The following is a 230,686-nucleotide window of genomic DNA, read 5'->3' as shown; positions in this document are numbered from 1 at the left end:
TAAGTAAGGATAGCCCCCCCCAATCGAAAAACTAACATCGTTAGCAAAAGTAGAACAAGAAGCAATAGATAAAGTGAGTAGTAATATTTTTATTTTCATAAAGTTCCCTTTGAGTAAGTATAAAATGTACTTACTTTAGGAACGCCATGCAATACGACTAAAAGCTCGTTAAATTTAGCTTTAGTAATAAAATAGGGATTAAATTTTAGCGAGTATTTTATCGCTAGCCGCTTCTATTAAATCGAGCACATTTTCAAAGCCATCATCGCCGCCGTAATAGGGATCGGGAATAGCGCTTTGGGCTTGCTCGCCATATTCTAAAAACAGCGCTAATTTGTACTGTAGATGCTCAGGGCACTGGGCTTTTAAATCAGCTAAGTTTTGCGTATCGGCCGCTAAAATTAAATCAAACTCAGTAAAGTCACTTGTACGCACTTTACGTGAATAAATACCTTTAAAGCTGTAACCGCGTTTTTCGCCTGCAGCCATTGAACGGCTATCAGGCGTTTTACCTTCGTGGTAACCAATAGTCCCTGCCGAATCAACGTTAACGTTAACGCCTAGCTTTTTAGCGCGGGCTTTTAATACCGCCTCTGCGGTTGGCGAGCGGCAAATATTACCTAAACACACTATGAGTACTTTTTTCATTAAGGCTCCTCCAACTAATTTAAAAACCTAGGTTTTAAAACTGTTTTAAAATACTTGCGTCGTAATCTTCAACGTTAAGCGTTACGTTATATTGCGCTGCAACAGATTCAAGCTCAGCTTGTTTAATGGCTAAATCGTCCATGGTGATTAGGTTATCGTCTAGCAGCCACAATAACCGAGAGCCCGCGTAGCTATAATGAATCGCCAATAACGCATCGGCATTACCTTCACGGCCAGCGGCTTTTAACTTAGCCATTTTACGGGTTATTTTATTAAGTGCTTTTTTAAGCTCCCACACATAAACAACTTCTGTCATAAAGCTATGTGTACGGTATTTATTAAGTAACCACGCAAGCCCAACGCTTGTAATAGCAACGCCTATTAAGTTCCAATGAAAGTGGCTACCACTTTCATCAGGAAATAAAGCAATCAGCGTTTGCGATATAGCCAAGCTGCCTACAGCCAAACCAATACCGCATCCTGCAATAACACGGTTTAAATGTTTACGGTAACGCGCTTTATTTATTTCAATGAGTTGCATAACAGCCTAAAAAGTTAATAAGTAAAAGAATGCGAATGGCTATTGTAACTAAACCCCACATTTTTTATAAAATTATTTCACCCCTTTTTGATTTGCCACCCGTTATAGCTTTGAAAACACCCTAATTGTAGTGGTCAATAAAATTTGGAGCGGCTTATGCACACACTTGAAGTACCTAACAACCCAGTATTTATTAAAACATCGACTGCCGTTATCGGCGGCGCCGCAATGACCTTTGCAGCTTTTGCGTTTATGCAATATTTAATAAGTGGCGAGCAACGCGCACCGGTTAAACCAGGGGGCGATATTATAGTAGAGATTTTTCAGGCACCTGAGGATTCAAAAGTCAGGCATATACAAAAAATACAGCCGCCACCGCCAATGCCTAAAGTGCCGCAAAAAGCTCCACCGCTTGATACATCAGCCGATCCTGTGTTGGCAATTAGCGACCTTATGCCAGTTACAATTGACGATTTTGGTGGCGACATTAACAATACCATTAATCGCCCAACAGGGGATGCAACACCCATAGTGCGCATAAACCCTAAATACCCAACTACAGCCGCGCGCGATGGTATTGAAGGTTGGGTACAACTAAGCTTTAGTATTTCGCCCACCGGTGAAGTAATCGACCCGGTAGTTATTAACGCCGAGCCAAAGCGTACCTTTGATCGCGAAGCAATAAGAGCCATTAAACGCTGGAAATATCGCCCCAAAGTAATTGAAGGTGTGGCACAATTACAAACAGGTCAAACTGTACAGCTCGATTTTAAATTAGATAACTCTATTTAACGGACTAAACGCCTATGCTACTAAGTATTAAGTCATGGTTATTTGAAACGCCAAGCAAGGACTGCATGGCAAGTTACGCAAAAAGTGGCGATAATCGTTACTTAGAGCAGCTTATTGCCCTCTACAGTAACGACTTATACCACTACCTTGTTACGCAATCTAATACGCATTTAGCATACGACGTAAGCCAACAAACATGGCTAAAAGTAATCGAAAAACGCCACCTTTACCAAGCCCAAACCACACCCAAAGCGTGGTTATTTAAACTTGCCCGCAACACACTTATTGACGAATACCGCAGGCAACAACACTTTGTAGAGCTTGACGAAAACACGCATTTAGCAGCACAAAATGATAAAAGCGAAAGCGACTTAAATAGCAGTGACTTAGCTAGTCGAGACTCGCATATAGGCAGCTCAAACATAAGCTATAACGCGTTCGACGCCGCCCTAAAACAACTCAGCTTTGTACAACGCGAAGCCATTACATTACAACAAGAAGGCTTTTCGCTCGCCGACATAGAACTTATAACACAAAGCAGCCTTGAGACCATTAAAACAAGGCTGCGCTATGCCAAGCAAAACCTTAAACGTTTATTAGGAGCAAACAATGAACAAGCCTGATGAGCCGTTTGATCAAAAGCTCACACAACATTACAAAGAGCGAAAAGCGCGCACTACACTTACAAGCGATCAGCAAAAAGCGCTACTTAAAAAGGCCACGCACACAAAGCCTAAAAAGTTCGGCTTTACGCTGCAGCTAACCAGCCTTGCCTGCGCACTGGGTGTATTTGCTTTTATTGTGTTTGATAATAAAGATGGCATTAACCACGCGCCTAAAACCGTGCTTAACAGCGGATTTAACACTATAGACATTCACGACTATTCAATTATTAAAACACACGAAATAAACCAAGCTGGTAGCTACGCAAGCTCCATAAACGAGCAAAAACACGCGCTTGATAGTCAATTAGCTAACGATTTACGCCGCCACCAACAACGTCACATAGAATACGGCACTCTAGTGAAGGTAGATAACGACTGGTACATAGCCAGCTGTAATGATGAAGTACTCGTGCAAATTAAGCATTCGCTGTTGAGTGATTTAAAAGGTAAACACGCGGTTGAAAGTAATATAAATACGGGTGATATGCTCGCCATGGCGCATAACGGCAAAGGGCAAATTATTGCGCTTAAACATGCGGGTGCTGGGGTTAGGCAGTGTGGGGCTTAGGCTGGTTTGGCTCAGTTAAGGTTGGTGGTAATTTAGATAAATATTACCACCGAGAACACAGAGGCGCTACGCGCTGCACAGAGATAGTTAACTATCGCCCATGTAATCTAATGGTGAGGAAAGCTCTATAAAATCACGATATTGCTCTTTAGTAATTTTGTTGTATTCATCTTTGATATAGATATAGTCAAGCCATAATAAAGTAACTTCTGGAGAAGTTTGTATTGAATGCTGAGCTAGGTTATTTTCTGCGTTTTGCAACTCAGTTAAACCGTTATCGCTATCAGAAATCCAACCATCATAAGCATTTGATTCTAAGACAAAAATACTGCAAAAAATATTCTCAATAAATTTAGATAGTGGAATAGGATAATCACCTTCATAGTAATTATTTACTTTTGTACCCAAATTGTCATGGTGAAATTGATTCGTATATGAGTCAGGGTCAATAAAATAGGTTAACTCGGCCGAAAAATGTTTTTCCAAAATATTTTTTTGTAAAAAGCTGCTTAAACTTATATTTTGCATATTTCCCTTACTATTTGGTTCTTTCCGCTGAAATAGTCCACTAATTATTTCTTCATAAAGTGGGTGGTCTTTTTCATGGATACAAAACAAAATAGCGAGCACAAGTACATCAACTTTTTTACCACTTGGTAAATTTACAATAATTGCTGTAATGCGCTCAGTAATTTGAATGGCTGTTCTTGGAGATACCTGGAATGCATCTAATACAACTGAGATATTAGCTAAAGCGGTTTCGGGTGTCTTTGTCCGAGGGAGTATCTCAATTTTTTTACTTTTTAAATGCGCAGATTCAAATTTAGTTGTATCACTATGTACTGATAAAAAATCCTTTAAAACAGGTCGTTTTAAGCTATAGCGGCTATTAAAAAAACGGCCTAGGTAAATCTTAGCATCAAAGCCTTCACCATAAATTGATTTGATTGTATGTTGGAGTTGTTCTGTATCCGTTGCTACAACAAACACGATACCTTTAACATCAAAAATATGTTTAATCGTCTCTAACATTTCTACTGCATAACTTGGGCGGCAGCGATCTAATTCATCAATAAAAATAAATATGGGTAACGACTTATCTTCCTGCTTCTCAAACTTACTGACCCAATCAGCTAACTTAGACTTTATTACTTCAATACTCTTATTTTTAGCTTCATGATCTTTAATTAAGTTTTGTGCTAAAGCTTTTATAGCAGGTGAAAATTCGGAGCTATTTTGCTTTACAGAATCTTTGTCCTCACTCTCTTCATCTTCTTCAGAAAATAACAATGTATTAAGCTCTGCTAGATCAATGCCTGATATTTTTTTAGTTAACCCTTGCGCTATTGCAGGTGCTACAGCCTTAAATATTGATGCAGCTTTATTAGGTATTTTAATAGTAAATGAAGCTTGTTTACCTAGTTGTTCAATTATTGCGGCAATTACAGTTAAAAACGGGTCGTCCGAGTAATCCTGCTGCCATGCATCAATATAAACAATGGGATAATCTACAGCTAAATCCTGTGACCAACGTTTTAGAAAATATGTTTTCCCCGCGCCCCACTCTGCATTTAAATTTAATACGTAGTTTCGCTTCTGTTCTGCTTCAGTACGACTCTTATCAAAACCCTCTTGAACCAAAAGTTTTGATAGAAACATAGCATAGCGCGCTCTGTCTAATTTATCTGCTGGGAAATATTCATTCACGTTTCGGTTAGTTGGCTTATCCCAATTAAAGCCTCTGAATTCTTTCATTTAATGTCCTTTTAAATCGTGATTTTTCACATAGTGTAATATCGAATTATCAACCGCTGCATTTATTTCGGGCTACCGCCCGACGCGCCAGCAAGCTAAGCGCCTACAATAAACACCACATACAACTAGCTTTGGGGGTGCTCATTGCATTGGTGAACCGTTGGGTTTCGTGTCACTCAACCCAACCTACTTAGCTATAAACGCGGTGTCACCACTTAATAAATCATTGTTAATGATTACTTCTTCAAAAGTCGCTTTTCTGGATTGTTTAAATACTTTAAGCCAATGGTGACTATACGTGTATGTACCATTGTTATAACGCGTATTTGCACATTACCAATAACAACAATAGCCCCTTTACTGACTTCTCCTGAAAGCTTTTGGTTAATTACTTCTTCCAAACTTATGCCCTCTGGGGCGTCTATGTGCATATGGTAAGAGTAAAATATATCGCCTACCAACGTTACCCCTTTCACTTTAAGTTCGTTGTGGGCTAAGTGGCTATCTTGATGGTTTGTTTTATCGGTTGCTGTAAAAACTAAATCAACAAAAGGTCTGTTATCTGGTTTTAAAACAACAAATAAATGATCGTTTGGTTTTAACTTAGTTGAACCCCGTGGCGGTATGATCGACGGACCCCGTGTGATCATAGCAACAACTACACTTTCAGGAAGTGCCGCATGTGACAAACTGCGCCCAGAAACCCGAGAAACATCACTTAAGGTGTATTCTACAATTTCTATATCAATATCGTTTAGCGCTGTAATTTCAAGCGTTGCAGCGGCTAGGTCGGGTGGCGGCTCTACTAAATTAAGTTTTTTAGCCATCCACGGCATTGTTGAGCCCTGTAACGTGGCTGAAATTAACACCACGAAAAAAACAACATTAAAAATAAGTTCAGCCCCTGAAAGGCCAAATAATAATGGAAATATAGCTAAAATAATGGGTACTGAGCCCCTAAGACCAACCCAAGATACAAACAGGGTTTCGCGATTATTAAAGCCAAACAGTTTTAAAATAGGCGCTACCGCTAATGGGCGAGCAACAAAAATGAGTGCCAATGCAATAAGCAACCCTTCTAGCCATACATCAACCAACGACGATGGGTTAATAAGGAGCCCTAATACAACAAACATGGTTATTTGCCCAAGCCATGCTAAGCCGTCATGAAACAGAAAAATACCGCGTTTATATACAAACTTGCTGTTACCTAAAATGACGCCTGTTATAAATACAGCTAAAAATCCACTGCCGCCGAGCGTTGCAGAAAGGCCAAATGAAAGCAGTCCAAATGCGGTTACCATCACTAAATACAAACCCGATGCATTTAGTTTAATTCGATTAATAAACCAAACCGATATTTTACCAATTAAAAGACCACAAATAGCGCCAACACCCATTTGTTGAGCAAATAACTGTAGTAAACCCAGCCCTACTGGCATGTCATTAACAAGCATTTCGAGCAAACCAACCGTTAGAAAAATAGCCATTGGATCGTTCGAGGCACTTTCTATTTCCAGGGTCGATTTAAGCTTTTTGTTTAAGTGAATACCCGCACTTCGTAAAAGTGCAAACACTGCTGCGGCATCTGTAGAGCCAACAATGGCGCCCAGTAATACACCTTGTAATATGGGCAGGTCTAAAATATAAGTGGCCACAAGGCCTGTAATTACAGCGGTAAATAACACCCCGATGGTTGCTAAAGCAGATGCGGGTTTCCACACTTGTTTAATAGAACTGGTGGGGGTTTGTAAGCCACCATCAAATAGAATAATAGCAAGCGCAAGAGTACCCAAAGCATGTGCGGCCTCTGCGTTGTCGAATGAAATACCTGCAATACCGTCTTCACCTGCGAGCATACCTACAAGTAAAAATAGCACCAGCACCGGTAAGCCAACGCGTGCAGATAACTTGCTCGAGATCACTCCAAGTAAAATTAAAATGGCACTAACGAGAATGATATTATCAATTACAAACATAGTGTGGGTTTACAGCCTTATATGAGTTAAAAAGTAAGAATTTATAGCTACCAAAAAGCTTAAAGCTCATGCTATACAATAACCTAAAAAATATAAATACGGGTACTTAAGTCTATATTTAAATAGTTTATTTAATAGCTAGAGCGTCGTTAAGCTTGGTATTACTAGCCTCGGTCTTAATTTAAAAACAAAAAAGCCTGCAATAAGCAGGCTTTTGACTATTTAAGCAATTGTATTTTATAAAACAATAATGCTTGTTACTAAGTACGCTAAAAACGTAAGGCCGCCACCAAATAAGGCATACGGTAGCTGCGTTTTAACGTGGGTGAGTAAGTCGCACCCCGATGCAATAGCCGATACAGCGCTGGTGTCGGATATAGGCGAGCAGTGATCGCCAAATATACCACCACCTAAAATAGCACCAACAACAAGCGATGGCGGTAAACCTAGCGCTTGAATAAGTGGCACACCAATTGGGATTAATATAGCAAACGTGCCCCACGATGTACCCGTAGTAAACGACATAACTGCGCCGGTTAAAAACAGCACCGGTACTATTAAGTAAATAGGTAGGTAGTCGCCAACAAGCGACGCTACAAATACACCAGTACCCAACTCTTTTAAGCTTGCGCCAAGTGTAAGCGAAAGCAGTACAATGGCGACCAGTGGCATTAATTCGCCCATACCTTTAAAACCGGTATCAACTAATTGATGATGCGTAAATTTACGTGAGCCAATCATTAAAAAGTAAGCGACAACAATGGCTAAAACCGTTGCATATAATACTGATTTAGAGCCGCTGCCCTCGGCTAATACACCATTTCCGGTGTAATACATAAAGCCAACCATGCTGGTAATAAGCGTAATAAGCGGGATTAACATGTAACGCGCTTTAGAGCCTTTTACTTCTTCTTTTAAGTCAGTTGTTTGAAGCTCTAGTTTTTCTTCGGCTTCTTTCATTGGGCCATGCACTTTATCAAACGCGATGGTATAAAAAACAATGGCAAGGGTAATTATGGCGTAAAAGTTATACCCAACGCTGCCCCACAACACCGATACAGCCGACTCACCTAGCTCGTAGTTACCTAATAAACCAAGTACAAACGCACCCCAGCCATTAAGCAGAATTAAAATACACACTGGCGCACTGGTGCTATCAATAATGTACGCTAGACGCGCTCGGCTCATTTTAAATTTGTCGAATAAGCCACGCGATAAAATCCCTGAGGTAAGTACGCTCAAGTTAGATTCTATAAACACTGCAATGCCGGTAAACATGGTTAAAAAGCCCACTTGGCGCTTACTTTTTGCAATACCTTTGTTCATTAACATATTAACCGTTGCTGCAACGCCGCCAGATTCGCGAATGTAGGCAAGCAGTGCACCAATTAAAATACTAAATATTAATATGCGTGTATTACCTGGCGAGCTGGCAACCGAAATAATACGTTCAATGGTATTTAAAAAAGTGTCAAACAAGCTATTACCTTCGCCCTGAAGGGCAAGTAAAAACTCAGAAGAAGCAACAGCAACAAGTAGCGCCATAATCACTTCTTTTCGCCAAAACACGATAGCAATCGCAATTAGCGGCGGTAAAATAGAATACCAATGCATAAAAAGTTAACCTTAATTATTAGCGAGCCACTCTCGCTTTGTACGCGTTTTATCGCTTATTTGTTAAGCCTAGCAGCATAAACTGGCTTAGATTTGTAAACCGCTTAGCTTAATGGATTGCCTTACTCAAGTCACCTGTAAATAAATCACTTAGAGTAATGCTGTTAGTACGTTTTAACCTATACGATAGCTTATTGATTTAGTAGCGCTTCATAAATAAGCGACACCACCGATCCATACTGCGCGGTTTCAAATTGTTTACCTGTAAATTCGTAACGTTTTTGCGAGCCTTTAATTGCGCTATGGCGAGCATTGGTAAGTAAAACAATAGCCAAGTCGTAAGCGGGGTCAATTACGGTCACTGTACCCGTCCAACCTGTGTGCCCATAAGCCTGCGCACTTGCATAAGGGCCAAAGTGCCAGCGCCTTGCTTGATTATTACCAGCAAGCCTAAAGCCAAGCCCGTAGGTCTCATCGCTTGATTGCGGCGTTAAAAATTGTGCTAAGGCGCTTGCACTAAATAATTGTTGGTCGCCGTAGCCGCCGCTATTTAGTAATAGCTGGCAAAGCACCGCTAAGTCGTGAGCATTACTAAATAGCCCAGCATGCCCTGCTACGCCATCAAGTGAATAGTAAGCGCGCTCGTCGTGCACTTGGCCTTGTAAAACGGTGGTACGAACATTATCAAACTTAATGCGCCCGTCTCGTGTGTTGCCGCTAAGCTCAGTGGCTGCAAATTGCTGCGGCTTAAAGCCTTTTTTAAGTGGATTAAATAACGTGTTAGTTAATTTTAGTGGCGCGTACACTTGCTGCTCTAGGTATTCGTCAAGGGGCTGCCCAGTTATGCGCTCAATGAGTACGCCTAAAATCATGTAATCAATATCTGAGTAAACATGCTGCCCAGATGATTTACTACTAAAAGGCACGCTGGTAAGTAATAGCTGTTTGGTAGTTTTACTGTTTTGCGAATAAAACGCGTCGCCGTAGCTGCCATCTTTACGATGAAAGTCAAATACTGGCGGGTATCCGGCGCTGTGTGTGAGTAAGTCTTTTACTGTGCGCTTTGCTCGCCCTTCACCTTTATATTCGCTTAGGTAGCTTTGTACGGGTTTATTAATATTTAATAACCCTTCGCTTACTAATTTCATAAGTGCAAAGTTTGTGGCAAATATTTTGGTGTTTGAGGCAAGATCAAACAAGGTATTAGTTTGCATGGGCTCTGGCCGAAGTAGCATTAAATCACTTTGCTGGTATTGCTTTGCATCGCCATAGGCGGTTAATTTTATTAGCTCGCCATTTTTAACAACTGCCAATACAGCCCCAGGAAAACCCGCTTTTACATCGCGTTTAATTAATGTGTCTACTTCAGTAAAATCTATATGCTTTTTTGGTTCATCGCTTAAAGTAGGAAATGCAAAACGCAGCGTTAAACTTGCGCCAGCAGGGAGAATATTTTCAACTTTAAAGGTATTAACACCGTTGTGAGTATTTTTTGCCAAACTGTAATTGTATAAGGTGTTGGCGCTTAGTTGGTTAACGTCGAGCTTTTTATTATTAATGTAAATATCGGCGCTTTGTGCGTTATGGTTTTGTATTAATAATTGCCCGCGCCCTTTGTAAGCTTTAAACGTTCCTCGGTTATTTACATAAAACCGGCTACTTGGATTTACCTCAGGAAACGTTACAACCACTTGTGCATTAGGCAGCTCTACAAGTTGGCTCTTTGTAAGTGGTAGCATCGAGCTAATAGGCTCAGGTGGTGTACTACAACCCACAATAATAAAGCTCAATGCCACTATAAAAGCTTGTTTGATATAACCACACCTTTGATTTTTTACAGCAATAAACATGCTTAGCCCTTATTTATATAACAAGTAAGGCGCTCTTTGCGCTTTAAATTGCGCAAGCCCCGCCTGCCAGCTTTGTTTTATTTGCGCTTCTGATTGTCCTGCTTCTATAGCTAAGCGCAATTTATTAGTACCCGCTAGCTTATCCATAAAGTCAGCGCGCTCAAAAAACGAGATGTTGTTTTTACTAAGCTCCGTGTACGCATTTATTAAGTAAGTTAAATTTAGGCCTGTGGTGTTTGCTTGTCTTAAATCGAGCCCTTGCACGGTTTGGTTTTTAAATTTAGGGTTTAAAGCAGCGCCTTTAATTGCGCGCGGTGTAAAATTAAAATCACCTAATGCTACTGGCGAATAGCCAATTACTTGAAATGCAAAGTCGGTGCCTCTACCAATACTGATAGGCGTTGCCTCAAAAAAGCAAAGTGATGGGTAAAGCGCAATCGCCTGATCGTTAGGCAAATTAGGGCTGGGTTTTACAGGCAAGCTGTAAGTACTTTTGCGAGTGTAATGATCAACAGGGATCACCGTTAATTTTAAATCGGGCGCTTTATTGATCCAACCCTCGCCCTTGATCATTTTGGCAAGCTCGCCAACGGTCATGCCGTGTAACACAGGAATTGGATGCATTCCTACAAACGATTTAAATTCTGGCTCTAATATTGGCCCATCAACGTAGGCAATATTTGGATTGGGTCTGTCGAGTACCAAAAATTCTACCCCCTGCTCTGCAGCGGCTTCCATCATGTAGTGCATTGAACTTATGTAGGTATAAAAACGCACTCCCACATCTTGAATGTCAAAAATAATCACATCAACATCGGCTAAAGCAGCTTGGCTTGGTTTTTTATTTTTACCGTAAATAGAAATAAGTGGAATACCGGTTTTGCTATCAACGGCATTTTTTACATGTGCGCCCGCATCGTGATCGCCACGAAAGCCATGCTCAGGTGCAAAAATTTTAGTTATATTAATATTTTTAGTCAGCAGCGCATCTACTAAGTGAGTTTGCTCCACCATTGATGTTTGATTAACGACTAGCCCTACACGTTTATTTTTTAACTGCGGTAAATATTTAGCATATTGCTGCGCACCTACTACAAGTGAGTTGTTAACTTCGTTGGCTTGCACGCTTGCAATAAAAATGGCGCTAAAAATAAAAAACAACGTAATAAATAGGGTTTTAAACATACTGCAATATCCTTTTAAACAAGGCGTTTAAAATAACATAGGTAATAATAAAGAGCAGCTTTAGAAAAGGGTTAAGTGGGCTTGAGTAGATATAGTGATTAGAAGCTGGCGCTTCTCACGTGAGCAAGCTCAGCGTCTACAACGGATGAATAAACTCGGAGTTTGGATTTAAAGATTAGGGATGGTTTTGCTTGTAGGCGTGCAGCTTGCTGACGCGACGAACGAAGCTCGTAAATGTTTTGCTGTGAGTTTATTCAATTAGAAGCTGGCGCTTCTCACGCGAGCAAGCTCAGCGTCTACAACGAATGAATAAGCTCGGAGTTTAGATTTAAAGATTAGGGTTGGTTTTACTTGTAGGCGTGCAGCTTGCTGACGCGACGAGCGAAGCTCGTAAATGTATTGTGCTGTGAGTTTATTCAATTAGAAGCTGTCGCTTCTCACGCGAGCAAGCTCTGCGTCTACAGAGGATGAATAAACTCGGAGTTTGGATTTAAATATTGGGTTGGTTTTACTTGTAGGCGTGCAGCTTGCTGACGCGACGAGCGAAGCTCGTAAACGTACTGTGAATTTTATAGATTAGAAGCTGGCTCTTCTCACGCGAGCAAGCTCTGCGGCTACAGGAGTGGTAGTTTACATTTCACTTTATTTTAGGCGCAAAAAAACCGACTTAATGTCGGCTTGTTTATGAAAGTGGTGGGCGCAGGACGTATCTTGTAAGAGTGAACCTCCGACTGCTTGGTTCTCAATTCGCCTAAACCTACACTTCACTTTATTTCACTTTATTTTAGGCACAAAAAAACCGACTTAATGTCGGCTTGTTTATGAAAGTGGTGGGCGCAGGACGTATCTTGTAAGAGTGAACCTCCGACTGCTTGGTTCTTAATCCTTCTAAACCTACACTTTACTTTATTTCGGGCACAAAAAAACCGACTTAATGTCGGCTTGTTTATGAAAGTGGTGGGCGCAGGAGGATTCGAACCTCCGACCGCTCGGTTCGTAGCCGAGTACTCTATCCAGCTGAGCTATGCACCCACTTTCATAGATTGCTTATTTAAACTCTAAGCAGAGCGTATTAATTCAGGCATAAAAAAACCGATTTCCATCGGTTTATTTTTCTTACACTTAAAAGTGTATGAAAACATGAAAGTGGTGGGCGCAGGAGGATTCGAACCTCCGACCGCTCGGTTCGTAGCCGAGTACTCTATCCAGCTGAGCTATGCACCCGCTTTCATTTTTACTATTACTTGTTTTTACTCTAAGTATGAGTCTATAAAGTGGTGGGCGCAGGAGGATTCGAACCTCCGACCGCTCGGTTCGTAGCCGAGTACTCTATCCAGCTGAGCTATGCACCCACTTTATAGTTTACTTATTTTAACTCTAAGTAGAGCTTTTGCTTATTTAGACTCTAAGCGAGTTATTAAAGTATGGTGGGCGCAGGAGGATTCGAACCTCCGACCGCTCGGTTCGTAGCCGAGTACTCTATCCAGCTGAGCTATGCACCCATACTTTAAAATTTACAAAACACGCCATTAAAAGAAATGGTGGAGAGGGAGGGATTCGAACCCTCGATAGAGCTACAAACTCTATACTCCCTTAGCAGGGGAGCTCCTTCGGCCACTCGGACACCTCTCCGTCTTGTGGGGCGTATAATAAAGATTTCAGAAAATATGTCAAACACTTTTCTACCAAAAACGACTATATGGTTATAGATTGCACATATGCTTGGTTTAAAAGTGTAATTAGTTTGAAATTTAAGCGGGTTACGTATTTTTATTTGAAGGATTAACACCTAGCACGGGAACTAAATCATCAGTTAACTGAGCCAAATACTGTTCTTGGTAACCTAATTGTTGAAATTCAGCGATACAAGCATGGTAGTAAGCGTTTCGTTCTTGCTCTGATGTGCATTCTTCTGATAAATCATCTAATCGCTTGTCTTTCATACTCTTTTTCTAGGTCCTTTAAGAATCTATATTTAACTGCTAAATACCAAGCAGTGTAAATTTCGTGCGTATTCTAGCCTAAATATTTACATAAATACAACATGTGTTTAAAAAACAATCATACTAAAAAGCTATAGCACTGTTAGTTTTAATATTAAAAACTTCCAATAACAATAAGTTATTGAAGCTGATTGCACATTAATCAGCACTAATAATTACCTTTAATTTTTAGTGTAGTACTTATTAATTAAAACACTAATTATAAGTAAAAAAAACGCCGCTATTAAGCGGCGTTTATTAACTTACTTTGTTCTACTAAAGATTAGTCAGCTTGTGGACGCATATGCGGGAACAAAATAACGTCTTTAATTGTTGATGAATCAGTAAACAACATAACTAAACGGTCAATACCAATACCTTCACCAGCCGTTGGCGGTAAGCCGTACTCTAGTGCGCGTATGTAGTCTTCGTCGTAGTGCATTGCTTCATCATCGCCTGCGTCTTTCTCTTCAACTTGACGAGTAAAGCGCTCAGCTTGGTCCTGTGCATCGTTAAGCTCAGAGAAACCATTTGCAAGTTCACGGCCGCCAACAAAAAACTCAAAACGGTCGGTAACAAATGGGTTTTCGTCGTTACGGCGTGCAAGTGGTGATACTTCCCACGGGTAACCAGTAATAAACGTAGGTTGAATAAGCATGTGCTCTGCTGTTTCTTCAAATATTTCACAAAGAAACTTACCTGGACCCCAAACACAGTTTTCAGGAATTTTAACGTGCACTTGTTTAGCGTACGCTTTTAACTCTTCAAAGTGGTTTTCTGGGTCGTTAAATACCGCAGCATCAAACTCAGGGTTATATTTTAAGATAGCATCCGCCATACTTAAACGTGTAAACGGTTGACCAAAGTCGTATTCAACTGAATCGATAACTTCGCCGTTTTCGTCCTTAGTTGTATTAACTACAATTGCACTACCTAGTACGTTTTCTGCAACAGTACGTAGCATATCTTCGGTGATGTTCATCAGGTCGATGTAATCAGCGTATGCTTGGTAAAATTCAATCATTGTAAATTCTGGGTTGTGACGTGTAGATAACCCTTCGTTACGGAAGTTACGGTTAATTTCAAATACACGATCAAAACCACCTACCACTAAGCGCTTTAAGTAAAGCTCTGGCGCTATACGTAGGTACATGTCGATATCAAGCGCGTTATGGTGAGTTACAAACGGACGCGCAGATGCACCACCAGGTATAACCTGTAGCATAGGTGTTTCTACTTCCATAAAGTCACGGTCTGCTAAAAAGCGACGAATGCCTTCAACTACTTGTGAGCGAATGCGGAATGTTTCGCGCGTTGCTTCGTTAGTAATTAAGTCAACATAACGTTGGCGGTACTTTGTTTCTTGATCTGATAAGCCATGGAATTTTTCAGGTAACGGACGAAGTGACTTAGTTAGTAATTGATACTCAGTCATTTCTACGTATAAATCGCCTTTACCCGATTTATTTAACGCACCTTTAACACCTATAATATCGCCAGTGTCTAGCTGACCATATTTTTCTTTAAGGTCTTTTTGAACATCTTTAGATGCATACGCTTGTACGCGACCTTTCATGTCTTGAATTACAAAAAACGGTCCACGCTTTGCTAAAATACGTCCAGCAATAGACACAACTTCTTGTAGTTCAACTAATTCTTCTTTGCTCTTATCACCAAACTGGGCTTGCAAATCAGCCGTGTAATGCTCACGACGGAATTGGTTTGGATGACCGTTGGCTGGGCAATTTTCGCGTATCGCGTCTAACTTGCCACGACGCTCAGCGATTAACTTGTTTTCGTCTTGGATTTTATCAGTCATTTTTTAGCTCTTTATTAGCTTGGTGGTTATAGGCCAGATTTAAGGCTGGCTTCAATAAATTTATCTAAGTTACCGTCAAGTACCGATTGGGTATTGCGGTTTTCAACGCCTGTGCGTAAATCTTTAATACGTGCGTCATCAAGTACGTATGAACGTATTTGGCTACCCCAACCTATATCAGATTTAGCGTCTTCTTGCGTTTGTTTCTCAGCATTTTGCTGCTGTATCTCAAGCTCAAATAATTTAGCTTTTAACTGCTTCATCGCTTGGGCTTTATTTTTATGCTGTGAACGCTCGTTTTGACACTGCACTACGGTATTTGTTGGTACGTGAGTAATACGAACCGCCGATTCGGTGGTATTAACGTGCTGACCACCCGCGCCTGATGCACGGTAAACGTCTATACGTAGGTCTGACGGATTAATATCAATTTCAATATTATCGTCAATCTCTGGGTATACAAACGCAGAAGCAAATGAGGTATGACGACGACCACTTGAGTCAAACGGGCTTTTACGCACTAAACGGTGAACGCCTGTTTCTGTACGTAACCAACCGTAAGCGTATTCGCCAACAAAGCGAACTGTTGCGCCTTTAATACCGGCAACATCACCGTCGGTTGCTTCAACTAGCTCAACTTTAAAGCCTTTAGCCTCGCCCCAACGTAAATACATACGAAGTAGAATGTTACACCAGTCTTGTGCTTCAGTGCCGCCAGAACCCGATTGTAAATCAAGGTACGCATCGTTTGAGTCATGAGGACCTGAAAACATACGACGAAACTCTAAACCTTCTAACTGCTCGTTTAGATCGCTAAGCTCGCTTTGCGCTTCATCAAAGGTATCTTGATCTTCGGCTTCTACAGCAAGTTCAAGTAGACCTTCAACGTCGTCAGTACCGGCTACAAGGTTGTCGATTGTTTCAACAACAGCCTCTAATGCTGATTTTTCACGGCCAAGCGCTTGTGCGCGTTCAGGCTCATTCCATACGGCTGAATCTTCAAGTTCGGCGTTAACTTCTTCTAGGCGTTCTTGTTTAAGAGCGTAGTCAAAGGTACCCCCGAAGCAATTCAGTACGTTCGCGAATTTCCTTGATTTGGTTAATCACAGGATTCACTTCAAACATGTACATCACTCCAAAATGGCTAGGTAATTGCGCCCCTTTACATGGGATTTTCGCAACAAATTATCGTCAAATGATAAAAACGCCCGATTTTAACAAAAAACCGCGCGCTTTATTAGCCTTTTATGCATGATTTGTGCATATTTTTTAGTGCACTTTTTCAAGCTCTCTAACTATTAATTGCAGCGTAAATTTACCTCTAAACTCATTTATATCGAGTTGGTACGCTACTTTTACAAACTTCGCTTCTGTGTCGGGCCATTCTTTTACATCAATACCAAAGGCAATGGCGTCTACTAATCGCCCTGATTGATGCTTTAAAACGAGCTTTAAATGCTTTTCGCCGACTATGCGCTGCTGTATTACTTCAAAGGTGTGCTCAAACACTGGCTCAGGAAATTGCTGCCCCCAAGGGCCCGATTGCTTTAATAGTTGAGCAAACTCCATCGTAAAGCAGTCGTTTGGCAGCTCACCGTCGGTAAATACAATGCAGCGTTTACTTTCTTCACTCAGTTGCGCACTCACGGCAGCATCAAATGCTTTTTTAAAGTCATTAAAGTGTTGCTCATTAATACTTAAACCAGCAGCCATTGCATGGCCACCAAACTTATTAATTAAGTGTGGGTCGGCTGTATTTAGCCCTTCGAGTAAGTCGCGCATGTGCAACCCTTCTATAGAGCGGCACGAACCTTTTATTTCACCGTTTTCGCCACCAGCAAATATAACGGTTGGTCGGTGGTATTTTTCTTTTAAGCGACCAGCCAAAATACCAATAACACCTTGGTGCCAATCGTCTTGAAACAAGCAAATTGCATCAGGGACGTTATCGTCGCTAAATGCGAGTCTATCAAGCACGGCTTGCGCCTCGGCTTGCATGCCTTGTTCTATTTCGCGTCTTGCAAAGTTTAAGCTATCGAGCTCGCTGGCAATACTACGTGCTTGGTTTATATCGGTGCTAAGTAGGCATGCTATACCCAAACTCATGTCGTCTAATCGCCCTGCTGCATTTAAACGCGGCGCAAGTGAAAAGCCAAAGTCGCTTGCGCTTAAGCGCGCAGCATTGCGGTTAGCCACTTCAATAAGTGCGGTAATGCCAGGGCGTGTTTTACCACTGCGAATACGTGCTAAACCTTGATGTACTAAGGTGCGGTTATTTGCATCAAGTGCGACCACGTCAGCAACCGTACCAAGCGCTACAATGTCGAGCAAGTTAGCTAAATTAGGTGGCGGTTGCTGCTCAAAATAACCAAGGTCTCGCATTACGCTTCTCAGTGCTATCAGTAAGTAAAAAGCAACGCCAACACCTGCTATAGATTTAGACGGGAAGTTACATTCGTGCCTATTTGGATTTACTATTGCATCGGCATTTGGCAGCTGCTCACCTTGTAAGTGATGATCTGTTACCAGCACTTTAATACCAACCGCTTTTAAAATATCAATACCAGCAATACACGATATGCCGTTATCTACGGTGATCACTAAATCAGGCTTTATTTGTACTATTTGCTCTGCAAGTGCGGGGCTTAAACCATAACCTAAGCTAAACCGGTCAGGAATTAAGTAATCTAAATGCTTAAAGCCAAACATCTCAAGGCCTTGCATTAATGTTGCAGTACTTGTTGCGCCATCAGCATCAAAATCGCCGACTATTAATATTTGGCTTTGCGCTTTTAATGCTTCAATTAATAAATCGCTGGCTTTGTCGATATCTTTAAACAATTTAAAGTCGTGAAGCGTAGCTACGCTGTTATTTAGCTCGTCGGCATTAAATACATTGCGGTTAGCATAAATTTGTTTAATTACAGGGTGTAAATTACTCGGTAGATGCGAGTCGTCAACGTTTTCACGCGCAATGATCAATTTTTTCATGCAGAGTTTTAACTTATTGGGTCGTATTAAAAAGACAAAAAAAGGCCATTAAGGCCTTTTTATTAGCTATAAAACGTATTACGACGCTTTGTTAGCATCTAATGCTGCTTTTAGTGCTGCTGCTGGCTGGTAACCTGGGATCATCGTACCATCTTCTAAAATAATGGCAGGTGTGCCGCTAATACCAAAGCTTTGACCAAGCTGGTAATGCTCTGCAACCGGTGCGCTACAGCCTGCAACTACTTTAGTGCTTGTACCCGACTTAGCTTCTGTTAGTGCTTCTTGCTGATCGCGTGCACACCATACGTTCATTAAATCGGCGTAACCTGAACCTTGTAAGCCACCACGTGGAAACGCAAGGTACTTAACGGTAATACCCGCATCAAGTAAATCGTCTAACTCGCGATGTAATTTACGACAGTAACCACAGCTAATGTCGGTAAATACGGTAATACTGTGTTTTTCGTTTGGTGCTTTGTACACAATCATCGAATCTTCGTATTCTTTAATTCCCTCAACACGCACGCCGTTTAATGCTTGCTCTGTTAAGTTGTTACGATTATTTAAATCGATTAACGTACCTTGCATTAAAAATTGACCATCTGGACTTGCGTAAAGCACGCCTTTATTAGTAATCAATTCTTTTAAACCCGCTACTGGGCTTGGGTTAATTTGCTTTACAGTTACACCAAGCTCGGCAAATTTAGTAATAATAGGATCATTAGCATCTGGTGTTACAGCAACGCCATTTGCAAATGCACTAATACTTGTGCACAACATGGCACCTGCTAACATTAATTTTTTCATAACTTCTCTCTATCCTAAAAATACTTAATATATTGACCGGCTTAATAATATTTACTTTCAAACTTACGCTCGCGGATGATGCTCTGCGTGTACCGACTTTAACCGTTCATTGGCAACATGGGTATAAATTTGCGTCGTTGATAAATCGCTATGGCCCAACATCATTTGTACCACACGTAAATCTGCCCCATGATTTAATAAGTGCGTAGCAAAAGCATGGCGCATGGTATGGGGCGATAATGGAGACTCAACTGATGCCAAAATAGCATAGTGTTTAATTCTATGCCAAAAGGTTTGTCGCGTCATGCCTACTCCGCGCTTAGATGGGAACACAAAATCGGTGGCGTGTTTTATCATTTGTGCACGCCCACCCTTTAAAAATTGCTCCAGCCAATACATGGCTTCTTCACCCAGTGGCACTAAGCGCTCTTTGTTACCTTTACCTTTTACAAACACCACCGCTTGGCGCAAATTAATTTGCTCCATACGAAGCCCAACAAGCTCACTTACACGCAACCCCGTTGCATAAAGTAGCTCTAGCATGGCTTTGTCGCGCAGTCCCATCGCTTCTTCTGTGTTGGGGGCATTTAACAATGCCTCAACTTCAGCTTCTGAGAGTGTTTTAGGTAACGACTGTCCGGCTTTTGGTTGAGCTATGTTTAGCATGGGCGAATCACTAATTATTTTTTCGCGCACAAAGTACTGATAAAAACGCTTTAGCGCACTAATGCTACGTGCTGTACTGCGTGGTTTTAAACCTAAATCAACTCGATGGGCTAAGTAGCTTTCTATGTCGAGCCCCGTTACCGTCATTAAATTTTCGCCCTTTAAAAATAGGCAAAACTTATCTAAGTCACTGCGATAAGCGCTTAATGTATTTTCGCTTACGCCTTGTTCTAAGTACAGGCTATCTAAAAAGGTTTCTAGGTAGTCGCTATTACTGCTCATACTGCTGTTATTTTCAAAAGAATCGTCAGATAGCGTTGTCACATTATGCTCTCATGCTTTGCTAAGGTATCAATTAAAAATACCTTACGGTAAACTTGAGCCTATCATATCAGGCAATTACACAGTGATAAATACGATGCAAATTGGTTTATTTTTTGGTTCTACTACGTGCTACACCGAAATGGCAGCAGAAAAGATTCGCGACATTATTGGTGCCGATATAGTTACCCTGCACAATATTAAAGACGAGCCACTAAAAAATGCAGAGCAGTACGACTTTATCATCTTTGGTATTTCAACATGGGATTTTGGTGAAATACAAGAAGACTGGGAGTCAAAGTGGGACGACATAGCCGACGTAAACCTAAACGGTAAAACCATTGCTTTATTTGGCATGGGCGATCAGCAAGGTTACGGGCAATGGTTTCAAGATGCCCTAGGCATGCTACACGATGAAATAAATACGCAAACATTTACTCAACTTGGTTTTTGGCCAAACGACAGTAGTTACGAGTTTGAAGCTTCAAAAGCATTAACGCCTGATGGTAAACAGTTTGTAGGACTCGCGCTCGACGAAGACAGTCAATACGAGCTAAGCGATGATCGTATTGCAACATGGGTTGAACAGGTAATGACTGAATACGGCGAAACGCTTTAATTAATAAGCTAATAAATAAAAAGAAAAAAGCCCGCAACTAGTTTAGTTGCGGGCTTTTTAACTAGGGTCTGTTGATCTTTTAAGGTTAAATTTGCAGCAGTCTGTTTGGTATTTAGGCAAGGCAGAGCCTATGCAGTGTGGTTATTCCCCATAAATGGGCGATAACGTAGCATTAATGCCAAACAGGCGCTGCCCAAAGGGTTCTTCCTAGGGGCTACTTACTCTTTGTTGCTCGGTTTTTACTTATTCTTACATGGATGTAAGCCAGTAGGGTAACGCAGGAGCAGTTACCGAGCCCACTAGGTTACAAATCTCGCGCCGCGATTAAATAGCCCCTAGTTTGAACAAATTTTAATCCGCAAAGTTCAAAAGACCCTAATAATATGAGTAATTTATTGAAACGTCATAACATTGGTTGTTTGTGGGTAATATCCATCAGCCATCACAATGTACGGCAATAAATTACTTAACCATTTTTGTTGTACGCTTTGGCTGTAATTTAAGTAAAGCTTACCTTCGTGAATATAAAATGCTTCTGGGTCTATCCCTACGGCATTCCCCTCATCAGCCATTGCATAAGCGCACCAGCCACCATATTGCGGAGCATAACGCTTTGGGTTTTCTGCAAATGCCGTTTTGTTTTCTTCACTCGAAAAATGCCAGTCGGCACCTAAATAACTAAACGTATATTTGTCATTGCCTTTAACGGCTTTATTTTGCGTAAAATAAGCAACACTATCGTACCCTTTAATAGCCGTGTTATTAAACCAACCCGTATTTACAGCATCATCCTTTGCGTTTGCCCCACCGCTTATTAACAGTGTGCTAAGCATTATTAAAGCAACTATGTACTTAATCATATTTTACCCTTTTATTTACTCAAAATTTTATGCCAATTAAATATGGCAGGCTTAGTGAGTAAGAAAGGCAAAGCGCAAAAATGATTTCAGTTAATGCTTAATTATTTAACGTTTAGTAATTAAGTAAGTAGTAAAACTTACTCAACTCTCAGCCAATATTGGTTTCGGTAAAAAAAGCCAATGTAGCCGCGTACTTCGAGCTTTTTACCTTCATCTTGCGGGGTTAATTGTAAGGTGTAGGTTTTACCATTTGTTGGGTCGAGTATTTCACCGTCTCCCCATACGCCATCATCTTGTGCTTTTACATCAGTGATTATGGTCATTCCTAAAATAGGCTGATCTTTTAGCTCATCATCACACTTACTGCATATATCATTTTGTTTTGCCGGGTTAAGAATGGTTTCAACTTTGCCGCTTAATACACCGTTGGTTTGGGTAATACGCACATACGATTTAGCTTGGTTTGTATCCTCATCAATTGTTTTCCAAAGCCCAACTGGGGTCATGGCTGCCAGTGCACTTTGGCTTGCCAAAACAACCGCAGAGAATGTACTTAGTAGTATTATTTTATTTAATTTTTTCATTGTGTTGTCTTAATTCAATGTAACTAATGAGTGAATCATAACAGGTGATTTATAAACACACTATGAAAGAACAGTACCTAAAAAACCTAAACTAATAATCATTAGCTTAGGTTCAAATATAGGCTTTTTATTTATTTTTTAAAAACTACGAATGGCTACACTTGAGTTATTAAACTCAAATTTATTAACTTTACCGCATTGCGCCATATGATTAGTGCTTGTATAAGGTGTATTGTTTTGAGCAATAGCAGTCTCCCATCCTTGGCCATTTTTAATGAATGCTTTTAGTTCAAACCATCCATTAACCGCTTTACTGCAATCCATATCCACATCAAGCATCCAATAGTGTTCGCCCCATATATTTAATGGTGTTACACCAAAACCATCTGTGTTTACCGTTTTTTCAGCGCCCCAACCTGCAGGCCAAACATTCGTTGTCCAGTCGGTAGCAGAACCTTCAGCTTCGCTACTTTGCCCATTTTCTATACCATACCAATCAAGGTAGTTATCATTTGCTTTCCAAGGGCTTGTTGTTACGTTTTTTAAATTATTATGACGAATAGGCATTGCACACTCAAAATTACTTGTTTGGCAATTTCGACCCAGATTTGCGTTTGCATAAGCGTGGTCAATTCCACCGCGCAAAAACATATCTTGTCCACTTTGTGTTTGTGCATTAATAAAAATAACCGTTCGCTGCCAGTCACTTTCAGTGCTTGGGGCAGAACTTGAACTTGTATTTAACTTGGCATTTTTATGAATTGCCATCGCATCCCAAGCGCCAATATTAAGATTAATAGTACCGTCGGAATTAACCGTTATAACCTCACCACTACAACTTTTAGCATCAGCCGACAACTCGCCTTTTAACACATTACAGTATTGCCCTGGCGCCATATCGGTTTGCACAGTTGCACTTAGTGTTGAGTCTTCTTTGTTAATAGCCATATGACCCGAGCTACCTCGGCCAAATGATATTTGATTATTTGTGTTATCCCACCAGTTTGTTACTGCCCAATTGTCGGCGGTGTTATTTCTAAAATCGACCCCGCCTGCAATATATGACCAGCGATGTTCACACTTCCAATTACTCGCAAAACACTCTAAGTTACCATTATTATGTACAGGTACATTTGGCCCACCTGCATCTGTATCACCATAAAAATCATAACTCGACATTACTTTTGGATAACCGTACGGATAAGCCAACATAAATACATTGGCTAAGTCATATAAGCGGCCATCCTCAAAGGTAATTACATTACCAGCGCCGCCGTGCCCGCGCTGATTGTCGTGATTATCTACAAATACTACCGCAGAAGAGCTTGGCATAAAGCCCCACCCTTCGCCAAAATTACTCAGCCATGCAAGCGAGCCGTTTCTAAAGGTGTTACCAAGCTCAGTGCTATATTTAAATTCAGTTACTAAACCTGTGCTTAAATATTCAGAGGCACCAACAGCCTCCCCACCTTGATCAATCACTTCTTGAAAAACCACTGGCGAGCCATTTACTTTGGCCATTAAACTTTGGATATCGCTTGCTGCAACATGTTTAGAAGCATCAAACCGAAAGCCTTTTACGCCAATAGCTTGCAAGTCGTTAATATATGCTGCAATGGTATTTTGCACATAGTTTGAAGCGGTATCTAAATCGGCAAGTCCAACGAGTTCACAATTTTGTACTCGGTAGCGATCGTTGCCATAGTCAGAGCTATTAATGGTACAACTTTCATGAAAATCTTGTGGGCTATAAATAGGAAAGCTTTTATTACCAAAGCTATTTCCCGCTGTGCCAGTGCCACTTCCTGCTGCCATATGATTAATAAGCGTATCAACGTAAATATCAACCCCAGCTGCACTACAGCGATTTACCATATCGATAAACTGCGCACGGTTTCCGCCACGACTTTGCAGTTCATAACTTACTGGCTGATAACGTGTCCACCATTGGCTTCCTGTAATGTGCTCATTAGGCGGCGAGACCTGTACTGCAGCGTAGCCTTTTGGTCCTAGGTATTGCTCACACTCTTGCGCTACATCTTGCCAATTCCATTCAAACAAATGCACAAATGTGGTGGGCGTAGCTGTGGCAATACTCGGTAAGAGCAACCCTAGGCTTAAACCTGCGGTGGTGATTATTTTATTGAGTTTCATAGTGTGTGATCCAACTGTTGAGCGAGCAAAACAACTACTCGACATTATTTACAAGTGGTTAACACTAGATTGAGAATTGATTAAATAAAAACTGAATACGTATGCATAATAGGTAAATTATCCTTTATTACTAGATAACCTACATAACTTGGCAATTTACATTTTCAAATAAAATGCTTTGCACAGGGCTATATAATCAGCGGTGTAGGTATTATCTAAGTTTCTAATACACAGGGTTGATGATTCTAAATCGCTTTTTACATAGCTAAATGCCATTAAACTGCGGCTAATATCTTTATTAGGCGTGGCTTTTACTTGGCAATGAGCATTTAAATAAAGCCCATTTTGAGTAGCAAGCTCTATAAATAATGCGCCTTCAACGCTTGGGAGTATTAAGCTAAAGCGAGAACCACTATGGCTTAAGCGTTTAAAGGCATTTATTAACTCTTCAAAACTTAAGCCGTCGGTATGGCGCGCGGTATTACGCGCAGCATTATCGCCTTTTAAACTGTGATTAAAATACGGTGGATTGGAGATAACAACATCAAACTTAACTTCACTACTAAAGCTTTGAATAGTTTGGTGCTTAATACTTATTGTTGGCCACGGACTATTAGCTACATTTTGTAATGCTTGGGTATAGGCGCTTTCGTCAATTTCTACCGCAGTTATATCAAGCTCATTACTGCGCTGCTTACACAGTAATGCTAGTAAGCCGGTGCCTGTGCCTATATCAAGTAATGACTTTGCACCGCTTAAATTAGCCCATGCGCCAAGCAAAATGCCATCGGTAGAAACTTTCATTGCACAGTGGTCGTGTTCAACTTTAAATTGTTTAAATACAAAACCAGACATTTTTTCACCTTTTCATTCACCAAGCGCAGCATAGCGCGTATAATCAGGGTAATTGTCCCTTATTTTAGACACTCTATGCAATTTTCTGAATTTGATCTTGATAACAAGCTACTCGATGCCATTAATAAAATGGGCTACGAGACGCCAACCAGCATTCAACAACAAGCTATTCCTGAAGCACTACAGGGGCGCGATATTTTAGCATCTGCGCCTACTGGTACAGGTAAAACAGCGGCATTTTTAATTCCGGCTATTCAGTACTTACTGGATTTCCCACGTCGTGATCCTGGTTTTGCGCGCGTCCTCGTTATGACCCCGACTCGTGAGTTGGCTTATCAAATTCATGAACAATGTGAACTGCTAGCTAAACGCACACACCTAAAAATTGGTGTAGTAACAGGCGGTATTAACTACGGCACGCATAAAGAAATTTTCGAAAAAAATAACGATATTTTAATCGCCACACCAGGTCGATTAATGGAATACCTAGAAACCGAAAACTTTCATGCTGAACACGTAGAAATGCTTATTATTGATGAAGCAGATCGCATGTTAGACATGGGTTTTAAAAAAGAAATGAGCCGTATTTGTGACGAAGCTAAAAATCGTCGCCAATGTTTTTTATTCTCAGCAACACTCGAAGGTGACAGCGTAGAAAGGTTTGCTGAAAAAACATTAAACGACCCTGCACTGCTTGAAGCTGAATCGTCACGTAAAGAAAAAGCTAAAATTCACCAGTGGGTACATTTAGCCGATGACTATCATCATAAACTAGAGCTTTTAGTAAATACCTTAAATGGTCCAGACGTGACTAAAGCAATTGTGTTTGTTAAAACCCGTGAGCGTTTAGAAACACTGATTGGCGAGCTAACCAATAATGGCGTTAAAGCAGCTTGGTTACGCGGCGAAATGCCACAAGACAAACGTATGAAAGCCATGGAAAACTTTCACAGTGGCAAAACACGTATCTTAATTGCTACCGACGTAGCCGCACGTGGTATTGACGTATCTGACATTAGCCACGTTATTAACTTTGATATGCCGCGCACTGCCGACGTATACGTACACCGTATTGGTCGTACTGGCCGTGCTGGTAAAAAAGGGATTGCAATATCGTTAGTTGAAGCACACGACATTGGTATTTTGTATAAAGTAGAGCGCTACGTTGAACAAAAACTAAAACGCCGTGTAATTAAAGGTGTTGAGCCACAGCATAAAGAAGCTAAGCCGCCGGCTAAAAAGCGTAAAGATCCAGTAAAAATGAAAGCCAAGAAAAAGGCTAAGGTTAAAAAGAAAAAGTAACCTAACATATTTTTATTCTAAGCCGACTTTTGTCGGCTTTTTTAATGCAAGCCTTACAGGCTCTGGTGTTTGTACCTTTTACATATGTAACCCAAGCATGTAACTCATACTCATTTAAATGTAATTTTTGCCCACCTTAATTCCCACTTAATAAAATTACCTTATATTTCATAGCGTTAATATTGGCACCGAAATTGTAACTACAAAGATAACCTAGCCGATGGAATTTCCATTTTGTGGCTGCACTATTCACCGTAATGTAAGGATTAAGTTATGAACCGCTTCAAGTTAACTATCGCTTTAGTATCATTTTGTTGTTTATTTTTATTAGCTTGCGCTACAAAGGTAAGTGCAGCAACCAACATGGCCGTAGTAAGCAGTGTAGCCACTCAACCTAACCTACAGCAAACTATCACCAACACCCTACGAACTAACCCTAACCTGGCGTTAAGTGATATTCGTGTGCAGGTAAAAAGTGGTGAAGTAGATTTATACGGTGAAGCACAAACTGGTTTTCAGCGCGCACTAGCTCAAAAATTTCTAGAAAATATAGATGGGGTTAAAATCATTCGTAACAAAATTAGCGTTATTTAATACGCACCACAAAAACCTATTTGTATAACCAATTCATAAGCGCGGCTTGTTACTCCAACACAAGCTGCGCTTTTTTATATTCTGTTTTAAGGCAAATTTTGCAGCTGTGAAAAAGATAAAATAAAGCCTAAGCAATACGATTATTCCTCCCCCTAAAACGATAGCTCACACTAATACTTAAGGAGATAGATTTAGAATTGACGCTAGCGTGTTTGTCTTTGCTCTTTTAACCCTTAAGTTAACCCAATTGATACTGAAAAAGCTTACACAGATTCTTTAGCCGACCTAACTGGCTTAAAAAAGATGATTTATTTAGTTATTGAAATAGATGAGAGCGTTATTTCAGAGTGTGCGGCAAGGCAGTAAAAAAATCGTTGGGTAAACACTAATCTTACTTGTTAATACTCCCATGGCCAAACGCAACTAATTAGAATTGATATTCAATAAACACAAACTAGATATTTAAACTTTTAGCTAATAATCCGTTTATAAAAAAAAGCGCATTTTTACTCTGTAAAAATGCGCTGTTGGTAAGTAACTATTTCCCAATGCTTTTGCCTAATGAGTTTTAACTAAATTACTCACTTTGGCTAGAGTCAGCACCGTCGCTACTGTCTTTATTTGATGACTGCTGGCTTATTTTATCGCTTATCATGGCATCGAGTTTTTCACCCCCTTTAATGCCAAAATCGAGCGTACGAATTGGGAAAGGAATACTAATATCAGCTTCGTCTAGTGCTTGCTTAACGGCAACAACACCTTTGTGGCGTACCGTCATAAAGTCAGGCTCGCCTGGGTATTTAATCCAAAACCACACCAGTAAGTTAATGCTGCTGTCGCCAAAACCTTCAGCGTATACAGCGGTTTCGTCTTTACGTATTACAAAGTCAAATTCGTTAATTTTATCGACTATGACGTCTTTTGCTTTTTCTATGTCGTCGCCATACGAAATACCTACGGGTACTTCTATGCGCCTTATACCTAGCGTGGTGTAATTTTTTAGTACATTTCTAAATAAGACTTTGTTTGGTACTAGTATTAGTTGCCCGTAAAAACTCTCTATTAGCGTGTTACGTAGGTTTATAGAATGCACCGAACCAAACACATCATCGGTTTCTATTACATCACCTGTTTTAAATGGCTTACGTACACCCATTGCTATACCTGCAATTAGGTTTTCGGTCATGTCTTGAAACGCAAAACCAATGGCTAAACCCACAATACCCGCACCAGCAAGTAGCGAAGTAACGGTGCCTTTTAAGCCAACAAAATCGAGCGCAATAAATAAACCTATGCACAACACAATAACTTTAAATATTGACGCCATTAAATCGGCAATTTGCGTTGAGTCGAGTGAGCGGCGTAATAGGTTTTTCATCAGCTTGCCAGCAAGGCGTGCCAATATTGAAAATACTATGGCAATTACAATTGCCACTATAAAATTAGGGATATGGCTTATTACAACATCAAACCATCCTCCGAGCTTTTCCTCTATTAGTTTTTCGGCTTCGCCAACTGACGGAATACTGATCATTTTGTTTGCACCTATTTAATTAATAATCTCATTAATATTAGATATAGTTGCAAATATAACGCCAGTATCAAAAAAGCCATGCAATGCATGGCTTTTCAATTGTTTATTTAAGCTTATGAGCTAATTTTGTTCGTCGCGCATAAATACCGGCTCAAGCTCTTTAACTGTTGCCTCAGGGCTAAAGTAATAACCCGCCACAGTAAACTCTTTAAGTTGGCTTAATTGCGTTACTTTATTTTCGATAATGTAGCGCGCCATCATGCCGCGTGCTTTTTTAGCGTAAAAGCTAATTACCTTGTATTGACCGTTTTTACAGTCTTTAAAGTGTGGGGTAATAATTTGTGCATTTAATGCTTTTTTATCTACCGCTTTAAAGTATTCGTTTGAAGCAAGGTTAACGAGGTATTGCGCGTCTTGTGCTTTTAATACTTCGTTTAGTTTGTTCGCTATTACGCTGCCCCAAAACTCGTATAAGTTTTTGCCACGCGAGTTTTCAAGCTTGGTGCCCATTTCAAGGCGATAGGCTTGCATTAAATCAAGTGGTTTTAATAAGCCGTATAAACCTGAGAGAATACGCAAATGGTTTTGTGCGTAATCAAGCTCGCTAGCTTTAAGCGTGCTTGCATCTAAACCGCCGTATACATCGCCATTAAAGGCAAGCACTGCTTGTTTAGCATTACTTTGTGTAAACGGCTGTGCCCACTCACTAAAGCGTGCTGCGTTAAGCCCAGATAGCTTATCGCTAATTTTCATTAAACTGCCAATTTGCGCTGGTGTTAGTTCACGGCATACTTTCATGAGCTCTTCGCTGTGCTCTAGTAATTCAGGCTGAGTGAACTTGTCTGTTGCGGGTGGCGTTTCGTAATCAAGATTTTTTGCAGGTGAAATAACAGTGATCATAGTTAGCTATTGACTTGTAATTTATTTAGTGTCAATTTCAACATTAAATGAAACGAAAAGCACGTTTTGTTTAAATAAATCCTCTCTTAATAACCCATGCATTGCCGTTTTTCTATTGATAAGGACATAAGACCTATCAAGCATTGTCACACTGTTGCAGTATGGATTGTATATATTAAGAGTGATTAGATTTTTCTTTTAACTTGCTTGGAATGAGGAAAGCAAATGACTTCAGCTCTACAAAGGCTAAAACAACATTCATCTATCGTAGCCGACACTGGTGATATTGAAGCTATTAAAAAGCATCAACCAGAAGATGCAACTACAAACCCGTCGCTTTTATTAAAAGCGAGCGAGATTGAAGCATATAAGCCTTACCTAGATAAAGCTTGGAGCTATGCAAAAGAAACCGAGCAAGAGCCAGCTAAACAACTTGAACTAGCATGTGATTACTTTGCTGTGTTACTTGGTAAAGAAATTAGTGAGATTGTACCTGGTTATATTTCTACTGAAGTAGATGCACGCCTTTCGTTTAATACGCAAGCGACTATTGATAAAGCACATACTCTACTTAGCCTTTACGAAAAAGAAGGTGTAAGCAAAGACAAAATTTTAATCAAAGTAGCGTCTACGTGGGAAGGTATTAAAGCCGCTGAGCAACTAGAAAAAGAAGGTACTAAATGTAACCTTACTTTATTATTTAGCGATGCCCAAGCTCGCGCATGTGCCGATGCAAACGTATTTCTAATTTCGCCATTTGTAGGGCGTATTTTAGATTGGCACGTTGCTAACGGTATGGAAAAACCAACCGATCCGCTACAAGATCCAGGTGTTCAGTCTGTACGCAGCATTTTTGAATTTTACAAACGTCATGACTACAAAACAGTTGTGATGGGTGCAAGTTTCCGTAATACAGGCGAAATTATTGCACTTACTGGTTGTGACAAGCTAACCATTAGCCCTAATCTTTTAGAAGATTTAGGTAACCTTGAAGGCGCACAGGAATACTTGCTAGAAACAGATATTCCTAAAGAGCCAAAACCAGAGCCACTTACAGAAGCGCAGTTCCGTTGGTTACATAACCAAGATGCCATGGCTACTGAAAAACTGGCTGAAGGTATCCGCTCTTTTGCTGATGCACAAGAACAATTAGAGGCGCGTTTTAAAGCAATGTAATTTGCTATAATCGTGTTTTAGAAAACGTCGCAATAGCGGCGTTTTTTTATGCCTAAAATAGGCTACTTCTCTATTTAACCTTCATATAATCTTCGTATAAACCTTCATCAATTAATCACACTTATGTAACATAACTGTCACTTTTTTATTCTATTTTAACTAGGCCTGTGGTATAGGTATTCTTGAGGTCAATAAAATCAATAGGAGAAGTTCATGGATAGCCTAAACGATATATTAGAGATATTAGAAGGACCAGATACAACAAGAAAAACCTCTCAGAAAAATAAAAAAAGAAAATGGCGTGAAATAGAAGCAATAAAAGACAAACAGCGCCTTCGTAAAGAACTACAAGAACTAGACTACTTTACAGACAGTATTGCAATTGATGAGCTCGATTTTTAATTCAATACGCCCCAACTAAACAAAAAGGCTTCCAGAATCTGGAAGCCTTTTTTAATGGTTTAAACAATTTGAGTTCTTTAGAATAAATTAGATTTGCCAGTTAATTGGCTTATCTTTTTGGGCTTGCAATAACTTATTCGTTTGTGAGAAATGCTTACAACCAAAAAAGCCTCTATGCGCCGAAAGCGGCGATGGGTGCGGCCCTTTTAAAACATGATGGCGAGCGCTATCTATGCCTTTACCTTTTTTTTGTGCATGTGCACCCCATAAAATAAATACCACACCTTCGCAGTGCTTATTAATATGCGCAATTACATTATCGGTAAATTGCTCCCATCCTAAATGCTTATGTGAATGCGCTTGCCCTTGCTCAACGGTCAATACTGTATTGAGTAAAAACACGCCCTGATCTGCCCAGCTTTGCAGGTAACCATGCTCAGGAATAATAAATCCGCTGATATCGACAGCTAACTCTTTGTACATATTTTTAAGCGACGGTGGCAACTTTTTTACATCAGGCAATACCGAAAAACACAAGCCATGCGCTTGCCCTTCTCCGTGGTATGGGTCTTGTCCTAAAATTACAACGCGGATGTCATTTAGTGCGGTGGCATCAAAAGCACTAAATACTTGAGCTTCAGGCGGGTAAACAGCAACACCTTCATTGCGGCGATTAGCCACATACTCTAACGTTTGCTGCATGTAAGGTTGCTGTAATTCACTTTCTAAAAATGTAGCCCAATCGCTCATTGTGTACTCTTAATCTGTTTACGTGATGCGTCTATTTTATCACACATATCCGCGAGTCCATCTAGCATGCGCGGGGTAAAACGATGTAATAAATCGGCATTTACGCTAATAAATTGATCATTTTTAACTGCTGGTACTTCTGGCCACTTTTGCCAATTAACAACCGGCTGTGGTGTTTTTGATTTTTCATCAGGGATAATAATAACTTGTGGCTTAGTAACAATGACATTTTCGATACTAATTTGCGGGTAATCTGTAACGCTCTGTGCAAATACATTGCTTACATGGCATGTTTCAATCAGTTGGCTTATCCACGTATTTTTACTTACTGTCATCATGGGCTCAGCCCATAACTGATAAAATCCGGTAATATTTTTTTTATCTTGCTGGCTTTTAACAATACCATTTAGCTTATGTTTAAATGCGCTTGCCGCTTGCTGGCTTTGCTTAATGTTCCCTGTAAATTCACCAAAAGTAAGTAACTCGTCGGCTACACCAGCGATTGTAGTGGGGTTACTTAAATATACTTTTATGCCAAGGCGCTCTATTTGGGCTAGATCTTCGCTTTGATTTCCGCTTTTCCATGCAATAACTAAGTCGGGTTTAAGCGCCAATACTTTTTCAAGCGAGATACCGTAATAACCGCCTATGCGCTCAATACTTTGGGCTTCACTTGGGTAGTCGGCGTAATCAACCGTGCCCACAATATTATCGCCCGCCCCTATGGCAAATAGGTTTTCGACAATGTGCGGTGCAAGCGCGATTATTCGCAGCTTTTTAGAATCATTAGCCTGCTCTGCAAGTGCACTGCCCGATACACTAAAAAGCAGCAGCCCAATAAAAAACGCTTTAAACATTAGTAATCAAACCCTTCAAGCGCTTTTATGCCTGAGTCGAATGCGTGTTTTACATTACGCACTTCGCTTACTGTGTCGGCAAGGTCTGTTAAAGTACGATGCGCTGCACGCCCTGTAATAATAACTGACTGCATTGGTGGGCGGTTATTAAGCGCTGTTACCACTTCATCTAAATCAACGTAGCCGTAGGTCACCATATACGTAAGCTCATCGAGTAATACTAAATCAATACTGCTATCAGCAAGCATACGTTTTGACTCTTGCCATGTTGCCTGCGCGGCTGCAGTATCGGCTTCTTTATTTTGCGTATCCCAAGTAAAACCGGTGTTCATTACAACAAACTCAACGCCTGCACCTTGTAATAAATTACGCTCGCCACATTCCCACGTACCTTTAATATATTGGCAAACGGCTGCTTTTTTACCATGCCCTACGCAGCGTGCTACAACGCCAAAGCCTGAGGTTGATTTACCTTTACCGTTACCGGTAATTACCTGAAAAATACCTTTTACATCTTGTGCGGCGGCAACACGTGCATCCACTTGTTCTTTTACTTTTTGTTGACGCTGCTTATGCTTATCGTTGTTTTGTTCAGTCATTATTGTGCCCTTCATAAATCGAGATAATTTGCTGTATGTTTAAATGCGTTTCGCACATGGTTGCTAATCGTTCTAACTGCTGCTCGCGATGAGTGGCAATACTAATTGGGTTAATTGAGGCGCTTGGTTTTACCCATTTTAAAATTTGCGATGTAGCATCGGCTTCATCAAACAAGCCATGTAAATAAGTGCCCGCAATGGCGTTATCATCGCTAATAAAGCCATCGAACATAAAACCATGTGGGTGGCTTTCATCAAAGGTTAAAAATGGCTTATTAAGCGCTGCACCTTGGCTAATCCCTGCATGTATTTCGTAACCACTACAGGGTGTTTGTTGGTTATTTAAAAGCAGTGTAGCGGTTATTTTAGTTAATACTTTTTGCGTTGTTAGCGTGGTTTCAAAATCGCACAGGGCAAGTCCATTTACTTGTTTTAATGATGACTCAATACCATCTGGATCATTGATTGTATTGCCTAGCATTTGCATGCCGCCACAAATACCAAGTACTTTGCCACCATAGCGTAAGTGGCGCTTAATTTGAGTGTCCCAGCCTTCATTTTTCAAAAAACTTAAATCACCCAGCACATTTTTACTGCCTGGGAGAATTATCAGATCAACGTCTGGGATCGTTTGCGTATGGCGCACATAATTTATATTAATGTTTGGGTGCAAACGCAGTGCATCAAAATCGGTGTGGTTACTAATGTGGGGTACAAGCAGCACTGCAATATTAATTGTGGCGTTAGTTACGTTATTATCAATTGCGACGGCGTCTTCAGCATCAAGCGCAAGGTCGTGTAAATAAGGTAATACGCCAAGTACGGGTTTGTTTGTGTATTCTTCAAGCCAATCAAGCCCGCCTTGCAGCAAACCTATATCGCCTCTAAAGCGGTTTATAACAAAACCCTTTACGCGCGCTTGTTCTGACTCGCTTAACAACGCAAGCGTACCTACCAAGTGTGCAAATACGCCGCCTTTATCAATATCAGCAATTATAATTACTGGGCAATCGACCTCTTCGGCGTAGCCCATGTTAGCAATATCGTTTTCACGCAGATTTATTTCAGCGGGGCTGCCTGCCCCTTCAACAAGGAGTAATTCAAAGCGTTTAGCTAAGCGGTTATGTGAGGTTATTACTGCATCCATCGCCACTTTTTTATAGTCGTGATATTTACCCGCTTCCATATTACTAATGGCTCTTCCGTGAATAATTACTTGTGCGCCCGTGTCGCTATTAGGCTTAAGTAATATAGGGTTAAAGTCTATTTCTGGCTCTACTTTAGCTGCTATTGCTTGCAAAGCTTGCGCACGACCAATTTCGCCGCCATCTTTTGTTACTGCGCTATTAAGTGCCATATTTTGTGGTTTAAAAGGCGCAACCTTTACCCCTCGCTTAGCAAACACCCTGCAAAGGGCAGCAACTAAAGTGCTTTTACCAGCATCTGATGTAGTGCCTTGCACCATTAAGGTTTTCATGGAATTACACCCTTCGCTTTCTAAAAAACAATAAACTTAGAAAGAACACGCTACCAATAGCTGCAGTAATAACACCTACGGGCAGTTCTTGGTTTTTCAGCAATGAGCGCGAAAGTACATCAACCCACACCATAAATGTACCGCCCACCAAGCTGGTTACCAGTAAGCCAGCGATGGTGCCTTGGGATATAAAAAAGCGCACAATATGCGGCACCATTAATCCTACAAACCCAATACCACCACACATAGCCACCAGCACAGCGGTAATTAATGAGCTTAAAACCAGCATAAGTATTCTAACGCGCTGAACCCTCACACCTAATGTAATTGCGCTTTCATCGCCCAGCAACATAGCATTGAGCTGCCTTCTAAAGCTCAGCATTACAAACGTACACAATGTAATTACCAATAAAGGCAACCAAAGCGTAGCCCACTGCGCACGCGAAAAGCTGCCCAGTGTCCAAAATAAAATAGCGGCTACCGCCTGAGGGTCGCTCCAATAAAGCAGCAAGCTGGTAAATGCACTAAATAAAAACGACAGAGCAACACCAGCTAATAACATTGATTCTACCTGTGCACTTTGCTGCCTACCTGCAATAAGTATTAATAAACTCATGGCGAGTAAGCTACCCAGCAATGCTGCTGCCGATAACATAAAACCTGCGCTAATACCTGCTAATGCCATAAGTAACACCACCCCAAATGAAGCACCCGACGATATACCAAATAAGTAAGGATCGGCTAAAGGGTTGCGCGTTACCGTTTGTAAAATAAGCCCCGCAATTGCTAAGCCAGAGCCTGCTAAAAAGGCGAGTAATGTGCGTGGCATTCTTAGTTCAAAAATAATACGCGTATTAAAAGACGCATCATTTGAGAGCAAAAAGCTATTAAATACATCTTGAAGTGAGGTCTCTGCTGCGCCAAAACTAAGTGCTGCAAATAAGCTAAATAAAGCAGCTGCAGCACTGATGAATAGCGCAAGTGAGTGGCGATTATTAACTGCGCTCATATTATTCGTAACCATAAAAGTAAGTGATATGAGGGATGCTATTTCCCGACTTCGATATTTGCGGGTGATTATTTACTTGGGCGCAGACACCAAAAACGTCGCCTAGCATGTTTTCGGTTAATACCTCACTTGGCGTGCCTGTATGTGTAATTTCACCATTTTTAATAACCACTAGTTCATCGCACATTGCAGAAGCTAAGTTTAAATCGTGAAACGATGCAAACACCGTTACACCCAACGATTTAGCAAGCTCCATTACCTGTATTTGGTATTTAACATCTAAATGGCTAGTTGGTTCGTCCATTATTAACAACTGAGGTTGCTGGACTATGGCGCGGGCTATCAAGGCACGTTGCTTTTCACCACCCGAAAGTGACTCAAAGCTTTGACCGCTATGATCTGCCAACCCTACAGTGTTGATAGCTTGGGTGATTTTTTGTTTATCAATGTTAGTTACCGAGCTAAATAGCGATTTATGAGGCGTTAGCCCAAGCGCAATAACATCAAATACGCTTAAGTTAAATTGCGACGGGGTTTCTTGCAAAACAACCGCTACTTTTTTTGCGTACTCATCGCTTTTTAGCTGCCAAATATCGGTGTTGTTAAACTCTACAACGCCATCACTGGGTTTATTAAAACGATATAAACAACGCAATAAACTCGATTTACCTGCGCCATTAGGTCCAATTAAACCAACAAATTTACCTGTGGTTATTTTAAGGTTTATTTTTTTGAGGATCGTTTTATTGCCAATACCCCACGATACGTTTTTAACGTTTAGTAATGGTATATTTAATGGCGTTTGAGTGTGCAATAGTCAGTCCTAGATAGGGTCTGTTGATCTTTCAAGGTTAAATTTGCAACAGTCTGTTTGGTATTTAGGCAAGGCAGAGCCTATGTAGTGTGGTTATTCCCCATAAATGGGCGATAACGTAGCATTAATGCCAAACAGGCGCTGCCCAAAGGGTTCTTCCTAGGGGCTATTTACTCTTTGTTGCTCGGTTTTTACTTAGCCCACTAGGTTACAAACCTCGCGCCGCGATTAAATAGCCCCTAGTTTGAACAAATTTTAATCCGCAAAGTTCAACAGACCCTAGGTTAAACTCACTAAAAATGCGATAAAAATACTAATGCACTACAAGAAAAAATGAGTAAACCCGCTCGTTAAAAGAATTCATACCAATTGCATTAAATTAGTGATTTATTATAGCGACAAATAAATAGCTTAATAACAAGGCGGAAATTATGACATATACTTGTTCTATATGAATAATTTTTAACGAAGTTAGTAAGTTATTTTATTCGCTAGAAAGATCATGTTTTTAATAAAATTGGTATTATACCATTTGTATCTGACTTAAAGCTTTGCGCTAATTACAGTTGCGGGAACAGTCGAGGACTCGCACCTCATTCCAAATGAAGCTCTATTATGGGCGGCTAAGTAAATAATTTAAAGCAAAAAAAACCGCACTCAAAAGAGCGCGGTTAAAAAGGGAGTGTTTTAACTAATTTAGCGAATAGTTAAAACTTGTATTCCATACCTAAGCCTACGTAGTCTTGGTCAACGTTGTTGTCCATATCGAAGCTTGAGTAAAAGCCAAATACTTTAATGTTCTTATTTAATTTGTGATCAAGACCAACTGATATTGCTGACTTATCGTCGCTGTCGTCAAAATCCATGTCTTGGTATTGCACTTTAAATGTGTTGTTACCCATGCTGTAAGCTGCATTTAATAGATAACCATCCGCTTCTGCGCTGCCGTCAACTTTTTCTTGTGTTTGGTACATAGCACCTAACTTAAAGTTTTCAACTTTACCTTGGATTGACGCGCGTACTACATCGTAGCCATTTACTTCACTATCGGCTGCGATAGAGGCATATACTGCGCTCTTTTTAAGTGCCACGTCACCGTAAGTAACCGCCATTGAGTAACCGTTATCAGCGTCTACATCATCTTCAGCTACAAAAGTAGCAAGTACTTTAAAACCTTCGTATGAGTTTGATGAATAACTAACTGTATTCCCTAAACGGTTTTCACCTTTAAATACATTTTTAATATCGCCTTCAAGGTCGTTAAATAAATCTAACTTACCTTGAGATTGCTTAAGCGCAGTATCGTTACGACCAATTACAACCTGACCAAACGCACCTTTTAAACCAACGTATTGGTTACGCGCAGAAATATTGTCGTCGTTATCGCCTTTTGAATCAGCATCAGACACATCCACTTGAAACTCAAACTTATATACCGCTTCTAAACTATCATTTATTTTTTCAGAACCTTTAACACCAAGACGAGATGCATTACTTTTTATCTCAGTAAAAGACCCTTCGCCATCATCAGATGATTGCACTGTTACATTCGCTTTACCGTAAATGTCTACATCAGCAAGTGCATTAAAAGATAAACCACTTAATAGTGCTAAGCATAAGCTCGATTTTACAAATTTCATGTTATTTCCTTGGATAATCACAAAAGACTAATTTTTAAAACTGCTGCATTTTGTCACCGCTAAATGACAGTAATATTACAATGGAAATATTAATGTCTTTTTTTATTAATAAAAATGCATTAAATTTGAAATCAAAATAACATGAAAGCCTAATAAACGGCCGAACTTACTTACTTTTCTTTAATGACAAGCTTGGCGTCATTTGCGATAGTAAATTAACTAAGGTTTCTATTAACTCTTTTTGCTCGTTGTCTCTGTGATACGCTATAAACACGTCTCGCGAGGTATTTTCTACATCTTTAACATGAAACAGTTCACCTTTTTCTAAATGCCCTTCTACCAATACTTGAGGTATAAATGCACTGCCGCCACATTGCAGTATTAAATCAAGTGCAATACGTCCTGTGCTGGTTCTAAAATAAGGCGGTGTTTTACCGGTAAACTGACGCGCATGCCAAAGTGAGAAAGTAGTTCCCCAATCAACATATACATACTGATTATCAAAAAAGTTTTCGTTCGTTGCAGTGTCGTATCCGCTTACGGGAATGATTGGCAACTCACAAATTCTCTCTACCACTAACTCGTCTACTTTTGGTGGATCAAACAATATTGCCAAATCAAGCGTGCGTTCTAATAACAGCCGAGTGCTTTCTTGTTGTGCTTTAACTTCTGCGACTAATGACACGCCCGGCATCGCTGATACAATATTTGTTATACCAAACTGTAAAAAAGCATCCCAAATATTAGGCGTTCCTGCTAAGCTAATTTGCTTATGCATATTATCGGCAAGCGCAACATCCACTTTGGCGCGTTGCATGCCCGTAATAATCATTTGTGCATGGGGTAATAAGCGCTCGCCAGGTGCTGTAAGTTGAATGTTATTACGCTGGCGAATAAACAAATTAACACCAAGCCCTTGCTCTAATTGGCGAATTCTAAAGCTCACTGCAGACTGCGTAATATAAAGGTTTTCGGCCGCTTTACCAAAGTGACGCGTACGCACTACCTCAACGAATGTTTTTAATAAATCGATATCCAATTTTTTATCCTCACGATAAAAATAATTTGTTTAATAAATTGCCAAACTTGCATCATACTCCAGCTAATTACTAAGGTATGAGGATAAAGCTATGAGCAATAACATTTCATTACTACGCCAAGCATTTGTTAGCCAACGTCAATTTTATGATGATCAAAACTTTCCACGAGGCTTTAGCCGCAGCGGAAACTTCACCTTATTAGAAGCCAGCATACTTGAACAACACGGAGTTGTTTTAAAAGGCTTATACAGTAAAACAATTGAGCCGCAAAACGAACACCAAGAACAGTTTGTAGCAGTCGTAACTGGCTCACAAGAACCTACCAACCCAATCGAACGAGCTTGGGTAAAATACTTAAAACTAACGACCTGCAAAACTAAGTTTCATACTTTATTTGGCCGTTCAAAAATGTCGAGCCCGGCACCGATTAGCCAAGAGTATTATTCAGAAGCGGATAATCTGTAAGTACTTAAGTTATTTGCTTTTTTGCGTTTTAACAGTTACAACTTGTATAAGCAAATATTTTTGCAAAATATATATAGGGTTGTTCCGTGACGCGAAAAATACTAATAGTTGAAGATACACCTGCCATGGCGCGAGTGCAAAAGCACATCGCGCTTAAGGCTGGTTATGAAGTTGATATAGCTGAGTCATTAGCGCAAACAAAAGAGCTTATAAGTAAAAATAGCTATTTTTGCGCTGTAGTTGACTTCATATTACCTGATGCCCCATCTGGTGAAGCTGTACCTTGTACTATTAATGCAGACATTCCAACTATTGTAATGACGGGCAATATTGATAAAAAAACTCGCGACACTGTAGAAAAATACCCAATCATCGATTACATCATTAAAGAAAATAAACAAGCTTATCAGTACCTCGAAAAACAGTTACAGCGCCTGCCTCGTAACGAAAATGTAAAAGTACTCGTTGTTGACGACTCTAAATCGACCCGACGATACATTTGTAGTTTATTAGTGCGCCATAAGTATCAAATTATTGAAGCGCAAGACGGACAAGAAGCGTTAAACCTCCTTGAAGCTTCACCTGATATCTCAGTTATTATTACTGATAATGAAATGCCCAACATGAATGGCGATGAACTATGTAGCGAGATTCGCCGCTTATATAGCAATGATGAAAAGGCTATTATTGGTATTTCGGGTTCTGACTCTGTAGGGCTTTCTAGCTTATTTTTAAAAAATGGCGCAAACGATTATTTGCACAAACCTTTTAATAGCGAAGAGTTTTACTGCAGGCTTAGTCAAAACGTCGATATGTTAGAACTTATAGCCACCATAAGGCGACAAGCCAACACGGATTATTTAACTAATTTACCAAATCGTCGTTACTTTTTTGAAGAAGCTGAAAAATCATTAAAGCAAATAAAACATACTAAAGGTGACGGTGCTTTAGCTATGCTTGATATTGATCACTTTAAATCAATTAACGATACATACGGGCACGATGTTGGCGACGAAGTATTAAAAGGGCTCTCTATTTGCTTCAGTAAATACTTTAAAAAGCACTTAGTAGCGCGCTTAGGTGGTGAAGAGTTTGCAGTTTATTTTATAGATGTAGATAAACAAGAAGCCCTTAAACGCCTTGAAGGCTTTAGGTATTTTATAGAAATGAATAGCCAAGAGTTTAGTAAAGCTAAAATAAAATTCACCATTTCTATTGGCTTTGCAAACGGGCCTGTTTATCAAATTGATGAACTTTTAAAACAGGCCGACTTAAAGCTTTACGACGCTAAAGAATCTGGTCGTAATAAAGTAGTTAGTTAACCATTTTATTAGTTAATTATACTTCTGCGGCTGTAATAGCCGCTTTTTTACGTTTGCGTGATTGATGGTAAGAGTCCCAACTAAAAATAGCCAGTGCACTCCAAATGCATGCAAATGTTACTACACGCTCTGCATCAAACACTTCACCATAAAACACCACAGCTAGTATAAACATTAAGCTTGGCCCAATGTATTGAAAAAAGCCAAGTGTAGTATATTGCAAACGCTTAGCTGCACCGGTAAAACACAGCAGTGGTAATGTAGTTACAATACCTGCACTAATCAGTAGTACATTAGTATGCCAATCGTTAGCTGGCAGGCTTGATGTTGCTGTAGGCACCATTAACCACCAATAAATAAGTGCAACAGGCAGTAATATAAGTGCTTCGAGTAAAATGCCAGGCAAGGCTTCAACCGGTAACTTTTTACGTAATAAACCATAAAGTGCAAATGATATAGCCAGTGAAAAGGCAACTACCGGAAACGAGCCAAAACTAATTAGCTGCAGCACTACACCGCTAAAGGCAAGGGCTACTGCTACGCCTTGGAATTTACGCAGGCGTTCGCCTAAAAAAAGCATACCCAGTAATACATTTAAAAGAGGATTTATGTAATAGCCCAAGCTTGCATCAAGCATGTGATTATTATTTATAGCCCATATAAATAAACCCCAATTAAACCCAAGCAGTGCAGAGGTTATAACAAGCATAAGCAAAAGCTTAGGTTGAACGATAATGCGTTTAATTTTACCCCAATACCGTAAAACACTTACTACCAATACTAAAAACACAACCGACCAAATAACCCGATGCATTAAAATTTCAAAAGCAGAAACATGCTGAATCAACTTAAAGTATATTGGCGCAAGGCCCCACATTAGAAAAGCAAGACAAGCAAAAATAGCACCTTTACGCTGCTCAGTATCAATCGACATAATAAACACTTAGTGATTTAAAAGGCCGCTAGTTTACTTGCCATACGCGTTTTATCCAACTAAATACGTGCCGGTTCCAAAAGCAATTTGAACAGACTGTTCGTTATGTAATTCCATTCTGCATACACATACTTTATTACCTGAACGAATAAGTGTTGCGCTGGCAGTAAAGCTCTCTCCTTTACCAGGGCGCAAATAATCAGTACGTAAGTCGATAGTCCCAAGCGTGGCTAATTTTGTTTGCACACTTGTGATATCTAAATCGGTGAGTTTATCAATTACACTTGCTGCAGCGAGCATACCGCCTACATTATCAAGTACGGCTGAAATAACACCACCATGGAGTATTTTTTGCGCAGGATTACCAATGAGTACATCCTGCCACGGGAACGTAATTTTGGCCTGTTCAGGGCTTAACGACTCAACCGATATTTTTAAAAACTGGTTAAACGGCATGCCATTTACAAATAACGCGCCCACTTGTTCAATTAACATTTCTTTATTCATTATTATTCTCTATGTCAAAACAGGTAAGATGAGTAAAACATACATAGTGTAAAACTACGAGACTCCACTTAAATAATTTATCAAGTAACTCAGCTAAAGACATCTCACTAAAAAACCACTAAAATACCCGCCAATGAATACATCAACTCCACCTTCTAGCACCCTTGTGCGTAAACCCGAAACTGTCCTCAAACAAGTGTTTGGCTACAGTGAATTTCGCGACGGTCAAAAAGCAGTTATTGATGCCGCTATTAACGGTCAAGACTCGCTTGTATTGCTTCCTACTGGCGGCGGAAAATCGGTGTGCTACCAAATCCCTGCTTTAGTACTCGAAGGCGTAACTATTGTTATATCTCCGCTTATATCGCTAATGCAAGATCAGGTAACGCAACTGCAAGCTCTTGGGGTAAAAGCCGCTTACGTTAATAACAGCTTAGCACGAGAAGAACAGCAATTGGTGTATCAACAGCTTCATCAGGGGCAAATTAAGCTCTTATATGTGGCGCCTGAAAAAGTATTACAACGCGAATTTTTAGAGCGTTTATCGCATTTAAATGTGGGTTTATTTGCCATTGACGAAGCGCACTGTGTGTCGCATTGGGGTCATGACTTTAGACCTCACTACTTTCGCTTAAACGAATTAAAGCAACGTTTTGCACATGTCCCAATGATGGCATTAACCGCCACCGCCGATAAAGCCACACGGTTTGATATAGTTGAGCAATTAAAACTACAACAGCCTTATATTCATACTGGCAGCTTTGATCGCCCCAATATTCGTTACACCATAGAAGAAAAATTTAAACCTATGGTGCAATTGCTTCGCTACCTAAAGGAGCAAAAAAGCCAAAGCGGTATTATTTATTGCACCAGCCGTAAACGCGTAGACGACATTGCTGAAAAGCTTGCAGATGCTGGACTAAACGCTGCCGCTTATCATGCTGGTATGAGTAACGAGCAACGGCAATTTGTACAAACCGGGTTTGCCCGTGACGATATACAAATAGTGGTCGCAACCGTTGCTTTTGGCATGGGCATAAACAAGCCTAATGTGCGTTTTGTACTGCATTACGATATTCCAAAAAGTATAGAGTCGTACTATCAAGAAACAGGTCGAGCTGGGCGAGATGGACTTGCCACAGAAGCTATAATGTATTTTGACCCAGCTGATATAGGTCGCGTAAGGCGCTTTTTTGAAGACATAGACGACGAGCAACGCCGCCGCGTAGAAGAACAACGCTTTAACGCAATGGCAAGCTTTGCCGAAGCGCAAACATGTCGTCGTCAAATATTACTTAACTACTTTAGTGAATATCAACGCGAACCTTGTGGCAACTGCGATATTTGCTTAAATCCGCCAAAAAGCTTTGATGGTACGTTAGTCGCCCAGCAAGCACTTTCGTGTGTGTACAGAGCGGGACAACGTTTTGGACTTGGTTATATTGTTGAATTACTTCGCGGTGCAAACACGAGCCGCATCCGCGATAATAATCATCATGAGTTAAGTACCTACGGCATAGGTAAAGATAAAAGCAGTGAGTTTTGGCTCAGTATTTTACGCCAGCTTATTCATCAAGGCTTACTTAGCCAAGATATAACACAAGGTGCATCACTTAGATTAACAGAAGCCGCGCGTGTAATTTTAAAAGGTGAATACGCACTGCAATTAGCCGAGCCACGCCTGCAAGCCAAACACGTTTATCAAGATAAGTTAGCGCAATTTAATTACGACAAAAAACTGTTTGCTCGCCTGCGCGCACTTCGTAAAGAACTTGCTGATGCCGACGATGTGCCACCTTATGTAGTATTTAATGATAAAACGTTAGCCGAAATGGCGCAGCTTATGCCAACAAACGACAGTGAATTTTTAAAGGTCTCAGGTGTTGGTTTTACTAAGTTAAATAAGTACGGCGGCGAATTTTTAACGGCAATTCGACATTACCTAGCTACTAATTAAGAGCATTATGACCCAAATAGAATATGACCATACACACAAATGTATTTTGATTAATCCCATTGAGCTACCAAACGATGAAGACTTTGAGCTGTGGAGTACATTATTTTTACACTCAGACGAAGTAACACTCAATGAGTACTCTGCAGGCGCCGATCGCCACCAAGTTCGCTTTACCTATAATCATCAAACCTTTAATTTAAACTATGAGCATTACAGCCAAAGCATCTGGATTAATGCCGAAGGTCATGAAGCTGAACACTTACTCGCCGCTTTAGCATTTTATTTAAGCTAGCTTTTAATGCCTAGCGCATAGGTCGCTGCAAACCAGCTGGCTATTAACAAAAGTGAATATGAGTAACAATTAATTAATTTCAAAATCCATACCTTTTACTTACATTATAATAACAATGATGTAAGCTGATATTACGATAGTCATTTGCTACGTAGCAGTAAGAGGTTTAATGGTGAGCAAGAAATGGATAGCACAATGTTGTATTAGTTTAACGGTTTTAAGCTTTTATGTGCCTAATACGTTCGCACAACAATCTTCAATGAAAACTGATAACTGCCTTGTAGAACAGACAGATTTAAGCACAAATAAAAACCTACGCCGAGAAGTTCAAGACAAAACAACCCTCACGCACAGTAATAGTAACGCTAAAATAGCCTCAATAAAGCTCAAGCAACTTAATGTATTTAATACTGAGCTTGAAGAGGAAAATAATGCCCTATTCCGTTTTGCTAATCGCGCTCACATTCAAACAGAGCCCGATGTCATTAATAACCTTTTATTATTCTCCCCAGGTGACAAGTACGACGCTAAAAAGCTCGCAGAATCTGAGCGTTTACTTCGCAAAGAAAGCTACTTATATGATGCACAAATTAGTGCTACCGAAAACTGCGACGGCGACGTTAATGTAGAAGTGGTTACCCGTGATTTATGGACACTTTTACCTGAAGTGAACTTTAGTCGTAGCGGTGGAGAAAACAAATCGAGTATAGGTTTTAGAGAATCTAACCTGCTTGGGTGGGGTAAGCGCCTTTCTTTTTCGCGTACCACTGACAGCGATCGCAGCGGTTACTTATTTGTTTACGACGATCCTAATATTTTATCTACTCGCTACCGAGGCCGTTTAGAGTACGCCGATAACAGCGACGGCAAGCGCCATTTGCTTGAGCTAACCTATCCATTTTACGCAATTGACACCCCCTTTAGTTACGGTATTTTAAGCTATTCTGAGCAGCGCGAAGAGTCATTATATAAACGCGGCGAAGAGTTTAGCGAATTTGATCAAACTACCGATTTAAACCGTGTATTTATAGGACACTCTAAAGCGCTTAATAATAATTGGACCCAGCGACTAACGTTAGGCTATACCGATGAGCAACATACCTTTGAAGCTATAGACACTACATTTGCACCACTTGCCGATGACAGAAGCTTAAGTTACCCCTTTATAAGCGGCCATTGGTTTGAAGATAACTACATAAAAGTACGCAACTTCGACAGTATATCTCGCACTGAGGATTTAAATTTAGGTTGGAATATTAAAAGCTTAATTGGCTATTCAGATGAGTCATTAAGTAATGACGACAGCCGCGCGGTGTATTCTTTTAACTTTAAAAAAGCCCACTTTACTAACGATAATACCTTATGGCGTTTTAGTGCTGATATTGATGGCTATTGGAATAAAGAACAGAAAAAACTCGAAAACTTTATGGCCACCACCCAAGTACAATATTATTTAAATACCAGTGAAGACCAATCTTGGTATGTTAAAGCCCGCGTGCAATACGCCAAAAACCTGACTGCTGATCAACAGCTTACTTTAGGTGGCGAAACAGGCCTGCGTGGTTACCCAATGGATTATCAACATGGCGACCGCAGCTTTTTAGTTAATTTAGAAAAGCGCTATTACTGGGAGTACGATTTACTACAACTATTTAAAGTGGGTGGCGCAGCATTTGTAGATGTAGGCAGAGCATGGTTTAACGATGAAGATAACGGTGAAAATGCACATGTATTGAAAAATGTAGGCGTTGGTCTGCGTTTGGCACCGAGTCGCGCAAATTCAGGAACCATGATCCACATTGATATTGCCGCCCCTGTTGATAGCTACGACGATGTAGACTCAGTCCAGTGGCTAGTAAGCGTTAAAAACACTTTTTAAATAATACAAACACGTTAAACTAATACCAATTGCATTAAATTGTTATGAAAGTTCAGGACCTAATGTGGAAATAATAGAAGTTTTAGAATTGTTTGCATCACAATATAAGTTGGTTGTAACTATAATCGCTATTTTGGTTTTCCCTCTTCTATTAAAAATAACCAAAAAACTACTCGAAAAAGCGATTAAAGGCAAAGTAGATTTACACCGAAAATACCGTGCAGAGCTTTTACTAAAAATTATACTCGCCTTTGTAGTACTGTGTTTGGTTTTAGTATTTTGGGGTATAGAGCTGCGTGGTTTATTGGTTTTAGGCTCTTCTTTATTTGCCATGTTAGGGGTAGCACTTTTTGCCGCTTGGTCATTATTGAGTAACCTCACCGCATTTTTACTGATGTTTATTCAAAACGATTGCCGCGTTGGTTATTGGGTACGAATTATTGATGGTGCGAATCATGTTGAAGGGCGCATTGCTGAAATGGGCTTAATGAATGTAGTACTTGAACATATTGATGGGCACCGTGTAATTTACCCTAACAATTTATTTGTGACCCGTCCTGTCATGGTTTTGAATAAAGAACCAAAGCCAACTAAAACCCCTGTTATAAAGCGTATTATTGGTCCTAAAAAAACATAGTTAAAAAATCATATTCACAAAAAAGCCGCAGTAGTCAAAATACCTACTGCGGCTTTTTAATGCTTAACTAGCCAAAATTAAGACTAGGGCGTGTTGATCTTTGATGGTTGAATTTGCAGCAGTATGTTTGGTTTTTAGGCAAGGCAGAGCCTATGAAGTGTGGTTACTCCCCATAAATAGGCGATAACGCAGCATAAATGCCAAACATGCGCTGCCCTTCGGGTTCTGCCTAGGGGCGATAAACTCTTTGTTACTCGGTTTTTACTTAGCCCACTAGGTTACAAACCTCGCGCCGCGATTTAATCTTCCTTGGATTGAACAAATTTCAATCCGCAAAGTTAAACACGCCCTAGCTATTAGTTATTTAGCTCAGCTGTTTTAAGCTCGTCATCTAAATCATTTATCTCATCAATAAAGTTCTCTAGTTGCTGCTCTACTAAACTATTGTCATTTGCAAAGTAAGCAAGGTGGAATACCGCATCACCTTCATTTACCAATGGCATCGTCTGCTGACCAATAACAATACCGCCTTTAGGCGCTAAAAGCTCAAGCTCAGAATCCCCTAGAGGGCTACTTATATATGCAAGCACTTGCCCTTTAGTTACATGCTCCCCTAGTGATACTTGTGCACGCACAATGCCATCAACCTCTGCACGTATCCAACTAGTCGAACCTGCAATAATAGGATCTGGTAATTTTTTAGGGCGCTTGCCACGGATCATTTTTAAATGACGCATAACATAATCAACGCCCTGCACACCTGCCGCAATAGCGATAGGGTCAAAGCGTAGCGCTTCGCCTGCTTCATAAGTAATAACAGGTATACCTAAGTTTGCGGCTTCACTGCGTAATGAACCATTACGAAGGGATGCATTTATAACCGCCGGCGTACCAAATGCTTTAGCCATTTCAGCGGTTGCTTCATCTTCTAAATTAGCGCGAATTTGCGGTAAATTAGTACGATGAATAGCGCCAGTATGCAAATCAATAATGTGAGTACAATGTACTGCCACTTGATTAAAAAACATATAAGCCATACGCCCAGCTAATGAACCACGTTCAGAACCTGGGAAACTGCGATTCATATCGCGTCTATCTGGTAAATAACGCGATTTGTGAATAAAGCCAAACACATTCACAATAGGCACAGCGATTATTGTTCCGCGCAGTTGGCTTGGATCTATTTTAGCAAGTAACTGACGCACAACTTCTACACCATTTAGCTCATCACCATGAATAGCCGCACACACCATAAGCACTGGGCCTTCCATTACACCATTAACCACTTCAATAGGAATGTTAAGTGGTGAATGGGTGTAAAGCTTAGCAGCTTCTAAGGCAAGCGTTTTACGCTCGCCTACGCCTACATTTTCTCCTAATAAGGAAAAAGGACGGTTAATTTTAACCTTTGCCACGTGTTGCTGTTCCTTTACTTGAGGCATTTTTTTCGATGAAATCAATCACCATACCTGCAATATCTTTACCTGTTGCTATTTCAATGCCCTCTAAACCCGGTGATGAGTTAACTTCCATCACAAGTGGCCCTCGATATGAGCGAAGTAAATCAACTCCCGCTACATTTAAGCCCATTGATTTAGCCGCTGCTACTGCCGTTTTACGTTCCTCTGGAGTAATGCGAACTAATGTAGCGCTACCACCACGGTGAAGGTTGGAGCGGAACTCACCTTCTTGTGCTTGGCGCTTCATTGCTGCGATTACTTTGTCGCCTAGTACAAAACAACGTATGTCTGCCCCACCCGCTTCTTTAATATATTCTTGAACCATAATATTGGCTTTTAAGCCCATAAACGCTTCAATAACACTTTCAGCTGCTTTGCGTGTTTCAGCAAGTACAACACCAATGCCTTGTGTGCCTTCAAGTAATTTAATTACAACAGGTGCACCGCCTACCATTTCTAGTAAGTCTTTTACGTCATCGGGTTTGCTGGCAAAACCTGTTACTGGCATACCAACGCCTTTGCGCGAAAGTAACTGAAGTGAACGTAATTTATCGCGCGAACGAGAAATAGCGACTGATTCGTTTACAGGATAAACACCCATCATTTCAAACTGACGAAGTACCGAACAGCCATAAAATGTAACCGATGCACCAATACGCGGGACAATTGCGTCAAATTCTTTTAAGTTTTCACCGCGATAGTGAATTTCTGGTTGCTCAGAGTTGATATTCATATAACAACGCAATGCATCAATCACTTTAACTTCGTGGCCGCGTGCTTCTGCTGCCTCAATTAAGCGACGTGTTGAATATAGCTTTCTGTTACGAGATAAAATACCGATTTTCATAGTTAAACCTTACGACCTAATAGTTGAGATAAAGCCGGGTCAACGACTATACGATTTTCCATGGCTGTACGCCCTAATAACATTCTAAACTTCATTGTTGCACGGCTTGTTAAAGTAAGCTCGATAGGCCAGCTATGCTCGCCTGCATGTAATGTAGTTTCTATAAAGTAGCGTAGCTCTTTTTGCCCACTTGAGCTGGTTACGTACTTCATTTTTTTAACTTTTGCATTGCAAGTGACTTGCGTTTGCTCATCATCTTGCAGTGGTTGGGCCGTAAATTTAACCCATTTTTCTGAGTCAACTTCGTATTCTTCAATGTTAATTGCATGAATACATGAAGTGCGAGCGCCAGTATCAATTTTTGCTTTTATCTCGTTAATACCAAGCTCAGGTAAACTTAACCACTCACGCCAACCAACTGTGATCTTTGCTGTCATAAATGTGCCCTTAATAAAAAAGTGACTTATACGCTACAGGTCAAAAAACACCAACGAAATAAATTTATCTAGTCGATTAGTAAATTAAATTGATCTTTTTAAGCAACTGGTCACACAATGCACGCCTTGCTAAGCCGTACTTTAATGCCACTTTGCTCAACACAGAGGCTCTGCATATATTTTGCTATTTAAGCTTAACTTATTAAAAGTAAAGGTAAGCCTGTAAGCAACTAAGTAGATACACTATAGTTAACAGTATTAAAAATACACTATTATGAGAACTAATTATGATTAATGGTTTACTACATGCACTTGTACTTGATGGACAAGGCGGCGCTCGTCCTATTGGAAGCACTAATGAGCTAAATAGCTGGCAACCAAGCCAAGGTAAACTTTGGGTGCACATGGATTATAGCCAAAGTGAGGCAGTTGAGTGGCTCAAGGCACAGCCTCACTTAAACGATTACGAACTAGAGTCTTTAATTGCTGACGAAACACGCCCACGTATTACGGCTACAACTAACGGGCACATGTTATTTTTACGTGGTGTAAATTTAAATCCAGCACAAAGCCCTGAAGACATGGTTTCAATTCGTTTATTTATTAGCGAAGACATTCTTATTACTACCCGTAAGCGCCGTTTATTATCGGTGCAAGATACGCTCGCCTGTTTAAATGAAAATAAAGGCCCATGCAATATTTCTGAATTAGTGTGCTCTATAACACAAAAATTAACCTCACGTATGCAAAGCGTTATTGACTCACTAGATGAAACACTCGACGAGTTTGAAGAAGAAATAGATGAACCAAGTAAAAAGTTTGACAACCAAGGTTTATCACAGTTGCGACGCCAAACTATTGCCTTAAAACGTTATTTAAAACCGCAAAAAGAAGCCCTTAGTTCAATGGTAAATAACCACTACCTATGGTTATTAGATGACGATAAAGCAAAACTTAATGAAACCACCAACTTATTAATTCGTTATCTTGAAGAGCTAGATAGTTCGATTGAGCGTGCGCAAATTATTCAGCAAACAATCACTAACCAAGTTTCTGAGCAGTTAAACCAGCGAATGTATGTTATGTCTGTAGTGGCAGCACTTTTTTTACCGCTGGGCTTTTTAACGGGGCTTTTAGGTGTAAACGTAGGAGGCATTCCTGGTACAGAGAGCCCTTATGCGTTTAGTGCTTTTGTCATATTTTTAATTGTGCTCACTGGCGGTATTGGTGTGTATTTTAAAAATAAAAAATGGTTATAGTGCCAATCCGCAATAATGCTTAATCAATTTGAGGGATTAAATCTGACGCTAACTGCGTTAAAAATTTCTGATATACGACTGCATGGATGCAGGAGGTAGAGCAATGCAGGAGCAATTAGTGATAACAACTAAATAACGAATTTTCACCTTGTTGTCGATACGGTTTTCTTACCTCAAAATAGATCACTTAATTAAGCCAATGGTATAAATTAAGTTTATCCCGTTAAAAAATAAAAAAAAGCCACTCAATTTAAACTGGGTGGCCTTCTAAACTACTAAATAAATAATTAATTAGTTCTACGCGTGTAACTAACGTCAGTCATTGTTACTTTAGCCTTAGTAATACCTAAATCTTTAAAGCACTCTTTAAATGAATCTGAGTTACCTGACTCGCCACACTCATCTAGTGTATATGGGTCTTGTGATTGGAGATAATTACCAAACTTGAAGTAAGACTCTGAATCATCTTCTACCGGAATACCAAAAGTTGTACCTAGTGCAGTTACATCTACATCACCGTAATTATTTACTACTTTTAGATTAAATGAACCACCACTTCTGATAGTACCTAGTGCATGTTTTTCTTCTTTACCACTGGTGTTACGTAAGCGAACATATACATCAAAAATTCCATTACCCGCTACGCTATCATCAAAACCTGATTCATCAGTATCTGAAACATATACTTTTGAAATCGTACCTGTATCGCTAGCATGGTGTTGAGAAATAATCGTTTTACCACCATCAGACATTTCCACTTTTACAGTTGCCTCAAAAACCTCATAGGTTTCGGTCATTGCAGCACGAGCACTTTCTTTTACTTTATATTCATGACGCCAGCCATTACCGTTTGGAGTGATATGACGCGCTTCTAGAGGAACAAACTCTAAAGTATTGCTATTTACTAATGGATGAGGATTGTTACCTTCAAGGTCAAAAATACTACCGTTGGTGATGTTGCTTGCTATACCAGAGCCACTACCAGTGTCGCCACCGCCAGTATCACCGCCGCCTGAAGTGCCCTTAGTTAATGAAAAGTTATCAAAACGAACATCGTTTGAGCTCTTATCGTGCTTGGCAAATACTTGTAGCGTACCTGTATTTGCTGTGGTGAAAGTTCTAGATACTTTTGTCCATGAAGAAACGTTAAATTTCTCATTTTTAAACAAACCATTAAGATCGTTAATGCCGATTTGACCCTTACCAAGTACATACGCACTTAACGTGTACTGAGTATTTCGATCTACATCTACATTCTGGTAAACACGCCCTGGGCTACCTTGAATTTTTAATGATTTAGAGCCCTTATAAGCACTACCTGAGATAGCTGCAGGTTCTGTTTCATTCCAGTTACTCCAACCATCTTCAAACCCAGCATTATTGATCGTCGCCGCTTGTACAAAACTTGAGCTTGCAGTCATGGCTGCAAGCATAAATAGGGATTTTTGGTTAATCATTATCTTTATTTCTCCAAACCTGTACATGAAAAATCTTACTACATGGCTTTAAATGAGTATTTCACTCAAGCCTAGATCACCGCCTGTAAGCAGGTTTTAATTTATGTTTTTATGTAAAATTGGTAACAATAAAACGATTAAAAAACCAAATTTGGTCTACAAATAATTATTACCAATAATGACAGCCAGCTGGGCTGAGACATAAGTTATATTGCTTGTAATAAATTTGCAACAATTTATTTAATAAGTAATAAGTATTAATTCCATTTAGATTAACCGAATTAAAAATAAATTAAAGCAATTAAAATCAACAAGTAAAATAAAAAAACATCAAATAAAAAAGAAAACCCAGATGAGGAACAAAATATAAAATAATAAAAAATCATTAATTATAACAATTTAATTGGTAATTTATTAAACAACCAAGAAATCATACTTTTGTAGTAATAAAATTTATTAGTTTTTATTTTACGTAGTAAAGCTTACGTTCAGTTTAATGCACTAAAATACCATTGGTTAACCAATTACCTCGTACTATTTGTATAAATAAAATTTAAGCATGGCAGTACAAGATGCATTTGAAATAAGAATTTAAAAATTAAATATTAGTGAAAGCTAGCTTAAAAAACTTAAGAGGTATTTGAGCTCAGTGGGAGGAATTCTTTTTTGTAGATAATTTTATTAATGATATTTATACAAAAAATACCAATAAGCTTTAAATAAAGTATTAAAAATACCTAGATGGTTAATTTAATTTAGCTCATATTAGATTTTTTAGCAGAATTCGGCGTGTTTTTTTGTGGATTGAAATTAGTTTAATCTAGGGGCTGTTAAATCGCGGCGCGAGGTTTATAACCTAGCCAGCCAGGTAGCAATTCCTACGTTATGCGACTGGCTTACCTTTATGTGAAAGCAAGTAAAAACAGAGCAAAGCTTCCGCGTCCTGTTCACGCCCCTTACCACATCGATTTAGGCAACAAAGAGTTAATCGCCTTTAGAGATTATCTAAAGGGCAGCGCATGTTTGCTAGCACGCTTTTACAGGCATTAAAAAAGACGAGCACTTTGCAATGATCGCCCTTTTATATAACAGTCAGCTAATTACTCTTGAAAGTAAGTGCCCCAACCGTCGTATTCAACATCGCACTCAACGGCTAGTTGCGCTAGCTTATCAACGTCTTCCATAATAACGTCTACGTCTAGCTCAGCTTCAACTACAATGTCAAAGCTCCAAATTTTACTGCCATCTTCAAGTTCAAGCTCTGCTGGCTCTTCAACATCGTAGCCTAATTTAAAAGCAGCCAATGCAGCTTGCTCTAGTTTAGGGAAGTCTTCACACACAAAATGGTGTTCTACTTCATAAAGTATTTCAGGATCTGATCCATCTTCAAGTAGTGAACTTACGATGTCTTCACTTATTTCACGCCAGTTTTCCATTATTTTTCTCTCACTTGAGCATCTAATTCAGTTATTTTAGCAGCCATAATGCTATGCACGCTTTTAGCATGCTCACGCGCGCTAATTTCTTTATCAAGCGGTATAGGCGCTAACATTTCGATGTAAATTGTACCATTATCCCAACGATTTAGCTTAATGCTTTTATGTGTTGTATTCATACATACCGGAATTATGGGTACATCTGCGCTCATTGCGGTGTGAAAAGCACCTGTTTTGAACGGTAGCAACCCTCTTCCATAGCTTCGTGTGCCTTCTGGAAACATCCATACAGATAAGCCATTATTTTTAATTTTTTCGGCTGCTTTGGAGATAGTTCCCGCTGCTTTAGAGCGATTCGATCTGTCTATTAATATATTACCCGACAACCAATAAAGCTGACCGAAAAATGGGATCCACTTTAAGCTCTTTTTCCCCAAACTTACGCAGTTTTTAGGCACCATTGCAGGCACTGTAAATAAGTCGTAGCTATTTTGATGATTAGCAACATAAACTGCAGGGCCTGCATCAATTGCATCTTTATGACGTGTTAAAACTAATTTAACGCCAATCATTTTAGCCATTGAGCCAAACCAGCCCGCTATAATATGTACATTATTGGGATGAAATGGTCTTACAATCGAAAGTAATAAACCAAAAATACAACTGAATAATATAAACATCAGCATAATAAAAACGCGTATAACAGCTAGCAAATGAGTTTCTCCAAAGATCAATTATGATTATTATAGCGTTATTTTGTGACACAGACGAGTCAATAGCGCACAAGTGTACGCTGAAATATGCAAGCTCTTTATTTTAAAACAAAAACGGCCTGCAAATGCAGACCGTTTTTATTTATACAAAAAAGTAATTGGTTACTCTTCGTTAATGGCTTCTATTGGTTCATCATCTTGTGGGGTTAGCTCAACAACGGCTTCGTCAACACGCTGTAAGCCGCGCGGTAGTTTATTACCCCTACGCCCTCGCTCACCATGATAATGCTCTAAATCAGATGGTTTAAGCGTTAGTTTACGCTTACCAGCATGAAGCGTAACACTGCTTCCTTGTGGCACAACAGCAAGCACTTTCACAAACTCTTCACGGGCTTGTACTTTAGCTCCAGGAATAGAAATAATCTTATTCCCTTTACCTTTGCTAAGTTTTGGTAAGTCACGCAGCGGGAATAAAAGCATGCGACCTTCGTTAGAAATAGCCATACAGTAATCACTAGCAACATCGTTCACCCTAATAGGAGAAAGTAATATTCCACCCTTAGGGACACTTACCAGCGCTTTACCATTTTTATTTTTACTCACTAAGTCTTTAAAGTCGGTAATAAAGCCGTAACCTGCATCTGACGCCATAAGCAATACTTGCTCGTCTTCACTCATTACCACGTGCTCAAAATTAGCACCTGGTGTTAAGTTAAAACGACCTGTCATTGGTTCACCTTGGCTACGCGCCGAAGGCAGACTGTGCGCATCGGTTGCAAATGCCCGCCCTGCTGAATCTAAAAATACAGCAGGTTGATTGCTCTTACCCCGAGCCGAGGCTCTAAAGCCATCACCTGAACGGTAATTTAAGCCTTGTACATCTAAATCATGGCCTTTACCAACGCGTGCCCAGCCTTTATCAGATAGCACAACAGTGACTGACTCTGATGGGATTAAATCTTTTTCGTTAAGTGCTTTCGCTTCTGAGCGCTCAATCACTGGCGAGCGACGATCGTCACCGTACATTTCAGCGGCTTCTTGAATTTCTTTTTTAAGCAGTGTCGACATACGACGTTCTGAGCCCAAAATTTGCGCTAATTTATCACGCTCTTTGGCTAGTTCATCTTGCTCACCGCGAATTTTAAACTCTTCAAGTTTTGCTAAATGACGAAGTTTTAATTCTAAAATAGCTTCTGCTTGCGTATCAGTTAAATCAAAGCGCTCCATTAATACAGGCTTTGGTTTGTCTTCGCTGCGAATGATTTCAATCACTTCATCGATATTTAAAAAGGCGGCTAATAAACCTTCTAAAATATGCAAACGTGCTAATACTTTATCTAAACGATACTGTAAACGACGACGCACTGTTTCGCGTCTAAATGTTAGCCACTCACTTAAAATACAGCGCAAGTCTTTAACTTGCGGGCGACCATCTAGGCCTAGCATGTTTAAGTTTACGCGGTAATTTTTTTCAAGATCGGTGGTTGCAAATAAGTGCGCCATTAATGGCTCAGCTTTAATGCGGTTTGAGCGCGGAATAATTACAATGCGCGTTGGATTTTCGTGATCTGACTCGTCACGTAAATCAGCAATCATAGGTAATTTTTTAGCGTTCATTTGCGCTGCAATTTGCTCAAGTACTTTACCACCTGAACATTGATGCGGCAGCGCTGTAATAACAATATCGCCATGCTCTTCGGTGTAAACCGCACGCATTTTGATTGACCCACGACCGGTTTTATATATTTTATGAATATCGGCTTTTGGGGTAATTATTTCAGCATCTGTTGGGTAATCTGGTGCATGTACAAGCTCAAGTAATTCTTCAAGCTCTGTTTTTGGTTTATCAAGTAATAAACAACATGCGCTAGCCACTTCACGTACGTTATGTGGCGGAATATCTGTTGCCATACCTACGGCGATACCCGTTATACCATTGAGTAAAATATGCGGTAAACGAGAAGGCAATACTACAGGTTCATCCATGGTGCCATCAAAGTTTGGCGTCCAATCAACAGTGCCTTGGCCAAGCTCTTTAAGCAGTACTTCTGAAAACTTAGATAAACGCGCTTCGGTATAACGCATTGCTGCAAACGATTTAGGGTCATCTGCCGCCCCCCAGTTTCCTTGTCCATCTACCAAAGGATAGCGATAAGAAAACGGCTGCGCCATTAATACCATAGCTTCGTAACAGGCACTGTCGCCGTGTGGATGGTACTTACCAAGTACGTCACCCACTGTACGGGCTGATTTTTTGTACTTAGCGTTAGCCGACAAGCCCAGTTCGCTCATCGCATAAATAATACGACGCTGCACTGGTTTTAAGCCATCACCTACATGCGGTAGGGCACGGTCCATGATCACGTACATGGAATAATTTAAATAGGCGTCTTCGGTAAAACGCCCCATTGTTTGTTGCTCAATTCCTTGCATTAGCAAGGTATCTGTATCACTCATTAAAGCTTACCTAGTTTTTCTTATAGCTTACACGGTAGATTACATTGGCGTAATCATCGCTTACTAACAGACTGCCGTCACCTAATTCTGCAAATGCAACAGGGCGTCCAAATGTTGTTTCGTCTTTCATAAAGCCAGTAATAAATGGCGTATATTTAGTTACGCGACCTACTTCGATTGTTGCAAGGCCTACTTTATAGCCTGACTTTTTAGAACGGTTCCATGAGCCATGTTCAGCAACAAATAATTGTTGCTTATAACTTGCTGGAAATTGCTTACCGTTATAAAAATGAATACCTAGTGGTGCTACATGCGCTGGAAGTGCAAGTGCTGGCGACGTGTAATCGGCAATGTTTTTACCTTCACCAAACTCTGGGTCGATAATTGCACCGGCATGAACATATGGAAAGCCAAAATGCTCACCTTCTTGCGTTGCACGGTTTAACTCATCAGGTGGAATATCATCGCCCATCATGTCGCGACCGTTATCACTAAACCATAAAGCTTGAGTAGCAGGATGAAAATCAAAACCCACTGTGTTTCTAACGCCTTTAGCTATTGTTTTTATTTGTTTTGTTTCTACATTAAGCGCAAAAATACGACCAAAACGCTCATCCTCAGCACAAATATTACACGGTACACCCACCGGAATGATTAATTCTCCCGTTGGTGCAAAACGTAAAAATTTCCAACCATGATGACGCTCACTTGGTAGTTTGTTGTAGACCACATCAAATTTTGGATCTTTTAATTGGGTATCAATATTTTTAAAGCGAATAATACGATGCACTTCGCCTACATATAAATCGCCATCTTTAATTGCTATGCCAGAGGGCATGTTTAAGCCTTTAGCCACAACAATTTTTTTATCTGCTACGCCGTCGCTATTGTGATCAATAAGCGCATATACGTTGCCCGCTTTACGAGAGCCAACATACACAATACCTTTTTTTGAAACGGCTATTTGACGTGCATTTTCTACATCATTTGCAAATAAACTAATTTCAAACCCAGGTGCTACGGTGAGCTTATCAAGTATATTTTTAGCCATTGCAGGAGCGCTAGTCAGCCCAAGTAACAGCAAACTTCCTAGTAATTTTTTCATTCGTCTCTCCTAGTGTTAGGCACAAGCAATTAAACGAGCGCCTTGTTACCATGATCTTCTAACCATTGACGACGATCAGGCGATCGTTTTTTAGCAAGTAGCATATCCATCATTTCCATGGTTTCTACTTCTTCATCAAGCGTAAGCTGCACTAAGCGTCGTGTATTAGGATCCATAGTGGTTTCACGAAGCTGTAACGGATTCATTTCACCCAGACCTTTGAATCGTTGTACGTTTACTTTTCCGCGTTTTTTCTCGGCTTCTATGCGCGCCAAAATAGCGGTTTTTTCTTCTTCATCTAGGGCGTAATAAACTTCTTTGCCAATATCTATTCTAAATAATGGTGGCATTGCAACATACACATGCCCTGTTTTTACTAACTCTGGAAAATGACGAACAAACAGTGCACATAACAGTGTTGCAATGTGTAATCCATCCGAGTCAGCATCGGCCAGTATACAAATCTTATTGTAACGCAGTCCCGACATATCTGTTGATTCTGGGTCAATACCCAGTGCCACTGAAATATCATGTACTTCTTGTGATGCTAGTATTTGCCCCGACTCTACTTCCCACGTATTTAAAATTTTACCACGTAGCGGCATAATTGCCTGAAATTCACGGTCTCGCGCTTGTTTAGCAGAACCACCAGCAGAATCACCTTCCACTAAAAACAGCTCGGTTCGGTCATTATCGGCAGCACTACAATCGGTCAATTTACCTGGTAATGCAGGGCCTGCAGTAACTCGTTTACGTACAACTTTTTTAGCTGCACGCAAACGGCTTTGCGCGTTTGAAATACATAACTCAGCTAATAATTCTGCAGTATCGGTATGTTCATTTAGCCATAAACTAAACGAATCTTTTACAACACCCGATACAAATGCAGCACATGAACGTGATGAAAGTTTTTCTTTGGTTTGCCCTGCAAATTGTGGATCTTGCATTTTAACCGACAATACGTAACTACAACGCTCCCAAATATCATCCGGTGTTAGCTTTACGCCACGAGGTAGTAAATTTCTAAACTCACAAAACTCTCGCATTGCTTCAAGCAAGCCTTGGCGCAGACCATTTACATGTGTACCACCTTGCGCAGTAGGAATTAAGTTTACGTAGCTTTCCGCTATTGATTCGCCACCTTCAGGTAGCCATACAACAGCCCAATCAGCGCCTTCAATTGAGCTTTTAAATTCACCAACAAATGGGTCTTGCGGTAATGTTTCAAACCCTTTAACGGCTTCAATTAGGTAATCTTTTAAGCCAGTTTCGTAAAACCATTCTTTGGTTTCTTTTGTTTGCTTATTAACAAACTTAATACGCAGTCCTGGGCATAAAACCGCTTTGGCTTTTAATAAATGATTAAGCTTGGTAATTGAGTAGTTTGGTGAATCAAAGTAGCTAACATCAGCCCAAAAACGAACGGTGGTACCTGTATTGCGCTTACCTACAGTACCAATTACGCTCAAATCTTCTACTTTATCGCCATTTTCAAATGCCATTCTGTATTGTTGAGCGTCGCGCCTTACGGTTACTTCTACACGTGTAGATAACGCATTTACTACAGAGATACCTACACCGTGTAAACCACCTGAAAATTGGTAGTTTTTATTAGAAAACTTACCACCGGCGTGTAACTTAGTGAAGATTAGTTCAACCCCAGGGATACCTTCCTCAGGGTGAATATCAATAGGCATACCACGTCCGTCATCGCTCACTTCGAGCGAGTTATCTTCGTGGAGAATTACGTCGATACGAGTAGCGTGGCCCGCCATAGCTTCATCGACACTGTTATCGATAACCTCTTGGCCTAAATGGTTTGGGCGTACGGTATCGGTGTACATCCCTGGGCGTCGTTTTACCGGATCTAATCCATTAAGTACTTCAATGGCTTCGGCGTTATAATTTTGATCACTCATAGTTTTTGTCTTTATATCCGCTAAGGCTCTAATACGTTTACTAGTTTTATTGTTATATGCGCTAAAGCGTTAATATAGTAACTAACCTCAGTTCAGGCTAACTAGTTTTACGTGATTTTAAGAAAATCTACAATACTTGCAAAGGTGCGTTCAAATTCAACGTAGCTATGATCGCCACCAAACTCTATCAATTGCTTGCATTGCGAATAATATTTTACTGCGTGTTGAAAGTTCAACACTTCATCGCCTGTTTGCTGTAATAAATACAGTAACTCAGGATGTGCTAATTTATCTACAGCGAGTAATTTCAGCGCCTCAATATGACTGTTATTTAAATCGTAATGATAATCTTGATACGGATTATAATTAGGCCCAAGTAACGACTGTAATAAATTATAAGGTGCGACCGCGGGATTAATGACCACTGCAGGAATTTGATAACGCTGCGATAAATACGTGGCAAAAAAACCACCTAACGAGCTACCTAATAAAACGGTATCTGGCGTTAGTAATTGTTCAAGCTCAATTATAGCTTGTAGGGGCTCGTGGTTTAAGTTCGGTACACAATAATCAACGTCATAGTTTGCCATAAGCTCACCAAAGCGCACAGCTTTATATGATTTTTGTGAACTATTAAAGCCATGAATATAAATTACGCGTTTAGCCATACCACTTCCGTTTTTACTTCAACTTTATCTTTTTTACTCTTTATATTTAGCATTCTGTAAGCAGGCCCTGCATTTTTTTGCTCCCACTTTGGAGTGTATTTTACAAACTGTACTGAACTGGCAGGACTTGCATAAATAGGCAAGCCTCTAAAATTTTGTTCATAATCGTTGTGTACATGACCATGAAAAAGCGCAGATACATTATTACTATTAACTAAAATATTTAAAAGCTGTGGACCATTTTCTAATAAGTGCTTATCAAGATAGCCATTTATTGGCAGCGGATTATGATGGCAAAAGATAACTTTACTATTATTCGAGTTGACTAAAGTATCAGTTATTTCATCTAAATGCGCGCCAGTAACCCATCCTGCGGGCGTGGGCCCTTTAGAATTAATAAGAAGCAGCTCAACCCCGTTAGCAATAATATGTTTAGCCGAATTTATTTTTCCGCCACTTATGCGATTAAGCATTACTAGTTCATCATGATTACCTGGTACCCAAAATACAGGGCAAGTGATGTCACTGTCATTTATAAGTTCACTAAATAATAAGTACGATTCGAAACTATGGTCTTGTGTTAAATCACCACCAAAAATTACGCAATCTACTGGCAGCTCAGCGATGTGCGCCAAAGCTTTTTCAAAATGAGCTGCAGTATTTACATTAAAATATTCACCCTTTTTATCTGCAAATAAATGGCTGTCGGTAATATGCGCAATGCACAAAGATGATTTATCAAATGTATATGTATCATCAAACCAAGCCATTATTTACATCCCAATTTAATGTTGCTTGCCCGTGCTCTACACAGGCCACTAACCAGTCGTATAAAAAAGCATTAAGTTGATACTTTTCATCTTTTTGATGCATTTTAGGGTTGGGGTATCCGTACGATGGTTTTATGCGTTGATGGTAATCATGATGAATAATTTCAGCTACTTTCGCATCGTGATACAAACGCACCGTTAAATACAGCGGCGCTATCCCTTTAACCATTCCTGTTAGCTGCTTAATTGAAATATCCATAGTGTATTTTGCGCTGCCATCAATTTTTGTAGCAAATTCACTGTTGCCAAGTTTTACTTCACGAATGCTTCCTATATTGCGCTCGCTCGGTAACAACTTTAATAGTCGCACATAGTTATGCTCACAAAGTGTTAAATACTTTGGGAGGCTTTGAATATATCGATTTGTTGCTAATTGTGCTGTCAAAGTTCCGCCATAATATTAGTAAGAGTTTATGCCCATTTACTTGCCATTTTTTCGCGATTTAGCGCAAGCCACTGCATACAAATAACCGTTGCCGCATTATCCATTTCACCGTTATTGAGGCGCATTAGCGCATCATCAACCGATAAAATATGAGTTTTTATATCCTCGCCTTCAGTTTCAAGACCATATACACCTGATTTCACTTGGCTTAAATCAGCACGCGCTAAATATAAATGTAAGCGCTCAGTTGTACCACCAGGGCTTGATAGATATGAAAGCATAAATTCAAGCTCGGTTAATTCAAGCCCAGCTTCTTCATACGCTTCTTTTTTTACAACTGATTCGTAATCCTTACTGCCGTCAGTCATTCCGGCTATACATTCTAGTAGCCACGGCGAGTGCTTACTTTTAATAGCGCCAATACGTATTTGCTCAATTAAAAGAACAGTATCTGATATTGGGTCATAAGGGAGTACTGCAATTGCATCGCCACGTTCTAATATTTCTCGGCTAATTAGCTCTGATTTTCCACCCGCAAAAAGAGCATGTTCAAACTGGTATAAATCAACCTGAAAAAAACCTTTATAAAGGTTTTTTATTGGCTTTAAATTTACATCTTTATGTGTAAATTGAACGAGCTTTTTATCAACCACGTGCCTACCTCCTACTTATCTAAAGCTTTAAAATGCGTTAATATATTCTGTTACACTTGAACATACTGTTTTACTAATTATTTTTTTTGTTATGCAGTAAAACAGGTTAACATGCTTTTAGTACAAAAATTGTCTAAGGACCGAACCCCACATGAAAAAGAACATTCTTGCGGCGCTAGTTAGTTTATCATGCGCACTAGGTGCAACAGCAGTGAAAGCTGAAGATTTACTACAAGTTTTTGAAATAGCAACAGCTAACGATCCTACTGTTTTAAAAGCAAAAGCCCAAGCCGATGCGCAGTCTTACCAAAGCGATTTGGCGATGAGTGCACTATTACCTCAAATTGGTTTAACTATGGGTTATACGAAAAGCGATGCAACGTCGTACCAAAGCGTTGGCGACTTATCTAACCAAGTTAAAGTTGAAAGTGACACAGACCAATTCTCTCGTGGTGTAAGTTTAAGCCAAACATTATTTGATCTAGGTGCTTGGAACACTTTAGATATTGCCGATAAGCAAGCTTTACAAGCAAGCGGCCTATATGATGCAGCTAAACAAAATTTAATTGTACGCGTTGCTGAAGGTTATTTTAACGTATTAAGTGCCAGTGATAACCTTGAATTTGTCGAAGCTGAAAAACGTGCCATTGCACGTCAACTTGAGCAAACAAAACAACGTTATGCAGTAGGTTTAACAGCTATAACAGACGTACACGAAGCACAAGCTCAGTTTGATAACTCAGTAGCCCAAGAAATTATTGCCAGTAATGCTGTAGAAACTGCACGCGAGCAACTTCGTGAGATAACTGGTAAATATCACGAAAAATTAGACTTTTTAAATACAGATACTTTCTCAACAACTAAGCCAACTAAGCGCTCAAGTGACTTTGTTAAAGTAGCTGAAGATAAAAATATCAACTTACAAGTCTCTAAAGTAACGGTTGATATTGCAAAAGATCAAATTGAATTAGCAAAAGCAGGTCATTATCCAAAACTAACTCTAAGTGCAAGTTATGGTGACTCTCTTACAGACACTCAAATAAATGGCGCTAATTTTGATGACCAACCGCGTTCAGACTCAAGTTCTGTTGGGCTTAACTTTAGCGTACCTTTATACTCAGGTGGCGCAACGGTTGCTGCAACAAACCAAGCGCGTGCGTTTTACGTATCAGCGAGCCAAGATTATGAAACAAATTACCGCGCAGTCACTCGCACAGTAATTACATCTTATAATCAAGTTGTTTCAGATATTGCGACTTACAAAGCGCTAGAGCAAGCGGTTGTTTCAGCTCAAAGTGCCCTTAAAGCAACTGAAGCCGGTTTTGAAGTAGGTACTCGTACCATTGTTGACGTACTAGTGAGTACGCAAAATTTATACGATGCAAAACGTAACCTTGCTGATGTGCGCTACCGTTATGTGTTATCTACCCTTCGCTTAAAACAAGCTGCGGGTACACTAACAAGTGAAGATTTAGTTGCTATAAACCAAGGTTTAAAATCAGCTTAACTTTTACAGCTAAACATAATATAGATTTATTCAAAGCCAGCATGTAGCTGGCTTTTTGTATTTTATAGCGCTTAGCGTTAAACTATCGTTTTTATTCTCAGAGAGATTTTTGTGGTCACCTCATCTCCTTTTAAAGCATCTTTTTTAGGCCCTCGATACTGGCTAACGTGGGTTGGCGTTTTATTTTTATACTTAATTTCTTGGCTACCACAAAAGCTACAGCTGGCAATGGGTAAGCAACTTGGCCGCTTAGTCCATAAATTTATGAAGCGCCGTCGCCATATTGCAGAAGTAAATATTAAGCTGTGTTTTCCTGATATGAGCGAAGCAGATCAAAAAGACCTTGTACTCAAAAATATGGAAAACACCGGCATTGCAATGGTTGAGACTGGTATGGCTTGGTGGTGGCCGCAGTGGCGAGTAAAAAGTGTATATGGCTCAATCAAAGGTTTGGAGCACTTTGAGCGCGTTCAAGCATCTGGTAAAGGTGTTTTATTACTTGTACCTCATATTCTGCATCTTGAAATGGCGAGTCGTGTAATGGGATTAAAATGCCAAGGTTTAGGCTTTTACCGCCCTCACAACAACGCTCTAATGGAATACTTTACAACTAATGGCCGCCTTCGTTCTAACGAATACCTAATTGGCCGAAAAGATGTAAAAGGCTTACTAAAATCATTAAAAAACAAAAAAGTATGCTATTACTTACCTGACCAAGATTACGGACGTAACCGCTGTGAGTTTGTGCCATTTTACGCCGTCCCTGACACTGCAACGACAACAGGTACTCTTATGTTTGCTGGCAGTAAAAACTGCGAAACTATGAGCTTAATCTCGCGTCGTGACGAAAATGGAAAGTATCATTTAGAGGTAGTACCTGAGCTTGAAAACTTCCCAAGTGGTGATGATAAGGCTGATGTAACACGGGTAAATCAACGCATGGAACAATCTGTTAATGCCGCTCCAGAGCAATACATGTGGCTACACCGTCGCTTTAAAACTCGACCGGATAAAAATACCCCTTCTTTTTACAAAAAGTAATGGTATAACAATAATAGGAACAAATAAGGTGGGTAATAATCATGTGGTTTTGGATTAGACATTTATCATTTGCAGCCGTGCTAATAGCACTCGCCGTATACTTTTTAGTGGGTGATAGTTCTGTATTTGATATTAAAAAATCTAAAAATGCAGCCGCCGAAGGATTATCACGCTTTTACTCCTCCATTCGTAACCAAGTAAAAAGTAATAAAGAACGAGAGCAATTTGTTTTAAAACTTAAAACACCAGAACAAACCTTAGATAGAGTATTGGCTGAACGTGCGCGAACAGTAGATCCAATGCCTACAAATTGGACTGGAGAAGTTGAACCTAGGCGCTTTGAAAATGGCACAACTCTTAAAGATGTACTTAATCAATATGCTAAAAACGAGGGGATTGAGCTCTACTGGTACTTAAGTAAAGATTACGTAGTTAAAGATCATTTTAGAGTAGACAGTAACTTTACTTCAGCACTGTACCAAATTGGACGCGCTATAAATGATGACTTTGAGCATGAGGTTTATACTTACTTTTGCCATAAACAAAGAGCAGCGGTTATTACCGAGTTACCATCAGAATTTGTACGTACAAACTGTTTAAAACTAAAGGTTTAAGGGTTTACACATACAAAAACCCAAGCAAGCGCTTGGGTTTTTCAATTCAATTCAATTCAATTCAATTCAAAAATACTATTCCAAATATTAGTTACGTTAGTAATATCTTGTAAAAACGTTTCTCGCGGGATCAATTTACCTTTTTGCTCCAAGCTCAACACGTGATAACACGAGCGGTAATCAATATACGCTTTTATCAACTGCTGCTTTTGCTCTTTAGTAATACAACCTATATTTGCCGCATCCGTTAATATTCTTACGTTATCTGAGTAAACTGTAAGCTGTTCAAACTCGTTTGCGTGTTTAAGTACTAAATATTGCGTAATAAACTCAATATCAGCCATACCACCAACATCTTGTTTTAAATCAAATTGATCAATATTTCCCTTCGCTAGATGGTCGCGCATTTTTTCGCGCATTTTTATTACATCAGCTTTTAGCACGGTATCATCGCGTGGCTGGCAAAGTATATTTTTACGAATTTGTGAAAAACGATCTATCAGATCGTTTTGACCTAAAATTAATCGAGCCCGAACAAGTGCTTGATGCTCCCACGTCCATGCTTGAGTTTGCTGATAGTGATTAAAGCTCTCTAAATTGATAGCCAATAAACCAGAGGCTCCTTCAGGACGTAATCGCGTATCAAGCTCGTATAAAATGCCCGATGCAGTACGGGTATTAAATAAATGCATTAAGCGCTGAGCGAGCTTTAAATAAAACTGACGAGAATCTATCGGTTTTTCACCATTAGTAAGGCTTGAGCCATCATGATTATGCACAAACACCAAATCTAGATCTGAGTCGTACCCGACTTCTAAACCACCTGTTTTACCATATGCAATAACAGCAAAACCTTTATTTTCATCATCTGTGCCAGGGGGCATACCAAAGCGCTTAACAGTGTTATGCCATGCAATATTAACAGCTTGGTCAACAATCGCCTCAGCCAGTACGGTTAAATGATCGCTTACTTTCATTACGTCAAGAACACCGGTTGCATCGGCGGCAGCAATTCGTAATTGATGCGTTTGCTTAAATTGCCTAAGCGACTCCATTTGCAGTTCTAAATCGTCATGCTCTATTCGTAAAAAATACTGTCTTATTTCATCTTTATACGCAGTGAGCGGGGTTGGCTTATAAAGAACTGCGGGGTCTATTAGTTCATCAAGTAATATGGGGTAGCGAGAAATATGCTCGCCTATCCATTTGCTATGACAACACAGTAAAACAAGTTGCTTTAATGCACCTTGGTTTTCGTAAAGCAATTCTAAATAGGCAGTACGCGAAATTATCTTATTAAAAATTTGGCAAACCATTGTGAAGGCTGCTGCACTGGCATTAAAGTCATTTAATTGATTTAGTAAAACGGGCATTAACTTATCAAGAGTGTCACGCCCTCGGTTACCTATATTTACCTTAGACAGCCTTAATTTAAAATCGTTAAGGGGTGCTTGCCATTCATCTCTGGCTTCTTTTAAAAAGCTCACATCACCATGATCCCAAGCACTAATAAATGCGCCTTCACAGGTATCAAGTGGCACGGTTTCCTCGCCAATCACAAGTGCAAACTCACCGTTAACTTGTTTCATCACCTTTTCTATAGTGTTTAAAGTGGCAGAAAAATCAGCTTGTTCTAATAATAAATTTAAGCGTTGCTGATTCAATTCATCATCGGGGAGTGTTTGCGTTTGCTGATCGTCAAATATTTGAAGGTACTGCTCAACTTTACGTAAATAAAGGTAATTGCGCCTCAGCTCGCTTGCTTCTTGCTCATCTATAACTTGGTTAAGTGCCAACTCATTTAATGCTTTGAGTAAAGATTGGGTTTGTAAATTAGCCTCTCGCCCACCTCTTACCATTTGCAGGGCTTGCACTATAAATTCAACTTCACGAATACCACCAGCGCCTAGTTTTATATTATTAGTTAAGCGTTTACGGCGAACCTCTTGTGCAATCATTAACTTCATTTTACGCAAGGATTCAATCACCGAAAAATCAATATACCGGCGGTAAACAAACGGCTTTAAAAGCTTAATAAATTCATCCCAATATTTATTAGGGGTGCCAATTAAGCGCCCTTTTAACATGGCGTAGCGTTCCCAGTCGCGCCCTTGTTCTTGGTAGTAATCTTCAATGGCATTAAAGCTCATAACCAAAGGGCCGCTTTCGCCAAACGGACGTAAGCGCATATCAACTCTAAATACCTGCCCATCACCGGTGGCTTGGTTAAGTGCTGCAATCAGTTTTTGTGCAACTTTGGTATAAAATACTTGGGCCTCAAGGCTTCTGCGGCCACCTTGGGTTTTTGTGCTGCGCGGATACGCAAAAATAAGATCAATATCAGAGGAATAATTTAGCTCCTGTCCGCCAAGCTTCCCCATCCCCAATACCATTAGCGGCATTGCTTGGTTTTGCTCATCAAGCGGTTCACCATTTACTTTTGCCACCTGTGCATGCGCCCATTGGTTGGCGCTATTAATTAACATGTCAGCCAGTTGGCTTATGTAATTAATACTATCGGCAATGGGGTTGTTACAGCATAAATCTAAAAAGGCGACTTTAAGCCAGTACTTTTCACGATATTGACGAAGTACTTTATGACACTGTGCTTCATCAAGGTCAGCTAAATTCAGGTTTTTAAAAGGAGAATCTATTACTCTATTTTGTATTTCGTCTTTGCATAATAGCCAGGTATTTAAATCAGGTTGTGACTCTAAACTGCGCCAAGCAAAGTCGCTTAATGCTAATAACCTTACAACTTCACTTTGTTTACTTTGCTGCGGGTATAACTGTTCAAAGCGCATCAAGCCAAGTTTTTGTAATTGAATAGGAAGTTGCTTTACGTTACTCATCAATCCTCTCTTTTATATCATCAATAACCGTACTAGAATGATTAAAACCTAGAAAGGTTAACTTAATTAGGATCACCATGTCATATTTGTCTTTATCTAACACTAGTTTTATTGCGATTGCCATTAGTTTTGCGGTTATTTGCATAACTATTTTTTGTTTACGAGTTGTCACTCAAATCAAAGCAAAACAAGCGCTTAAAGATGAGTTAGCGCAACACGACAACTTTGCCATGGGTATTAGTTTTGCATCTGAAATATCAGTCGTTATAGCCACTATAGCCTTTTTATTTGACGAAATAAGCGTAAGCACGGCACAGTCAAACCCGTTAAAAGTGTTAATTATTATTGTTCTCTTATTCACTTTTATAAAAGTGGGCCATTTAATTCACAGAAAATGGATACTCCACAGGTTTAATGAAGAAGCTGCCATACTAAAACAAAATGTATGTGCTGCATTGGTAGACTCAGGAATGTTAATCGCTAACTGTATTATTGCACTGGGCTTGTACACGTGGACCCACACGCAAGGGTTTAGCAACTTACTTATTGCTTGCGTTAGCTTTTTTACACTCCAGGGGATGTTTGCACTTGATAGCAAAATACGAGAACACCGTTTTGCAAAAGCAAACCAAGGTGCGTCACTACAAAGTAACTTTAACCTAGAAAATACATCTATTGGTATAAGATATGCTGGAAAATCAATTGGCTTAGCGTTGGCTGTATATGCTGGTTTATCTAGCGCAGCATTTCAAAACGGTAAAATGGTTGAAAACATATTTACACTTGTAATGCATTGCGGTGTAATGTGGATACTACTTTACAGCTTAACGTATGTGATAAAAATTATCTCTTTACCAAATATTGATACGGCTCTTGAAATAGACCATCAAGATAATATTGGGGTAGCATGCATAGAATTTGCTGTTTTTTGTGCTATAGGTTATTTACTTATTAGTATGTTTTCTCTTTAGACCTTTTTACTGAAAATACAGCAATTAAAACGTCTGCATTTAAGTAATAATGGTAATTACTTAGATGCAACAAGGTCCTAGCTCTATGCCACCTGAAATAACGAACTATTTGTTAATTGACATAGACAACGAATTTAGCCGCGCATTTGCCGAATACTATGTAAATAGTAATGGCATAACAAAAGCGAGTACACTTATTGCTGCAGGGAGTAATACCCGCCAATTAGTAAAAATGATGTTTGACGAGCTTATTAAAGACTATAGTTATTGCGATCTTGAAAACGAAATAAGCGTTTCTGAGTTAATTAATTATTTAAAAGATCATCACGATTTACACGGAGTCCTTTTCAATAGCACCGATTATTTACTCGCAAGTGATAAGCAGCGCTTTATTTATAACTCCTTACATGAAGAACGCTTTTTAATAAATCTTGATGATACAGGCTATACACTAAGCCGGGTTACCGATGAGACGTTAACGGAACCTTCGCAAAATCATCACGATATAGCGCACACCCCACAAGATTTAATAGATCTCGCCGAACAACTTAATAAAAATAAATAATTGCGCACAGCCCCCAGCTTACTTACCATAGCAATATATATTTTTACGCTATGTAGTAAGTGACGCCCTATGCGAGTTCCTCATATTTATCAAACATCGAGTATTGCCCTAAACACCCCTGTAACTTTAGATGACGATGCTGCAGGGCATATTGGCAGAGTGCTGCGCATGAAAGTAGGCGAGCATGTATCTATTTTTAATGGCGAAGGTGGCGAATACCTTAGTGAAATAATTGAGGTAACAAAAAAAACCGTCGTCGTGATGCCATTAGAACTTAATCCTCATGATGTAGAGTCTCCGCTTAAAATTCATTTAGGCCAGTGTGTATCCCGTGGTGATAAAATGGATTTTACAATTCAAAAGTCAGTTGAACTGGGCATTACCGAAATTACCCCTATTTTTAGTCAGCGCTGTGGTGTAAAACTAATGGGCGATCGTCTTGAGAAAAAACACCAACAATGGCAAAAAATTGCAATTGCCGCGGCTGAGCAGTCAGGGCGTAATTTTGTGCCAATTATTCACCCACCTATAGATTTAAAACAATGGCTTGCACAACAAACCGATGCAATTAAGCTCACTCTTCACCCTCGTGCTGAGCACAGCATTAAAACCATTACGGTACCTAAAGATGGCGTACGCTTTTTAGTAGGCCCAGAAGGTGGCTTTACCGACGATGAAATGGCACTAACCAAACAACTAGAATTTGTAGATATTCGCTTAGGCCCGCGCGTTTTACGAACGGAAACAGCCGCTTTAACGGTCTTAAGTGCATTACAACTTCAATTTGGCGATTTAGCTAATTGAAATAACTAAAAGCACCCTCATATAAACAGTAACATTTATAGTAAGGCACAGCGCATGGCAATTAAGTTAGGTATTATTTCTGATCCTATTAGTGGATTTAACATCAAAAAAGACACCGGTTTTGCAATGATGATGCAAGCGCAAGAACGTGGCTACGAAATTTATTATATGGAGATGGACGATTTATCTCTTCGTAAAGGTAAGTCGTACGCTACAGCGTCTAAAGCGCAAGTGTTTAATAATGCAGAAAAATGGTATGAGCTTGAAGAAGAAACCACTATAGCCCTTGCCGATCTTGACGTAATTTTAATGCGTAAAGACCCTCCTTTTGATACTGAATACATTTACGCGACGTATATTTTAGAGCGGGCTGAACAAGAAGGTACGTTAATAATTAACAAGCCACAAAGCCTTCGCGATGCTAACGAAAAGCTATTTACAGCATGGTTTAGCGAACATACGCCAGACACACTTGTTACACGTAGCCAAAAACAAATTCGTGAATTTTTAGCACAGCATAAAGACATTATTTTAAAACCGCTTGATGGCATGGGTGGCGCATCTATTTTTCGCATTAGAGAAGACGATGCCAACATTGGTGTAATTTGTGAAACGTTAACCGAGCACGGTAGCCGCTTCGCAATGGTGCAAAATTACATTCCAGAGATCAAACAAGGCGATAAGCGCGTACTAGTAGTTGATGGCGAAGTTATTCCATATTGTTTAGCGCGTATACCGCAAAATGGTGAAACACGCGGTAATTTGGCTGCAGGCGGTCGAGGCGAAGCTCGTCCACTTAGCGAATCAGATTTAAAAATAGCGCAAGCTGTTGCACCAACGCTCAAAGAAAAAGGCTTAATATTTGTAGGTTTAGATATTATTGGCGATAAATTAACTGAAATTAACGTAACTGCACCAACGTGCGTACGCGAAATTGAAGCTGCTTATGATATTTCTATCACAGGTATTTTATTTGATGCGATTGAGCGTAAATTAGGTAAGTAATTACCACAATAAAAAGCCCATTAGTTTAAGCCTTTCATGCAATTAATGGGCTTTTTATGTCAATTTAAATAACTATGCCATACTCAAAGTTCATTAACTAAAAAGGGTGAAATCTATGCAGTCATTAGAAAATCATTTTTTAATCGCGATGCCGTCAATGCAAGACCCTTTTTTTAAACGTGCTGTTACCTATATTTGTGAGCACAATGAAGATGGGGCTATGGGTTTGGTAATAAACCAACCTATTGATGTTACTGTTGGCGAACTTTTAGATAAAATAGAAATTGATAACGACAAAACGCAAAACGCAGCAAAAGTAAGTGTGTTTGCAGGTGGGCCCGTTAAAACTGACCGTGGTTTTGTACTGCACTCTCCCCAATCGGGTTATTCAGCAAGTCAGAAACTCAGTAGCGATATTATGATCACTACCTCAAAAGACGTTTTAGCAAACTTAACCACTGCACAAGCACCAGAGCAGTTTATTATTACACTTGGTTATTCAGGGTGGGAGCAAGGACAACTCGAACAAGAGTTACTTGATAACAGCTGGTTGATCATAGAAGCCGATCCGAAGATCATTTTTGATACCCCCGTTGAAAAACGATGGGAAAAAGCAGTTTCAATGTTGGGCTTTGATATTAGCCAACTTAGCCCTGAAGCTGGTCACGCATAATAGTAACTAACCCTTAGCAAACTTAAACAAGATACACATGACAAAAAAATCGCTTAAGCCGCAAGGCGAACGCACTGTAATGGGCTTTGACTTTGGCACCAAAAGTATTGGTATTGCTATTGGGCAAGAGTTAACCGGCAGTGCGTCTAGCCTTAAGGCTGTAAAAGCACAAGATGGCATTCCTAATTGGGACCATATCGCCGTACAAGTAGCCGAGTGGCAGCCTGACTTAATGGTTGTTGGTTTACCACTGAATATGGATGGAACATCACAAGAGGTTACTTTTAAAGCAAAAAAGTTTGCCAACAGATTGCATAATCATTATGGCATTCCTGTGCAAACACAGGATGAGCGTTTAACAACAGCGGATGCTAAAGCGCGACTTTTTGAAAGTGGCGGCTATAAAAACTTAGGTAAAGGTAACGTAGATAATATGTCTGCGGTTATTATTTTAGAAAGCTTTTTTGAGTCTAGTTACGGCGAATAAGCTGGCTATATAATACCAATCTGCTTATATATGGGGTCTATTTAACGTTAAGAAAATTACGCTAGAACTAGGCAAAAGTTTTTATATCTAGTTGTTCTAAATAAAAAACTTTTAACGAGGTTATAGTGCAATTTAATTCGTTAAATTGATCAAAGATTTATGCAGGTTGGTATAAATAACCCTTTATACAAATAAAAAAAGCGCCAATTGGCGCTTTTTCATTAATTACTTTTTAAATTATTGATCGCTATTTTTATCATCAAGGCCATCAATAGTAACGCCCTGTAAAAAGCCCGCACCTTGTTGTTCGTTATTGCGCAGTTTTATCATTAAGCGTAAATCATTTGGCGAGTCAGCATGGTGCAGTGCATCAGCGTAGTTAATTCGCTGCTGTCTGTACAACTCAAATAACGCTTGGTCAAAGGTTTGCATGCCCATTTCTTTCGACTTAGCCATTGCCTCTTTAATTCCGCCAATATCACCATTTTTAATCAGTTCAGCGACCATTGGTGAGTTAAGCAATATTTCAATAGCTGCAACACGGCTTTCACCATCAGCAGTCGGTACTAATTGCTGAGCAACAATGGCGCGTAAGTTAAGTGCTAAGTCGTACTTAAGCTTATCGTGTTTTTCTTTTGGTACTAAATGCATAATACGGTCAATCGCTTGGTTCGCATTATTAGCATGTAGTGTTGCAACACACAGGTGTCCGGTTTCAGCAAAGCTTAGGGCGTATTCCATGGTTTCTTGCGATCGAATTTCACCAATCAAAATAACATCTGGAGCTTGGCGTAATGAGCTTTTAAGTGCCGACTCAAAGCTTTCTGTATCAAGCCCTACTTCGCGCTGAGTAATAATACTTTTACGATGCTCATGAACAAATTCAATCGGATCTTCAATGGTCAGTATATGACCTCGTTGATTACGGTTTCGATAACCAATAAGTGCAGCTAGTGAGGTCGATTTACCCGTACCTGTACCACCTACAAACAAGACAAGACCGCGTTTAGACATAATTACATCTGTCAGCGTAGACGGCAGACCTAAATCACTCACATCAGGAATTTGCGTCACAATACGGCGAATAACCATACCTGCTCTATCGCGCTGCCAAAAAGCAGAAATACGAAAACGCCCTTCGTCGGTAGCAATCGCAAAGTTACATTCTTTCGTTGTATGAAACTCTGCTTTTTGCTTTTCGCTCATTGCAGATTCTACTAACTCAAGCGATTGCTCATCAGTCAGTCTATCGTCACTGAGAGCTATTAGCTCGCCGTTTATTTTTGCACTTACAGGTAACTGACTCGATACAAATAGGTCAGAACCCTTTTTCTCAATCATTATGAGTAAAAAGTCGTTTAAAGATAAAGCCATAATAATTTCTTACCCACCAAATTGTGTTTTGTCTTGCGCTTTTTCTTTCGCTGCCGCATTTGTAACAATACCGTGATTAACTAAATTAGTTAAACACTGATCCATTGTTTGCATGCCCACAGACGCACCGGTTTGAATAGACGAATACATTTGTGCAATTTTATCTTCACGAATTAAGTTACGAATAGCAGGAACTGCAATCATAATTTCGTGTGCTGCAACTCGCCCACCACCAATTTTTTTAAGCAGTGTTTGTGAAATTACCGCACGTAAAGATTCAGATAACATTGAGCGCACCATAGCTTTTTCTTCACCTGGGAATACATCAATAATACGGTCAATAGTTTTTGGTGCAGATGTTGTATGTAGCGTGCCAAACACTAAGTGACCCGTTTCGGCAGCAGTCATTGCAAGACGAATTGTTTCTAAATCACGTAACTCACCCACAAGTATTACATCAGGGTCTTCACGCAATGCACTACGTAGCGCGTTTGAAAAGCTATGTGTATCGCGGTGAACTTCACGTTGGTTAATTAAACTTAATTTATTATCGTGAACAAACTCGATTGGATCTTCTATTGTTAGAATATGGTGATGTTTATTTTGATTTATATAATCGACCATAGCGGCAAGTGTTGTTGATTTACCAGAACCCGTTGGGCCTGTTACTAACACGAGTCCACGTGGGGTATCAGAGATTGTTTTAAAAATATCTGGCGCGCCTAAATCATCAAGCGTTAACACTTCACTTGGTATAGTACGAAATACCGCAGCAGGCCCGCGATTAGAGTTAAACGCATTCACACGAAAACGTGCTAAATTAGGCACCTCAAACGAAAAATCCACTTCGAGATTTTGTTCGTAGTCCTTGCGTTGATTATCGTTCATAATATCGTAAACCAGACTGTTTACGTCTTTGTCTGCAAGGGCTGGTATATTAATGCGGCGAACATCACCGTCTACGCGTATCATAGGTGAAACACCCGACGATAAATGTAAATCGGATGCTTTGTGTTGCACACTAAACGCTAATAATTCGGTAATATCCATTTATGACTCCACAACTAACTGATAAATATATGGTTACAATAGCAGAACGACTCACATCCGCCTACGCTAGAATTGCAGACGCGGCAAAAAACACACAGCGAAACACTAACGAAGTTACTCTACTAGCAGTGTCTAAAACTAAACCAAGCGAAGATATTATTGCAGCTTATGAGCATGGTCAGCGCGAATTTGGTGAATCTTATGTTCAAGAGGCTATAGATAAAATAGCTCAACTACAGTCATATAGCGACATCATTTGGCATTTCATTGGCCCTATTCAATCAAATAAAAGTGCATTAGTAGCTGCTAACTTTGATTGGGTGCAAAGTGTTGATCGCATTAAAATAGCAAGGCGATTAGATTCACAGCGCCCAGACGATAAACCGCCTCTTAATATACTTATTCAAGTAAATATAAGTAATGAGGAAGCAAAGTCAGGTTGCCGCCGCGATGAAATAGATGAACTTGCCGATTATATTAACCAATGTGAGCACTTAACACTTCGAGGTTTAATGGCAATTCCCGCTAAAAGCAACAAACTGGATACGCAAATTCAATCTTTTGAGCAATTACAAACTTGCTTTGATAAACTAAAGACCCAATATCCTCAAGTAGATACTTTGTCGATGGGTATGAGTAACGATGTTGAAGCTGCCATTAGCGCAGGCTCAACCATGGTAAGGATCGGCACAGACATTTTTGGAACACGAACTTAAAAGGTGATAACAGATTTATGTCAGATAAAAAAATCGCATTTATAGGCACAGGTAATATGAGCTACGCCATTATTGGTGGCATGGTAAAAAACGGCTTTAACGCAAGTAACATAATTGCGACTAACCGCAACCAAGAAAAGCTTGAAAAGGTAGCATTTGATTTCAAGGTGCAAACCACCAGTGACAATAACGAAGCCCTGCGCGATGCTGATGTAATTGTTTTGTCTGTTAAACCACAAATGATGGGCGATTTATGTAAATCGTTTCAAGAGTCGGGCGTAGATTTTAGCGATAAACTGTTTATTTCTGTTGCTGCGGGCTTAACTGTAAAACGTTTGCGTGAAATGCTAGGCCAAGACGTTAAAATGGTACGTTGCATGCCAAACACGCCATCTTTATTAGGTCGCGGAGTATCAGGTTTATATGGTGCGGGCGAAACACCAAGCGAACACGAATTTGTACAACAAGTTTTTGAATGCACGGGCATTGTTGTATGGGTGGAAAAAGAGTCACAAATTAACGATATTATTGCTGTAACCGGCTCATCACCTGCTTACTTTTTCTTATTTATGGAAGCCATAGAAGAAAAAGCTAAAGCGCTGGGCTTTAACGATGAAGACGCTCGTCGCCTGGTACAACAAACAGCCCTTGGCGCCGCCGAAATGGCACTTAGCCAGCCTGATATTAGTATTTCGCAACTACGTTCAAACGTAACATCTAAAGGCGGTACTACTCACGCAGCTGTTGAGCACTTAAAAGACGAAGGCTTAACTAAAACCGTTGGCGATGCAATGGATGCGTGTATTGCGCGTGCAGAGCAAATGGAAAAAGAACTTTAAAACCACTTTTTTATTGAAGGTTACACTATGAATGCCATGCAATTTTTAATCAGTACCCTGTTTGATTTGTTTTTAATGGTGGTATTACTGCGCTTTTGGCTGCAGTGGGCAAAAGCCGACTTTTATAATCCAATGAGCCAGTTTGTGGTTAAAGCCACTTCGTTTGCGGTAAAACCACTGCGTAAAATCATTCCGGGGTTTGGCGGACTTGATCTAGCATCTCTGTTGCTGGCATTTATAGTGGCTGTAGCCAAAATTAGTACTTTAATGCTTGTTATATATAATGCGTGGGCAATACAGCCTGTGCTTATTCAAGCACTTATAACGGTACTAAAAGAAGGCCTTAATTTAGTATTTTGGGTACTTATTATTCGCGCTATTTTAAGTTGGGTTAGCCAAGGCTATAACCCTATAGAAGCGGTTTTCCACCAGCTTACTGAACCAATGCTAAAACCAATTCGTAAAATATTGCCATCAATGGGTGGCTTAGATTTATCAGTTTTAGTGCTTATTATTGGCATTCAGTTTTTGCAAATGCTGCTTATGGATTTTTTAGTCTAATATAGATTTTTTAATTAGAGGCCCAAAGGCCTCTTTTTTATATGTTTTGAGGAATACATAATGAACCGTTTAATTAAGTTTTGTTTTATTGCTTGTTTAGCATTTGCATTTAACGCGCAAAGCGAAGAAATGCAAGGCGCACAATACAAAGAGCTTGGCCCTTGGCAAGTCCATTACATCGCCTTTCCTTCTACTTTTATTCAGCCAAAAATAGCAAAAGCGTACAACCTTGAGCGCAGTGGCTACAAAGGGGTTGTAAACATTTCTATATTAAAAAATGATGCTAATAAAACAGCACAAACGGCAAAGCTTACAGGCACAGCTAAAAACCTACTTGGCAACAAACAAACGCTTACTTTTAAAGAAATAAAAGAAGGTGAGTCAATTTATTACCTTGCCCAAGTTGATTACACCAACGAAGAGATTTTACGCTTTGAGATTGAAATACAACAAAGTAATCAATTTCAAAAATTACAGTTTCAGCAAAAATTTTACGTAGATTAATAACATGACCAAAACTTTAGTACTTGCTACAGGTAACCCTGGCAAAGTAAAAGAGCTAGCTAACATGCTAAGCCCTTTGAATATTAATGTAGTTCCACAGAGCGATTTTAACGTAGGTGAAGTTGCCGAAACCGGCACTACCTTTGTTGAAAATGCCATTATTAAAGCGCGCCATGCCGCTAAAATTACTGGCATGCCAGCTATTGCCGATGACTCAGGTTTGGAAGTTGATGGCCTAAATGGCGCACCCGGTGTTTACTCAGCCCGTTTTGCAGGCCCAGGTGCCAGCGATCAAGATAACATTGATAAGTTACTTGTAGATTTAGGTGATAACCCTATTCGCAGTGCACGCTTTTGGTGTGTACTGGTGTTAATGCGCCACGCAGACGACCCTACTCCGCTTATTTGTAGTGCTAGTTGGGAGGGCGAAATTACGCTCACTCAAAATGGCAACGGTGGATTTGGTTACGATCCTGTGTTTTTTGTAGCAGAGAAAAATTGTACGAGTGCTGAGCTTACAAAAGAGCAAAAAAATGCAGTGAGTCATCGCGGACAAGCGCTGCAAAAATTATTACTAGAACTACAGCAAAAAGGCGGCCTGTGAACCTTCCACCACTGAGCTTATATGTGCACGTGCCTTGGTGCGTGCAAAAATGCCCGTACTGCGATTTTAATAGCCACGGACAAAAAGGTGATATACCTGAAGCTGAATATGTTCAACACTTAATTGATGACTTAAAAGCAGATTTGCACTTAGTGCAAGGACGTAAAATTCACAGCATTTTTATTGGTGGCGGCACTCCGAGCCTATTAACTGGTGCAGCTTATACCCGTTTATTAAATGAAGTCGACAACCTAATTGGGCTTGAAGAACACTGCGAAATAACCCTTGAAGCCAACCCTGGTACAGTAGAAACAGGTCGCTTTAAAGATTACGTAAAAGCAGGCATTAACCGTATTTCTATCGGTGTGCAAAGCATGCAAAACGACAAGTTAAAAGCACTTGGTCGGATTCATGGCAGCGACGAGGCAAACTATGCCGCGCAACAGGCTAAGGAAGCCCGTTTAAATAGCTTTAACCTTGATTTAATGCATGGCTTACCTGGGCAAACACTTGATGATGCTCTGAGTGATTTAAAACAAATAATAGCGCTCGATCCACCGCATATATCTTGGTATCAATTAACTATTGAACCCAATACTCAGTTTGCTTCAAAGCCCCCTACCTTGCCACAAGATGAAACACTGTGGGACATTCAAGAGCAAGGGGTCGAGTTACTCGCGCAAGCAGGTTACGTGCAATACGAAATATCGGGCTATGCAAAACCGGGCTATCAATGCCAACATAACTTAAATTATTGGCGCTTTGGCGATTATCTCGGTATTGGCTGCGGCGCACATGGTAAGGTTACTGATGCAAATACAGGGCTTATAACGCGTACCGAAAAGGTTAAACATCCACGCGGCTATATGGATTTAATTAAACCGTATATGTATAAAAGCTGGCATGTAGAGCAAGACGATTTAGCGTTTGAATTTTTTATGAATCGCTTTCGCCTTGTTGAGCCTTGCCCAATTAATGATTTTAATAAACTAACAACACTGCCGCTGCAAAGTCAGCAAAGTGCATTAAACCAAGCAATAAATAAAGGTTTATTGACTCAAACAGACAGCCATTGGCAGGTAACCTTAAAAGGTCATCGCTTTTTAAATGACCTGCTAGAATTGTTTGTGTAGCGCTAAGGCACTGCACAACAATATAAAACTAATAAATATAAATCACCCTAATGGGTTTCTAACAACAAAAGGGAAAACAATGCGTAAACTCACTTTTATTGCGGCCGCAGTAAGCGTTGCACTACTTGCTGGTTGCCAGCAAACAACACAACAATCTACTTCAGCCCCTATTGCACAAGCAGTTCAATCACAACAAAGTGAAATAGACAAAGCCAATGCATTTTTTGAAGATACATTTAACCGCGATGTAATGAGCAGCCCTGTATATCAAACATACATGGGGATTAAGCAAGATTACGATAAATGGGACGATGGCAGCGAAGAAAGAAAGCTCAAAGATTTAGCACAAACAAAAGCTGACCTAGTTGCATTAAAAGCAATTAATCGTGATTTATTAGATGATGCAACAAAAGTTAGCTACGACTTAAAAAAACAGGATCTTGAAAGCTCAATTGCTGACTTTAAATGGCGCTACCATAATTACCCTGTGAACCAAATGTTTGGTACGCATTCGATGATCCCTGCGTTTTTAATTAATCAGCACTCAATTAGTAATGTAAAAGAAGCTAAAGACTACATTTCACGCCTAAATGGTGTAACTGGTGTTATTGATCAGCTAATTACTGACTTAGAAACTCGTGCTGATAAGGGGATTATTGCTCCTAAATTTGTGTTCCCGCATGTTATTGATTCAAGCAAAAACATTATTCACGGTGCACCATTCGAAAAAGGCGATGATTCTACATTGCTTGCTGACTTTAAACGCAAAGTAACAGCGCTTGAAATTAGCCAAGACGAAAAAGACTCGTTAATCAGCGATGCATCAGATGCATTAAAATCGGCTGTTAAACCATCTTACTCTAAGCTAATTAATTACCTAGCGCAGCTTGAGAAACGTGCTGATGATCGCGATGGCGCATGGAAATTACCAGATGGCGAAGCGTTTTATAACAACGCACTTAAGCGCACTACAACAACAGATTTAACGGCTAAAGAAATTCATGCAATTGGTTTATCTGAAGTGACACGTATTCATGATGAAATGCGTGAAATTAAAGATAAAGTAGGCTTTAAAGGCGACTTAAAAGCGTTTATGCAGTTTATGAAAACTGACAAACAATTTTACTACCCTAATGATGCACAAGGTAAGCAACGCTACCTTGATGAAGCCACTGGACTTATTGATACAATGAAAACACGCTTAGATGAGTTATTCATTGTTAAACCAAAAGCTGATTTAAAAGTAAAAGCAGTTGAAGCATTCCGTGAAAAAGCAGCGGGCAAAGCATTTTACCAACAGCCAGCTCCAGATGGTTCACGCCCAGGTATTTACTACGCTAACCTTTATGACATGGAAGCTATGCCAACATATCAAATGGAAGCACTTGCTTACCACGAAGGTATTCCGGGTCACCACATGCAAATCGCTATTTCGCAAGAGCTAGAAGGCGTTCCTAAGTTCCGTAAATTTGGTGGCTACACAGCGTATATTGAAGGTTGGGGTTTATACTCAGAGTTCATTCCTAAAGAAATGGGCATGTACTCAGACCCTTACTCAGATTTTGGTCGTCTTTCAATGGAGCTATGGCGCGCATGTCGTCTAGTGGTTGATACGGGTATTCACGCGATGAAGTGGACTCGCCAAGAAGGTATTGATTACTACGTAAATAACACGCCTAATGCAACATCTGACGGTGTTAAAATGGTTGAGCGTCACATTGTAATGCCTTCACAAGCAACGGCTTATAAAGTGGGTATGCTTAAGATTTTAGAGCTTCGTGAAGACGCTAAAAAGCAACTGGGTGATAAGTTTGATATTCGTCAGTTCCACGACGTAGTGCTTAAAAATGGTCCTGTACCACTAAATGTACTAGAGAACTTTGTTAATGAATGGGTAGCAAGCAAAAAAGCTTAAAACCAATTTAAACAATTGCTTTAAATATGAAAGGTCGCATTTGCGGCCTTTTTTGTTTTATAGTAGTAAAAAAGATTTTTGGAAATAATAATGGATTTAAGCATACAACTACTTAATGCGCGTATTTCAAAGCAACAGTTAAATGAGCTCGATAACGACTTTAAGCAGTTAAGCCCTGCTCAGCAAACTTTGCAGCTTAACCATTTATATGACAGCGCCCAACGGTTGAGTGTTAAGTATGACTTTATGCAAAACATAGCAACGCGGATATTAAGCTCTAACACAGCGCCTTCTCCATTTATTAATCAACTCACTAATATTGACGCATTGAGCTTTTTTACCCCTGCGCTGAAAGTAAATAAAGGCTTTTTAGTACAAGATACACAAGGAAATAACGTACTGCACAATGTGTTTAAGCATGCCGATGCTACAAAGCTGCCATTTAACTATGTGCGCTCTTTGATGTTGTTTGAATCAAATGATGAGTTAGCTAAAGCGCTGGCGCAGCCCAACTCTCATGGATTAACACCGGTTGCCTGCTACATAGCCTATGCAAATAAACCTAGCACACCGGTAAAGCATGAATTTTCAGCTTTGTTAGCATTAATGGAAATAGAGCAAAAACAAAATCCTAACGCTAAACAACAGCTTGCCAACGTAATAAAAGGGCAAAAAGTTAACGAGACCACAATTTTACTGAGCGCCGCTTACTTGCAACGCTCAACGGCGCAAGTTGCTCACTTAATCAAGGCGCTTTAATTCACTCACAACTTCTGTACGCACACTGTCTATGGCATGTGTAATAGATTGTGCAGCACTTTGGTGATCAACCATATTTGGCCAATTTGTTTGCCAGACCTTTTGTAAGTCTTTTGTTTTTAAATGTACTTTATCAACGGCTAAGTAGCTTAAGTCATGAATTAAGTTAACTTTAACCCAGCCTTTTCTGGGGCTGCCATCTATTTTGTTATTATCGTAATGTGCCGCAAATACAATAAGCTCAAGCTCGGCTAGTTCTTGTAAGATTTGAAAGCTAGCAATGCGTGTATTGTTGTTATCTTCACTTGCCTCCATCCGCCATGCATTATAACTAAAGCCTATAAACGCAAATACTACGCTCGCTATAGCAGTGAAAAAATACGAACGGGGCGCCAGAACAAACTGGCCATATTTAGACTCTGACATATTATTTCCTAGTCATTTAAATAATATTCAACACTGGTTACCACTCTTATATTTTTTATTTGCGGTGTGTTTGAATCTCGATTACTGATACTAAATTGCCCTTGGCGAGCTGTTTTTATTTTGCCTAATTTTGAATTAGAGTCTTTAGCAAATTTATTAGCGACTTCACGCGCTTTTTCAGTTGCTTCTTGCACCATCGCAGGCTTTACGTCATTGAGGCCAGTAAAGATGTATTCAACTTTTGTTTCGTAGCTATCTTGCACTATTGCGATATCTTGTTTAGCAAGCTGGCTTACTTTACTCAGCGCGTTTTGCACTTTATCTGGCGCAGCAGAATAAACAATAATATTTGAGCGCACTATGTATCTAAATTGCTGATTTTCATTGCTGTATTCACGTGCTTGCTTATCAATAACTGACTGGCTACCTATTGTTATTTCATCGTCGTCAAAACCATGGAGTTTTAAAAAAGCAGTTACCGCATCATTTTTTTTCTCAACCCGGCTTACTAATTTTTCAAGGTTATTGTCGGCATCACTAAATTGCAGAGGCCAAATTACCGTATCGGCTATTACTTCTCGCTCGGCCAATCCCTTAACCTGCACAGTACGTTCCATCCCTTTCACACTCAAAGCGGTACTTTTTAAAATAAACCCTAAGCTAATTAAGCCTATACTTAAGCAAATAGCCGCTATAACAATGTAAAAACCGGGGGTTTTATTCACAATAATCTCCTTGATTGATATCAATAATAAGCATCGAGACGCTCGAAATAACACAGTAAACAGGGTACATTGAGACTATAAATAACGCAAAATTTAATCAGCCTAGGAAAAACCATGAGCCTTAAGCGTATAACCCAATTTTTTAACCCAAGCTCAGTGGCCGTTATTGGCGCCTCTAACATATCAACTCGAGCTGGTTTTGTGGTTATGCGCAACTTACTTCAGGGCGGTTTTAAAGGGCCGATAATGCCTGTTACTCCAAGCCATAGCGCAGTACATGGCGTACTTGCTTACCCTTCTATTGCTGACTTACCAAAAGTACCCGACCTTGCTGTTATTTGTACTAACAAAAACACCTTAATTGATATTATTGAGCAGCTTGGAGAGCTTGGCTGTAAAACGGCTATTGTTATTGCCGATGGGCTGTCTGGGGAGCAAAAAAGCGCGCTTAAAGCATGCGCTCAAGCCAAGCAAGTTACTTTGCTTGGACCCAACTGTTTAGGCTTGCTGATCCCTCATATTGGGTTAAATGCGAGCTTTTCACATACCGTGGCAAGCCCAGGTAAAATAGCATTTGTATCGCAATCAGCAGCAGTATGCTCAACCATTTTAGATTGGGCTAAAAACAAAGAAATTGGCTTTTCATATTTTGTATCAGTAGGCGATTGCCTTGATATAAACTTCAATGAGCTACTCGACTTTTTAGGTCGTGATGCTAAAACAAAAGCTATTTTACTCTACATAGATAACATTGAAGATATTCGTGGCTTTATATCAGCAGCAAGAGCCGCGGCCTTTAGTAAACCTGTAATTGCGATTAAAACAGGTAAAACAACTGCGGGCGCACTTGCAGCCGAAATTCACACCGGTGGAAAGCAAAGCTCTGACGCTGTTTACGATGCGTTATTTCAACGAGCGGGTATGCTGCGTGTAAATGATTTACGAGAGCTATTTGCAGCGACACAAACACTCGCCATGCATCCAAAATTATTAAAAGTAGAACAACTGACAATTTTAACTAATGGTGGCGGCCCGGGTGTTATGGCTGTTGATGAGCTAATTCAAAGCTCCGGTAAATTAGCAGAACTAAGCATTGAAACCCGAAATGCGCTAAATAAAGTCATTCCGCAATCAGAAACCACCTCAAACCCTGTGGATATTTTTGGCGACTCAGCACCTGCGCGTTATAAGCAAGCATTAGAAATTTTACTGCACGCAAAAGAAGTTAAAAACTTACTGATTATCCATACTCCCTCAGCGCTTGCGCCCAGCGAAGACTACGCCAACATTATTGTAGAAACCTTACAAACATTACCTAAAATGGCGCGCCCTTACGTTATAACTAACTTTATGGGTGAGGACGCATCTTACGCTGCCAGAAAAGTGTGCTCAAACAACGCAATACCCACTTATAGAACACCAGAGGGTGCTGTAGGCGCGTTTATGCACTTGGTAACGTATCGTCGTAACCAAAAGCATTTAACGCAAACACCCGAGTCGAACACTGATGACGCTAAAATAAATAAGGTGGCAGCTAGAACCCTTATTAATGAGTTTTTAGATGATGGACAAAGCTACTTACCTACTCATCAAGCAAGCCAAGTATTGAACCACTATGGTATTAAATGCATTCAAACTGAGGTGGCTTACACCCCAACAGAAGCCAAAGAGCAAGCCATAGAGCTTGGTTTTCCAGTCGCATTAAAACTGATTAGTCCAAGTATTGCTTCAAAGTCTGAGGTAGGTGGGGTGGTGCTTAATTTAAACGACGCCAACGAGGTTGAACAAACTGCTTTTGCGATGCTTATCCGTATTAAAAACACTTATCCGGATGCTGTTATTGAAGGGTTTTCATTACAAAAAATGGCGCCGCGAGCAGGCGCAAATGAGCTGCGAATTGCAATTAAAACCGAGCCTAATTTTGGCCCAGTTATATTATTAGGTGAAGCAGGCACCGGCCTTGAATATGCACAAGCCGCCGTTGCTCTGCCTCCACTGAATATGAACTTGGCAAAGTATTTAATTGCCGCAGCGCACGACAAAGGCGTATTAAAGGAGCGCATACTCCCCGAGAAAGTTGATAAGTATCGTTTATGTGCACTGCTAACGCGTATTTCTCAGTTAGTTATTGATCAACCCGATATAAGCTCAATGGAACTAAATCCTATACTTGCCAGCAATGGGCAGTTTTTAGTGCTCGATGCCACTATGACACTTAACCGCTATCAAGCTCAGAGCAATCGTAAGCGCTTATCTATTCGTCCCTACCCTATTGAACTTGTTGAAGTGGTAACACTTAAAAACAACACTCAAGCTACGCTCAGACCGATAAAACCAGAAGATGAACAAGCTCATAAAGTATTTGACGAGTCACTTAACAAAGAAGACAGATATAAACGCTTTTTTGGCGAGCTTCCACAGTTTAACCACGACCAACTCGCTAAAATGACCCAAATTGATTACGACCGTGAAATGGCGTTTATTGTGTGCCAACGCTTTGAAGGTAAAACCCGTACACTGGGTGTGTCTCGCGTCATTATGGACCCCGATAACCTACATGCTGAGTTTGCTATTGTAGTACGCTCAGACTGCCAAGGCTTAGGGCTTGGTCGTATACTAATGAGCGCTGCAATTAATCACTGTAAACGTCAAGGTGTGGAGTCGATTGAAGGCATAACCTTACCAGAGAATACAGGGATGATTGAACTTGCCCGTAAGCTAGGTTTTAAAATTAGTCGCGACTTTGAAGAAGGCAGTATTAACATGGTACTTAAACTTAAATAATGAATGAACCGCAAACGTTACGCCAAAAAATAGCTTGCCTGTTTGAAGGTACAGGTCAATATCAACGTTCAGGGCATATTCTTGATATTGCGCTCATTAGCATAATAATGATTAACGTTGTAGCCATTGTTATTGAGTCAATCCCAAGTGTGGCAGAGCAGTATTACTACGAATTCTTAGTTTTAGAAATTGTATCGGTCGCTATTTTTGCTATTGAATACTTAGCCAGGCTTTGGGCCTGTGTAGATAAAACACACTATGTAGCAATGGAAGGCTCAAACAGTAAACGCAGATTAAAGTATTTTTTATCACCACTTGCTTTAATCGACTTAATAGCGATTTTGCCAAGCTTAATGATGTTTTTATTTCCTCTCGATTTACGTTTTTTACGCATACTCAGATTATTAAGAGTATTTAAACTCACTCGCTACTCACGCGCCATGCAGCTACTTTTAAAAGCCTTTAACGATGAAGGTAGTTCATTAATGGCTGCTTTTTTTATAATGGCCGTTGTGCTTATTTTAGCTTCATGCGGAATTTACTTAATTGAGCACGACATACAACCCGATAAATTTGGCTCTATTCCTGCGGCTATGTGGTGGGCAATGGCAACACTAACAACCGTTGGTTATGGCGATGTAGTACCTATAACGCCATTGGGTAAGTTTTTCGGCGGTGTTATCACACTACTGAGCATGGGAATGGTTGCAATACCTACCGGTTTACTGGCGTCTAGTTTTTCAGAACAGATACGTAAACGCCGTCAGTTTTTTGAAGACGCTGTGCACGAGTCAATTCAAGATGGCACACTTAATGATACTCAAAAAGAGCACCTAGAAGAGCTACGCCATAAGTTAGGCTTGAGTAAACTAGAAGCTAATAAGGCCATTAAAACGCAGCTAAATGAGCATAACAGCCATTTGTTTTGCAGACACTGCGGTAAAAGGCCTTAAATAAGTACTGCTATTATTAATTAAATATATCACTCCAATCGCGATTAATAAGCGCGAGTACTTCGGTATTAGGTACCGGTTTACTAAATAAATACCCTTGGAAATGCTTGCACCCTCTCGCCTTTAAAAAAGCAAGTTGATGCGAGCTTTCTACGCCTTCAGCGACACACTCTTTGCCTAAACTATCTGCAAGCGCTAGTGTTGATTGGATAATGGCCTCATCATCAGAGTCTATGCCTATGTCTTGTACAAAGCTTCTATCTATTTTGAGTACATCAATAGGAAAACGTTTTAAATAAGTAAGCGATGCGTAACCCGTGCCAAAATCATCCATGTACAATCTACAACCCAACTTTTTAAGCTGTTCCATGCTGTGCAGCGCTTCTTTTGAATCACGCATTAATATTGATTCGGTTATTTCAAAAACAATTGCCTCAGATGATACACCTGAATTATTTAACGCTTTTTTAATTTCAGGTACGAGTTCTTTAAACTCAAAATCTAGTGCCGATAAGTTAATAGATAAATACAGGTTAGGTGAGGCTTTTCGCCACTCTTTTAACTCCAATAAAGCGCGCGCAAAGGTCTGCAGCATAATTTTTGTAATTAAGCCTATCCCCTCTGCAGCCAGCGAAAACTCTTGAGTTTGTACTAGTTTATTTTCGGGCCAACGCAGCAGTACTTCAAAACCTTCTGTTTTTTGGCTCTTAGCATTAATAATAGGCTGATAATAATTACAAAACTCTTCTTCTTGATACGCTCTAGTAAGCTGAGATTCAAGATGCAGCGCTCTTTGAACATGCTGATTCATCTCTTGCTTATAAAACTGGTAGCGCCCTTCTAAAGAGTCTTTTGCATGATATAACGCTATGCTTGCAGCTTTTAAAAGTGCGGGGCCTTGCTCTGCGTCATCTGGCGATATCGACACACCAATACTTAAATTAACGTTTACAACTTGACCATTAATCGCAATATTTTGATTCACGCAATCCATCAACTTAGTGCATATTATAAGTACTTGCTCTATCTGATGAATATCTTCTACTAGTACAACAAACTCATCGCCACCAAATCGCGCAACACTATCCGATGGTCGCAAAGAGCACTTTAAGCGCTCAGCAACTTCTTTAATTAACTCATCAGCCGCTTCGTGCCCTAATGAGTCATTAAAGTATTTAAAACGTTTAATATTGATATGTAACAAAGCCACTTTGCATCCATGCAGTTTTGCTTGTTCAAGGGCGTGTTCAACGCGGTCATTAAATAATGTACGATTTGGCAGCCCAGTTAAGGCATCGTAGTTGGCCAATAAGTGCAGTTCGTTTTCAGCTGATTTTTGTGCGTTTATATCGGTTAAAATAATGACATAACTATTAAGGCGCTGCTCGTTATCGGCCACTGCACTTATTTTCACAAGTACATGACGCGATTCACCATTAGCTAAAACCACACTGTCTTCACACGAAAAATGCTCCCCAACAGATAGCTTTTGCATAATACGTAAATAATCAAAACGATTGCTGCGCGATATACCTAAATTTAAAGTCCGGCTAGATAACGACTCTGCGGAGAAGTTAAAGGCGGTTTGCAGTGATTTATTAGAAGCCCGAATATTTAAGTTTTTATCGAGTATAAACACCCAATCACGCGTTTGCTCAAACGCTGCCGTAAATAGTAAAGCATGCTCTTCAAACACCATCTCACGGGTCATATTTGTATAAGTTCCCGCTACTTTTTGTGGTGTTTTATCATCCCACTCCACTACTTTTCCAAAGTCCTTATACCAGCGCCAATAGCCTTTTGCATGACGCAGGCGATAAGTACAATTAAAGTAACCTTTATCAGTAGATAAAAACTCAAGCCACTCTAAGCGAAATAATTGTTTATCTTGCGGATGAATTTTAGATAAATATTCATCAAGGCTTACGGTTTCATTTTCGTAGCCTAACTCACTCGCTAAGCGAGGTTGGTAAATGCTTGGATTGCTCGACTCCCAATCCCATACACCCGATTCGCTGCCTTCAAGCGCTAATTTTAAACGCGCTTCGCTTTCTTTACTTTCTTTATTTGCTGCCAATAAAATACGCTGAATTTTATTACGGCGCATAACCCACATAGCAACAAAACCAATAAACAGCATGGCGTAAAGCACCATAAAATAAGGTGCACGCCAAAGCGGATACTTTACTTTTATTTTTAAAATAGCAGGCGAGGTATATTCGCCAGTCAGGGGATCTTTAGCCCAAACTTTTAATTGGTAATTACCTGGATTCAATTTTGGAAACAATACGCGGTTGTTATTTCGAGTATAACTTTTTTGTCCGTTATCGAGTTGATACTCATAAATGATGCGTTCTTGATTACTAAATGCCATGGCCGAAAATGCTACTTCAAGCCCAATATCATCATGGTTTAACACAACTTCGTTGAGCGGCTGTTTTAAATCAAGCGATAGATCTCGTGACATTAAATCAACTCGCGTAATATTTACGTGATCAATAAGTGATTGGTAATTTTGGTTTTCCATTGGGTGAAAATAAGTAAAACCTTTTAAGCTACCATACGCAATATGGCCATCTTTGAGCTGTGCCATGGCATTACTATTAAACTCAGCAGAGAGTAGCCCTTCTGACGTAGAAAATTGTTGAAAATGAAGTGTTTCTGGGTTTAATCGCCAAATGCCTTTATGGCTACTCATCCAGATCATGCCATCATCATCTAGCACCATATCGTAAAGCAATGTGCCTAATTTATTCTTCTCTAAATCGATTGTATGTACTAATTGATAAGTAGATGCGTCAAGGCCTATCAAGCCAAAATTAGAAAGTGATATCCACAATATATTGTTGTTATCAATTAAATAAGAAAGCACGCTAATGGCTACGTTTTCGTGCTGTTTTGGCACTTTGTAAATCATTTTAAGTGCTAAATCACTTGGGTTTACTTGATATAAAATACCGGCATTAAAAAATAATGGTGAATCTGGTTTATTGCTCAGCGCAGGTAAAAAGCCATGAGCTAAAAAGGGTTCAAACTGATCAAACTGGCCACCCAAACGCGTTATTACTTGAGAATCTATATTGTATATAAATACCCCATGATCTGAGTGTACAAAGTATAGATCGCCATTTGGCATTAGTGTAACGCCATGCACTCTACCAGTAATTAGCTCTTGATCAGCAGGATTATGCACTTTAGGTTCGCTAACTTGATGCGTTACAGGGTCAAAAATAAATAAACCACGGTTTGTATAAAGCCATAAATTATCTTTATAGGGCGTTATTTCATATACGGTAAACTCAGTGGTGAGTAAGTCGACTTTGTAGTCTTTTAAATAAGCTTTACCAATATTTGTTTTTAAATCAACCTCGGTAATACCGTTATGCGTTGCAAGCCAAAGCTTATCTTTATATTCGGTAATCCCCCAGATAGAGTGATGCGATAAACCATCCCCCCCGAGCAAAGTGCCATCGACATTATTAAAATGATAGCTGTCGTGAGATAAGTAAAACGCACCGTCGGTTTTAGTCGCAACCCACGTACCACCCGATTTATCTTTTGCCATATCAATAATACTGGTATCGGCAAGTGTGTACTTACTTTGGGCTATTCGAGTGTTTTTAATCATCTCCCCGGTGTTTAAATCAAATTTAAACAAGCCTTTGTCGGTAGCTAAATCTATTGTTCCGTGTTCGTTTACTATGGTCCAAACATTTAAGTCACTTAGTAATACTTTACTTTTAAAAGGTAAATCTGGGCGTTCAAACATTTTTGATAAGTTACTAATATCAACTTCGTATAAGCCTTGTACCGCCCCGACTAACAGTTGTTTATTTTCACCTAATGCGAACGACTTAACATTATTTTGGTAAATATGTTCAGCTTCACCTTTTAAATGCTGTAGAGGTCTAACTTGCTCTGTGGCAATATCAAATACGTATGCGCCATGGCTTGTACCTATAAATATATAACCATTGTAGGCAAACAGCTTTCTCACAAGGGTATTTTTATATTTAGCAGGCAGCTCAAAAATAGTTGTTATTTTTCCGGTTGCTATATCAAGCTTTGCAAAATCGCGGCCTCGCCCAATCCAAAGTGTTTTTTTATCAACGGCCACCATACTAAAAACAGACTGATTGATAATTTCTTCTTCACTGGTAGGTTTTTCTAGGAATTGCTGATATGAATCTGTTACGGGGTCGTACCTAAATAGGCCTGCAAGTAACGAGGCAATCCAAATGTGTCCTTGAGGGTCTTGGTAAATACGATCGATGATCGCCTCTTCTAACTCACCATTAGGGCCATTTATTGGAATAACTTGATAGCCATCATAACGATTAAGCCCGGCCTCTGTCGAAAGCCAAAGGTAACCGTTAGTGTCTATAAGCATTGTATTAACGTAGCTTTGCGATAAGCCTTCGCTTGGAGATAAACGTTTTACTTGTGCCCCTACTTGGCAACTTAGAATAGTTATTAAAACTACAAAGCAACTAATGATCCCATTAACGCATTTACTCATGCTTATTCCATATTATTATTTATTATTATGGGTACTCTAGAGCGACTATATTTCGATGTTTGTAAGTATCAAAAAGTACTTGTAAAGCAAGAGTATATGTTAACACCTGGTTAAAACCAATAGCACAATATAAATCAGCTACGTTTCCATATGCGAAGGTCTTTATCTCTCTATTTTGCGACTTTAAGAGTGTTGAAAGCAATTGTTTTGCAATCCCTTTACCGCGATGTTCCAGCGCAACAAACATGGTAGATAAAAATAAAAACTCTATTTTATCTTGTAACCTACATGCTGCCACTATTTCATTATTATAGTAAGTAACCCATACCTTATCTTGCTTATTAGCACGCCCTCTTACGCTGTGCTTTTTGTAAAATTTATTCACAAGTGGGGTTTTTAGTTCATTTAACACTTCAACTTTATACATTTTTATATCGATATTTAGCTAAGCATTAGCGCTAAATACTGTTCAAACTTTTGTTTCAAAACCATTTGCTCTGCCATTGGGCGGCTGTGGATTGTGTTGTAAACTTGCTCTCTCGTTTTTTTATTACGCTTAATTTGATACGCCCAAAAAGACGCTTCATAATCTAACTGAATTTGATATTTTTCTTCACGTGGTAATAGGCATAAATTAAAACTCACAATACTTCCTCATTCGCTTTTAAGATTATTTGATTTCCCCTCTAAACTGGGCAAGAGGTAATCTCCTTGTTATTATACGCGTCTTATTTTATTTATTTCTGTAGTAATTGGAACTGATAATGAATAGACATTTTAGTATCTTGTTATTATTGGTAAATTTATTTTTTAGTGCCTCTTGTTTTAGTCATCAATACAACCTCACTTTTAATCGTCCGCAAAGTACACCTCAAGCTGATTATGCCTTAGAGCTATTAAAGTTAGCATACGCAGATATCGGTTTTAAAATACATATAATCGATTTTAGTCACCAAAATGCTTTGCTCGCTGCAAATAATGGCGTACTTGATGGCCAGTTAGGAAGAGATGCAAGCATTGAAGAAAATTACGAAAACTTAATTAGAGTCGATTATGAGCTATTTAAGTTTGACTTAGTATTATATAAAAACTGTTTACCTAACAGTTTAGAACAGCTCGATAGCGTCGCAATTGTTGATGGCTACCCTGTGCAAGAACATTATTTAGCAAGCACACAGTTTGCAGGGAATATTATTAAAGTTAAAAGCATGAATACCCAACTTAATTTGCTTGCTCAGAAAAAAGTACAGGGAGCTTTAATGATTAACTTTATAATGCAAAACAATGAGCTCCCGTCACCTCAAGGCTGTTTTGTAAAAGAAGTGTTGAATACTTATCCGCTTTATCATTATTTAAATAAACGTAATGAAAACTTAGTAGAAAAGCTTAAAACGTCATTAATTAATTTAGCTAACAATGGCACTGTGTACGCACTAAGAGCCAAATATGGATTGAGCTTTTAAAAGTCGAACCCTTGCTGCTGCGCCTGCGTGCTTGGCACTGCATTTTGCTGCTTTTTTTGAAGGTAGCGCTTGTAGCGCTGCTGGCACAAACTAAGCACCTTCTTTTTTTGGTCGTTCGATAAGGTATTCCACGAAAAGCGCTCATCCCGACTACGATAACACCCTTTGCAATATCCTCTGTTGTTAACTAAGCAAATACTTTTGCAAGGACTTGGAATATCAAATATTTCAATTTGTTGCATGCATAAGTACCGCCCAGTTGAAGAGGAGGTATTAGTATAGCGTTATTTTTGAGCAAAAAAAAAGCAGCAATTTAATTGCTGCTTAGTTTTGTTGAGCTGGGATTATTAATACTCACAGCTATTGGTATTTATCTCTGTTTTACGGTGAAATGGCTTAGCGTACATGGCCAGCACTAACGGTTTTAACTCTTCTGGTACACAGGCTAAACGCTGTTCAAACGTCGCTGTATCTGGAGAGTCTATTACCGCCTCTTTACAGCCACCAGCAATGTAATTACCTGGGTGCAAATAAAACGAATCTACAATTTGCCTATCAATTGTTTTAGCAAGCTCTTCAGCACTATCACATTTAGATTCGATTGGCTGTCCAAATGCTAAATGCACATGCCCTTTAGCTGAACTAAAACCTTCAACAATACTGGCAATATCTTCACCCGCTGACTTAATATATTCACCATGATGCTGTTTATGATAAAGCTCTTTAGCCTTAGCAATTGCACACGGTTCATATTGATAAGAAATAGAAACAGGCACTATTTTTAACTCTTTAATATAATCGCCAAATTCTTTCTTTTGTTTACGTCCATTTAATTGCAACATTTTTAAAAGGGCAGGATCTGTTTGATCAAAACCGTCTTTTGCACGCCCTTCTTTTTGTGCAATCCAAATAGAATTTCCACCGATTAAAGAGTCATAGATATATGACGATAACTGGGTTAATGCTTTTAACATTTCTTTTGGTGCTTTAGCAGAGCGCTTAACAATGAAACTTTTATTTAAACGCATAAGCTCAGTAATGTAAGGTATTTGCAATAAATTATCGCCAATAGCAATACGCACTGTTTTCATTTTATGCTGATATAAACCCCAATTAACTAATGCAGGATCAAGCACTATGTCTCTGTGGTTTGAAATAAATAAATAGGCCTGATTAGCGTCTAACTGCTCTAGCCCAGAAAAGGTAACTTTTGATGTGGTGCGCTTCACTAGTTTATCTAAGTATTGCGCCACTTCATTTTGCACATCTTCAACGGTGCTTACTTTGCCCCATTTTTTGCGTAACTGACTTCTTACCATTGGACGTGCAATAAAAGGCACTGCCGATAAAAAGCGCGGTAAATTATACTTTGCTATTACATCAATAAACGCATCATCGTTAATCAAACGTGTAAGCGACGCCGCAACTTCGTCGTCGTTGTATGGGCGTATATCTGCGTATTTATCTTCTAATTCACTCATTACTACATCTACAATGTTAAAAAACGGCACGCTAAAGCGCACCGTTTATGTCTATATCCGATTATAACTCAGCCAATCTAAAATGCGAAATAACCAAAAAAACGATTTTTTATTTTAGCAACCTGCTTTAAAGCCGAGTTTAATTACCTTCTATGACCATAGGCTTGCTTATAAGTGCAATAAAACTGATCAGTCTAGCAAAATACCATGTTCTCAATCTGTTAGTGGGCAGACCACTACTACATAGCCCTCTAATCATTTGGTAGTAATACCATTAACAAAGCCTTTCTTTCGTAGTACCTTAAGCCTATATTTTAGATTTTTGATGGATCGTAAGCCTCTTTTTTACGATTTTAACTCTTTCAGATCCACTTATTTTAGGGCTCATAATGAACATTACTATTCTTGATAACGCAACGTTAGCTAAAACATCTCTTTCGTGTATAGAACAACTTGGTAAATTAACGACTTATGAACTTACCAGCCCAGAGCAAGTTATTGAGCATTGCCAAGGCGCTGATGTATTAATCACTAATAAAGCAGTTTTGAATCGCGATACGATTAGTCAGCTAACACAGCTGAAATTAATTTGCGTAAGTGCAACCGGTACTAATAATGTTGATTTAGAAGCCGCTAAAGAATTTGGTATTGCCGTAACTAATGTAGCTGGCTACTCAACCCCTTCAGTTGTTCAACATACGTTTTCTTTAATTACTAACTTACTGGGTAACACCCACCGCTATCAGGCAGATTGCCAGCAAGGCGCATGGCAAAAAAGTGAAATGTTTTGCATACTCGATTACAGCTTTAACGACTTACAAGGTAAAACATTTGCCATTATAGGCGGCGGTACACTAGGCAAAGGCGTTGCTAAAGTGGCTGAGGCATTTGGCGCTAATGTTATTGTTGCAGAGCGCAAAGGGGTTAAATGTCGTGATGGTCGTACGCCTTTTGAAGACGTCATTAAAACAGCCGATATAATCAGCGTACACTGCCCGCTTACAGATGAAACACGTGATTTAATTGCACTTAATGAGCTTAAAATGATGAAGCCAAGCGCTATAATTATTAATACAGCACGTGGTGGTATTATTAACGAAGCCGACTTAGCAACAGCGCTTGAGCAAAACCTAATTGCTGGAGCGGGTGTTGATGTACTAACTAAAGAACCTGCTGAAGCTTCAAATCCACTTGCTAATTACACAGGCAATAACTTATTACTTACTCCACATATTGCATGGGCAAGTACTGAATCTATTGTGCGTTTAATTAATGAAGTAAGTTTAAATATTGCGGCATTTACTAAAGGTGAATCACGCAACCGCTTGGTTTAATCATTTTATTGTAGTAATCAAATAAGCTAAAAAATGGCTGTTTTTACTAATATATTTAATATTTTATTAGATAAAAACAGCTTAACTCACTTAACAAACTGATTAATAACAGTTTATAAATATGGTCTACTCTTTGCTTTAATACAGTTAATAACCAATTAAAAATCTTATTAAGGTAAATAAAAATGAAAAAATCACTTTTAGCAGCCGCTTTAATCGCTCCATTTTTAACAGGCTGTGTTATTGCCGTGTCAGATGGCGAAGCTGAGACTCATTGGGCAGGGAAAAACTCATCAAGCTGGCAAGCACAGCATAAAAATAATCGTGAAGTTATATCAGAGCTAAAAATGGATAGCAGCTATCAGTCTGTTTTAACGCAATTAAAAACGCCTAATTTCACTGAGCTATTAAAAAAAGATGATGATGTATACCAAGTACTTTTTTATGTAACGCATAGCAAGCATTCAGATTCAAAAACAACAAAAGATGAATGTACGCCACTTGTATTTAAAAATGATAAGTTAGTGGGCATTGGTGACACCGCTTTAGGTATGATCACGCAGTAACCAATAAAAAATGTTTGATACAAAAACGCCAATATATAAATATTGGCGTTTTTGTATATTAAGTTTTTAGCGTGCGACTATTCTATCTCGCCCTGCATCTTTAGCGGCATATAAGCCTAAATCGGCCTCTTCTAATAATGCTTGCTCAGCATACACTTTACCACTTTGTGTAGTGGCAATACCTATACTTATAGTGATGTGGTCTGCATTTAATGAAGCTTTGTGTTCTATATTCAAAGCATTTACAGCATTGCGTAATTTATTAGCAAACTCCATTGCTTCATGCCTATCAATTCCTGGTAGCACAGCAGCAAATTCTTCTCCGCCATAACGAGCAATAAAGTCACTGCCACGTTCACATTGAGCCGCAAGTGCTTGCGCAACATTCTTTAAACACTCATCGCCAGCACGGTGTCCGTAGCAATCGTTGTAACGTTTAAAGTGGTCTATATCCATTAGTAACACCGATAGCGGTGTTCCACTTCGCTTGCTGCGGCGCCATTCTCGAGATAAGTTTTCATCAAGGTAGCGTCTATTTGGTATTTCAGTTAAGCCATCTATCGAAGCTAGCATTTCTAGCAAATCATTTTTTTGCTTTATGAGGAGTTGGTTGCGCACTCTAACGCGAACAATAGAAGGACTAAATGGCTTGGTTATGTAGTCCATTGCACCGAGCTCTAAGCCCTTTGCTTCATCATCATGGCTACGATTGGCTGATATAAATATAATAGGAATAGACTGAGTTATTGGGTTTTCTTTAAGCTCCACAAGTACTTGATAGCCGTCAATTCCAGGCATAATTACATCAAGGATTATTAAATCAACTTGCGCTGTTTTTACAAAGGTCAGTGCTTTTTCACCACTTTCAACTAAGAACACGTCGTGTTCTGCTTTAAGTGTTTTTTCAAGTACTAATCTGTTGATTGGATCATCATCCACAATAAGTACTTTAGCTCTTTTCGACATCCCTAACCCCTAGCCCTTTTATAAAAACAATTACCTGTTCTAGCTGTATGATAAGCTCTTGTAGTGTTATTTCAATAGGCTTATTAGTTGTTTTAAGCGTTCTTTCACACAATAAAGCACAATGTGATAATCGTCTAAAACCTAAATTACCAGCTACACCCTTGATACTATGCACTAAACGTACCAAATCATCCTTATTGGTTGTTTCTTCTAGTTGCGATAGCTGGGTTTCACACAAGCTAGCAAATTTATCAATCATCGTATTAAGTAGTTTTTCATCCATACTAAACTGCGTTAAAGCAAATGATTTTTCAAAAAAGCTTGGTTTAACTAAGTTTAAATCAGCAATTGCATCAATAAGTACTTTAGCAACAACCGGTTTAGTTAAATGTTTATTCATGCCGCACTTTAAAGAACGTTCTACATCAGCAGGTTCACAATGAGCCGTTAAAGCAAAAATAGGCAGTTGCTTTGCGTCAAACTGTTGACGAATCAAAGCGGTTGCTTGACAGCCATCGATTTTCGGCATTTGCACATCCATCAATATTAAGTCAGGCTTTAAAACTTGCAATAATTCCATACCAATTGATGCGCTTAAAGCCGTGACAACATTTACGTTTGCTTGGCGAAGAACACTGCTAATTATTTCTAGGTTAAGCTGATTATCATCAATTGCTAATACAAGTAGACCCGATATATCAGCTTTACTTTCAGTTGCACTGTGTACTGCGGCACTTGTATTAACTATAGGCTTTTGCTGAGAGTTCAAACTAAATAGCCTTTGCCCTAATGCCGATGCTTTAACGTGATGCGCAGCTAAGTGCTCGCTTGTCGGTAAATTAAGTGTGTGCTGATGATTAATAATAATTACCGATGTTTCTTTAGCTGATAACGAATCATTAATCGCTTCAACATTTAAAAGTGCAGGTAAGTCAGCTGCATCAATTATTATTTTTTGAGTATTAGAGAGCTTAATTGGGTATTTTAGTACTTCATCTAAATTAATATTAGCAAGTTCGTTATATGCATTTGTCACCTGCTTAAGCTCTTTACTTTGATCAGATAAAATAGCCAATGTATTAGTCGGTAACACTGTGTTTTTAGTGGTATCAACTAAAAAGCTAATACTGAAATAAAATTCGCTGCCGTGGCCTTTTTTACTCTTTAAAGCAATCTCCCCACCCATTAACGATACTGCATGTTTAACAATAGCTAAACCTAGCCCAACCCCTTGGTGTATGCGGGTTGAAGATTCATCACCTTGAGTAAAAGCATCGAATAAGCGACTTTGATCGGCTTCATCTATACCCATGCCAGTATCAATTACTTTAAAGCAAATATGCTGTTGCTCTAGGCTATCGCTTTCAATAAGTTCCATTTTTAAAGTAATGGAACCTGTTTTTGTAAACTTAACGGCATTAGTTAATAAGTTACCTAATATTTGCTGCAAACGTATACTGTCGCATATCAAATCAGGTGCTATTAGCGGGTCAATATCAATAAAAAATTCAATACCTTTTCCTTCGCACAATGGAGCCGTTAAGCTTTCACAAATATCTACCAGCTCAACCATGCTAAAAGACGCTTGTTTTAAATCGGTTTGCGAACCTTCAATACGTGCAAAATCAAGCATTCTATTAAGCATTAATAACAAGCTTTGTGCTGCATGCTTAGCTTGATCTGTTTGTTGTAATTGCTTTTGCGTTAAGCCCTGCTCAATTAACATATCAAGCAACCCTAAAACAGCGTTCAAAGGGGTACGTATTTCATGACTTAAATTGGCTATAAAGCGGCTTTTAGCTAGGGTTGCTCGTTCGGCATCTAGTTTTGATTTAGTTAAGGCACTCACATCCTGAATGTGTATAACATAATAAGCGGGGTCGCGGTTTTCATCCCAGACAAGCGATACACTTAGTTGCAACCAGCTTGTTAAGCCCCCTTGAGCAAGCGTTAAATGGTAAACGCGTTTTTTGTCATCGAGTAATTGCGCTAAAGTGCTTTTTATTTGCTGCCATTGGGAGTCATCAAATAATGCTTTCAACTGCTCCCCAACTAGTACTGGCTGATCAGAAAACTGCTTTCTTGCTGCTTTATTAACTTGTAATATTGTGTGCTCAAGCGAGAGTAAAACCACGCAGTTAGCCGCAAATTCAATGGCACTTCTAAATTTAGATTCAGATGATTTTAAGGCCAATAATGTTTGTTGCTGCTCGGTAATATCGCGGCCAATACCCATGGTTCCTAACAGGTGTTGGTGCTCGTTATAAAAAGGAGCAATAGTAAGTTGATACGATTTTGTATCAGTTTCTATTCGCTGTTCAACACTATTTCTGTTTTGTAATACTTGTTTTTCAAGCGCATTTATTTGCTGATCATTGTCACCTAAATCATCTACATATTTACCAACTAATGCAGTTTGATCTTTACCGATATACGCCTCAAATGCTTTATTGCATCCTAAGAATGAACCATCAATATTTTTAAAGTAAATAAGGTCTGGCACACTGTTTAGCATAGTGTTGAGTAAAGCTAAGTGGCGCTCTTTTGCTTCGTAACTGCGGCTTAGTTTTTCTGATTGCAGCTGAACTTGGTCGTCCAGAGCTTTATTTGCACTTTGTAATGAATCAACTAACTGTTTATTTTTAGTAAATACCCGCTTCACTTTAGAAAACCAAGGTTGCCAGCTCAGTGGAACTTTGTAATTTAGCTGCTCTTCTTGTTGTGTACCGTTACTCTCAAGGTATGACATTAAATGAGTCATCGGCTTTATAAAAATGCGCTGACTTAACCAAAAAAACACGCCAAACATAATACTTAAAAATAGCGTTAAAAAAGTAAACTCTAGTAATATCTCATACTTAATTGAGCTTATTAATTGGGGTTTGTGCTCGTAAAATGCTGCGTGAATAGGTAACTCATCCATAGGCTGCATAAAATAATTACTATCACTAGTTAATACTGTTTTTTGACTCTGATGATTGGCCAAGCCTGGCCAATAATTTTTTAACGCAGTCGCTTGCTCTATTATCTGTTTAGAGCTGGCGATAATTTGATGCGATTGGTTCATAAAAACGTATTCACCACTGTTCGGTGACACCTTTTTTAACCATCCAGAAATTGCTTGAACATCATAAATTAAAATAATGTAATCGGCAGAGCCTGTGCTTCGTTGTCGACCAATAGCAAAATACGAATTGTCATTCACTTTAACAATAGGACTTGAAGTAAGTTTGTTTTGCGCAAATTTTGGCTTAAATTTTCCATTTAGAATTTCAGTAAGCATTAAACTTTGGCTTTTGTTGTGCCTGCTTACATAAGCAAAACCATTATCATCAACATACGCTACAGCAGATAACGACTGCATTAACGCAAGCGTTGTATTAAACGAAGGCCCTAATGTAATAGCCTGCTGCCACTGCATTAATGCCTTAGCAGATAACGCAAACTCACCTTTACCCACTATTTCAGTACTTTGATCAATAAAATGACGATAATAGTAACCATCATATTGATTTATGCCTTCGAGCAAATCTTGGTTTATTTTGGGATAAGTCGCTTGCTCGTATAAGTTAAACATGGTGGTAAGTAGATTACTCACCGAGTCCATCCCGTGAGTAACCTGTGCTGAAACATTTGTAAAGTCAGCTTGGCGTTTTTCAACCGTCCGCTCAAGCTTTATATTATATAAGTGCAAGCACAGTAAAAAAGCGACAATCAATGGCACTAACAGCGCAATAAATAATGAACGATAATAATGCTTCAGAGGTAAAAAATTCAATGTACTGCCTGCCATTTGGCTCGAAAATCAATCGATAGACTATCGAGCCAATTTGTTAAGCGCAAGTTATAAATTTTCTTCTGCAAATGACGCTAAGCGACTACGCACAACACCGTTGAGGTTTATTGTTGCGCTGCCTTCAAAGTTTTTAAAGCGCTCTACTATGTACGTCAAGCCCGATGTTACTGGCGTTAAATAGTTACTATCAATTTGCGCCAAGTTACCTGTACAAATTAATTTAGTACCTTCGCCGCAGCGAGTAATAATCGTCTTAAGCTGAGATGCCGTTAAATTTTGGCTCTCATCTAAAATTACCACCGCATTTTGAATGCTACGCCCGCGCATAAAGTTAACCGATTTAAACTGTACATTAGCCTTCTCCATAATGTAGTTTCGGCTTGATATCGGATTTTCGTCGCCTTTGTGCAATACCTCCAGCGTATCAGTGATAGCTGCAAGCCATGGCGCCATTTTTTCCTCCTCCGTGCCTGGTAAAAACCCAATAGACTCTGCTATTTCTGGCGTATTACGGGTAACTATTACTTTATCGTAAATACCTTTTTCGATGACCATTTCAAGAGCGCTGGCAAGTGCTAACAAGGTTTTACCGCACCCTGCTGGTCCTGTTAAAATAACAAGCTCAATACTTGTATCTAGCAGCGCATCGAGCGCCATTCCCTGATAAATATTTTTGGGCTTAACGCCCCATGCTTGTTGATGCATTAAACGCTCAATACCAATATCTTTAAGCGTTATGTGCTCGTCATCGTACGATTTAACGCGCGCCGCAAACTGCTCCCCTCCATCAAGTAAATATTCATTACAAAATACATCAGGTACTAAGTTTTTAGGCACATGATGAAACGTATCGCGCCCGTGCTGCTGCGTATTACACTCCCCTACATGATCCCAAAAATCCCCTTCAATTTTTTTATAACCACTAGTGAGTAGGCTTATATCGTCAATAAGTTGATCGGTGCGGTAATCCTCAACATATTTAAGCCCGGCGCCTTTGGCTTTTAAACGCATGTTTATGTCTTTTGTAACAAGTATTACTTTTGAATCACTGTGCTGCTTTTGTAAGTACACGGCGCAATTAATAATACGATGGTCGTTTTCGTTACCAGGCAAACCAGAAATGGAGTCGGCAAATAAATGGTCGTTTACAATAATGAGGGTACCGGCAGAGCTCGCTTTTGCCTTTTTGTTACTCGGCAGCGCCACGCCTTGTAGCATTTGTTCAGGCGTTGCATTTTTAAGAACTTCATCTAATCCACGAATAGCGACGCGCGCATCACGGCTTACGTCGTGTTTTCTGTCTTTTATATGGTCAAGTTCTTCAAGCACCGTCATCGGAATTACAACGTCATGCTCTTGAAAAGACAAATAAGCGAGTGGTTCGTGAAGTAGTACGTTGGTATCTAGCACATACATTTTACTTTCAAGGTTCGAAGCTTTTTCCATAGCACTTTCCTTACGTTTTATGATTTTTATGCTATACCAAAATAACTAAGTAAAACGGGCAAAACTTAAACCTGCAATACTTAATTGCTAAGGCATAATGTAAGTTTAGTCTATTTGTCATAAAAGTCCGTTTTATTACAAACTGTAATTAGTTTTGATTTACCTAAAAAAGAGTCATAAACAAGCTGTTTTAATAGTAATAATTAACACTTACAAAATTAATTAAAAGTGAGCCAAATAGCGCCTTGCAGTGGTGTTAGCTTACAGGTAACATAGCCGCCTTTTTCATCATAGACGAGACATACATGAATTTTTCCTTAGGTCAGCGTTGGATCAGTGATACAGAGTCAGATTTAGGATTAGGCACCGTTGTTGCCATTGAAGGCCGTCAGGTCAGCATATTATTTCCTGCCAGTGGTGAAAACCGTGTTTATTCTAGTGCAGAGGCACCTGTTACCCGTGTGGCATTTAATCCTGGCGATGTGATCAAAAGCGTTGAAGAATGGGAATTAGAAGTAGAGTCTATTGAAGTACAAGGCGAGTTACTCTGTTATCACGGCACCCGTGTTGATAATGGCGAAACGGCTAAACTTAAAGAAACCTTTTTAGATCATTTTATTAAGTTTAATAAACCACAAGATCGTTTATTTGCAGGCCAAGTCGATCGTTTTGATCGCTACACACTTCGCTACCAAACGTGGTTACATAAATTTGAACGTGAGCAATCGCCTATTAAAGGCTTAATTGGTCAGCGTGCTAATCTTATTCCACACCAGCTTTATATTGCCCAAGAAGTGGGTAAACGTTTTGCACCACGCGTACTTTTATCAGATGAAGTAGGCCTTGGTAAAACAATTGAAGCGGGCATGATACTACATCAACAAATTATTAGTGGCCGTGCGAGTCGCGTACTTATTGTGGTGCCTGAAAACTTACAGCACCAATGGTTAGTAGAAATGCTACGCCGCTTTAACTTACGCTTTTCTATTTTTGATGAAGAGCGCTGCGACGAAGCGTTTGCAGATTCTCCAAACGTATTTGATACAGAGCAACTAGTACTTACCAGCCTTGAGTTTTTAACCAAGAAAAAACGTTGGTTTGAACAAGCAACGCTTGCTGATTGGGATCTTTTAGTAATAGATGAAGCCCATCATCTAAGTATCAATAACGGCAAGCCAAGCTCAGAGTACCAACGTATGGCAGAGCTTAGCCAAGATATTCCGGGCCTTATTTTGCTTACAGCAACGCCTGATCAACTTGGTCACAGCAGTCACTTTGCGCGTTTACAATTACTCGATCCGGATCGTTTTTACGACTACGACGTATTTAAAGAAGAAGAAGCAAATTATAAAGACGTAGCGCAAGCTGCGAATCAATTACTGCAAGAGCAAGCTCTGGACGACGCAGCCAAAGCCACGCTAATTGAGCTATTAAAAGAAACCGATATTACTGATATTCTTGAAAAAGCACAGCAAGGTGATTTACCAGCGCGTAAAGAAATACTTAACATGCTACTCGATCGCCACGGCACAGGTCGTATATTATTCAGAAATAGTCGCAGCGGCATTGATGGTTACCCAAGTCGTAAATTACACGCCTACCCAATGGCATTACCAAAACAGTATAAAACGGCTATGTCGGTTCTTGGTAACATGGGCGGTATTCAAAACCCTGAACTAAGTGCACACCGTGCTCTGTTTCCTGAAAAAATATTCCAAGAATTTGAAGGCGAAAGCGCAAGCTGGGGTCTATTCGATCCACGTGTAGATTGGTTAATCGACACCCTTAAAACACTTAAGCGCGAAAAAGTACTGCTTATATGTGCTAAAGCTGAAACAGCTATCAGCCTTGAGCAAATACTGCGTGAACGTGAAGCAATTAAAGCGTCGGTATTCCACGAAGGTATGTCTATTATTGAGCGTGACCGCGCTGCTGCATTTTTTGCAGACGAGTACGATAATGCACAAATATTACTGTGTTCAGAAATTGGCTCAGAAGGTCGTAACTTCCAGTTCTCGCATCATTTAGTGTTGTTTGATTTACCACTGAACCCAGATTTACTAGAGCAACGTATTGGTCGACTAGACCGTATAGGTCAAACGCAAGATGTGAATATTCATGTGCCATATTTTGAAAACACCGCTCAAGAAGTATTACTACGCTGGTATAACGAAGGTCTAGATGCATTCGAATCTACATCAACAACGGGGCAAATGCTTTATAAAGAGTTCCGTGATGACCTACTTGAATATATTTCTGCGCATAACTGCGATGAAGACGAACTCGATCCATTACTTGAGCAAGTAGCACAACAAAATGCGGTACTGCGTAAAAAAATGGAAAGCGGACGAGATCGTTTACTAGAACTACATTCATCGGGTCAAGGTGCTGCCGACTCGCTTGTGACTGATATCGAAAAACTCGATAACCAGTTTGAATTGCCAAGCTACATGATCAACGTGTTTGACACATTTGGCGTAAGCCAAGAAGATAAAGGCGAAAACACCATTATCTTAAAGCCAACGGAGCATATGTTAAATGCATCGTTCCCATCGCTTAAAGAAGACGGTATGACGGTTACCTTTGATCGCGACACGGCACTTTCGCAAGAAGATGTACACTTTATCAGCTGGGATCACCCTATGGTGCAAGGCACCATGGATATGATTTGTGACGACGACTTTGGTAGCGCATCGGTGGCTTTACTTAAAAATAAAAAGTTACCGCCTGGTACCTTTTTTGTTGAGCTTATTTTTGTTGCAGAAGCAATGGCACCAAAAGTATTACAAGTTGGTCGCTTTTTACCGCCTACACCAATTCGTATATTGCTCGATAAAGCAGGTAATAACCTAGGTGAAAACGTGGCATTTGAAGGCTTTAATCAACAGTTATCAGCCGTTGGCCGCCAAACAGCAAGTAAGCTTGCCGGTGCATTGCAAAGCGCTGTTCACCCGATGATCACTACCGCTAAAGATATGGCACAAGAAAAACTTGAAGTTATTCGCGCAGCGTCACTTGCTAAAATGCAAACGTCACTCAGTGAAGAGCAAGAGCGACTTGTTGCCCTTAAGCAAATTAATCCGAATATTCGCCAAGAAGAAATTACCTTCTACGATAAGCAACGTAACGACCTAACTACGTATATTGAAAAAACGCAGTTACAACTTGATGCAATTCGCTTAATAGTGGTTTCACACTAAATATTTAGTTTTTGAGCCGACTCCAGAGTAAATTTAGAGTCGGCAATTAAGCTTAATTGATATAAATAGCTACATCTTTTTAAACTTCATTTAAAAACCACGTGCTCTTATTTTACTATGAGCCAATTCTACCCTCTCTAGCTATATATTAAGCCCTTTGTTGGACTGTTGATTTTGCCCAACATAACCGTATCTAAAAACTCAAGCTGCACTCTATACAACTATTCTGTGAGATAGTTGATAGGTTTATTTTCCCTTGCATAAAGTTGTTTTTTTGTTAACCTACTCGCCTTCCATTTTAGTCTTTTTGAGGTGTTTATGGCGTTTCTATCTCGTTCGATATTGGCGTTATCCATGGCGCTCTCAAGCACTAGTGTCTTTGCTCAAGCCCAATGCGATGTTGAATTACGTCATGGTTTAATTATTACTGACGATGCAATTCGCATATTAGATAAAGGCCAAACTCGTGTCCAAATTAATAACAATAACCAACTGTTTATTCGCGGTTATTGGGTTGATTTAAGCGATGACGAAAGCAAAGTACTCGAACAGTTTAGTAATGGTATTCGCCACACAGTCCCCGAATTAGTAAACCTTGCTACCGATGGTGTTAACTTAGGTTTAAGCGCTATTGAACACGTAGTTGAAGGTATGTCAGACAAAGAACCTGAAGTACTTAAAACACAATTGCAGTATGTAGAGCGCGCGCTAATGGATAAGTTTAAGCGCGGAGATGACTTCTTTTTTATAGCCCCTCAATCACTTTCGCAAATAGATGATTTTTTTACTAAAGAGATCAGCCAGCAAATTCACTCTGCTGTGCATGGATCGTTAGGTGCTATTTTGGTATCACTTGGAGATGCGTTTAAATCGCGTGAAGGTAATATAGAAGATCGCATTAACGACATGGGGCAACGCATGGATATTATCTCAAGAGAAATTGATAAATCGCTACAAAAAAAGGCACATCAATTAGAGCTTAAGGCTTCTGAGTATTGCGAATGTTTAAATGCACTCGATGTAACCGAATCTCGCTTACAGGCAATAGTACCTGGTATGGCCGATTACGATTTAGTGCAAATAAAGTCTTAGAGTACGTATTCGTTTTTAGAATAAAATAACACCGAGTATAAATATACTCGGTGTTTTGCTTTATGATTGATTTAAAATAAGCGCTTCTACTTTTTATTCTAAATTGGTGAGCCCGGTGGGATTGGCAGCACTTTAAAGTTGTTTGGCCATTGCCCTTTAATTAAAAACTGATTTACTTGCTCAGCTAAATATTGCTTAAACGCACTCTCGCCAGTACTTGTATGGCTCAGCATTGAGTTTTGGTTAAAGTCTTCACTCAATTTAACTAAGTAGTAACGTAACTGCGCTTGCACTTCAGGGCTTGCACTATCGCTTGCTACTAAATCAGCCATGGCTTTTGCAGTTAAAAATTGCACGCGCTGAGTTATTTTACCTGTTATTGTATTAGGTGATGACGCGTTAAACACTTGGCCATATAGCTCCTCAAGTAACTCATCTAAACTATAAAAGTCATTACTACGTGCTTGCTGCTGCGCTAGGCGGTTTAAACGTTGTGCGTTTAATAAAAGCGACAAGCTGTGCTGCACTGCAACCTCGGGTAATGCCATTGCATCGAGCGTTAACCCTGTGCGCCCAACTATGCTCTCGCGCGACTTAGACTCGCCGTATGCTTTTGGTGGAATAAGTGATAGTACCGATTCAGGAAGTAATAAGTTACTTGGCTTAAGCGTTGCAAAAATAGCGTTTACCGCTTCTTGTTGCATTTTTTTATCAACCACTTGCGCACCTTTTACGGGTGAGTCACTGCGTGTTTCGTATTCGTAATCAACACCGGCTATAAGCTTCACCGCAGCCTCAACCTGAAAACGGTGAAACAGATAAAGCGGAACTAGTTTTTCCTCTAATTGCGATAATGAATCGCCCGTTTTAATATTATTAATACCAAACTGCGAAAGCGCTTTTTTACGTACGTCGAGTACTCGTAAAAGCTCCTGCGAAGGATTAGTGCCGTTATCCCATAAATGAGCGGTTGGATGTGCGCCACCTTTAGCACGAGCGTCGCTATCTGATATAAACTCAAGGCCTTTAGTTTTGTTCTCTTTTAAAATAGCAGCGAGTTCTGCGCTTTCATCTTGGTTAGTAAAATCGCTATAGCCATATTTAATTACTTGGGTATCCCATACGCCCATGCCTGTTGCATACCCGCGCGTTACATCAAGCTTACCTTGTTCATTAAAACTAAGTAGCGGATGTGGGTAATCCATTACAGAAGCTCTATCACCTACCGATGCCGCAAAGTTATGAGCAATACCTAACGTGTGACCAATTTCATGCGCACTTAATTGGCGAATACGATCAAGCGCCATTGCTTGCAAGTTTTTAGCAACTTCATTGCCTTTTAAATAAGGAGCAGCGAGTGCTTCAGCTATTAAAATATCTTGGCGAACACGCAATGAGCCAAGTGTTACATGCCCTTTAAGTATTTCACCTGTACGTGGGTCGATTACAGAACTTCCGTATGACCAACCACGCGTTGCACGGTGTACCCATTGAATGACGTTGTAACGAATATCCATAGGGTCGGCACTACTTGGCAACACTTTTACTATAAATGCATTTTTATATCCTGCAGCAGTGAATGCGTCGTTCCACCATTTTCCACCTTCAAGCAAAGCGCTTTTAACGGGCTCTGGAACGCCAGGATCAAGGTAATAAACAATTGGTTTAACAGGTTCACTAATAGGTAAACTTGAGTCCTTTTTAGTTAGACGATGACGCGGTATATAACGCACATACATAGACTCACCAAGCGGCGCTGCGTAATCTTTATGTTCTATACTCCAAAAACCTGATTGCGGATTAAACTTACGAGGTGTGTAGTTATCATCTGGTAATTGAATAAGTGAATGATGCATATGAACAGTAAGCGCATATGGGTCGGCACTTACTTGGCGAACAAATTCACCTGGTTTTGTGCCCTTAAATGTAAGTACGGCTTCAAGCTCGGTGTTTTTTACAAATGCTTTTGAGCGATTCATATAAACGGCGCTACGTGATTCATCAAGGCTAAAGTTGCCTTGCTTACGTGCAGCAAGCGTGCGACTTACACCGTGTACATCACTTAATAAATAAGGCGTGTAATCAATAAGTGCTGTGGCTTTATCTTCTGCGACTACTTTAAAACCAGCAAGTATACTTGATGCAAACGCTTCTTTAATACTTTGCTGTTCAGCCTTGTTACTTGTATTAGCACGATAGTAAGTATTTACAGCGCGTAGCATTACTTTGTCGCCAAAACGCTCAAACTGCACAAGGTGAGTATTACCAAGCTGACCTCTATCAAGGCCTATGTCGTTAGAGCCAATACCGTAAGGCAAGCTTTGCTGCAGTAAAAATTGTTGTTCAAACTTATCAACTTTTAAATATACTTTTCCGTTTTGGGTATCGTAAAAAAACGAATAATAGCCCGGAAAATGATTCATTTGCGTAGTAAATTCATCAATTGACTTAATTGCTGCGTGCGCTTGAGTTATGATAGAGCACAGCACAGTAAAGAATATGTAACTTAGTAGTGGTATTTTTTTCATAATCTTATCTTTGTTATTTGTGTTTTAAGTACGATTAGGTGGTCCCATTATAGGGTGCTATTTAAACAATACAGTTATTTAAGACGAATTTCAGCGCTCTAAGCTAATCTCTCTCACATTATGATTGGTTTTAACACGTTATCAGGAAAATAGAATGCGTAGACTCCCTCCAGTATTACTTGAAGATGGTTGTTCAAGAGAACTTTTATCATTAATTCGAACAATTTTAGCGGCATGTAAAGAAATTTCGTTTCGCGTTGGTCAAGGCGCGCTTTCTGGCGTATTAGGCTCAACCCTTGATGAAAACATTCAAGGTGAAACTCAAAAAAAGCTCGATGTATTATCTAATCAGCTGTTAAAAGATATTTTACTGGAATCAGGTACGGTTAAAGCAATCGCGTCTGAAGAAGAAGACTACACAGTAGCAGGTAACCCAGACGCTAAATTTATAGTGGCATTTGACCCACTCGATGGCTCGTCAAATACCGATATTAACTCACTTGTGGGTACTATATTTTCTATTATGGAAGCGCCTGCAGGTTCTGACGCTGCTGATCAAAGCATATTTATGCAGCCCGGCCATAAGCAAGTTGCTGCAGGTTACGTGCTTTACGGTCCGTCAACAATGCTTGCGCTGACTACAGGTAAAGGCACGCGCATGTTTACCCTTGATAAAACACAAGGCAGCTTTTTACTTACACAAGATTTTGCCGAAATCCCTGCTGATACAAACGAATTTGCCATTAATACGTCTAACCAACGCCATTGGCAGCCAGCTATGCAAAACTATATCAATGATTTGCTAGCAGGCGATACAGGCCCGCGCGCTAAAAACTTTAATATGCGCTGGATTGCAGCAATGGTGGGCGATGTGCATCGCGTGCTTAGCCGTGGTGGTTTGTTTACTTACCCTACCGACACCAAAGATCCTAAAAAGCCAAATAAATTACGCCTACTTTACGAAGCAAATCCAATGGCTATGTTAGTAGAGCAAGCTGGCGGTATCGCATCAACCGGTACCGAGCGTATTATGGATATTCAGCCTGATGCTATCCACCAGCGAGTAGCTGTTATTTTAGGTTCTAAAAACGAAGTAGAAACGTGCTTGGGATATCATAAATAATCGCTTAAAACGATTATCTTCAATTTAAAAAACCGCATTCAATTGAAGTGCGGTTTTTTTGTAGGTGAGGTTTTACACCTCGCTTTTTAAACAAATCAAACTTTTACTAACGCAACTATTTGAGCAAGCTTTTGATGATTAAGCTCTCCCATTTGCTCGCTATTACTGAGAGCATAAATAAAACCTTCGTGCTCAGCACAATCAATGTCATCTCGCGATTCAATTACGTTTGCCCAAAGCTCTAAATCATCTAAGTCTATTTCGTTACTTAAACAGCGTTTCAGCACATCAATTAAAACCTCGGTTGAGAGAGTATAATGAGTTTTATTGCTATCAGCAGGGCTTGAAACGATAACCGATATAGCTTCGTCCCTTTGCTCACCAAATGTAATAAATTCAGCTAATGCTTTTTGTGTATTCATAATATTTGTTATTCTTGGCTCACTGTTACTAAAAAGAATTATAATGACTGAACTTAACTGCACTCAATGCCACAGTACTTTAACGTGTAATGTAGACGATATATCAGCGTGTTGGTGCAATGAGCTGCCGGCTATTTTACCGCTTGATATCACAGCAACAAGTTGTTTATGCCGCAAGTGCACGCTGAATAAAATAAATACTTTTTTAGAGGGTGTTTATACACAACCTATTAAAACCCAAATAGACTTTGCAAAGCAATATAGAGGTAACGACAATTTAATTGAAGGGCTCGACTACACCATGCAAAGTGGTTACATGATATTTAGTAAGTGGTTTTTTTTAAAGCGTGGTTCGTGCTGCAAAAATGGTTGTAAAAACTGCCCTTATGGTTTTAGAAAGTAAAAGCTATTTAATACAACTACGACCAAACATTGGTTTTTACCTTCTCATTTTCATCTCTTTCACTTCTCCTTGTGAGTAGTATTTTTAAATACTGTTATTCACAAAGAGGTTTAGAGTCGCTGCGGCTTTAACGTGAGCAAGCTCTAAACCCACAACACATCTACTTTTCTCCTGTGGCGATGGGTAATGAATCACTTGCACCCCACTCACTCCACGAGCCATCATAAACGCTTAAATTACTGTAACCACATTCAGTAGCAAATAACGCTAAAACACAGGCTGTAATACCTGATCCACAGCTAAACTGTAACTGCCGCGCATCACCGATTACGTCACTAAATATCGCTTTAATTTCGGCAAGTGGTTTAGCTTCACCTTTATTAAGTAAATCCATAAAAGGCAACGAGCAACTATTTGGGATATGCCCGCTACGCATGCCTTTTCGGGGTTCACTTTCTTCGCCTGTAAAACGCTTATAAGCACGTGCATCTAGCAATACAGTGCTGGGCTCATCAATTGCGTCAACCACTTGTTGGCTATTGATAAAATACTCAGAATTATAGCTTGCCGTAAAATCACCTTTACCTAACGATTTGCTATAACCTTGCTGTGTGGCGTAACCGCTCTCTAACCACTTTTTAAGGCCACCACTGAGTACTTTTACGTTGTGGTGCCCCATAGCTTTAAACATCCACCACGCCCTTGCCGCGCTAAATAAACCGCCATCTTCGTATACAACTATAAACGAATCGTTATTTACACCTGCATTTTGCATCACGTGGGTAAACTGCTGCTCGCTGCATACCGTACTTGGTAAGGGGTTAGATCTATCGGCCAATTCGTTTTTTATATCAAAACGTTTAGCGTTAGGCAGCATTGCTTGCGGCGAATAAGTACCCAAAACACCTGGGCGCAGCATACCTGCATCAAATATCACTAATGCAGGGTTGTGGAGTTGCTCGTGTAATTGCTGACAGCTAATTAGGTTTTTCATTAACTATTTAGCACTACATATTTTGTCTAAGACGTTTCTTAATTTTGTACTAGATGTATGAGAGGTATAAGAGAAATAACATATCTCAACATTAAACTTTTTAAAGTCAGCTTCTATTTGGTTCCACTTATCGGTGCCCTTCCAATCATCACCCACGAACATTTTATCAAATTTTAAGTTGTTCCAGGCTTCTCCTTTGTCATAATTAACCTGAGGAACAACTTCATCAACAAATTTTATTGCTTCAACTATTTCCATACGCTCCTGAAAAGGAATCACTGGCTCTTTATTTTTAGCTGACTTGCTTAACTCATCGGTAGTAATACCCACAATTAAGTAATCACACTCTAATTTGGCTCTTTTCAGAATATTTAAATGACCTATGTGGAATAAGTCAAAAACACCCGTTGTATATCCAATTTTTTTCATTTCTAAAGCCTAATTATAATTTAGAGTTTATAAATCCTTTTAGTAGTTCGATTACATCCAAATACTTTTGTAATAGTTACTTATTTTTCATTAAATATTGAACAATTCTATTACTTGCCTTACCGTCCATTTTACCCGCTAACTTTTCTGACAAAGACAATCTAATATTAGCTAAGCTTTCTGGTTCAGCCAGTTGTTGTTCAACTAACTTTTTAAGGTTTTTATATTTTTTGGCGTGTATAGCAACATTCGCATACTCACCATAATCTTGATCCATTCGCTTTTTAAAACGATATGAAAATATTCCTTTGTATCCCCATCGCAACTTCAAAAAATCGCACCAAATGACCGGCTTGTTTAACAGAGCAAATTCAAATAAAGCTGAAGATGCATCACTAATCAATAAATCTGCTTTATCTAAAAAAGGCACTAGCGAATAATCTTCTACTTTTGCTAAATATACATTGGGATACGTTGACCAATGATCTAGCAATTTCAAGTGTTTTTTATAACGCTCTTTACTAATAGAAAAGTAATGAGGTTTTATTAAGATGTTATAATCGCCAAAATGTTCCGGCCAATTTTCAGGAAATAACTCTAAGCTGCTTGGATAAAATGTAGGAGCGTATAAAATAGTTTGTTTTTTATTATCAAAGTTAGTTAATTCTAACGTGCCGTCAATTTTTTCCTTATTGAAAATAGGGTCTAATTTGCAAAAGCCTACATCAACAAATTCATCATTTGGATACATTGATTTTAAACGGTTTAGCCTGTACTGACCTTCAACAAACCTAACCGTCATTGCTTGACTAGACTTAGTATAGTAACTTGATTTAGGGCCTATTCCGTGTCCAAGCTGAGCGCTTTTAGATACTTTATGTAAGCGGTCTAGGTAACAAAAAGAGTTAGCAAAAAAAACCCAATCAGCTTTTTCATTTTCGTAATAAGCAATTGATTGTTGTTGTTCGTTAACCCAGATGTGCTCTAAGTCATAGTCATCTATAACACGCTGAATTAAATGTTCATGGCTATTTTTATAAAATACAAATTTACTTTTGATGCCATTTCTACATAATTCTTTATATACAGGGATATACTGAGGGAGATAGTAAAGGCTTTGTGTATCAAAAATTATATTCATATAGGATCACTATTATTTTTTCTTTATATTCTACCTTGAAAGGAGCATAACAAAAACAAAGTGATTACATTTTTATGATTTCATCACGAAGTGGCGCCATTCTAGAAAGAATATCGTTTTGTAAGCTATGGCTAACATCTTGCTCATTCATTGCATTTATAAGCAAATCAACAACATGATTAAAATCTTTCTCTGTAATATGCATACCAGTATGAATTGCCACCATAGAGTCGCCATCGTATGTACACGGGCCCTCTACTAACATGCACATATGATTAATAAATCCTTGGCGGAAATGCGCTATATTACTGTGTTCAAAGTAATGAATTATCTGCTCGTCATTGCCTATTTGATAGATAAAGCTATCAACAATCCTGCCTATCCCCGCTTTACCATCCAGCTTTTGATAAAGTGAGAGCTTAGTAGAATTTGCACACCCACTAAGCAACCCTAAACAAATCAAAAAAATACCAACGCTTTTCATTACCAATACCCTGTTACCGATAAATACCAACCTGTTTGATCGTCAGCCCCTGCAATGCTTCCTAAATCAAGGTAAGCCGCTGTCACACTCACATGCTTGTTAGGCATCCACGCTACAAATAAGTCTTTCCAATCTTGTTCACCTAAGTTTAAGTTATTTGATTTTTGACGATACTCAACACCTACGGCTATTTCGCGACTAAAAAATAGTGCTGTGCTGCCTTCAAATAATATTTTTCCGCTAGTACTTTCTCCACCGTAACCAAGTAAACCAAGTTGATTAGCTTCACTGTATCGTGTAGTTACGTTCCAAAACCAGTTATAGCCAGCAATAGCCCCTAAATGTAATTTACTAGCAGCGAGGTAGTAGTCAGTGCCGCTGGTATCTTCTGCACCTACAAGTATTGCAATACTGCCATCATCCAGTGATTTATACTGAATTCCTAAGCTAAGCTGTGGCCAATCACTGTAAACAATATCGCCGTACAAACGTATTTTAGCACCTGTAATTGATTGCTCTATTTCAGCATCAAGTGCTGGTACATCAAAGCGCTGTTGGGCATAACTAAGTTCAACACGATTAAATAAATTAAGTTGTGCACCACATACGTCAAGTGTGTAGTCGGTTACATCTGCGCGGCTACAAAAGCCATTTACCGAAAACTCATCATCACTTGCGTACCCAGCAAGTTGTGCCCACGGTACAATCCCCCCGCCGCCACTGCCTTCAAGTTGAGAAACTCCCGGCGTAGCTAGCAGTTTTCCATTGCTTGCAATGCTCGGCACACTAACTATTAAAAACAAACTTGCTAATAAGTATTTAATTTTTTGCATAGTATTCCTCCAGCCATTCTTCTAATAGTTCTGCTTTTAAAGGCCTACTTAAGTAATAGCCTTGTGCATGGTCGCACTGCATGCCTCTAAGTAAATTTAATGAGCCAAGCGTTTCAACCCCTTCAGCTACAACCGAGAACCCTAGCTGATGCCCCAACGTAATTGATGATTGCACTATAAATTGATCTTTTTGCGATTCATCAAGTTTTAGGATAAAACACTTATCTAGCTTAAGCTCATCAATAGGCAGCATTTTTAATCTACCAAGTGATGTTTGCCCTACACCATAATCATCTAATGATATTTTAACGCCAATTGCCTTTAGGTTTTCGAGCGCTTTAATACCTTTTTCTTCGTTTTCGATCATATCGCGCTCAGTAAGCTCAATAGTGATCAGCTTAGAATCTACTTTGTACTTTTTAAGCGTACGAACTAATGCTGCATGAAAGCCTGGAAATGCTATATCTTGCGCAGATACATTTATTGCAGCTTGTAAGTTTATATTTTTAGACTGCCAATCAGCTACTTGTGCTACAACCGTATTAACAACCCACCCAGTAAGTTCAACAATAAGCCCCGACTGCTCAGCTAAGTCAATAAACAGTTCAGGATTGACCCAGCTACCATCTTTTCGCTGCCAGCGAATAAGCGACTCAACTTTATCTATTTTTTGTGATTTCAAATGTAATTTTGGCTGATAAGTCATAAACAATTGACCATCGTCATCACTAATAGCCTGCTTTAATTCATCAAGCATTATTAAGCGTTCTAAGTGCGCTTCGTCTTCGCCATTTTGATAATAATGTATGCTCTCTTGTGTGTTTGCAGCACTTTCAACTGCAATTAGCACACGGCGCATTAAGTCATCACTTGCAATACCTTGTGTAGGATACTGCACAATGCCTGCACTAAAGCGTAAATTAATTTTTAGTTTTTGAATGGTGTAGCACGCTTGTAATTGTGCCATTAAGCCGACAATACCACTTTTGTGTTCGCGCGCTGCAGCAGTCGGAAACACAGTTAAAAACTCATCGCCGCCAATACGGGCATGAAAGCCCCCTAACTCATCCGAAAACTCACTTATTCTGCAAGCAACGGCCTTTAGGCAGTCATCACCAATACGCGGACCGAGCTTATCGTTTATATGGCGAAGCCCTTTTATGTCTATTGCAACGAGCGTGTACTCGGCTGATGAATCTAACTCATCATCAAGCACCTCAAGCATGGCTGAGCGGTTATAAAAGCCTGTTAAGGAGTCGTGTCTGGCTTGAAAGCTAATTTGTTGCTCGCGCTGATTAATATCATTACCCATGCTATCAAACGCTGCGACTAGCGTGTCTATTTCGGTACTTTGCCTTCGCCCTTTGAATTCAAATGCATAATTACCTTGTGCAAATTGCCTTGCTATTACAGCTAGTTGAGTAAGTGGCGTAGTTAAATTATTTGCAAATATGCTGCTCGTAATAACACCTACAAACATAGTTAAAATAGCTAAAATAATAAGTGTAAAAAGCAGTTTTTCGAAGTCACTATAACTTTGAGTTAAATCGGCACTCAGTAAAATAATTATGGGATGGGTCAACAACGATGGTAAATCTATTTCTCGGTTACGATACACTAAATACTCACCAAAAAACCGCGATGTGGTTACGATACTAAAATAGCTAACAGGTTCAAATTGCTCAGGACGATTAGCTAATGAGCTAATAACAATATCGTCAGCACTGCCTATAAAACTTACATCCATACCTGTTAAGCTTTTTAGTTCATGGGCTACATTGTCATCAATTTTAAAACCCACCAAACTATAGGCCACTGTACGTGGCGCTTTTACAGGTAATAAAATAACTTGATACAGCTCGTTATTAAGCACCACAAAGCTAGACTCTTCTGGCGCACTTAAAAGCTCTTCCATCAAGGGCTTTAAGTTGTGTGCAAAAACGTCTTCGTCAGTATTAGCGGAAATTAGCTTACCCGATAAATCAAGTAACAACATTAATTCGGCATCAATACGCTGACTGTGATTAAACAACACGCTGCTGATTGTACCTGCATCTCGCGTTGCTACAGCTTGCTTAAAACCAAAATCGGAGGTGAGTACTTTTGCAGCGGTTAACAGTAGGCTTTCTTTTGACTTTAAATATTGCTTATAAACGTTTTGCGCTACGGTAATATCTTGATTTACTTTTTCTTCTTGAAACTTACTCGTAGACCACCAAAAACTAAACAAGCTGACCATAGTGGTTAATAACACTAAGCCAACACATAAAATGGTTATGCGATTTCGTAAACTATTAGTCATTACCAGCCTTAAACTTACTACCAAAGGTATTTCTAGGTGCTGGAGTTGATGTGTTTACTGTTATCTGTAACTGTTTTTGAGAATTAATTGTTATCATTTTTTTATTCTCCAATGGTGCTGTTTGTAATGGATGCCATACACTCACTTGTGCAGGCAGTGTATTAATAGGCAAATTTACATAGCCTTTTTTATCTGTTTTATATACGAATTCGCTGTTAGCTACATAAATATAGCCAACCATAGAGTCATGTATATTACACCCCAAAACAACAACCCCTTGTTGCTCAAACGTAATGGGCTCTTTTGGTTGGCCTGAATATAATCTTAGTTGAAAAGGCTTAGCTTGTGAAAAAGAATAAACATGATGGCGAATATTATCGCTGTTAGGAAAGTTAACTTTTTGACCCTGTTGTACAACTAATAATTCGGGTAAAAACTGCTTATGGACTTGATCCATTATAGCAATGGGCAAATTTGATGGTGTGGCTTGTTTACCAGCAATATTTAGCTCAACCACAGCACCTGATAACTTTTGGCCGTGTTGATCTTCTATTACTAGTTCAATATTTGCACTTAAAGCAAACTGACTAAAAAACAAACCTATAGCTAAAAAGTAATGACTTTTAGCAAACTTTTGCAATGCCCGTTCAAACATAACAATACCTAAACATTAATGTTAGGTTAAGTTAATTAGAGACGAGCACTAATTGCAAGAATTATAGCCCAGTAACTAAAAATAAAGATTTAGTTACTGGCTTTATTAGCACTTAAGTGCTGTTATTTAACAATTAATCCGTAATCGTTATCTAAAATAGTAATAACTTCTTGACGAGGATCTTCAGGGATCACGATATCTCTGCCAACAATTTTACTCGCTATGCCAACATAGGTATTTGACACTTCAAGCATTACTGATTCTGGTAAAATATAATCTTTAGCTAACTGCTCACGCTCACTCATGCGATCTTTATTTAATAATACGTCGCTCTCTGGCACGTTATTAATCAGCAATTGACGAAAGCCTTCTTTAGAGTTTTCAACAATTTTACCACCTTTGTAAGCAGCTTCATCCCAAATACGTGACGAATCAGGCGTGCCTACTTCATCAATATATATAAGCTGTTGCGCACCATTTAAATCCTCTACATAACCAAACTCAAACTTAGTATCTACAAAAATTTGGTCAAGCTTCGCTAGTTCATCACTAATTAATTTAAAACCTTCAACTAACAGTTTCTCGTATTTGGTTACATCATCTGCCGATTTAAAGTTAAATACGTCTAAATTATTAGTAATATTAGCGCGAGTAATATTTACATCATCAACAGGTGGAATATCAGCAACGCCTTCAATAATACCTTTTGTTGACGGCGTAATTAAAACGTTATCAAGCTTTTGGTTCGCTTTTAAACCCTCTGTTAATTCAATACCACAAAAGTTACGTATGCCTTTAGCGTAATCGCGCCACATGCTACCCGTAATATATTGGCGAGCAATTGCCTCTACCTTTACTGTACTGGCTTTACGTACAATCCACACATACGGATGCGGAATATCTACAATATGATTGCCCGCAAGACCCGCTTTATCAAATAACTTAAACCAATGGGCTGCCACTGAGTTTAGCGCTATACCTTTACCTGGTACGCCATTTAAACCGTTTTCGCCTTGCCAAATGCAATCAAATGCAGAAATTCGGTCTGAAATAACCATAATCGCAAGCTCAGTACCAGTCGGTACTTGATAGCCTTTATCTTTAATTAATCGAGCGCTGTCTTCATCAGTTAACCAATAAACTGAACGAACTTTACCGCTGTGTACTTCACCTTTGGTACGAATGGGTAAATCATCGTTTACGTCTAAAACTTTATAGCTAGTCATGCTATCTCCGGGGTTAGGGATGCTCTTTGAGCAAAGTATGGTATGGGGTTATATGGGCTGTATAATAATCTAGCCAACCTCAAAGCTCAATCGGATGCTTAAAACAAATAAAGGCATATATTTATAAGCGACTCGCAATGGGGTAAACTTAATGTGCTAATCAGCCTGAGGAGATAGCTTGAACTACTTAACTGCCACTAAAAATAAAAAATACTTAATGTATATTTCTCAAAATTATTCATATGCTATTTTGAGGCCCATTCAGGCTGCAATATTAGCTAATGGTGGTGAAGTGCGCTGGTTTTTACAAGGTGTGGCAGTCAATCCTAATTTTTTAAAAAAAGAAGAAAAACGGCTTAATACAATAGAAGATATTCACGAATGGAAACCCGATGCAACGTTTGCACCGGCTAATTTAATACCCACTTTTTTCCCTGGTATCAAAGTAGGTGTGTTTCATGGCTTTGATGCAGGTAAGCTAGATAAAAAAGGGAATAACGATCATCTTAAAGCTAGAGGTTGTTTCGACCTGTATTGTACACAAGGCCCAAATACAACAATCCCATTTAAAGCCTTACAAAGAAAACTAGGCTATTTCAAGGTAACAGAAACTGGCTGGCCTGCTCTTGACCGACTATTTGATGGCATCACCGAAACGCCTTATACAAATAAATCAGACACCCGACCAACCTTATTAATTTGCTCTACATTTTCAAAGCGACTATCGCTTGCACCAAAGCTATATGAGCAAATAAAACATTTTAGTGAAACCGGAAAATGGCGAATTTTAATGCAATTTCATCCAAAAATGCCAACTGAATTGGTGAGCAAATATAAGGCATTAAGCAATCAAAATTTAACGTTTATTGAGACCGACGACGTAGTCCCTTTATTAAAATCAGCCGATGTTATGTTATGCGATACATCATCAGTACTTTTAATGTTTTTAGTTCAACGAAAACCTGTGGTCACCTTTTGTAATAATGCTCCTGCGGAACACTTACTTAATGTTACAGACCCCAATAAAGTTGAAGAAGCCTTAGAGCAGGCTTTCACGTACCCTAAAACACTTATGAAAAATATTGAAAGCTATTGCCAGGAACTTCATCCGTATACCGATGGTCAATCTAGCCAGCGCGTATTAAATGCAGCTAATGAATTTTTGCAAAGTAACGAAAAACTAAAGCCAAAACCACTTAATGTAATAAGAAACTTTAAAATGCGTAAAAAGCTTAATTATTGGAAATGGTAAAATAAAGTAATGATCAACCTCAAAAATGTAACTTTTAAGTGGCATAAAAGCGATAGCTCACCCACGCTCAACATAAAAGAGTTAGTTATAGAAAAAGGTGAGCATATTTTTTTACACGGTCCTAGTGGCTCAGGTAAATCGACCTTATTAGCGATTCTTGCTGGCATTAATACAGCCACTAGCGGTGAGGTATCAATTTTAAACCAAAACCTAACTACATTAAGCAATACCACCCGTGATGTTTTTAGAGCGGATCACATTGGCTACATTTTTCAAAACTTTAACCTGCTTCCTTATTTAACTCCTATTGAAAATATAACGCTTGGGTGTGAGTTTTCAAAAAGTCGAAAACAAAAAATATTAAAGCAATCATCAAATAAAAACTCTGCCTTACAAAAAGAAGCGATACGGTTATTAAATGCTTTAGGCCTTACAGCCCAGTATCACCATAAAGATGTAGCGACACTGAGCATTGGACAGCAACAGCGCGTTGCTGCCGCTCGCGCATTTATAGGCAGCCCTGAATTAATAATTGCTGATGAGCCCACATCTGCACTCGATACAAATAACCGTGAAAGCTTTATAAAGCTACTGTTTGAACAAGCAAAGTTATCTAATAGTACGCTGGTATTTGTGAGCCACGATGAAACACTAAAGCCTTTATTTAACCGCTCCATTGACCTTATAAATTTGCAGGAGCAGGTATGATCATCGCTAAACTTGCTTACAAAAGCTTATTAAATCGCCGCGCAAGTGTACTGCTTACATTATTTACTATCGCAATTAGTGTAATGCTACTTTTGAGTATTGAACGTGTACGAATTGATGCTAAAAGTAGTTTTAGTAATACTATTTCGGGCACTGATTTAATTGTTGGTGCGCGTACCGGCGATATACAGTTGCTGCTTTCGTCAGTATTTAGAATTGGTCATACTAATAACGGCGTAAGTTGGAAAAGTTATAAATACATAACAAGTCAGCGAGGCGTAAAATGGAGCATACCTATAAGCCTAGGCGACAGCCATAAAGGCCAAGCGGTACTAGGCACAACACTTGATTACTTTAGCCATTATCGCTTTGCAAAAAAACAAAACCTAACCTTTAACAAAGGCCGCCCTTTTGCCGCAATTAACGAAGTAGTGCTAGGTAGTGAAGTCGCTAATAAATTAGGTTATAAACTTAACGACTCTATTGTTATATCGCACGGCATGGGGAACACCAGTTTTCATCATCATGACGATAACCCATTTAAAGTCGTCGGCATTTTAAACCCAACAGGCACGCCAGTTGATAAAACGCTACATATTCCTTTGGCTGCAATCGATTTAATTCACGGCGGTAAGGCGAGCCTTGAGCATGAGCATGAGCATGAGCATGACGAAGATAACAACCTAGTTGGTCACCCTAAGCAAATTACAGCATTTTTAATGGGATTTAATTCGCCTTTGTACACATTACAAATTAGGCGCAATATAAATCAATATAAGCCAGAAGCCCTGCTTGGCATTATGCCAACCGTAACACTTAAAGAGCTATGGGAAATGCTCGCCATAGTAGAAAAAATACTATTACTATTCTCAGCTGTTGTCGTGTTAGTTAGCCTACTTGGCATGTTAACGACATTGCTTGCAAATTTAAGTCAGCGACGTCGCGAACTTGCTATATTGCGCTCAGTAGGCGCTCGCCCTTGGCATTTATTTACACTTATAAGTATTGAATCATTACTGACAACTTTACTTGGTTGCCTAGTGGGTAGTGCACTTTACTATTTAGTTATTTTTTCAGCCGGCGGTTACTTACAAAGCCATGCCGGTATAAGCGTAAATATCACAATGCTCTCTTACTATGAACTGGGCTTAATCGGGGTTATTATGGCCGCAGGTTTTGTTATTGGCTTAATACCCGCTACTCGCGCTTATTTTTATTCACTCAGCGATGGCATGAGTATAAAAGCATAATTTTTAGGTATTTTATGACATTTTTTAAAACAGCTTTTCAATACATTGCTGCTATTAGCTTATTATTTATAAGCGTAGCGAGCTGTGCCAATCCACCAAAAGAAATTTTTTGGGAAGACTTAATTCCCAAAGGTCATATGCAAATAGACACTCAAGCACAAGCTAATCACGAAGGCAGCGATCAAAACTGGGTGCAACCCGATTTAGATGCTCCTGTGGTAAAAGCGCTTGATGGTCAATCGGTAAGTTTGCCAGGTTTTGTTGTGCCACTTGAGGGCGATAGCGAAGTCATTACTGAGTTTTTACTCGTGCCTTATTTTGGCGCCTGTATACACGTACCACCACCACCGCCAAATCAAATAGTCCATGTAACGATTAAAGGTGGTGTGCCTATAGATAGTCTGTACGACGCAATCGTTGTAACCGGAATAATAAGCACAGAAACATGGTCGGGCGAAATAGCGCAGGTAGGATATAAAATGAAAGCAGTCGGTGTAGCACCGTTCGAGCTTTAAAATAAAGGGCCCGCTTTTAAAGCTGGCCCTTAAATCTCATTAAATTTAGAGTCGGTAAAATTCAAATAACTACTTTTGGCAATTTGAGCAAAAAATAGTACTGCGCTGCCCCAATCTAATTTCTTCCAATTCGTTTTCGCACGTCATACATGGCTTGCCTTTGCGCCCATATACTAATAACTCTTGAGCAAAATACCCAGGCTTACCATCACTTTGTGCAAAGTCTTTAAGCGTTGTACCACCTTGTGTAATAGCCGCTGCAAGTGTGTCTTTTATAATAGGGATAAGTGCTTGATAACGTTTGAGCGATACTTTTCCCGCTTCTCGCTTTGGATGTATACCCGCTTTAAATAACGATTCATTCGCGTAAATATTACCAACACCAACCACCACTGCGTTATCCATAATAAATTGCTTTACCGGTACTTTTTTATTGCGCGATTGTTCGTACACGCGTTTAGCAAAAAAATCATCGGTAAGCGGCTCAGGACCAAGCTTAGAGAGTAGCTTATGCACTTCACCGGGCTCTTGCCATAAGCAACAACCAAAACGACGAGGATCGTTTAAGCGCAGTGCTTTACCGTTGCCAAAAATAAACTCTACATGGTCATGCTTTTTAAGCGGCTCACTTTTATCTACTACACGCAAATTACCTGACATACCCAAATGTAAAATAGTGCTCCCAAGCTCACAATGTAAAAGTAAATATTTAGCTCGTCGTTCAATACTTGTAACAATTAGCCCTTCAAGTTGATACACGTCATCGGGCACTGGCCAGCGCATACTGGCATTGTAAATATTTACCTTTGTAACAACTTGGTTTTGTACGTGGGGAGTGATGCCCATTCGGCTCACTTCTACCTCTGGTAATTCAGGCATTAATTAGACTCACTTTGTGAAAAATCAAAACTAGGGAATAACTGCTGAGCAGTTTTTAAATCGAGTGCGAGTATTCGCTGGCTTCTCTTTTCGAGTAAATAATATTGACCATCGCCTTTGTAGAGCAAATAAACCCACGGCATACTTTCGCCAGCTAACTCAAATGTAGCAACGTATAAAGGCGCATTAGGATTAAAAACAACAGACTCATTAACCCCCATTAACGCCGCGCTTTGCCATTGGTTAACTAAATCACTAAGCTGCTGCTCAGACGCTTTCCACACGAGCGGTATATCTTTTTGTAGTGGTGTTGTACGCCAACTTGTTCCTATTCGCTCAATTTTTTGATCAACAAATTGCAGTGTCAGTACAAAACTTTGCTGGGGGAGTACAGCTTGTAACGCTTGTTTATCCTCACCTCCTAAAAATTGCTTATGCCAGCCATTTAAAAAGAAGATCATAATCAACATCGAAAATATTATAACGTTGTTCCAACCTTTACGGCCCAGTCGCATATAAATACACCTAGTAAATTCAAGATTTTAAAGTGTAACTAAAACTTAATTGCGCTGTCTATATGTTAAAGGCCGCAGACTTTGTTAGAATATCGACAAATTTAAAGGAGTTCCGTCAATGTCTATGTATGTAGTGGGCCATAAAATCCCAGATTCAGATTCTATTTGTGGTGCAATTGCACTGGCTTATTTAAAAAACCAAATTGATGAGCCAGCAATTCCAACTCGTCTTGGTGAAGTTTCACCTGAAACTCAATTTATTCTTGATAGATTTGGTTTTGAAGCACCAGAGCTTAAGTTAAGCTACGCTGGTGAAGATGTGTATATTGTAGATCACACAGAAAAAACACAAGCACCTGATGATATCGACCAAGCTCGCGTTGTTGGTGTGGTAGATCACCATAAATTAGGTGACTTAACATCATCGACTCCGCTTGAATGTTGGATTCGTCCTGTGGGTTGTTCAAACACCATTATTAAAATGATGTATGACTTCTACAACGTAGAAATCCCTAAAGACATCGCTGGTATCATGATGTGTGCAATTTTAAGCGATACAGTTATATTTAAATCGCCAACATGTACCACAGCCGATATTAAATGTGTTGAAGCGCTTGCTGAAATTGCAGGCATCGAAGACTTTAAAGAACTTGGTATGGATATGTTCCGCGTTAAATCTGCGGTAGAAGACACACCAGCACGTGATTTAGTAATGCGTGACTTTAAAGATTTCAACATGAACGGTAACCTAGTAGGCATTGGCCAGCTAGAAGTAATCGACCTTGCTGTTTTTGACGATATTAAAGCAGACCTTGCAGCCGATATTGCTAAGCTAAAAGTTGAGGGCAACCGCCACTCTGTATTTTTACTGCTTACCGATATAATGAAAGAAGGCTCAGAAATGCTAATTGTATCTGACGATGCAAACTTAGTTGAGCAGGCTTACGGTGTAAAACCAGAGAATGATAAAGTATGGTTAGATGGTGTACTGAGCCGTAAAAAGCAAGTAGTACCACCACTACAAGATGCATTCACAAAAATCTAATGATACCAATTTTATTAAAAACATGATTATTTTATCGCATTAAATAAATCACTAATTAAATGCTATTGGTATAACGTTTTTTGATTTAAAAGCCTTGTTGGTTATGCCAACGAGGTTTTTTTATGTCAATTTGCTAATCATATTTTTAAAAACAAAAAACCCAGCCTAAGCTGGGTTTTTAAATTCTAAAAGAAGAACTAAAATTACTTAATTTTAGCTTCTTTAAAAAGAACATGTTTACGAATCTTTGGATCAAACTTTTTGATTTCCATCTTCTCAGGCATGTTACGTTTGTTTTTGTCAGTAGTGTAGAAAAAACCAGTACCGGCAGTTGAAACTAAACGGATTTTATCGCGCATGATTCAGATCCTTAAACTTTAACGCCGCGAGCACGGATTTCTGTAAGAACCGTGTCGATGCCTTTTTTATCGATAATACGCATACCTTTAGTAGTAGTGCGTAATGTTACAAAACGTTTTTCACTTTCAACCCAAAAACGGTGTGTTTGTAGGTTAGGTAGGAAACGACGTCTAGTCGCGTTTCTCGCGTGTGAACGGTGATTACCAACCGCTGGACGCTTACCTGTAACTTGACATACTTTAGACATGTCTATATATCTCCAATAACTTCGCTCGAGCTTAATTTAATCTAAGGCCGTGTATTTCCGCCCTAGAGATAAATCGAAGGGCGCTCTTTATACAGCTTTTACAGGCAAAGATCAAACACTGATCTATCCAATCAGCTCATATATGTAAATTTGATAGCGGCTAATTATAAAGATCGAATGCCCTTAGGGAAAGTAAAAACTGCATTTAAATTAAACTAATTTGCCAAAACACGTTAAACAGCTCATTTTTAACACACTTATGTGTCTAACAAAGCTAAATCAGGCCTCGCTCGGCAAACGAAACACAGGTTTCTCCACCAACAATGATGTGATCGAGCACACTTATGTCGACCAATTGCAGTGCTTGCTGCAATTTATTCGTAATAAGTTTGTCTGCTTGGCTCGGTTCTGCAATACCACTTGGGTGATTATGCGCAAAAATAACAGCGGCTGCATTATTTTTAAGGGCGGCCTTTACCACTTCACGCGGATAAACACTGGCAGAATTAATTGTGCCATAAAAAAGTATTTCGTCTTTTACTAATCTATTTTGACTATCTAGGTATAACACCATAAATACTTCTTGTTGCAAGCCTCGCATTTGAATTGTTAGATAGTCATAAACTGAGTTTGGCGAATTAAACACTGCATCTCGTTGGCAACGTTCCTGCATATAACGTTGACTTAGCTCTAATACAGCTTGTAGCTGCACATACTTAGCGGTCCCTAACCCCTTTTGAGAGCAAAACTCCTCAATACTGGCATTAAACAAATTATGTAGGGTTTTATTTTCATTTAATAGATGCTGAGCCAACTCAATTACATTCATTCCTGGTAACCCCGTTCGTAAAAATATGGCAAGGAGCTCAGCATCAGTAAGCGCTTTAGCTCCTTTGGAGATGAGTTTTTCACGAGGTCGAAGTGAGTTTGGAAGTGAAGTAAGTTGCATTGTTCATCCTTGAGAGGCGAAAGTGTCTTATAAATGTAATGCAAATTTAAAATTTAGCCTGTTATTTCGAATTAAAAAACTTCGCTGTACGGGTAAAGATTTGTTATTTTAAGCCCAATATTTAATAAAAACTGATGAACATTCATGACTAACTTAACAAACAAAAAAATTGTACTAGGTATTACCGGCGGTATTGCAGCTTATAAATGCGCAGAACTCGTTAGGCGATTAAAAGACGCTGGTTGTGAAGTAAAAGTAGTTATGACTGAATCAGCTAAACACTTTATTACACCACTGACCATGCAAGCCGTTAGTGGGGAAACAGTCTCTGACTCATTACTAGACCCTTCTGCTGAAGCTTCAATGGGGCATATTGAATTTGCAAAATGGGCTGACTTAATTTTAGTTGCCCCAGCTACCTGTAATATTATTGCAAAAATGGCAGCCGGCATTGCTGACGACCTACTAACAACGTTACTGCTAGCAACGCCTGCAAAAGTAGCTGTAGCACCAGCCATGAACCAGCAAATGTATGCACACGCAGCTACACAAGCGAATTTAGCCACATTAAAAGCACGTAACGTACTTATTTGGGGCCCAGGTAAAGGTGAGCAAGCCTGTGGCGATATCGGCGCTGGGCGCATGTTAGAGCCACATGAGCTAGTTGCACTATGTACAGCAAAAGAGCAACCGCAATTACTTGCAGGAAAAACAATTACAATAACGGCAGGCCCAACGCGTGAGCCTCTCGATCCGGTACGTTTTATATCAAATCACAGTTCTGGAAAAATGGGTTATGCACTGGCAGAAGCCGCTTTGCAATTCGGTGCTAAAGTTAATTTAATTTCGGGCCCTGTCACTATAAAAGCCCCTACTGACGTAAACCTTATTAATATAGAAAGCGCTGAGGAGCTATTAACTGAGTCACTTACCTATGCACCACAATCTGATGCTTTTATAGGTTGCGCTGCTGTTGCGGATTATCGAGCTGCAAACATTGCGACTCAAAAAATGAAAAAGCAAGGCGACGAACTCACCCTTACTTTAACTAAAAACCCTGACGTAATTGCAGCTATTGCAAACCTTACACAAAACCGCCCTTATACGGTTGGATTTGCCGCCGAAACTCAAAATGTAGAAAGCTATGCTAAAGGTAAACTACAAAATAAAAATCTAGATATGATTTGCGCTAATGACGTATCAAAAAGCGGCTTAGGGTTTAATTCCGATCATAATGCTTTAACACTGTACTGGCACAATGAACAACTAGAATTACCAACAACAAGTAAAGTAGAAATAGCTCGCAAGGTGATCGAACAGCTGGCTAAACATCTATAAAAAGGCTGGAAACAAACTGAATAAAACATTAACATACGCCAATCATTTGAACAAAAAATGACTAGGGTTCTTAACTGCGCCACTAAGAATAACTAATAAAAAGGAATGTTCATGCCTGCGACAAAAAGAAGTAATCGCAAAGAGCAAATACTGCAAGCACTCGCACAAATGTTAGAAACTAATTTAGGACAACGCATCACCACAGCAAAACTAGCTGCTGAGGTGGGTGTGTCTGAAGCCGCGCTATACCGTCATTTTCCGAGCAAGGCGCGTATGTTTGAGGGCTTAATTGAGTTTATTGAAGATACCCTTTTATCTCGTATAAATATTATTATTGAAAACGAAAAAGAAAGCCAAACGCGCATTTATAACATTCTATTATTACTTCTAACCTTTGCTGAAAAAAACCCAGGTATTACTCGTATTTTAACGGGCGATGCTCTGCAAGGTGAGCAGGAACGTTTACGCGAACGTGTACAAACCTTGTTTGAAAAACTAGAAACTCAGTTTAAACAAGTGCTTCGTGAGCGCAAATTACGTGAAGGTAAAAACTTTCAAAGTGATGAGCTTACACTTGCAAACTTTTTACTTGCCTACGTTGAAGGCAAAATGAATCAGTTTGTACGTAGCGACTTTAAAGCAAAGCCAAGTGTTCAATTTGAAAAACAATGGCTTGAGCTACAAAAAATTTGGCTGTAATGTTTGCTAAATTAATAAATTGAATACTAAAAAACGACCTGCGGGTCGTTTTGTCGTATGTAGCTGCCATTTATCTGATCCGCTCGAATTATGAACCAAACTCGTTACAATGAAACAATGTCATAATACGAGAATCAATAATGAAAACAAAACTCACCTTATTAAGCACGGCACTCGTTGCCAGCTTAACTAGCACCGGCATACACGCCAAAGAATCGCTACAATTTAAAGACGTATTTAGTTTTAAATCAGCTAAAAGCACACAACTATCTGACAATGGTCAAGTACTCACTTTTAGTGCAACGCCGTATCGTGGAAATGCAACTGGTCAAGTTTACTCACTACAAAGCAATACACTCATCGCAGAAGTAGAACGCGGCACTAAGCCTCATATTAATAAAGCCGCTAACTGGGTCGCTTTTACACAAGTACCTACCTTACTTGAAAAAGAAACAACCAAAAAAAAAGACACACTTAAAAACAATCTGGTACTCGTAAACACACAATCAGGTGCCCAACAAAGCTTTGCTGATGTAAAAGATTACACGTTATCTGATGACGGTATGTGGCTTGCTTATCGTTTAAATAAAAAAGACGATGACGCAAAAGTAGAAGATAAAACCGATAGCACTAAAAACGAAGAAGACAACGCTATCACGCCCGATAAAAAAGATAAGAGCTATGCGCTTGTTATCGTAAATTTATCTGATAAACGCACTCATACAATAGAAAACGTATTTAGCTACGCTATTAACTCAGCTAACAGCCAGCTATTAGTGAGTCAAAGTTACAGCGATGGTAATAACAACCAAATAGCGTTAATTGAGCTCAGTGACTTTAATAGCAGCGTATTAATTGATGAACCGGGCGTAATCGCAAATAAAATAGCGTGGCACCCCACTGACAATATTGCAGCGTTTACATTGGGTAACTATGTAAATGATGACACCCGCCGTCGAAGCTACACTTTACAGCTATATAAAAACGAGAAGCTCTCAACTATAGATTCACCTAATAAAGCATGGACGTTAGGGAAAACAGCCACCCTTGAATGGTCAGAAAATGGCGAGCGTTTATATTTTGAAAACCATCCTAAATTGGCAGCCAAAGTAAAAACTAAAGAATATACCGACGAAGCCTCACTATACGATTTTGACACCATTGTTGAACACAAAGGCCTTAATGTATGGCACAACAACGATGCGCAAATAAAACCACGTGAAGAGCAGCAATGGAACGAAGTTAATAAAAATCGCCATTACAGTGCGGTGTATCACGTTAACTCGCAAAAAGTTGCGCAACTTAGTACACCAAACATGCCTGAGGTCGCACTAAACCCTCAGCGAGATGTGTCTTTACTTGGCTCATCTAACATCCCCTACCTAGAAAAAATAATGTACGGCGGTTTTTTTGCTGATTACTTTGCAGTAAATATAAATACCGGTAAACAAACTCCAATTATAAGTAACTACCCGTTTAGACCGAGCCTTGCCCCTAATGGTGAGTTTGCGGCTTATTTTAGCGATAGCCAAATACAGTTAAAAGATTTAAAAAATAATAAAGTAACATCGCTTACAAAAGCGATTCAGGCAACCTTTGCTGATGATAAACACGACTACCCATCTACTCAACCTGGTTATGGTTTTGCTGGTTGGATGACCGATAGCAGCCAAGTGCTTGCTTATAGCAAATACGATATTTGGGCATTTGACGTAAAAACTAAGCAAGCTAAACGCCTAACTAATGGTAAGCAAAGCAATACGCAGTACCGTGTTATTAAGCTTGATAAAACCCAAGTGGGCTTTAAAAAAGGCGATACATTACTTGTCTCTGCTATTAACTTACAAACTAAACAAAGCGAAGTTGCAAAGCTCGACTTAACCACTAACACACTAACTAAGGTGCTTAGCGGTAATAAACGCTTTGATATAGTTAAAAAAGCCAAAAAGGCTGACAAGTACTTATTTACCTCGCAAACTTATAGCCAATTTCCTGATTACTACCAAACAGATTTTAGCTTTAGTTCACCAAAACAAGTGACCACCCTAAACCCACAAATTAGTAATTTTGCATGGGGCGAAAAGCCAGAACTAATAAGCTATAAAGGCTTTGACGGTGAAGATTTACAAGGCGTATTAATAAAACCTGCGGGATATAAAAAAGGCGATAAAGTGCCTGTGGTAGTGTATTTTTACCGTTACATGAGTCAACGCATGTTTGATTTTCCTAAAATGGAATTAAACCATCGCCCTAATTTTCCTATGTTTACCTCAAATGGTTATGCGGTATTTTTACCTGATATTCGTTTTGAAATAGGTCACCCGGGTAAATCGTCAACGCAAACCATGATAAACGCCACCCAAAAATTAATAGATTTAGGCATAGCCGACCCAGATAAAATAGGCTTACAAGGTCACTCTTGGGCAGGCTATCAAAGTGCGTTTATGATAACCCAAACAGATATGTTTAAAGCGGTTGTATCTGGCGCGCCAGTATCAAACATGACAAGTGCTTACAGTGGCATACGTTTAAAATCAGGTCTTGCTCGTCAGTTTCAATACGAAACAGGGCAAAGCCGTATAGGTAAAAACTTATTTGAAGCACCAGATCTGTACATAGAAAACTCACCGGTGTTTTTTGCAGATAAAGTAAATACCCCTATTTTAATTATGTTTGGCGATAAAGACGATGCAGTGCCTTGGCACGAAGGCGTGCAGTACTACTTAGCGCTTCGCCGCGCAGGTAAAGATGCAACCTTTTTACAATACGAAGGTGAACCACACCACTTGAAAAAGTTTCCTAATCAGGTCGATTTTTCAGTACGTATGATGCAGTACTTTGATCATTACTTAAAAGGCAAGCCAGCTGCAAAATGGATGACACAGGGCGAGGCATTCGTTGAAGAGTAAATAACCCAAACAAAAAAGCCGATATTGCATAAAACAATATCGGCTTTTTTGTTTTTAAAATTTGTATTTCTTATACCAATTCGCTTAATTAAATAAGCTATTTTGAAGCTGGAAAAACGTGTTGATAGCTAGGCAAAAAATTCGCTATTTAGTTGTTCTCGGCAATTGCTCCTGCATTGCTCTACCTTCTGCATCCATGCAGTCGTAAATGAGAATTTTTTAACGCAGGTAGTGACACGTTTAGCCCCGCAAAATGATTAAGTATTATTGCGGATTGGTATTAAGCTACAAACACAACTCTCTAAATGGCAATGTGGCTGCGCCAATTGATACCGGAAAATTATCAATATTAGATACCACCAGCTTTGGCATAGGGCGTTTAGCGCCACGTCTAAATTGTGCATAAACCTCAGTTCGTGCAATAACTTTTTCAGCCAACTCTTTTGGAATATGGCCACCAATAATAATCGCCTCAGCATCTAATAAAGCAGAGCAACAGGTTGCCACTAAATCAAATGAGTCTTGAACCTTAAACAACCACTCTTCAACGCCTGGCCAATCGGGGTCAAAGTTGTCATGCAGGTCGTAAATAGAAGTAACCGCTACGCCATTTTTTTTCAAAATACGTTTTAGTAATTCAAGATTGGGGTGGGCATATAATTTAGGCGGTAGCATGTCGCCAAGCTCACCTGCATTTCCGTATGTACCGCGCAGTACGTCACCATTATTTACAATACCGCCACCAAATGCGGCCGACACAAACATATAAACGAAGTTTTTATACTCGCGCCCAATACCTGCAACACCTTCACCTGCGGCTGCGCCTGTAGCATCGTTAACAACCCAAGTTGGGAGTTGAAAATGCTGCGACACAATATCGATAATATCAACCTGCGACCACTCTTCTAGCATATGGTGGGTATTCATTTTCCCATCCATTGAGCTAAAAAAGCCAGAGATACCCACACCCATTCCCAGTACTTTTTCACTTGGAATGTCACGCTCAGCGCTTATATCTTCTACCAGCTTTTGTGCACATTTAAGCACATTATTAATGCTCATATCCGACATTAGCTGCATATGGGTGTAAACCACCTTTCCCGTAAAATCCATTACAGCAAGCGAAATAGCATCAAGCAAAATAGCTAAGCCAAAGGTAAATCCGTAATCGGGATTAAGGGCAATGCCAAACCCAGGCTTACCTTTTTTATTAGGAATTAGCGTATCAGTTTGTACAATTACACCGTGTTGGGTTAACGACTTAAGTAAACGCGACACAGTTTGCTGTGGAATACGAGTTGCGCTCACAATATGACTTTGGGTTACGCACTTTTCCCAAAACACCACTTTTATAATATCGCGCTCAATATCTTGAAATAGCTTTTCGCCTTTTCCAAGCTCAAAACCAGAGCGTAATAAGTTACTGTTGTTTAACGAAAACATAGGTATTAACCCTAACAAAATTGGAGCACAAGATTACGTGAAACCATTATAAAGAACAAGTGGGCAAACTGCGCCTACTCAATCACTATCACTCTAAAATCATTCACATTTGTGTTAGTTGGCCCAGTAATAATTAAATCATCAATGGCTTTAAAAAACTGATGGCTATTATGACCTTCTAACTGTGCGTGTAAGTTTTCGCCAGCGTCTTGTGCGCGAGCAATTGTACTGCTATTTATATACGCACCCGCTACATCTTTACTACCATCTACACCATCGGTATCACAAGCAAGTGCGTAAATACCCGCTTCGCCATTAAGTGCCTCAGCCAACGCCATTAAGTATTCTTGATTGGGCCCGCCATCGCCATAAATATCAGCAACGGTTACGGTAAGCTCGCCACCAGAGAACAACATAACGCGCTTGCCTTGGGCTTTTTGATCAAGAGCGATAGCCGCATGTTGCTTTGCAACCTCTTTAGCCTCGCCTTGAATATCATACCCTAGTACCTGAGTTTCCCAGCCTTGATGCTGTGCAACACCTATTGCGCTATCAATAGCATGCTGCGCATTTGCAACAATAAAGTACTCCCCCACGGTGTCAGCAACTCGTTCTTGCTCTGGTTTTAATAAATGCGCTTCAACTTCTGCTATTACCGGCCAATTGTACTTTTGTAAAATAGCCAGTGCATCGGCTTTGGTACTGCCATCGCTAATAGTAGGGCCTGATGCTATATCACTTGGTTTGTCCCCTACTACATCTGAAATAATGAGCGTAACGTAATCCGACTTAGCGGCCTGCGCTAACTTACCGCCTTTAACAAGTGACAACTGCTTACGCACTACATTTATTTCATCAACGCTTGCACCACTTCTAAGTAAAAACTGATTAAGCTTTTGCTTTTGTGAAAAAGGCACATCATCAACAGGTAGGCACATCAACGACGAACCGCCTCCCGAAATAATAAACAAAATAGGAATATCAGCCGGATTATTTTTTACAAGCTCCAATAACTCTTTGCCAGCTGCTAAGCTGTTATCGTCTGGTGTTGGGTGGTTTGCACTAAGCACTTTAATTCGCCCAGTATCACCGCTACTTTCGTAGCCATAACGCGTTACCACTGCGCCAAAACATTTATCACCATAAAAGCGATTAACTTCGGCGGCCATTTCAGCGGCGGCTTTACCCGCCCCTACTACACACAAACCTTTGCTTGCATCTATATTTTCTAAATACTTACTCATGCAAGCACTCGGTTTACAGGCATTTACCGCAGTGGTAAATAAATCAATTAAAAACGACTTTTTAGAATCCATTAGTCACAGCTCACGAAAAAATTGAAGGAATAGCTAAACAAATTAATATCATCACAATAAACATGCTAAGTAGCATAACGATATCTTTGCCAGTTAAAATTGAGTTTGATACGGTCTCGGCATTTTGTACTTTTGTGACTTCGTTTACCTCTCTTGGAATTAAACGACTCGTAACATAAATAATCACCGCAGCGCTTACAAAGCCAATAAAATTCCACCAAAACCAGAAAATATCAGGCGCAAATACCGACACCAACAAGTTAATTAATACACCACTAATTAAGCCAATATTGGCATGCAATGCAGCACTGCGTTTACTTAGTACAGCAACTAAAAATACTGCCAGTATTGGGCCATAAAATAACGAGCCGACTTTGTTAATAGCTTCAATAATGGTCGGCGCTATGTCACCGGCAAAAAGTGATAGTACTAAGGTAATTGCGCCCCATGCTAAACCTAAGTATTTAGCTAACTTTAAGTAAGATGGTTGGTCTAGCTCTTTATTAGATATACGGCTGTAATCTTCAATACTTACCGCCGAAAGTGAATTAATTGCAGAGCTAAGTGATGACATCGCTGCCGACAAAATAGCGACAACCAATAAACCAATTAAGCCATGCGGTAGGTAATCTAAAATAAATATAGGCATCATCCAATCAGGGTTATCTGCTGGAATTTTTGCTAAAAATTCAGGGTTACTCATTGCCAGAGTGCCTACAATTAAGCCCGACACACAATATAAAATAGTAATAGGAAAACGCACTACGCCGTTGGCTAAAATCATGTAGCGTAAGTTTTTAGGATCTTTTGCACTAAGTGCACGTTGCGCTTGTGTTTGGTCACACCCATAGTAAGAAGCGTAAAGCACCACACCACCAAAAATCATAGGTAAAAAGCCAAAACCATCGCCACTAAATCCAAACGAATCAAATTTTATGGCTTCTAATCGGCTCGAATCAACATTAGCAATAAAGGTATCAACCCCACCTAAGTGATATAGTCCAAAGCCAATACAAGCAATAGTACCCAGTACAATGATGATCATTTGAATTGCATCACCATACACTACGGCTTTCATCCCGCCTTGCAGTGAATACAAAACGGTTATAACACCCGTTAGTACAATAGCTTGCCATGCTTCTATTCCCATGGTGCCTTGTAATATAAGCGATACCGCGTAAATCATAATGCCCGTGGCAAACGCACGGCTAAATTGAAACACCACACTAATAAGCACACGGGTTGAGCGGCCAAAGCGCATTTCTAAATAATCGTAAATACTGACAATGCCGCTTTTATAAAGCTTGGGTAAAATAGTCGCTAAAATTAAAATCATCGCCAGCGGAACACCCAACTCATACGAGAGCCATTGCATACCACCGCCTTCACGCAAACCAACAAATGCAGGAGCCGAAATAAAGCTAATAGCCGAAAGCTGAGTGGCCATTACCGACAAAGCCAAAGGTTTCCAACCTAAGCTTTTACCCCCTAAAAAGTAATCACTTTTATTGGTTTGTTCGCGTAGCATAAATCCCATTACCAATAAGGCACCAAGATAAAGAGCAACTATTGAAAAATCTAATATATTCATAATTTATTCGCGTATTCACAATATGAAAACACTGCGCCTTTTCAAAATTAAAATACCAAACGGCTACCTGCCCTTACCTTTTTGAATAAATGAGCCTAGTCAAAAAGATAAACCTGTAGCTAACTTAGCTGAAAAATGCATCACAATGCAAAAAGCCTATTAACCCCAAAGTGAGTTAATAGGCATAAAGCATTTATTTAAAAGTCGTATTTAACTCTTAAAGTAACGCGTCGTGGGAGAATTGGGCGACCTACAAAGTATGGGTTATCTGCCGTTTGGCTGTTACCTAGACGAGGCGAACCTTCAGTAACACCGTCAGAATCAAACAGGTTAAATACCCCAACGCTTAAGCGTACTGTTTGCTCTGGTGCAACTTGCCAGTTATAGCCTGCATCAAATCTAAATAAGTGAAATGAATCAAGTTCTACCGAGTTTGAGTCATTTGCAAAGTTTTTACCGGTAAAGTTATGGTAAATCGATGCATCCCAGTTATCTGCGGTGTAGCTAATAGATGAGTTAAATAGTATTTTTGGTTTACGACGTAATTCGTTACCAATAATAGAAGGGTCTGAGTCAAATTCAGTAAATTCGTGATCGGTATAGGTCATGTTGGCATCAACAGCCCACTCATCGGTAATATCGTAACGACCGGTAAGCTCAACACCCGTTGCTTTAGTTGATTGCATAACTGGCAGCTCTAATACGCCCCCATTACCATCATTTACAAAGTCTACGCTGCGTCTGTCTTTTAAGTCAGTTCTAAATAACGCAATGCTGCCGCTAAAGTCGTTATCAAAAAACTTAACACCTAGCTCGCCTTGCTCAACAATTTCGGCTTCGTAGCTGGCAGGCTCGCCTAAATCATTAAACTGAATACCTCTAATTTCTGGGAAGAAAAACCCGCGAGATGCATTGGCATATACATTTAAATTATCAGTTAAGCGATATAACGCCGCCCCTGATACAGCAAATTCAGACGTGTCGACTTCGCCGTAAGTCATTACACCACTGCCTGTAGTGTTAACTTGTAAGTTAGGTGCAAGCGTTGGATCATCAGAAATCTGAACTACTTGGCTGCCTTCGCGACTAATTTTTCCTTCAATTTCTTCGTAGCGAACACCAAAGTCAAAAATCCAATCGTCGCTTTCCATTTGATCCGCTACGTACAATGCTCTGCGGGTAGCGCTAATGGTTTGGTTAGTATAAGAAATGCCTGGGCCACTAATACCATTTTGAGTGTACTGAACCTCATCGCCATTAACATCGGTATACGTTAAGTCGATTAAGCGAGGGTTATTATTAAACTCACCTAAGTAAGTTGTAATAACGTTATCGTCGTCGGCTTCACTGTGCGAGAAAAATGTACCGACTGTAATATCGTGGCTAAAATCACCTACAAAAATACTTTTGATGATATTAAATTCTGCAGAAAAATCTTCAGCTGGGCGGTCGCGGTCTAAAATACGGTTAGCAAATAGTAAGTCATCACTTGCAAGTGCGACACCTGAATTAACATAAGAAAACTCAGCACCGCTTGCATCATCTAGCCCTCTGTTAGCTAAAAAGTCGTCTTGGCTTTCAGGTACATTAATAATACCGTCGCCGTCTAAAAATAAATTAAATTCGTGTTGGTATTTAGCGTATTTACTGCGCATATTAATGGCAAAATCGTTAGCGAGTTCTTTTTCAAACACCACTGAAATAGAACCACCTTTAGTAACTACACCATCGCTGATTGGCGATTCATAACGACCATTTGCTGCATCGTACGTTAAGTTAGATACTTGCGCCGTTTGCAGTGATTCGACTTCACGACCATCGTTACCAATTAAGCGCTCGCGGCTGTCGCCATCAAGTGGAATAGGTAAGTAAAACTGAGCTTGGTCGTCAATGTACTGTCCGTAAACAGTAAATGAGCCAGAGCCATCATCAAATTCTTTACGAATATTACCACGCAACTGTGTACCTTTAGTCTCAAGGCCTGTATCTAAAGGGCCCTCGTCGTAACGGTAAAAGCCAGAAAGCGCATAATATAAGCCATCTTCGTTAAGCGGACCGCTCGTTGCAAAATCTAAGCGAGTACGCCCTTGGTCAGAAAGCTCCATTTGCACGGTACTTTGCGGATCATCACTGCCCGTTTTAGAAATATAGTTAATAATGCCGGCCACAGAACCTTGGCCAAATAAATTAGATACACCACCACGCACAAACTCTACGCGCTCAATACCCAAATCATTACGGTAATACACATCAAACGCCGATGAGTTTAAACCAAAAACACTCAAACTAGGTGAACCGTCGTACGACAGTGGCGTAAACTGAAACTGACCCGATGAAGGTAAGCCTCTTACTTGTAGGTTAGTAGCGACTTCACCGCCACCGCCTTCTACTTTAATACCCGGAATATAGCGAAGCACATCCGCTTGGCTACTTGAAGAGAGCTTTACCAGCTCGTCTTCACTAATAGATGTTACTGATTGTGGAGTGTCTGAAATAACACGCCCTTTACTGGTACCAGAGACGATAATACGCTCAACGTTGTTAGCTTTTTTTGCTGTATCTGGTGCAGCTTCTTCTGCTGCATAAGCGCCCTGTGCGAGGCATAAAGATACAATAGAGGCGATCGTTGTTTTATTCACGGGTATTCTCCAATTGTGCTAGTTGTCTGTGTGTATTTACTTAGAGTGTGGCTAAGCAAAGCCGAAATAATCAAGTAAACATGTTAGTTTTTTGTTACTTCGAACAGGATTTAAGCACAGAAAAAAAACATTTACAACCCATAATGAGTGCTTTAATATTATAAAAATCGGAAATAACACACAAAGAGCACCCAATATGACGACTATAAACAGCGGTAAAATTGACTCAGCAACGGCTTCATCGCTTGCAGACCTTGCTACTAAAACACTTATAGCAAACGACTTAGGTGGCTATACAGTACCAACACATGGCCTATACCCGTTTCAGTGGAACTGGGATTCAGCCATTACAGCGCTAGGCTGGATGAAATCAGACGAAAGCCGAGCATGGCAAGAAATTGATGTGTTATTTTCAGGCCAATGGGATGATGGCATGGTGCCGCACATCTTGTTTCATAAAGATTCTGATACTTATTTTCCTGGTCCTGACATATGGGGTTCGGATAAAAAAATTAAAAGTACGTCTATTTCACAGCCGCCAGTAGTCGCCACTGTAATGAAAGAAATGCTTGCCAGCGCTAAAGATAAAACATTTGCAGAACAAAAAGTTAAAGCGTTATTTTCACAAGTAGTTGATTATCATTTATGGTGGTACAACGACCGAGATCCTGAAAAAACAGGTTTAGTTGTAACCTACCACCCGTGGGAATCGGGCATGGATAACAGCCCATCGTGGGATGACGCTCTTCATGCTGTGCCATGTGTGGATTGGGAATATACGCGCCGCGATACAAGTCATGTAGATTCTTCTCAGCGCCCACATAAAAGTGAGTACGACCGCTTTTTATACCTTGTAGACTTTTTTAAACGTAACAACTTTGACAGTAAAGTAATTTACGAAACCTGCCCGTACAAAATGAATGACCTAGGTATTATTGCTATTTTACACCGTGCAACCAAAGATTTACTCAAAATGGGTGAACAACTTGGCTTAAACGATGCTCGCACTGATTACTTAGCACAGCGCTTACAAATAACAGAGCAAGCCATAAACACTTTATGGTGTGAACAAAGCCAGTACTTTTATTGCAGAGATGTATTAACTAACAGCTTGGCTAAAGTTAAAACATCAGCCGCGCTATTAACTGTATATGCAGGTTTAACAAGCGATGAGCAAACTAAAATAATTAATACAGCCACCGAAGATTTTATTGAGTCGAGCCAATTTAGTGTGGCATCTACTCACCCTAAAGAGGAAAAATACGAGCCACAACGCTACTGGCGTGGCCCGATTTGGTTACACATCAACTGGATGATAGCCATAGGCCTTAAAGAGGCAGGCTTTGCAACAACGGCTGACAAAATTCAAGATGACACTCGCAACTTAGTTGTTAAGTCAGGCTACTACGAATATTTTAACCCAGAAACAGGTGCAGGCTGTGGTGGTAAAGATTTCTCGTGGACGGCTGCAATAGCATTACATTGGCTACTTGACTAATAACTAAGGCAAGATCATGAAACACACAATATGCTTTGGTGAAGTACTGGTTGATTTACTTTCAAATAAATTGAGCCAAAACAGCAACGAACACGAAGCGTTTACAAAGTTTGCAGGCGGTGCGCCTGCAAACGTAAGCGTTGCCATTGCAAAGCTAGGCGGTAATGCCTACTTTGCAGGAATGCTAAGCACTGATAGCTTTGGCGACTTTTTACATAATGCATTAAAAGAGCAAGGTGTAAAAACCGACTTTATGCGTTTTACCAACCAAGCAAAAACAGCTCTCGCGTTTGTATCACTCGATAACGATGGCGATCGCACGTTTGAGTTTTACCGTGATAACACCGCCGATTTGCACTTTAGTAACGATGACTTTAGTCGCGAATGGTTTGAGCAATGCGATATTTTTCATATTTGTTCAAACACATTAACCGACAAAAACATCAGAAACACCACCGCTTACGGTGTTAAATTTGCAAAACAAAATAACTCAATTGTGAGCTTTGATATTAACTTGCGCCTCAATTTATGGCCAAGCGATGCCAACCCTCGCGAGCATATTTTACCGTTATTAAAAGACTGCTCAATTATTAAAGCCTCAAAAGAAGAGCTTGAATACTTAGCGGGTGAGCAATCGAGCGATGAGTTTATTGCCCAAACACTTAATAACGGTTGTGAGCTATTTGTAGTTACCGATGCAGGCAACCCTATGCATTGGTATACAAAAAATGCCAAGCAAACGCTTCACCCTAAAAAGGTTACTATGGTTGATGCCACCGCTGCAGGAGATGCGTTTGTAGGTGGACTGCTATATCAACTAGGCTTACAAAACCTGACACCCAGCTCTTTTAGCGAGCTTTGCAACACGCCTGAAATACTAACAACTATTTTTGAATTTGCTTCGTTATGTGGTGCCCATGCCGCATCTTACAAAGGGGCATTTAACTCCCTACCTAACCAAAAGTCTCTACACGATTTTAGGAGCGAACTATGAAAAGCACACCTGATAACTTTAAAAGCCGTGAATTTTTAACGCAGCACATTAGCGACACACTAGCGTTTTATGAGCCAAATATTGACGATGAACACGGTGGTTTTTACCAAAACTTTTCTGATAACGGTGAGGTGTTTGATAAACACACGCGCCACTTAGTAAGCTCTACTCGCTTTGTATTTAACTATGCGCGTGCGTACCAAACCTTTAATGACGAAAAGTACCTAAACCGTGTTAAATCGGGGATTGAGTTTATTCGTAAGCATCACCTTGTTGAGCAAACAGGTGGCTACAACTGGTTATTAAAAGTTGAAAACGGCCAAGCCACCGTGCTTGATAACACCAATCATTGCTATGGCTTTGCATTTGTTATTTTAGCGTACAGCTGGGCATATCGCGCAGGTGTTATAGAGGCGCGCGAATACCTAAACGATACATTTCAAACAATGGAAACACATTTTTGGGATGCAAAAGCCGGTTTATATAAAGATCAGCATAACAGCGACTTCACAAAATGTGATTCATACCGCGGCCAAAATGCCAACATGCATACTTGTGAAGCACTTATTGCCGCCTATGAAGCCACAAAAGACGAAATATTTTTAAACCGTGCGCTCACACTTGCCGACAACATGGTTAACCGCCAAGCTAATTTAATGGGCGGATTAATCTGGGAGCATTACGATATAAATTGGCAGGTCGATTTAGAGTACAACAAAGACGATCCTAAAAATTTATTTCGTCCGTGGGGCTTTCAACCTGGCCATCAAACAGAGTGGTCAAAACTGCTTATGTTTTTAAATAAGCATAAGCCACAAAAATGGCTTATTGAACGCGCTCAAGCCTTATTTGATAACTCAATAAATGTAGCATGGGATAAAAAACACGGCGGTATTTGCTACGGCTTTGCTCCTGATAAAACTATTTGCGATGACGATAAGTACTTTTGGGTGCAAGCCGAAACTCTGTGTTGTGCAGCGTATCTTTATCAAGCAACAGGGGATGAAAAATATCAGCAATGGTATGACAAAATTTGGCAGTATTCGTGGCAGCATTTAGTTGATCATAAATACGGAGCCTGGTTTAGAATTTTAACCGCTGACAATAAAAAAATAGACACGATGAAAAGCCCAATAGGTAAAACTGATTACCATACAATGGGCGCCTGTTTTGATGTGATCGAGCTATTAAAGTAACTATGTAGTCATAACTTTTACAGTGTTGTGTAGACCTTTTAACCGCCAGTTTGGCGGTTTTTTTTGCGCTGGATTTAATTCACCTCAAAAAGGGCTATCAACTTAACAAAATAATATTTTTTTACAGCCATTTTTTTAAACCTAATCTTTTGAATACCACACCAATAATAGAAAATTTTGCACGCCAGCAGCGTATAGTAATATTAAAGATATAAAAATAAGAGAACAGGTAATGCCCAACGAGAAAGATCCCCACGCCATATGTACAAGCGAACAAGTTGCTTGGCCACGTATTGCCGCAATTGCTGCAATGCTAAGCTTTTCATTACCCACATTTATAACCGGCTTAGAAATTCATCAAAGTTCAAGTGTGAGTAATACACTTTGGGCGTTAGTCATTGGATCTATCATTTTAACCGTAATTGGCGGTGCCATGGGCACAATAGGTGTAAAAAGCCGCTTAAGCTCTTATCTGTTAGTGAAAATAGCCTTTGGTAATGCAGGTGCTGGCATTGTAAATATAGCTTTTGCTTTGTCATTAATTGGCTGGTTTGGAGTAAATATTGACTTGTTTTCGAATGCAGTAGTACGTCTACTGAGCGCTGAATTTAATATTATTATGCCTGAGTGGCCAATTGATATAGCTGCTGGCTGCGCCATGCTCATAACCACATTATACGGATTTAAAGCTATTAATGTACTGGCCTCTATTATGATCCCCATTTTAGCTGTTGTGACCGCAATGATGCTATTTGGCGCATTAGATAACATGCCATTTATTGATTTTATTAATTTAGAAAAGTCGGCAGACTTATCACTTGAAGATGGTGTAGCCGCTATTGTTGGTGGCGTTATTATTGGCGCAATTATCTTGCCCGATATAACCCGTTTTTCTAAACAAAAACGTGGCGGCATATACACCTCTTTTATTGCTTATATGATTATTGAACTGCTCGTTATTTTTGTAGCTGTATTTGCAGCAGCCGCCATGCAAGAAACCGAAATACTCAGTTTAATGCTTGCGCTCAACCTAGGATTTTCGGCTTTTTTTATTGTGATTGCAGGAAGTTGGATTTTAAATTCACTAAACTTATACAGTACCGCACTCAGTGTAGAAGCAACTTTTCCGCATTGGCATAAAAAGTGGGTTATTGTTTTATTAGGGCTAGTAGGAATTGGCGCCGCATTTATAAATATTTTAGATATGTTTATTAGCTTTTTAGCATTTTTGTCAGATATTTTTGTGCCCGTTGCAGGCGTTATTATTGTTGATGCATTATTTATAAAGCCTGATGCGTACAACGCCAGTACGCTTACCAATAACGCGCGCTTTTCTATACCTGCATTTACAGCTTGGTTTGTAGGTGCGGCATTTGCTGTGTGTAATGGGGCAATATTTAACGTGTCATTGAGTGGCATTACCGTTATTGATGCTATTATTTTAACCGCAATTATTTATACTTTTTTTGTAAAGGTAATTAAACCAAAACCAGTTAATAAGCACTTATAACTAATCAAGGCGCTAATCAAGGCGCTAATCAGCGCCTTGTTCGTCTTCTTCTATTTTCATTTCGTCTCGCCATCTTAGCTTTTCAAGCGGGTAGCCTAAAAAGAACTTGGCTCGCTCAAGCACGATACGTGTGGTTAATTTTTTAATCGTATAATTACTACTGCCCGTTAACTTATCGCACATTGCGTTAAGCGCCTGAATATCTGCAAAACAACAAAACGAAATGTAATCAATATCACCACTTAACTGCATGCAATCCATTATTTCAGGGATATCGTGTATTTCAGCTAAAAATTTACGCCTAGCAGCTAAATTATTGTCCTCAAGAGTAAATTCCATATAAGCAAACACATGCTCACATATTTGTTCAAGATTAATATCGGCATGAAATGTACGAAAATACCCAGCTTCTTTTAATGCTTTAACGCGTTGAAAACAAGCGCTGGGAGAAAGGTTTACTCGCTCTGCTAACTCTACATTAGTGAGATCGGCAGTAAGATGCACTATTGCTAATATTTTTTGGTTATATCTGTCTATTTTTATCGTTTTTTTCATAACTGGTTTCACATTGAAAAATAATTAATTTTGTAAACCTATTGTCAAAATGTACATAAAACTTAGCGCCTGTTAGGTATTTTCACAATATGTTTGTGCTCATTTGAGGTTTTACAAAATATTATTTTGTCTGAAAAAGCGACAATGTTTGTACGTTAAAAACATTACCTTAGTCGTGACATTAGGACATATAACATGAGCAGATACAATAGAACAAAATTCCATAAAACGCTTTTAGCATCGGCGGTGAGTTTATCGTGCTTGTCACACGTTAATGCACAAGAACAAAATAATACAGCCAACACTATCGAAAAAATTTCTGTTATCTCTCGAGGACGTGTTGAGTCAATTCAAAACGTGCCTGACTCTGTTACCGCCTTTAGCGCCGATACGATTGAAAAATCTCGTATTACCAGCTTTCGTGATGTTGCTAATTTAACGCCTAATCTATCGCAACTTGATAACTTTAGACCCGGCCTTGCGCGCATAACTATTCGAGGGTTAATTACACCGCAAGTAGGCGATCCGCCACTGGCGTTTGTTGTTGATGGTGTAACCGCCCCCGATTTAGAGTTTATTAACCAAGACTTAGTAGATATTGAGCGCATTGAAGTTATGCGTGGCGCGCAAGGCGCACTGTACGGTAGAGGCGCTATTGGTGGCGCGGTTATTGTTACGACAAAAAAACCTATTGAAGACTTTGAAGGTAGAGTTAAAGGATCAATTGGTAACGGCAATACCTATAACCTAAATGCGGTTGTATCAGGGTCGTTAAATGATGAAAACACGGCTTATTTTAGAGCCGGTGGTTATATAAAAGATACCGATGGCCTTATTAAAAATACTTACACGGGTGATAAAGCCGATCCATTAAAAGAACAATCTGTATTTTCGCAATTAGAATTTGAATTGACTGAAGACACATCAATAAACCTTAAAGGTAAATACACGTCAAGCGAAGCAGGTTTTGCTTACTATCAAAGCGTAAACGATGACACCATTGAAGACTTCTCTATTAATACCTCACAAAATATTATTAACGAAGATGAGCGTGATGTATATGAGCTAAGCGCTAAGCTGACGCAACATTACGATTTAGGTAAATTTGAATTTGTTACCGCTTACAGCAATTCTGAAAATGAACATTTTTACGATGGCGACTACTCAGCTGATGCAACCTTTATTGACGAAGACGGTTTTTTTAGAGCACCGTTTGGTACTGAGGGATTATACGACATTGAATCGTTAACTGTTGAGTCTCGCTTTATATCTCAGTCAGATCAGGAGTTTAGATGGTCTGTGTCGGCATTTTATCAACAGCGCGACCGAGACACTGCGGTACTTTTTTATGATGACTTTACGGATGCACAAATACTCACCCGTAAAGACTTTGCAAACGATGAACCTTACTTATCTATTATCGATAATAACAGCAGTGATGCGTGGGCTTTTGCGGGGCAATTTAACTACGATATTACCTCGCAGTTAGAGCTAACCGGCGCACTACGTTACGATCACGATACTCGCGAGTCGTTTGACCCAACTAATAAAACAGATACTTACGCTAAAAAGTCGTTTAGCCAACTACAGCCAAAAGTAACTTTAGGATACCAAGTTACGGATGACTTTTTACTTTATACAGGTTATTCGCACGGATTTAGAAGTGGCGGCTTTAATGAGCCTGCAGAAGGAATTAGCCGTACCTTTAACCAAGAAGTGTCTGATAGCTACGAAATGGGTTTTAAAACGTCTTTGTTTGATAGCAAATTAACCCTTAATGGAGCTGCGTTTATTATTGACCAAGACGATGCTCAATTTACGCAATTTAATGTAGATACATACACCCTCGAAAATCTATCAATTGATGAAGTGCAAACCAAAGGCTTAGAGCTAGAAGCGGCCTATGCAGCCACCAGCAATTTAAGCATAAACCTAAGCGCCGGTATTATTGATTCAGAAATAAAAAGCTTTGCACTGCGCCCTGAGCTTACTGGCAGACCACAGTTTTGGGTCCCTGAATACAACTACAGCATATCGGCCAATCATAATACGCAATTAAACGGCCAGTGGTCACTGTTTTCCCGCGCGGAGGTATTAATAGAAGGGCCTAAAACCTTCAGCATTGATATTCCAGATGTAGAGTCATCACGCTACACCTACCTCAATGCCGGGGTTGGCATTAAATCTGAGCAATGGACAGTGCAAGTTTACGTAGACAACCTTACTGATGAGCGTGCCATTGAAGATATATTTTTATATGGCGATGGGATTACTGAACTTGCGCGCCAACCTAATAAACCACGTAGTTACGGCGTAGAGCTAAGCTACGACTTTTAATTTCAACTCTCAAATAGCTGCTTTAAACAATCTTAAGGCAGCTTCTTTTTTTAGATAACCAATAGCGATACACACATGCAAATTCTTAATCGTGAACAACTAATTGATATTTTATACGGCTGCGCCATTTTAGGTACCGGTGGTGGCGGTGAGCTAAGTGAAGGCATAAATTACATTGACGAAGCCCTTGCACTAGGTAAAACGTTTAAACTTATTAGCGCAGATGAAGTACCCGCAGGCGAACTTGTATGCACACCTTATATTTTAGGGGCAATCTCGCCACTAACAGATACGGAAGAGCGCGCTTACGCTAATCTCCCACGTACAGGTAAGCATTCTATTTTAGCGGCCTACGATCGCGCCCTTGAGTACATGGGTAAAGAATCTATTTACGGAACGATTTGTTGCGAACTAGGTGGCGCTAACACTGCGGTATCGTTTTATTTAGCGGCTATGTTTGACGGCTATATTATTGATGCCGACCCTGCTGGACGAGCTGTTCCTGAAATTACCCACTCAACCTATTATTTAAATAATTTACCCGCAGCACCAATTATTACCGCAAACGAATTTGGCGAATGCTTTATTTGTGAAAACGTTATGGATGACTTACGCGCTGAAACCGTAGTGCGTGCCCTTGCCAAAATAAGCCGTAACGACATCGCGGCCATTGATCATATTCTTCCTATTGAACAGATGAAAGATGCGGTTATTCACGGCACGATAAGTAAAGCATTAAAGCTTGGAAGAGCCATGCGTGAAGCCAACAACTCAAATGAAAACACTATTAATGTAATTGCCGAGCAAGGTAATGGATTTGTCGCGTTTGAAGGAATTGTTAGTGAGTTTGAATTTAAAACACTTGAAGGCTTTACCATAGGTGAAGTTATGCTTGCTGGTACTGGCGAGTTTTCTGGTAACAGTTATAAAATTACGGTTAAAAACGAAAATATGGCTGCGTTTTTAAATAAAGAAGTACACGTTACCATCCCTGATTTAATTTGTTGCCTAAACACACAAGCGGGTACGCCAATCACCAACCCAAATTATGAAATAGGTATGCCTGTATCCGTTATTATTTTGCCAGCACCTGTTGAGTTTACAACACCAAAAGGACTTTCTATATTTGGCCCTAATTACGCAGGTGTTAAGAGTGATTATCGCCCTGCTATAAATAGTTAACTATTCAGCTCTAACCTGAATTATTATAAAGCTTAGCGTGGTTAGCGTTTAACCCGTTAAGCTTTTATATAAATAACTCACTTCCAACCTGCAATACTCTTTTAATCAAAGTTAAAAAGCTATAATAAAAATCTTATATAGGTAATAATCTTTAAATTAATGGACTCAAGGATTATTTGGTATGCTAGGTTTTTGGTATAAGGAGTTTCCGCAATACCCTAAAGATCATAAAGACTTTTGGCGTACTCGTTTAATAGCCCACTCTTTACTAATAACTACGAGTTATTTTTTAGTTTTAACACTCCTCAACCTTTTCTACTTTGAAAGCTATGACATTGCTTTAATTGATGCCTTAGGGTTGACTATATCACTAGGTATCTATACTTGGTTTAATAAAACAGCCAACGTAAATGCAGCAGCATGGGCCGTTGCCCTTATGGTTGTTAGCTTAATAATGATGTTTGTGATTTCTGTAGGCGGACATGCGCATTCTTTATTTTGGGCAACGTTGATCCCGCCTTTTAGCTTTTTTTTAGTTGGAAGAAACTGGGGAAGCCTATTTAGTACAGTCGCTTTTGCTATTTGTGCGTATCTTGTGTATTTACAACAACAGCAAACTGTAACAATTGGCTTAGGCTCTTTATTTAATTTTATAGAAGTAAGCCTTGCTCATATTTTAATTTTTAGATTTTACGAAAAAACACGGTTTTCGGCATACACTAGATTATCTATCCGTAACTTAGAAATTCAACACTTAGCAGAAACCGATAAGTTAACGGGGCTTTATAACAGGCAAAAATTTGATTTTGAATTATCACAGTTAATTGCTAAAAATGACGTTTTTAAAACCCCACATTGCTTACTTATTTGCGATATAGACCACTTCAAAAATATAAACGATACCTACGGGCATTTGGTTGGTGATAACGTGCTAACTGAATTTGCAAAAATATTAAAAAGCCGTATGGGAAATGACGCACTTATTGCGCGATGGGGCGGAGAAGAATTCACTATTATTTTATCCAACACCTCTTTAAATGATAGCGCTAAAAAAGCCGATGACCTGAGAAAGTATATTGCCGAAAACACAGTTACAAATGTAGCATTTACTATAAGTATTGGATTAGCAACGATACAAAAAGACGATACAGTGCTAAAACTACTGGAGCGGGCTGATACAGCGCTATATAAGGCTAAAAATAATGGACGCAATAAAGTATGTGTTAGCGATAACGATTCAACCGTTATCACTCAATCAACTTACTTAAATGAGTTTATAGCCTAAACTTAAGCGTACTGCCCACAAGCAAATCCACAGCTCCACGCATATTGGAAGTTGTAGCCCCCAAGCCAGCCCGTTACATCGGTTACTTCACCTATAAAATATAAGCCTTTAGCTTTTTTAGCTTCAAAGGTTTTTGAGCTCAACTCGTCGGTATCTACACCGCCCAATGTTACTTCTGCTGTTCTATAACCTTCTGTGCCATTGGGTTTAATTTGCCACGCATGAATGTAATTTACTAACTCATCTATTTGAGCATGGGTAAGCTGATTAATATTACAATCTGGTATCGCTTTGCTTTCATGCAGTATTTCTATAAAGCGTTTAGGTAAAATAGTCGAAAGGCTGTTTTTTAAGGACTTTTGGGCTTGCGTTTCTCGCCAATCAGCAAGTTGCTGCCTTAAATCAATTTCAGGTAATAGGTTTATAGTTACAGCCTGCCCTGCTCGCCAAAATGAGCTTATTTGCAATATTGCAGGGCCCGATAACCCTCGGTGAGTAAAGAGGATGTTTTCTTTAAATACGGTGCCGTCTTCGCTTGAAACTTCACAAGGGATGCTAATTCCCGAGAGCCCTTCAAAACGCTCTTTATCATGTTGATGCAAAGTAAACGGCACAAGTGCAGCCATAGTTGGTAACACGCTTAAGCCAAACTGCTCTGCAATTTTATAACCTATTGGTGTAGCCCCTAGTTTTGGCATAGTTAAGCCACCTGATGCTATAACTAACGACTCACAGCTTAAGGTTTCTTGCTCTGTGGTAACGCTATAGCCGGTTTCGGTTTTTGATACGCTGATCACTTCACTGCGTAGTTTTATATTTACCCCGGCCCACTCACATTCGGTCAGTAAAATATCAACAATGTCTTGTGCATTGTTATCGCAAAAAAGCTGACCTAGTGTTTTATGGTGATACGCCAAGCCATGTCTGTCTACCAGCTCAATAAAGTCATGCTGTGTATAGCGACTTAAACATGATTTAACAAAATGAGCATTTGCGCATAAGTAGTTATCAGGGGTTGCGTTTTCATTTGTAAAATTACAACGCCCACCACCACTTATTAAAATTTTACGACCTGGTTTTTTGCCCATATCAAGTACTGTAACGCTTCGGCCACGGTATCCAGCTTGCGCTGCACACATTAATCCTGCTGCTCCCGCACCTATTACAATTACATCTACTTGACTCATTATTTTACCCTACTAAAAAATTTTTTCGATTATAGCAAAGTTTGATAGCTAACAACGTAGCATTTAAATTATTAGCAATAACACAACAAAAACGCATCAGTAATAAGTCGGAAATAATTACCCGCACAACAAACCAACCCTTTATACTTATTTTTAATTTATATGACAAATACTAAACAACGAGTAAACCGCTAAAAACCTGAGTTATAACTAAATGAAAGAGGTACATAATAAATTGATATTTTAACCTAGTTAACAGATCGTTTACTTTTGTTCCCGCATCGTGATCTTACATCACGAAATAATAAATAAAAATCTAGGGATAATTATGACAACAAGTAAAACTTTTAAAAGATGCGCAATTGCAATTACAGTTAGTACGCTTTTTGCTGCAACATCTGGCATGGCTCAATCAGTTTCAAGTTCAATGGCTGAAACATCGGCTAAACTACAAAGCCAAGGCGGTTTCGAAACTCAGTTCATTATTAAATATAAAAATAATAACGAAATGGCGAGCCTCTCAACTGCAGACGCAAGCCCAGCTAGCATGAAAAAGCGCGCACAAAGCTTTGTTAAAAACTTCGCTTCTAAAAAAGGCAAAGTAAAAGCAAAATACGTTCGTGCAATGGCACTTAATAATCATCACGTAATGCGTGCTGATAAAAAATTAAGTGCGGCTGAGGCCCAAGAGTTTATGCAAGAAATGGTTGATTCTGGCAATGTGGAATACATTGAAGTGGATCAAATGTTAAAGCCGTTTTCAACTCCTAACGATCCACGGTTTGATGACCAATGGCACTACTACGAGCAAGCCGGTGGTTTAAACTTGCCGACCGCATGGGATACCGCAACGGGTAGCGGTGTAGTTGTAGCTGTACTAGATACGGGCTACCGCCCTCATGCTGATTTAAACGCTAATATTTTACCGGGTTACGATATGATCTCTAACCTTTCGGTAGCTAATGACGGTGGTGGTCGCGATAGCGATGCACGCGATCCTGGTGATGCAGTTGCTGCGAATGAATGTGGCACTAACGGTGCACAAAACTCTAGCTGGCATGGCACGCACGTAGCCGGCACAGTTGCTGCGGTAACCAATAACGGTGAAGGTGTTGCAGGCGTAGCTTATAACGCAAAAGTAGTGCCTGTTCGTGTACTCGGTAAGTGTGGTGGTTTAACCTCAGATATTGCAGATGGTATTATTTGGGCATCTGGTGGAAGTGTTTCAGGTATTCCTGCTAACTCAAACCCTGCTGATGTAATTAATATGAGTTTAGGTGGCAGCGGTTCATGTAGCTCTACAACTCAAAATGCAATTAACACAGCACGTAGTAACGGCACTGTGGTAGTTATTGCTGCAGGTAACGATAACGATAACTCAGCAAACTACAACCCAGGTAACTGTAACGGTGTAGTAAATGTAGCCTCAGTGGGCCGTAATGGCGGCAGAGCTTATTACTCAAACTACGGTAGCAATATTGATGTTGCAGCACCAGGCGGCGCACAAAGCTTTGCAAACGACTCTGAAGGCGTTCTATCAACATACAATTCAGGTTCGTCTACACCTTCAAGCGACAGCTATGGCTTTTCACAAGGTACATCAATGGCTGCGCCCCACGTAGCAGGTGTTGCGGCACTTATTAAGCAAGCAAAGCCAGATGCAACGCCTGACGAAATAGAAAGTATTTTAAAATCAACTACCCGTTCGTTCCCTGCAACATGTACTAGCTGTGGTACGGGTATTGTTGATGCAGCCGCAGCTGTTGCAGCAGCAAGTGGCGGCACTACTCCACCTACAGGTGGCGATAGCGAGCTTATTAATGGTGAAGCTAAAACAGGTTTAAGTGGCGCTGCAAATGCACAAGCATTTTACACGATGACAGTACCAAGCGGTGCAACTAACGTAACATTCACTATGAGTGGTGGTACTGGCGATGCTGATTTATACGTACGTGCAGGCAGTAAACCTACAACTACTACCTATGATTGTCGTCCATATAAAGGCGGCAATAGCGAAGAGTGTTCTATTGATAACCCTACTGCGGGAACTTACCACGTAATGCTTAACGGCTACTCTGCGTATTCAGCTGTTAGCTTGGTAGGTAATATTACTGGTGGTTCATCATCGGGTGGCGGTTCAGGTACTCCACAAGCAGGCGGCGGCACTATAAGCGATGTGTCAGCCAATACTGGGCAGTGGAAACATTATACGTTAGATGTACCAGCTGGAATGAGTACGTTTACAGTAACAACATCGGGTGGCAGTGGCGATGCTGATTTATTTGTCAAATACGGTAGCCAACCAACAGCAAGCTCATACGATTGCCGCCCTTATAAAAATGGCAATGCAGAAACATGTACATTTACTAATCCACAAGCAGGTACTTGGCACTTAAGCGTTAACGCTTATAGCACTTTCTCTGGTTTAACGCTTAGCGGGCAATACCAACCGTAATTTAAAGTTTGAGCCTTAAATAAAAAACCGATGTTGTTGCCGACATCGGTTTTTCAATAATAACTAGCAGATTAGTTAAAGCTAAAATCTACACTTTATTACTGTTACAGCTTCTCTAGTACTGATTCTGCGCGGCTTACAACAAACTCTTTGTCTTGTTCTACAAATAAACCTGTTACTAGCGCATTTTCAATAATCATAGCGTAACGCGTTGAACGTATACCACCAAAACTAGCAGTATCTTTATCAAGCCCTAACGATTTAGTGAAACTTCCATCGCCATCCCCAAGCATTGTAATTTCTTGCGCGTTTTGTGAGTCACCCCATGCTTTCATAACAAATGCATCATTAACAGATACACAGTAAATAGCATCAACACCTTTTGCTTTAATTTTATCAGCAAGGGTAATAAACTCAGGTAAATGGGCATTTGAACACGTTGGAGTAAACGCACCAGGTACTGCAAATAACACGACTTTTTTACCTTCAAACAATTCTTTATTTGTAAGAGATTGCATACCGTCGTCAGTTAATTGCGTTAACGTCACTGCTGGTAATTCTTGGCCTTGCTCAATCATGGTAATTCCTTGAAAAGATTAATACAGAATAAGTAACAATCGTACTACGTAGCCTACTACTATGTATAAAAAGTACGGCTAACTTAGTAGCTCAAAACAGCCTACCATAGAACGAAGAATACGCGCTGTATTAAGGTAAATTCAAATCATTTATAAAACTTGAAAAATCATTACCTAGCTTTTCATCTCGCAGACTGTACTCAACAATTGCTTTTAAGTAGCCTAACTTATCTCCACAATCGTGAGAGCGACCACTCATATGAAATGCTTCAACGGTTTCTTGTGCCATTAATGCGTCAATAGAATCTGTAAGTTGTATTTCACCGCCAGCACCTACAGACGTTTTTGCAAGTAGAGGCCAAATATTCTTACTCAGTACATATCGCCCTACAACAGCTAGATTAGAAGGCGCTAAATCTGCATCAGGTTTTTCAACCATTGCTTTAATTGCAGCACTTTTACCTGGCATTAACTCAACACCGTTTATATCAGCAATACCATATTTACTAACGTCTTCTTTAGCTACCGGCTCAAGCATTATTTGGCTTGCTTGAGTTTCTTTAAAGCGTTTAATCATGGCCGCTAAGTTTTCAGTTTCTTGATCCGCAGTATAGGCATCAAGTATCACATCAGGCAGGAGCACAACAAAGTTGTTATCACCAACTATTGGTTTAGCGCATAAAATAGCATGTCCAAGCCCTTTAGCTTCACCTTGGCGTACACTCATAATAGTTACATCATTTGGACAAATAGAGCGAATTTCATCTAATAAAGCTCGTTTAACACGTTTTTCAAGAGTCGCTTCTAGTTCATAACTTGTATCAAAGTGGTTTTCGATTGCATTTTTAGAGCTATGCGTAACTAACACAATATCTTTAATACCAGCGGACACACATTCGCTGACAATATATTGAATTAGAGGCTTATCGACTATTGGGAGCATTTCTTTTGGGATAGCTTTTGTCATAGGGAGCATTCTCGTCCCTAAGCCAGCTACTGGAATTACAGCTTTCATATCTGTCCTTAGTGATTAAGTTTGTAAATAAACTAGCAGATACAAAATAGATACCAGCTGAATAAAGTTACCTCTTTTGAAGAAGTAAATTTGAAGCTGCTTTTAAAGTGAAGACTCTACACTTTAGGAATATAAAATAGATAGGTAAATAGTGAACTTATTAATGATTTTGTTGTGGGGTGAGATTACATTAGCTAAATGAAAAAAGCCTGGGTTTGCTATAAATAACAAACCCAGACCAATAAATTTCTAACTAAAGGTAGCGTTACAAAACCTTTTTATAATTAAAGACCTGCACGATCTTTAATTACTGCAATAAGCGGTGAGCTGGCAAAATTACCTTCAGCCCAAGCAATATCAGCACCATCTGTTAACGCACTTTTTGATAAGTTTTTAACTATATACTCACCAGTATCTACTGCATTACTAGCAACAGCATGACGTAATAAGTTATTACCATTACATTGTACTGCATCATAAATATTACGAATTTTTACACGAGAGCTTTTAAGCTTGCTGCGTAATCGGTTTTTATCGTCTGCCGCAATATATTCACAAATAGATACTGCTAATTGATCTTCAGCATTTACAGGTGCTGTATACGAAAACGAACTAACAGCTACAACGGCAGTAAGTGCAACTAGCTTTGGTAATTTAAACATGACAAACCCTTTATAATACTTTGTTCTTATATAGACTATCGAATATTATATCAATCTATCAAAATTTACGCAATAATGTTAACGTTCTTTATATAAAGTTACGAATTTATAACTAGATAAATTCTTGTCATCCGGATGGTTTTCTTGCTCTTCTTTCACGTACCAATTAGCAACTTTATTGTAATCTGGAAACTGTGTATCGCCTTTTACATCTAAATCAATAAAAGTTAGATACAGGCGTTCTGCTTTTGGTAAAAATTGCTCATAGATATTACCACCACCAATAATCATTACTTCTTCAGCAGTAGTAACGAGTTCTAATGCGGCATCTGGCGTAGTTACTACTTCAATACCCTGTGCAGTATATTCGCTGTTTCGAGTAATAATAATATTACGGCGCCCAGGTAATGGACGGCCTATAGACTCAAAAGTTTTACGACCCATGATCACAGGCTTACCCGTAGTGACCTTTTTAAAATGCTGAAGATCTGCAGGTAAATGCCATGGCATTTTATTATCTAGACCAATTACACGGTTATTTGCCATTGCTGCAATCATTGAAATTATCATAATAAACACCTAGTACTTTATTCTTAAACAAAGAAAAAGGAGCATAAGCTCCTTTTTAGTAAATTCTATTTAATTAACGCTCGTAGACAACTTCTACGTCGTAATCATCTTCATCCCAGTCATCCCAATCATCATCATTGCCCTTACCTTTAGTGGCTTTTTCATGATAGGTATCCCACTTAAACTCAACTTCTTCATCTTCCACTTGTACAAACTTCTCTTTAGGCATGCTATCAAGTAGTGTCATTATGTTGTGGATTAATGGTTGAGTGTTAAGTTTATTAATTGCTGAAATGTGATAGATATTTTCAGTTTCGCCCAGCTCTTCTGCAATCGATTCGCATAACGCTTTTGCTTCATCCTCTGGTAATAAATCTATTTTATTAAATACTAACCAGCGTGGCTTCTCAGCTAATTTAGGGCTGTATTGGTGCAGCTCGTTAATAATCGAAAACGCATTATCAACAGGGTTTGAACCATCTACCGGCATTACATCAATGATGTGTAATAACACACGACAACGCTCTAAATGTTTCAAAAAGCGAATGCCTAGGCCTGCGCCATCAGATGCACCTTCAATTAGACCCGGAATATCGGCTATAACAAATGATTTATTTGCTTCAGGACGTACCACACCTAAATTAGGAATAAGCGTCGTGAATGGGTAATCAGCTACTTTTGGTCTTGCTGCAGATACACTGCGGATAAACGTAGATTTACCGGCATTTGGCAATCCAAGTAAGCCAACATCAGCTAATAATAGTAACTCTAATTTTAAGTTACGGACTTCACCTGGTGTGCCTAATGTTTTTTGACGAGGTGCTCGGTTAGTACTTGATTTAAAACGCGCATTCCCCAAGCCGTGGAAACCACCTTTTGCAACCAAAATTCGTTGACCATGTTGCGTTAAATCGCCAAGTCCCTCTTGGGTATCAACATCCATGATGCGCGTGCCCACAGGCACCATAACAAATAAGTCATCAGCTTTTCGGCCTGTACAGTTACGGCTACGACCGTTAGTACCACGTTCAGCTCTATGGAAGCGCTCAAACTGATAATCAATTAAGGTATTTAAGTTTTCATCAGCTTGTAGATAAACACTACCACCGTCTCCACCGTCACCGCCGTCTGGTCCACCATCTGGAACATATTTTTCACGACGGAAAGACACGATGCCGCTGCCACCGTCTCCAGCTTCTGCGCGAATTTCTACTTCATCTACAAACTTCATGATTACTCACTTTAGGGATTGGCTTGTTTAATAACTCTATTATATACCCAAGCCAGCACAAATGCAGGCTTGGGTATATATTGGCTGACTACAAAACAAAAAACCCCGCAAAGGCGGGGTTTTTAACTACCTTACTGATTACTCAGTTACGATAGTTACGTATTTACGGTTTAAAGGACCTTTTTGTTCAAACTGAACTTTACCATCTGCTTTTGCGAAGATAGTGTGGTCTTTACCGATACCTACGTTAGTACCAGGGTGGAAACGAGTTCCACGCTGACGAACAATGATGCTACCCGCTAGAACTGATTCGCCACCAAAACGCTTAACACCTAGGCGTTTGCTTTCTGAATCGCGACCGTTACGAGTACTACCAGCTGCTTTTTTATGTGCCATTTCTAAGTACCTCTAATTAAGCGCTAATGCTAGTGATTTTAACTTCAGTGAACCATTGACGATGGCCCATTTGCTTACGAGAATGCTTACGGCGTCTAAATTTAACAACCTTAATCTTCTCACCGCGACCATGTGAAACAACCTCAGCTGTTATCTTGCCACCGTTTACGAACGGTACACCGATCTCGATTTTCTCACCATCAGCAACTAAAAGTACTGAATCAAATTCTACTGCCGCACCAGTTTCAACGTCTAATTTTTCAAGACGAATCGTTTGACCTTCAGTCACACGATGCTGTTTACCACCACTTTGGAAAACCGCGTACATAATTAACTCCGTCTGTGCACCCTCAAATCGGCGCAACTAAAATATTCTTCGATAGGGCGCGAAGTTTACGCTAACGCGAAATAACTAGCAAGCCTATTTTGTAATTAAAATGAATAAAAAGTAGCTGCTTTGAGAGCAATTCAATATTTACCCCATTTTATATTAATTGGCCCTTTTGCCAAGCGCTTTTTAACTCTTAGCCGAAATAAATTAATGTACTCAAATATGCCCCTCACAGCTCAATATCTAAGCACACCATAAACTGTATATTGATTATCAATTAATCAGTTATCTTGGCTAATTCAGTCTAAATTAAGTACTTTAATAGTGTTTTTTCAATCAATCGTCACAAAATATCGAGCTAGTGCATTTTTTGTTGTACAATCTGCGCCGTTCACACATAAAAATTGGCTCGGAGATCAATGGATATAAAAGCTATCCAGGCGTTAATCGAAAGCGATATGAATGACGTCAATCAACTTATACATGCGCAAATGCGCTCAGATGTGGCGTTAGTTAATCAGCTTGGTTTATATATAGTTAGCAGTGGCGGCAAACGCGTTCGTCCAATGCTGGCTATTTTAGCAGCCAAAGCGCTCGGTTATCAGGGTAAAGATCACATAACACTTGCAACAATTGTTGAGTTTATCCATACAGCAACGCTATTGCATGATGATGTTGTAGATGAATCAAACTTACGACGTGGCACGCCTACAGCAAATGCTGAATTTGGTAATGCTGCTAGCGTATTGGTTGGTGACTTTATTTACACTCGCTCATTTCAGCTTATGGTTGGCCTTGGGAAAATGCAGATTATGCAAGTACTTGCCGATGCAACAAACATTATTGCTGAAGGTGAAGTATTGCAGCTAATGAACTGCAATGACCCAGATACGACTGAAGCCAGCTATATGCAGGTTATTTACTCTAAAACAGCTAAATTATTTGAAGCAGCTACAGGCCTTGCTGCCATTATCACAGAGCAAGACCAAGCGACACTTGATGCACTGAACCTATACGGTATGCATTTAGGTACTGCGTTTCAACTAGTAGATGACGTACTCGATTACAATGCAGATGCTGAGCAGCTAGGTAAAAACATTGGCGATGATTTAGCTGAAGGCAAACCAACCCTTCCGCTTATTTATGCTATGCAACATGGTAGCGAGCAACAAACCCAGCTCATTCGTGATGCAATAGAGCACAGTAATGGTATGGAGCATTTAGAAGAAATTTTAACTGCACTAAAACAAACTAATGCGCTTGAGTTTACAATGCAAAAAGCAGAGCTTGAGGCCGAAAAAGCCATTGCCTGTTTAGACTTTTTAGCTGAGTCTGACTATAAGCAAGCACTTATAAGCCTTGCCCGTATTGCGGTTGACCGCGACCACTAGTTTTAACTAGTTACACAGTGTGACATTAATTCTGAGCAATAAAAAAGCCTGCAAATGCAGGCTTTTTTGTTGCTTAAACCGGCTATTACGCCATGAAATCAACACCTTCTTTGATGTCTTTTTTCAGAGTTTCAAGCATGTCATTTTTTGCTTTTGTTTCAAATGCGCTTAGTTCGCCGTAAGAAAGAATTTCTTCTACGCCGTTTTTACCTAAACGTACTGGGTGTGCAAAGTACTCTGCATCGCCATTTTCAACAGCAACGTAAGCGTAATCTACAACTTCTTCACCTTGTAGGCCTTTAACTAAAGACATACAAAAACGAGCTGCAGCAGCACCCATAGATAGCGTAGCTGAACCACCGCCTGCTTTAGCATTTACAACTTCAGTACCCGCATTTTGGATACGTGGAGTAAGTGCAGCAACTTCTTCATCAGTGAAAGAAACACCTTCAACTTGAGAAAGTAGAGGCAGAATAGTTGTGCCTGAGTGACCACCAATTACTGGTACTTTTACAGTTGCTACGTCTACGCCTTTAAGTTCAGCAACAAATGCTTCTGAACGAATAACGTCAAGCGTAGTAATACCGAATACGCGTTTAGCGTCGTAAGTACCTGCTTTTTTGAATACTTCAGCAACGATTGGAACTGTGCCGTTTACTGGGTTAGTAATAATACCTACTAACGCTTTAGGACAGCTGGCAACAATGCCTTCTGCTAAAGTTTTGATGATGCCAGCATTTACATTGAATAAATCAGCACGATCCATACCTGGTTTACGTGGCATACCCGCTGGGATAAGAACGATGTCAGAACCTTCAAGCGCTTTATTTAAATCGTCTGCGCCAAAGCCTGCAACTTTAACATCTGTTGGGATGTGAGAAAGGTCAACCGCAACACCTGGTACTACTGGTGCAACATCATAAAGTGATAATTCAGAGCCAGCTGGTAAGCCTGTTTTTAATAATAAAGACAACGCTTGGCCGATACCGCCTGCAGCACCTAATACAGCAACTTTCATTGGAATTCTCCGTAATTTGAGGTAGGAAACATTTGTGGCTCTTAAGATAATGAAATTAGCGACTAAAAACAAATTTATCCTGTCTATTTCAAGTATATTTTCGACCATAGTCGTAAACTTATGTGATTTAACGCATCAAACTGGCAAGTTAACTAAACAACTGCTGCATAATTATTCATTTTTGTGTAGAATTTGCGGCATAAATAACAAAAACGAATAAAGACTATGCAACCACAAGATAAACAAGAAGCACTGGTAAAAGCATTTAAATCACTATTAAAAGAAGAAAATTTTGGCTCTCAAGGCGAAATAGTTGATGCGTTAAAAGATCAAGGTTTTGACAATATAAGCCAAAGTAAAGTATCACGCATGTTAAGTAAATTTGGCGCTGTACGCACACGTAATGCCAAACAAGAAATGGTTTACTGCTTACCTGCTGAAATGGGTGTACCTACGGCTAAAAGCCCATTACGCCAATTAGTAATCGACATTATGCACAACGAAATGATGATCATCATTCGTACCAGCCCAGGTGCTGCTCAGCTTATTGCACGTTTATTAGATTCATTAGGTAAAGCAGATGGCGTACTAGGAACTATTGCCGGCGATGACACTATTTTTATCGCTCCTGCTAAAATATCTGAAATAGATGTAACACTTGAACGCGTTCGCATTTTATTTGATACGGTTTAATAGCAAATTAAATTTGTTTTAAAAACCCTATTGAAGGTGCAAAGAAAGCAGAGCCCATATCGGCTTGAGTAAAATCAAGCCAGTGGTCGTAGCAATCCCCTTCCCCTAAACGACTATTAAGTACTTTTTCAAATGCGGTGCCCGTACAAGCGCATGTAATTGATAACATTCCCTGCTCATACACGTCGCCATAAGGCATGCTTTGATTTAATAGTAGCGGTTGTCCGTGTTCGTCTTTTAGCTCACTTCGCGAAGCATGGCTGGTTTCGACCGCTGGGGTAATTAGCGTGTTATCAAGACGCGTACGTCCCATTATTTGCTCTTGCTCACTCAATGATAAATGCTGCCACATAGTTAAATCATGTTTATAACGCTGAACATGAATATAACTCCCCTGATCTTCAAAGCTACCAGGGTTGCTGATTAAAGCCGTAGCGCGCTTTTTTCTTCCATGTGCGGTGTCGCCACCATAAATAAAACCGTTAAAATCACGTCCATCTAAAAAGCGAAAATTCCGAATTTGCTCCACCAGCTCTACATCGGGGGCAAATAATTTTAAAATTTGCAGCGCAAATAAATGGTTAACATCTTCACGGTCAGAGCGAATTTGTACAAATAAATCGCACGGTTGTACGCTCATTTGGTGATCGCTATGGGTTATATTGGGAAAGCTCTGTAATTCGCTTGGAATATATTCAGGGAGGATATGCGGCCAGTATTGCGCACCAATAGCAACCATACAAGAGAGCATTGATTCTGAAAATTGATCGCTAAACTCTTCTTCTATAGCGCTTACTTGTTTTAACTTTGCGCGAAGTGATTCGTCTTGACCATCAAACACATTAAAAAATAAGTGCAAACCGTGTAAGTTTGCTTCAGCACAAATCCCTGATTGCGCTTGCGCCATTGTTATTCCTTAGTTTTACAGATAAAAACACAGCGAATAACAAATTAATTACGATTCGAAAAAATTCACCGTGTGAGGTTTTATTTTTATTATAACCTGATCATTATTTTCAAATGACTGGCCATATTGTGCAGCAACTTCAATTTCTTGTTCATCAATAACAAGCGAATAAACATACGCCGAACCAATAAAGCGACGACTTATGATTGTAGCTCGCTTGCTGAATTTGTCACTTTGGTTATCTGCCACTAATTCTATTTGATGAGGGCGCACATATATAAGCCCTGCACTTACATTATGCTTACTCTCAACATAAGATTCGACTAAACCAAATGGTGTTTTATATTCAGTTGCGGTTAACACTTCTGCGCTTAAGTATATGCCCTGACCCAGAAACTCTGCAACCTCCTTTGAACATGGAGCTGCAAAAAGCTGCTCAGGCGTGCCTTGTTGTGCAATTTTACCGCGATGCATAATGGCAAGTGTATCTGAAAACGCAAACGCCTCTTCTTTTGAGTGTGTAACAAACACAGCAGATACTTGAGTTGCCTTAATAATTCGACGTATATCGGCAATTAATTCAAATCGTACTTGTGTGTCGATGTTTGAAAAAGGCTCATCAAGGAGTAATAAACTAGGTTTATAAGCTAATGCACGAGCGATAGCGACGCGTTGCTGTTGGCCACCCGATAACTGATGTGGAAACCTGTCAGCACAGCCAATTAAATGCACAAGCTTAAGCATTTCATCAACGCGTTGCTGCTTTTGAGCTTTGCTCATATTACCAAGCCCAAATGCAATATTATTTGCCACCGTCAAATGCGGAAACAACGCATAGTCTTGAAACATCATGCCGATGTTACGATGCTCAGGTGAGACAAACGATTGCTCATCACTCACTAATTTACCGTCTATAAAAATAGACCCTTGCTTGGCTTCAATTAAACCTGCAATCGCTTTTAATGTGGTTGTTTTGCCGCATCCACTCGCCCCGAGTAGGCAAACAATTTCGTCTTTACCTACTGTTAAATCTAAATCGTGAATAACCTTTGTGCCGTTATAGTGATAGCTCACGCCTTGTAAAATTAAACTACTCATTTAACTACGCTGCTCCATAGAACGATTAATAAAATACAAAGGAATAAACCCAACAATAACAATAAATAATGCAGATATTGAAGCGAGCTCTAATTGCTCGTCACTCACATACTGAAATACATGAGTAGCTAAGCTTTCAAAATTAAACGGTCTGAGCAATAGCGCAGCTGGCAACTCTTTCATACATTCAATAAATACCAATAGGGCTGCAGTGAGTAACCCTCTTCGCAGTAAAGGTAGATGCACTAAACGCAGCGTTTGCCCTTGGCTTTTACCCATTGATTGGCTTGCCATATCAAGTGATGGACTAATACGTAAAAAACTCGACTCAATTGCTCCGTGTGCAATGGCGTAAAACCTAACAATATAAGCAATAATAATAGTAAGAATGCTACCTGTAAGCAGTAAGCCAATATCTAAATTATACGGCTCGAGCGCTGTGTTAATGGTGTTCTCTAACAATGTAAGAGGTAACAAAACCGCAATAGCGAGTACAGTTCCTGGCAGCGCATAGCCTGTGCTTGCTAAACGCCCAGGAATAAGCGGATACGCTTGCTTTGCAACACGCTGATAAAAAACCACAAAAACACTCAATGTAATGGTTATAACACTTACAACTCCTGCCACTTTTAAACTTTGCCAAGCGTAACTAAAAAACTCAACACTCCATGCTTTATCAAAGTAGGTAATGGCGTAATTTATAAGTACTGCAATAGGAATTACAAAAGCGATAAGTAAAATAAAGCTACAAAATGCCGTTGCGAGCCAAGCAGACTTTCCTTTTAATACATAGAGCGATTCGCTATTTACACTTGATTGTCGCTCAAATACCGCTTGGTTTCGGCGACTAAAACGCTCTGCCATTAATGCTAAAAATAACAGCAGTAACATCACACCCGATATTTTAGCGGCCGCTGTAAGTGAGTAATAACCAAACCACGTATCGTATACAGCGGTTGTTAATGTACTTACGGCAAAATAACTCACTGTTGCAAAGTCGGCCATGGTTTCCATACTAATAAGTGCAAGAGCCGCCACAATTGCCCCACGAGAGAGCACTAAGCTGACTTTAAAAAAGCTTTGCCAAGGAGATAACCCCATTAACTGACTAGCTTGTACTAATTTGAATGACTGCTCGCGAAGGGCTGTTTTAAAAATTAGAAATAAATACGGGTAAAGCACCAAGGCAATCATAACGATGGCTCCGGGTAATGTTCGTATATCAAAAAACCAATAGTCGCTAGGTGATTGCCAGCCAAACCATTCTCTCAGCGCTATTTGCACCGGGCCCGCATAATCTAATAAATCAGTGTATACATAGGCAATAATATAGGTAGGCATAGCAAGGGGCAGCATAAGTGCCCATTCAAACTGTTTTTTACCCGGGAAACTACAGTAAGCCGTTAGCCACCCAAGTGGCAAAGCTATGGCGCAGCTAAGGACGCAAACACCTAAAACTAACAATACGGTATTGGTTATGTAATCCCAAAGCACGGTATCCCACAGGTGAGAAAACACCTCAGAGCTACCTTGTAGAGATTCAAAAAGAAGAAAAAACAACGGGGCCGATAGTATTAAGCCAGTCGACCACGCAAAGAGCTGCCATTTAGACAGCTTAAATTTATTAGTCATTAAAGATCGAACTTCACCTCATCAATTAGCTTAAGTGCTAACGGACGATATTTACTAATCTCATCAAGTGGCAAGCTGTCTTCTTTAAAGCTACCCCAAGAGGCAACCAAACTTGATAATTCAACACCCGACTTAACTGGATACTCCATATTTAATGAGGCATACATGTTTTGTGCTTTGCTGTCGGTCATATATTCTATGAGCTTTAATGCATTTTCAGGGTTTTTAGCGTATTTGGTAATAACCGCACCCGATACATTTATGTGTGAGCCACGATTAGTTTGATTTGGAAAGTTAATATTTACGGCCTCTGCCCAACCTTTTTGTTCTTTATCTTCTAGCATTTTGCCAAGGTAGTAACTATTACCTAATGCCAAGTTACATAAACCTTCTTTAACAGCTTTAACTTGAGCACGATCGTTACCTTGAGGCTTGCGTGCTAAATTAGCCTTAACACCTTCAAGCCACTCTTTAGTTTGCGCTTCACCATGGTGTGCAATCATAGAAGCCACTAAACCTAAATTATATGGATGTTTGCCAGAGCGCGTACAAATTTGCCCTTTGTATTTAGAGTCTGCTAAATCTTCATAAGTGAGCTTAGGTAACTCACCAACTCGCTCTTTTGATGAATATACATTACGCACTCGCTTAGTAAGCGCAACCCATTGGCCATCACCGTCACGAAAGGCGGCTGGAACATTATTATTTACACTGTCACTTTTTATAGTTTGTGTTAATTTTAAATCTTCTAATTGAATAAGCGCGCTAAAGTTAGAGGTTAATACTAAATCAGCTTTACTGTGCTTGCCTTCGCGTTTAACACGCTCAATTAGCCCTTTTTTAGCAAAAACAACATTGGTTTTTATGCCTGTTTGCTTTGTAAAATCTTCTAAAATTGGCTGAATTAAAAACGGTTGACGAAAAGAGTAGATGTTAACAACATCGTTTGCAAAGACTGGTGCCGATGCAACTACCCCTAAAACAAGTGCAAATACTTTCTTCATTATTCCACCTAAATAACTGTTATTATCAACGAATTCTACCGTGCTCATTCTAAAAGTGCACACTTTAAATAAATGTAAATATGTAAATAACGCCCAAAAAGGAAATACGGTGTAAGAGATGTCTTACGGATGTGACAGCTAATGAGTAAAAAACAAGATAAAAAACAACCTAAAAACAGTTAAACCCATGAATTATATTAAATTTATTTTTATTACTATTGCAAAAACACTAATTGAATGTAGTTTTATCTCTATTTTAGTTGCTCTATTGCACTATAATTTACGCATCAACCAAGCAATGACGCTTATTGAGTAAAAGGAAACGGACTGCTTACTCAACCAACCAATGATTAGGTTATCAGGACAACACGGACTTTAGGACAGGCTCAGGATGAGTATCACAACGCAATGTTGTAAAAAGGACAGCGTCAGGAAGATGCGAAAAGGATAACAACAAGGCTAAGTTGTTCAACAGGATGTTGAAGGAATAAATGGACAGGCCTTTAAGGCAACACAAGGGATTGGTTAAAACAAGGATACACTAGGAAGTGTAATTAAGGATTTGGTAATAGTATTTACCCTACAGGATGTTTAGGAATTAAAGGATACAGGCCCGGATGGTCTACATTACATAGAACTAAAAAGTAATATAGTAATAAACATGGATTAGTGAAAATTGGAGTTGATTAAGTTCAATTGCAGGATGCAGAAAATTAGAAGATTCCGCAAGCGCGCCTAGAGATAGAGCGCGCTTTTCTTTGCCTAAAATTTGGGTGAGTAAAGCACTGAGCAACTATCACTAATCTTTACTAGTAATATCGCGTCACAGCAAATCAATGCTAAGACCTTAAAATACTTTATTAATATTTTAAATTTCGCTAAGTTTTTTATTAATTGCGCCGATAACTAAATAACGCAAGGATCATAAATACTCAATGGATATGAATTTTAAAACATCTCAAAGTAATACCTTTTTATGTAAAGTATCAGACGCAAGTACAGCAAAACCAATTGGTGTATTTAGTGCCCAAACCCCCGACGAAAATCCCTATAAAGCTTTATTTAACCCCAAAGGTTATAACTTTTTAAATATGCCAATGAGTGAGTTTAAAAATATACTTAACGAAATTATTCAGTTAGAACGCGACATTCGTATTAGCAAGTGGGGTGAAGGTGCTCGACCTGATGAGTTTAGCTATCAACTTAATAGAATAGCAAACGCAATTGCAACGACTCAATTTAATGGCAAAATAGACATTAGCTGCTACTTTTTGAAACGAGTTGAAGAAGCAAAAGAAATGATTGGTGAAGACTGTATCTCGTTTATTCAAGTGCATAATAGTATAAGTCAATTGTATAATACTGTTTTACAATTAACATCTGAAGAAGGCTTCAGAGCTATTCAAAATAAAGCACTTGCTCACTTAAAAAATCAGCAAGCATTTGCTTAACTTCGTAAAATTAATCTTCTAGCGGTCGTCCCTTGTTGCGCTTACCCAATAAATACGCATCACGAAACTTAATAAAATGCTGCTCTAATTTTGTCGATGCATCCATTTCGCCCGCAAGTGCTAATACCATAATAGCCACTTCAGCAGTGCCTAGTTGATGTGCATGAGGGGCTACACGTAATCGGTAATCAGATAGTTTATCAGCAGTAACAGAAAGTACAGGCAAGTTATCTAAATAAGGGCTTTTGCGAATCATTTTCTTAGCTTCGCGCCACGTACCATCTAAGAATATAAATAGCGGCTTTTTACCTGATTCAATACTCACTTCTGTAATGGCTCTGCCCTCTTCTACATCTTCAGCGGGAAAGACGACCATAGGCTGATACTGCGAATCATTTATTAAAGCTAAAAGAGCGGGGTTAGGATCTGTTCTATCCCATCTAAATGCGTGGTTTTCTGGCACTATTTCAGCAATTAAACGCCCTGTATTAGAAGGTTTAAAGCTTTCATTATGATACATCAGTAAGCATACAGCGGCCTTACAATCTGCATGCTCAACACCTTTACAAATACAGTAGTGCTTAGCAATCAGGCATTGTTCACAGCGATCTAATTTACCGCCTCGAGCATTAAACTCTCGACGAGATTCACTTATTTGTTGAGCGCGTAATGCTAAAACTGAGTTTTTCACTGTATTTACCTTCAATTAATTAAGCGCGCATTGTAACGACTTCTTGTTATTTAATCTTATATTTATCTAAGTTAAAAATAGACATAAAAAAACCCAACCGAAGTTGGGTTTTTCAAGCAAATACTAAAAAGTTAAATTACTTCTTTTTAGCTGCTTTTTTGTTTGGTAAATCAGTGATTGAACCTTCAAAAATTTCAGCTGCAAGGCCGATTGATTCGTTCAATGTTGGGTGAGCATGAATTGTAAGCGCTAAGTCTTCACCATCAGCACCCATTTCAATACCTAAACCGATTTCGCCAAGCATTTCGCCCGCGTTAATACCGATCATAGCACCACCGATTATACGGCCACTTTCTTTATCAAAGATAAGTTTAGTAGAACCTTCAGTACGAGCAGATGCAATTGCACGACCAGATGCTGCCCACGGGAATACCGCAGTTTCAACTTTTAAGCCTTGCTCTTTTGCTTCTTTCTCAGTAACACCTACCCAAGCGATTTCTGGGTCTGTGTACGCAATTGAAGGAATACATTTAGGGTCGAAGAAATGCTTCTGACCAGAAATAACTTCTGCAGCAACATGACCTTCATGAACCGCTTTATGCGCAAGCATAGGCTGTCCAACTAAGTCACCAATTGCAAAAATATGGCTTACGTTAGTACGTAATTGCTTATCAACATTAATAAAGCCACGCTCATCAACGTTTACGCCTGCTTTTTCAGCATCAAGTAAGTTACCGTTTGGAGTACGGCCAACTGCAACAAGTACTTTGTCGTAACGTACTGGTTCTGCTGGTGCGTTTTTACCTTCAAACGTTACGTATAAGCCGTCTTCTTTAGCTTCAACACCAACAACTTTAGTTGAAAGCATTACGTTGAATTTTTTGCTTACGTATTTTTGGTAAATTTTGATAATGTCTTTATCAGCGGCTGGTACTAATTGATCAGCAAATTCTACAACATCAATTGCAGAACCTAGCGCACGGTAAACCGTACCCATTTCAAGACCGATAATACCACCACCCAATACAAGTAGTTTTTCTGGTACGTCTTTAAGTTCTAATGCACCAGTTGAATCAATTACACGGTCATCTTCTGGGATGAAAGGTAAGTTAACTGGTTTAGAACCTGCTGCAATAATCGCGTTATCAAACGTGATAGTTGTAGCGCCGTCTGCGCCTTCAACTACTAAAGTATTGCTGCCAGTGAATTTGCCGTATCCAGATACAACTTTCACTTTACGCATTTTGGCCATACCTTCTAGTCCACCAGTTAACTGGCCAACTACAGAATCTTTCCAAGTACGAACTTGGTCAAGATCGATTTTTGGTGCGCCAAAAGTAACACCGTGAGATGACATTTCTGCTGCGTCATCAATCACTTTAGCTACGTGTAAAAGTGCTTTAGAAGGAATACAACCAACATTAAGACATACGCCACCTAATGTTTCGCGAGATTCTACTAATGTAACTTCTAAGCCCAAGTCAGCAGCACGGAAAGCCGCAGAATAACCACCAGGACCACCGCCTAGTACAACAACTTGAGTTTTTAATTCGTTGCTCATGCTTTTACCTTAATTGTTTGAACGGGACACTGCCCTAAAATTTAACTGCCATGTTTCTGCAAGGCAGAAAGAGTGAGCAGCGCACAAAGTGATGCAATTCGTACAAAGATTGTATCATTGCAAATGGTAAAAATCCCAGCTAAAAACAACTGGCTGGGATTTGATTCTATTTATTTTATTGCGTATACCAATTTTACTAAACTGGTTACATCACCAACTGGCGAATATCGCTCATGTAACTTGCAAGAGTCACAGTAAAGCGTGCAGCTAATGCTCCGTCAATAACCCTATGGTCGTATGACATAGACAGCGGAACCATTAGTTTTGGTTCAAACTCTTTGCCATTCCATTTAGGTTTCATTTCAGATTTAGATACACCTAAAATAGCAACTTCTGGCGCATTAACAATCGGCGTAAATGCCGTACCGCCGATACCGCCAAGGCTAGAGATAGTAAAACAGCCGCCTTGCATATCAGACGATGTAAGCTTACCGTCACGGGCTTTAACAGATACTTCCATTAGTTCACGTGATAATTCAATAATGCCTTTTTTATCAACATCTTTAAACACTGGCACTACTAAACCATTTGGCGTATCAACAGCAACACCAATGTTAATGTACTTCTTAAGAATTAAACTTTCGCCGTCGCTAGACAGTGAAGAGTTAAATGTTGGGAAGTCTGCAAGTGCTTTAGCCGCTGCTTTCATCACAAACACAAGTGGTGTGATTTTAACGCCAAGCTTTTTCTTCTCGCTAAGTGCATTTTGCTCTTTACGAAATACTTCAAGGCTTGTGATATCAGCTTCATCAAACTGTGTAACATGTGGGATTTGTACCCAGTTACGGTGTAAGTTTTTACCTGATAGTTTTTGAATGCGAGACAGTTTTTTCTCTTCAATTTCGCCAAATTTAGCAAAATCTACTTTAGGCCATGGAATAAGACCAAGCTCACTACCACCTGCGCTACTACCTGCAGATAATTGACCAGATTCAACTTGCTTAACTAAGTTTTTAACGTAGTTTTGCACGTCTTCTTTAACTATACGGGCTTTGCGACCAGTGCCTTTAACGTTAGCTAGGTTAATACCAAACTCACGCGCTAAACGGCGAACAACGGGTGATGCATGAGCATACGCGCTGTTTTCTGTGAAGCTTTCATTACTTGCTTTTGCAGGTGCTGCTTGAGCCGGTGCTGACTCAGTTTTAGCCGCTGCTGCAGGTGCTGATTTTTCAGCTGGTGCAGATGCCGCTGGCGCACTGCCTGCAACTTCAAATACAAAAATTAATGAACCAGTCGATACTTTATCGCCAGCGGCTACTTTAATTTCTTTAACTGTACCTGCAAATGGAGCTGGCACTTCCATTGCAGCTTTGTCGCCTTCAACGTTTAAGATTGATTGATCTTCTGAAACTTCATCGCCAACGGCAACCATAATTTCAGTTACTTCAACTTCATCGCCACCAATATCAGGCACATTAACTTCTTTAGTGCTTGGTGCCGAACTTGCTGTTGAGCTCTCAGCTGGCGCTTCTACAGAAGCCGACTCTTTAGCCGGTGCTGCAGATTCACTTCCTGCCACTTCAAAAACAAACACTAACGAGCCAGTTTTAACTGTGTCGCCAGCGGCTACTTTAATTTCTTTAACTGTGCCGGCAAATGGAGCTGGAACTTCCATTGCTGCCTTGTCGCCTTCCACGTTTAAGATAGATTGCTCTTCTTCAACAGTGTCACCAACAGCAACCATGATTTCAGTTACTTCAACTTCATCATCGCCAATATCTGGTACGGTTACTTCTTTAATTGAAGAACCTGTAGAAGCAGCTGGTGCTGCCTCTTCAGATTTAGCTGGAGCAGCGGCTGATGTATTTTTCTCATCAGTGCCTTCACTCTCGCCTTCAAACAAAAATACTAAAGAGCCTGTTGTAACGGTGTCGCCAACGTTAACTTTAATCTCTTTTACAGTCCCCGCTTGAGAAGCAGGTATTTCCATTGATGCTTTGTCGCCTTCAACATTTAGTAATGATTGGTCAACATCTACTTTATCGCCAACGCTTACTAATATTTCGGTTACTTCTACTTCGTCGTCACCAATATCAGGTACTTTAATTTCAATACTCATTGCAAACCTCTTATGCGTACAGTGGGTTAAGTTTGTTAGTGTCGATGTTGAACTTTTTAAGTGCTTCAACAACTACTGACTTCTCAACTTCACCGCGTTTAGCAAGTTCAGATAACGTAGCAACAACAACGTAGCTTGCGTTAACTTCAAAGTGACGACGTAGGTTTTCACGGCTATCAGAACGACCGTAACCATCTGTACCTAACACTTTGTAGTTGCTGCTTGGAATGAATGAACGCGCTTGTTCTGCGTAGTTTTTCATGTAATCCGTTGCTGCAACAGTCACAGAGTCGTTTAATACGCTTGTGATAAATGCTGTTTTTTGCTCGCTTTCAGGATTAAGCATGTTGAAACGCTCAACATCTTGACCATCACGCGTTAGCTCATTGAAAGATGTTACTGAGTAAACATCTGATGCAATACCATATTCTTCGCTTAAGATTGAAGCAGCTTTGCGCACTTCAGTCATAATAGTACCTGAGCTTAATAGCTGTACGTTGGCTTTTTTACCTTCGTAACTTTCAAGCTTGTAAATACCTTTACGAATACCTTCTTCAGCGCCTTCTGGCATAGCTGGTTGATGGTAGTTTTCGTTCATAAGCGTTAGGTAGTAGTAAATATTTTCTTGGTCGTCACCGTACATACGACGAATACCGTCTTGTACAATAACAGCAACTTCAAACGCGTAAGTTGGGTCATAAGAAACACAGTTAGGAACCGTGTTTGCAAGAATGTGGCTGTGACCATCTTCGTGTTGTAAGCCTTCACCATTTAGCGTTGTACGACCCGCTGTAGCACCTAATAAGAAACCACGTGCTTGTTGATCGCCCGCCATCCATGCCATGTCGCCAACACGTTGGAAACCAAACATAGAGTAGTAAATGTAGAATGGGATCATTGGTAAATCGTTAGTGCTGTATGATGTTGCAGCAGCAACCCATGACGACATAGCACCTAACTCATTGATACCTTCTTGCAATACTTGACCTGAAGTTGCTTCTTTATAGTAAGAAACAATATCACGATCCTGTGGCGTGTAGTTTTGGCCATGCGGGTTGTAAATACCGATTTGACGGAATAAACCTTCCATACCAAATGTACGCGCTTCATCTGCAATAATTGGTACGATATTTTTACCAATGCCTTTATCTTTTAATAAGATATTAAGTGCACGAACAAAGCCCATAGTAGTAGATATATCACGCTTTTGCTCTTCAAGTAGTGGCTTAAATGCATCTACTTCTGGCAACGTAAGTTTTTCACTAAAACGTGGAATACGCTTAGGTGTGTAACCTTTAAGCTCATCACGACGCGCATGTAGGTACTTGTACTCAGGTGAACCTTCTTCAAGCTCTAGGTATGGTAATTCTTTTAATTGCTCTTCAGATACTAAGTCGTCAAGACCAAGGCGTGAACGTAAATGTGCAACATGCGACATGTCCATTTTTTTCACTTGGTGCGCAATGTTTTTACCTTCAGCTGCTTCACCCATGCCGTAACCTTTTACAGTTTTAGCAAGAATTACAGTTGGACGACCTTTTGTCTCTTCTGCTTTTTTAAATGCAGCAAATAGTTTTGATGGCTCATGACCACCACGCTTAAGCGCAAAAATTTCGTCATCTGTCATATCTGCAACAAGGGCAGCTGTTTCAGGGTAGCGACCAAAGAAGTGCTCACGCACGTACGCACCATCTTTAGCTTTATAAGTTTGGTAATCGCCATCAATTGTTTCGTTCATCAATTGTAGTAATTTACCTGTTGTGTCTTTAGCAAGCAGAATATCCCAACCGCTGCCCCACACTAGTTTAATTACGTTCCAGCCAGCGCCTTTAAACAAGCCTTCTAACTCTTGAATAATTTTACCGTTACCCATAACTGGGCCGTCTAAACGCTGTAAGTTACAGTTAATTAAATAACAAAGGTTATCTAGTTTTTCACGTGCAGCAAAAGAAATAGCACCACGTGATTCTGGCTCATCCATTTCACCGTCACCTAAAAACGCATATACACGTTGGTTTTTAGTGTCTTTTAAGCCACGACCATCTAAGTATTTTAAGAAGCGTGCTTGATAAATTGATGAAATAGGACCTAAGCCCATTGATACCGTAGGGAACTGCCAAAACTCAGGCATCAACTTAGGGTGTGGGTACGATGGTAAGCCTTCGCCATCAACTTCTTGGCGGAAGTTATCTAGTTGCGCAGCCGATAAACGACCTTCAACAAATGCTCGTGCGTAAATACCTGGAGAAATATGACCTTGGTAATAAACTAAGTCACCACCGTCTACATCATTTGGTGCTTTAAAGAAGTGGTTAAAACACACTTCATAAAATGCAGCAGATGATTGGTAAGACGCCATATGGCCGCCTAAGTCGAGATCTTTTTTAGATGCACGTAGAACGATCATAATCGCGTTCCAACGTATAATTGAACGAATACGACGTTCAAGATTTACATCACCTGGGTAAGCAGGCTCTTGATCTACAGGAATAGTATTAACGTAGTTCGTGGTAATACCCGTTGGCATATCAACGCCGTCTAAACGGGCTTGCTCTAATACTTGCTCAAGTAAAAACTGAGCTCGTTCAACACCTTCTTCGCGCACAACTGATTCAAGAGCTTGTAACCACTCTTGTGTTTCTAGCGCGTCTACGTCAATTTTATTGACTTCAGACATATGGAGGTTTCCTTATGTTTAAAATACGAATATTGTTAATTTAATATCACAGCTACTTAATTTGTGTGTTCAAAGTAGTTATGTACTAACTTAATTTTGTTTAGTGCGTCTTAAACTACGTTCAATTCGCGAATGTTCTTTGCCTGCTTCAAGTAGTGCTTCTTCGATAAATGCTAAGTGCGCATTACTTGCTAAACGGGCTTGCTCTGGATTACCGTCAATAACGGCATCCATTAATAAACGCCTGTGTTGGGCTAACTGACTGCTAATATCTGACTTTTTTAATAGAACAGTTAAATTTTGCAATACATTTTGCTCAAGCAGCGCTTTCATACCTCTAACTAAATGCAGTAACACCACATTGTGCGAGGCTTCTGCCACGCTAAAGTGAAATGCATTAATTGCTTTTGCTTTTTGCTGTAAATCATCATTAACTAAGGCAATTTCATCAAAGCTTTGTTTTACTTTGCTAAAATCGTTGCTGGTCCCGCGCAGTGCAGCGTAGTAAGCAGCAATCCCTTCTAATGCATGACGAAATTCAAGTAAATCAAACTGCGATTCAGGGTGTTTACTAATCAAATCAAAAAGTGGATCAGTAAGCCCTTCTTCGAGCTGATTTTTTACAAACGTGCCGCCACCTTGGCGACGCGTAACTAAACCTTTCGCTTCTAATTTTTGAATTGCCTCACGCAGTGACGGGCGAGACACTTCAAACTGCTTTGCTAGTTCACGCTCTGGTGGCAACTTTTCACCTGGTGCTAACGAGCCTTCAAGAATCATATTCTCAAGTTGCTGTAAAATAACATCAGATAATTTTGCTGCTTTAATCTTTAAAGACATGAATCAACGTCCGCGTTGTATAAATACCAAGAGCCCATAAAACGGGGCTTTAAGTAGTATGATTTACCCAAAAGGTAAATTGGTCATACCAAAAATTTTCAATACGGTATCAAAAACACTATTAGCTGTCAATTTACAGGTAGTTTGAGCAATTAAAGTAGCGTAACGCATTTTGAACGAAGATCAAACAATGCGCAATTTGCAAAAATTGTTATAACGTATTTGGGATGAAAACAATTGGTCTGACCAGAATGAATTAGAATATTAGCTCTATTTTATAGTACTTAAAAACTGCAGGAAGAGATTAAAGCACCTTACATTGCATAAGGTACTTTATTAAAAAGGTATTAACTTAAGACAGCCCACCAAATAATGTAAGCAACGCTATAAGTACTAAGTAAAATAATACATTACGCTTAACAAGTTTAATCATACACGTGGCTTCGTAGGTACAGCCGTAATAACGCTTTTCAACTTGCTCTGCAGCAAGTGCAGTACATGTTACTACTTCGCGATTTGGAGATTTAAAGTTAAGTACGTAACGTAGCCAACAACTTGTGCCTTTATTAAAGTTACCTATTACTAAATAACCAAAGCTGGTGATGCGTGCAGGTAACCAGTCAAGCCAGAACAGTAGTTTATGTATAAGTTTAAAACGCTTCGCAAATATTACTTTATGATCATCTCGTACTAAATCAGCTAAAGTACGTACCAGTGCATATAAAACCGCGCCTGGCGCGCCTAAAACAACAAACCAAAAAATCACCGCACAGTAAAATCTAAAGTTTACCCATGCCAATGTTTGCCCAAAGGTTTCGCCACCATCTTGATCATCAGTACGCTTTTGACCTATTTGCAGCGCATATAAAGATGCAGCAGTACCGTCATCTCGCGTTAAGGCATTTAAGTAAGACTTATATAAAGCGCGCTGCTTAGCACAACCAAAGCAAACCAAAAGCACAGCAATATTAATAGCTAACTGCCATAGTACAAAATCAGATAAACAATAAATAAACGCTATTGCTATTACGGGGAGTAAAAGCCAAATTAAAAAGCCCGGTGCAGAACTAAATAACCCTTTGTCACCTAGTAGTTTATTAGAGCGATTTAAATAACCATTTGTGTAGTAGCTTATCTGCCAGTAATTAGACCGAGCCCCTAAACGCTCCAGAATTAATGCAATTATTATAGAAACTAAAATCATGGGAATAACTCTCTTAACTTAGTTGTTCAAGCATATTAAAAAACAATGGCCAATTAAAGCTACTGCCAGGATCGGTTTTACGTCCTGGAGCAATATCGCAATGCCCAACAATACGCGAAGGGGTAATTTTTGGATAGCGTTGTATTATAGATTTACTAAGTGTAGCTAATACTTCGTATTGCGCTAAAGAGTATGGCGTGGTGTCGGTACCTTCAAGCTCAATGCCAATGCTAAAGTTATTACAAGCAGATACGCCCTCAAACTCAGATTGGCCAGCGTGCCAAGCACGTTTTTCAAAAGGCACGTATTGTATAACCTCACCGGTGCGCTTTATAAAGCAATGGGCCGATACACGTAAATTTTTTAAGTCACTAAAACTCGAGTGAGCATTGCAGTCAATGCTACCCATAAATAACTCATCAACAAAAGATGTACCAAACTGCCCGGCTGGCAAAGATATATTGTGAATAACCAATAAAGAAATATCGGCCTCATCAAGGCGTTCATCAAAATGCGAACAAGGCCGCTGCGCTACAGTACTTAAAACACCGTTTAAATCTATTTTCATGATACGTTTATTATATAAATATCAAGATATACATAGCACTGATGCTAAAGGATTTATTAAAACAATGATAGTGACAAACAGGTATAAAGCCCTACCTGCAAATAATTCAAACCCACACGTAGGTGCTAATTTACGCCTGCTCATGTAACGTAACTTTTGAAATTAAAAGCGAGGTATAAAACCTCACCTACAGATAATACAAGCCCACACGTAGATACTAATTTACTATACGCGCTTATCTTTATATTGGTGAAAAGGCAATCGCTTCTCTTTCTTTTATAAACATAGTAAAATTTGCTTAATTTATTAACGCTTATGAGCATTCCATGTCTATTTCGCACACTCTTATTACTCAGCTTGTTACTCTAGCACTTGACGAAGATTTAAATTATCAAACCGCACAAGAAGGCGATATTACCGCGCAATTGATCCCTCAAAATGAGCAAGCAAACGCCAAAGTAATCACTCGCGAAGACTGTATTTTTTGCGGAAAAGACATCATCCTTGAAGTATTTAAACAGGTAGACCCAAGCGTTAAGGTTAATGTACTCATTAATGATGGCGACGCAGTTAAAGCAAACAGCACATTATTTACAGCCACTGGTTCAGCGCGTTCAATATTAACTGCCGAGCGTACTGCACTTAACTTTGTGCAAACGTTATCGGGTACAGCCACTACTACAGCACATTATGTAAAAGAGCTAAGTGGTACAACAACGCAACTACTCGATACACGTAAAACCATACCAGGCCTTAGAGCACTTCAAAAATACGCAGTAAAATGTGGCGGCGGTGCAAATCACCGTATTGGTTTATTTGACGCATTTTTAATTAAAGAAAATCATATAGCGGCTTGTGGCACAATAAACAAAGCCGTAACTCAGGCTAAACAAAATCACCCAAACAAACCTGTCGAAGTAGAAGTAGAATCACTCCCAGAACTTAAGCAAGCAATTGAAGCTGGCGCCGACATAATTATGCTAGACAACTTTAGCGTAGAGCAAATTAAGCAAGCTGTAATTTTAACCAATAAGCGCGCAAAACTAGAGGTTTCAGGCAATATGACCCTAGAAACGCTCAAAACTTATTCACAAGCAGGTGTCGATTTTATATCAAGCGGAGCATTAACAAAAAACTTACAATCAATCGATTTATCGATGCGTTTTGAGTGATTTTAAAGCAATAATGGGTAATTAATACCGCTAATTAATTGACAAGTTAAGTAAAAAAGCATTAAATAACCCAAAAGGCTTACTTTGTAACAAATTGTTAAATAAAATCGCTTTTTTATAAGAAGATACGTGCTAAATACTAAAATAAAATGGTAGACTAATTCTGTTGTACTATTTTATTTAAAAAGGTAGTCATAAATAACTAGTACCTTTACTTTTTAAAGACATAATTAAAAACTAAAGCAACTAAACTACTTACTTTATGCCTATACTATTTGTTGCTACAACATGTAGTGCACTTAGTAAACTTTTATAATTAGTACTAAACATAATGAATTCACATTCGGCTTTTGTGTTTCATACTCTAAAGCTAAAGTGTAATAAAATTAATTTTAAGTAAAACTGTAAAGTAAATCAGTTAAATTAAGTGAGGCATTTTGCCGCTTAAGTGATTTAAGTTACAAAAATCTATCCTTTAGGAGAGGAAACATGAAAACAATGACTCAAAAACAACAGGGTTTCACCCTAATTGAATTAATGATTGTAGTAGCAATCATCGGTATTCTTGCAGCAATTGCATTGCCTGCATATCAAAATTACACTTCTAAATCACAAGTCACGGCTTGTTTAGCTGAAATATCGCCAGGCAAAACTGCTTTCGAAATAAAGATGAACGAAGGCTCTGCCTCTGCAACTATGACTAAAGCCCAAATGGGGATAAATAATAAAGCTTGTTCTGAAACTGTAATTACATCGACACCGGCAGACGGTTCAGGTTCAATTGTAGGTACTGTTGCGGGTGGTCCAGCTGTATCAGGTAAAAAAATAACTTTAACTCGCTCAACAGCTGGTTCTTGGACTTGTTCTACTGACGCTGATGAAGAACATAAACCATCAAGCTGTTTAGCTGACACCCCAGCTGAGGCTGAAAGTGAAAGTGAAGGTGAAGGTTAGTAACCGTCAGTATAAAGAGAGACTAGTTTGAATCGTTTATTAACCTTCCTTGCTAGTCAGTTATTCTCCTGTTTCAATTATAATTGAATCAGGAGAATAACTTACAAGTCGTTACTCCACAAATACACATCTAATACGATATTTCGTCTAAAAAAATAGCGTTGATACTATTTCCGCTTATAATATTTTTCTAATAAATTAATTTGCTTGAAAGTTATTTATGACAAAAAAACAAGAAAAAAAATCTCTCGATGTATTCCAATGGGTTGGGGTGAGTAATAGAGGTAAACGTCTAGAAGGAGAAATTACAGGTAATAGTATTGCACTTGTTAAAGCACAACTTCGCAAACAAGGCATTACACCTTCAAAAGTAAAACGTAAAGCAAAACCTTTATTTGGTTTGCAAAGTGTTCAAAAAATTACACCAAAAGATATTGCGCTTATTACTCGCCAAATAGCGACAATGCTGATGGCTGGAGTGCCACTAATACAATCAATAGAAATGATTGGATCAGGCTCTACAAATAAAAGTATTGGTAAATTAATGGAAACAATTGCTGATGAAGTTAAGGCAGGCCAACCATTATCTACAGCACTTAGAAAACACCCCCGTTATTTTGACGATTTATATTGTGATTTAGTTGCATCAGGAGAGCAATCCGGTGCGCTTGATAGAATATTTGATCGTGTCGCTATTTATAAAGAAAAATCAGAAGCATTAAAATCAAAAATCAAAAAAGCGATGTTTTACCCCATAGCTGTACTTGTTATTGCTCTTATCGTTACTTCTATTTTATTAATATTTGTAGTTCCACAATTTCAAGATATTTTTAATGGCTTCGGCGCTGAACTTCCTGCTTTTACTCTATTTGTAATTGGTATATCTGAATTTATGCAAGAATATTGGTGGATGATGCTGATAGCAATTGTTGGTGCAGGTTGGCTTTTTAAAGAAGCCAAGCTCAGAAGTTTAAAACTCAGAGATGCTACAGACAGAGCCATACTTAAACTCCCTGTTATAGGTATGATTTTAAATAAAGCAGCTGTTGCTCGCTATGCACGAACTCTTTCGACTACGTTTGCTGCAGGTGTGCCGCTGGTTGATGCGCTTGACTCTGCCGCAGGCGCTTCAGGTAACGCTGTTTATCGATATGCCATTTTAGATATTAAAGTTGAAGTGAGCTCTGGTAATCAAATGAACTGGGCAATGCGTAACTCAAAAATATTCCCTGATATGGTAATACAAATGGTCGCGATTGGTGAAGAATCTGGCTCACTAGACGGTATGCTTGCTAAAGTAGCGACTATTTACGAGCAAGAAGTTGATGATGCAGTAGACGGCCTTTCAAGCTTGCTTGAGCCACTTATTATGGCTGTGCTGGGTGTACTTGTTGGTGGCTTGATTGTTGCGATGTACTTACCTATTTTCCAACTTGGTGCTGTTGTTTAATTACCAAAAATAACAATTTACAGGAAATAAAAGAGAGGCTTACTTTTTTGTTAAGGTATGTCTATTAATGTCTTCTCATTTACTCTCTTTCACTTCTCTTTGTGATAAATACTTCACTTAATTTTTAAACGCTTAATTTTTAAAATAATTTTCAGGTAATATGATGCAAAGTATTATTGAAGTAATGCAAAGCCAACTGTGGTTTTATTTAACCACAATTGGCTTAATTAGTTTATGTATCGGTAGTTTTTTAAATGTGGTTATTTATCGCTTACCGCTGATGATGCAACGTGAGTGGCAAAGCGAATGCAGACTACTGTTAGAAGATGAACTTACAGCTAATAAATCTAAACAAGCCAATATCAATAAGCCTTTTAACTTAGTAAAACCCAACTCTACCTGCCCTAAATGCAAAACAGCCATTAAGCCTTGGCAGAATATTCCTATTATTAGTTGGTTAATACTTAAAGGTAAATGCGCAAGCTGCAGTAATCCTATTTCGGTCCGATACCCTGCTGTAGAGCTAATTACTGCCTTATTAAGTTTAAATGTTGCCTATAGTTTTGGTGCGACCGAGCAAGCCCTTTTATATATTTTTGTAACGTGGATTTTAGTAGCACTAACCTTTATTGATATTGACCACATGTTACTGCCGGATCAGCTTACACTTCCGCTTGTTTGGCTTGCACTTATAGCCTCTGTAATGGGTTACACAATTACACCTACCGATGCCATTATTGGCGCAGCTTGCGGTTATTTAAGTCTATGGAGTGTGTTTTGGCTATTTAAGTTATTAACCGGTAAAGAAGGCATGGGTTATGGCGATTTTAAGTTGCTTGCTGTATTTGGCGCTTTGCTTGGCTGGCAGTCATTACTTACTATTATTCTGCTTTCGAGCGTAGTGGGTGCCATTATAGGTATTGCACTGTTAAGCATACAAGGTAAAGACAAAGCGACCCCTATCCCTTTTGGCCCTTATTTAGCGATAGCAGGCTGGATCACTATGCTTTGGGGCAACCAAATTCAAGGCGCTTATTTTAATTTAATAGGTTATTAAAATGAGTGAGCAAATAACTAAAGTAAACAGCTGGGTATTAGGCTTAACAGGCGGTATTGGCTGTGGTAAAACGGCCATCAGTAACATGTTTGAAGAGCTTGGTATTACAATAGTTGATGCCGATATAATTGCGCGTGAAGTCGTACTCCCAAATAGCAAAGGGCTAAAAGCGATTACAGCACACTTTGGCAAAGATATTTTATTGCCTGATGGCACATTAAATAGAGCAGAATTGCGCGCAAAAATATTCACTAACAACAGTGACAAAGAATGGCTTAATGCGTTGCTACACCCTCTTATTCGCGCAAAAATACTAAACGATTTAAATAGTGCAACTAGCCCTTATGTTGTTTTAGTAGCGCCTTTATTATTTGAAAACAACCTTGATAAATATTGCGACCATACCTTACTTATTGACGTACCAAGCTGTGTACAAATAGCGCGTACAGCAAAACGTGACAACACAAGTCGTGAGCAAGTTAAAAGTATTATTGCCTCGCAAATGCCACGTGCCGATAAACAGCAAAAAGCGGATGATATTTTAAATAACGACCGTAGTTTAAACCTAGTGCATATAGAACTTGTTGATCTGCATAAAAAGTACCTACAATATGCATTACACAACAAAACTAACTCACATTAACACTGTCCTAACTCACACAAACTCGTATTTTAGTTAGTAAAATCACAACAAAGAATGAAAGGTGATGTAATCACCTTCTTTTTTCTGATAAATTGCTTACTATTGAAGGAATAAAACAGGTGCGCAATGAATATTAACTCACCGTTATTGAGAAAATTTATAACCCTTGGCCGCATTGATGCCGACACGGTTAAAAACAAACAAAATGAATTTGCCTCAACAGCTGAGCTTATTTCTAAATGTGGAAAAATCGATAGTAAAGATTTAGCTGAACAATGCATTGATTTGTTTCGCGTACCTTATTTTGATTTAAAAGATTTTGATCCTACAAGAATCCCGGCCGATCTCGTAAAAGAAAAACTCATACGTAAACATCACATTTTACCGCTTGTTCAAAAAGATCGAAAAGTTTATATAGCAGCATCAGACCCAACAGATTACGGCGCATTCGAAAACTTTGAGTTTAGTACAGGTCTTTCATGCGAAATTGTTGTTGTTGATTATATTCAACTCGATAACAAAATTGAGCAATTGCTAGATGCCACTGGCAGCTTAAATCTAACTGATGACGAGTTTCAAGAATTTGCTGACTTAGACTCAGAAAGCCAAAGAGATACAGCACCACAAGATGACGACAAAGATGATGCGCCTATCATCGTATATATCAACAAAATTTTAATGGATGCCATTAAAAAAGGCGCCTCTGATTTACACTTTGAACCGTATGAGCACAAGTACCGTATTCGCTTTCGTATTGATGGTATTTTGCATGAAGTTGCAAGCCCACCCAATACATTAGCCACCAAGCTTTCTGCGCGTATTAAGGTTATGTCGAGACTCGATATTGCCGAAAAACGCAAACCACAAGATGGTCGTATTAAGCTAAAAATTACTGAACGCAAAAGTATCGATTTTCGTGTAAGTACCATGCCTACCTTGTGGGGCGAAAAAATTGTAATGCGTATCCTTGATTCATCAAGCGCTATGTTAGGCATTGATGTATTAGGCTATGAGCCTGAGCAGAAAAAGCTCTACATGGATGCGCTTGCCCAGCCTCAAGGGATGATACTTGTAACAGGGCCAACGGGTTCTGGTAAAACAGTATCGCTATACACAGGTTTAAATATATTAAACCAACCTGAGCGTAATATTAGTACTGCGGAAGATCCGGTTGAGATTAACCTTGAAGGTGTAAACCAAGTACAAATAAATATTAAAGCCGACATGACTTTTGCCAACGCACTGCGCGCATTTTTACGTCAAGATCCTGATGTAGTTATGGTAGGTGAAATACGTGACTTAGAGACCGCAGAAATATCAATAAAAGCGGCGCAAACAGGTCACTTGGTTTTATCAACATTGCATACAAACTCAGCGCCGGAAACAATCACTCGTTTATTAAATATGGGTGTACCCGCTTATAACGTAGCAAGTTCGATTAGCTTAATAATAGCCCAGCGTTTAGCACGTCGCTTGTGCCCTAAATGTAAAACGCCAGAACAACTTCCGAGTGAAGAACTTGCTCGCCAAGGATTTAGTGCCGAGCAAATTGAAGAAATGACGTTATATATGCCTAAAGGGTGTGATAGCTGTACTGATGGTTACAAAGGGCGTGTGGGTATTTACGAAGTAATGCAAATTACTCCTGAAATTGCCCAAATTATTATGCGCGGTGGTAATTCGCTTGAAATAGCAGAGGTATCACTTAAAGCCGGTTTTAATAATTTACGTTTATCGGGTTTACGCAAAGCAGCCGATGGCCTTACATCCCTTGGTGAAATTAACCGCGTAACCAATTTTTAAAAGTCCCACAGTAAAAGATATAAGGCTCTAAGCTTTAAGCTCAGAGCCTTATAGCTAGAGACTCATATCTAAGTAATGTAATATGCACCAAAAATTTGTAGAGAGTAATTTATGCCTACTGTTGTAAACTGCCCAACCTGTAAAACTAAAGTTGAATGGTCAGAGCAAAGCCCATTTCGCCCTTTTTGCTCAAAGCGCTGCCAACTAATTGATTTAGGTGAATGGTCGTTCGAAAATAATAAAATTTCTGCACCAATTACCTCGGCTGAAGAGTTTAGCCAAGACATGATAGAAGATATTGAGGCAATGATGGCTAAAAATGAAGATGACTTTTTTAAATAATTTATCTTCATAATGCCCTAAATACAAAAACCAGCATTACGCTGGTTTTTTAGTATTTACAAAAAAGTAAAATTAACTTTTTTGTTTACGGTGCTTTTTATTCATACGCTTTTGCATTTTAGCAAACTTCTCTTTTTGCTCAGCGTTAAGCACTTGCATTACTTGGTGTTGTGTTTTTAGTTTAATTAAACCAAATTGCTCACCTTTTTCATGACGTTCATTTAATAGCTCTTTTGCTGCATTTTCGTCAAATGTTGCAGCCGAAAGTAACGCATCCATTTTTGCTTTGTGCGCTTCACGCATCGCTTTACGGGCTTCTTTATCGTCGCCACGCAGTGCTTTCATTTGTGTTTTTTGCGCTTCAAAAATAGCCTTTAGCTTAGTTTGCTGCTCATCTGTTAGGTTTAATTTTTCAACGCCGCGCTCAGAAAGTAAAAAACGAGCTTGAGAATGGCCTTGCTTATGTCCGTCGCCTTTAGCTAACACGCTACCAGCACCAAGCGTTGCTGTTGCTAAGCCACAGATAAGTACTAATTTTGAAAGTGTGTTTAATTTAGTCATAATCATTACCTTAATATTGGGTTGGTTGTGGCTGCTAAGCCAGTGAGTTAACTATACCTAACTCAACGCAAAGTAACGCAAAGCAGTGTAAAGGTTGTGTAAAGATTCACCTTTGCACTATTTAGCGGGTAAAATAACGCTATAAACAACTCTAAGGGTTTGTAAATGAAACTATTAATGATTGATGACGACACTGGCCTTTGTGAGCTATTAAGTGAATATTTAACTGCCCAAGGCTTTGAAATACAAAGCGTACACGACGGTGAACAAGGCCTTAAACTAGCACAAGCAAATGACTACGCCCTTATATTGCTAGATGTAATGTTACCAACGCTTGATGGTTTTGAAGTACTTAAACAACTTAGGCAAACAAAACTCACACCGGTAATAATGCTTACAGCAAAAGGTGAAGACTTTGACCGTATTTTTGGTCTAGAGCTAGGCGCTGACGATTACATTCCAAAGCCTTTTAATCATCGTGAATTACTAGCCCGCGTAAAAGCGATAACTCGCCGTATTGAGCACATTAATAGCTTAAATGTAGCTACAACGAGTAAGTTACTCGTTAATGGCATTACTGTTAACCTTGCAGCTCGAGAAGCCTCAATAGACGGCTCAACACTAACCCTTACAGGTACAGAGTACGAAATACTCACGCTATTGTGTAAAAATGCAGGTGAAGTGGTTAGTAAAGAGCAAATTAGCGAAGAAGTACTAGGTAGGCGTTTAGCTTCTTTCGATCGCTCTATCGATATGCATGTAAGTAATATCCGCAAAAAAATAGCAGAGCATATTCCAGGTGAGCGAATTAAAACAATGAGAGGTACGGGTTATGTCTTTATCCAAGGCGAATAAAAGCACTTACTTTGCTTGGTTAAAACACCCTGGGCACTACCTGTTTTTTAAGATATTTATTTGGTTTTGGTTAACTATAATCGGCACCGTTGCAGCGCTTATATTTTTAAGTAACATTACCGCTATTAACGCGGTAACTAACGAGCCGCTTTATGGCCCTATGAAAAAAAACCTAATATATACCGCCAAAAGTATTGAGCGCACTGCTATTAAACATAAGCGCAGCCTAAGCGATGTATTAGTACACCCTCGCCTATCAAAGCGTAAACTTTTATACTTAAGCGCAGCTCAAAGCGAGGACTCTCTTAGCAGTAAAGAGGTGCCAGAGAGCATCGACTTAAGTTTATTAAACTTTACTCAAAATATGTCACCACAAATTATTTTTACTGAAAAATATCAAGCCTTCGGCCCTGTTAATATAAACGTGCCTGAAGGGAGTTTTTATCTTTATGAAATAGATATTAACCATCAACCGCCGCTATTAATGCGCTTTAAGCTTATGCCTAATTGGATGAAAATAGTCATCGCAATTGTTGCCTCTCTTATTTTAAGCTTTGTATTTAGCCGTAACTTAATAGCCCCTATAAATAGTCTTAAAAAAGCAGCTATTAAACTATCAGCGGGCAACCTAAGCGCAAGAGCCGACATTTCTGTAAACCGAAAAGATGAGCTAGGAATACTTGGGCGAGACTTTAACAGCATGGCCAATCAATTAGAGCTTTTAATTAGTTCACAAAAACGCTTATTAGCCGACATATCACATGAGTTACGCTCGCCCCTTACGCGTTTAAAAATGGCTACCGGTCTTGCGCAAATGCAAGCTAACGACGCTAGCCAATCGTATTTATTACGCATAGAAAAAGAAGCAAACCAACTTGATAAGATGATTGCCGACGTGCTGCAAGTTTCTCGCTTAGAAGCAAAAAGCCAGGCGCTTTCACTGCAAAAACAATCATTACAAATAATTGTAGATCACGTTATTAACGATGCGCAGTTTGAAGCAAAACAAAATAATAAGCAGCTAAATATAGTGGGCGCTGTAGACGTAAATATTAATTGCGACGAAACACTTATTGCCAGTGCGCTTGAAAACCTACTTCGTAACGCTATTAAATACGCAAACAATACAATTAGCATTACTCTAAAGCACACAGATGCCATTTATATAGAAATATGTGATGATGGCTCTGGTGTGCCAGATGATCAACTGAGCAAGCTTTGTGATCCCTTTTTTAGGCAATCAGATGCGCGGGATCGCGTAAGTGGCGGCACGGGTTTAGGGCTGGCGATTGCTAAAAATGCTATTACTGCGCATGGCGGCAGTTTAGTATTATCAAATAAAGAACTAGGTGGCTTGTGTGCTAATATAACCTTGCCATTAATAAAAGAGTAAAGCATGTTTTATAGTTCAGAAGCCCAGCTTGAGAGCAATCAAGAGGCCATTAATGTTTTTTATACTGAAAATTTAATTAAAAGCTACTTAGATACGCCATCAGGAAAGCTATTTTACGCATACGCAATCCCTAAAAACGCGACAACCGCAATAGTAGTAAGTACAGGGCGTATTGAAGGCCTAGAAAAATATAAAGAACTACTCTGGGAGCTGTATTGTAATAATTTTGCTGTGTTTATTATGGATCATCAAGGTCAGGGCCGCTCTTACAGGCACCTTAAAAATAAACATAAAGGCTTTGTAAAACATTATAATAACTACAGCAGTGACCTAAATAACTTTGATCAGCAAATAGTTTCAAAACATTGGCAAGGTAAAAAAGTCATGCTGGCTCATTCAATGGGTGGCGCCATTGCTATTGATTATTTAGCAAAATTTGAAAATAGCTATAAAGGCGTGTTTTTGTCTGCCCCTATGTTTGATATTTTTACAAAAGACGTACCAAAAATACCAACGAAGTTTATTGTTAAATTAGCCACTTTACTTGGTTTACACTCTTGCTATGCATTTGGACAAGGCAACTACAACCCGATCCCATTTACCGAAAACGTACTTACTAGCAGCGAGAAGCGTTACACCTACTTTAGGCAAACCTATAAATTAGAACCTAACATACAATTAGGTGGCGTTACGTTTGGCTGGCTAGCAGCTACAATATCGTTTTTAAAGTCTATTGATAACCTAAACGTACCAATCCCTTTGTTTATAGCAAGTGCAGCTAGCGATACAGTGGTAAACAATGAAGCACAGTACGGTCTTGCAAAAAGGCATGCTCATGCAACGATTGAGAATTTTGAAGGGGCTAAACACGAGCTACTTTTTGAACGTGACGAAATTCGAAAGCCGCTATTAACTAACTTTTATCAATTTTGTGAATCGGTGACGGCTTAACAAGTACTGACAAAGGGTCGAGGTGGATCAGTATATCTACCTCAGACTCAAAACGTTCTTTGAGCATTGCCTCCACTTCATCAGCTACATTGTGCGCGCGAATCAAACTTAAATGATCATCAAGCTCTAAGTGCATTTGAATAAACTTAACTTTACCGCCTTGGCGAGTACGAATGTCATGCACGCCATGTACATCAGCATGAGCTTTGGCTATGTCAAATATGCTTTGTTTTTCATCATCAGGAAGTTCTTTATCCATTAAATGATCGGCACTATCGCGAGCTATATCCCAACTGTTATAAAGTAAGTAACCCGCTACACCTATTGCAAAAATAGGATCTGCATACAACACGCCATAATAAGCTAACAAAATAGCTAACAGCACCGCAGCGTTTAATATTAAATCGCCTTTGTAATGCACTGAGTCGGCTTTTATTGCAATTGAATCGGTATACTTAACCACTTTGTTTTGTACAAATACAATGACGAGCGTACACGCAATAGCAAAAATACTTACCCACACACCTAATAAAGAATGGCTTAACTGTATAGGGTTAAATAATCGCTCAATACCATGAAAAGCAAGTAGGCAACCTGAGCCTGCAATAAATGCGGCTTGGCCAAGTCCTGCAAGTGCTTCAGCTTTTCCGTGCCCAAATCTATGGTCATCATCTGCTGGGCGCAGTGCGTAACCCAACACTAAAAAGCTCATAGCGGTGGCAGTAATATCCATTAACGAATCAGTTAACGAGCCAAGCATTGAAGCCGAGCCAGAAGCCAGCCAGGCCCATGTTTTTGCGCCGATCATTAAGCTAACCATGACCATGGTAACAATGCTGGAAGTTTTAACCCAAAATTCGTAGCTACGGTTATGCACGCGTGTATCCATTAATCACTGTATTGAATGTGTTGAGTATATCATTTTTTTAAAAGGTTTCGTGTATACTGCCCTTCGTCAAACTACAGATTATTTTATAAGGCTCATTATGCTGGATATTGTTTTATACCAACCTGAAATACCGCCTAACACAGGTAATATTATTCGCCTATGTGCCAATACTGGCTATGCATTACATTTAATTGAGCCATTAGGTTTTGAATGGGACGATAAACGCGTGAAACGTGCGGGCCTTGATTACCATGAATTTAGCCATGTTCAACGCCATGCCTCATTTGAAGACTACCTTGAAAAATGCAAACCTAAAAAAGTGTATGCCTGTACAACTAAAGGCAGTCAATTTCATCATGAAGCAAGTTACGAAGCTGGCGACTGTTTAGTGTTTGGTCCTGAAACACGCGGCCTGCCTGATGAAATGATTCAAGCATTACCAAACGATCAGCGTGTACGTATTCCTATGCAAGCAAATAGCCGTAGTATGAACCTGTCAAATGCAGTCGCGGTGTTTGTCTACGAGTCGTGGCGTCAGTTGGGCTTCCCTAACGCCCAGTAAATATAATCCGTTAGGCAATAAAAAACCGACATAATGTCGGTTTTTTTAGTTAAGGCCTAGCTCAAGCGCTTATTCAGCGCGTTGTTCTCGTCCTAAAAGAGCCATAGCGGCTTCTTTCATGTCTTTATTTTCATAAAGTACTTTATAAATTTGCTCAGTGATTGGCATTTCTACGCCAGCACGCTGCGCTAGTAAATACACTTCTTTAGTGTTTCTAAAGCCTTCAACTACTTGGCCAATAGACTCAATAGCAGCATTAACACTCTCGCCTTTACCTAACGCCAAACCAAATCGACGATTACGTGATTGGTTATCTGTACAGGTTAGTATTAAATCACCAAGGCCTGCCATTCCCATAAAGGTTTCTGGCTTAGCACCCAGAGCACAACCTAAACGAGTGAGCTCTGCAAGGCCTCGGGTAATGAGCGCGGTACGCGCATTAGCGCCAAAACCTACACCGTCCGAAATACCAGCGCCAATTGCAATTACATTTTTAACCGCACCACCGAGCTGTATACCAATAAAGTCATCATTGTTATACACACGGAATGAGCGACCACAATGAAGTAAATCAGCCAGCTGCTGAGCAAATTCAGGTGACGTAGAAGACACTGAAATAGCTGTAGGTGACCCCATCGCCATTTCTTTTGCAAACGTAGGACCCGAAAGTACCGCAAGTGGAATGTCATCACCCAATTCTTGCAAAGCAACTTCTTGTAACAAACGTCCAGTATTAGGCTCAAGCCCTTTAGTTGCCCACGCTACTTTAGCACCGTCTTGCAATGCAGGTTTTATCTGCGCAAGCGTGTCGCCAAAAGCATGGCTTGGCACAACAACAAGTACAATAGCACTGCTAGCAACGGCATGTTGTAAGTTAGCTTCAAGAGTAAGAGTATCTGGGAAAGGAGCATCAGGTAAGTAACGTTGATTTTTCCGCTCAGCTGCAAGCGTGGCAACGTCGTCGCTATTTCTTCCCCAAAGTGTCACCTGGTGACCATTTCGGGCTAAACAAATAGCAAGGGCGGTGCCGTAAGACCCCGCCCCTAATACAGTAACAGCTGTAGTTGCTGTACTCATAAGTTATGCGTCTGCTGAAGCCTGGTCAGCTTGCGCAGTACGTTGTTGCATGTATTGTGCAAATAACGCATCAAAATTAACTGGCGCAAGGTTAAGCTGTGGGAAAGTACCACGGTTAACAAGGTTTGAAACAGCTTCACGTGCATATGGAAATAATACGTTAGGACAAAATGCACCTAGCATGTGCGCAAGTTGCACTTCTTCAACTTCAGCAATAGTAAAAATACCTGCCTGTTGAATTTCACATAAGAACGCAGTTTCTTCACCAATAGATGCAGTTACAGTTAGCGCTAAAACAACTTCAAATACACCTTCGTCCAACTTGTTTGAGCGTGTATCTAGGTCTAGCTTAACTTCTGGTGTCCATTCTTTTTGAAAGATGGCCGGAGAGTTTGGCGTTTCAAACGATACATCTTTAGTGTAAATGCGTTGAATAGTAAATTGTGCGCCAGCTTCTGCAGCTGCTACGTTTTGATTTTCTTCGTTCATTGTTATTCCTAACTTGTTCGTTATTATAATTAAATTAAGCGTTTAGCTTAGCGTCAAGTTTACCTTGCGCTTCAATAGCCATCATGTCGTCGCAGCCACCGATATGTTCATCATTAATAAAAATTTGCGGTACTGTGCTTGCACCACCTGCTTTGGCAATCATTTCATCGCGTAGCTCAGGCTGCACACCAATATCATAATTTGTGTATTCAACGCCTTTGCTGTTTAAAAGCGAAAGAGCACGCTGACAAAATGGACAATACGCCTTGGTGTATAAAACAACATTACTCATAATAAATCCTCTATCGGCCTAGCTAAACTGATTAGCGACCTGTTGTAGTTGGTAAGCTGGCAGATTGCCACGCACCCATGCCACCTGCTAATAAGTAAACTCGTTCAAAACCAGCTTTACTCATAGCGGCTGCAGTACCTTGGGCAGTCATACCTGTAGTACATACAACTATAATGGGTTTAGTCTTGTACTTTTCAAGGCTTGAAAAGTCAGATTTTTTCGCATTCTCTGGGCTTAAGTGCTCAGCACCAGAAATACGCCCTGCATTAAACTCTTTTTGCGCACGTATATCGATTACTTGACCGTCATCACGGTTAATAAGTAACGTAAGCTGCTGGGGATTTATTTGACGAACAGCTGAAAGCTTACTTTTTATCCAGCCACTAACAATAAGGAAAACAATACCAACCCAAGCAAGGCTTAAAATGGGATGATTTGTAATAAATTCAATATATTGATCCATTCTACTTCCACTATGAAATTATGTTTTAAAACGTGATGTTTTAATTATTTTGTACTTTAGCCACGCAAGTATACCCAAACCAACCTAAAATGCGAGTTTAGGAGCACTTAGAGACGTTTAAAAAACGATAAAGCCCCCCATATATAGTTAACAGAACTCTAGATAATAAATCTATCTCAAGCAGAGTTCATGTTAGTCAATAAGGTATAAGTAAAAATATTTAATATCTTGTTTTCAATGCTGATCCTAGCTTAAAAACACGGTATGCTAAAACCACGCTAATAAACCTTTTTAGGTGCACAGTATCCATCAACAGATACTAATTTTCAGGAGCTATTATGACAGAGCATAAAAAACCACTGGTATTAATGATTTTAGACGGTTGGGGATACCGCGAAGATACGCAAAGTAATGCTATTCTTGCAGCTAACACACCTGTATTAGACAACTTATGGGCCACCCGCCCACACACATTAATATCTGCTTCGGGTTTAGATGTTGGTCTTCCTGATGGTCAAATGGGTAACTCAGAAGTTGGTCATGTAAACTTAGGTGCAGGGCGCATTGTGTATCAAGATTTTACCCGTATCACCAAAGCAATTAACGATGGCGAGTTTGATTCAACCCCAGCCTTAGTTGAAAACATAGACAAAGCAGTAAGTGCTGGTAAAGCGGTTCACATAATGGGTCTTTTAAGCCCAGGTGGTGTGCATAGCCATGAAGATCATATAGTTGCAAGTATTGAGCTGGCGGCAAAACGTGGTGCTAAAGAAGTCTATTTCCATGCATTTTTAGATGGCCGTGACACCCCCCCACGTAGCGCAAAAGCATCAATAGAACGAATTGAAGCGTTATTTAGTAAACTTAAGTGCGGACGTTTGGCATCACTTATTGGCCGTTACTACGCAATGGACAGAGACAACCGTTGGAACCGTGTAGAAAAAGCTTACAACGTAATGACGCTCGCCGAAGGCGACTTTAATTTTGATAATGGTGTTGAAGCACTTAATGCAGCGTACGAGCGCGACGAAAACGACGAGTTTGTAGCAGCTACGACTATTACGCCAACAGGTGCCACTCCGGCTTCAATAAACGATGGTGACACCGTTATTTTTGCTAACTTTAGAGCAGATAGAGCCCGCGAAATTACCCGCGCTTTTGTTGAGCCTGAATTTGATGGTTTTACTAAAAAAAGAACGCCAGAGCTTAGCGCATTTGTAATGATGACAGAGTATGCAGCCGATATAGACGCACCTGTTGCATTTGGACCTACACCACTAATAAACGTACTTGGTGAATGGTTTGAAAAAAATAATAAAACACAGCTTCGTATTTCAGAAACCGAAAAATACGCACACGTTACATTTTTCTTTAGTGGCGGACGTGAAAGCGAATTTAAAGGTGAAACACGCGAGCTAATTCCTTCGCCGCAAGTAGCAACCTACGACCTACAACCTGAAATGAACTCAGAAATGCTAACCGACAAACTAGTAGAAGCAATTAAAAGCGGTAAATACGATGCTATTATTTGTAACTACCCTAATGGCGATATGGTTGGTCACTCAGGTGTATTTGAAGCCGCTGTTAAAGCTTGTGAAGCTGTAGATAGCTGTATCGGACGTGTTGTTGATGCGCTAGAAGAGTTTGGTGGTGAAGCACTAATTACAGCCGATCATGGTAATGCTGAGCAAATGGCTGATCTCAAAACAGGCCAAGCACATACTGCCCACACTAGCGAACCGGTGCATTTTATTTATGTTGGTCGCGATGCAGAGCCAATGCAAGGTAAAGCCTTGAGTGATGTAGCCCCAACAATGCTTCACTTAATGGGTATGGAGCAACCAAAAGAAATGACTGGTACGCCTATCATGATGTTGAAATAACACATGAACAAACGTATTAACCGGTTAATTAAGTGCGGTTTGATACTAACTTCATTAGTGGCTGCATCTGCAGTTGCTAATGAAGATCGTACTAAAAAAGACTTATCAGAGGTTCAAAATGCACTTGAGCAAAGCCAAGCTGAATATAACGCCCAAAGAAAAAAAATAGCGTCGCTACAAAAAAATCTAAAAAGCCATGAACTCGATATAGCTAAAAATGCTAAAGCACTTAACATGGCAGAGCAATCCGTAAAAGAGACCAGAACACAGCAAAAAGAGTTACAAAGTAAAGCCGATGAGCTTGATAAAAAGCACACTCAGTTTCAGAAAGTTTTAGCCGCGCAACTCAAAAGTGCCTATATGGCCGGTGGCGACGACTACTCTAAAATGCTGTTGAATCAAGAAGACACAGCCAAGTTTGAGCGCACACTTAGCTATTACAATTACTTAAATAAAGCCCGTATTGAACAAATCGAAGATCTAAAAGATCTTCAACAGCAAATAGTACAAAACCAAGAAGAGCTCGTTAAAACACAAGAAAAACTAGAGCTTTTATTTGATGAACAAAAAAGGCGCCAAACTGCATTACTTAATGCACAAAGTGAACGCCAAGCTAATCTTAAAAACTTACAAGTTCAGCTCAACAGCACTAAAAGCTCAATAAATTATTTAAAAGAAAACCAACAAACTTTAGTAACAACGATTAAAGAGCTCGAAAAAGAAAAAACACAAAAAATAGAATTACTTGGCCTAAAAAAGAGTAAGGGAAAATTAGACTGGCCGAGCAAAGGCAAGTTAGAGCACACATTCGGCCAACGTAAGCATGGTGGTATTGATTGGAAAGGCGTATTAATTGGTGCAAAAGAAGGCACTAATATTAATAGCGTTCACAACGGCCAAGTTGTATTTGCCGATTGGCTAAAAGGTTATGGATGGGTAATTGTTGTAGACCATGGTGAAGGTTTTATGAGCCTATATGGCCACGCTCAAACGCTACTAAGAGATGTAGGGGATATGGTACGTGAAGGCGAAACCCTCGCTTTGGTAGGCCAAAGCGGCGGACAGGCAAGTTCTGGTCTATACTTTGAAATACGCCACAAAGGACGCGCAGTAAATCCTGTAAAATGGTGCAAACGTATTTAATTAGATAAATCGCTGCACCGCCCTGGAGCAGCTGATGACAACTAAAAAACACACAATAAATACCGTTAATAAAAAAAGTGCAGACTTTTATATAAGTCTGTACTTGCTTGTATTACTAACCCTAATTACCTTTACTAGTAATGCACTAGCAAGCTCAATTAAAGATCTTAAAAGACAACAAATAGACGAAATACTCTTTAACATTCATACCTATTACGTTGAAGATCTCACCTTACAAAATAGCCACCATATTAAATATAACAACCAGCAGTTTGAGCGTTTATATTCAAAACTCGACTCCTATTCTAAGTACTTAAATGAGTATGAATTAGCCTCATTATTTGATAACACAAATGGTCGTTACACAGGTATTGGTATAGAAGTTAAAAACATAGACGAGAATATGACTATTGTTAACGTGGTTAATAATTCGCCCGCAAAAGCGGCAGGTATTTTACCAGGCGATATTATTGTAAGTGTAAACAACAACGCAGCTCAAAACCGTACTATCGACGAAGTAGCAACACTAATAAGAGACAGTGAATTTTCGAATATAGATATAATTGTAAATCGCGATAACAATAAAAACCCACTCACTTTTCATGTCACACGTCGCCAAATAAACCTCGAAAGTGTAACAAGCGAACGTTTAGATTATGGAACTGGTTACATAGCTATCAATAACTTCTCTAACCACACATTACATGAAGTTGCACTACAAGTTGCCGCCCTGCAAAGCCATTTTGGCTACCCACTTAAAGGCTTAGTAATTGATTTACGTGATAACCCAGGGGGGACATTACAAAGCGCAGTGGCGGTATCAGACCTATTTTTACAAAGTGGGACTATAGTGACGACTAAAGGACGTTTTTACGATGCCAACCAAGCATTTTACGCAAAGCGTGGAGATATTCTAAAAAATGCGCCCATAGTTGTGCTTATAAACGAAAATTCAGCCTCTGCAGCCGAAATACTTGCAGCAGCACTTAAAGATAATAAACGAGCAACCATTGTTGGCAGCCAATCTTTTGGGAAAGGCTCTGTACAATCACTCATTCCACTCGGTGATGGCAATACCGCATTAAAGCTCACCACAGCGAAATACTTCACACCGTTAGGTAAATCGATTGATGGAATAGGAATAACCCCAGATGTGGCGGTTAATCAAACAAACCTTTCACAAAGTAATAAAGCCGTTATAATAAAAAATGAACACACTAACAATAATGCGCAATTACTTACTGGTAATCTAACCGATTTACAGTTGGTTAAAGCCAAACAATTACTCAGCATGCAATAGCTTGTATAAGCTGTTAAACAAAGCTAAAAAGATAATAAAAACTATAAACGTGAAAATAATAAAATGGCTAACATTAGTTATTTGTTTTAGCTCTGCAACAATTAGCGCCAAGCAAATAGCAATAGTGATAGACGATATAGGCTATCATCAACGGGACTTAGAGTTCCTTTCCTTACCTGGGCAATTGTCGTATTCAATTTTGCCCCATACCCCTTATTCGCAAATTTTTGCAACACTTGCCAGTCAATCAAATAAAGAGTTATTGCTTCATGTACCTATGCAAGCACTTAACGGTAAAGAACTAGGGCCTGGTGCGCTTACTTTAAATATGAATAAAGAGCAGCTTCAGCAAACTCTTGGAACAGCTCTCGCTAGTTTACCGCAAGTTAAAGGCGTTAATAACCACATGGGCTCAGCGCTTACGCAAAAAAGCCAAGCTATGAAGTGGACAATGGAAGTACTTAAAAAGCGTCATTTATATTTTTTAGATAGTCGCACAACCGATTTGAGCCAGGCACAAAATGCCGCTAACTTTTTGGGTGTTGCTAATATTAGTCGCCAAGTGTTTTTAGACAACATAACTACACCAGAACAACTGCAGCTAAGGCTTGAAGAGTTAAAACAATTAGCCATTTCCCATAGCTTTGCCATTGCAATTGCTCATCCTTACCCTGAAACCATCGAATTTTTACGCCATGCCTTACCAGAGCTAACTAAGCAAGGTTTTGAACTCGTACCGGTTTCGCAATTAGTTGAACGTAAGTACATTCAGTTAGCGCATGCTGAGGGAAAAGGAGTGAGTGCTAGGTGATATAAGCTTTAAATAATGCTATATCCGAATAATAAACTAATACCAATTCGCTTAATTAAGTGGTCTATTTTGAGGGCGGAAAAACGTGTTGATAGCTAGGCAAAAAATTCACTATTCAGTTGTTCTAAATGAGAATTTTTTAACGCAGGTAGCGACACGTTTAGCCCCGTAAAATGATTAAGTATTATTGCGGATTGGTATAACCATTCGATAATGCAGAGTATCGGTATTACTTGATTAGATATTTTATCGTTGGGTTTCGCTTCGCTCAAACCAACCTACTCAAAAGCAAAAAGCCCCGCATTTTCATGCAGGGCTTTTTAAATTTTGCTGCTTGAGCAATATTAGCTCATAGCGCTTTGTAACTTTTTCATCGCTGTTTTTTCAAGCTGACGAACACGCTCAGCAGATACACTGTACTTTTGTGCAAGCTCCTGAAGCGTCGCTTTATCATCAGACAACCAACGTGCGCTAACAATATCTTGTGAACGTTCATCTAGTGTTTTAAGTGCGCTAAATAAACGAGTATGCGCTTGCTCTTTCCACTGCTCTTGTTCAACGTCGTCAGCTAAGTCTGCTGCGCCATCTGTTAAATACTGTACTGGAGAGTATGTACTTGTTGGTGCATCGTCGTTATCGTCACCAGTTAGGTCAAAGCCCATGTCTTGGCCGCTCATGCGCGATTCCATTTCACGTACTTCTTTTTCACTCACACCTAGCTCGCTAGCAACAGTGCTAACCTCAGCTTGGTTGAACCAGCCTAAACGCTTTTTGTTTTTACGAAGATTAAAAAACAATTTACGTTGCGCTTTAGTGGTTGCAACTTTAACTATTCGCCAGTTTTTAAGAACAAACTCGTGAATTTCGGCTTTAATCCAATGCACTGCAAACGACACTAAACGTACACCCACTGTAGGGTCAAAACGTTTAACCGCTTTCATCAGGCCTATATTACCTTCTTGAATAAGGTCAGCTTGTGGTAAGCCGTATCCCGAGTAGCTTTTAGCAATATGTGCTACAAAGCGTAAATGCGACATAATGAGTTGCTTGGCAGCACTAAGATCGCCTTCTTCCTGAAGTCTTTTAGCAAGTTCTTGCTCTTGTTCAACTTTAAGCATAGGAATAGTGCTTACCGCTTGAAGGTAACCGTCCATGCTTGCGCTTTGTTGTCCGACTGTAAGTGCCATTGCGTATAAATCTTTACTCATTTTTCACCTCGGTGATAAACATTTGAAACTATCTTAGCACTCTTTCTCTAAGAGTGCTAACCCCAATTTAAAACTTTTTAAAAGTATAAATCAAGCAGTTTTTAGTATGTGTTTAGTCTACTACAAGCGACTGAATAAGTGATGAATTGAGGGATTGCAGCCAATTAACCTAACAGCATCACCTTATTTACAACTCATTACTTTATGGGAGGATAGTACACAAATATGACAGTTTTAATAACGGGAGGTACAACCCAGTTCGATACGATACGCATATCAAGCTGGGTTGGTTCACTTATAGTTTGCAGGGTTTTTTATACTTTATCGGGTTCTATTTCTTTAATATATCGATTTACAGAAAGGTACGAGCCTACAAATCCTAAGCTTGTTGCAAGTAACACTAAAAAGCCGAGTTCATTAAGCGATAATCCTATTAACGAAAAACTTGTTTGATACACCCCCGCTACACTGCTCACAGCGCTTGAAAGCCACCACATCATCAGACCTACGCATATAAAGGCAAACAAACCACCTATTACACCATACCAAATACCGGTCCACAAAAATGGGGCATGTATAAAGGTGTTCGTTGCGCCTACTAGCTTCATTACTTGTATTTCTTCTTTTTTATCCATGATCGACAAACGAATGGTGTTACCAATAATAAGTGTCACTGAGGTAAGTAGTAATAATGCGATGGTTATTACACTTTCTTTGAGTAAATCTAGTAATGCATTTAAACGCTCTAACCAGGCTATATCGAGCTTACCAAAATCAACTTCACGTTCACTTTCTAATTTAGTTAGCAGTACTTTAGCTGCATTTGGATGTCTGTGACGTTTTGTTGGAGTAACGAGTACCACATCCGGTAATGGATTTTTATCTAAATACTCCAAAGCTTGCCCAAAGCCAGATACGTCTTTAAATTCAGTTAATGCCTGTTGTTTTGAAATAAATTCAACACTTTCCACTTCTGGGTAAAGTGCTAAACGCTTTACTAATGTTTGCGTTTCTTGCTCGTTCATACTTTCTTTTACAAACAACGATATTTCACTCGCCTCTTCAAAGCCACTACTCACTTGCTGTACGTTTTTAACGACTAAGTAAAGTGTTGCAGGTAACGTTAGGCTCAAACCAAGTACAGCGATAGTCATCATAGACGCAAGCGGCGTGCGCCACATTTCACCTAAGCTATGCACACCTTGGCGAAAAATATTAATAATAAAAAAGTAACCGCCAGCTAATACTGATTTTTTTTGCTTGTCGTTACTATTTTGGCGACCTTTAAAAAGTAAACTCATAGTGCCCCCTCAGCAAGCGGGTCTTGAAGCATACGGCCATCTTTTAAGGTTAAACTACGGTACTTCATACGTGCAACCAAACCCAAATCATGCGTTGCGATAAGAACAGTGGTACCGTGTTTATTAAAGTCTTCAAACAACTTTAGTATTTCCATTGAAAGCTCTGGGTCAAGATTACCTGTTGGTTCATCAGCTAGTAAAATTGGTGGGGAGTTTACAATAGCTCTAGCAATACCAACACGTTGTTGTTCGCCTCCAGAGAGCATTGAAGGATGACATTTCACTTTGTCAATTAGGCCTACCTTGTCAAGCGCGCCATGGACCCGTTTAGCTATTTGCTTATGGTGAGTCCCCTCAATAATGAGAGGTAATGCCACGTTATCAAAAATAGTATAGCGCTCTAATAACCTATGATTTTGAAAAATAATACCTATATCACGACGAGCATAAGGAATTTGACGCGAGTTTACTTTGTTTAAATCAACACCGTTGATAAATACACTACCTGCTGAAGGACGTTCCATTAAGCTAATTAACTTAAGCAACGTACTTTTACCCGCACCACTGTGGCCAGTTAAAAAGGCAAGTTCACCCGGTTTAATATGAAAATTAACTTTTTCGAGGGCGCGGTGTCCTCCAGGATAGGTCTTACTTACTTGCTGAAAATTTATCATCTTTTTATTATGCCAACTCCATTAACACACTAATGAAATTAGTATTCCTCGCAATTAAAAAGGGAGCTAGCTCCCTTTTTTGGTAAATTAAACGTCGTCCTCATCTTGGCTAAATAACGCATCAATAAAGTCATCGCTTTTAAAAGCGCGTAAATCATCAATACCTTCACCAACACCAATGTAACGAATTGGAATATTAAACTTATCTGCAACCGCAAAAATAACACCACCCTTTGCAGTTCCATCAAGTTTTGAAAGCGTAATACCAGTTAAACCAACACATTGATTAAACAGGTTTACTTGGCTAATTGCATTTTGCCCTGTGCCTGCATCGATAGTTAACATCACTTCGTGCGGCGCATCAGGATCAATCTTTTTCATTACACGAGCTATCTTTTCAAGCTCTTGCATTAAGTTATCTTTATTTTGCAAGCGCCCAGCTGTATCAGCAATTAACACGTCTATATTGCGTGCTTTAGCCGCTTGGAATGCATCAAACACAACTGATGCACTATCTGCACCTGTATGCTGTGCAATAACGGGAATGCTGTTACGTTCACCCCAAACCTGAAGCTGCTCAACAGCTGCCGCTCTAAACGTATCACCAGCAGCCAGCATAACCGACTTACCTTCGTTTTGAAATTGCTTAGCCATTTTACCAATAGTCGTTGTTTTACCAACACCATTTACGCCTACCATTAAAATAACAAACGGCTTTTTATCTTCGCTTATGACTAAAGGCTGTTCTGCCGTTTTAAGCATCGCAGCCATTTCTTGTTTCATTAATTCATAAAGCGCATCACCATCTTTTAACTGTTTACGGTTTGCAGCATCAGTTAAGCTATCAATCAACTTCATGGTGGTATCAACGCCTAAATCGGCGGTGAGCAGCTGTGTTTCAAGATCTTCAAATAATTCGTCATCTATTTTTTTACCACTAAAAATAGATGCAAAACCAGAACCTATATTAACGCGAGTTTTTAACAAGCCCTTTTTAAGACGAGAGAAAAACCCTTCTTTTTTCGGCTTTTCTGCTTTTTTAGCTTCTTCAATTGCAAGCTCTGCTGTTATACGTTCTTGTTCTAAACGCTCATTTTCTGCTTTTTCAGCAGTAATGCGCTCTTGCTCTAAACGTTCGTTTTCTGCTTTTTCAGCCGCAATGCGCTCTTGCTCTAAACGTTCATTTTCTGCTTTTTCAGCTGCAATGCGTTCTTGCTCTAAACGTTCGTTTTCTGCTTTTTCAGCAGTAATGCGCTCTTGCTCTAAACGTTCATTTTCTGCTTTTTCAGCTGCAAGGCGTTCTTGCTCTAAGCGTTCATTCTCTGCTTTTTCAGCTGCAATACGTTCTTGCTCTAATCGTTCATTCTCTGCTTTTTCAGCAACAAGGCGTTCTTGCTCTAAGCGCTCATTTTCTGCTTTTTCAGCTGCAATACGCACTTGCTCTAAGCGCTCATTTTCTGCTTTTTCAGCCGCAATGCATTCTTGCTCTAAAAGCATCTGCGCTTCTTGTTCTGCTAAGCGCTTCGCTTGCTCTTGCCTTTGAGCTTCAGCGTCCGCTTGTTCTTTTGCTAATAACTCAGCATTCGCCTGCTCTATTGCAAGCTTTTCGGCTTTGATCGCCTCATCTTGTTTTTCAAGGCGTATTTGCTCTAGTCGCTCAGCCTCTACTTTTTCTGCCGCTAATCGTTCTTGCTCTAAGCGCATCTCTTTTTCTTGATCGGCTAAACGTTGCGCATGTTCTTGTCTTTGCGCCTCGGCATCTGCTTGCTGTTTTGCAAGCAATTCAGCATTGGCCTGCTCAATGGCAATCTTTTCCGCGTTTTCAGCACGCTGGCGTTCTTGTTCTAAACGCTCTGTTTCAGCCTCTGCTTTTAACCGTTCAGCTTCAGCTTGCTCTTGCGCTAGTTTTTCTTGCTCTAAACGTGTTGCTTCAATTTTTTCAGCAGCGATACGCTCTTGCTCTAAGCGCTCTGTTTCAGCCTCAGCTTTTAAACGATCAGCTTCAGCTTGCTCTAGCTTCTGCGCCTCTTCTTGCGCTAATACTTGTTGTTTATCAGCTGCTGCTTTTTGCTCTGCTTCTTTTTTATCTGACTTGCCAAAACCGAGCCACGACATGAATTTACTTTTTTTTGTCATACTTGCTAATAACCACTTATAAAAATCTGATAAACTAAAATTTGAAATAGCTTGGCAATGCCCAGCAATAGTTGCTAATAAATACAACCATCCAAAACGTAAGTGTTCAATAGTAACACTTTTAATGCGGTTGAAAAATGAAGCTACACGTAATCGCCCATAATATTATCTGAGCTAGATACCATATACCATTTTTTAGTGAGCTAAATGAGAAAAAAAACAACGCAAAATAAAGCTGCTAACAAGCCCAATGATGGCTTTATTAGAGTGATTAGTGGTCAATTTCGAGGCCGTAAACTCCCTGTTAAAAACGTAGAAGGCTTGAGACCTACTACCGATCGAATTAAAGAAACTGTATTTAATTGGCTAATGCAAGATACGCGTGACGCAAATGTACTTGATTGTTTTGCAGGTTCTGGTGGATTGGGATTTGAAGCACTGTCTCGATTTGCTAAAAGCGCTACATTTATCGAGCTCGACTCATTAGCTGCTAAGCAATTAGAACAAAATATTAGCACTTTAAAGCTCGACAACGCATACGTTAAACATACCAATTCGCTCTCCTTTTTAGAGCAAAAAAACACAAACGAAGCTTTTAATCTTGTATTTGTTGACCCACCATTTCGTAAAGATTTAGCGCAAACAACCTGCAATTTATTAGAAAAAAACCAATGGTTAAGCAACGACGCTTTAATTTATGTTGAAGTAGAGGCAGAGCTAGCCGCCTTAGAAATACCAACCAACTGGTTGTTAATTAAAGAAAAAAAGGCGGGACAAGTACTTTGCCAACTGTACCAGCGCCAAGCAAATTAATACTGTTTAACGTAATGCGTTTCTGTTAATATTGTCCTTTACATGTGGTGTTGCTTCGGATTACAATACCGCACCATTTTTGAACCACTTGATCAATGTTTGATCAACTTGAGCAACGCTCATAATTTAGGTAGGTGAATTTTTAATGCCAGTAATTAAAGTAAGAGAGAACGAACCGTTTGACGTAGCACTTCGTCGCTTCAAGCGTTCATGTGAAAAAGCAGGAATCCTTTCAGAAGTTCGTCGTCGCGAGCACTATGAAAAACCAACAGCTGAGCGTAAGCGTAAAAAAGCTGCTGCAGTTAAACGTCACATGAAAAAACTTTCTCGTGATAACGCTCGTCGCGTTAAATTATACTAATATATTAGGTCTTGTATAAATGAGCCTTTTAATAACGCTAAAAGATGCGCAAAAAGATGCGATGAGAGCTAAAGACAAGCAACGTCTTAACCCTATTCGTATGGTACTTGCTGCAATCAAGCAACGTGAAATTGACGAGCAAACAACGCTAGACGACGCAGGTATTACCTCCGTTATAGTGAAGCTTGTTAAACAACGTCGTGACTCTTACACTCAGTACAAAGATGCTGGGCGTGATGATTTAGCTGATATTGAAGCCAATGAAATAGTAGCGCTTGAAACTTTTTTACCTCAACAATTGAGTGAAGAAGAAATAATTGCTCTCATTGACGCGGCTATTGCTGATACTAATGCAGCAGGTATGCAAGACATGGGTAAAGTAATGGGTATAATCAAAAGCAAAGCTGAAGGTCGAGCCGATATGGGTAAGATTTCTGGTTTAATTAAGCAACGATTAACTGCCTAATACTCCCACATACATTAAAGTATGATTGAAGTAAACCGAGCCTAGCGCTCGGTTTCTTTGTTTTTAACTTTAATAAAAAGTACACCGATTAGGTTACTTTAAAATGAAATTTTTTATAGCTTCCCTATTTATTTCGCTGTCATTTTGGTAAGTTAAAGCACACTATATTTTGCATCAAGCAAGTATAAAAAAGTAAATTTCATATTCGTTCTTCTTCTTATTATTTCAGGACTGTATTTTACTAATGGCCGGAAAGATCCCACGTAACTTTATAGACGATTTACTTGCCAGAACCGATATTGTCGACCTGATAGACTCAAAAGTAGGTCTAAAAAAAGCAGGTAAGGATTATCAAGCTTGCTGCCCATTTCATAACGAAAAATCTCCCTCATTTACTGTATCGCAAGACAAACAGTTTTATCACTGCTTTGGGTGTGGCGCTAATGGTAATGCAATTTCGTTTGTAATGGAGTACGAAAAGCTAGAGTTTGTAGATGCTATTGAAGAAATAGCTAGCATGCTTAACTTAGAAGTACCTCGAGAACAAGGCGCAAACTCAGCACCAGAGCGTACGGCTGCGCAAAAGCGCTCCGATTACGACTTAATGCTTCATACTGCTCGCTTTTATCAGCACCAATTAAAACACCATAGTAATTCTGCTACTGTTATTGAGTATGTTAAAGGCCGTGGTTTAAGCGGTGAAACTGTTAAAAAATTTATGATTGGCTACGCTCCCAGTGAATGGGATGGGCTATGCCTACAGCTTGGTCGTAATAAAGAACAAAAAGAGCAATTGGTTGAGCTAAAGCTCGCTTCAGAAAAAACACCAGGCAGACAATTTGATTTTTTCCGCGATCGCCTAATGTTCCCTATTCGCGATAAACGCGGACGCGTTATTGCATTTGGTGGGCGTGTAATGCAAGCCGACCAAGGGCCAAAATATTTAAACTCGCCAGAAACCCGAATTTTCCATAAAGGCTTTGAGCTTTATGGACTTTACGAAGCAAAGCAAGCCCATAAAAAACTTGATCATGTAATGATTGTTGAAGGTTATATGGATGTTGTTGCCTTAGCTGAACAAGGGATTGAATATGCAGTTGCATCACTGGGGACAGCAACAACAAGCGAGCACATGCACACTTTATTTAGAACTACTGATAAAGTAATCTGTTGTTACGATGGCGACAGGGCTGGCCGTGATGCTGCTTGGCGGGCACTTGAAAATGCACTCCCTTATTTAAACGATGGTAAAGCACTACAATTTGCATTTTTACCAGATGGCGAAGACCCTGACTCGCTTGTACAAAAAGAAGGTAAGGAGCAATTCGAATTGCGCCTAAGCCAAGCAGATGACTTTACCAAAGTATTATTTAATAAATTAAGCCAAGAAGTTGATTTAACAATCGATTCAGGAAAAGCTAAACTTCTTAGTGCAGCACTTCCACTAATTGAAAAAATTCCAAGTGAGTTTTATCAAGAAAACATTCTTGAACAATTAGGACGCTTAATTGGCAGAACGCGTGAGCAGTTGAATAGCCGTTTAAAAACGCCTAAACAGCAACACTCTATTGAACGTAAATTTAAAATAACACCTATGCGCCAAGCTATCGGTATATTGATCCAGCACCCTAATTTAGCTAAAAGTGTGCCGTATTTACCTGAGCTTGCACAAATGAACATTGCTGGCATAGGGCTGTTATTACGATTACAAGAACAAGCTTTAGAAAAAGAAAATGTGACCACAGCGCAACTGCTCGAGTTTTTTCGAGGAACTGAAGATTACGAGCCATTAATCAAGCTTGCAACGTGGCAACATGAGATAAATGAAGAACGTTTAGAGACGGTTTTTAAAAATACTTTCAAGTTTATTGAAGATCAGTGTTTAAATTATCGACTCGAGACCCTATTAATAAAGGACAAGACGCAAGGCCTCAGTAGCGATGAAAGGCTTGAGTGTCATTTGTTAATGACAGCGTTAAAAGCGACTAACAGTTAGGGTCTGTTTATCTTTCGAAGTTAAGTTTACAGCAGTGTGTTTGGTATTTAGACAAGACAGAGCCTATGTAGTGTGGTTATTCCACATAAATAGGCGATAACGCAGCATAAATGCCAAACACGCGCTGCCCTTTGGGTTCTACCCAAGGGAGGTTTATTCTTTGTTGCTCGGTTTTTACTTAGCCCACTAGGTTACAAACCTCGCGCCGCGATTAAACCCCCCTTGGATAGAACAAACTTTAATCCTGAAAGACCAACAGACCCTAGTCAAAATTGATTTAAACTGTTATACTGTGCTATTCACTGCGTCACATTATTCTAGTTAGCTTTAATGCAAACTACATGATGGCGCCTGTTGTATCAACTTATCAGAGTGGAAGAAACAATCTCTATGGATCCAACTCCTCAGTCACAATTAAAACTTCTGATTCAGAAAGGTAAAGAGCAAGGCTACTTAACTTTTGCAGAAGTAAATGATCACCTTCCACAAGACATTATAGACTCAGATCAAGTAGAAGATATCATAAGCATGATTAATGACATGGGTATCAAGGTTAGCGAAAACGCGCCTGATGCTGATGAATTAATGATGCAAGAAACAACGACAGACGAAGACGCAGCTGAAGCTGCCGCAGCAGCCCTTGCGACTGTAGAAAAAGAAATCGGCCGTACAACGGATCCAGTTCGCATGTACATGCGTGAAATGGGTACTGTTGAACTTCTTACACGTGAAGGCGAAATTGTAATCGCTAAACGTATTGAAGAAGGCATTAATCAAGTACAGATTTCTGTTGCAGAGTACCCTGAAGCAATCACTTACCTACTAGAGCAGTGGGATAAGTTTGAAGCTGAAGAAATGCGTTTAAGCGATATTATCGTTGGCTTTATCGATCCTAATGAAGATACAGCGCCAATTTCAGCAACTAACATCGGTTCAGAATTAAGTGCTAAGCAACTTGAGGACGACGATAAAGATGACAAAGATGATGCTGATAGCGATGATGAAGATGAAGAAGAGATAGACACAGGACCAGATCCTGAAGAAGCTCGTATTCATTTTGAAAATTTACGTGATTTATATAATAAAGCACGTGATACGTTTGAAGCTAAAGGTCGTTCGCATCCTGAATCACAAGCAGCCATTTTTGAAATTGGTGAGCTTTTCAGAACATTTAAATTAATACCTAAACAGTTTGACCGCATGGTAAATAACATGCGTGAAATGATGGATCGTGTTCGTGTTCAAGAACGCCTAATCATGAAGCAAGCTGTTCAAATTGCTAAATTACCAAAGAAAACATTCGTTAAGCATTTTGCTAATAACGAAACTGACGCTTCTTGGGTTGATTTAGAAATTTCAGGTAACGAAAAGTATTCAGCTAAACTTGAAGAAGTTAAGCCAGAAATCATTCGTAGCATTAATAAATTATCTGTTATTGAACAAACAACAGGTTTAAGCATTGAGCGTATTAAAGACATCAACCGTCGAATGAGCATAGGTGAAGCGAAAGCACGCCGTGCGAAAAAAGAAATGGTTGAAGCTAACTTACGTCTTGTAATCTCAATTGCTAAAAAATACACAAACCGTGGCTTACAATTCTTAGATTTAATCCAAGAAGGTAACATTGGTCTGATGAAAGCGGTTGATAAGTTTGAATATCGCCGTGGTTATAAGTTCTCTACTTATGCTACGTGGTGGATACGTCAAGCAATCACACGCTCTATTGCTGACCAAGCAAGAACAATCCGTATTCCTGTACATATGATTGAAACGATTAATAAACTTAACCGTATCTCTCGTCAAATGTTACAAGAAATGGGTCGTGAGCCAAATCCAGAAGAATTAGCAGAACGCATGATGATGCCTGAGGATAAAATCCGTAAGGTACTTAAGATTGCTAAAGAGCCAATTTCAATGGAAACACCAATCGGTGATGATGAAGATTCTCACTTAGGTGACTTTATCGAAGATACAACTATTGATTCGCCAATCGATTCGGCAACAATGGAATCTCTTCGTGGCGCAACTAACGATGTACTTGCAGGCTTAACAGCTCGTGAAGCTAAAGTACTACGTATGCGTTTTGGTATTGATATGAATACCGACCACACCTTAGAAGAAGTAGGTAAACAGTTTGACGTAACACGTGAACGTATTCGTCAAATAGAAGCGAAAGCGCTGCGTAAATTACGCCACCCTTCTCGCTCAGATTTACTGAAAAGCTTTTTAGACGCTAAATAATTTAGCGCTACTATATAAACTAAAAAGGCCGCTATAGCGGCCTTTTTTCTATTTGAAGGAAATAACCATGGCTTGGATCCAAATTCGTATTAATGCCAATGCTGCAACAGCTGATGCCGTAAGCGATCTATTAATGGAAGCGGGTAGCGCTTCAGTAACCTTTATTGACGCAAAAGACACCCCTATCTACGAGCCTAAAATTGGCACCGTTGTGTTCTGGGCTGATACCACGGTTATTGGCTTGTTCGAAGCTAATCATGATATGAACGCAGTCGTTGCGTTATTAAAGCGCCATGATGAGCTAAAAGACAATTTAGTATACAAAATCGAGCAACTTGAAGATAAAGACTGGGAACGTGAATGGATGGATAACTTCCACCCTATTCAATTTGGCGAAAAACTATGGATTTGCCCAAGCTGGCGCGATATTCCTGACCCTGATGCTGTAAATGTATTGCTAGACCCTGGCCTTGCTTTTGGCACGGGCACACATGCAACAACGGCCTTGTGCCTTAAGTGGTTAGAAAGCCAAGATCTGACGGGTAAAACGGTTGTTGATTTTGGTTGTGGTTCAGGCATTTTAGGTATTGCAGCTATAAAACTAGGTGCAGAGCGTATGATTGGGATAGATATTGACCCTCAAGCGCTTGAAGCAAGCCTTGATAACGCGAACCGAAATGGTGTTGCAGACAAACTCGAAGTATACCTTCCAGAAAACCAACCTGAGTTTAGTGCAGATATAGTAGTGGCAAACATTTTAGCCCAGCCACTTCGCGAATTACATAGTGTGATTTTAGGGTTATTAAAACCAGGTGGTAAAATTGCCATGTCGGGTATTTTAGAAGAACAAGCGCAATCGGTTGCTGACATTTATGCACCGTTTATTGAACTAGATGACGTTGCCGTTGAAGGTGATTGGACTCGAGTAAGTGGCACTAAAAAAGCGTAATAAATCGAACAATCAAATCTAGAGCATTAACTCAAAACATGCATGTAAAGCCTGTATTTAACAGGCTTTACTATTTTTTTACATATCCAAAAACTTTCTAGTTATCTTGTAAAAAATAAAATCTGTATGAATTTCAAACAAATCAACCTACTTGTCATGTGGTTATCAAATGTCAATACGAAAAGGGCAAAAAAAAGTTACTTTTGTTCAATTTATAGCCTTTGATTTTTGTGAAAAAAACCGTAAACTTAGCGCCCCTTGAAAAGAGGCCTATTGAATATAGTGCGTATCGGTAAATACCAACTTGAGAATAATGTAATTGTCGCGCCAATGGCAGGCATTACAGACAGACCATTTAGACAACTTTGTCGACGCTTAGGTGCGGGCTTAGCTGTGTCTGAAATGCTATCGTCAAATCCTAAGGTTTGGAAAACAGAAAAGTCGATGAACCGTATGGATCACAGCGGTGAGTCGGGTATACGCGCGGTGCAAATTGCAGGAGCAGATCCTGAGCTTATGGCGCAGGCCGCACAATTCAATGTTGCTAATGGTGCACAGATCATAGATATCAATATGGGGTGCCCAGCAAAAAAAGTGAACAAGAAACTCGCAGGCTCTGCCTTATTACAGTTTCCTGAACTTGTGGAAGAGATTATTGATGCAGTCGTTAATGCTGTTGATATACCTGTGACACTTAAAATCCGTACAGGATGGGATCCGGATAACCGTAATGGTGTAGAGATTGCGAGAATAGCTGAACGTTATGGCATTGCATCACTTGCTGTACATGGGCGTACGCGTGCATGTATGTACAAAGGTGATGCTGAGTACGCCACGATTAGGGATATAAAACGTTCAGTGTCGATTCCTGTTGTTGCCAATGGTGATATTACATCACCAGAAAAAGCAAAACAGGTTTTAGACTATACGGGTGCAGATGCCATTATGATTGGCCGAGCCGCCCAAGGTCGCCCTTGGATATTTAGGGAGATAGACCACTATTTGCGAACTGGGGAACATTTACAGCCACCTGCTATTGCAGAGGTGCGCAGTATATTAATGGAGCATTTAACAAACCTCCATATGTTTTACGGTGAGCCAATGGGAGCGCGAATTGCTCGCAAACATGTATCTTGGTATTTGCAAACCCATGACAGTGATGGTCAGTTTAGGCGAGTATTTAATGCGCTCGACAACCCACAGGCACAGGTCGTCGCATTAGAGCAATACTTTAAAACACTAGCAGCTAACTAAGAAAGAAAGAGACTTAATAATGTTCGAACAAAACGTGACTTCTCCATTTATCACTAACCCTCATGTTCAGTCACACGAGAAACCGCAGCCATTGCGTGATGCAGTAAAAAAAGCTGTTCACCACTATTTAAAGCAGCTTAACGGTCAAGATGTGCAAGACGTTTACGACCTTGTTCTTTCAGAGCTAGAAGCGCCATTACTTGAAGAAGTAATGACATATACACGTGGTAACCAAACTCGTGCAGCAATTTTACTAGGTATCAACCGTGGTACTTTACGTAAAAAGCTTAAAAAATACGGCATGAACTAATACCAATTATATTGAAAGCGTAAGTATTCTAACGAGCTAAACAAGCCCATAACGTCGTTAAAAGTTTTTATGTAGAATAACTACACTGCAAAATTTTTGCCTTGTTATAGACTTGTTTTTCTATCGTTATTACTACTTACTAATCCAATACAACTGGTATTATGCAAAAAAAGCACCTTAGGGTGCTTTTTTTATGCCTACAGTTTATTAACTAAATTGCAAAATGCTCACGCTTATTGAGCCTTTATAAGTCGTTTTTTGAGTAGTAATCAGTTAAAATGCCCGCTTCTAAGCTAGCTCATTAACTGAGGAAATCAAACTACAATGGATACTCATCGTCCCATTCGTCGCGCACTATTAAGTGTGTCTGATAAAACCGGTATTGTTGAATTTGCCCGCGCACTTGAAGCGCAAGGCGTTGATATTTTATCAACTGGCGGCACATGTAAACTACTTGCTGATAACGCCATAAAAGTGACTGAAGTATCAGATCACACAGGCCACCCTGAAATCATGGATGGTCGCGTAAAAACTCTTCACCCAAAAATTCACGGCGGCATATTAGCTCGTCGCGGACAAGATGAAAGCGTAATGGCAGATAACAACATTTCTGCTATCGACATAGTTGTAGTTAACTTATACCCCTTTGCGAATACAGTCGCTCAAGAAAACTGCAGCCTTGAAGATGCCATTGAAAATATTGATATTGGCGGCCCTACAATGGTTCGTGCAGCAGCTAAAAACCACAAAGATGTAACAATCGTGGTAAACGCGAGCGACTACGACCGTGTTATTAGCGAAATGCAAAACAACAATGGTTCAACAACGTACAAAACACGTTTTGATTTAGCGATTGCCGCCTACGAGCACACTGCACAATACGATGGCATGATTGCTAACTACTTCGGTAAAATGGTGCCTGATTACACCGAGGAAGCTGCTGTAGAGACTAAATTCCCACGTACTATCAATATGCAGTTCACTAAAAAGCAAGATATGCGTTACGGTGAAAACTCACATCAAGATGCTGCTTTTTATGTTGAAAATGACATTGCTGAAGCATCAGTTGCAACAGCAACTCAATTGCAAGGTAAAGCCCTTTCGTTTAACAATATTGCCGATACCGATGCAGCCCTTGAATGTGTTAAAGAATTTGACGTACCTGCGTGCGTAATTGTAAAACATGCTAATCCGTGTGGTGTTTCAATTGGGGACAACATTCTACAAGCATACGAGCGCGCTTTTAAAACAGACCCTACATCAGCATTTGGTGGCATTATTGCCTTTAACCGAGAGCTAGATGCAGCAACTGCACAAGCAATTGTTGACCGTCAGTTTGTTGAAGTAATTATTGCACCTAGTATTTCGAGCGAGGCTGCAAAAATTGTTGAAGCTAAAAAGAACGTTCGTCTATTAGAGTGTGGACAGTGGACAGGTAAAGCAGCTGGCCAAGATATTAAACGCGTTAACGGCGGTATTTTAGTTCAAGACCGCGACTTAGGCATGGTAACGCAAGGCGACTTAAAAGTTGTTTCTAAGCGCCAGCCTTCTGAGCAAGAACTTAAAGATTTACTGTTTTGCTGGAAAGTAGCTAAGTTTGTTAAATCAAACGCAATTGTTTATGCCCGTGACGGTATGACCATTGGTGTGGGCGCAGGCCAAATGAGTCGCGTATACTCAGCTAAAATTGCAGGTATAAAAGCCGCCGACGAAAACCTTGAAGTTAAAGGTTCAGTTATGGCGTCTGACGCATTCTTCCCATTCCGTGATGGCATTGACGCAGCAGCAGCCGCTGGCATTACTGCGGTAATTCAGCCTGGAGGCTCAATGCGTGATGAAGAAGTGATTGCAGCTGCTGATGAAGCTGGCATGGCAATGGTACTAACTGGTATGCGCCATTTCCGCCACTAATCACACAAAGGGTTAAACGTTGGTTTAACCCTTTTTGTTTGCTATAAATTCACGTATTCTGATTATTCAATAACCTATTTAAAATTATAATGTGAAGGAACAAACAATGAAATTTGCGCTAAAATCGCTACTTGTAGCCACACTAACAATGACATCGACTATGGCGCTTAGCCATAACCACGAATCAAGCCTTGAACATGCACTTCAATCAAGCGAACGCAATGCTAAAAACAGCGCTCGTGATGAATATCGTCACCCAGCTCAAACACTTGCATTTTTTGGCTTTAAACCAACCATGACAGTTGTTGAAATTGCACCCGGTGGTGGTTGGTATAGTGAAATTTTAGCGCCAGCATTAAAAGAGCAAGGCACTTATTATGCCGCGCACTTTCCTGCTGATTCATCAGTTGGCTACTACCAGCGCTCTCTTGCAGGCTTTAAACAAAAAGTAGCTGAAGATGAGCGCTTTAGTAGCGTTAAAATTACTGAGTTTGCACCTGTAACACATTTAGATATTGCGCCAGCTGGCAGTGCCGATATGGTTTTAACATTTCGTAATGTACATAACTGGTACATGGGCAAAGATAAAAGCGGTGCATTAAGTGCATTCCAAGCTTTTTATAAAGCCCTTAAACCAGGTGGTACATTAGGTTTAGTTGAACACCGTTTAGCTGAAGAGCGTGCTGATGAAGATCAAAAAACATCAGGTTATATGAAGCAGAGCTACGTAGTAGACCTTGCTAAACAAGCAGGGTTTGAATTAGTAGCAAGCAGTGAAATAAATGCAAATCCAAAAGATACAGCCGATCACCCTAAAGGTGTATGGACGCTACCACCAAGCTTAAGACTCGGCGAACAAGATGCTGACAAATATAAAGCCATTGGTGAAAGCGACCGCATGACGCTGAAATTTAAGAAACCGCTTTAAATAGGAATTTTCGCCATGAATGTTTTAGTCATTGGCAGCGGCGGCCGCGAACACGCACTTGCGTTTAAAGCCGCTCAAAACACCAAAGTAAATACTGTATTTGTAGCCCCTGGTAATGCAGGTACTGCACTTGAACCAAAACTTGAAAACGTAGCTATAAACGTTGACGACTTAGATGGTTTACTTAGTTTTGCACAGCAAAATAAGGTAGAGCTTACTATTGTAGGTCCAGAAATACCGTTAGTACTGGGTGTTGTTGATAAGTTTCGTGAACATAACATGGCTATTTTTGGACCAACGGCGGGCGCAGCTCAACTTGAAGGTTCGAAATCGTTTACTAAAGACTTTTTAGCACGTCATAAAATCCCTACGGGCGACTACCAAACGTTTGAACAGATTGAGCCTGCCCTTGCTTATTTAAAAGAGAAAGGCGCGCCAATTGTTGTAAAAGCAGATGGTTTGGCTGCGGGTAAAGGCGTAATTGTAGCCATGACGCAAGCCGATGCCGAAGAAGCTATTCGCGATATGCTTGCGGGTAATGCTTTTGGCGATGCAGGAAGTCGTGTTGTTATTGAAGAGTTTTTAGACGGTGAAGAAGCGTCTTTCATCGTAATGGTTGATGGTAAAAACGTATTACCATTTGCAACAAGCCAAGATCATAAACGCGCTTACAATGGCGATGCGGGTCCTAACACGGGTGGCATGGGTGCATACTCACCTGCGCCAGTTGTTACTGATGAAATCCACCAGCGTATTATGAACGAAGTGATCTACCCTACGGTAGAAGGCATGGCAAGCGAAGGCCATCCGTACACCGGCTTTTTATATGCAGGTTTAATGATTGACGAAACAGGCACCCCTAAAGTAATTGAGTACAATTGTCGCTTTGGCGATCCTGAAACTCAACCAATGATGCTACGTTTGCAATCAGATTTGGTTGAATTGATTGAAGCTGCTAACCGTGTAGAACTTGATAAAACAACAATTGAGTTTGACCCACGCGCAGCCGTTGGTGTTGTACTTGCCGCTAAAGGCTACCCTGGTGATTACCCTAAAGGTGACGCTATTTCGGGGCTAAAAGTGGATTACCCTGCAGGTGAAAAAGTGTTTCATGCGGGTACTAAACAAAGTGGCAATGACGTTGTAACCGCAGGCGGTCGCGTATTATGCGCAACAGCACTTGGTAACACTGTTACGCAAGCGCAGCAACGCGCCTATGAGCTTGTTAAACAAATTAGCTGGGATGGTATGGAATATCGTACAGATATAGCTTACCGTGCTATTGCACGCGAGCAATAGCCTATAATACCTATTCATTGGTATAACCAATTAATTTAACTAAAAAAGCGCAGTTTCCCTGCGCTTTTTTAGTGCTACACTAATTAAAAGGTTTTTTAAAAGTAAATTAACGTTGGAACTAAGAACTTTACGTTACCATGCAATTGCTGTTGCCATACTGATTTTTATATTTTTTATAATCAGTACATTGGCATCAAACTTAGTCGTGCCTACACGATATACAATTGATAAAACGGCTCCAATGTACCTCGATTACGCCTACTATATTGACAAAACCAAAACTAAAACATTCGATACCATCATTAACCAACCTGAATTACTTACTCATCAACCATTTTCAGATGTTCCATGGAGCTTTAGCCAACAAAATTATTGGTTGTTTCTTGATTTAGAAAATAAAAGCCTTAACAAGCAAAATGTTGTGGCACATTTTGACAACCCTATGGTCGATCACCTTACGGTTTATCGCCTCGATAAAAATAACAAACTAATTGAAACATACAAACTCGGCGATAAAGAAGAAGCCCTCTCTTTGTTTGAATACAGCGTACCGCATATTCGCTTTTTAGTAGAAAGAAAATCATCACAACGCCTAGTAATAAAAATAGACACAATAGGCATAAGTAAAACACCTGTAAACTTGTATCGTGATAAAGAGTTTATTGACTTAGTGCGATCTCAAACTGGGATCTGGGGTATTTTTGTAGGCGTGCTATTGATGGCTGCGCTTTACAACTTGGTGCTTTATTTTGGTATAAAAGACCGTGTTTATTTAATTTATATTGGCTACATCGTCAGCGCTATTACACTAATGGGTGCTGTACTGGGCTTTGGTTTTTACTTATGGCCTAAGCAATGGCAGCTCTTTATTCACGAACAAATTGTGTTTAGTAATTATGGGGTCGCCTTTTTCACCCTTGCTTTTTGCACCATGTTTTTGCGCTATCATAAAGATAAATGTTGGCGTTACAAAATGAGCATAGCTCTACTTTGGCTTATGTTTACTCTTGCTGTATGTAGCTTGTTTATTCCTGAAAATATAGCGGCTCCTATATTTTTTGGTGTAATGGTACTGCTTTATATTACTTGTATTATTTTAATATATAACAAGTTACGCAGTGGTTTTAGGTGGGCTAAGTTTTATGTTTTATCATGGATACCGCTAATTTTTGGTGCGGCAATTCAACCCATGGAACTCACTGGCGTTTTACCGTATACCTTTGCAACCCGCCATGCCTTTTTAGTCGCTATTTTGTGCGAAGTTATTTTAATGGCGATGGCATTAGCAGACAGGGTAAGGTATCAGCGCGAACGTGCGCTTTATCATGCCACGCATACACAACAAACACGATTACTTAATAGCTCCAAGCTAAAACAAGCATTTATGACACTACAGAGCCAAAACCGCTCAACAACGTTGTGTTTAATAAAAATACGTCACTTTAATTCACTCAATACGATTATTACCTCTTCTCAGGGCTACACACTTATAAAGCATATAGCCAAAGAGCTTGAATTAGAACTCAGCCATGAACGTGAATTTACAAACCTCGAAACAGATTTAAACACCAGTCCTCGCTTAGCCGATTTAAGCAGTGGTGTATTTGCCTGTATTTCTACAAAAACACAAAACCAAGAAATGCTAGAAGCACTACTGACTAAAATAATTAGTAGCCTACCAAAACAATATGAAATTAAAGGGCTAAACCTGCAGCTTAGTTACAGTATAGGTATTAGTAGTGCAGGCAAGAGTAACGACTTTGAATATTGGTTAAAGCGTGGTTATTTAGCGCTTAAAAAAGCAAAAGGTAGCGTTAATCAAGTTGGGTCATCGTCAAACGGTAATAATCTGATGATGGACGTTGCTCTAGCCGCTAAGCTGCAACAAGCCATAAAAACAAATCAACTGGCGCTTTACTACCAACCTCAAATAAACTTATTAAGTAACCACGTAAGTGGTGCTGAAGCTTTATTACGTTGGCCCGACCCAACTTACAGCAACTTATCAATTGAAGAGCTAATAATACTTGCTGAACACACAGGTATTATTAACGAGCTAACACTGTGGGTAATAGAGCAAGCTTGTAAAGACATAGTTGAGCTTACAAAAAATGGCTATAACGAGCACACAATTAGCGTAAATTTAAGTGCTAAAAACTTAACCATAAATAATTTAGCCGAAAAAGTAGAAAATATTTTAATTAAATACCAAGTGCCGGCACACTTACTTAAATTTGAACTAACCGAATCGGCCTTCGTAGATAGTCAAGATGCACTTATAAAGTTAGTTGATGAGTTAACCGCATTAGGTATTAAAGTGGTACTGGATGACTTTGGGACAGGCTACGCGTCACTTAGCTACTTAGTCAATTATCACTTTAGTGAGCTTAAAATAGATAAGTCATTTGTTTTTGATTTGCCTAATAACCCAACTCACCAAGTTATTGTACAAACAGCCATTGATATGGCGCATAACCTCAATTTATCAATAACAATTGAGGGGGTAGAAACCCAAGAAATCCATCACTTGCTCAAAGATATGAACGCTGATTGCGCCCAAGGTTATTTATACGCAAAAGCACTGCCTTACACCGACTATTTACACTTCTTAAAAAGCCAATATAGCTTAAAAATGTTAGACTCCTCTTTTTAACATCTTTAGGGGCCAAGTAAAGATGCAAGGCACACTGCGTAAACTAAAATCGAGCTTAACCGAACCAGTACAATATCACTTACCTGTGGGTGAGCACTTAGTAGACTTAAATGCATTTATAGGTAAGGAGCTTACGCTTACCTTTAGTGGCACTATTTTATGTTCTAACTGCGGTAAAAAAACAAAAAAAAGCTATTCTCAAGGTCACTGTTTTGTATGCATGCGCAAGCTTGCTAGTTGCGATATGTGCATAATGAAACCAGAAACCTGCCACTACGATCAAGGCACTTGCCGAGAGCCGCAATGGGGCGAAGAAAACTGCATGATCCCACACTATGTGTATCTCGCTAATACCTCAGGTTTAAAGGTAGGTATTACCCGCCACACACAAATACCAACTCGCTGGGTTGATCAAGGCGCTACTCAGGCATTACCTATTTTTAAAGTGCAAACTCGCCTGCAATCCGGTTTAGTAGAAGTTGCATTGGCTGAATTTATTGCCGACAAAACTAATTGGCGCAATATGCTAAAAGGTCAAAACGACGCAATTGACTTAAAGGCAGCGGCAGCCGAGCTGATCCCACAAATTAGCGAAAAGCTAAACGAGCTCAGTGAATTATTTGGCGCAACAGCCATAGAGCAACTTGATGAAGATGTGGTTGATTTAAACTTTCCAGTAACCGAATACCCAACAAAAATCAGCTCATTTAACTTTGATAAAGACCCTGTTGTAAGTGGTGTTTTACAAGGTATTAAAGGTCAGTACTTAATCTTTGAAAAAGGCGTTATTAATATACGTAAATTTACGTCTTATGAAGTAACCGTAGGCTAACGGGCTATGTTAAACAGCTACCCACAATTATTGGTTATTTATAATGAGCTTGAGATAGCCCATAACCAACAAGAGCAACAAGAGTGCTTACACAGCGTTACGCAAAGTGAGCTAAGCGATGTGCGAGTACTTAACAAGCAAGGTGACTACCTTAATTTACAAGGCACTGTTTGCCCTAAATTGAATGGCGAGCAACTAGCACAGCTTGTTACAGCTTACTTATTAAATGAAGGACAATGCTGCCTTGGTAAAATCAAAACCCTAAGCACAGCGCAGGCGTTTGATTTACTAGGGCTATAAACACTCTCTTTATTTAAACCTCAGTAAGCACTTTTATATGCGCTACAGCACTGCGACCTAAAGCTGATAGCGCATAGCCACCTTCTAAATACGAAATAACCCCTTTGCAACCGCCCTCTTTAGCAACACCACATAGTTGCTCGGTAAGCCAAATATAGTCATCTTCAACAAATTTTAAGCTTGCCATATCATCTTCTAGGTGAGCATCGAACCCTGCGCTTATAAAAAGTAATTCAGGTTTAAACGCTTTTAATTTTGGTAGCCATTGCCCAGTAAACACCTCTTTTAAATCGTCGCCATTACTGGCAATTGGCAGAGGTGAATTAACTATATGGCTATTATTTTTAACCGCTGTATTTGGATAAAACGGATACTGAAATAACGAACAAAGCAGTACATTTTCGTCATCAATAAAAATATCTTGCGTGCCATTACCGTGGTGTACATCAAAATCCGCAATAGCAATGCGCTTAATCCCTTTGCTTTGTGCGTACTTAACAGCAATAGCTAAGTTATTAAACACACAAAACCCAGATGATGAGTTTTTATTAGCGTGATGCCCTGGCGGGCGTACTGAGCAAAAAGCAGCATCGAGTTTATCGGCAAGTATTTCATCAACAGCTAACAATCCTGCACCGACTGCCCGCTCAATCGCTTTAAACGAATCGGGGCACAGCCACGTATCGCCATCTAAATTAGCCAGCCCTTCTGTTGGTAGCGTATTTTCTACGTGTTTAAGTAAAGCTTCATCGTGAGCAAGTAGATAATGTTCACGCTCGGCCTTGGGTGCTTGTAGGTGTGTTAAGCCAACATCTACGCCGCTGGCAAGTAATCGATCTGTTATGGCATCTAGACGCTCTGGGCACTCAGGATGGTCGTCTATCATTTTATGTTTACGGCAATGAGGGTGTGAAATAACTGCAGTACGCATAAAATGCTCCTAGCCAAAGTAAATTGAGTGTTTAATATAACAAAGCCACCTAATGGTGGCTTTGCGACTTTGGTGTATATCGACACTTTAAATATCGGTACTTTAAATACTAATGTTATTAGCTATTTTGCTTTTAAATGTAGGTTTCTAAAGTCAAAGCTAAAGTCGGTCACTTGTGTTGATACCGCGCGCATTTTGGCACTGTTTACACGATTTTGTGAGCTCATTTCAAAACGAATAAACGCATCTGCTTCTAGTAGCCTTTCATCCCACTTAACAATAAATGTATTACCAGTGTAATGCTCAAGAGTGCCTTTCAAGCGTTTAGTGTGGGTAAAATCAATGCGTAATTTACCATCTAACTGCTCAATAATTACATCGCCGTACCAATCATCTTGCAATGTTCCGGTGTAATTAATATTTGGTAATTGTGGTTGGTAGTCAGCGGGGGCTTCTGGTTTTGCATTAGCATACGCTTGTTGCTTGCCTTCAAAATGACTTTTAGCTAAATCTTCTACCCAGTCTTTATCTTCAAGTTCAAGTGCATCTTCAAGCACTTCATGGGTTACTGCCGAAAGTGCACCAAAAGCTTGTTGATTAGATAAAATAACAATACCGAGGTTTTTCTCAGGCAATAAAGTAACTTGCGATACCATTCCCAAAATACCACCGCCGTGACCTAGCTTTTTAAAGCCGTGGTAGTCTTCAATACTCCAGCCTAACCCATAACCCCTAAACTGCTGATGATACGATTCAAACGCACTTTTAGACGCCATAGACGTAATATGTGGGTGCCACATTTGCGCTTGTTGCTTTTCGCTAAACAGCTGCTCGCCATTAGGCATTTTACCGCCCGCTAATTGCGTACGAAGCCATTGGCTCATGTCGCTTACACTTGAAGCAATGGCGCCTGCGCCTCTAAAGTCCTCAAGGTAGTTCACAAAAAATGGATGAAGCGTGCCATCCATAGGAATATGACCTGTCGCCCAGTTTTTATTACTTTTAGGAATACGTGAAAAGCCCGCGCGTGAGTTATCCATGTGCAGCGGCTGTAATATATTTTTTTCGATGTAATCGTTCCAGCTCATACCCGACACACGTGCAACCACTTCACCAGCGGTAACAAACATCAAGTTGTTATAAGCGTACTTACTACGAAAGCTGCTCGCTGGTTTTAAATACTGTAATCCCGCTAAAATTTCATCAACTGATTTATCGGTACTTGGCCAAATCATTAAATCGCCTTGCCCAAGCCCAAGCCCACTGCGATGGCTTAATAAGTCACGAATACGCATTTCGCGTGTTACGTACGAGTCGTACAATCTAAACTCTGGTAAATGATCAATTACGCGGTCATCCCAGCTTAATTTACCTTCATCAACCAACTTTGCCAGTGCCGCAGTAGTGAATGCTTTTGTGTTTGAAGCAATACCAAATAAAGTGTCTTTGTTTACTTTTTTGTTGGTATCGAGATTAGTTACACCAAAGCCTTTAGCAAATATTACTTTATCGTTTTCAACAATGGCAACTGCCATACCGGGTACGTCAAAACGTGCCATTGACGCTTTAATTACGTCGTCAATTTTGTTGGTATCAACTTGTGCCCAGCTGCTAAACGTAGTGCCTGCTAATAGTGCAATTGCGGCAAGTTTGGTTAATTTCATATCAATCCTATTTTATTATTTTTGATGAACTGCAAATTCAATTGCTGCGCGCTCTTGATTGGTGTCGCTTTTTTGTGCGCGATTTAATATGGCATCACTGTATTCTTTTGGTACGCCCGCTTCAAGTGAACCGCGATGAACGTGTTTTATATACCAATCATATGGTAGTACATCGCTGTCATGGGTATTAGCTATATAACAATGTGCGGCTACAGTCTCACCCGTTAAAAGCGTTGGGGCTATATCTACACAATCGTAACCTGGCCCTTCAATACTGTCTAAAATAGCTTTTTCTTCTTCATTGAGCTCATAAATAACGCCGTAAACCAATGCATCTTCTTTATCGCTTGGACAAATACTGCATTTACCTGAGCCATCTTTAAATAGCATATCAAAAGTAAGCTCGTAGCCTTTAAGTACCGCAGTTCCTACACGCTTTACATTGGGCAAGCGCGCTAACAAACGATTAGATGACATATTAGAACCAAACGAAAAATTATATAGCGGCATTTTTATCTCCTGCGCTTTTTGAATAAGTTAAATAACAACACGTACTGCAAGTGCAATTAAGATAATGCCAATTCCACGGTCAAACCAATAACCGCGTTGTTGGAAAAAGCCCCTTACATTATCGCGAGAAAGCATCATTGAAAGCATTGAAAACCACGCCCAAGTAGCCAATGCCATGTACACGCCGTAGCCAATCTGTATGCTAGTAGGTGTTGTTGGGCTAATCACGAGTGTAAATAACGACATAAAAAATAACGTGGCTTTTGGGTTTAATGCATTGGTGAAAAAGCCGCGCCTAAAAGCCACCCAAACGGGTTCCTCTTGAACGGTTTTGTTTTCAACATCTTTTACAGCCTCGCCTTCATTACTTGCAGGCGGTTTTGCAGCTCTAAGAGCTTGTACGCCTAAGTAAGCTAAATATGCACCAGCAAGGTACTTAAGCGCCATAAATAAACTAGGCGATTGCGTTAAAATAAGCGCAACACCTAAAACGCAATAGGCAACGTGCAGTAAAATAGCAGCGCCAACACCGGCGCTTGTCCACAATGCATTGCGCCTTCCTTGTTGCACACTTTGCTTAAGTACTACGGCAAAGTCAGGCCCAGGGCTTGCTACTGCAAAAAAATGAGCAATAACAATCAGTAAAAATTCATCTAAGTATTCCACGCAAATCCTTGCTAGTTTGGCGAATAAGCTAATAACAGCGGGTTGGCCGAATTATCTACCAATGCTTTAATTTCTTTTTGTGCTTTTTTAAACTGACCACGTAAATGCGGCTTTAAGTGCTTTTTAGACACCTTATCGTTTTTAAAGTAACTAATTAGGGCATGCATAAATACCGTATGCGTTTCACTTAACTTAGCTTCACGGTTAGCGTATGGGTTATAGCAAGAGCCACACCCGCCTTTAAACTGATACACCGTATTACTCATCATCACACCAAACCCTAAAAAACAAGCAAGTGCATCAGCAGCTTGTGGTAAATACTCCCTACCACCTGGCGGTAGCACCCCAACGTGATGAATAAGTATGGTGGCCAGAGTACCTGCATAACTTGCCACTAAATCTTGTGGCTGATTAATCTGGTTAGGATTAAAAGAAATATTAATCGTATGGCTTGGCGGCACAATTAGATGGCTGCCTTCGCCACGTATTTCATTGCTAAATTCAAAGTGTGGAAAAACTTGCGGTTGTAATTGCTGCGGTGCAACTAGTTGGATAGGCCATGCGTTCATACCCGCGTAATTAGTAACGCGGTTAAAAACATTACTCGCCATTTCTTCAATGCTCGATACCGAATCAGGGAAAAAAGTAGCCGTTGGCAGTATTATTTGAGTGTGCTTTGTAAAAAACTCAGCATCAAAGTTTTCTACAGCCCAAATAAATGTATCAATAAGCCATTGCTGTTCTTGCTGCTCTAATAATGGCTTTGATTTAAATAAAGCTAACATAGTGTGCTCTTTTAGGTTTTAGTTTAGGTGCTTACGTAGGTGCTAACTTAGTCTTTTTGTGTAAGCGCCCAGTCCCACGCTTGAGTATTGTATAGCGGCACTGTTGATAGCGCATGGTGGTGGCTACCACTGGACTCTTTAGTTGAGTACGATAAGTACAATAAAGTACGATTTTCAGCATCGTAAATACGACGCACTTTTAGTGATTTAAATAATATACTTTTAGATGATTTAAAGATCACTTCGCCCGACTTGCTACGGTCTATTTTTTGTAGCTGCTGCGCTGTAATTGGCCCCGTTTGACGACACGCTATAGACATATCAGAGGGATCAGAAAAGTCCAAATTAGCCTCTATATGACTAATATGACAAGTAACGCCCTCAACAATAGGATCTTGCTGCGAATTCACCACAACATCTTTAGTTGTAAATAACCCAAGGCTTACCGACGCAACATCGTCAGAGCAAGCACTTAACGTAAAAATTGCACCTGCAAGTAAAGCTAAACGTTTAAATTTTTGTGGTAATTTCATACTTATCCTTAATCAATATATAGGTAACTTAGTAGATAAGTTACTAAGCGAAGGTTCACCTGTTTGTTTTTATACTAACATCAAAAATAAATACGACTAAATTAGTTTAAAGTAAAGATTTTAGATAGCTCAGGGTTTAGTGACCCCTCTTGTATTTGATACAATTACCTCTCGCTCATGCAGTAACTCATAATAGGAAACGCCTAAATGCCGCACATTATTATTGAACACTCAGAAGACCTCCCCGTTTTACCTCAAGTACTGGTAGAAAAAATTCATACAACCGCTTTCGAAAGTAACTTGTTTGAATTAGAAACCATAAAAACACGTGCTATTGCTTATCAGCAATATCAACTTGGCGCAGGAAAATCAGGGTTTATACATATCGCGGTACATATTTTGGCAGGACGCTCAATTGAGCAAAAACAAATGTTAAGCGAACTGCTACTTTCATGTTTAAAAACATATTGCAGAGCATCAGACAGTCTAAGCGTAAATATTTACGATATTGAGCATGAGATATACCGTAAAAATTAGTTAACTCTTGTAGTTTTGAGCAATAAAAGTAAACACTAGTAAGTAAAAAGCCCCAATAGGGGCTTTTTTGTCTTCTGAAATTAAATGCTGATCACTGTCACTTATAAAGCAAAGCATCTGATCTAACGCTGGAATTTAATAGTGCATTCGCACTATTCCAAATTTAAGAAAGCTTAGCTTAATCTATGGATTAACTTTATTTAGATTACGTTTATTATTAGGGGTAACTAAAGAATAAAAATTACACAATATTAAATTAATGTAGCTTGAAATAATTTGGATAGGTGTTTACTTGGGAATTTTGTAAAAGTGGTGGCCCCTCCCAGACTCGAACTGGGGACCTAACGATTATGAGTCGTGTGCTCTAACCAACTGAGCTAAGGGGCCAACTTTTATATAACTGCTAGACAGTTAATTTTTGAAGCGTTCAGTCACAGAGCGACTAAAGCGGGTTGCAGTATAAAAACTTTTTAGGTGCTTGTCACTACCAAAAACCTTTATTTTAACAATCAACAAGCTAACTGCTTAAATAGTAATCTTTTAAGTGGGCATAAACATAAAATGTAAGATATTTCCCGTGTTATTCACTGCATTAAATTATAAAAAACCCTATCCCATATAGTCTTTTATATTTAACCCTCTACTTTTTAAGCAAAGCTAACATATATGTATAGGCATACAAGGCTGTAAAAAATATGCTTGGGGCTACTGTCAGTGCCAAATTAGGTGTCTGATTAATTACATTTACCATAATCACTAAGCTCGATTGAACAGTAATCGGAATAATAGGAGCAAAAAGTACGCCTGCTATTTTTTTATTACTTAAATACGAGGCGCTAGAGTTAATTGCATTGTTAAAACTTTGTCGTATTGCTACGTTTTGTGGTGTTTTAGAATGAAACATACAAATAATTGGAGTTACAAACGCAAGCGTTACATAACTAAACTTATACTTGTTGACGACCCTTTCTAAAATAAAGGTAAAAAAAAGCGTTACAAATCCACTATACAAACCTTGCACTAATGCAGCTTGAAGCGTAACCGATTTAGCAATGTCTGCCGCACTATTTGCCCAGTAGGCCCAACTAAAATAAAAAACGAAAGACACAACACCTGACAGTATAAGTCGAATATTCAATTTACTACCTCAATATGCCTAAAAACCTAGTTTAATGATAACACTAGAAGTGAAGGTAATATTGTCACTAAATAATAAAGTATTTGATTGTATATTGTAGATGTATAAACACGCTAATGTTGAAGACTTCCTAAATGGCATCAAGTCAGAATCTGAGCGCGACTGTTAGCTGGAAAGCTTATTAGTAAACAATAAGTATAATTTTAAAATAATATTGGGAGTGAGTTAAGGAAGTGAATTAATGGGTTGAAGAGCTTTAAAAATTGGATTTAACCTAAAAACTATCTAAAAACGCTCTAAAAACTCTCTAAAAACTAATATTGTGAGCCGATCGGTACTGAAGTATTTAGCTAAACCTCAGCAGTCGGCTTACACAATATATAACCTGTCATTATTTTTTCGCAATAATGTAGATTGCATGTATTAACCCTGGGAAATAACCTAGCAGTGTTAATAGAATATTTAACCAAAAATGCATCCCTAAGCCAACTTGCAAAAACACACCTAATGGCGGTAATAAAACCGAAAGTATTATACGAATAATATCCATGATCAAACTCCATTTAAATTAAACATTGAAAAGACTTAAAGCCCAGCATTACTGGGCCTTAACTATACTGTATTATTCAGCAACAATAGCTAGTTTATCAACTACGTCGCGAACATCTTCAGCATTTTTAGCAATTTTAACTGCTAGTTGCTTTTCAGCTTCAGACTCTACAGAGCCATTCAGAGTTACCACACCGTTGTCGGTATCAACATCAATGTCTGTACCACCTACTTCTGAGTCAAACAGGAATCGAGTTGTGATTACAGTGGTGATTTTAGCGTCCGTTAGGTCGTTATCATCATCGTCCATCATGTCGTTGCTTTTATCTTCGGTGTCCATGCTTTTAACAACAGTAAGGCTGTTATCAACATCAGTTACACCATCTAGGCTAAGTACAAGTTCTTCTGCTAGCTCTTTATCAAGTTCGCTATTAACTTTACCTGTAAGTACTACCTTGCCATTTTTTACATCAGTGTTAATGTCAAAGTTGTTTAGATTAGTGTTCATAAGTAGAACGGTTTCTGCCTTACCATCAATCCAAGCATCTTTACTTTCGTTTTCCCAGCTGTTTGCTTGGGCACCCATAGCCGTAGTACCAAGAACTAGAGCTGCGATAATAGATTTGTTAAATGTTTTCATAATCTTTCTCCTTTTGATTAAAGACACTTTAACTAATGCGAGCTTCAGGCCAACTTTATTTATACTTAAAATTCAAGGGCTTGAGTTAATTAAAAGATAAAGCCTTATCTATGTTTGTGTAACTATTTACAGGCTACTCGGTAAAACTTTCTCAAATAGTGAAAATAGCTAGATAATTGCTCTTTTGGTTAATCTATCGTTAATATAACAAAACAAAAAACACCGTTAAAAATAACCAATTGATAATTAATGAAATTATATTTGGTACGCGGTTTGCAGCTTAACTACAAGAGCAGTATCAATAGTAAATATAAGAAGGAATAACTCATGTCTGTAAAAGTTGAAGACCGCCCAATAGAACAAGTACGCGAACAAGTGATTGATCAATTAATTTATAATTACAGTCATGGTGTTATTTCTGTTGATGCATTTGAAAGACGTTTAGATAATGCGATGGATGCACCTAATAACGAAGCACTGCTAGCCTTAGTAGAAGATTTAACACTTAATACCGATCAGCAATATAAAGCAGAAAAACAATCGCAATTTACACCACATTATAGTGCACAGCAAAACAGTGATGATGATTTTACATTACGCAGTATTTTAGGATCTAACGAGCGAAGTGGTCAGTGGGTTGTGCCAAAAAATATATATTTGAGTAACTTTATGGGATCGGTGGTGCTTGATTTTACCGATGCTATTTTTGCGCATCAAAATGTAACTATTCACGTTAACTGTATTTTTGGTAGCGATGAAATTTACGTACCAGAGCATGTCAATGTAGTGTCTAAAATGTTTTGTATTTTAAGTAGCCTTGAAAATAAATCTGTGTCGCTTAACAAACGCCAAGGCCCTACAATTCATATTGAAGGAAAGGCAGTAATGGGCTCGGTTGAAGTGAAAATAAAGCGCACAATTAAAGAAAAATTTATAAGCTTTGCAAATGAGCTAAAAACCCAGTTTGGCACGGGTAATAATAACCGCTCACTATAATTGAGTAGCAGCACTTTAACGTGCTGCTTGGTATTTTATTATAAATCGTTATTTCGCTCGCTTGGTATATCACTTAAATACTCTACAAACTCAACTTCAAACCCTGCAGGATCAATAAAGTAGACATTCTTTCTGAAAGGATTCTCGCTACCTTGCTTGCTTAGAGTAAAACCCGCTTTATTTAAGCGCATTACTACTGCGCTTAAATTATTAGTTACATAAGCAAAGTGTGCAAAACCAATTTGATGGCCCGATAAGTTTCTGTTTTCACCCTCCCCATGACTGCTTATCGCAATGTAATGCGTGTCATCTCCAAAGTGTACCCAGCGTCTTGGTTTTCCATGCCAATCACCTCTGCCTTCACTTCTGATTGACCAATGCGGAAATACAGCGCGATAAAATGTAAGCATACTATCTATATCACTCACGACTAAGTTTACGTGCTCTAAATACATAATGTTATCCTATCAGTTAAGTTAGGAGCACGATAAAACCTCAAGTTAACTTTAGGTAAAGTGTTATTTAAAATTAATTTATTTAAATGCAGATAATTATTTTTTAAAAATATTTAAACTTTTCAATCTTGTATAAAAAACAAACACAAGTATTTAGGGTTTATTGTTTACTTTATGGCAAAAGTCGCTAAAATACGCCGGCTGAAATATATAAACGTTCTTTTACAACCCAAAGGTAATACCATGCATCCAATGTTAAACATTGCGGTTCGCGCTGCGCGCAACGCAGGCAAAATTTTACTTCGCGCAAGTGAAGATTTATCAAAAGTTGAAGTGCAACAAAAAGGCGCTAACGACTTAGTAACTAACATTGATAAAGAAGCCGAAGCCGTAATTCGTGACACTATTTTACAGTCTTACCCTACTCACTCAATTGTTGGTGAAGAACTAGGTGAGCATAAAGGCAAGGATGATGATTACCAATGGATTGTAGATCCTATCGATGGAACAACTAACTTCATCAAAGGTATCCCTCATTACGCGGTTTCTATCGCACTTAAAGTTAAAGGTCGTTTAGACCAAGCTGTTATTTATGATCCAATTCGTGGTGAGCTTTTCACTGCATCTCGCGGTCAAGGCACTCAGTTAAACAGTAAACGTCTACGCGTTAGCAAAACTACGGTTCTTGCAGGCACTGTACTTGCTACTGGTTTCCCTTTCAAAAACAAAAACCACATGGATGCATACACTGAAGCGTTTAAAGCATTATTTGTACACACTGCTGATATTCGCCGTGCAGGTTGTTCTGCTTTAGATATGGCATACGTTGCAGCTGGCCGTGTTGATGGATTTTTTGAAATTGGTTTAAAACCTTGGAACTCTGCTGCGGGCGAACTAATGGTTAAAGAAGCGGGCGGTATGGTTGTAGATTTCGCCGGTGGTAATAACTATAACCACAGCGGCAATATTATCTGTGGTTCACCAAAACTGACTCAAGCAATTATTCGCGAAATTCGTCCAGTATTAACTGAGTCGTTACTTCGCTAATTAAATGCTATTAATAGCATACTAAAAAGGAGCCCAGGCTTAATGCCGATCAGTTAAGAAAATGACCGGTTGACCGATCCAAACGATCATGCAAAATCCGTAGTTAGGAAACTAACTACGGATTTTTTGTGAATATAGAACAAGCACTGCAAGCAACACTTGAAGAAAGCAGCCGATACCATACCTTTGAAAAATTATCAGAAATTCTTGACCCTGAAATCATTGAACAAGGTTTTCAACAAGCAGGGATTGCAACCGTTCGTAAGCGAAGATTACCGCTTGAAGCCGTTTTGTGGTCAGTTATTGGCATGGCATTGTTTCGAAAAGAATCAGTTTGGAATATCGCTAATAAGCTAGATATCATGTTACCTGGCAAGAACCAACTCGTTGCTCCAAGTGCGATGGTACAGGCGAGACAAAGGTTAGGTGATGATTCCGTTAAACACGTTTTCAATAAATCTGCTCAATCAATGTATAAGCAACAGTCATTCGAAACATGGAATGGTTTGAACCTATTAGCTGTTGACGGTGTTGTGTGGCGAACAGCCGACACGCCTGATAATCGTAAAGCCTTCTCTTCAGGTAGCAACCAATACGGTGATACAGCCTTTCCTCAAATACGCATGGTCTGTCATATGGAATTGACCAGCCATCAACTTCTCAGTAGCGAGTTTGATAACTATAAAACCAACGAGATGAAATTAGCTGAGCGTTTAATTGAACGTACACCAGATAATTCACTGACTATGTTTGATAAAGGATATTATTCTTTAGGCCTGTTAAACC

209 protein-coding genes, 6 tRNA genes and 1 riboswitch (1 of these 216 cut by a window edge) are annotated in these 230,686 nt (G+C 39.5%); of the genes, 93 read left to right on the top strand and 122 right to left on the bottom strand.

What is annotated here, in order from left to right; genetic code table 11:
* The 3 genes from QT16_RS10605 to QT16_RS10595 all read right to left on the bottom strand — a co-directional run.
* Positions 1–99: the beginning of a hypothetical protein gene (locus tag QT16_RS10605; protein WP_039488359.1), read on the bottom strand. It extends 411 nt beyond the left edge of the window; 99 of the gene's 510 nt are visible here — the first part of the coding sequence; the start codon lies at positions 97–99; its stop codon lies off the left edge, out of view.
* A 99-nt stretch (positions 100–198) separates the two neighbouring features.
* The gene (locus QT16_RS10600; protein ID WP_039488358.1) at positions 199–648 is read right to left on the bottom strand and encodes a low molecular weight protein-tyrosine-phosphatase; all 450 of its coding nucleotides are present in this window, start codon (positions 646–648) and stop codon (positions 199–201) included.
* Between the two features lie 34 nt (positions 649–682).
* On the bottom strand, positions 683–1,189 hold the full coding sequence (locus QT16_RS10595; RefSeq protein ID WP_039488357.1) for a DUF3087 domain-containing protein: 507 nt from the start codon (positions 1,187–1,189) through the stop codon (positions 683–685).
* Between the two features lie 156 nt (positions 1,190–1,345).
* On the opposite strand from QT16_RS10595, the gene QT16_RS10590 reads away from it, so the two are divergent.
* The 3 genes from QT16_RS10590 to QT16_RS10580 are packed head-to-tail and all read left to right on the top strand — an operon-like array spanning position 1,346 to position 3,214.
* Entirely contained in the window at positions 1,346–1,981 is a 636-nt protein-coding gene (locus QT16_RS10590; RefSeq protein WP_039488356.1) for an energy transducer TonB, read from the top strand.
* A gap of 14 nt (positions 1,982–1,995) precedes the next feature.
* A complete protein-coding gene (locus QT16_RS10585; protein ID WP_039488355.1) occupies positions 1,996–2,604 on the top strand; it encodes a sigma-70 family RNA polymerase sigma factor in 609 nt (202 codons plus the stop codon).
* Entirely contained in the window at positions 2,591–3,214 is a 624-nt protein-coding gene (locus QT16_RS10580) for a hypothetical protein (protein WP_039488354.1), read from the top strand. Before QT16_RS10585 ends, QT16_RS10580 begins: the two co-directional genes overlap by 14 nt.
* An 87-nt stretch (positions 3,215–3,301) precedes the next feature.
* Here the strand turns inward: QT16_RS10580 and QT16_RS10575 are convergent, their stop codons facing one another.
* From QT16_RS10575 to xerD, 16 genes are all read right to left on the bottom strand, one after another.
* On the bottom strand, positions 3,302–4,969 hold the full coding sequence (locus tag QT16_RS10575; protein WP_039488353.1) for a KAP family P-loop NTPase fold protein: 1,668 nt from the start codon (positions 4,967–4,969) through the stop codon (positions 3,302–3,304).
* A gap of 236 nt (positions 4,970–5,205) precedes the next feature.
* Positions 5,206–6,948, bottom strand: coding sequence for a potassium/proton antiporter (locus QT16_RS10570; RefSeq protein ID WP_039488352.1), 1,743 nt, complete (start codon positions 6,946–6,948; stop codon positions 5,206–5,208).
* 237 nt (positions 6,949–7,185) lie between these two features.
* On the bottom strand, positions 7,186–8,562 hold the full coding sequence (locus QT16_RS10565; protein WP_039488351.1) for a Na+/H+ antiporter NhaC family protein: 1,377 nt from the start codon (positions 8,560–8,562) through the stop codon (positions 7,186–7,188).
* A 191-nt stretch (positions 8,563–8,753) separates the two neighbouring features.
* Positions 8,754–10,412, bottom strand: a complete 1,659-nt coding sequence (gene pbp4b, locus QT16_RS10560; RefSeq protein ID WP_039488350.1) for a penicillin binding protein PBP4B — start codon at positions 10,410–10,412, stop codon at positions 8,754–8,756.
* Positions 10,413–10,421: 9 nt separating this feature from the next.
* Positions 10,422–11,597: an exo-beta-N-acetylmuramidase NamZ family protein gene (locus tag QT16_RS10555; protein ID WP_039488349.1), complete on the bottom strand. Its 1,176-nt coding sequence runs from the start codon at positions 11,595–11,597 to the stop codon at positions 10,422–10,424.
* A 955-nt stretch (positions 11,598–12,552) separates the two neighbouring features.
* A tRNA-Arg gene (locus QT16_RS10550) sits at positions 12,553–12,629 on the bottom strand.
* 115 nt (positions 12,630–12,744) lie between these two features.
* Positions 12,745–12,821: transfer RNA gene (locus tag QT16_RS10545), tRNA-Arg, on the bottom strand.
* 51 nt (positions 12,822–12,872) lie between these two features.
* A tRNA-Arg gene (locus tag QT16_RS10540) sits at positions 12,873–12,949 on the bottom strand.
* 73 nt (positions 12,950–13,022) lie between these two features.
* Positions 13,023–13,099, bottom strand: a tRNA-Arg gene (locus QT16_RS10535).
* A 37-nt stretch (positions 13,100–13,136) separates the two neighbouring features.
* Positions 13,137–13,229: transfer RNA gene (locus QT16_RS10530), tRNA-Ser, on the bottom strand.
* Between the two features lie 128 nt (positions 13,230–13,357).
* The gene (locus tag QT16_RS10525) at positions 13,358–13,540 is read right to left on the bottom strand and encodes a hypothetical protein (RefSeq protein ID WP_039488348.1); all 183 of its coding nucleotides are present in this window, start codon (positions 13,538–13,540) and stop codon (positions 13,358–13,360) included.
* Positions 13,541–13,862: 322 nt separating this feature from the next.
* Entirely contained in the window at positions 13,863–15,398 is a 1,536-nt protein-coding gene (gene lysS / locus QT16_RS10520; RefSeq protein ID WP_002961420.1) for a lysine--tRNA ligase, read from the bottom strand.
* Positions 15,399–15,424: 26 nt separating this feature from the next.
* Positions 15,425–16,523, bottom strand: a protein-coding gene (prfB, locus tag QT16_RS10515; RefSeq protein ID WP_152609341.1) for a peptide chain release factor 2 whose coding sequence is annotated in 2 segments (ribosomal slippage) — positions 15,425–16,447 and positions 16,449–16,523 — 1,098 coding nt in all. Because the reading frame shifts where the segments join, the coding sequence is not laid out codon by codon here.
* A gap of 144 nt (positions 16,524–16,667) precedes the next feature.
* Positions 16,668–18,389: a single-stranded-DNA-specific exonuclease RecJ gene (recJ, locus tag QT16_RS10510; protein ID WP_039488346.1), complete on the bottom strand. Its 1,722-nt coding sequence runs from the start codon at positions 18,387–18,389 to the stop codon at positions 16,668–16,670.
* Between the two features lie 78 nt (positions 18,390–18,467).
* Positions 18,468–19,196 carry a bifunctional protein-disulfide isomerase/oxidoreductase DsbC gene (gene dsbC / locus QT16_RS10505; protein ID WP_002961417.1) on the bottom strand — a complete coding sequence of 243 codons (729 nt, stop codon included), beginning with the start codon at positions 19,194–19,196 and terminating at the stop codon, positions 18,468–18,470.
* A gap of 63 nt (positions 19,197–19,259) precedes the next feature.
* Complete coding sequence (gene xerD, locus QT16_RS10500; RefSeq protein ID WP_002961416.1) at positions 19,260–20,186, bottom strand: site-specific tyrosine recombinase XerD; 927 nt, start codon at positions 20,184–20,186, stop codon at positions 19,260–19,262.
* Positions 20,187–20,280: 94 nt separating this feature from the next.
* On the opposite strand from xerD, the gene fldB reads away from it, so the two are divergent.
* Complete coding sequence (gene fldB / locus QT16_RS10495; protein ID WP_007583764.1) at positions 20,281–20,802, top strand: flavodoxin FldB; 522 nt, start codon at positions 20,281–20,283, stop codon at positions 20,800–20,802.
* Between the two features lie 392 nt (positions 20,803–21,194).
* On the opposite strand, the gene QT16_RS10490 is transcribed toward fldB, so the two are convergent.
* From QT16_RS10490 to QT16_RS10475, 4 genes are all read right to left on the bottom strand, one after another.
* Positions 21,195–21,662 (bottom strand): YHS domain-containing (seleno)protein, encoded by a 468-nt coding sequence (locus tag QT16_RS10490; protein ID WP_039488345.1) that lies wholly within the window; start codon positions 21,660–21,662, stop codon positions 21,195–21,197.
* A 137-nt stretch (positions 21,663–21,799) separates the two neighbouring features.
* A complete protein-coding gene (locus tag QT16_RS10485) occupies positions 21,800–22,246 on the bottom strand; it encodes a DUF2147 domain-containing protein (protein WP_039488344.1) in 447 nt (148 codons plus the stop codon).
* A gap of 138 nt (positions 22,247–22,384) precedes the next feature.
* Entirely contained in the window at positions 22,385–24,400 is a 2,016-nt protein-coding gene (locus QT16_RS10480) for an alpha-amylase (protein WP_039488343.1), read from the bottom strand.
* Between the two features lie 156 nt (positions 24,401–24,556).
* A complete protein-coding gene (locus tag QT16_RS10475) occupies positions 24,557–25,255 on the bottom strand; it encodes a tRNA1(Val) (adenine(37)-N6)-methyltransferase (RefSeq protein ID WP_039488342.1) in 699 nt (232 codons plus the stop codon).
* A gap of 75 nt (positions 25,256–25,330) precedes the next feature.
* Between QT16_RS10475 and srmB the strand changes: the two genes are divergently transcribed.
* A complete protein-coding gene (gene srmB, locus QT16_RS10470) occupies positions 25,331–26,557 on the top strand; it encodes an ATP-dependent RNA helicase SrmB (RefSeq protein WP_002961405.1) in 1,227 nt (408 codons plus the stop codon).
* A gap of 273 nt (positions 26,558–26,830) precedes the next feature.
* Positions 26,831–27,151, top strand: a complete 321-nt coding sequence (locus tag QT16_RS10465) for a BON domain-containing protein (RefSeq protein ID WP_039488341.1) — start codon at positions 26,831–26,833, stop codon at positions 27,149–27,151.
* Between the two features lie 577 nt (positions 27,152–27,728).
* On the opposite strand, the gene QT16_RS10460 is transcribed toward QT16_RS10465, so the two are convergent.
* Positions 27,729–28,685 carry a mechanosensitive ion channel family protein gene (locus QT16_RS10460; RefSeq protein WP_039488340.1) on the bottom strand — a complete coding sequence of 319 codons (957 nt, stop codon included), beginning with the start codon at positions 28,683–28,685 and terminating at the stop codon, positions 27,729–27,731.
* Positions 28,686–28,805: 120 nt separating this feature from the next.
* Positions 28,806–29,585 carry a peroxide stress protein YaaA gene (gene yaaA / locus QT16_RS10455; RefSeq protein ID WP_039488339.1) on the bottom strand — a complete coding sequence of 260 codons (780 nt, stop codon included), beginning with the start codon at positions 29,583–29,585 and terminating at the stop codon, positions 28,806–28,808.
* A gap of 225 nt (positions 29,586–29,810) precedes the next feature.
* Here yaaA and tal point away from each other — a divergent pair, with 225 nt between their 5' ends.
* Positions 29,811–30,761, top strand: a complete 951-nt coding sequence (gene tal / locus QT16_RS10450; RefSeq protein ID WP_002961397.1) for a transaldolase — start codon at positions 29,811–29,813, stop codon at positions 30,759–30,761.
* A 213-nt stretch (positions 30,762–30,974) separates the two neighbouring features.
* Positions 30,975–31,163: a DUF3545 family protein gene (locus QT16_RS10445; RefSeq protein WP_002961395.1), complete on the top strand. Its 189-nt coding sequence runs from the start codon at positions 30,975–30,977 to the stop codon at positions 31,161–31,163.
* Positions 31,164–31,250: 87 nt separating this feature from the next.
* Here QT16_RS10445 and ung read toward each other — a convergent pair whose 3' ends face one another.
* The 8 genes from ung to QT16_RS10405 all read right to left on the bottom strand — a co-directional run bounded on the left by ung (position 31,251) and on the right by QT16_RS10405 (position 39,348).
* On the bottom strand, positions 31,251–31,913 hold the full coding sequence (ung, locus tag QT16_RS10440; RefSeq protein ID WP_039488338.1) for a uracil-DNA glycosylase: 663 nt from the start codon (positions 31,911–31,913) through the stop codon (positions 31,251–31,253).
* Positions 31,910–32,770 (bottom strand): cobalamin-binding protein, encoded by an 861-nt coding sequence (locus QT16_RS10435; RefSeq protein ID WP_039488337.1) that lies wholly within the window; start codon positions 32,768–32,770, stop codon positions 31,910–31,912. The genes ung and QT16_RS10435 overlap by 4 nt, the downstream gene beginning before the upstream one ends.
* Positions 32,770–33,369, bottom strand: coding sequence for a cob(I)yrinic acid a,c-diamide adenosyltransferase (gene cobO / locus QT16_RS10430; protein WP_007376484.1), 600 nt, complete (start codon positions 33,367–33,369; stop codon positions 32,770–32,772). Before cobO ends, QT16_RS10435 begins: the two co-directional genes overlap by 1 nt.
* The gene (locus QT16_RS10425) at positions 33,362–34,846 is read right to left on the bottom strand and encodes a cobyric acid synthase (RefSeq protein WP_039488336.1); all 1,485 of its coding nucleotides are present in this window, start codon (positions 34,844–34,846) and stop codon (positions 33,362–33,364) included. Before QT16_RS10425 ends, cobO begins: the two co-directional genes overlap by 8 nt.
* A 4-nt stretch (positions 34,847–34,850) precedes the next feature.
* Positions 34,851–35,855, bottom strand: a complete 1,005-nt coding sequence (locus tag QT16_RS10420; protein WP_039488335.1) for a FecCD family ABC transporter permease — start codon at positions 35,853–35,855, stop codon at positions 34,851–34,853.
* Position 35,856: 1 nt separating this feature from the next.
* Positions 35,857–36,669: an ABC transporter ATP-binding protein gene (locus QT16_RS10415; RefSeq protein WP_039488334.1), complete on the bottom strand. Its 813-nt coding sequence runs from the start codon at positions 36,667–36,669 to the stop codon at positions 35,857–35,859.
* 512 nt (positions 36,670–37,181) lie between these two features.
* Positions 37,182–37,333: riboswitch (cobalamin riboswitch) on the bottom strand.
* 43 nt (positions 37,334–37,376) lie between these two features.
* Positions 37,377–38,309 (bottom strand): porin, encoded by a 933-nt coding sequence (locus tag QT16_RS10410; protein ID WP_002961381.1) that lies wholly within the window; start codon positions 38,307–38,309, stop codon positions 37,377–37,379.
* A 166-nt stretch (positions 38,310–38,475) separates the two neighbouring features.
* Positions 38,476–39,348 (bottom strand): LysR family transcriptional regulator, encoded by an 873-nt coding sequence (locus QT16_RS10405; protein ID WP_024596245.1) that lies wholly within the window; start codon positions 39,346–39,348, stop codon positions 38,476–38,478.
* A 91-nt stretch (positions 39,349–39,439) separates the two neighbouring features.
* Here QT16_RS10405 and QT16_RS10400 point away from each other — a divergent pair, with 91 nt between their 5' ends.
* Positions 39,440–39,814, top strand: a complete 375-nt coding sequence (locus QT16_RS10400; RefSeq protein ID WP_024596244.1) for a MaoP family protein — start codon at positions 39,440–39,442, stop codon at positions 39,812–39,814.
* Between the two features lie 86 nt (positions 39,815–39,900).
* Positions 39,901–41,136, top strand: coding sequence for a response regulator (locus tag QT16_RS10395; RefSeq protein ID WP_039488333.1), 1,236 nt, complete (start codon positions 39,901–39,903; stop codon positions 41,134–41,136).
* 16 nt (positions 41,137–41,152) lie between these two features.
* On the opposite strand, the gene rarD is transcribed toward QT16_RS10395, so the two are convergent.
* The gene (gene rarD, locus QT16_RS10390; RefSeq protein ID WP_039488332.1) at positions 41,153–42,070 is read right to left on the bottom strand and encodes an EamA family transporter RarD; all 918 of its coding nucleotides are present in this window, start codon (positions 42,068–42,070) and stop codon (positions 41,153–41,155) included.
* Between the two features lie 51 nt (positions 42,071–42,121).
* Positions 42,122–42,577 carry a thioesterase family protein gene (locus QT16_RS10385; RefSeq protein ID WP_002961375.1) on the bottom strand — a complete coding sequence of 152 codons (456 nt, stop codon included), beginning with the start codon at positions 42,575–42,577 and terminating at the stop codon, positions 42,122–42,124.
* A gap of 133 nt (positions 42,578–42,710) precedes the next feature.
* Here QT16_RS10385 and recQ point away from each other — a divergent pair, with 133 nt between their 5' ends.
* From recQ to QT16_RS10365, 4 genes are all read left to right on the top strand, one after another.
* Positions 42,711–44,534 (top strand): DNA helicase RecQ, encoded by a 1,824-nt coding sequence (gene recQ, locus QT16_RS10380; protein WP_039488331.1) that lies wholly within the window; start codon positions 42,711–42,713, stop codon positions 44,532–44,534.
* A gap of 7 nt (positions 44,535–44,541) precedes the next feature.
* The gene (locus QT16_RS10375; protein WP_002961372.1) at positions 44,542–44,826 is read left to right on the top strand and encodes a DUF3630 family protein; all 285 of its coding nucleotides are present in this window, start codon (positions 44,542–44,544) and stop codon (positions 44,824–44,826) included.
* A gap of 169 nt (positions 44,827–44,995) precedes the next feature.
* Positions 44,996–46,705, top strand: a complete 1,710-nt coding sequence (locus QT16_RS10370) for a BamA/TamA family outer membrane protein (RefSeq protein WP_039488330.1) — start codon at positions 44,996–44,998, stop codon at positions 46,703–46,705.
* A gap of 64 nt (positions 46,706–46,769) precedes the next feature.
* Complete coding sequence (locus QT16_RS10365; protein WP_039488329.1) at positions 46,770–47,342, top strand: mechanosensitive ion channel domain-containing protein; 573 nt, start codon at positions 46,770–46,772, stop codon at positions 47,340–47,342.
* 356 nt (positions 47,343–47,698) lie between these two features.
* Here the strand turns inward: QT16_RS10365 and QT16_RS10360 are convergent, their stop codons facing one another.
* From QT16_RS10360 to QT16_RS10350, 3 genes are read right to left on the bottom strand one after another with little or no spacing between them, the layout of a single operon-like run.
* A complete protein-coding gene (locus QT16_RS10360) occupies positions 47,699–48,757 on the bottom strand; it encodes a succinylglutamate desuccinylase/aspartoacylase family protein (protein WP_002961978.1) in 1,059 nt (352 codons plus the stop codon).
* Complete coding sequence (rimK, locus tag QT16_RS10355) at positions 48,744–49,649, bottom strand: 30S ribosomal protein S6--L-glutamate ligase (protein ID WP_039488328.1); 906 nt, start codon at positions 49,647–49,649, stop codon at positions 48,744–48,746. The genes QT16_RS10360 and rimK overlap by 14 nt, the downstream gene beginning before the upstream one ends.
* Positions 49,650–49,651: 2 nt before the next feature.
* Positions 49,652–50,086: an ATP-dependent zinc protease family protein gene (locus tag QT16_RS10350; RefSeq protein ID WP_002961974.1), complete on the bottom strand. Its 435-nt coding sequence runs from the start codon at positions 50,084–50,086 to the stop codon at positions 49,652–49,654.
* A 287-nt stretch (positions 50,087–50,373) separates the two neighbouring features.
* On the opposite strand from QT16_RS10350, the gene QT16_RS10345 reads away from it, so the two are divergent.
* Positions 50,374–51,345: a zinc transporter ZntB gene (locus QT16_RS10345; RefSeq protein WP_024605062.1), complete on the top strand. Its 972-nt coding sequence runs from the start codon at positions 50,374–50,376 to the stop codon at positions 51,343–51,345.
* A gap of 287 nt (positions 51,346–51,632) precedes the next feature.
* Here QT16_RS10345 and QT16_RS10340 read toward each other — a convergent pair whose 3' ends face one another.
* From QT16_RS10340 to QT16_RS10295, 10 genes are all read right to left on the bottom strand, one after another.
* Positions 51,633–52,802, bottom strand: coding sequence for a polysaccharide lyase family 7 protein (locus QT16_RS10340; RefSeq protein ID WP_039488327.1), 1,170 nt, complete (start codon positions 52,800–52,802; stop codon positions 51,633–51,635).
* Between the two features lie 1,100 nt (positions 52,803–53,902).
* Complete coding sequence (gene rraB, locus QT16_RS10335; RefSeq protein WP_002961968.1) at positions 53,903–54,238, bottom strand: ribonuclease E inhibitor RraB; 336 nt, start codon at positions 54,236–54,238, stop codon at positions 53,903–53,905.
* Positions 54,238–54,951, bottom strand: coding sequence for a 1-acylglycerol-3-phosphate O-acyltransferase (locus tag QT16_RS10330; RefSeq protein WP_039488326.1), 714 nt, complete (start codon positions 54,949–54,951; stop codon positions 54,238–54,240). Before QT16_RS10330 ends, rraB begins: the two co-directional genes overlap by 1 nt.
* Before the next feature lie 162 nt (positions 54,952–55,113).
* Entirely contained in the window at positions 55,114–57,408 is a 2,295-nt protein-coding gene (gene parC / locus QT16_RS10325) for a DNA topoisomerase IV subunit A (protein ID WP_002961963.1), read from the bottom strand.
* 10 nt (positions 57,409–57,418) lie between these two features.
* The gene (locus tag QT16_RS10320) at positions 57,419–58,513 is read right to left on the bottom strand and encodes a PQQ-dependent sugar dehydrogenase (protein WP_024605067.1); all 1,095 of its coding nucleotides are present in this window, start codon (positions 58,511–58,513) and stop codon (positions 57,419–57,421) included.
* Between the two features lie 29 nt (positions 58,514–58,542).
* The gene (parE, locus tag QT16_RS10315) at positions 58,543–60,432 is read right to left on the bottom strand and encodes a DNA topoisomerase IV subunit B (RefSeq protein WP_002961961.1); all 1,890 of its coding nucleotides are present in this window, start codon (positions 60,430–60,432) and stop codon (positions 58,543–58,545) included.
* Between the two features lie 107 nt (positions 60,433–60,539).
* Positions 60,540–61,100: a YqiA/YcfP family alpha/beta fold hydrolase gene (locus tag QT16_RS10310; RefSeq protein WP_002961960.1), complete on the bottom strand. Its 561-nt coding sequence runs from the start codon at positions 61,098–61,100 to the stop codon at positions 60,540–60,542.
* Entirely contained in the window at positions 61,085–61,870 is a 786-nt protein-coding gene (locus QT16_RS10305) for a metallophosphoesterase (RefSeq protein ID WP_039488325.1), read from the bottom strand. The genes QT16_RS10310 and QT16_RS10305 overlap by 16 nt, the downstream gene beginning before the upstream one ends.
* Positions 61,857–62,315 (bottom strand): DUF1249 domain-containing protein, encoded by a 459-nt coding sequence (locus QT16_RS10300; RefSeq protein WP_039488324.1) that lies wholly within the window; start codon positions 62,313–62,315, stop codon positions 61,857–61,859. The genes QT16_RS10305 and QT16_RS10300 overlap by 14 nt, the downstream gene beginning before the upstream one ends.
* Positions 62,316–62,341: 26 nt before the next feature.
* On the bottom strand, positions 62,342–62,968 hold the full coding sequence (locus tag QT16_RS10295; protein WP_039488323.1) for an NUDIX domain-containing protein: 627 nt from the start codon (positions 62,966–62,968) through the stop codon (positions 62,342–62,344).
* Positions 62,969–63,119: 151 nt separating this feature from the next.
* On the opposite strand from QT16_RS10295, the gene tolC reads away from it, so the two are divergent.
* The 3 genes from tolC to QT16_RS10280 all read left to right on the top strand — a co-directional run bounded on the left by tolC (position 63,120) and on the right by QT16_RS10280 (position 66,130).
* A complete protein-coding gene (gene tolC / locus QT16_RS10290) occupies positions 63,120–64,475 on the top strand; it encodes an outer membrane channel protein TolC (RefSeq protein WP_002961956.1) in 1,356 nt (451 codons plus the stop codon).
* A 111-nt stretch (positions 64,476–64,586) separates the two neighbouring features.
* Positions 64,587–65,516 carry an LpxL/LpxP family Kdo(2)-lipid IV(A) lauroyl/palmitoleoyl acyltransferase gene (lpxL, locus tag QT16_RS10285; protein ID WP_002961955.1) on the top strand — a complete coding sequence of 310 codons (930 nt, stop codon included), beginning with the start codon at positions 64,587–64,589 and terminating at the stop codon, positions 65,514–65,516.
* Positions 65,517–65,557: 41 nt separating this feature from the next.
* Complete coding sequence (locus QT16_RS10280; protein ID WP_039488322.1) at positions 65,558–66,130, top strand: toxin co-regulated pilus biosynthesis Q family protein; 573 nt, start codon at positions 65,558–65,560, stop codon at positions 66,128–66,130.
* A gap of 56 nt (positions 66,131–66,186) precedes the next feature.
* Here QT16_RS10280 and glnE read toward each other — a convergent pair whose 3' ends face one another.
* On the bottom strand, positions 66,187–68,982 hold the full coding sequence (gene glnE, locus QT16_RS10275) for a bifunctional [glutamate--ammonia ligase]-adenylyl-L-tyrosine phosphorylase/[glutamate--ammonia-ligase] adenylyltransferase (RefSeq protein ID WP_039488321.1): 2,796 nt from the start codon (positions 68,980–68,982) through the stop codon (positions 66,187–66,189).
* A 77-nt stretch (positions 68,983–69,059) separates the two neighbouring features.
* On the opposite strand from glnE, the gene QT16_RS10270 reads away from it, so the two are divergent.
* The 6 genes from QT16_RS10270 (at position 69,060) to ruvX (ending at position 73,487) form a co-directional block, all read left to right on the top strand.
* On the top strand, positions 69,060–69,953 hold the full coding sequence (locus tag QT16_RS10270) for a DUF350 domain-containing protein (protein ID WP_039488320.1): 894 nt from the start codon (positions 69,060–69,062) through the stop codon (positions 69,951–69,953).
* Positions 69,954–70,017: 64 nt separating this feature from the next.
* Positions 70,018–70,518, top strand: a complete 501-nt coding sequence (locus QT16_RS10265) for a hypothetical protein (RefSeq protein WP_082007357.1) — start codon at positions 70,018–70,020, stop codon at positions 70,516–70,518.
* A gap of 69 nt (positions 70,519–70,587) precedes the next feature.
* Complete coding sequence (gene rsmE, locus QT16_RS10260; protein ID WP_002961950.1) at positions 70,588–71,322, top strand: 16S rRNA (uracil(1498)-N(3))-methyltransferase; 735 nt, start codon at positions 70,588–70,590, stop codon at positions 71,320–71,322.
* A gap of 54 nt (positions 71,323–71,376) precedes the next feature.
* Positions 71,377–72,327, top strand: a complete 951-nt coding sequence (gene gshB / locus QT16_RS10255) for a glutathione synthase (RefSeq protein ID WP_039488319.1) — start codon at positions 71,377–71,379, stop codon at positions 72,325–72,327.
* Between the two features lie 115 nt (positions 72,328–72,442).
* Complete coding sequence (locus QT16_RS10250; protein ID WP_002961948.1) at positions 72,443–73,000, top strand: YqgE/AlgH family protein; 558 nt, start codon at positions 72,443–72,445, stop codon at positions 72,998–73,000.
* 37 nt (positions 73,001–73,037) lie between these two features.
* Positions 73,038–73,487 (top strand): Holliday junction resolvase RuvX, encoded by a 450-nt coding sequence (gene ruvX / locus QT16_RS10245; protein WP_002961947.1) that lies wholly within the window; start codon positions 73,038–73,040, stop codon positions 73,485–73,487.
* Positions 73,488–73,724: 237 nt separating this feature from the next.
* On the opposite strand, the gene QT16_RS10240 is transcribed toward ruvX, so the two are convergent.
* Together QT16_RS10240 and QT16_RS10235 are read right to left on the bottom strand one after the other, a co-directional pair.
* The gene (locus tag QT16_RS10240) at positions 73,725–74,861 is read right to left on the bottom strand and encodes a PilT/PilU family type 4a pilus ATPase (protein ID WP_002961946.1); all 1,137 of its coding nucleotides are present in this window, start codon (positions 74,859–74,861) and stop codon (positions 73,725–73,727) included.
* Positions 74,862–74,870: 9 nt separating this feature from the next.
* A complete protein-coding gene (locus tag QT16_RS10235) occupies positions 74,871–75,911 on the bottom strand; it encodes a type IV pilus twitching motility protein PilT (protein WP_039488318.1) in 1,041 nt (346 codons plus the stop codon).
* Positions 75,912–75,913: 2 nt separating this feature from the next.
* On the opposite strand from QT16_RS10235, the gene QT16_RS10230 reads away from it, so the two are divergent.
* The 8 genes from QT16_RS10230 (at position 75,914) to QT16_RS10195 (ending at position 82,942) form a co-directional block, all read left to right on the top strand.
* Positions 75,914–76,627 carry a YggS family pyridoxal phosphate-dependent enzyme gene (locus QT16_RS10230; RefSeq protein ID WP_039488317.1) on the top strand — a complete coding sequence of 238 codons (714 nt, stop codon included), beginning with the start codon at positions 75,914–75,916 and terminating at the stop codon, positions 76,625–76,627.
* Positions 76,628–76,644: 17 nt separating this feature from the next.
* Positions 76,645–77,466, top strand: coding sequence for a pyrroline-5-carboxylate reductase (gene proC, locus QT16_RS10225; protein WP_039488316.1), 822 nt, complete (start codon positions 76,645–76,647; stop codon positions 77,464–77,466).
* A gap of 27 nt (positions 77,467–77,493) precedes the next feature.
* On the top strand, positions 77,494–78,027 hold the full coding sequence (locus QT16_RS10220; protein ID WP_002962568.1) for a YggT family protein: 534 nt from the start codon (positions 77,494–77,496) through the stop codon (positions 78,025–78,027).
* A gap of 60 nt (positions 78,028–78,087) precedes the next feature.
* A complete protein-coding gene (locus QT16_RS10215; RefSeq protein WP_039488315.1) occupies positions 78,088–78,531 on the top strand; it encodes a DUF4426 domain-containing protein in 444 nt (147 codons plus the stop codon).
* A gap of 4 nt (positions 78,532–78,535) precedes the next feature.
* Positions 78,536–79,135 carry an XTP/dITP diphosphatase gene (locus QT16_RS10210; protein WP_039488314.1) on the top strand — a complete coding sequence of 200 codons (600 nt, stop codon included), beginning with the start codon at positions 78,536–78,538 and terminating at the stop codon, positions 79,133–79,135.
* The gene (gene hemW / locus QT16_RS10205) at positions 79,132–80,268 is read left to right on the top strand and encodes a radical SAM family heme chaperone HemW (protein ID WP_039488313.1); all 1,137 of its coding nucleotides are present in this window, start codon (positions 79,132–79,134) and stop codon (positions 80,266–80,268) included. The genes QT16_RS10210 and hemW overlap by 4 nt, the downstream gene beginning before the upstream one ends.
* Before the next feature lie 79 nt (positions 80,269–80,347).
* A complete protein-coding gene (locus QT16_RS10200) occupies positions 80,348–82,183 on the top strand; it encodes a DUF885 domain-containing protein (RefSeq protein ID WP_039488312.1) in 1,836 nt (611 codons plus the stop codon).
* Positions 82,184–82,273: 90 nt separating this feature from the next.
* Positions 82,274–82,942, top strand: coding sequence for a hypothetical protein (locus QT16_RS10195; RefSeq protein WP_002962577.1), 669 nt, complete (start codon positions 82,274–82,276; stop codon positions 82,940–82,942).
* Here the strand turns inward: QT16_RS10195 and QT16_RS10190 are convergent.
* Positions 82,925–83,368 carry a hypothetical protein gene (locus tag QT16_RS10190; protein ID WP_039488311.1) on the bottom strand — a complete coding sequence of 148 codons (444 nt, stop codon included), beginning with the start codon at positions 83,366–83,368 and terminating at the stop codon, positions 82,925–82,927. The two genes, QT16_RS10195 and QT16_RS10190, sit on opposite strands and share 18 nt — an antisense overlap.
* 8 nt (positions 83,369–83,376) lie before the next feature.
* A complete protein-coding gene (locus QT16_RS10185; protein ID WP_002962579.1) occupies positions 83,377–84,093 on the bottom strand; it encodes an SIMPL domain-containing protein in 717 nt (238 codons plus the stop codon).
* Between the two features lie 114 nt (positions 84,094–84,207).
* Between QT16_RS10185 and QT16_RS10180 the strand changes: the two genes are divergently transcribed.
* Both QT16_RS10180 and QT16_RS10175 read left to right on the top strand, forming a co-directional pair.
* The gene (locus QT16_RS10180) at positions 84,208–86,877 is read left to right on the top strand and encodes a bifunctional acetate--CoA ligase family protein/GNAT family N-acetyltransferase (RefSeq protein WP_039488310.1); all 2,670 of its coding nucleotides are present in this window, start codon (positions 84,208–84,210) and stop codon (positions 86,875–86,877) included.
* Entirely contained in the window at positions 86,877–87,830 is a 954-nt protein-coding gene (locus QT16_RS10175) for an ion transporter (protein WP_039488309.1), read from the top strand. Before QT16_RS10180 ends, QT16_RS10175 begins: the two co-directional genes overlap by 1 nt.
* Before the next feature lie 16 nt (positions 87,831–87,846).
* On the opposite strand, the gene QT16_RS10170 is transcribed toward QT16_RS10175, so the two are convergent.
* Genes QT16_RS10170 through QT16_RS10160 form a run of 3 tightly spaced genes read right to left on the bottom strand, consistent with a single transcriptional unit; the run spans position 87,847 to position 92,994 of the window.
* Positions 87,847–92,349, bottom strand: a complete 4,503-nt coding sequence (locus tag QT16_RS10170) for an EAL domain-containing protein (RefSeq protein WP_039488308.1) — start codon at positions 92,347–92,349, stop codon at positions 87,847–87,849.
* Between the two features lie 25 nt (positions 92,350–92,374).
* Positions 92,375–92,776: a GNAT family N-acetyltransferase gene (locus tag QT16_RS10165; RefSeq protein ID WP_039488307.1), complete on the bottom strand. Its 402-nt coding sequence runs from the start codon at positions 92,774–92,776 to the stop codon at positions 92,375–92,377.
* A 14-nt stretch (positions 92,777–92,790) separates the two neighbouring features.
* A complete protein-coding gene (locus tag QT16_RS10160) occupies positions 92,791–92,994 on the bottom strand; it encodes a DUF3283 family protein (RefSeq protein ID WP_002962585.1) in 204 nt (67 codons plus the stop codon).
* Positions 92,995–93,113: 119 nt separating this feature from the next.
* On the opposite strand from QT16_RS10160, the gene QT16_RS10155 reads away from it, so the two are divergent.
* On the top strand, positions 93,114–93,812 hold the full coding sequence (locus QT16_RS10155) for a substrate-binding periplasmic protein (RefSeq protein WP_039488306.1): 699 nt from the start codon (positions 93,114–93,116) through the stop codon (positions 93,810–93,812).
* On the opposite strand, the gene QT16_RS10150 is transcribed toward QT16_RS10155, so the two are convergent.
* On the bottom strand, positions 93,809–94,054 hold the full coding sequence (locus QT16_RS10150) for a DUF1289 domain-containing protein (protein WP_008170756.1): 246 nt from the start codon (positions 94,052–94,054) through the stop codon (positions 93,809–93,811). The two genes, QT16_RS10155 and QT16_RS10150, sit on opposite strands and share 4 nt — an antisense overlap.
* A gap of 105 nt (positions 94,055–94,159) precedes the next feature.
* On the bottom strand, positions 94,160–95,293 hold the full coding sequence (locus QT16_RS10145) for a 1-acyl-sn-glycerol-3-phosphate acyltransferase (protein ID WP_039488367.1): 1,134 nt from the start codon (positions 95,291–95,293) through the stop codon (positions 94,160–94,162).
* A 389-nt stretch (positions 95,294–95,682) separates the two neighbouring features.
* Here QT16_RS10145 and QT16_RS10140 point away from each other — a divergent pair, with 389 nt between their 5' ends.
* The gene (locus QT16_RS10140; protein WP_039488305.1) at positions 95,683–96,627 is read left to right on the top strand and encodes a D-2-hydroxyacid dehydrogenase; all 945 of its coding nucleotides are present in this window, start codon (positions 95,683–95,685) and stop codon (positions 96,625–96,627) included.
* 185 nt (positions 96,628–96,812) lie between these two features.
* Complete coding sequence (locus QT16_RS10135) at positions 96,813–97,193, top strand: DUF3192 domain-containing protein (RefSeq protein ID WP_024596200.1); 381 nt, start codon at positions 96,813–96,815, stop codon at positions 97,191–97,193.
* A gap of 66 nt (positions 97,194–97,259) precedes the next feature.
* Here QT16_RS10135 and QT16_RS10130 read toward each other — a convergent pair whose 3' ends face one another.
* The 3 genes from QT16_RS10130 to QT16_RS10120 are packed head-to-tail and all read right to left on the bottom strand — an operon-like array spanning position 97,260 to position 103,401.
* Positions 97,260–98,159 (bottom strand): diguanylate cyclase, encoded by a 900-nt coding sequence (locus QT16_RS10130; protein WP_039488304.1) that lies wholly within the window; start codon positions 98,157–98,159, stop codon positions 97,260–97,262.
* Complete coding sequence (locus QT16_RS10125; RefSeq protein ID WP_082007358.1) at positions 98,143–101,952, bottom strand: PAS domain-containing hybrid sensor histidine kinase/response regulator; 3,810 nt, start codon at positions 101,950–101,952, stop codon at positions 98,143–98,145. The genes QT16_RS10130 and QT16_RS10125 overlap by 17 nt, the downstream gene beginning before the upstream one ends.
* A 51-nt stretch (positions 101,953–102,003) precedes the next feature.
* On the bottom strand, positions 102,004–103,401 hold the full coding sequence (locus QT16_RS10120) for a PhoH family protein (protein WP_039488303.1): 1,398 nt from the start codon (positions 103,399–103,401) through the stop codon (positions 102,004–102,006).
* Positions 103,402–103,706: 305 nt separating this feature from the next.
* On the opposite strand from QT16_RS10120, the gene rapA reads away from it, so the two are divergent.
* The gene (gene rapA / locus QT16_RS10115; protein ID WP_024595181.1) at positions 103,707–106,601 is read left to right on the top strand and encodes an RNA polymerase-associated protein RapA; all 2,895 of its coding nucleotides are present in this window, start codon (positions 103,707–103,709) and stop codon (positions 106,599–106,601) included.
* Positions 106,602–106,919: 318 nt separating this feature from the next.
* The gene (locus QT16_RS10110) at positions 106,920–107,693 is read left to right on the top strand and encodes a YggN family protein (RefSeq protein ID WP_024595182.1); all 774 of its coding nucleotides are present in this window, start codon (positions 106,920–106,922) and stop codon (positions 107,691–107,693) included.
* Between the two features lie 98 nt (positions 107,694–107,791).
* Here the strand turns inward: QT16_RS10110 and QT16_RS10105 are convergent, their stop codons facing one another.
* Positions 107,792–110,221: a zinc-dependent metalloprotease gene (locus QT16_RS10105; protein ID WP_039488302.1), complete on the bottom strand. Its 2,430-nt coding sequence runs from the start codon at positions 110,219–110,221 to the stop codon at positions 107,792–107,794.
* A 154-nt stretch (positions 110,222–110,375) separates the two neighbouring features.
* On the opposite strand from QT16_RS10105, the gene QT16_RS10100 reads away from it, so the two are divergent.
* Complete coding sequence (locus tag QT16_RS10100; RefSeq protein ID WP_039488301.1) at positions 110,376–111,344, top strand: class 1 fructose-bisphosphatase; 969 nt, start codon at positions 110,376–110,378, stop codon at positions 111,342–111,344.
* Positions 111,345–111,439: 95 nt separating this feature from the next.
* Here the strand turns inward: QT16_RS10100 and QT16_RS10095 are convergent, their stop codons facing one another.
* Positions 111,440–111,766, bottom strand: coding sequence for a hypothetical protein (locus QT16_RS10095; RefSeq protein ID WP_039488300.1), 327 nt, complete (start codon positions 111,764–111,766; stop codon positions 111,440–111,442).
* Between the two features lie 43 nt (positions 111,767–111,809).
* Between QT16_RS10095 and QT16_RS10090 the strand changes: the two genes are divergently transcribed.
* The gene (locus tag QT16_RS10090) at positions 111,810–112,169 is read left to right on the top strand and encodes a DUF5522 domain-containing protein (protein ID WP_004335496.1); all 360 of its coding nucleotides are present in this window, start codon (positions 111,810–111,812) and stop codon (positions 112,167–112,169) included.
* Between the two features lie 160 nt (positions 112,170–112,329).
* Here QT16_RS10090 and QT16_RS10085 read toward each other — a convergent pair whose 3' ends face one another.
* The 8 genes from QT16_RS10085 to QT16_RS10050 all read right to left on the bottom strand — a co-directional run bounded on the left by QT16_RS10085 (position 112,330) and on the right by QT16_RS10050 (position 120,233).
* Positions 112,330–113,163: a sulfurtransferase gene (locus tag QT16_RS10085; RefSeq protein ID WP_039488299.1), complete on the bottom strand. Its 834-nt coding sequence runs from the start codon at positions 113,161–113,163 to the stop codon at positions 112,330–112,332.
* 3 nt (positions 113,164–113,166) lie between these two features.
* Positions 113,167–113,592, bottom strand: a complete 426-nt coding sequence (locus tag QT16_RS10080) for an FAD synthase family protein (protein ID WP_039488298.1) — start codon at positions 113,590–113,592, stop codon at positions 113,167–113,169.
* 76 nt (positions 113,593–113,668) lie between these two features.
* Positions 113,669–114,733 (bottom strand): CDP-glycerol glycerophosphotransferase family protein, encoded by a 1,065-nt coding sequence (locus QT16_RS10075; protein WP_039488297.1) that lies wholly within the window; start codon positions 114,731–114,733, stop codon positions 113,669–113,671.
* 64 nt (positions 114,734–114,797) lie between these two features.
* A complete protein-coding gene (locus tag QT16_RS10070; RefSeq protein ID WP_024597015.1) occupies positions 114,798–115,217 on the bottom strand; it encodes a group I truncated hemoglobin in 420 nt (139 codons plus the stop codon).
* Positions 115,217–116,050, bottom strand: a complete 834-nt coding sequence (locus tag QT16_RS10065; protein WP_039488296.1) for a DUF3034 family protein — start codon at positions 116,048–116,050, stop codon at positions 115,217–115,219. Before QT16_RS10065 ends, QT16_RS10070 begins: the two co-directional genes overlap by 1 nt.
* Positions 116,037–118,352, bottom strand: a complete 2,316-nt coding sequence (locus tag QT16_RS10060) for a bifunctional diguanylate cyclase/phosphodiesterase (RefSeq protein ID WP_039488295.1) — start codon at positions 118,350–118,352, stop codon at positions 116,037–116,039. The genes QT16_RS10065 and QT16_RS10060 overlap by 14 nt, the downstream gene beginning before the upstream one ends.
* Positions 118,345–119,007, bottom strand: coding sequence for a methylamine utilization protein (locus QT16_RS10055; RefSeq protein ID WP_004335512.1), 663 nt, complete (start codon positions 119,005–119,007; stop codon positions 118,345–118,347). The genes QT16_RS10060 and QT16_RS10055 overlap by 8 nt, the downstream gene beginning before the upstream one ends.
* Positions 119,008–119,129: 122 nt before the next feature.
* A complete protein-coding gene (locus tag QT16_RS10050; RefSeq protein WP_039488294.1) occupies positions 119,130–120,233 on the bottom strand; it encodes a phosphoribosylaminoimidazolesuccinocarboxamide synthase in 1,104 nt (367 codons plus the stop codon).
* 178 nt (positions 120,234–120,411) lie between these two features.
* Here QT16_RS10050 and QT16_RS10045 point away from each other — a divergent pair, with 178 nt between their 5' ends.
* Genes QT16_RS10045 through QT16_RS10030 form a run of 4 tightly spaced genes read left to right on the top strand, consistent with a single transcriptional unit; the run spans position 120,412 to position 123,958 of the window.
* Positions 120,412–121,485: a CDP-glycerol glycerophosphotransferase family protein gene (locus QT16_RS10045; protein ID WP_004335515.1), complete on the top strand. Its 1,074-nt coding sequence runs from the start codon at positions 120,412–120,414 to the stop codon at positions 121,483–121,485.
* 9 nt (positions 121,486–121,494) lie between these two features.
* Positions 121,495–122,193, top strand: coding sequence for an ABC transporter ATP-binding protein (locus QT16_RS10040; RefSeq protein WP_039488293.1), 699 nt, complete (start codon positions 121,495–121,497; stop codon positions 122,191–122,193).
* Positions 122,190–123,443 carry an ABC transporter permease gene (locus tag QT16_RS10035; protein ID WP_039488292.1) on the top strand — a complete coding sequence of 418 codons (1,254 nt, stop codon included), beginning with the start codon at positions 122,190–122,192 and terminating at the stop codon, positions 123,441–123,443. The genes QT16_RS10040 and QT16_RS10035 overlap by 4 nt, the downstream gene beginning before the upstream one ends.
* 14 nt (positions 123,444–123,457) lie before the next feature.
* Positions 123,458–123,958, top strand: coding sequence for a DUF3299 domain-containing protein (locus tag QT16_RS10030; RefSeq protein ID WP_039488291.1), 501 nt, complete (start codon positions 123,458–123,460; stop codon positions 123,956–123,958).
* Positions 123,959–124,027: 69 nt separating this feature from the next.
* Here QT16_RS10030 and mutM read toward each other — a convergent pair whose 3' ends face one another.
* A complete protein-coding gene (gene mutM / locus QT16_RS10025) occupies positions 124,028–124,837 on the bottom strand; it encodes a bifunctional DNA-formamidopyrimidine glycosylase/DNA-(apurinic or apyrimidinic site) lyase (protein WP_004335526.1) in 810 nt (269 codons plus the stop codon).
* Positions 124,837–125,352: a hypothetical protein gene (locus QT16_RS10020; RefSeq protein ID WP_039488290.1), complete on the bottom strand. Its 516-nt coding sequence runs from the start codon at positions 125,350–125,352 to the stop codon at positions 124,837–124,839. Before QT16_RS10020 ends, mutM begins: the two co-directional genes overlap by 1 nt.
* Positions 125,353–125,470: 118 nt before the next feature.
* On the opposite strand from QT16_RS10020, the gene QT16_RS10015 reads away from it, so the two are divergent.
* On the top strand, positions 125,471–126,397 hold the full coding sequence (locus tag QT16_RS10015; RefSeq protein WP_004335532.1) for a manganese-dependent inorganic pyrophosphatase: 927 nt from the start codon (positions 125,471–125,473) through the stop codon (positions 126,395–126,397).
* A 203-nt stretch (positions 126,398–126,600) separates the two neighbouring features.
* Here the strand turns inward: QT16_RS10015 and rpmG are convergent, their stop codons facing one another.
* From rpmG to radC, 3 genes are all read right to left on the bottom strand, one after another.
* A complete protein-coding gene (gene rpmG, locus QT16_RS10010; protein ID WP_004335545.1) occupies positions 126,601–126,756 on the bottom strand; it encodes a 50S ribosomal protein L33 in 156 nt (51 codons plus the stop codon).
* 11 nt (positions 126,757–126,767) lie between these two features.
* Positions 126,768–127,004: a 50S ribosomal protein L28 gene (gene rpmB, locus QT16_RS10005; RefSeq protein WP_004335549.1), complete on the bottom strand. Its 237-nt coding sequence runs from the start codon at positions 127,002–127,004 to the stop codon at positions 126,768–126,770.
* Positions 127,005–127,278: 274 nt separating this feature from the next.
* Positions 127,279–127,953 (bottom strand): RadC family protein, encoded by a 675-nt coding sequence (radC, locus tag QT16_RS10000; protein ID WP_024590645.1) that lies wholly within the window; start codon positions 127,951–127,953, stop codon positions 127,279–127,281.
* 144 nt (positions 127,954–128,097) lie between these two features.
* On the opposite strand from radC, the gene coaBC reads away from it, so the two are divergent.
* The 3 genes from coaBC (at position 128,098) to QT16_RS09985 (ending at position 132,899) form a co-directional block, all read left to right on the top strand.
* Positions 128,098–129,291: a bifunctional phosphopantothenoylcysteine decarboxylase/phosphopantothenate--cysteine ligase CoaBC gene (gene coaBC / locus QT16_RS09995; protein WP_039488289.1), complete on the top strand. Its 1,194-nt coding sequence runs from the start codon at positions 128,098–128,100 to the stop codon at positions 129,289–129,291.
* A gap of 111 nt (positions 129,292–129,402) precedes the next feature.
* Complete coding sequence (gene slmA, locus QT16_RS09990) at positions 129,403–129,990, top strand: nucleoid occlusion factor SlmA (protein WP_004335558.1); 588 nt, start codon at positions 129,403–129,405, stop codon at positions 129,988–129,990.
* A 140-nt stretch (positions 129,991–130,130) separates the two neighbouring features.
* Positions 130,131–132,899, top strand: coding sequence for a S9 family peptidase (locus tag QT16_RS09985; RefSeq protein WP_039488288.1), 2,769 nt, complete (start codon positions 130,131–130,133; stop codon positions 132,897–132,899).
* 285 nt (positions 132,900–133,184) lie between these two features.
* Here the strand turns inward: QT16_RS09985 and QT16_RS09980 are convergent, their stop codons facing one another.
* The 4 genes from QT16_RS09980 to QT16_RS09965 all read right to left on the bottom strand — a co-directional run bounded on the left by QT16_RS09980 (position 133,185) and on the right by QT16_RS09965 (position 139,888).
* Positions 133,185–134,342 carry an ROK family transcriptional regulator gene (locus QT16_RS09980; protein ID WP_002957728.1) on the bottom strand — a complete coding sequence of 386 codons (1,158 nt, stop codon included), beginning with the start codon at positions 134,340–134,342 and terminating at the stop codon, positions 133,185–133,187.
* Positions 134,343–134,416: 74 nt separating this feature from the next.
* Complete coding sequence (locus QT16_RS09975) at positions 134,417–135,658, bottom strand: glycerate kinase type-2 family protein (RefSeq protein WP_039488287.1); 1,242 nt, start codon at positions 135,656–135,658, stop codon at positions 134,417–134,419.
* 10 nt (positions 135,659–135,668) lie between these two features.
* Positions 135,669–137,249, bottom strand: a complete 1,581-nt coding sequence (locus QT16_RS09970) for a sodium:solute symporter family protein (protein WP_033015476.1) — start codon at positions 137,247–137,249, stop codon at positions 135,669–135,671.
* A 197-nt stretch (positions 137,250–137,446) separates the two neighbouring features.
* The gene (locus QT16_RS09965; protein ID WP_039488286.1) at positions 137,447–139,888 is read right to left on the bottom strand and encodes a TonB-dependent receptor; all 2,442 of its coding nucleotides are present in this window, start codon (positions 139,886–139,888) and stop codon (positions 137,447–137,449) included.
* A 196-nt stretch (positions 139,889–140,084) separates the two neighbouring features.
* Here QT16_RS09965 and QT16_RS09960 point away from each other — a divergent pair, with 196 nt between their 5' ends.
* From QT16_RS09960 to QT16_RS09945, 4 genes are all read left to right on the top strand, one after another.
* Entirely contained in the window at positions 140,085–141,386 is a 1,302-nt protein-coding gene (locus tag QT16_RS09960; RefSeq protein WP_039488285.1) for an MGH1-like glycoside hydrolase domain-containing protein, read from the top strand.
* A 16-nt stretch (positions 141,387–141,402) separates the two neighbouring features.
* The gene (locus tag QT16_RS09955) at positions 141,403–142,380 is read left to right on the top strand and encodes a carbohydrate kinase family protein (protein ID WP_039488284.1); all 978 of its coding nucleotides are present in this window, start codon (positions 141,403–141,405) and stop codon (positions 142,378–142,380) included.
* Positions 142,377–143,576, top strand: coding sequence for an AGE family epimerase/isomerase (locus QT16_RS09950; protein ID WP_002957734.1), 1,200 nt, complete (start codon positions 142,377–142,379; stop codon positions 143,574–143,576). The genes QT16_RS09955 and QT16_RS09950 overlap by 4 nt, the downstream gene beginning before the upstream one ends.
* Positions 143,577–143,808: 232 nt before the next feature.
* Positions 143,809–145,086, top strand: coding sequence for a purine-cytosine permease family protein (locus QT16_RS09945; protein WP_082007359.1), 1,278 nt, complete (start codon positions 143,809–143,811; stop codon positions 145,084–145,086).
* Positions 145,087–145,110: 24 nt separating this feature from the next.
* On the opposite strand, the gene QT16_RS09940 is transcribed toward QT16_RS09945, so the two are convergent.
* Entirely contained in the window at positions 145,111–145,641 is a 531-nt protein-coding gene (locus QT16_RS09940; protein WP_002957736.1) for an Lrp/AsnC family transcriptional regulator, read from the bottom strand.
* Positions 145,642–145,836: 195 nt separating this feature from the next.
* On the opposite strand from QT16_RS09940, the gene QT16_RS09935 reads away from it, so the two are divergent.
* The 3 genes from QT16_RS09935 to QT16_RS09925 all read left to right on the top strand — a co-directional run bounded on the left by QT16_RS09935 (position 145,837) and on the right by QT16_RS09925 (position 150,445).
* On the top strand, positions 145,837–147,978 hold the full coding sequence (locus tag QT16_RS09935; RefSeq protein WP_039488283.1) for a TonB-dependent receptor: 2,142 nt from the start codon (positions 145,837–145,839) through the stop codon (positions 147,976–147,978).
* A 75-nt stretch (positions 147,979–148,053) separates the two neighbouring features.
* A complete protein-coding gene (locus QT16_RS09930) occupies positions 148,054–149,160 on the top strand; it encodes an S-methyl thiohydantoin desulfurase family protein (RefSeq protein WP_039488282.1) in 1,107 nt (368 codons plus the stop codon).
* Between the two features lie 181 nt (positions 149,161–149,341).
* Complete coding sequence (locus QT16_RS09925; protein ID WP_039488281.1) at positions 149,342–150,445, top strand: GGDEF domain-containing protein; 1,104 nt, start codon at positions 149,342–149,344, stop codon at positions 150,443–150,445.
* Positions 150,446–150,447: 2 nt separating this feature from the next.
* Here QT16_RS09925 and QT16_RS09920 read toward each other — a convergent pair whose 3' ends face one another.
* The gene (locus tag QT16_RS09920) at positions 150,448–151,632 is read right to left on the bottom strand and encodes a BaiN/RdsA family NAD(P)/FAD-dependent oxidoreductase (protein ID WP_039488280.1); all 1,185 of its coding nucleotides are present in this window, start codon (positions 151,630–151,632) and stop codon (positions 150,448–150,450) included.
* A 328-nt stretch (positions 151,633–151,960) separates the two neighbouring features.
* Between QT16_RS09920 and QT16_RS09915 the strand changes: the two genes are divergently transcribed.
* A complete protein-coding gene (locus QT16_RS09915) occupies positions 151,961–154,087 on the top strand; it encodes a S8 family peptidase (RefSeq protein WP_002957741.1) in 2,127 nt (708 codons plus the stop codon).
* Between the two features lie 104 nt (positions 154,088–154,191).
* On the opposite strand, the gene QT16_RS09910 is transcribed toward QT16_RS09915, so the two are convergent.
* The 7 genes from QT16_RS09910 to rplU all read right to left on the bottom strand — a co-directional run bounded on the left by QT16_RS09910 (position 154,192) and on the right by rplU (position 158,867).
* Complete coding sequence (locus QT16_RS09910; protein WP_024594812.1) at positions 154,192–154,665, bottom strand: peroxiredoxin; 474 nt, start codon at positions 154,663–154,665, stop codon at positions 154,192–154,194.
* A 130-nt stretch (positions 154,666–154,795) separates the two neighbouring features.
* Positions 154,796–155,680: a UTP--glucose-1-phosphate uridylyltransferase GalU gene (gene galU, locus QT16_RS09905; RefSeq protein ID WP_024594811.1), complete on the bottom strand. Its 885-nt coding sequence runs from the start codon at positions 155,678–155,680 to the stop codon at positions 154,796–154,798.
* 284 nt (positions 155,681–155,964) lie between these two features.
* Complete coding sequence (locus QT16_RS09900; RefSeq protein WP_002957744.1) at positions 155,965–156,342, bottom strand: DUF3718 domain-containing protein; 378 nt, start codon at positions 156,340–156,342, stop codon at positions 155,965–155,967.
* A 78-nt stretch (positions 156,343–156,420) separates the two neighbouring features.
* Positions 156,421–156,912, bottom strand: a complete 492-nt coding sequence (folA, locus tag QT16_RS09895; RefSeq protein ID WP_002957745.1) for a type 3 dihydrofolate reductase — start codon at positions 156,910–156,912, stop codon at positions 156,421–156,423.
* A 73-nt stretch (positions 156,913–156,985) separates the two neighbouring features.
* Positions 156,986–158,143 (bottom strand): Obg family GTPase CgtA, encoded by a 1,158-nt coding sequence (gene cgtA, locus QT16_RS09890; RefSeq protein WP_002957746.1) that lies wholly within the window; start codon positions 158,141–158,143, stop codon positions 156,986–156,988.
* 138 nt (positions 158,144–158,281) lie between these two features.
* Positions 158,282–158,539, bottom strand: a complete 258-nt coding sequence (gene rpmA / locus QT16_RS09885; RefSeq protein WP_002957747.1) for a 50S ribosomal protein L27 — start codon at positions 158,537–158,539, stop codon at positions 158,282–158,284.
* A gap of 16 nt (positions 158,540–158,555) precedes the next feature.
* On the bottom strand, positions 158,556–158,867 hold the full coding sequence (rplU, locus tag QT16_RS09880; RefSeq protein WP_002957748.1) for a 50S ribosomal protein L21: 312 nt from the start codon (positions 158,865–158,867) through the stop codon (positions 158,556–158,558).
* Between the two features lie 422 nt (positions 158,868–159,289).
* Here rplU and ispB point away from each other — a divergent pair, with 422 nt between their 5' ends.
* Positions 159,290–160,261, top strand: coding sequence for an octaprenyl diphosphate synthase (gene ispB, locus QT16_RS09875; RefSeq protein WP_024596483.1), 972 nt, complete (start codon positions 159,290–159,292; stop codon positions 160,259–160,261).
* An 85-nt stretch (positions 160,262–160,346) separates the two neighbouring features.
* Here the strand turns inward: ispB and mdh are convergent, their stop codons facing one another.
* Complete coding sequence (mdh, locus tag QT16_RS09870; RefSeq protein ID WP_002957751.1) at positions 160,347–161,279, bottom strand: malate dehydrogenase; 933 nt, start codon at positions 161,277–161,279, stop codon at positions 160,347–160,349.
* A 225-nt stretch (positions 161,280–161,504) separates the two neighbouring features.
* On the opposite strand from mdh, the gene argR reads away from it, so the two are divergent.
* Positions 161,505–161,972, top strand: coding sequence for a transcriptional regulator ArgR (gene argR, locus QT16_RS09865; RefSeq protein WP_002957753.1), 468 nt, complete (start codon positions 161,505–161,507; stop codon positions 161,970–161,972).
* A 7-nt stretch (positions 161,973–161,979) separates the two neighbouring features.
* On the opposite strand, the gene QT16_RS09860 is transcribed toward argR, so the two are convergent.
* From QT16_RS09860 to QT16_RS09845, 4 genes are read right to left on the bottom strand one after another with little or no spacing between them, the layout of a single operon-like run.
* Positions 161,980–162,879: a Dyp-type peroxidase gene (locus tag QT16_RS09860; protein WP_002957754.1), complete on the bottom strand. Its 900-nt coding sequence runs from the start codon at positions 162,877–162,879 to the stop codon at positions 161,980–161,982.
* Positions 162,880–162,927: 48 nt separating this feature from the next.
* Positions 162,928–163,977 carry an ABC transporter ATP-binding protein gene (locus QT16_RS09855; RefSeq protein ID WP_039488279.1) on the bottom strand — a complete coding sequence of 350 codons (1,050 nt, stop codon included), beginning with the start codon at positions 163,975–163,977 and terminating at the stop codon, positions 162,928–162,930.
* On the bottom strand, positions 163,978–165,609 hold the full coding sequence (locus QT16_RS09850; RefSeq protein ID WP_039488278.1) for an ABC transporter permease: 1,632 nt from the start codon (positions 165,607–165,609) through the stop codon (positions 163,978–163,980).
* Complete coding sequence (locus QT16_RS09845; RefSeq protein WP_039488277.1) at positions 165,609–166,613, bottom strand: Fe(3+) ABC transporter substrate-binding protein; 1,005 nt, start codon at positions 166,611–166,613, stop codon at positions 165,609–165,611. Before QT16_RS09845 ends, QT16_RS09850 begins: the two co-directional genes overlap by 1 nt.
* 935 nt (positions 166,614–167,548) lie before the next feature.
* Here QT16_RS09845 and QT16_RS09840 point away from each other — a divergent pair.
* On the top strand, positions 167,549–168,064 hold the full coding sequence (locus QT16_RS09840; protein ID WP_039488276.1) for a hypothetical protein: 516 nt from the start codon (positions 167,549–167,551) through the stop codon (positions 168,062–168,064).
* Positions 168,065–168,074: 10 nt separating this feature from the next.
* Here the strand turns inward: QT16_RS09840 and QT16_RS09835 are convergent, their stop codons facing one another.
* The 7 genes from QT16_RS09835 to ampD all read right to left on the bottom strand — a co-directional run bounded on the left by QT16_RS09835 (position 168,075) and on the right by ampD (position 177,727).
* On the bottom strand, positions 168,075–168,755 hold the full coding sequence (locus tag QT16_RS09835) for a tRNA-uridine aminocarboxypropyltransferase (RefSeq protein ID WP_039488275.1): 681 nt from the start codon (positions 168,753–168,755) through the stop codon (positions 168,075–168,077).
* Between the two features lie 136 nt (positions 168,756–168,891).
* Positions 168,892–170,316 carry a dihydrolipoyl dehydrogenase gene (lpdA, locus tag QT16_RS09830; protein ID WP_002957761.1) on the bottom strand — a complete coding sequence of 475 codons (1,425 nt, stop codon included), beginning with the start codon at positions 170,314–170,316 and terminating at the stop codon, positions 168,892–168,894.
* A gap of 205 nt (positions 170,317–170,521) precedes the next feature.
* Positions 170,522–172,438 carry a pyruvate dehydrogenase complex dihydrolipoyllysine-residue acetyltransferase gene (gene aceF / locus QT16_RS09825; protein ID WP_039488274.1) on the bottom strand — a complete coding sequence of 639 codons (1,917 nt, stop codon included), beginning with the start codon at positions 172,436–172,438 and terminating at the stop codon, positions 170,522–170,524.
* 10 nt (positions 172,439–172,448) lie between these two features.
* Positions 172,449–175,115, bottom strand: coding sequence for a pyruvate dehydrogenase (acetyl-transferring), homodimeric type (gene aceE / locus QT16_RS09820; RefSeq protein ID WP_002957763.1), 2,667 nt, complete (start codon positions 175,113–175,115; stop codon positions 172,449–172,451).
* Between the two features lie 90 nt (positions 175,116–175,205).
* Positions 175,206–175,955 (bottom strand): pyruvate dehydrogenase complex transcriptional repressor PdhR, encoded by a 750-nt coding sequence (gene pdhR, locus QT16_RS09815; protein ID WP_002957764.1) that lies wholly within the window; start codon positions 175,953–175,955, stop codon positions 175,206–175,208.
* Positions 175,956–176,307: 352 nt separating this feature from the next.
* Positions 176,308–177,159 carry a beta-lactamase regulator AmpE gene (gene ampE, locus QT16_RS09810; protein ID WP_039488272.1) on the bottom strand — a complete coding sequence of 284 codons (852 nt, stop codon included), beginning with the start codon at positions 177,157–177,159 and terminating at the stop codon, positions 176,308–176,310.
* Between the two features lie 13 nt (positions 177,160–177,172).
* Entirely contained in the window at positions 177,173–177,727 is a 555-nt protein-coding gene (gene ampD, locus QT16_RS09805) for a 1,6-anhydro-N-acetylmuramyl-L-alanine amidase AmpD (RefSeq protein ID WP_039488271.1), read from the bottom strand.
* 326 nt (positions 177,728–178,053) lie between these two features.
* Here ampD and nadC point away from each other — a divergent pair, with 326 nt between their 5' ends.
* The 7 genes from nadC to yacG all read left to right on the top strand — a co-directional run bounded on the left by nadC (position 178,054) and on the right by yacG (position 185,148).
* Positions 178,054–178,899, top strand: a complete 846-nt coding sequence (gene nadC / locus QT16_RS09800) for a carboxylating nicotinate-nucleotide diphosphorylase (protein ID WP_039488269.1) — start codon at positions 178,054–178,056, stop codon at positions 178,897–178,899.
* Between the two features lie 489 nt (positions 178,900–179,388).
* Positions 179,389–179,853, top strand: coding sequence for a pilin (locus tag QT16_RS09795; protein ID WP_275077086.1), 465 nt, complete (start codon positions 179,389–179,391; stop codon positions 179,851–179,853).
* A gap of 220 nt (positions 179,854–180,073) precedes the next feature.
* A complete protein-coding gene (locus QT16_RS09790; protein ID WP_039488268.1) occupies positions 180,074–181,303 on the top strand; it encodes a type II secretion system F family protein in 1,230 nt (409 codons plus the stop codon).
* Positions 181,304–181,466: 163 nt separating this feature from the next.
* Positions 181,467–182,360: a prepilin peptidase gene (locus tag QT16_RS09785; RefSeq protein ID WP_039488266.1), complete on the top strand. Its 894-nt coding sequence runs from the start codon at positions 181,467–181,469 to the stop codon at positions 182,358–182,360.
* 1 nt (position 182,361) lies between these two features.
* The gene (gene coaE / locus QT16_RS09780) at positions 182,362–183,003 is read left to right on the top strand and encodes a dephospho-CoA kinase (protein WP_039488265.1); all 642 of its coding nucleotides are present in this window, start codon (positions 182,362–182,364) and stop codon (positions 183,001–183,003) included.
* Positions 183,004–183,129: 126 nt separating this feature from the next.
* Positions 183,130–184,806 carry a type IV-A pilus assembly ATPase PilB gene (gene pilB / locus QT16_RS09775; protein ID WP_002957773.1) on the top strand — a complete coding sequence of 559 codons (1,677 nt, stop codon included), beginning with the start codon at positions 183,130–183,132 and terminating at the stop codon, positions 184,804–184,806.
* A gap of 111 nt (positions 184,807–184,917) precedes the next feature.
* Positions 184,918–185,148 carry a DNA gyrase inhibitor YacG gene (gene yacG, locus QT16_RS09770; protein ID WP_002957774.1) on the top strand — a complete coding sequence of 77 codons (231 nt, stop codon included), beginning with the start codon at positions 184,918–184,920 and terminating at the stop codon, positions 185,146–185,148.
* Between the two features lie 72 nt (positions 185,149–185,220).
* Here yacG and QT16_RS09765 read toward each other — a convergent pair whose 3' ends face one another.
* Complete coding sequence (locus QT16_RS09765) at positions 185,221–185,709, bottom strand: Spy/CpxP family protein refolding chaperone (RefSeq protein WP_039488264.1); 489 nt, start codon at positions 185,707–185,709, stop codon at positions 185,221–185,223.
* Between the two features lie 165 nt (positions 185,710–185,874).
* On the opposite strand from QT16_RS09765, the gene QT16_RS09760 reads away from it, so the two are divergent.
* Genes QT16_RS09760 through QT16_RS09750 form a run of 3 tightly spaced genes read left to right on the top strand, consistent with a single transcriptional unit; the run spans position 185,875 to position 188,908 of the window.
* Positions 185,875–186,564, top strand: coding sequence for a response regulator (locus QT16_RS09760; RefSeq protein ID WP_002957776.1), 690 nt, complete (start codon positions 185,875–185,877; stop codon positions 186,562–186,564).
* Positions 186,542–187,957, top strand: a complete 1,416-nt coding sequence (locus QT16_RS09755) for an ATP-binding protein (protein ID WP_039488263.1) — start codon at positions 186,542–186,544, stop codon at positions 187,955–187,957. The genes QT16_RS09760 and QT16_RS09755 overlap by 23 nt, the downstream gene beginning before the upstream one ends.
* A 3-nt stretch (positions 187,958–187,960) precedes the next feature.
* Positions 187,961–188,908, top strand: coding sequence for an alpha/beta fold hydrolase (locus tag QT16_RS09750; protein ID WP_039488261.1), 948 nt, complete (start codon positions 187,961–187,963; stop codon positions 188,906–188,908).
* On the opposite strand, the gene QT16_RS09745 is transcribed toward QT16_RS09750, so the two are convergent.
* Positions 188,871–189,785, bottom strand: coding sequence for a cation diffusion facilitator family transporter (locus tag QT16_RS09745; RefSeq protein ID WP_502527561.1), 915 nt, complete (start codon positions 189,783–189,785; stop codon positions 188,871–188,873). The genes QT16_RS09750 and QT16_RS09745 overlap by 38 nt on opposite strands.
* 109 nt (positions 189,786–189,894) lie before the next feature.
* On the opposite strand from QT16_RS09745, the gene trmL reads away from it, so the two are divergent.
* On the top strand, positions 189,895–190,359 hold the full coding sequence (trmL, locus tag QT16_RS09740; protein WP_002957780.1) for a tRNA (uridine(34)/cytosine(34)/5-carboxymethylaminomethyluridine(34)-2'-O)-methyltransferase TrmL: 465 nt from the start codon (positions 189,895–189,897) through the stop codon (positions 190,357–190,359).
* A gap of 69 nt (positions 190,360–190,428) precedes the next feature.
* Here the strand turns inward: trmL and gpsA are convergent, their stop codons facing one another.
* Genes gpsA through QT16_RS09720 form a run of 4 tightly spaced genes read right to left on the bottom strand, consistent with a single transcriptional unit; the run spans position 190,429 to position 192,680 of the window.
* Positions 190,429–191,436, bottom strand: coding sequence for an NAD(P)H-dependent glycerol-3-phosphate dehydrogenase (gene gpsA, locus QT16_RS09735; protein ID WP_039488260.1), 1,008 nt, complete (start codon positions 191,434–191,436; stop codon positions 190,429–190,431).
* 3 nt (positions 191,437–191,439) lie between these two features.
* Positions 191,440–191,925 carry a protein-export chaperone SecB gene (secB, locus tag QT16_RS09730; protein WP_002957782.1) on the bottom strand — a complete coding sequence of 162 codons (486 nt, stop codon included), beginning with the start codon at positions 191,923–191,925 and terminating at the stop codon, positions 191,440–191,442.
* Positions 191,926–191,959: 34 nt separating this feature from the next.
* Complete coding sequence (gene grxC / locus QT16_RS09725) at positions 191,960–192,217, bottom strand: glutaredoxin 3 (RefSeq protein ID WP_002957783.1); 258 nt, start codon at positions 192,215–192,217, stop codon at positions 191,960–191,962.
* A gap of 31 nt (positions 192,218–192,248) precedes the next feature.
* On the bottom strand, positions 192,249–192,680 hold the full coding sequence (locus QT16_RS09720) for a rhodanese-like domain-containing protein (protein WP_002957784.1): 432 nt from the start codon (positions 192,678–192,680) through the stop codon (positions 192,249–192,251).
* Positions 192,681–193,018: 338 nt separating this feature from the next.
* Between QT16_RS09720 and gpmM the strand changes: the two genes are divergently transcribed.
* Genes gpmM through QT16_RS09700 form a run of 4 tightly spaced genes read left to right on the top strand, consistent with a single transcriptional unit; the run spans position 193,019 to position 197,817 of the window.
* Positions 193,019–194,563: a 2,3-bisphosphoglycerate-independent phosphoglycerate mutase gene (gene gpmM / locus QT16_RS09715; RefSeq protein WP_039488258.1), complete on the top strand. Its 1,545-nt coding sequence runs from the start codon at positions 193,019–193,021 to the stop codon at positions 194,561–194,563.
* 3 nt (positions 194,564–194,566) lie between these two features.
* Positions 194,567–195,706 (top strand): murein hydrolase activator EnvC family protein, encoded by a 1,140-nt coding sequence (locus QT16_RS09710; RefSeq protein ID WP_039488257.1) that lies wholly within the window; start codon positions 194,567–194,569, stop codon positions 195,704–195,706.
* A gap of 34 nt (positions 195,707–195,740) precedes the next feature.
* A complete protein-coding gene (locus QT16_RS09705) occupies positions 195,741–197,006 on the top strand; it encodes a S41 family peptidase (RefSeq protein WP_052201223.1) in 1,266 nt (421 codons plus the stop codon).
* A gap of 49 nt (positions 197,007–197,055) precedes the next feature.
* Positions 197,056–197,817 (top strand): divergent polysaccharide deacetylase family protein, encoded by a 762-nt coding sequence (locus QT16_RS09700; RefSeq protein ID WP_100218332.1) that lies wholly within the window; start codon positions 197,056–197,058, stop codon positions 197,815–197,817.
* A 344-nt stretch (positions 197,818–198,161) separates the two neighbouring features.
* On the opposite strand, the gene rpoH is transcribed toward QT16_RS09700, so the two are convergent.
* The 4 genes from rpoH to ftsY form a co-directional block, all read right to left on the bottom strand.
* Positions 198,162–199,025 (bottom strand): RNA polymerase sigma factor RpoH, encoded by an 864-nt coding sequence (gene rpoH / locus QT16_RS09695; RefSeq protein ID WP_002957791.1) that lies wholly within the window; start codon positions 199,023–199,025, stop codon positions 198,162–198,164.
* A gap of 314 nt (positions 199,026–199,339) precedes the next feature.
* Complete coding sequence (gene ftsX, locus QT16_RS09690; RefSeq protein WP_002957792.1) at positions 199,340–200,326, bottom strand: permease-like cell division protein FtsX; 987 nt, start codon at positions 200,324–200,326, stop codon at positions 199,340–199,342.
* A complete protein-coding gene (gene ftsE / locus QT16_RS09685; protein ID WP_002957793.1) occupies positions 200,323–201,000 on the bottom strand; it encodes a cell division ATP-binding protein FtsE in 678 nt (225 codons plus the stop codon). The genes ftsX and ftsE overlap by 4 nt, the downstream gene beginning before the upstream one ends.
* 87 nt (positions 201,001–201,087) lie before the next feature.
* On the bottom strand, positions 201,088–203,136 hold the full coding sequence (gene ftsY, locus QT16_RS20595) for a signal recognition particle-docking protein FtsY (protein ID WP_082007362.1): 2,049 nt from the start codon (positions 203,134–203,136) through the stop codon (positions 201,088–201,090).
* Between the two features lie 207 nt (positions 203,137–203,343).
* On the opposite strand from ftsY, the gene rsmD reads away from it, so the two are divergent.
* The 14 genes from rsmD to QT16_RS09610 all read left to right on the top strand — a co-directional run bounded on the left by rsmD (position 203,344) and on the right by QT16_RS09610 (position 219,449).
* Positions 203,344–203,949 carry a 16S rRNA (guanine(966)-N(2))-methyltransferase RsmD gene (gene rsmD, locus QT16_RS09675; protein ID WP_039488255.1) on the top strand — a complete coding sequence of 202 codons (606 nt, stop codon included), beginning with the start codon at positions 203,344–203,346 and terminating at the stop codon, positions 203,947–203,949.
* Between the two features lie 145 nt (positions 203,950–204,094).
* Positions 204,095–204,310: a 30S ribosomal protein S21 gene (gene rpsU, locus QT16_RS09670; protein ID WP_002957797.1), complete on the top strand. Its 216-nt coding sequence runs from the start codon at positions 204,095–204,097 to the stop codon at positions 204,308–204,310.
* Positions 204,311–204,329: 19 nt separating this feature from the next.
* On the top strand, positions 204,330–204,776 hold the full coding sequence (locus QT16_RS09665; RefSeq protein WP_039488253.1) for a GatB/YqeY domain-containing protein: 447 nt from the start codon (positions 204,330–204,332) through the stop codon (positions 204,774–204,776).
* Positions 204,777–205,020: 244 nt separating this feature from the next.
* The gene (dnaG, locus tag QT16_RS09660; protein ID WP_039488251.1) at positions 205,021–206,772 is read left to right on the top strand and encodes a DNA primase; all 1,752 of its coding nucleotides are present in this window, start codon (positions 205,021–205,023) and stop codon (positions 206,770–206,772) included.
* A 390-nt stretch (positions 206,773–207,162) separates the two neighbouring features.
* Positions 207,163–209,013 carry an RNA polymerase sigma factor RpoD gene (gene rpoD / locus QT16_RS09655; protein WP_002957800.1) on the top strand — a complete coding sequence of 617 codons (1,851 nt, stop codon included), beginning with the start codon at positions 207,163–207,165 and terminating at the stop codon, positions 209,011–209,013.
* 67 nt (positions 209,014–209,080) lie between these two features.
* Positions 209,081–209,962: a 50S ribosomal protein L11 methyltransferase gene (gene prmA, locus QT16_RS09650; protein ID WP_039488250.1), complete on the top strand. Its 882-nt coding sequence runs from the start codon at positions 209,081–209,083 to the stop codon at positions 209,960–209,962.
* A 282-nt stretch (positions 209,963–210,244) separates the two neighbouring features.
* Positions 210,245–211,216, top strand: coding sequence for a tRNA dihydrouridine synthase DusB (gene dusB / locus QT16_RS09645; RefSeq protein ID WP_024603689.1), 972 nt, complete (start codon positions 210,245–210,247; stop codon positions 211,214–211,216).
* Positions 211,217–211,235: 19 nt separating this feature from the next.
* Positions 211,236–211,526 carry a DNA-binding transcriptional regulator Fis gene (gene fis, locus QT16_RS09640; RefSeq protein ID WP_002957804.1) on the top strand — a complete coding sequence of 97 codons (291 nt, stop codon included), beginning with the start codon at positions 211,236–211,238 and terminating at the stop codon, positions 211,524–211,526.
* Between the two features lie 324 nt (positions 211,527–211,850).
* On the top strand, positions 211,851–213,437 hold the full coding sequence (gene purH, locus QT16_RS09635) for a bifunctional phosphoribosylaminoimidazolecarboxamide formyltransferase/IMP cyclohydrolase (RefSeq protein ID WP_039488247.1): 1,587 nt from the start codon (positions 211,851–211,853) through the stop codon (positions 213,435–213,437).
* Between the two features lie 106 nt (positions 213,438–213,543).
* Positions 213,544–214,365: a class I SAM-dependent methyltransferase gene (locus QT16_RS09630; protein ID WP_039488246.1), complete on the top strand. Its 822-nt coding sequence runs from the start codon at positions 213,544–213,546 to the stop codon at positions 214,363–214,365.
* Positions 214,366–214,380: 15 nt separating this feature from the next.
* Complete coding sequence (purD, locus tag QT16_RS09625; protein WP_039488244.1) at positions 214,381–215,664, top strand: phosphoribosylamine--glycine ligase; 1,284 nt, start codon at positions 214,381–214,383, stop codon at positions 215,662–215,664.
* Between the two features lie 112 nt (positions 215,665–215,776).
* Positions 215,777–218,317, top strand: a complete 2,541-nt coding sequence (locus QT16_RS09620) for an EAL domain-containing protein (protein WP_039488243.1) — start codon at positions 215,777–215,779, stop codon at positions 218,315–218,317.
* 22 nt (positions 218,318–218,339) lie between these two features.
* Positions 218,340–219,149, top strand: a complete 810-nt coding sequence (locus QT16_RS09615; protein ID WP_024597548.1) for a DUF2797 domain-containing protein — start codon at positions 218,340–218,342, stop codon at positions 219,147–219,149.
* Between the two features lie 6 nt (positions 219,150–219,155).
* Positions 219,156–219,449: a DUF4144 family protein gene (locus tag QT16_RS09610; RefSeq protein WP_002957811.1), complete on the top strand. Its 294-nt coding sequence runs from the start codon at positions 219,156–219,158 to the stop codon at positions 219,447–219,449.
* A 13-nt stretch (positions 219,450–219,462) separates the two neighbouring features.
* Here QT16_RS09610 and QT16_RS09605 read toward each other — a convergent pair whose 3' ends face one another.
* The 6 genes from QT16_RS09605 to QT16_RS09580 form a co-directional block, all read right to left on the bottom strand.
* On the bottom strand, positions 219,463–220,380 hold the full coding sequence (locus QT16_RS09605) for a histone deacetylase family protein (RefSeq protein WP_039488241.1): 918 nt from the start codon (positions 220,378–220,380) through the stop codon (positions 219,463–219,465).
* Between the two features lie 122 nt (positions 220,381–220,502).
* A complete protein-coding gene (locus QT16_RS09600) occupies positions 220,503–222,044 on the bottom strand; it encodes a serine hydrolase (RefSeq protein WP_039488240.1) in 1,542 nt (513 codons plus the stop codon).
* Positions 222,045–222,059: 15 nt separating this feature from the next.
* Positions 222,060–222,554 (bottom strand): gamma-glutamylcyclotransferase family protein, encoded by a 495-nt coding sequence (locus QT16_RS09595; protein ID WP_039488239.1) that lies wholly within the window; start codon positions 222,552–222,554, stop codon positions 222,060–222,062.
* Positions 222,555–222,581: 27 nt separating this feature from the next.
* Complete coding sequence (locus QT16_RS09590; protein WP_039488238.1) at positions 222,582–223,220, bottom strand: LysE family translocator; 639 nt, start codon at positions 223,218–223,220, stop codon at positions 222,582–222,584.
* Positions 223,221–223,231: 11 nt separating this feature from the next.
* Positions 223,232–224,005: a hypothetical protein gene (locus tag QT16_RS09585; RefSeq protein WP_039488237.1), complete on the bottom strand. Its 774-nt coding sequence runs from the start codon at positions 224,003–224,005 to the stop codon at positions 223,232–223,234.
* Positions 224,006–224,052: 47 nt separating this feature from the next.
* Entirely contained in the window at positions 224,053–224,538 is a 486-nt protein-coding gene (locus tag QT16_RS09580) for a CreA family protein (protein WP_039488236.1), read from the bottom strand.
* Between the two features lie 207 nt (positions 224,539–224,745).
* Here QT16_RS09580 and QT16_RS09575 point away from each other — a divergent pair, with 207 nt between their 5' ends.
* The gene (locus tag QT16_RS09575) at positions 224,746–225,075 is read left to right on the top strand and encodes a 5-carboxymethyl-2-hydroxymuconate Delta-isomerase (protein ID WP_002957818.1); all 330 of its coding nucleotides are present in this window, start codon (positions 224,746–224,748) and stop codon (positions 225,073–225,075) included.
* A 310-nt stretch (positions 225,076–225,385) separates the two neighbouring features.
* On the opposite strand, the gene QT16_RS09570 is transcribed toward QT16_RS09575, so the two are convergent.
* The 4 genes from QT16_RS09570 to QT16_RS09555 all read right to left on the bottom strand — a co-directional run bounded on the left by QT16_RS09570 (position 225,386) and on the right by QT16_RS09555 (position 227,402).
* Positions 225,386–225,462 (bottom strand) — tRNA-Ile (locus QT16_RS09570).
* 253 nt (positions 225,463–225,715) lie between these two features.
* Positions 225,716–226,213, bottom strand: coding sequence for a hypothetical protein (locus QT16_RS09565; RefSeq protein WP_082007360.1), 498 nt, complete (start codon positions 226,211–226,213; stop codon positions 225,716–225,718).
* Between the two features lie 391 nt (positions 226,214–226,604).
* Positions 226,605–226,763 (bottom strand): YqaE/Pmp3 family membrane protein, encoded by a 159-nt coding sequence (locus QT16_RS20585; RefSeq protein ID WP_002957822.1) that lies wholly within the window; start codon positions 226,761–226,763, stop codon positions 226,605–226,607.
* 72 nt (positions 226,764–226,835) lie between these two features.
* Entirely contained in the window at positions 226,836–227,402 is a 567-nt protein-coding gene (locus tag QT16_RS09555) for a BON domain-containing protein (protein WP_024597541.1), read from the bottom strand.
* 327 nt (positions 227,403–227,729) lie between these two features.
* Between QT16_RS09555 and QT16_RS09550 the strand changes: the two genes are divergently transcribed.
* Complete coding sequence (locus QT16_RS09550; RefSeq protein WP_039488234.1) at positions 227,730–228,398, top strand: LiaF domain-containing protein; 669 nt, start codon at positions 227,730–227,732, stop codon at positions 228,396–228,398.
* Between the two features lie 38 nt (positions 228,399–228,436).
* On the opposite strand, the gene QT16_RS09545 is transcribed toward QT16_RS09550, so the two are convergent.
* Positions 228,437–228,853, bottom strand: coding sequence for a VOC family protein (locus QT16_RS09545; protein ID WP_039488232.1), 417 nt, complete (start codon positions 228,851–228,853; stop codon positions 228,437–228,439).
* 243 nt (positions 228,854–229,096) lie between these two features.
* Between QT16_RS09545 and suhB the strand changes: the two genes are divergently transcribed.
* Both suhB and QT16_RS09535 read left to right on the top strand, forming a co-directional pair.
* Positions 229,097–229,900, top strand: coding sequence for an inositol-1-monophosphatase (suhB, locus tag QT16_RS09540; RefSeq protein ID WP_002957826.1), 804 nt, complete (start codon positions 229,097–229,099; stop codon positions 229,898–229,900).
* A gap of 134 nt (positions 229,901–230,034) precedes the next feature.
* The coding region (locus QT16_RS09535; protein WP_238719420.1) for an IS4 family transposase at positions 230,035–230,686 on the top strand (652 nt) is incomplete at its 3' end.

The organism is Pseudoalteromonas distincta (assembly GCF_000814675.1).
Classification (GTDB): Bacteria; Pseudomonadota; Gammaproteobacteria; order Enterobacterales; family Alteromonadaceae; genus Pseudoalteromonas; species Pseudoalteromonas distincta.
This window is presented reverse-complemented; position numbering and strand designations above follow the sequence as displayed.

Coding starts and splice junctions, on each gene's coding strand:
- QT16_RS10600 (WP_039488358.1), bottom strand. CDS start 648: ATGAAAAAAGTACTCATAGTGTGTTTAGGTAATATTTGCCGCTCGCCA.
- QT16_RS10595 (WP_039488357.1), bottom strand. CDS start 1,189: ATGCAACTCATTGAAATAAATAAAGCGCGTTACCGTAAACATTTAAAC.
- QT16_RS10590 (WP_039488356.1), top strand. CDS start 1,346: ATGCACACACTTGAAGTACCTAACAACCCAGTATTTATTAAAACATCG.
- QT16_RS10585 (WP_039488355.1), top strand. CDS start 1,996: ATGCTACTAAGTATTAAGTCATGGTTATTTGAAACGCCAAGCAAGGAC.
- QT16_RS10580 (WP_039488354.1), top strand. CDS start 2,591: ATGAACAAGCCTGATGAGCCGTTTGATCAAAAGCTCACACAACATTAC.
- QT16_RS10575 (WP_039488353.1), bottom strand. CDS start 4,969: ATGAAAGAATTCAGAGGCTTTAATTGGGATAAGCCAACTAACCGAAAC.
- QT16_RS10570 (WP_039488352.1), bottom strand. CDS start 6,948: ATGTTTGTAATTGATAATATCATTCTCGTTAGTGCCATTTTAATTTTA.
- QT16_RS10565 (WP_039488351.1), bottom strand. CDS start 8,562: ATGCATTGGTATTCTATTTTACCGCCGCTAATTGCGATTGCTATCGTG.
- pbp4b (WP_039488350.1), bottom strand. CDS start 10,412: ATGTTTATTGCTGTAAAAAATCAAAGGTGTGGTTATATCAAACAAGCT.
- QT16_RS10555 (WP_039488349.1), bottom strand. CDS start 11,597: ATGTTTAAAACCCTATTTATTACGTTGTTTTTTATTTTTAGCGCCATT.
- QT16_RS10525 (WP_039488348.1), bottom strand. CDS start 13,540: ATGAAAGACAAGCGATTAGATGATTTATCAGAAGAATGCACATCAGAG.
- lysS (WP_002961420.1), bottom strand. CDS start 15,398: ATGACTGATAAAATCCAAGACGAAAACAAGTTAATCGCTGAGCGTCGT.
- recJ (WP_039488346.1), bottom strand. CDS start 18,389: ATGAAAAAATTGATCATTGCGCGTGAAAACGTTGACGACTCGCATCTA.
- dsbC (WP_002961417.1), bottom strand. CDS start 19,196: ATGAAAAAATTAATGTTAGCAGGTGCCATGTTGTGCACAAGTATTAGT.
- fldB (WP_007583764.1), top strand. CDS start 20,281: ATGCAAATTGGTTTATTTTTTGGTTCTACTACGTGCTACACCGAAATG.
- QT16_RS10490 (WP_039488345.1), bottom strand. CDS start 21,662: ATGATTAAGTACATAGTTGCTTTAATAATGCTTAGCACACTGTTAATA.
- QT16_RS10485 (WP_039488344.1), bottom strand. CDS start 22,246: ATGAAAAAATTAAATAAAATAATACTACTAAGTACATTCTCTGCGGTT.
- QT16_RS10480 (WP_039488343.1), bottom strand. CDS start 24,400: ATGAAACTCAATAAAATAATCACCACCGCAGGTTTAAGCCTAGGGTTG.
- QT16_RS10475 (WP_039488342.1), bottom strand. CDS start 25,255: ATGTCTGGTTTTGTATTTAAACAATTTAAAGTTGAACACGACCACTGT.
- srmB (WP_002961405.1), top strand. CDS start 25,331: ATGCAATTTTCTGAATTTGATCTTGATAACAAGCTACTCGATGCCATT.
- QT16_RS10465 (WP_039488341.1), top strand. CDS start 26,831: ATGAACCGCTTCAAGTTAACTATCGCTTTAGTATCATTTTGTTGTTTA.
- QT16_RS10460 (WP_039488340.1), bottom strand. CDS start 28,685: ATGATCAGTATTCCGTCAGTTGGCGAAGCCGAAAAACTAATAGAGGAA.
- yaaA (WP_039488339.1), bottom strand. CDS start 29,585: ATGATCACTGTTATTTCACCTGCAAAAAATCTTGATTACGAAACGCCA.
- tal (WP_002961397.1), top strand. CDS start 29,811: ATGACTTCAGCTCTACAAAGGCTAAAACAACATTCATCTATCGTAGCC.
- QT16_RS10445 (WP_002961395.1), top strand. CDS start 30,975: ATGGATAGCCTAAACGATATATTAGAGATATTAGAAGGACCAGATACA.
- ung (WP_039488338.1), bottom strand. CDS start 31,913: ATGAGCGATTGGGCTACATTTTTAGAAAGTGAATTACAGCAACCTTAC.
- QT16_RS10435 (WP_039488337.1), bottom strand. CDS start 32,770: ATGTTTAAAGCGTTTTTTATTGGGCTGCTGCTTTTTAGTGTATCGGGC.
- cobO (WP_007376484.1), bottom strand. CDS start 33,369: ATGACTGAACAAAACAACGATAAGCATAAGCAGCGTCAACAAAAAGTA.
- QT16_RS10425 (WP_039488336.1), bottom strand. CDS start 34,846: ATGAAAACCTTAATGGTGCAAGGCACTACATCAGATGCTGGTAAAAGC.
- QT16_RS10420 (WP_039488335.1), bottom strand. CDS start 35,855: ATGAGCGCAGTTAATAATCGCCACTCACTTGCGCTATTCATCAGTGCT.
- QT16_RS10410 (WP_002961381.1), bottom strand. CDS start 38,309: ATGAAATTTGTAAAATCGAGCTTATGCTTAGCACTATTAAGTGGTTTA.
- QT16_RS10400 (WP_024596244.1), top strand. CDS start 39,440: ATGAGCAATAACATTTCATTACTACGCCAAGCATTTGTTAGCCAACGT.
- rarD (WP_039488332.1), bottom strand. CDS start 42,070: ATGTCGATTGATACTGAGCAGCGTAAAGGTGCTATTTTTGCTTGTCTT.
- QT16_RS10385 (WP_002961375.1), bottom strand. CDS start 42,577: ATGAATAAAGAAATGTTAATTGAACAAGTGGGCGCGTTATTTGTAAAT.
- recQ (WP_039488331.1), top strand. CDS start 42,711: ATGAATACATCAACTCCACCTTCTAGCACCCTTGTGCGTAAACCCGAA.
- QT16_RS10375 (WP_002961372.1), top strand. CDS start 44,542: ATGACCCAAATAGAATATGACCATACACACAAATGTATTTTGATTAAT.
- QT16_RS10370 (WP_039488330.1), top strand. CDS start 44,996: ATGGTGAGCAAGAAATGGATAGCACAATGTTGTATTAGTTTAACGGTT.
- rimK (WP_039488328.1), bottom strand. CDS start 49,649: ATGAAAATCGGTATTTTATCTCGTAACAGAAAGCTATATTCAACACGT.
- QT16_RS10350 (WP_002961974.1), bottom strand. CDS start 50,086: ATGACAGCAAAGATCACAGTTGGTTGGCGTGAGTGGTTAAGTTTACCT.
- QT16_RS10345 (WP_024605062.1), top strand. CDS start 50,374: ATGATTAATGGTTTACTACATGCACTTGTACTTGATGGACAAGGCGGC.
- QT16_RS10340 (WP_039488327.1), bottom strand. CDS start 52,802: ATGATTAACCAAAAATCCCTATTTATGCTTGCAGCCATGACTGCAAGC.
- rraB (WP_002961968.1), bottom strand. CDS start 54,238: ATGGAAAACTGGCGTGAAATAAGTGAAGACATCGTAAGTTCACTACTT.
- parC (WP_002961963.1), bottom strand. CDS start 57,408: ATGAGTGATACAGATACCTTGCTAATGCAAGGAATTGAGCAACAAACA.
- QT16_RS10320 (WP_024605067.1), bottom strand. CDS start 58,513: ATGAAAAAATTACTAGGAAGTTTGCTGTTACTTGGGCTGACTAGCGCT.
- parE (WP_002961961.1), bottom strand. CDS start 60,432: ATGAGTGATCAAAATTATAACGCCGAAGCCATTGAAGTACTTAATGGA.
- QT16_RS10310 (WP_002961960.1), bottom strand. CDS start 61,100: ATGGCTAAACGCGTAATTTATATTCATGGCTTTAATAGTTCACAAAAA.
- QT16_RS10305 (WP_039488325.1), bottom strand. CDS start 61,870: ATGGCTTGGTTTGATGATACATATACATTTGATAAATCATCTTTGTGC.
- tolC (WP_002961956.1), top strand. CDS start 63,120: ATGAAAAAGAACATTCTTGCGGCGCTAGTTAGTTTATCATGCGCACTA.
- QT16_RS10280 (WP_039488322.1), top strand. CDS start 65,558: ATGTGGTTTTGGATTAGACATTTATCATTTGCAGCCGTGCTAATAGCA.
- glnE (WP_039488321.1), bottom strand. CDS start 68,982: ATGAGTAACGTAAAGCAACTTCCTATTCAATTACAAAAACTTGGCTTG.
- QT16_RS10270 (WP_039488320.1), top strand. CDS start 69,060: ATGTCATATTTGTCTTTATCTAACACTAGTTTTATTGCGATTGCCATT.
- QT16_RS10265 (WP_082007357.1), top strand. CDS start 70,018: ATGCAACAAGGTCCTAGCTCTATGCCACCTGAAATAACGAACTATTTG.
- rsmE (WP_002961950.1), top strand. CDS start 70,588: ATGCGAGTTCCTCATATTTATCAAACATCGAGTATTGCCCTAAACACC.
- gshB (WP_039488319.1), top strand. CDS start 71,377: ATGGCAATTAAGTTAGGTATTATTTCTGATCCTATTAGTGGATTTAAC.
- QT16_RS10250 (WP_002961948.1), top strand. CDS start 72,443: ATGCAGTCATTAGAAAATCATTTTTTAATCGCGATGCCGTCAATGCAA.
- ruvX (WP_002961947.1), top strand. CDS start 73,038: ATGACAAAAAAATCGCTTAAGCCGCAAGGCGAACGCACTGTAATGGGC.
- QT16_RS10240 (WP_002961946.1), bottom strand. CDS start 74,861: ATGGCTTTATCTTTAAACGACTTTTTACTCATAATGATTGAGAAAAAG.
- QT16_RS10235 (WP_039488318.1), bottom strand. CDS start 75,911: ATGGATATTACCGAATTATTAGCGTTTAGTGTGCAACACAAAGCATCC.
- QT16_RS10230 (WP_039488317.1), top strand. CDS start 75,914: ATGACTCCACAACTAACTGATAAATATATGGTTACAATAGCAGAACGA.
- proC (WP_039488316.1), top strand. CDS start 76,645: ATGTCAGATAAAAAAATCGCATTTATAGGCACAGGTAATATGAGCTAC.
- QT16_RS10220 (WP_002962568.1), top strand. CDS start 77,494: ATGAATGCCATGCAATTTTTAATCAGTACCCTGTTTGATTTGTTTTTA.
- QT16_RS10215 (WP_039488315.1), top strand. CDS start 78,088: ATGAACCGTTTAATTAAGTTTTGTTTTATTGCTTGTTTAGCATTTGCA.
- QT16_RS10210 (WP_039488314.1), top strand. CDS start 78,536: ATGACCAAAACTTTAGTACTTGCTACAGGTAACCCTGGCAAAGTAAAA.
- QT16_RS10200 (WP_039488312.1), top strand. CDS start 80,348: ATGCGTAAACTCACTTTTATTGCGGCCGCAGTAAGCGTTGCACTACTT.
- QT16_RS10195 (WP_002962577.1), top strand. CDS start 82,274: ATGGATTTAAGCATACAACTACTTAATGCGCGTATTTCAAAGCAACAG.
- QT16_RS10190 (WP_039488311.1), bottom strand. CDS start 83,368: ATGTCAGAGTCTAAATATGGCCAGTTTGTTCTGGCGCCCCGTTCGTAT.
- QT16_RS10180 (WP_039488310.1), top strand. CDS start 84,208: ATGAGCCTTAAGCGTATAACCCAATTTTTTAACCCAAGCTCAGTGGCC.
- QT16_RS10175 (WP_039488309.1), top strand. CDS start 86,877: ATGAATGAACCGCAAACGTTACGCCAAAAAATAGCTTGCCTGTTTGAA.
- QT16_RS10170 (WP_039488308.1), bottom strand. CDS start 92,349: ATGAGTAAATGCGTTAATGGGATCATTAGTTGCTTTGTAGTTTTAATA.
- QT16_RS10165 (WP_039488307.1), bottom strand. CDS start 92,776: ATGTATAAAGTTGAAGTGTTAAATGAACTAAAAACCCCACTTGTGAAT.
- QT16_RS10155 (WP_039488306.1), top strand. CDS start 93,114: ATGAATAGACATTTTAGTATCTTGTTATTATTGGTAAATTTATTTTTT.
- QT16_RS10150 (WP_008170756.1), bottom strand. CDS start 94,054: ATGCAACAAATTGAAATATTTGATATTCCAAGTCCTTGCAAAAGTATT.
- QT16_RS10145 (WP_039488367.1), bottom strand. CDS start 95,293: ATGAGTGAATTAGAAGATAAATACGCAGATATACGCCCATACAACGAC.
- QT16_RS10140 (WP_039488305.1), top strand. CDS start 95,683: ATGAACATTACTATTCTTGATAACGCAACGTTAGCTAAAACATCTCTT.
- QT16_RS10135 (WP_024596200.1), top strand. CDS start 96,813: ATGAAAAAATCACTTTTAGCAGCCGCTTTAATCGCTCCATTTTTAACA.
- QT16_RS10130 (WP_039488304.1), bottom strand. CDS start 98,159: ATGTCGAAAAGAGCTAAAGTACTTATTGTGGATGATGATCCAATCAAC.
- QT16_RS10125 (WP_082007358.1), bottom strand. CDS start 101,952: ATGGCAGGCAGTACATTGAATTTTTTACCTCTGAAGCATTATTATCGT.
- QT16_RS10120 (WP_039488303.1), bottom strand. CDS start 103,401: ATGGAAAAAGCTTCGAACCTTGAAAGTAAAATGTATGTGCTAGATACC.
- rapA (WP_024595181.1), top strand. CDS start 103,707: ATGAATTTTTCCTTAGGTCAGCGTTGGATCAGTGATACAGAGTCAGAT.
- QT16_RS10110 (WP_024595182.1), top strand. CDS start 106,920: ATGGCGTTTCTATCTCGTTCGATATTGGCGTTATCCATGGCGCTCTCA.
- QT16_RS10105 (WP_039488302.1), bottom strand. CDS start 110,221: ATGAAAAAAATACCACTACTAAGTTACATATTCTTTACTGTGCTGTGC.
- QT16_RS10100 (WP_039488301.1), top strand. CDS start 110,376: ATGCGTAGACTCCCTCCAGTATTACTTGAAGATGGTTGTTCAAGAGAA.
- QT16_RS10095 (WP_039488300.1), bottom strand. CDS start 111,766: ATGAATACACAAAAAGCATTAGCTGAATTTATTACATTTGGTGAGCAA.
- QT16_RS10090 (WP_004335496.1), top strand. CDS start 111,810: ATGACTGAACTTAACTGCACTCAATGCCACAGTACTTTAACGTGTAAT.
- QT16_RS10085 (WP_039488299.1), bottom strand. CDS start 113,163: ATGAAAAACCTAATTAGCTGTCAGCAATTACACGAGCAACTCCACAAC.
- QT16_RS10080 (WP_039488298.1), bottom strand. CDS start 113,592: ATGAAAAAAATTGGATATACAACGGGTGTTTTTGACTTATTCCACATA.
- QT16_RS10075 (WP_039488297.1), bottom strand. CDS start 114,733: ATGAATATAATTTTTGATACACAAAGCCTTTACTATCTCCCTCAGTAT.
- QT16_RS10070 (WP_024597015.1), bottom strand. CDS start 115,217: ATGAAAAGCGTTGGTATTTTTTTGATTTGTTTAGGGTTGCTTAGTGGG.
- QT16_RS10065 (WP_039488296.1), bottom strand. CDS start 116,050: ATGCAAAAAATTAAATACTTATTAGCAAGTTTGTTTTTAATAGTTAGT.
- QT16_RS10060 (WP_039488295.1), bottom strand. CDS start 118,352: ATGACTAATAGTTTACGAAATCGCATAACCATTTTATGTGTTGGCTTA.
- QT16_RS10055 (WP_004335512.1), bottom strand. CDS start 119,007: ATGTTTGAACGGGCATTGCAAAAGTTTGCTAAAAGTCATTACTTTTTA.
- QT16_RS10050 (WP_039488294.1), bottom strand. CDS start 120,233: ATGACTAGCTATAAAGTTTTAGACGTAAACGATGATTTACCCATTCGT.
- QT16_RS10040 (WP_039488293.1), top strand. CDS start 121,495: ATGATCAACCTCAAAAATGTAACTTTTAAGTGGCATAAAAGCGATAGC.
- QT16_RS10035 (WP_039488292.1), top strand. CDS start 122,190: ATGATCATCGCTAAACTTGCTTACAAAAGCTTATTAAATCGCCGCGCA.
- QT16_RS10030 (WP_039488291.1), top strand. CDS start 123,458: ATGACATTTTTTAAAACAGCTTTTCAATACATTGCTGCTATTAGCTTA.
- mutM (WP_004335526.1), bottom strand. CDS start 124,837: ATGCCTGAATTACCAGAGGTAGAAGTGAGCCGAATGGGCATCACTCCC.
- QT16_RS10020 (WP_039488290.1), bottom strand. CDS start 125,352: ATGCGACTGGGCCGTAAAGGTTGGAACAACGTTATAATATTTTCGATG.
- QT16_RS10015 (WP_004335532.1), top strand. CDS start 125,471: ATGTCTATGTATGTAGTGGGCCATAAAATCCCAGATTCAGATTCTATT.
- rpmG (WP_004335545.1), bottom strand. CDS start 126,756: ATGCGCGATAAAATCCGTTTAGTTTCAACTGCCGGTACTGGTTTTTTC.
- rpmB (WP_004335549.1), bottom strand. CDS start 127,004: ATGTCTAAAGTATGTCAAGTTACAGGTAAGCGTCCAGCGGTTGGTAAT.
- radC (WP_024590645.1), bottom strand. CDS start 127,953: ATGCAACTTACTTCACTTCCAAACTCACTTCGACCTCGTGAAAAACTC.
- coaBC (WP_039488289.1), top strand. CDS start 128,098: ATGACTAACTTAACAAACAAAAAAATTGTACTAGGTATTACCGGCGGT.
- slmA (WP_004335558.1), top strand. CDS start 129,403: ATGCCTGCGACAAAAAGAAGTAATCGCAAAGAGCAAATACTGCAAGCA.
- QT16_RS09985 (WP_039488288.1), top strand. CDS start 130,131: ATGAAAACAAAACTCACCTTATTAAGCACGGCACTCGTTGCCAGCTTA.
- QT16_RS09980 (WP_002957728.1), bottom strand. CDS start 134,342: ATGTTTTCGTTAAACAACAGTAACTTATTACGCTCTGGTTTTGAGCTT.
- QT16_RS09975 (WP_039488287.1), bottom strand. CDS start 135,658: ATGGATTCTAAAAAGTCGTTTTTAATTGATTTATTTACCACTGCGGTA.
- QT16_RS09970 (WP_033015476.1), bottom strand. CDS start 137,249: ATGAATATATTAGATTTTTCAATAGTTGCTCTTTATCTTGGTGCCTTA.
- QT16_RS09960 (WP_039488285.1), top strand. CDS start 140,085: ATGACGACTATAAACAGCGGTAAAATTGACTCAGCAACGGCTTCATCG.
- QT16_RS09955 (WP_039488284.1), top strand. CDS start 141,403: ATGAAACACACAATATGCTTTGGTGAAGTACTGGTTGATTTACTTTCA.
- QT16_RS09950 (WP_002957734.1), top strand. CDS start 142,377: ATGAAAAGCACACCTGATAACTTTAAAAGCCGTGAATTTTTAACGCAG.
- QT16_RS09945 (WP_082007359.1), top strand. CDS start 143,809: ATGCCCAACGAGAAAGATCCCCACGCCATATGTACAAGCGAACAAGTT.
- QT16_RS09940 (WP_002957736.1), bottom strand. CDS start 145,641: ATGAAAAAAACGATAAAAATAGACAGATATAACCAAAAAATATTAGCA.
- QT16_RS09935 (WP_039488283.1), top strand. CDS start 145,837: ATGAGCAGATACAATAGAACAAAATTCCATAAAACGCTTTTAGCATCG.
- QT16_RS09930 (WP_039488282.1), top strand. CDS start 148,054: ATGCAAATTCTTAATCGTGAACAACTAATTGATATTTTATACGGCTGC.
- QT16_RS09925 (WP_039488281.1), top strand. CDS start 149,342: ATGCTAGGTTTTTGGTATAAGGAGTTTCCGCAATACCCTAAAGATCAT.
- QT16_RS09920 (WP_039488280.1), bottom strand. CDS start 151,632: ATGAGTCAAGTAGATGTAATTGTAATAGGTGCGGGAGCAGCAGGATTA.
- QT16_RS09915 (WP_002957741.1), top strand. CDS start 151,961: ATGACAACAAGTAAAACTTTTAAAAGATGCGCAATTGCAATTACAGTT.
- QT16_RS09910 (WP_024594812.1), bottom strand. CDS start 154,665: ATGATTGAGCAAGGCCAAGAATTACCAGCAGTGACGTTAACGCAATTA.
- galU (WP_024594811.1), bottom strand. CDS start 155,680: ATGAAAGCTGTAATTCCAGTAGCTGGCTTAGGGACGAGAATGCTCCCT.
- QT16_RS09900 (WP_002957744.1), bottom strand. CDS start 156,342: ATGTTTAAATTACCAAAGCTAGTTGCACTTACTGCCGTTGTAGCTGTT.
- folA (WP_002957745.1), bottom strand. CDS start 156,912: ATGATAATTTCAATGATTGCAGCAATGGCAAATAACCGTGTAATTGGT.
- cgtA (WP_002957746.1), bottom strand. CDS start 158,143: ATGAAGTTTGTAGATGAAGTAGAAATTCGCGCAGAAGCTGGAGACGGT.
- rpmA (WP_002957747.1), bottom strand. CDS start 158,539: ATGGCACATAAAAAAGCAGCTGGTAGTACTCGTAACGGTCGCGATTCA.
- rplU (WP_002957748.1), bottom strand. CDS start 158,867: ATGTACGCGGTTTTCCAAAGTGGTGGTAAACAGCATCGTGTGACTGAA.
- ispB (WP_024596483.1), top strand. CDS start 159,290: ATGGATATAAAAGCTATCCAGGCGTTAATCGAAAGCGATATGAATGAC.
- mdh (WP_002957751.1), bottom strand. CDS start 161,279: ATGAAAGTTGCTGTATTAGGTGCTGCAGGCGGTATCGGCCAAGCGTTG.
- argR (WP_002957753.1), top strand. CDS start 161,505: ATGCAACCACAAGATAAACAAGAAGCACTGGTAAAAGCATTTAAATCA.
- QT16_RS09860 (WP_002957754.1), bottom strand. CDS start 162,879: ATGGCGCAAGCGCAATCAGGGATTTGTGCTGAAGCAAACTTACACGGT.
- QT16_RS09855 (WP_039488279.1), bottom strand. CDS start 163,977: ATGAGTAGTTTAATTTTACAAGGCGTGAGCTATCACTATAACGGCACA.
- QT16_RS09850 (WP_039488278.1), bottom strand. CDS start 165,609: ATGACTAATAAATTTAAGCTGTCTAAATGGCAGCTCTTTGCGTGGTCG.
- QT16_RS09845 (WP_039488277.1), bottom strand. CDS start 166,613: ATGAAGAAAGTATTTGCACTTGTTTTAGGGGTAGTTGCATCGGCACCA.
- QT16_RS09840 (WP_039488276.1), top strand. CDS start 167,549: ATGGATATGAATTTTAAAACATCTCAAAGTAATACCTTTTTATGTAAA.
- lpdA (WP_002957761.1), bottom strand. CDS start 170,316: ATGAGCAACGAATTAAAAACTCAAGTTGTTGTACTAGGCGGTGGTCCT.
- aceF (WP_039488274.1), bottom strand. CDS start 172,438: ATGAGTATTGAAATTAAAGTACCTGATATTGGTGACGACGAAGTAGAA.
- aceE (WP_002957763.1), bottom strand. CDS start 175,115: ATGTCTGAAGTCAATAAAATTGACGTAGACGCGCTAGAAACACAAGAG.
- pdhR (WP_002957764.1), bottom strand. CDS start 175,955: ATGTCTTTAAAGATTAAAGCAGCAAAATTATCTGATGTTATTTTACAG.
- ampE (WP_039488272.1), bottom strand. CDS start 177,159: ATGATTTTAGTTTCTATAATAATTGCATTAATTCTGGAGCGTTTAGGG.
- ampD (WP_039488271.1), bottom strand. CDS start 177,727: ATGAAAATAGATTTAAACGGTGTTTTAAGTACTGTAGCGCAGCGGCCT.
- nadC (WP_039488269.1), top strand. CDS start 178,054: ATGTCTATTTCGCACACTCTTATTACTCAGCTTGTTACTCTAGCACTT.
- QT16_RS09795 (WP_275077086.1), top strand. CDS start 179,389: ATGAAAACAATGACTCAAAAACAACAGGGTTTCACCCTAATTGAATTA.
- QT16_RS09790 (WP_039488268.1), top strand. CDS start 180,074: ATGACAAAAAAACAAGAAAAAAAATCTCTCGATGTATTCCAATGGGTT.
- QT16_RS09785 (WP_039488266.1), top strand. CDS start 181,467: ATGCAAAGTATTATTGAAGTAATGCAAAGCCAACTGTGGTTTTATTTA.
- coaE (WP_039488265.1), top strand. CDS start 182,362: ATGAGTGAGCAAATAACTAAAGTAAACAGCTGGGTATTAGGCTTAACA.
- pilB (WP_002957773.1), top strand. CDS start 183,130: ATGAATATTAACTCACCGTTATTGAGAAAATTTATAACCCTTGGCCGC.
- yacG (WP_002957774.1), top strand. CDS start 184,918: ATGCCTACTGTTGTAAACTGCCCAACCTGTAAAACTAAAGTTGAATGG.
- QT16_RS09765 (WP_039488264.1), bottom strand. CDS start 185,709: ATGACTAAATTAAACACACTTTCAAAATTAGTACTTATCTGTGGCTTA.
- QT16_RS09760 (WP_002957776.1), top strand. CDS start 185,875: ATGAAACTATTAATGATTGATGACGACACTGGCCTTTGTGAGCTATTA.
- QT16_RS09755 (WP_039488263.1), top strand. CDS start 186,542: ATGTCTTTATCCAAGGCGAATAAAAGCACTTACTTTGCTTGGTTAAAA.
- QT16_RS09750 (WP_039488261.1), top strand. CDS start 187,961: ATGTTTTATAGTTCAGAAGCCCAGCTTGAGAGCAATCAAGAGGCCATT.
- trmL (WP_002957780.1), top strand. CDS start 189,895: ATGCTGGATATTGTTTTATACCAACCTGAAATACCGCCTAACACAGGT.
- gpsA (WP_039488260.1), bottom strand. CDS start 191,436: ATGAGTACAGCAACTACAGCTGTTACTGTATTAGGGGCGGGGTCTTAC.
- secB (WP_002957782.1), bottom strand. CDS start 191,925: ATGAACGAAGAAAATCAAAACGTAGCAGCTGCAGAAGCTGGCGCACAA.
- grxC (WP_002957783.1), bottom strand. CDS start 192,217: ATGAGTAATGTTGTTTTATACACCAAGGCGTATTGTCCATTTTGTCAG.
- QT16_RS09720 (WP_002957784.1), bottom strand. CDS start 192,680: ATGGATCAATATATTGAATTTATTACAAATCATCCCATTTTAAGCCTT.
- gpmM (WP_039488258.1), top strand. CDS start 193,019: ATGACAGAGCATAAAAAACCACTGGTATTAATGATTTTAGACGGTTGG.
- QT16_RS09710 (WP_039488257.1), top strand. CDS start 194,567: ATGAACAAACGTATTAACCGGTTAATTAAGTGCGGTTTGATACTAACT.
- QT16_RS09705 (WP_052201223.1), top strand. CDS start 195,741: ATGACAACTAAAAAACACACAATAAATACCGTTAATAAAAAAAGTGCA.
- rpoH (WP_002957791.1), bottom strand. CDS start 199,025: ATGAGTAAAGATTTATACGCAATGGCACTTACAGTCGGACAACAAAGC.
- ftsX (WP_002957792.1), bottom strand. CDS start 200,326: ATGAGTTTACTTTTTAAAGGTCGCCAAAATAGTAACGACAAGCAAAAA.
- ftsE (WP_002957793.1), bottom strand. CDS start 201,000: ATGATAAATTTTCAGCAAGTAAGTAAGACCTATCCTGGAGGACACCGC.
- ftsY (WP_082007362.1), bottom strand. CDS start 203,136: ATGACAAAAAAAAGTAAATTCATGTCGTGGCTCGGTTTTGGCAAGTCA.
- rsmD (WP_039488255.1), top strand. CDS start 203,344: ATGAGAAAAAAAACAACGCAAAATAAAGCTGCTAACAAGCCCAATGAT.
- rpsU (WP_002957797.1), top strand. CDS start 204,095: ATGCCAGTAATTAAAGTAAGAGAGAACGAACCGTTTGACGTAGCACTT.
- QT16_RS09665 (WP_039488253.1), top strand. CDS start 204,330: ATGAGCCTTTTAATAACGCTAAAAGATGCGCAAAAAGATGCGATGAGA.
- dnaG (WP_039488251.1), top strand. CDS start 205,021: ATGGCCGGAAAGATCCCACGTAACTTTATAGACGATTTACTTGCCAGA.
- rpoD (WP_002957800.1), top strand. CDS start 207,163: ATGGATCCAACTCCTCAGTCACAATTAAAACTTCTGATTCAGAAAGGT.
- prmA (WP_039488250.1), top strand. CDS start 209,081: ATGGCTTGGATCCAAATTCGTATTAATGCCAATGCTGCAACAGCTGAT.
- fis (WP_002957804.1), top strand. CDS start 211,236: ATGTTCGAACAAAACGTGACTTCTCCATTTATCACTAACCCTCATGTT.
- purH (WP_039488247.1), top strand. CDS start 211,851: ATGGATACTCATCGTCCCATTCGTCGCGCACTATTAAGTGTGTCTGAT.
- QT16_RS09630 (WP_039488246.1), top strand. CDS start 213,544: ATGAAATTTGCGCTAAAATCGCTACTTGTAGCCACACTAACAATGACA.
- purD (WP_039488244.1), top strand. CDS start 214,381: ATGAATGTTTTAGTCATTGGCAGCGGCGGCCGCGAACACGCACTTGCG.
- QT16_RS09615 (WP_024597548.1), top strand. CDS start 218,340: ATGCAAGGCACACTGCGTAAACTAAAATCGAGCTTAACCGAACCAGTA.
- QT16_RS09610 (WP_002957811.1), top strand. CDS start 219,156: ATGTTAAACAGCTACCCACAATTATTGGTTATTTATAATGAGCTTGAG.
- QT16_RS09605 (WP_039488241.1), bottom strand. CDS start 220,380: ATGCGTACTGCAGTTATTTCACACCCTCATTGCCGTAAACATAAAATG.
- QT16_RS09600 (WP_039488240.1), bottom strand. CDS start 222,044: ATGAAATTAACCAAACTTGCCGCAATTGCACTATTAGCAGGCACTACG.
- QT16_RS09595 (WP_039488239.1), bottom strand. CDS start 222,554: ATGCCGCTATATAATTTTTCGTTTGGTTCTAATATGTCATCTAATCGT.
- QT16_RS09585 (WP_039488237.1), bottom strand. CDS start 224,005: ATGTTAGCTTTATTTAAATCAAAGCCATTATTAGAGCAGCAAGAACAG.
- QT16_RS09580 (WP_039488236.1), bottom strand. CDS start 224,538: ATGAAATTACCACAAAAATTTAAACGTTTAGCTTTACTTGCAGGTGCA.
- QT16_RS09575 (WP_002957818.1), top strand. CDS start 224,746: ATGCCGCACATTATTATTGAACACTCAGAAGACCTCCCCGTTTTACCT.
- QT16_RS20585 (WP_002957822.1), bottom strand. CDS start 226,763: ATGGATATTATTCGTATAATACTTTCGGTTTTATTACCGCCATTAGGT.
- QT16_RS09555 (WP_024597541.1), bottom strand. CDS start 227,402: ATGAAAACATTTAACAAATCTATTATCGCAGCTCTAGTTCTTGGTACT.
- QT16_RS09550 (WP_039488234.1), top strand. CDS start 227,730: ATGTCTGTAAAAGTTGAAGACCGCCCAATAGAACAAGTACGCGAACAA.
- QT16_RS09545 (WP_039488232.1), bottom strand. CDS start 228,853: ATGTATTTAGAGCACGTAAACTTAGTCGTGAGTGATATAGATAGTATG.
- suhB (WP_002957826.1), top strand. CDS start 229,097: ATGCATCCAATGTTAAACATTGCGGTTCGCGCTGCGCGCAACGCAGGC.